We start from the raw sequence: 227,866 nt of genomic DNA, 5'->3' as shown, positions 1-227,866 counted from the left end.
ACTGGTAGCGCAGTCCGGCAACGGCGATCCATTTATCGGTCAGGTACAGCGCGTCCTGCGCGTAGGCGGAGTAGCTCTCCTGCTTGATGGTTTGATCGCTGTCGGCTGCCGAGACGGTGGTGCACTTGCCGAGGCTGCCGTAGCTCGGGTTGTAAATATTGAAATCCTTAACGTTCTTACAACGGATCATGTCCGTGCGCAGCAGATCGTAATTTTCATACGACACGCCGGTCAGTATCTCATTGTAAAAGCCCGCGATGTCCACGTTCCCCTGCAAATCTGCCCGCGTTGTGTGCATACGTTGGGTCGAACCCTGGGTCGCATCCACGCGGCGGGTCAGGTTGCCGGTTTTTGAATCGTAGGCCATCACGCGAGCCTGGTTATCGCTGTACTTATCCTGGCTGTAGCTGTAGTCGAACTTCGCGGTCCACTGGCTGTTGAGCCGATACTCCGCGTTAAGCTGAGCGAGGTCGGACTGACCGTCGGTCACGTTAAATGGCTCATCAAAGCGGGTTTTGCGATCGACGTCGACGGCCTTTTTGGTGTTGAGATCGAAGATCGTTCCGCGATCGAACGGCGTTTTATAGTCGCGATGCGAATAGAGCACGGTCACGGTGGCATCATCGCCGAACCAGGTCAAAGACGGGGCGATAAAGGTGCTGCGTTCGGTGCCGAAATTACGCCAGTAATCCTCGTCCTGATACTCCCCCGTCAGGCGATAGGCCAGACGCGTACCTTCAATTGGACCGGTGACGTCAAACTGTCCGCTACCGCCGCCAAAGCTGGTTGATGTGGCAGAAATCGAGCCGCCGAAGGTTTTCTCCGGGCGTTTGGTCACCACGTTAATCAGGCCGCCGGGGTCGAGAATACCGTAAAGGGTCGAGGCCGGGCCTTTTAGCACCTCCACGCGCTCGGTTGCGGCATTGAAGCTGCGCGGCAGCACGGTGCGCAGGCCGTTGGTCATGATCGAGCCATCGCGGTTTGCGCCGAAGCCACGGCGCACGAAGGCATCCTGCGTGCCGCCCAGGGTGTTGGTCTGCACCACGTTGCTGACGTTATACAGCGCCTCGTCTAGCGTGGTCGCGTTTTGGTCTTCCAGCACTTTATCGCTGACGGTATTGACCACCTGCGGGATGTCCAGCATCGGCATGTTGGTCAGCGTGGCGGTGGAGGTGTTCAGGGGCTGATAGCCGCTGGTGGCGTCGGTGGAAGCGTAAGGATCGGCAGTGACGGTAAGCGTCTCACCGTCTTTTGCTGCTGCGTGCACCAGAGGCGCCATGAACAGGAGTGAAAAGAGCGCGCGCCCTTTTACCCCGGCGAATGAAGGTGTGAACTTAGCCATTACATCTGTTTTCCCAAAATATCCTGCGATGAAATGCTCGCGGAAGAATGTGTGAGTCATTGCCCTTACGCTCTGTCCGTTAGCCTCTACGGCATCGGACTTGTAATTGAGAATCATTCAAGCATGAGGGCATGTAGTAGTAAATGGAATAAATAAAAATTTCGCTACAGAGGTTTCTCTCTGGCTAAAACGCTTCGGTTTCTTGTTTAAGGTATTGAAAATAATTAATAAAAAAGAATTTTAATTTGTGCGGTGACGCTCAATTATCCCTGGGATTTACAGGATGTATCTTCGCTTGACTACTACATGGAGCGGCGGCAAACTCACAAAAGAGAATGAGTTTTATTTTTATTTGTTGGTTTTTTTTCTTACGTTGGCGTTCACGTGGCTCACTACATCAAAAAGCCGGGACTGGTTCTTGAGAACCTCTCCGCGGGTTACCAGAAAAAAATCATCGTTGATGATATCTCCCTTGCGATCCCCCAGCAGAAAATGACTGTTCTGGTGGGCGCAAACGGCTGCGGAAAATCGACGCTGTTAAGTACCCTCGCACGGCTGCTTCAGCCGCTCGGCGGCAGCGCGGTGCTGGACGGCAAAGCCATCCACTCGCAACCAACCAAAGCGGTCGCCCGCCAGCTCGGGATCCTGCCGCAGTCTCCGCTGCTTCCAGAAGGGTTAACCGTATTTGAGCTGGTCTCGCGCGGACGTTTCCCCTGGCAGAACGTGATGCGCCAGTGGAGCGAGGAAGACGAGCGGGCCGTGGAAGAGGCGTTACGCCTGACCGGAACGGCAGAGTTTGCCCATCATCTGGTTGAAAGCCTGTCCGGCGGCCAGCGCCAGCGCTGCTGGATCGCTATGGTGCTGGCGCAGCAAACGCCCTATATCCTGCTGGATGAACCCACGACGTACCTCGATCTTCGCTACCAGGTGGAGATCCTCGAACTGCTGCACACGCTGACGCGCCGGCACGGGCGCACCGTGGTGGTGGTTCTGCACGATCTCAACTTCGCCGTGAATTACGGTGATTCGCTGGTCTTTTTACGTCAGGGAAAGGTTGAGGGGGTACTGCATGAGGGTGACGCCTGCACGCCGGAGCTGATCAAAGCGGTGTTTGACGTCGACGTGCATATGTCGGTTAACCCGCTGACCGGCAAGCCGTTCTTTATGCCGTTCCGTCAGGCTGACGACAAACCATGATGCGCACATCTGTGGCCTTTATTCTCTTTACGCTGCTGCTTCTGGCAGGCGCGATTGCGCATCTGAGCATCGGGGCGCGCGTTATCGCCCCCCGGACGGTAGTAGACGCATTTTTCCACTTCGACCCGCGCAATTTTGAGCATAGCGTGATCGTCAGGCTGCGCTTGATGCGGCTGTGCGCCGCCCTGGTGGCGGGCGCGGCGCTCGGCGTCGCGGGCGTGCTGCTGCAATCAGTGATCCGCAACCCGCTCGGCGAGCCGCATATCCTGGGGCTGAATGCAGGGGCGGCGCTGGCGGTGGTGCTGACGAGTGCCCTCGGGCTGTCGCTGCCGTTTGGCCGCCCTCTGATAGCCGCAGCTGGCGCCGCCGCGCTCTTTTTGCTGGTGCTAACGTTCTCCTCATCCGGGCGTACCGGTCTCACGCCGATGAAGGTCACGCTGTGCGGCGTGGCGATGTCGGCATTTGCCTCATCGATAACCGCCACGGTGTTGATTCTGGATGAACAGACGCTGCTGGCCATGCGGACCTGGCTTGCGGGGGATGTGGCGGGAGTCATCGGCGAGACGATCGCTAGCGCCGCGGGGGCCGCTGCCGTGGGTTTTGCGCTGGCGCTCTGGCTGTCGCCGTCGCTGAACATGCTGGCGCTGGGCGAGAGAATGGCGCAGGGGCTTGGCGTGTCGCTGCTGAAAACGCGCCTGCTCGCGCTGCTGGCCATCGCCCTGCTGTGCGGCGCGGCGGTTTCAGTTGCCGGACCGATCGGGTTTATCGGACTCGTGGTGCCGCAGCTGATTCGCCGTCTGGTATCGGTGGACCTGCGCGTGATGGTGCCGCTTTCAGCCCTCTGCGGGGCGCTGGTTCTGCTGATGGCGGATATCGCCGCCCGTACGCTGTTTACGCCGTATGAGCTGGCAACCGGCGTGATGACTGCGCTGGTCGGCGCGCCGGTCTTTATCCTTATGGCGTCAAGGATGTTCAAATGAACCGGGCTGGATTGAGGGCAGTACGATTTTTCTCCTTCTCGGCGCTGGTTCGCCTGAGAGCGCTGCTGTATCTGGCCGTATTATCGCTTGCCGCTCTCCTGCTGCTAAGTTTTGGCCTGACGCACGGTTCGCTGCCCATTCCTGCTTCCGCCATCGGACGTGCGCTGTTTTATCCTGAACGTCTGACGGCGGATGCGCATTACATTGTGATGGATATCCGCCTGCCGCGCCTGCTGATGGCGGTGCTGTGCGGCGCGATGCTCGGCATGGCGGGGGCGGCCATGCAGTCCATTACCCGCAACGGCCTTGCTGACCCCGGTCTTATCGGCGTGAAAGAGGGCTGTAGCGCGGCGATGCTGCTGCTGATTTTTCAGTTTCCGGGATTGGGGCCGTACTGGCGTCCACTTATCGGCATGGCCGGTGGGCTGCTGACCGCGCTGCTGGTAGTGGCGCTGGCGCGTGATATCTCGCGCCCGCGATTCATCCTGATCGGCATCGGCGTGTCATGGGCGTTTGCCGCCGCGATGGGGGTCTTTATGACGACCGCCGACGTGCGCGACGTCCAGACGGCGATGCTGTGGCTGGCGGGGAGCCTGCATGCAGCAAGCTGGACGCTGGTCAGCATCGCTGCTGCCTGGACAGTGCCAGCGTTTGCGCTGCTGCTCTTTACCGCACGCGCCGCAGACGTAGCCTTGCTCGGCAACCACACTGCGACGGGGCTGGGCGTGCGGACTTCACGCCTCGCTCTGCTGCGCGTGTTTGCCCCCGTGGTGCTCACCGCGGCCTGCGTCTCCTGCGTGGGGAGTATCGGCTTTGTCGGGCTGATTGCCCCGCACATGGCGCGCCTGCTGCTGCGCGGAGGGCAAACGGCACTGCTGACGGGAAGTGCCGTACTGGGCGCGCTGCTGGTGCTGCTGGCGGATAACGTCGGGCGGCTGGCATTTCTCCCGTTGCAGCTGCCGGCGGGAATTGTCATTTCACTGATTGGCGGACCGTTTTTCCTGCTGCTGCTCTGGCAGCGTCGGGATCGATTTTAGGGGATAAAAATGCGCGTATTTTTTGCAATGCTGGTGCTGGTGGGTTTTGCTGTAGGAGCCGCAGAGCCAACGCAGACGTTTACTGACGACCTGAACCGCAACGTGGTGGTGCCGGTTAACCCGAAGCGGATTGTGTCCCTGCACGACCTGGATATCACCATTCCGCTGATCGAGCTTGGCGTACCGCCGGTTGCCAGCCATGGCCGCACCCGACCGGACGGCAGCCATTTTCTGCGTTCCAGCGGTATGCTGACGGGCATCGATTTTGATAATTCCGACATCACATTCATCGGCACCGCGGATATCGATATTGAAGCCATCGCCGCGGCGAAGCCGGATCTTATCATCACCGAGCCGACCCGCAACACGCCGGTCGAACAGCTGGAAAAAATTGCCCCGACGGTGAGTATCGATCACCTCGACGGCGGTGCGCCGGAGATCTACCGCAAGCTGGCGCAGCTTACCGGGACAGAGGCGCGGCTGAAGATTCTGGAGCGTCGCTATCAGGAGCAGATCGAGGCGCTAAAGGCGACCATCGATACGAGCAAACTGACCGTCTCGGTGATTCAGGCCAATCAGGGCAAAATCAACGCCATGCACAGCTACCACTCGCTTGGGCGCGTGCTGCGCGACGCAGGGTTCAGGTTCCCGCCGCTGATTGAGAGCATCCCGGAGGGCGGGCGCATCGACGTCAGCGCCGAGCGCCTGCCGGAGCTGGATGCTGATTTTGTCTTTGCCACCTGGCGCGGGGACACCGGCGGAAAACCGCAGGACGAGCTGGCGGCGATGGATGCGGTGATGCCGGGCTGGTGTCAGTTTCTCAACGCCTGCCGAACCGGGCATTACGTGCTCATCTCCCGCGAGGAAGCGATCTCAAATTCATTTGCCTCGCTGGGGCTGATGGCCGCGCAGGTGCAGTCGCAGATAGCGGGCCGTCCGCTGCCGGAGGCCGCACGATGATCCGAAAAATTGATGTCTACGGCGACCGCCTCCGCTCGCGGGCGCACCAGCTGACGCCGCGTCTGCTGCAGGTGGCGAGCTATATCAATGAAAACCGTGAAGCGGTTATGGAGCAGACGGCAATGGAGATTGCCGCTGTGCTACACACCTCGGACGCCACCGTGGTGCGTGCCATTCAGGCGCTTGGGTTTGGCGGGCTGCGGGATCTCAAGCAGACCCTGGAGCAGTGGTTTGGCCCGGTGGTCACCTCCAGCGAGAAGATGTCCACCACGGTAAACACGCTTACCAGCGACGTCGACGCGAGCATCGATTTTGTGCTGGAAGGCCATCAGCACACCTGCGCGGTGTTGTCCGAACCGGGCAACCGCTACGCGATGGCGCAGGCCGTGTCGCTGCTGGCGCAGGCGAGACAGGTCGCTATTTTTGGCATTGGCGCATCCGGCATTCTGGCCGAGTACACCTCGCGACTGTTTAGCCGTATAGGCCTGCCTGCGATCCCGCTCAACCGCACCGGTATTGGCCTCGCCGAACAGCTGATTGCCCTACAGCGCGGTGACGTGCTGGTAATGATGGCGCAAAAATCCGCGCACCGGGAGGGGCAGACCACGCTGCGCGAAGCGAAGCGCCTGGGTATTCCCACCATTTTGCTGACCAACGCCACGGACTCGCGCTTTAGCAAAGAGGCAAGCGTAGTGATCCACGTCCCGCGCGGCGGCGAGAAGGGCAAAATCCCGCTGCACGGCACGGTGCTGCTGTGCCTGGAGATGATTATTCTGTCCGTCGCCTCCACCGAGCCGCAGCGCACCATCAAGTCGATGAAGCGCATCAACGAGTTACACCGCGGATTAAAGCCGGGGAAGAAGAGCGGATGATCTTCCCCCTCTCTCCGTGGGAGAGGGTTGGGGTGAGGGCGTCAAACCGCACGATGGTTCTTCCTGTACTGCAACGGCGTCTCGCCAATCCCCTTTTTAAACGCGCTGATAAACCACGTCACGTCGGAAAATCCCGCCTGTGCGGCAATGTCACGCACGCTCGAATCCGTGTTGAGTAAACACTCGCACGCCTTACGCAACCTTAGCGTGTTCAGGTAGTCGTGAATTTTTTCGCCCGTTTCCGCATGGAATCTTCGCGATACGTAACTGCGTGATTTACCCAGCTCTTCGGCCAGCGCATCCAGACGAAATTTCTCCTGATAATGCTCGTCGAGCCAGAACATTACCTGGCTGGCGATCCCCTGGCTGTTGCCCGGCTCACCGTCGCGATCGTCGGGGAGCATCGCGAACAGACCGATCAGCAGGCTGGCGATGCTCTCGCCGTTCATCGGCGGTTTATAGCAGCTAAACAGATGGTGGATATGGTGGTGACAGTGGGCTAAATCGGCGACCCACGCTTCGCCGCCACGGCGTGACAGCCGCTCCAGGCGCTGCCGGGTCTGGGGAAAATCCCGCAGGATCTTCAGCACCGCGTGCTGGTCGAGATGAATAATGGTGCGGCGGTAAATTGCCTCCGCCTGTTCGTCCACCATGACCTTGTGCAGCGTAAAAGGCGGGAAGAAAAACAGTCGTCCGGGGCGCATGGTGTAGTGACGATTATCGACAATCGCCACGCCAAAGCCCTCTTCCACATAGAGGATCTCCAGACACTGATGCCAGTGATGGTAGCGCACCGTATTGGCAAACAGGCGGCTGAACGAGGCCACGGTATCGTTCAGGGCGATCAGTTCCAGAAGGTCGGATGTCGGCGTGTCGCGCATAGTGCAATAAAACTCAACTTTTTCCCGTCTGATCGTCTTTATAAACCACCTTTTTAAATTTTCTCAACTGGAGGTTTATTCATCGTTCATGCCTGTGACATGGCTAACATTTCTGCCCCTTGCGGATTCACTATGCTTTGCCGCAGTTGATTACGAGGGCGAACCGATGTGGGCGGCAAACAAAGAAAAATCAAATCCGTTGTCTTCACGCCAGGAGGTAGTGGCGTCGTTGAATGCACTTTTACAGGCGCTGGACACGCAATTTCCGGCGAACCGTTCACGATTCCCGCTGGGCGACACCTGCGCCCATTACACAGCGGATATTGCGCAGATGGAGGGACTTTCTCGCGCGCTCTGGGGGCTGTTTCCGCTGATGGCATCTGGCGAAAGCACGCCGTTCAGCGAGAAGTACCTTACTGCCATTAAGCTTGGTACCGACCCGCAAAGCAGCGGCTACTGGGGTGAAACCGGCCCGTACGATCAACGTCTGGTGGAGATGGCGGCCTACGGTCTGGGGCTCGCTCTGCTGGGGGATAAACTCACCGCGCACTTTACCGGGCGCGAGGTGATGAACCTGCACGCGTGGCTCAACCAAATCACCGACGCGCAGATGCCGGACAGCAACTGGAACTATTTTGCCATTATGGTCCAGCTCGGCTTTAAGCGCGCCGGCCTGCCGTACGATCGGGCCGCCATTGACCACCGCTTTGCGCTGATGGACGCCTACTACCTCGGCGACGGCTGGTATTCCGACGGTCCCGGCCGCCCGAAAGATTACTACATCTCCATGACTTTCCATTTCTACGGCCTGATTTACGCCACCCTGAGTGACGACGAGGCGAGGGCGAAGGTGCTGCGCGAGCGCTCGCGTCTGTTCGCGGAAGACTTTATCTACTGGTCCGCCGCCGATGGCGCCTCGGTGCCGTTTGGCCGCAGCCTGACCTACCGCTTTGCCATGGTTGCCTTCTGGAGCGCGGTGGCCTTTTCTCAACTGGACGTCTTCACCCCGGGGATCGTGAAGGGCATTGTGCTGCGGCATCTGCGCTGGTGGCAGCAGCAGTCGATTGTCGATCGCGACGGTATTCTTACCCTGGGGTTTGCGTATCCGAACCTGGCGATGTGCGAGGATTACAACTCCCCCGGTTCACCGTACTGGGCGCTGAAAACCTATCTGATCCTGGCGTTGCCGGAAGCACACCCGTTCTGGCAGGCGGAAGAACAACCGCTGCCCGCGCTTGCTGAAAAACATGTGATTCCGCATGCGCAGCAGATCCTGATGCATTCGAAAGATTCGCAGCACGTCGTCATGCTCACCGCCGGTCAGCTGGAGCTGAACAACTACGTCAACACCGAAGCGAAATACACCAAATTTGCCTACTCCAGCCGCTTCGGATTCACCCTTGAGCGCGGGCGTTTTGGCCTGAAGCATGCCGCCTGCGATTCCATGCTGCTGCTGGCGGACGGAGATGACTATTTCCGCGGTCGTCGCGAGTGCGACGAGGTTCGGGTGGATGAAAATTACATTTTCTCGCGCTGGTCGCCGTGGCGCGACGTGCAGATTGCGACTTGGCAGATCCCGTTCGGGGAGTGGCACCTGCGCCTGCACCGTATCAACAGCGCGCGCACTCTGCAAACCGTCGAGGGCGGCTTTGCGGTGATGAAAACCGCCCACCAGGTGCGCGAACGCGGTTGTTATCTGTTGGCTGAAAACGGCAGCAGCGTCATTGTCGATCTTTCGCCGATCATTCAGCGCCAGCCAGACAGCATCGTCACGCCGCCGAACAGCAGCATTATGTTTGCGGAGTGCGCCTCCATTCCGCTGTTGAAAGCTGACCTCCCGCAAGGGGAAAGCTGGCTCTGTTGCGCCGTTCTGGCTGGCGGAAAACAGCCCGCTGCGGCGACGCCGCAGCTGAATATAACCCATAACCAGGTCGTGATTAGCGAACCCGGAAGCGAACGTAAGCTGTCGTTCACATTATAAAAATCTGGCCCTACACCCCGGCGAGGATGATATGAAAAGCACATCGACAACCAACAGAACTGAATATTACAAAATCAGCAGCTTTATCTTTCTCTATTTCTTTACCTGGTCTGCCAGTATTGGTCTGCTGGCAATCTGGCTCGGTCAGAAAGCCAACCTGAGCGGATCGGTGATTGGAACCGTCTTTGCGGTGAACGGGATATTCTCCGTTATTCTCAAGCCGATCTACGGCTATATTCTCGATAAGATCGGCATGAGCAAATATCTGCTCTATTTTGTGGTGATCATGTCGGCCCTGATGGCGCCATTCTTTATTTATGTTTACCAGCCGCTGTTAATGTCTAATACCCTGCTGGGGATTATTATCGGCGCGCTCTATTTAAGCTTTGCCTGGTACGCGGGCGTGGCGGCGTGTGAATCTTATTCCGACCGCTTTAGCCGTTTGAATGGCATGGAGTTCGGGCAGATCCGTATGTGGGGATCGCTCGGCTGGGCGGTGGCGTCATCTTTCTCCGGCCTGCTGTTCAACCTCTCACCGGCGTATAACTTTATTCTCGGCAGCGTGGCGTCGGTGGTGATGCTGATTGTCCTTCTGAGCCTGAAAGTGAACACTAACTCCGCTCACGCAGGCGAGGTGCTGACGAAAGAGAAAATTGCCCCGTCCGACGTTTACGCCCTGCTGCGTAACCGCAAATTCTGGGCCTTCTGCCTGTACGTGGCGGGCGTGGCATGGATGATGTTTATCGCCGAGCAGCAATTCTCGCGCTATTTCGTCACCTTCTTCGATGATATTCATGAGGGCAACGCCGTATTCGGCTATCTCGGGACCGTACAGTCGGGCATGGAATTTGTCATGTATATGGTGGTCCCGTTGTTGGTGAACTTTATTGGCGCCAAACGCGGGCTGTTAATTGTCGGGCTGGTGGTTGGGGCGCGTCTGATTATTTCCGGCATGTGTGATTCACACCTGTTAATTTCAGTGCTTAAGCCGCTGTACGGTCTGGAAATTTGTCTCCTGCTGGTGTCGGTATTTAAATATATCGCCGAGCATTTCGACAAGCGCGTCAATGCCACCATGTATTTACTCGGCTATCAGGCGATGCTCTACGTTGGCAACGTGGTGGTCTCTTCCCCTGCCGGCTATATGTATGACCGTATTGGCTTTGAGCACACCTATATCATCATGGGCGCAACGGCGCTGACCTTTACCCTTATTTCTGCTTTTACGTTATCCGCCTGTCAGAGCAAATGGCGCGGGGCTCGTGCGCTGAACGTAGTAGAAACGTCAACTCGATAAATTACGCCGTCAAAGAAGGAACCGAAATATGTTAAGTCGTATCAAAGAAGAACGTCTGCCTGTTATCGCTGCGCCCGTTGACTCCCGCGCATTCAGCGATGAACTGAATTCGGCGCGCAGCCACGTTCTCGACCTGATTAGCCGTCATTTAACGGAGTTCGGCGACAAATTCCCGGCGGAAACCTGCCAGAACGGTTTTTATCCGCTGACTGACAACGTGGAGTGGACCACCAGCTTCTGGACCGGGCAGCTGTGGCTGGCATGGGAGATGAGCGGCGAGGAAAAATTCCGCGCGATGGCGGAAAAACACGTGCGCTCGTTTGGCCTGCGCATCGCCGGGCGCAACGACACCAACACCCACGATTTAGGCTTCCTCTACACGCTCTCCTGCGTAGCCGCGTGGCGGCTGACCGGAAACCGCGAGGCGCGCGGCTTCTCGCTACTGGCGGCGGAAGCCCTGCTGGAACGCTTCCACGAGAAGGCGAAAATCATCCAGGCGTGGGGCGATCTCTCCGATCCGGAGCAGGCCGGGCGGATGATCATCGACTGCAACATGAACCTGCCGCTGCTCTACTGGGCAACGGAGCAGACGGGCGATCCGCGCTTTGCCGACGCCGCAAAAGCGCACGTCATGCAGGCCGCGACGTACCTCATTCGTGACGATGCCTCCACCTTCCACACCTACTATATGGATGTGGCAACCGGCGCACCGCGCTACGGCAACACCCAGCAGGGCTACGCCGACGACTCCTGCTGGTCGCGCGGGCAGGCTTGGGGCATTTACGGTTTCCTGCTGAGCTATATCTATACCGGCGACGAAACGATGATCGCCCTGTCAAAGCGGCTGGCGAACTACTTCCTCAATCGCCTGCCGGAAGACTACGTCTGCCACTGGGATCTGGCGCTGGTGGGCACCGACGCACTGCGTGACTCTTCCTCGGCGGCAATTGCGGTGTGTGGACTGCTGGAGCTGGTGAAACATCTGCCGGTCACAGATCCGGATCGCGAACGTTACCTCGAATGGGCGAAAGGGATTATGTCTTCGCTGACAAAGCACTATCTGATGGGCAAAGAAGAGAAGGGCAACGGGCTGCTTAAGCACTCGGTGTATCACCTGGCGAGCAATAAAGGCGTGGATGAGTGCGCGAGCTGGGGCGATTACTTCTACGTGGAGGCACTGGTGCGTTTTACGCAGAGCTGGAAACTGTACTGGTAAAAACAGTCGGGGGGTAACCCCCGACTTATCGATCACGCTTTCGGAATACGCAGCGTCTGGCCGGGATAGATTTTATCCGGGCTGGAGAGCATTGGGCGGTTAGCCTCAAAAATCTTGTTGTACTGGTTGGCGTCGCCGTACACGGTTTTAGAGATTGCGCTCAGGGTATCGCCGGATTTCACCGTATAGTAGGTGGCTTCATCTTTGGCATCTGTCGCGGTGATATTGTTCTCCACTTCGCTGACGCCCGCGATGTTGCCGACGGCGACCTGGATTTTTTCTTTCTGCTCCTGCGTCAGCCCGTCGCCCGTCACGCTGGCCTTGCCGTCAGTGACGTTAACCTGAACCTTATCTGAACCGGGAATGTTGAGTTTCTTGAGGTGCTCGGTGATTTTGTCGCTCTGGCCTTTATGATCGGTCAGGTTATCCCACAGCTTTTCGCCTGCTTCTTTTACGAAGTTAAAAAGTCCCATTCCATCCTCCTGTTAAACATGAAGTCAGAATAAGCATAGCAGTTGAGTGTTAAGGTGATAAAAAAAGCCCGGTGGCGTTAACGCTTACCGGGCCCGGGAGGGAAGTTGTAGGCCGGGTAAACGCAGTGCCACCCGGCAAATTTCACAGAACTTAAACCCCTTGCTCCAGAATACGGATGTGGGTTTCCAGAACGTCCCCTTTCACCGCGTCGCTCCACGCTTTCATATGCGCGGTCTGCAAATGGGCTTCAAGGTGCGCGACGGTTTCCCACTGCTCAACCATGATGATGGAGTCTGGCGCGGTCGCCTGGAAGCTTGCGCTGGTGGCGGCGTCCACCATCGGCGCGTAGCCGTGGCAGCCTTCTTCTTTCAGTACGGTCGGGATAATCTTCGCGAACTCATCCAGTACCGCCTGGCGGTGATGTTGGCCAGGACGCGTACGGATTTCAGCAATAACGGTAAGCATAATTAACTCCTTCTAATTCCAGGCTACCAGTTAAGCAAAAATTTCCGCGAGATGCTTGCGATATTCTGCGATATAGCGCGGGACGTCCGGCATTTTAATCACGTCGTTGACGATAAAGGTCGGCAGCGGCTCCATACCCAGGAACTGATTCGCCTTGTGGAACGGCAGATACGCGCCGTCTACGCCCACGCCTTCGAAGAACTGATCTTGCTCAGTGAACGCTTCTAGCGGGGCATTCCAGGTCAGGGAGAGCATGTATTTCTTGCCCTGAATCAGGCCGCCGGAACCGTATTTTTTAGACGCGTCTGAGCGGGTGCGGCCGTCGCTGGCATACAGCGAACCGTGACCTTCAGTAAACACATCGTCCATGTATTTTTTCACGGTCCACGGTGCGCCCATCCACCAGCCCGGCATCTGCCAGATAACCACGTTGGCCCACAGGAAGTTCTGCACTTCGGCCTTCACGTCGTAATCGCTGTCCGCGCGCACGACCTTAACATCATGTCCGGCGTCGCGCAGGAAACCATCCGCGACCTCGGTCAGGGTGTCATTGAGCTGGCCTTTAGAGTGCGCAAATTCTTTCGCGCCGTTGATAATCAGAATGTTGCTCATTATTTGTCCTCGATGCTGAGAGTATGCCGGGTATTCTACGCGCGAGGACGGAGCGGAAAAATAAGCAGAATGTGCAAAGTCTTTTGCGCTCAGCGCAATAATGGCTACCAGCTGACGGTCACCTCAAAGCCCCCTTCCGGCGCATTGCCCAGCGAGACGCTCATCCCATGTAACGTCGCGATACGCTTGACGATAGACAACCCCAGACCGCTGCCGGTGGCGTCCTGGCCCGGTGGACGATAAAAGCGCTCGCCGAGACGCGCCAGCGCATCGGATGAAATGCCCGGGCCGTTGTCGCGCACGGTAAAGCTTTGGGTATTCAGCGTCACGTCCACCACGCTGCCGCGCGGGCTGTAACGAACGGCGTTGTCCAGCAGGTTACGCGCCAGAAGGCTCAGCAGTAGCGGCTGTCCGTGACGCATCACCTCGGGCGCGTTGACGTTGAGCCGAATATCAATGCCCGCCTGCTGCGCCGGATGCCAGATATCCAGCACCGCGGATTGCAGCAAATCGGCCATCATCACGGGTTCGACGTCATCAAGATTATCCAGTGAATCCAGGCGCGACAGGGTGAGAAGCTGGTCCACCAGCCGGGAGGCGCGGTCGATACCCGCATGCAGCTGCCCCAGCGCTTTAGACTGCGCCCCGGGATCGTCAAGGGAAAGCCGCGCCACGTCGGTTTGCACCTTCAGCGCGGCCAGCGGACTGCGCAACTCATGGGCGGCATCCGAGGTGAAGCGGCGCTCGCGGGCCATCATCTCCTGCGTACGGGCGAAAAGATGGTTAAGCGCATCAAGCAGCGGGCGAACCTCCGTCGGCACGCCGTGGGTGGGCAGCGTATCGGTCGCATCCGGCGAGCGCGAGCGCAGGGTCCGCGCCAGATTTTTCAGCGGTTTCAGTTCCCGGCTCAGCAGAACAATCAGCAACAAAAGCATGACGGGCAGCGCCACCAGCCACGGCGTCAGCTGCGAGCTGACCACGTCCAGCGCCATATCCTGTCGGTACTCCCACTCCTGGCCAACCACCACGCGGTATTTCCCGTCCGGAGAAGTCAGCCACAGGAAACGCCATTCGTCGTTGTCATCCTGCAACCGACCGTCATCAAACCCGTCCCGGCGGTAGTGGTACGGAATATCGCGCCCGTTTTCACCGTCGTTGAGGATCATGCTGCCGTCGGCGCTGAAGATGGCGAAGGCCAGCGCGTCATCGTCCAGATGCCCGTGTTTGGCTTTTTTGGGCACCTCGCGCATGCGTTCCGGGGCGCGAAGTTCGTCCACGTCCATCGTCAGCAGCCGTTTGGCAAACAGCATCTGCTGGGTATCGAACAGCTTATCGAGCTTGTCGGTCGTCTGGTGCCAGGCCACCACGCTTGCGGCAAACCAGGCTGCCAGGGACAGCAGCAAAAAGAGGAGCGTCAGGCGCAGTTTCAGGCTCAGGCGTTGGGTCAGTTTCATGCGTCACCCAGGGTATAACCGATGCCGTGCACGGTGCGGATAAATTCGCTGCCGAGCTTGCGGCGTAAATGATGAACGTGGACTTCGACGGCGTTGCTGGAGACGTCATCATCCCAGTTGTAGAGCTTCTCTTCGATGGCCTTGCGCGGCAGCACGCGGCCCGCGTTGCGCATCAGCAGCTCCAGCAGGGCGAACTCTTTGGGTTTGAGCACCAGCGTTTCGCCCTCCAGCGTGGCGACAAGGCTTGCCGGATCGAGCGTGACCTTGCCGTGACGCAGCTCGCTGCGCGCCTGACCGTGGCTGCGGCGCACCAGCGCTTCAAGGCGGGCCACCACTTCAATCAGCGCGAACGGCTTACACAGGTAATCATCCGCCCCCAGGCGTAACCCTTCGACGCGCTGATTCAGCGCATCCCGCGCGGTCAGGATCAGCACCGGTTCGCTCTTACCGCTTTCGCGCCAGGCGCGCAGGATCTCAAGCCCGTCGATTTCTGGCAGCGTCAGGTCCAGCACCACGGCATCATACGGCGCGGTGTACAGGGCCGCCTGCCCGGTTTTACCGTCGGTAAACCAGTCCACGTTAAAGCCCATTTTGCTTAAGCCCGCTTTGATGCCGTCGCCGATGAGCTTGTCGTCTTCTACCAGTAAAATGCGCATATTTCCTCCTTGATGCCGTCAGTAAACCTTCTGCAAGCGCCTGCTGTACAGTAAAAATAAATAAATTTTCCCCTTAAGAAGTTGTTAAGGTTTACCCTGTTTAATGGATTGTGAAACGAGATTAAAGGGAGAGATAAAGATGAAAAAATTCGCTGCAATTGCTGCCATCATGATGATGACCACGGCCCCTGTCTTTGCTGCACAGGGTGGCTTCTCTGGCCCATCTGCGACACAGAACCAGACGCAAACCCAGCAGGGTGGCTTTGTCGATAACAACGCCAACCTCACCACCGCGGCTAAAGTGAAAGACCTGAAGGACGATGCCTGGGTGAAGCTGCGCGGGAACATTACCGAGCGCCTGTCCGATGACCGCTACACCTTCCGCGATGAAACCGGCACGGTGGTGGTGGAGATCGACCACAAGCGCTGGAACGGCGTGACCGTCAGCCCGCAGGATAAAGTCGAAGTCCAGGGTAAAATCGATAAAGACTGGAACGAGTTTGAAATCGACGTGAAGCAGGTTATCAAGCTGAACAAATAACCCGGAAAGGGCCGCTTATGCGGCCCTTTTTCTTTGTGACTCAACTCGCCAGATGAGGTAGTATCTGCGGCAATATTGCCTGAAACCCATCGGTTTCTGAGTTGAGGAATCACACGTAATGAGCGATATGGCAGAGCGCCTCGCGCTACATGAATTCACGGAAAACGCCTACCTGAACTACTCCATGTACGTCATCATGGACAGGGCGTTGCCGTTTATCGGGGATGGCCTGAAGCCCGTTCAGCGCCGCATCGTCTATGCGATGTCCGAACTGGGGCTGAATGCTACCGCCAAGTTTAAGAAATCCGCCCGTACCGTCGGCGACGTGCTGGGTAAATACCATCCGCACGGCGACAGCGCCTGCTATGAAGCGATGGTGCTGATGGCCCAGCCGTTCTCTTATCGCTATCCGCTGGTGGATGGCCAGGGGAACTGGGGGGCACCGGACGATCCGAAATCCTTCGCGGCAATGCGTTATACCGAATCCCGCCTGTCTAAATATGCCGAAGTGCTGTTGGGCGAGCTGGGGCAGGGGACGGTCGACTGGGTGCCAAACTTCGACGGTACGATGCAGGAGCCGAAGATGCTGCCTGCGCGTCTGCCGAACATCCTGCTGAACGGCACGACCGGTATCGCCGTGGGCATGGCGACGGACATTCCGCCGCACAACCTGCGTGAAGTGGCAAAAGCCGCCATCACCCTGATTGAGCAGCCGAAAACCTCGCTGGACGATCTGCTGGATATTGTGCAGGGGCCGGACTATCCGACCGAAGCCGAGATCATCACCTCGCGCGCGGAAATCCGCAAAATCTACCAGAACGGCCGTGGCTCCGTGCGCATGCGCGCGGTGTGGACCAAAGAAGACGGGGCCGTGGTGATCACCGCGCTGCCGCACCAGGTGTCCGGTGCGAAGGTGCTGGAGCAGATCGCCTCCCAGATGCGCAATAAAAAGCTGCCGATGGTGGACGACCTGCGCGACGAATCGGACCACGAAAACCCGACCCGTCTGGTGATCGTGCCGCGCTCTAACCGCGTGGACATGGAGCAGGTGATGAACCACCTGTTCGCCACTACCGATCTGGAAAAAAGCTACCGCATCAACCTGAACATGATTGGTCTGGACGGTCGTCCGGCGGTGAAAAACCTGCTGGAGATCCTCACCGAATGGCTGGCCTTCCGCCGCGATACGGTGCGCCGTCGTCTGAACCATCGTCTGGAAAAAGTGCTTAAGCGCCTGCATATCCTCGAAGGTTTGCTGGTGGCGTTCCTCAACATTGACGAAGTGATCGAGATCATTCGTACCGAGGACGAACCTAAGCCTGCCCTGATGTCGCGCTTTGGCATCAGCGAAACCCAGGCCGAAGCGATCCTCGAACTGAAATTGCGCCATCTCGCCAGACTGGAAGAGATGAAGATCCGCGGCGAGCAGAACGAGCTGGAAAAAGAGCGCGATCAGCTTCAGGCGATTCTGGCGTCCGAGCGCAAGATGAACACCCTGCTGAAGAAAGAGTTGCAGGCCGATGCCGACGCCTTTGGCGACGACCGTCGTTCTCCGCTGCACGAGCGCGAAGAGGCGAAGGCGATGAACGAGCACGACATGCTGCCGTCCGAGCCGGTGACCATCGTGCTTTCCCAGAGTGGCTGGGTACGTAGCGCCAAAGGCCACGATATCGACGCGCCGGGTCTGAGCTACAAATCCGGTGACAGCTTCAAGGCGGCGGTGAAGGGCAAGAGTAACCAGCCGGTGGCGTTCATCGACTCCACGGGCCGCAGCTACGCCATCGACCCGATCACGCTGCCGTCTGCGCGCGGCCAGGGCGAACCGCTAACCGGCAAGCTGACGCTGCCGCCGGGCGCCACGGTGGACCATATGCTGATGGAGGCCGACGATCAAAAACTGCTGATGGCGTCTGATGCGGGCTACGGCTTTATCTGTACCTTCAACGATCTGGTGTCGCGTAACCGTGCTGGTAAGGCGCTGATTAGCCTGCCGGATAACGCACACGTCATGCCGCCGCTGATCATCGAGAACGAAAGCGACATGCTGCTGGCGATCACCGCTGCCGGACGCATGCTGATGTTCCCGGTCAGCGATCTGCCGGAGCTGTCGAAAGGGAAGGGCAACAAGATCATCAGTATCCCGTCAGCGGAAGCGGCAAAAGGCGTCGATGGCCTCGCGCATCTCTTCCTGCTGCCGCCGCAGAGCACCCTGACCATTCATGTCGGCAAGCGTAAAATCAAACTGCGTCCGGAAGAGTTGCAGAAGGTGGTGGGTGAGCGTGGACGTCGCGGCTCACTGATGCGCGGCCTCCAGCGAATTGACCGCGTGGAGATCGACTCGCCGGCGCGCAGCAAAGCGGACGACAGCGAAGAGTAACCTGTTTCATCCCCCCTCTTTCCGGAGGGGGAATTACCATAAAATTTCCCGTAAAAACGTTGTTAATTCGTGCGTTGCGATTAACAATACGCGCTCGTAATAAAGTCCTTACCTGGCCACAGGTGAAGTATAATTGTCAGCTGTCAGGGCTTCAGAGGTCGCTATGCTATACATTGTTCGTCTCATTCTTACCGTTATTTATTGCATTCTGGTCTGTATTTTCGGATCGATTTATTGCCTGTTCAGCCCGCGTAACCCAAAGCATGTCGCGACGTTTGGCCACATGTTTGGTCGTCTTGCGCCGCTATTTGGCCTGAAGGTTGAAAAGCGTCTGCCTGAAGGGGCGGAGAATTTCGGTAACGCCATCTATATCGCTAACCATCAGAACAACTACGATATGGTGACGGCCTCAAATATTGTTCTTCCGCCGACCGTAACCGTGGGTAAAAAAAGCCTGCTGTGGATCCCGTTTTTCGGTCAGCTGTACTGGCTCACCGGTAACTTACTGATTGACCGTAACAACCGCGCCAAAGCGCATGGTACCATTGCGGAAGTGGTGGATCAGTTTAAAAAGCGCCGGATTTCCATCTGGATGTTCCCGGAAGGGACGCGCAGCCGTGGTCGCGGCCTGCTGCCGTTTAAGACCGGCGCGTTTCATGCTGCAATTGCGGCAGGCGTTCCAATTATTCCCGTGTGTGTTTCCAATACATCGAATAAGATTAATCTTAACCGTCTGAATAACGGACTGGTCATTGTCGAAATGCTGCCGCCGGTAGATACCTCAAAATACGGTAAAGACCAGGTGCGCGAGCTGGCCACGCACTGCCGCGAGCTGATGGCTCAGCATATTGCGCAGCTCGATAAAGAAGTTGCAGAGCGAGAAGCCGCCGGTAAGATTTGACCCGGTGTCGTGTAAGGGAAAACGAATTCCCGCGTTGTTAGTCGTTTCAGATGGAGCTTATATGTCACTCAGTCGGCGTCAGTTTATTCAGGCTTCGGGTATCGCCCTTTGTGCGGGTGCGATGCCGCGGACAGCCAGCGCCGCCGGGCAGCAACAGCCGCTGCCTATTCCGCCGTTGATTGAATCCCGTCGCGGGCAGCCGCTATTCCTCACGCTTCAGCGTAGCCACTGGTCCTTTACCCAGGGAACGCGCGCGCAGGTATGGGGCATTAACGGACGCTACCTCGGGCCGACCATTCGCGTGTGGAATGGCGATGACGTTAAGCTCATCTACAGTAACCGTACGACGGAAAATGTCGCGATGACCGTCAGTGGTTTGCAGGTGCCGGGGCCGCTGATTGGCGGCGCGGCACGCATGATGTCGCCGAATGCCGACTGGGCGCCCGTCCTCCCGATTCGTCAGAGCGCGGCGACATTGTGGTATCACGCCAACACCCCGAACCGCACCGCCCAGCAGGTCTACAACGGCCTGGCCGGAATGTGGCTGATTGAAGATGAGGTCAGCAAAACGCTGCCGATCCCGAATCACTACGGCGTTGATGATTTCCCGATCATTATTCAGGACAAGCGGCTGGATAACTTCGGCACGCCGGAGTACAGCGAGCCGGGCAGCGGTGGTTTTGTGGGCGATACGCTGCTGGTTAACGGCGCGCAAAGCCCGTATGTCGAAGTGTCTCGTGGCTGGGTGCGCCTGCGTCTGCTGAATGCCTCTAACTCGCGCCGCTACCAGTTGCAGATGAGCGACGGCCGCGCGCTGCATGTGATTTCAGGCGATCAGGGGTTATTACCTGCGCCGGTATCGGTAAAACAGCTGGCGCTGGCACCGGGCGAACGTCGTGAGATCCTCGTGGATATGACCAACGGGGATGAAGTGTCCGTGACCTGCGGCGAAGCGGCAAGCATTGTTGACCGTATTCGTGGCTTCTTTGAACCATCGAGCGTGCTGGTCTCCACGCTGGTGCTGACGCTGCGCCCGACCGGCCTGTTGCCGCTGGTGACCGACAGTCTGCCGATGCGCCTGCTGCCGCAGGAGATTGTGACCGGCCCGGCAGTACGCAGTCGCGATATCAGCCTTGGCGACGATCCGGGCATCAACGGCGCGCTGTGGGACGTAAACCGCATTGATATCACCGCCCAGCAGGGAACCTGGGAGCGCTGGACCGTCCGCTCGGAGATGCCGCAGTCGTTCCATATTGAAGGGGTGTCATTCCTGATCCGCAACGTCAACGGGGCGATGCCGTTCCCGGAAGACAGGGGCTGGAAAGATACCGTCTGGGTGGATGGCCAGGTCGAACTGCTCGTCTACTACGGCCAGCCTTCCTGGCCGCACTTCCCGTTCCTGTTCCACAGCCAGACGCTGGAGATGATGGACAGGGGATCGGTAGGGCAGATGCTGGTGAATCCGGCACCGTAAAACGAGTCGGGTGGCGGCTTCGCCTTACCCGACCTACAGGCCCGTAGGCCCGGTAAGCGTAGCGTCACCGGGCAATAAATACCCCTTCATTTCCCCCGGTAAACCAGCGTATAATCCCGCTCCTTTTGTCTATTTTTTCTTCGGAAGCATTATGAGCGCTATTTCCCTGATCCAGCCGGATCGCGACCTCTTCTCCTGGCCCCAGTACTGGGCAGCCTGCTTTGGACCGGCGCCGTTCCTGCCGATGTCCCGGGAAGAGATGGATCAACTGGGCTGGGACAGCTGCGATATCATTCTGGTGACGGGCGATGCGTATGTCGATCACCCGAGCTTTGGCATGGCGATCTGTGGCCGTATGCTTGAAGCTCAGGGCTTCCGCGTGGGGATCATCTCCCAGCCTGACTGGAACAGCAAAGACGACTTTATGCGTCTGGGCAAGCCTAACCTGTTCTTCGGCGTGACCGCGGGCAACATGGACTCGATGATCAACCGCTACACCGCCGACCGTAAGCTGCGCCATGACGACGCTTATACGGCTGACAACGTGGCGGGTAAACGTCCCGATCGCGCGACCCTCGTCTACACCCAGCGATGCAAAGAAGCATGGAAAGACGTGCCGGTGATCCTGGGCGGCATCGAGGCGAGCCTGCGCCGCACCGCGCACTACGACTACTGGTCTGACACCGTGCGCCGTTCGGTGCTGGTGGATTCAAAAGCCGACATGCTGATCTTCGGCAACGGCGAGCGTCCGCTGGTGGAAGTGGCGCATCGCCTGGCGCAGGGTGAAGCGGTCAGCGAGATCCGCGACGTGCGCAACACCGCGATCATGGTGAAAGAGGCGCTGCCGGGCTGGAGTGGGGTGGATTCCCGCATTATCGATATGCCGGGCAAAATCGACCCTATCCCGCATCCGTACGGTGACGATTTGCCGTGCGCGGATAATAAACCGGTTGAGCCGAAGAGAGCGGAAGCAAAGGCCGTGGTGGTGCAGCCGCCGCGTCCGAAGCCGTGGGAAAAAACCTATGTGCTGCTGCCGTCCTACGAAAAAGTAAAAAGCGATAAAGTACTCTACGCCCACGCGTCGCGCATCTTACACCATGAAACCAACCCCGGCTGCGCGCGAGCGCTGATGCAAAAGCACGGCGAGCGCTATATCTGGGTTAACCCGCCGGCGATCCCGCTCTCTACCGAAGAGATGGACAGCGTGTTTGCCCTGCCGTACAAGCGTGTGCCGCATCCGTCATATGGCAACAGCCGCATTCCGGCGTACGAGATGATTCGTTTCTCAATCAACATCATGCGCGGCTGCTTCGGCGGGTGCTCCTTCTGTTCGATCACCGAACACGAAGGCCGTATTATTCAGAGCCGTTCCGAAGAGTCGATTGTTAACGAGATCGAAGCGATTCGCGACACGGTGCCGGGCTTTACCGGCGTGATCTCCGATCTGGGTGGTCCAACGGCCAACATGTATATGCTGCGCTGTAAATCGCCGCGCGCCGAGCAGACCTGCCGTCGTCTCTCCTGCGTCTATCCGAGCATTTGCGAGCATATGGACACCAACCACGAGCCGACGATCAATCTTTACCGTCGCGCCCGCGATCTGAAAGGCATCAAGAAGATCCTGATCGCCTCCGGCGTGCGTTACGACATTGCGGTGGAAGATCCGCGCTACATCAAAGAGCTGGCGACGCACCACGTTGGCGGTTATCTGAAGATCGCCCCGGAGCACACCGAAGAAGGCCCGCTGTCCAAAATGATGAAGCCGGGCATGGGCAGCTATGACCGCTTTAAACAGCTGTTTGATACTTATTCAAAACAGGCGGGGAAAGAGCAGTATCTGATCCCATACTTCATCTCCGCACACCCCGGCACCCGGGATGAAGACATGGTGAACCTGGCGCTGTGGCTGAAGCAGCGTCGATTCCGTCTGGATCAGGTGCAGAACTTCTACCCGTCGCCGCTCGCCAACTCGACGACCATGTATTACACCGGCAAAAACCCGCTGAGTAAGATTGGTTATAAGAGCGAAGACGTGGTGGTGCCGAAAGGGGATAAACAGCGCCGTCTGCATAAAGCGCTGCTGCGTTATCACGATCCGAAAAACTGGCCGCTGATCCGTCAGGCGCTGGAAGAGATGGGGAAAAAGCACCTGATCGGCTCGCGTCGTGATTGCCTGGTGCCAGCGCCAACGCTGGAAGAGATGCGCGAAGCGCGCCGCCAGAACCGCAACACGCGCCCGGCGCTGACCAAGCACACGCCGATTGTGCATCAGCGTTCGAACGGTGTTGCGGGAACGAAGAAGAACGTAAAACGTAAGACCGGTTAAACCTGTAACAATGCCCGGTGGCGCTGCGCTTACCGGGCCTACAGGTCTAACCCTCTCCCCTCCGGGGAGAGGGCAGGGTGAGGGGATCACCCGCCAAACTGATCCGGGTCCGGCCCAAGCCGTTTGCCCTGATCCAGCTTCGCAATTTCACCCAGCTCGTCTTTATCCAGGCGGAAATCCCAGACGTCGAAGTTCTCGGCGATACGCGATGGCGTGACCGATTTCGGGATCACCACCAGACCGCTATCCAGATGCCAGCGAATGACGATCTGCGCCGGGGTTTTACCGTACTTATCCGCCAGTTCACGGATGATTTTCTGGTCAAACACCCCTTCGCCGCCCTGGGCCAACGGGCTCCAGGATTCGGTCTGGATCTTGTGCGTGGCGTTCCATGAATGAAGCTGGCGCTGCTGCATCAGCGGGTGCAGCTCAATCTGGTTAATCACCGGCGCGACGCCCGTTTCATCAATCAGGCGTTGCAGATGATGAACCTGGAAATTACAGACGCCGATGCTTTTTATCAGCCCCTCTTTTTGCAGTTCAATCATCCCTTTCCAGGCATCAACGTAATGGTCGATAGCCGGTACCGGCCAGTGCATGAGATAAAGATCGACGAAATCGAGCTGGAGTTTCTCCAGACTCTCCTGCAACGCTTCGCGGGGACGCTTTTGATCGTCGTTCCACAGCTTGGTGGTGATGAAAAGCTCATCCCGGGGAACGCCGGCGCTGGCAAGCGCTTTTCCCACGCCGTCCTCGTTTTTATAGGCGGCGGCGGTATCGATGGACCGATAGCCGACTTCCAGGGCTTTATGAATGGCGGAGACGACCTCGTCGTTACCGGCTTTCCATACACCTAGCCCCAGCTGGGGCATCACGTTGCCGTCCTGTAGCTTGATTACGGTTTGGTTTGCCATTTTTCCTCCTTCAGGTGCTCATCGCCGGAGGGAACCTCCGACGATGTGATGTGCATTAAGTCTGGACGAAATGTCAAAAAACGAAAGTCAGGATCCTAAAAACGCTTAGCGTGCCGCTTCGTAAATACGACGGCTGACGTCCAGGGTGATGTCGCCATGCTCGCCGATCTGCGTCATACCGTGTGCTTCCAGTTTCGCCAGCAGGGCAGGGATGGAACTGCCGTCCAGGCCGTAGCCAGAGAGACGCGTTGGCACGCCCAGGCTTTCAAAGAAGTGACGGGTGGCTTCAATCGCGGCATCGATACGCGCATCGTCGGAACCGTCGGTGATGTTCCACACGCGTTCGGCGTACTGGAGCAGTTTGGCGCGTTTAGCGTCACGTTTTTCGTTCCACAGCGCAGGCAGAACCACCGCCAGCGTCTGGGCGTGATCCAGGCCGTGCATCGCCGTTAGCTCGTGACCGAGCATATGAGTAGCCCAGTCCTGCGGCACGCCTGCGCCGATCAGGCCGTTCAGCGCCTGGGTGGCAGCCCACATCACGTTGGCACGCACGTCGTAATTTTCAGGCTCTTTCAGCGCTTTTGGACCTTCTTCAATCAGCGTCAGCAGAATGCCTTCCGCGAAACGATCCTGAATTTTGGCGTTTACCGGGTAAGTAACGTACTGCTCAACGGTGTGAACAAAGGCGTCGACCACGCCGTTCGCCACCTGACGCGCAGGCAGGGTATAGGTGTAAACCGGATCGAGGATCGCGAACACGGGCTGAACGTGTTCGTTCATAAAGGCCTGCTTGTCACCGGTGGTTTTACGGGAGATGACCGCGCCTTTGTTGGACTCAGAACCGGTGGCCGGCAGCGTCAGCACGGAGCCCATCGGGATCGCACTGCTGATGTCGCTGCCGCCCGTTTCCAGAATATGCCACGGGTCGATGCCGTCAGCGTAATGCGCCGCCGCCGCGATGAATTTGGTGCCGTCCAGCACGGAACCGCCGCCCACCGCCAGCAGGAAGGTGATCTGCTCCTCGCGGGCGATTTTTACCGCGTTCATCAGCGTTTCATAAGACGGGTTAGGCTCGATACCGCCGAACTCGCGCACGTCCAGGCCTTCCAGAGCGCTGTACACCTGATCCAGTACGCCGGTTTTTTTCACGCTGCCGCCGCCGTAGGTAATCAGGACGCGGGCGTCCGTCGGGATTTGCGCGCGCAGGTCAGCGATAGCGTTTTTACCAAACAGAATGCGGGTTGGGGTGTGAAGATTAAAGTTGTTCATGGCTTGTTCCCTGTAGTGGGTAAAAAATCGTGGTGGCGCAGAAGGCAACCTGATGCTGCTCATTGTGGCGGGCAGGCGCTATCCTCTCAATGCACATTCCTGCCGATGTCTTGCCCATTTCTACAGCGCGCTGGAGAAACGGTAAGAAAATGCGCACACTGTCAGCGTCGGAAACCGTACCCGGAGTAACTGAAAATGAACCGTGATGCCATCTGCCGCCAGCTAACGTCGCAGATTAAAAGACTGATAGATAACGGAAATGATTCGGCTGAGCTGCTGCCGGATATCCGATTGCTGTACGGTACCCAGCCCGGGACGCGCACCCCGGTGATGTATCAGCCCGGCATCGTGTTTCTCTTTTCTGGCCATAAGATTGGCTATATCAATGAGCGCGTGTTCCGTTACGACACCAATGAATATCTGCTTCTGACAGTACCTTTACCCTTCGAATGTGAAACTTTCGCGACAGAGGAGGTACCGCTGGCCGGGATCCGCGTCAACGTCGACATCCTCCAGTTGCAGGAGCTGCTGATGGAGATTGGGGAGGACGAACTTTTCCGGCCGTCAATGGCGGCAAGCGGTATCAACTCCGCGACCCTGTCGGAGGAAATTCTCTGCGCGATTGAACGCCTGTTAGACGTGATGGAAAGGCCGCTGGATGCGCGTATTCTCGGAAAGCAGATTATCCGCGAAATTCTTTACCATGTGCTGCTGGGACCGGGCGGCGGGGCGCTGCTGGCGCTGGTAAGCCGGCAAACGCACTTCAGCCTGATTAGCCGCGTGCTGAAGCGCATCGAGAGCCAGTACACGGAAAACCTCAGCGTTGACCAGCTGGCGGCGGAAGCCAATATGAGCGTCTCGGCGTTTCACCATAACTTTAAATCCGTCACCAGCACGTCGCCGTTGCAGTACCTCAAAACCTACCGTCTGCATAAGGCGCGGATGCTGATGATCCACGATGGCATGAAGGCCAGCGCCGCGGCGATGCGGGTCGGGTATGAAAGCGCGTCGCAGTTTAGTCGGGAGTTTAAGCGCTACTTCGGCGTCACGCCGGGGGAAGATGCGTCACGTATAAGAACCATGCAGGGAGCCTGAGGGGAAACGGAGGCCGGGTAAGCGGTAGCGCCACCCGGCTTTTATTTATGCGCTGCAATACTTTTTCTTAATCACTACCGCAATGGTACCCACCAGCCCTGCAACCAGCAGGAAAATCGGCAGGATCATCAGGAAGGTCATCACCTGGTCTTCATGGCGCTTAACAAAGGGGATCATATTCAGCGCGTAGCCGAGCGTGGTGACCACGCCTACCCAGAGCAGGGCGCTCAGCCAGTTGAAGAACTGGAAGCGGCGGTTAGAGAGGCCTGAAATACCCGCCATGGTAGGCAACAGGGTACGAACAAACGCCAGAAAACGCCCGGCAAGTAACGCCAGCAGGCCGTGACGGTCAAACATGCAGGTCGCGCGCTGGTGATATTTATGCGGCAGCTGCGCCAGCCAGCCTTTCACCACGCGAGTGTTTCCAAGCCAGCGCCCTTGCAGGTAGCTCAGCCAACAGCCGAGACTGGCCGCAGAGGTGAGGATCACCATTGTCGGTGCGAAGTCCATCACGCCCTTGCCGATTAACGCCCCTGCGAGCAAGAGCAGGCTGTCACCGGGTAAAAATGAGGCTGGCAGTAATCCATTTTCCAGAAACAGCGTCGCGAACATCACGAAATAGACAATCCCGACGACATGCGGGTCCGCCAGCGCGGCAAAATCGTGTTGCCAGAGCGCCGTGATGATATTTTGAATAACAGCCATGGACTTTCCTGTGGAACAGCAGATATAACGCTATTGTACTCCCAATTTTGCCTGTCGGGGTTGATCGCAGGCGCATCTCATACAGACTTTTCTGCTTGCGGTGTTCAGAATAGCGTCCGGGGAGTACATTTCAGCCAGCACTTTACACGATGCGCTCAAATCCTGCCGATAAATCCGCAATTAAATCGTCCACATTTTCCAGCCCGATATGCAGGCGGATTAAGGTCCCCTCGAAGTCCACCTCGCCGCCCGGGCGCAGGGCCGCAATCTGCTCCGGCTGGTTGGGCAGGAGCAGCGATTCAAACCCACCCCATGAATAGGCCATGCTGAAGAGGGTAAAGTTATCCAGATAGCTTGCCAGTTCGGCGTCATTCAGGCGCTTTTTAAGAACAAATGAGAACAACCCGCTGCTGCCCGTAAAGTCACGTTGCCAGTATTCGTGGCCCTTGCTACCCGGCAGCGCCGGATGGTTAACGCGCTCCACCTGCGGATGCAGCGCCAGCCACTGTGCAATTTGCAGGCTGCTTTCGTGATGCTGACGCAAACGCACGCCGAGCGTACGGATGCCCCGGCTGGTCATGTAGGCGGTATCGGCATCCACCATCTGGCCCATCAGGTAGGCGTTTTCACGCAATTGATCCCAGCAGCGGGCGTTAGACACCGCCGTACCGATCATGCCGTCGGAATGGCCAATCAGGTATTTGGTCGCCGCCTGAATGGAGATATCGATGTCAAATTCCAGGGCTTTAAACAGCACACCTGCCGCCCAGGTGTTGTCGATCATGATGATCGCTTCCGGCGCTATGCTGCGCACCGCCTTCACGATAGCCGGAACATCATGCACTTCCATGGTGATGGAGCCGGGAGATTCCAGGAACACAACGCGCGTGTTGGGCTGAATAAGCCCGGCAATACCGGCCCCAATCAGCGGATCGAACCAGCTGGTGGTGACGCCGAGCTTGCTGAGTATTTTGGTGCAGAAGTCCTGGCTTGGCTCGTAGGCGGTATTGGTCATCAGGACGTGGTCACCCTGTTCCACAAACGCCAGAATGGTATTGGCGACCGCCGCCGCGCCGCACGGGAAAAGCGCGCAGCCCGCGCCGCCCTCCAGTTCGCACATGGCTTCCTGCAACGAGAAATGGGTTAACGTGCCACGACGACCGTAAAACAGCCCGCCCTTCGCGCGATTACGCGTAGCGATTTTTTTATCTTCAACGGTATCAAACACCAGCGAGGAGGCGCGCTGGATCACGCTGTTGACCGAGCCCTGAGTGTATTTTTTACTGCGTCCTGCCTGCACCAGCGTGGTCTCAAGCTGCTTTTTAGTCATGTTCGCTAACCCTATTTTTATACGTCTGGACGTCCAGACTACCACGATTGTCAGAATGTGCATCCGGATGCTTATCGAATAAGCAGAAAATATTATCAAAAATTCGCATAAGAAATTTTTACTGCGTAAGCGCAAGGAAAGTGAGCGAAAATTACGGCACTATGTAAATACTAATGAGAACTACTATCAATTCGACGACGTTTTGATATTATTACGTTCAGATTTTGTGATTTGCGTCCTGGAGATACAGAGTGGGTAATAATTTGATGCAGACGGATCTCTCCGTTTGGGGCATGTATCAACATGCTGACATCGTAGTTAAGATTGTGATGATCGGCCTGATTCTGGCGTCCGTGATCACCTGGGCTATCTTCTTCAGCAAGAGCGCCGAACTTCTTTCACAAAAACGCCGCCTCAAGCGTGAGCAGAAGCAGCTGGCGGAAGCCCGCTCTCTGGATCAGGCTTCTGATATCACCTCATCCTTCCATGCGAAAAGCCTGACTACCCTGTTAGTGAACGAAGCGCAGAACGAGCTGGAACTCTCCGCAGGCAGTGAAGATAATGAAGGCATTAAAGAGCGTACCGGCTTCCGTCTGGAGCGTCGCGTTGCGGCCGTGGGTCGTCATATGGGCCGCGGTAACGGCTACCTGGCGACTATCGGCGCCATCTCCCCGTTCGTCGGCCTGTTCGGTACCGTCTGGGGCATCATGAACAGCTTTATCGGTATCGCCCAGACGCAGACCACTAACCTTGCGGTCGTCGCGCCGGGTATCGCAGAAGCGCTGCTGGCCACGGCTATCGGTCTGGTTGCCGCTATCCCGGCGGTTGTTATCTATAACATCTTCGCGCGCATGATTGGCAGTTACAAAGCCACATTGGGTGACGTTGCCGCGCAGGTTCTGCTGCTGCAAAGCCGCGATCTGGACCTGAACGCCAGCGCCGTTAAACCGGTACATGCGGCGTCCAAACTGCGCGTAGGTTGATTGTATGGCAATGCGTCTTAATGAAAATCTGGACGATAACGGTGAAATGCATGAGATCAACGTGACGCCGTTTATCGACGTCATGCTGGTTCTGCTGATTATCTTTATGGTTGCCGCACCGCTGGCGACGGTGGACGTGAAGGTGAATCTGCCTGCGTCCTCCAGCCAGCCGCAGCCGCGTCCGGAAAAGCCTATTTACCTGTCCGTGAAGGCCGATAAGTCCATGTTCCTGGGCAACGATCCGGTAACGGATGCCTCGGTTATTCCGGCGCTGGACCAGCTGACCGGCGGCAAGAAAGACACCACCGTCTTCTTCCGCGCGGATAAAACCGTCGATTATGAAACCATGATGAAGGTAATGGACACGCTGCATCAGGCGGGATACCTGAAGATTGGTCTGGTCGGCGAAGAGAAAGCGGCCGCGAAGTAAAACGAAGGCTTTTGCAGCCTTCCCTTCCGGGTGGCGGCGCCGCCTTACCCGGCCTGCATTCCGCAACAATCATTGTTGACTCACACTGAAGGCGCCGTCGGCGCCTCTTCATCAAGCGCTACACAGGTCACGTTTGAAGTTCGGTAATGACCTTCCGAGAGTTTTCGGGTCAGGCGCAGGGTGGCTGTCTCGCGTGCCAGCAGGTACTGATAGTTCGCCTCCAGTCGCCCGAGGATCTTCTCCTTAAGCTCAGGGCGCTGTTCAATAATGGCGTTCATCACCGCGCCGTAAATCTCCTCCTTGGCCTGCAAGGCGTAAATCTCCCGACGATTCTGCCATTTCAGGCGCACCAGCGTGGCCGGAATCGAAACCAAATCCTGCGTAATTCGCGTCATCTCGTCATTTTTTATCTTTTTCAGGGCGTCGAGATTCTGCTTTAAGATAAATTCATCGCTTTTCTTATCATCTAAAGTCAAATAAACGTTATTACCGCTGTCATCATTCACGTTAATCTTCCCCCAGGTTATAAAAAATGGGATTGTTTTTTTCACGCGTAATTAAATTAAGCCAAATTTCATTGCCGGCCTCATTTATTTGCTGCGTTTTCTCGGTCATTATTTGACTGAGCCTCTGGGCGTCTATTTCCCCTTCGGCCTGTAAATCATTCAGCAGATGAACTAAGGCTTCAATCTTGATGGCGCGAAATAAACGCTCTTTTAAATGGCGATCGTGCTCTTCCAGCACCATATTACGGGATTTGCCGGTGCGTGAAACACCAATTAATATGTCGGCTTCATAGTCGGAGAGTTTTCTTTTTCCTTGAGTGAAATTCGCCTCTTTATCTGCTTCCGTCGAAGGCTGTTCCACAGGCGTAATGTGGTACTTTGCCGGGACAAGATTGTCGGGCAGCATTTTAATTTCCTTTAATTTCAAAAAAGGTGGGGGTGGAAAAAGGGTGAGATTCGTTGACAATAACATGAGGCAATTTTAAAATCAAAAAAAATGGAGCCTACCCATGAACAGCATTTTCTTTACGGTCATAACGTTACTATTACTGACCGCTGGCGTGCTTTTATTGATGCAAGAGTTAAATAAAACGAAAGCGTCAAAAGACGTCAGTGAACCGCCGCAGCCTGAATTGATGTCGAAAGAGGAGGGGGAAGATCATTTCTCCGTATTGATGAACACCGTGACGCCGGTCTGGTACTGGCGGGTAAATCACGAATATATCGATTTTCTCCATGCGACAATTAAGCGAATGAAAATGGCTGAAATTAATGATACGCCCGGCCTGTTCGACGCGCAACGCCGTTGTAGCGACCTTAATTCGGCGGTTTATAAATATTACGACAATATCAAAAAGCGCTGTCTGAATGGCGAGAAGGTGTCGTACTCCGATTTAGACGTATTAAATCTGCGCCAGTGTTTTCGCGAGTTTAGCCTGGAAGCCTACCCGGAACTGGTCGCGCTGGTCTGGCCGGAGTATGCGCGTCCGGATGTGGATCCCAACGAGGTATAGTTGAGATATACTGAGCGCTGGTTTCGTTTGCAGACAGGATTTTATGGAACGCTTCTTTGAAAACGCAATGTATGCCTCTCGCTGGCTGCTCGCACCCGTCTATTTTGGTCTCTCCCTGGCGTTGGTCGCCCTGACGATCAAGTTCTTCCAGGAGATATTTCACGTCCTGCCAAACATTTTCTCCGTGGCAGAAGCCGATTTGATTCTGGTTCTGCTGTCGCTGGTGGATATGACGCTGGTGGGGGGGTTACTGGTGATGGTGATGTTCTCCGGTTATGAGAATTTCGTCTCTCAGCTTGATATCGCCGAGCACAAAGAAAAGCTCAACTGGCTGGGGAAAATGGATGCCTCATCGCTGAAGAATAAAGTCGCGGCGTCGATTGTGGCGATTTCGTCTATACACCTGTTACGCGTCTTTATGGACGCGAAAAACGTCCCGGATAATAAGCTGATGTGGTATGTGATTATCCACCTGACGTTTGTGCTGTCGGCGTTTGTGATGGGGTATCTGGATAAGATCAGTAAGAAATAAATCCACCATGCCCCTCACCCTGCCCTCTCCCCAGAGGGGAGAGGGTGTTCATGTTCCCTCTCCCCTCTGGGGAGAGGGTTAGGGTGAGGGGCGAAAGCATCGGACTGCACTATTTATCCGACGACGCCTGCCACAAATTCAGCTCACCATCCGCAACGTGCTGGTCAATCCGCGTCAGTTCATCTTCGCTAAAGCGCAGGTTATTCAGCGCCTGAACGTTCTCTTCCAGCTGCTCCGGGCGGCTCGCGCCAATCAGCACCGACGTTACACGCTCATCTTTCAACAGCCAGCTTAGCGCCATCTGCGCCATCGTCTGCCCGCGCGCGTGCGCCATCTCGTTCAGCAAACGAAGGCTGCTCAGGTTGGCTTCCGTCAGCATTTTCTCCGTCAGGCCGCGCACTTTTTTCCCTTCGCGTTGCATACGTGAACCGTCCGGAATACCGTTCAGGTATTTTCCGGTGAGCAGGCCCTGTGCCAGCGGGGTAAAGGCGATACAGCCCGTTCCGTTTTTCTCCAGCGCGTCCAGCAGGCCGGTCTTGTCGACCCAGCGGTTAAGCAGGTTGTAAGACGGCTGGTGGATCAAAAGCGGGATCTTCCACTCGCGCAGCAATTCGGCCATTACCGCCGTGCGTTCCGTGGAGTAGGACGAAATGCCGACGTACAGCGCTTTTCCGCTCTGCACCGCGTGTGCCAGCGCGGCGGCGGTCTCTTCCATTGGCGTGTTTTCGTCTACGCGGTGAGAATAGAAAATATCCACATACTCCACACCCATGCGTTTCAGGCTCTGGTCGAGGCTGGCGAGCAGGTATTTACGTGAACCGCCCGAACCATACGGCCCTGGCCACATGTCGTAGCCCGCTTTGGTGGAGATGATCAGCTCGTCGCGATACCCGGCAAAATCCTCCCGCAGCAGACGGCCAAAATTCTCTTCAGCGCTGCCTGGTGGGGGGCCGTAGTTGTTGGCAAGGTCAAAGTGGGTAATACCGAGATCGAAGGCCTTACGCAGCAGCGCGCGCTGGGAATCGAGCGGCTGAACGTGACCGAAGCTGTGCCACAGGCCCAGCGACAGTGCCGGTAAGCGCAGGCCGCTTTTGCCGCAGTATCGGTACTGCATGTTTTCGTATCGGCCGGTGTAAGGGTGCCAGGACATGATGTCTCCTTTCTTGTCGGTGAATTTTCGAAACAACGTTTTCATTCTATGCCGACTCGATAACAAAAAAGTATATTTTCTGCGGTATCTGCCGATAAAGAGGGTAGTACTCGCCTCTGGGCGAATTCACCCTCACGGCAAGGAATACTCAATGAAGATGCTTCGTAATTTCACCATCCGTTTCGTCATGCTGACGATACTGGGGATCTTTTGTGTCATGTGGGCAGGCGTGGGGCTTTACAGCACCTGGTCTCTGTCTCGTGTTTCTGATGGTAATGATGTTGACCGCCAGCTGGTCCGGCAAATGACGGTGCTGAGCCAGGGCAACGATCAGTATTTCCGTTTCGTCACCCGCCTGAGCCGGGCGATGGAAGTTAAAGCGGCGGGCGGCACGCCGGACCTGGCTTCTGCTCAGCAGGCGCTGGATAACATGAGTAAAAAGCTGGCAGAGATGAAAGCTATCTCTCCGGGCCCGATGGATGAAAAGGTGTCTGCGCAGGTGATTTCCACCTGGCAGGCGCTGCTCGATCGTGGCGTGACGCCGCAGATGGCGCAGGCGAAGCAGGCGACGCTCGAAGGCTATCGTCAGCATGCCAACAACGTCACGCCGCCGCTAAGCCGTGCATTCGGGTCAGCGGCTGAGAACTTTAACAACACCGCGGCGAAGGCGCTCGACAGCACGCGCGTGGTGGTCGACGGCCTCACCAGCATGACCCGGACGGTGATTATCACCGCCACGATCGTGGGTCTGTTGATCCTGCTGTTCACCGACCGCTACCTGGTGGCGATACTGGTAAAACCGCTGGATCGTATCCGTCAGCAGTTCCGCCAGATTGCGCAGGGCGATCTCAGCCAGCCGATTGAATCCTTTGGCCGCAACTGCGTGGGGCAACTGGTGCCGCTGCTGAGCGCCATGCAGGACAGCCTGCGGGAAGCGGTCAGCACGATTCGTTCCGGCAGCGAGAATATCTGGCGCGGGGCAACGGAGATCTCCAGCGGGAATAACGATCTCTCTTCGCGTACCGAAGAGCAGGCCGCCGCGCTGGAATAGACCGCGGCCAGCATGGAGCAGCTAACCGCAACGGTGAAGCTGAACGCCGAAAGCGCGCGGCAGGCCAGCCAGCTTGCGGATGTCGCCTCCAGTACGGCCAGCCGCGGCGGCTCGCTGGTGGAAGATGTGGTCACAACCATGAGCGGCATTTCGGACAGCTCGAAAAAAATCGCTGAAATCACTACCGTCATCAACAGCATCGCCTTCCAGACCAATATTCTGGCGCTGAACGCCGCGGTGGAAGCGGCCCGGGCCGGGGAGCAGGGGCGGGGCTTTGCGGTCGTGGCGGGTGAGGTGCGTAATCTGGCCAGCCGCAGCGCGAATGCGGCAAAAGAGATCGAAGGGCTGATTGCAGATTCCGTTGCCCGCGTGGAGCAGGGGGCGCAGCTGGTGAACGATACCGGCACCACGATGGAAGCGATCCTGCGCGACGTGACGGAAGTGACCGTCATTATGAAGCAGATCGCCACCGCGTCAGAGGAGCAGAGCAAAGGTATTTCTCAGGTCGGCGTTGCCATCACGCAGATGGACGGCGTGACCCAGCAGAACGCCTCGCTGGTGGAGCAGGTTTCCGCCGCCGCCGCCGCACTTGAACGGCAGACCGAAGAACTCCAGCGCTCAGTGCAGAAATTCCGTCTCACCGCGTAACCTCTCGTGTCAGGCCGTCTCTGGCGGCCTGACGTTTATCGCTCTGAATAATCTGTGTCACCTGTGACAGCTGACCAATTTTCACTTCACTTGCCCGCATAAATTTACTTTTGTCGATCAGCAGCAGCGACTGGCTGGCGCGGTTTAACAGCAGCGCCTTAAAGCCCGCGTTGTGCTCGGACGGATCCCAAAGGATGCCATGCTCATCGACCCCTTCACACGAGAAGATGAACAGATCGATCTCCAGCCCTTTTAGCTGCGTCACCAGCGCCGGGTTAACATAGCAGCGATACTTACGCTCAAGCGTTCCGCCGGAGCAGATAAGCGTGATCCGCTCGCGCTTTGCCATCTCGTGGCAGATAGGCAGACTGTTGGTAAATACGGTGAGGTCGATGTCCGGCAACTGGCGCGCCAGATGAAAGCAGGTTGAGCTGGCGTCGAGGGCGATGGTCATCCCTTCGCTGATCCAGCCCAGCGCGTGGCGGGCAATATCGGCTTTGTCGGCATAATGGCTTTTCAGGCGTGCGCCAAAGGGTTCACCGCTGTCGCGGCTGTCCGGATGAATCAGACGCGCGCGCCCGTGCTGGCGCAGAAGCTTCCCCTGCTGCTGCAACGACTTCAGATCCCGGCGGATGGTCTCTTTGCTGACGGAGAGCTTTTCAGCCAGCACATCGGTAGTCAGCCAGTCGCTTTTACTCAGCAAGGTGATAAGACTCTGCTGTCGGGTCGCTTTTAGCGTCTGGTCTGACATACGAGGCTCCTTGCGCACGCGTGCTGACGCATTTTTCTCATCGCGGAAGAAGGGCGGCGAACCGCCCGGTCATGGATCAACCCTGACGTTTATCTTCCGTCTGGGTATCGAAGTCGCTTGCTGAATGACGCTCATGCAACTGCTCGTTCAGCTCGCCGTTGGTACGGTTAACAATGCGCCCGCGTTTAACAGCCGGACGATTCGCCACATCTTTTGCCCAGCGCTGCACGTTGGTGTACTTCCCGGCATCCAGGAACTCGGCGGCGTTATACACGCTGCCCAGCGCCACGCAGCCAAACCATGGCCAGACTGCCATATCCGCAATGGTATATTCCTCACCCGCTACGTAACGACCGCGCGCCAGCTGTTTGTCCAGCACGTCGAACAGGCGTTTAGCTTCCATGGTGAAGCGATCGATAGCGTACTCAATCTTCACTGGTGCGTAGTTATAGAAGTGGCCAAAACCGCCGCCGAGGAACGGGGCCGCGCCCTGTAACCAGAACAGCCAGTTCAGGGTTTCCGTTCGTCCTGCCGGATCTTTTGGCAGGAAGTGACCAAATTTCTCGGCCAGGTAGAGCAGGATATTGCCGGATTCAAAGACGCGCGTCGGCGGGGTGGTGGAGTGGTCACGCAGGGCCGGGATCTTCGAGTTCGGGTTCACGTCGACAAAACCGCTGGAGAACTGATCGCCCTCACCAATGCGGATCAACCATGCGTCGTATTCCGCGCCCGTCACGCCCAGCGCCAGCAGCTCTTCCAGCATGATGGTAACTTTCTGTCCATTCGGCGTACCGAGAGAGTACAGCTGGAGCGGGTGCGCGCCCACAGGTAGCTCTTTCTCGTGCGTCGCGCCCGAGACGGGACGGTTGATATTGGCGAACGCGCCGCCATTATTCTGTTTCCATTCCCACACTTTCGGTGGCTGATAGGTGTTATCTGACATGTTGGCCTGCCTTTTTGGTGTTGTGTTGAGGCAGTGTAGCAGGAGATGCAGGAACCGTTTAACGATGCGAGCGTAATGGGCAGGGCGGGTGTATGATAACGCCACCTCTGTCAGTTAATTACAACGTGCAGACGACGACAACCCCACAAAAAAATTGCCGCCTGCCTGTTTTAGGTTGGACACATGCGTAAAGGAACGTTAAGCAGTGACGCACCCTTCGGGACGTTATTAGGTTATGCGCCGGGTGGCGTGGCGATTTACTCTTCAAACTACGGCAGTCTCGATCCGCGTCACTACCCGGAAGACGCGGAATTCCGCAGCTATATCGGCAACGAATACATGGGTCATAAATGGCAGTGCGTTGAATTTGCGCGCCGTTTCCTGTTTCTCAATCACGGGTTTGTCTTTACCGACGTCGGGATGGCGTGGGAGATCTTCTCCCTGCGTTTTTTGCGCCAGGTGGTAAACGACAATATTCTGCCGCTACAGGCCTTTGCCAATGGCTCAAAACGCGCGCCGCAGGCCGGTGCGCTGCTCATCTGGCAAAAGGGCGGTGAGTTTCATGAGACCGGCCACGTCGCCGTTATTACCCAGCTGCTGGATGACAGAGTGCGCATTGCCGAGCAGAACGTTATTCACTCCCCGCTGCCGATGGGGCAGCAGTGGACGCGCGAGCTGCGTCTGAGCGTGGAGGACGGTTGCTATACGCTTCATGACACGTTCAACGATACCGAGATCCTCGGCTGGATGATCCAGACGGAGGAGACGGAACACAGTATTCCTCAGCCGGAGATCGACGGTGAACTGCTGAAAATCAGCGGCGCGCGATTGAAGAACAACCGTCAGTTCGACGGAAAATGGCTCAATGAAAACGACGCCCTGCAACAGGCGTACGTTCGCGCCAACGGCCACGTTATCAACAACGATCCCTGCCAGTACTTCACCATTACCGAAAGCGCCGAGCAGGAGCTGATCAAAGCCACCAACGAACTGCACCTGATGTACCTTCATGCCACCGACAAGGTGCTGAAAGACGACAGCTTACTCGCGCTTTTCGACATCCCGAAAATTCTCTGGCCGCGTCTGCGCCTCTCCTGGCAGTGGCGTCGTCACCATATGATCACCGGTCGTATGGATTTCTGCATGGATGAACGCGGCATCAAGGTTTACGAGTACAACGCGGATTCCGCCTCCTGCCATACCGAGGGCGGGCTCATTCTTGAAGAGTGGGTGAAAAACGGCTATCGCGGCACCGGCCACAATCCGGCGGAAGGCTTGCTGGAGGAGCTGACCGGCGCATGGAAGCACAGCCACGCTCGGCCGTTCGTCCATATCATGCAGGACAACGATATCGAAGAGGATTACCACGCGCTCTTTATTCAGCGCTCGCTGATCCAGGCCGGGTTTGAAACCAAAATCCTGCACGGACTGGGGGCGCTGAGCTGGGATGCCGCCGGGCAACTGATTGATGATGAAGGCCGTCACGTCAACTGCGTATGGAAAACCTGGGCGTGGGAAACGGCGATTGAGCAGATCCGCGAGGTGAGCGAAACCGAGTACGCCGCCGTGCCTATCCGCACCGGTCACCCGCAAGGTGAAGTGCGCCTGATTGACGTCCTGCTGCGCCCGGAAGTGCTGGTCTTTGAACCGCTGTGGACGGTGATCCCAGGTAACAAGGCGATCCTGCCGGTGCTGTGGCAGCTGTTCCCGAACCACCGTTACCTGCTGGATACCGATTTTGAGGTCAACGATCTGCTCAAACGGACCGGTTATGCCGTTAAACCGATCGCCGGACGCTGCGGGAGCAATATCGATCTGATCGGCGCCCAGGACGAACTGCTGGACCAGTCCAGCGGCAAGTTTGTCGACCGTAAAAACATCTACCAGCAGCTATGGTGCCTGCCGAAAGTTGACGGCAGATACATTCAGGTCTGCACTTTTACCGTGGGCGGGAACTATGGCGGAACCTGTCTGCGCGGGGATGACTCGCTGGTGGTGAAGAAAGAGAGCGATATTGAACCGCTGATTGTGGTGAAAGATAAATAGCGTCTCCCTGTTATAAAAACGCCCCCGCAGGGCATGTTGCGGGGGCGTTTCATTACTGCTCTTCCTCTTCCTGCTGCTCGCTGATCTTCAAATCAATGATCCGGCCAATCTGGTCATGGTAAACCGTCAGCAGGTTGTACTGGCTCATCTCGGACATAATTTGCGGCGTGACGTTAAAACTTTGGGCAAGCTCGTCATGGCGCAACATTTCCGGATGACGCCGCCTCACATGCGCGCGGCGGCGATTGTACTGATACCACAGGATCAGCAGCCAGCCGTTGAACGCGGCAATCAGCAGATAGACCAGCACCGTATTAAAGGAGGCGATAATCACGCTCCAGCGGTGATCGCCCTCCTCGGTTAACTGCATCCACAGCCTGGCGTACAGAAAAAACAGGAATCCTCCCCAGGCTATCAGCGTTAATGCGGCATCGAAAAGACGCGGCGCCAGCCGATGTTCAGTCAAAATTAACGTATTCTCGTTCATTGGATGCTCCCTTTACCCCGGTCCGGACTGATCCAGCGCGCGCGGGCGCGTTTACGTTTAAGCATGACTTTCGGAAATGCCACGAGGGTGGTAAACAGGCCAATCATCCAGTACACCATCGGGAACCAGATTACCCAGAACAGCGAGCCTGCCACTTTCCGCTCGTAGCGCCGCTCGATATACAAACTGACGAGGAATTGCAGCAGGCACATCACGCCCAGCAGCAGCCCGGTAAACGCCGGGGGAAACAGGCTCGCAACGGCCAGGTTCGCGGGAAGAGGGATAATATGGCTGAGAATGAACAACACCACGGTCGCCCCATAGGCAAACGCCCACAGCGTTGATAGCGCGTACTCAAGAAACAGGGGCCACATGCGATGATGCTCCCAGCGGGCCATCTTGCGCAGGTTAACCAGAAACACCTCTGCACCCCCCTGCGCCCAGCGCAGACGCTGTTTCCACAGCCCCTTTAGCGTCTCCGGCATCAGGATCCAGCACAGCGCCCGCGGCTCGAAAAAGATATCCCAGTGGCGAAGCTGAAGCTTCCAGCTTATGTCGATATCCTCTGTGATCATGTCCGGGCTCCAGTACCCGACATCCGCCAGCGCCTGTCGGCGAAAGGCGGCGATGACGCCGGAGACGGTAAAGACCCGGCCATAGATCCGCTGCGTTCGCTTGATAAGGCCAATAATGGAAGAAAACTCGCCCACCTGAATGCGGCCAATCAGCGTTGAGCGCGTGCGAATACGCGGATTCCCGGTGACGGCCCCAACGTGGGGATACTGAATCAGCGGTGCCACCAGATACGCCGCGGTGTCGCGGTCGAGCAGGGCGTCGCCGTCAATGCAGACCAGCAAATCGCCCCGGGCCGCCGCAGCGCCGGCCTTGAGCGCCACGGCTTTCCCCTGGTTCTCCGCGAGATTAATCACCCGCAGGCGCGGTTGCTCTCGCGCCAGCTGTTGCAGTACCTCCGCCGTGTTATCAGAAGAACCGTCGTTGATGGCGATAACTTCCACATTCCAGTACCGCTGATCCAGCGCGGCGCTAATGGTCTCCCGTGCGTTGCGTTCCTCATTGAAGCAGGGAATAAGAATCGAGATTAACGGCTCACCGGCTAAGGCGGGGGCGGGTGTTGCGTTATCCCACGACCAGTGCCGTTCAAGCTGAAACCAGAAATAGAGGCCGCCGGTTACCCAGAGCACGGACATAAACAGCGGCCAGAAAAAGACAAAGTCCAGAATCAGTTCGCCGGTAAACAGCGCGGCTACGCCTAACGGCAACCCGAATACCAGACACAAAATAGAGAAGGCGATAATGCGATCAGTCATTGTCAGGATACCAGTACGAAGAAAATTCAGGCCTGATACGCGAAATATCAGGTTGGTTGTTGAGGAAGTCGTCGGGGTAATAACCGTAATTTTTGATGCCGTTCAGTTGGAGCACCCGCATCCACTCCACCAGACGTTCATCGGCTACGGCACGCTGCGGTTTCTGCGCCCAGTCCCTGGCCTGTAGCTCAAAAATCGTTTTATTCAGCGCGCCGGGGCGTGCGGCGACGGCTTTGACTAAACGCGTCAGCCAGGCATTGCTCTCTTCTGCCGGGACGGACTCCATCAGCGGCATTGCCATCGGCACCGTCCAGTCGTAGGCCGCCAGAAAATCATCGAGATTTTGCGCAAACCATGCCTCGCTTTCCGGCTCGAGAATGGGTAACACGAACATGTTCCGCGCGGTTTTGATCTGCGGGCCACGGATTTTTTTCACCGCCTGGCTCAGGGTGCGGGTAAAGCCGATAAGCCGCTGACTCTTCTGCCGGGTCGTGTCCTGTCCGGCATCGTCAACGTCCGTCAGCACCGCGTCGTCATGAAATAAGATCCCATTGAAGCTGGCATAGCGGGCCAGATCTTCATAGATCTCCGTTACCTGCTGGCGAACCTGCGGACTCCAGGGGGAGAGCCTGATATAGGGCTCGGCGGCCACGGTCAACGCTCCCGTTTGACGATCCCGGCGCTGCACGCGCGGCAAGGCTGGACTGAGATCGAAAGAGAGAACCGGCATCCACGCGAAGACTTTCACTCCCGCGCGGGTTTGTAGCTGCCAGGCGACAAAATTAAAGAGATCGGCCCGGACCGGGAGCCGACGGTTGGGGAAATAGAGCGCATCGATCCTGCCGTCGCCCCGCGGATCCGAAAACGCCTGGAGAAACACATGGCTGATTTTCATGTCGTAGACCCGCTGGACGAGTTTGTTGATGTTTTTCGTCTGCTGGGCCGGATCGGGATCGTAGACGTAATCGAGATCGACATGCATGACGCGCACCGGGTCAAACTCCTGAACGCGGCTAACCGTGTTGGCAAAGGTTTTTATCGACGGATTTCCGGCGATCAGCAGGCGCGGGATGTTGCCGAGGTCGCGCACGTTTCCCAGCCCGTCCTCCAGGGTAAAGGCCAACTGATAGCCCTGTTTTTGGGCGATAGCGAGCGACGTACCGTTGGCAGCCCCATAGGGCCACACCCAGGCACGCGGCGCTTTTCCCGTCACCTGGGTGATTTTATCGGTGACTTTGCGTACGTCTGCGGCGATCCGCTGGTTGAAGTGTTCATCGGTTTCGTAATGCCCCGTCGCGTTATCATAAAAACGGCTGGCGATGGCGGGTTCACGGCTTCCCTGCGGGTTGGCCGGAATGCCGTAATGCGAGGCCCAGGTATGCGAGCCAATCTCAACCAGCGGGGACTGGCTGAGCTCGCGTACCATATCCCAGGTGGCAAAGCGATCGCGGGGCGTCATCAGACCGCCGAAGTTAACTTTTTGATTTTCCGGCGTATCCACCCAGCTGCCCACCGGCGCCCACAGCGCAGGAACGTTCCAGGCCTGAAGCAGGGGCCAGACCCGGGTGTAAAAGCTGCTGTAGCCGTCGTCAAAGCTGAGCAAAACGGCTTTCGGCGGCAGCGCTTTTTTCCCTTCATGCGCATCCAGAATGTCCTGCACGCTGATGGCGTGATAGCCGTTGTGCAAAAGCCAGCTTATCTGCTCGTTTAACGCGCTGGTGCGAACGGAGAGGTAGCGCTGATCGGCGGCATCATCTTCAACGTCGTGGTAGGCCAGGACCAGAAACTGATTCTCCGGCCAGGGTTTGCTGGCCTCCAGCTGCGGCCTCTCTTCAGGGGCCATAAAGGAGAGCGGCTGCGCGCAGAGGCTCGCGCTGAGGCAGAGCCAGCCGATGACGATCAGGCTTACAGAAAAACGTGTGTTCAGCATATTCATCCTTAAAAGCGTAAAGTCGCATCTAACGTGACGGAGAGATTGCTCTCGCGTTTGCCGTCGTAAGGGCGCTTATCCCAGTTCAGCATCACGCCAGTATCGACAACGTTGTTCCACTGGATGCGTTGCCCGTAACCCAGCAGGGTAACGGCACCCGCGGACTGATTTTTCTGCCAGTAGCTGCCCCCTCCTGCCACGAACTGCTGGCTCCAGAGGGTGTCGTAGTGGCGGTACATCTCATGGTCAACGGACAGGGCAGCCGTCACGGACAGATCCCGTGCCGGGTTGTAATAGAGCGTATTCCGCAGGCTGTTTTTACTGGCGGCGATCCCCGGTTCGAGATCCAGCGTCAGGGTCGGGGTCTGCCAGAGACGCTCTTTCCCGGAGAGGGTGTATTCCTGACGGCGATTGTGGTCTGAGAAGCGGCTGACGGCGGCGTTGAACTGGTATTCACGTCGCTCGTTTTGATACCAGCGCACCCCACCTTCACCCCGGTTGGCGCTGATCCCATTGCGTAATGCCCGTAAGGGTGTGGCGCGTGACAAGCGTTCGAGGTTACCGCTGACCTGCCAGTTATCACTCAGGCTGTAGGTTGTTGAGAGCCGTGCGCCCGGCCTGTTTGTACCGTGATAGCGGTTGCTGGAGAGCTCGGCTTCGAGCGTGAGGTCACGGGGGCGCCACTCAACGCCGCCCAGCAGGTGGCGGCTGATGCCTTTACCTTCGTCGAAATTCCCCTGGGCATAGCGGGCGCCAGCAAACAGCCGCCAGTTATCCGCCACGGGCGGGCCATAGAGCGTGGCGTCCCAGCTCATGTCGTGGCTACCGCTGACGGGGTTATCTGAGTGCAATCCTTTACCCGCGTTCAGACGCAGCTCAGACATATGGTGGACCGCACTGAGTCTGTCCAGGCGACGGGCGCTGCGATCGGCGGGGGCGCGAGCAATTACGTCAGCAGCCAGTAAATCCATCTGGCGCCACTCCTGAAGGTCCATTGCGACGTAAGCCTGCTGTTTTTCAAGCTCCAGATTCGCGGGTTCAAGCGCCTCTGCTCGTTTAAGCTTTTGCTCGGCCGCGCGCGGCAGGCCTCTGGCCTGAAGCAGGGCGGCATAATCAATCTGTAACCCCTGATTTCCCGGCGCCGTTGATGCCAGACGATACGACAGCTTTTCGGCCTCCGGCAGGGCGTTGGTCGCCAGCAAATAGTTAAGTTTGAGAGACTGTCCGGTGAGCCACCGATCGTTCGGCTGAGCGGTCGGGGATCCGAAATCGTAGCGGGTCCAGGGAACGCTGCGGGTCTCGCGCTCAACGTAGTGGCGGGCGGTCTGATACTGCCCCGTATCCAGCCAGGCGTAGAAAAGCGCATGCTCCTCATCCTGCGGATCGGAGGCGTAGTGTGGATAGCGTTGCACAAGCGAGAAGGCGGCGACGGTGTTTTTCTCCTGCAAATATGCCGAGATCACCCAGCCGATGGCCCAGTCCGGTACCGGATGCTGTGCGGCCGTCAGCGCCTCATATTCGCTAATGACCTGCCGGTAATTACCCTGCGCATACAGGGCGCCAAGCCGATCGATACGTGCAAGGACGACGTCTTCAGCCGCCTGCGGTTCGTTTTGCCAGCGGGAAAGCAGGGCGTGATAGCGATCTAACGCGTTTTGTGCCAGCCGCAGGCGCTCTTTCTCCGTTCTGCCAGGCACATCCGCCAGGCGTACCCTTTCAGCCGCGGCGTTACGCTCAAGGCGGCGGCGCTCCGCGGGAGACATCGCCGCGCTTTGCGACAGCCAGAGTGCAGGCGTGCTTACCCGATTTTCCGTTAACGCATCGATCGTCTCGCGAAGAAGGGCATTATTCCCGGGAGCGGCGTTCAGTGCACGCATGTCCGCCAGCAGCCGGTCCCCGTTTTTTCCCTGGCGCATCCAGACATAGGAGAGCGTCTCAAGGTGCGCGGGAGAAGGATTGTCCTTAACCAGCCGCCGGGCTTCCGAAAGCGCGAGGCGATCTCTGCGGGCATCGGCCAGGGTCTTAACATAGCCGATGCGGTAATCGTCGTTATCTGGCGCAAGGCTGAGCGCCTCTTTCCACAGCGATAAGGCGGATGGCCAGGCTTTTTGGTTTCTTCTGGACTGGGCGACAGCAGCGATGGCGCGAGCGGGCAGCGGCATATAAATACCATAACGCTGCCAGACCCGGATAACCTCATCATCGCGTCCTGCCCAAGAGGCTACCTGTAACCAGTCCGCAACCTGTCCGGGTGTTAAAGCATGCTGTTGCTCATAGCGCTGTAGGTAATCAAGAAACAGAGCGTAATTACCGTTACGTGCCTGTTGTATCTGATGCTCATAAACGGATTCATCAGCCTGAACCAGAACAGGAAAGAGTAAAAGCAGGAGCAATAATATTGTGGTGCGATAAAAGAATAACGTAGTGAAGCTAAGCGATCTTTCCATATCTATTTGCCATTTGTTTATCGTGAATCCATTGCATAACACGGCCGCCTTTTAACTCTGTGTTAAAGGGCATAAAGGAGAACATTAAATCTGAATGATGCTACGTTATGGGGTACTTACTTAAAGGTAATTGTGAGCCCTCATCTCAGTGGTCTGATTGGGCTTAATGTACACCCGATATGTTGGGGGATAAATAAGTTGAAAAGCGGCTGGGAGGTTTTGAGATAATTCTGGAAGAAGTAAGTTTTTTAGATAATTCAGTGCAGGATTGTTCTTTTTAACTGATTGATGTTAAATGTTTTTTCTTTTGCTGCTTCCTGTTTTTTTATATTAGAAATGAAGTTCTGCTGAGTTAATTAAAGTACTTTCTGGTGCATGTTTGGGAAGTTTCATGACAAAAATTCTTAATGTTCAGAGAAGTGACTTTTCTGAAATTCTTTTTTATTTATAATTAACGCCAGGCATTGAGTGATAGTCTGCAAAAAGTCTAGCTCACCAATGTCATATTGAGGGATGATCAAAGCCAGAAAACATTTGCCGTTAATGTAAAACGCTATAAACGAAAGCGTTCTTGTTTCTTAAGAGGCGGGCTTGCTTTAATCTAAAAGGGATGGTTAGTGGCGACTTCAATAGTGTTAGTGACTCAGGATTGTTTCCTTGTCAGGGGGATGCGGCTATTTTTCCCGGATATAATTTGCCTCAGTTCGATAGACAGAAACATATTTGATACCGACGCAAATGAATATACTGTACTGATTGATAGCCGTACGCCGCTCCGTTTATATGATTACCTGATACGCCATCCGGCCAGAACGAGAAAAACGATCTGCTGCGTTATGCTGGATATGCGTCCTCGAGAGGAGGATCTTCTCAGTATGAAGCTGTTTATGAACACGTCGCTTACGGCTCCGGATATGGCGTCGTTATTCAATCTGGTGCTTGATATGAAAGGCAGGCGTCTGACAACCAAATGGCTGCTTAACTTACGGCTGAGTCGACACGAAGCGATAATGATCCGGTTGCTGAAGGCAGGGAGGTCAATGGAAGAGATTGCAGATAAGCTGAATATGTCGGTTAAAAGCATCTATCGCAAGCGAACGGTGCTGTCGGAGCGGTTAGGGGCAGGGAACTTCAACGAGGCGTGTTTGTTTATCTTTAAAAACAAACTGCTGGACGTGGTTGGGAACGATCCCTAGCTTTGTCAGAAGCCAAAAGCAGAAACCCGCCACGAGGGCGGGTTCTTTTAATGGAAATAATTCAGAACGACCAGCGCAGATTGGCGTTAACAGAGTTGACGCGGGTATCCGCACCATATTGTCCCTGGTAACCCACATCCAGCGTCGCAGCACGCGACAGCTGTACGCTCACGCCGATATCACCGACCATCACATCCTCATCCACGGCCTGTCCCTGAGTAATGAACGCGTCGCTGCCCGCAAACGCCATGCGCGAAGAGGTATTCTTATCGCCATAGGCGTGCTGCCAGCCCAACGAACCGTAGAGGTTAACGTGCTTCGGCAACTCGGTCACACCGCGCAACCCGAGTGTCGTATAGAAGGTGTTCATCGTTTCGTTACGGACGCTCAGCGCAGCGGCACCGCCGTCTTCCCTGAAGCTGTCGGTATGCAGCCGGATGTACGATAAATTGACGAACGGCTCAATATTCCTGTCTGGCTGGCCGAAACGGTAGCCCGCTTCGGTGAACGCCAGCAGGGAGTTCGCGTCGTAATCTGACTTCAGCCGATCCGAGAAGCCGCTGAAATCAACATTGCGCTCGCCTTCGATCTTGTGCCAGGTGTAACCCAGCGCGCCGCGAAGGGAGAACGCATCCTGTTGACCCGCCGCATACAGACCAAGGTGATAGTTGTCGGTATCCGTTGAAGAGCGACGGCTGTCGACGTCATAATCACCCCGGCTGTAGCCGAAGTAGCCGCCGACACGCACGTTATGGTCCGCCAGTTTGCGATCTGCCCCCAGCAGGAAGCCGGTGGTGTTGCCGTCCAGCTTGCCCACGTTACCGTCGCCGCTGTTTCGGCTCCAGGAGCTGAAGGTCTGGCCCCAGACGCCATTGTTTTGCGGCTCCGGCTGCTGCACCAGCGACATGGCTAACGGTGGTATCGGCAGGCTGTCGTTATCAAACGCGCGCTGCATCCGCTGGTTTAACACGTTAAACACCTGCGTGCTGCCAGCGATCAGGTTGGACTGCATTGACGGATAAACTTCACCAGAAAGCTGGTTGAACGCCTCGCGCGCTTCCGGTGCGCTTAGCAGAAGCAGCGAGTTATACAGCGCCAGCGACGGGCCGCTTTGCGTCAGCGTGGAGAGCGCGCCAGCGGTATTCCACTGGTTGCTGCTTTGGGCCACGGTCTGGAAAATGCCCGGCTTGCCGCTGCCCGGGTTTTCACCGCCAGGATTCTCACCGCCCGGGTTTTCACCACCAGGATTCTCACCGCCAGGATTTTCGCCTCCGGGGTTTTCACCGCCAGGATTCTCACCGCCAGGGTTTTCGCCTCCGGGGTTTTCTCCTCCAGGATTCTCGCCACCGGTCTCTTTCTGCGCGATGGTCAGATCGACGGCGTTGGTGCTTTGCTTAAGCGCCACGTCGAGGAAGGCGGATTTGGAGATCGCTCCGGCGAACTCACCGTCGATTCCCCCGTCGGAGGTCAAAATGCGGTAGCTTTGGCCCGTTTTATAGCTGGTTTGCGGATCCAGCGCGGTGACCTGTACCTTAGCCTGATTGCTGATGGTAGTTTTGCCCGATACCAGTAGCTGGTCGCTACGGCCATCTCCTGCGATATCCACGTCATAGAAGGATTCGCCGATAAAGTTCAGATAGCGTTTCAGCGTCAACGTACCGATATTGCCGTCGCCGGGCGAGATATGTCCGCCGGACAGGATCTCGGTCTGGCCCAGCGTCCCGTTGCCGCCCAGCGTGCCGCCGGACTTGATTGACGCGGCGCTGCTGTAACCCACCCCGTTGCTGACGTCTGAACCCGCCGTCGCGTTGAGGATCAGCGTACCGCCGTTCTCCGCGCTAAGGGTCTGGACGTCAAAGATATCGTCTTCTGGCTGGGTATTAATATTGCTGGCAATAATGACTTTACCGCCCCGCGCGGTTACGTTCGCCTTGAGTGCGGAAAGATCGCCGTTCAGCGTCGTCTGCCCGGAGGTGTTGATCACATCACCTTCACCGCTCATCGTGTTGCTGAAGAGGTAATTTCCTTCGGTATGGTTGAAGTAGACATAGCTGCCGAACAGTCCGCCACGCAGGCTGATTGCCGTCTTCGCATCGAGGGTACCTGCGCCGCCCGCCGTGCCAAGCGTTGGCTCAGTTAAACCCGTGCCGGTGTCCATATTGCCGCGGCTGCCGATGATGAGCGCACCCCGGTTCGAGCCGGAACCCGATGTCCCCACGATCAGCGCATTGCTGCCAGCGGAAAATGAACCGCCGTCAATCACAGACAGCACGCCATTGCCGTAATCGCCCACGCTCACGCTGCTGCCGCTGGTAAAGCGCGAGTCCTTGCCCGCAATAACCAGTTCGGCAGTTTTCCCTGCGCCGGAGACGCCCGCCACCTGCACGCCGCCAACGTTAACCACCCCGCCGTTCAGCACGTCCAGGTCGCCATAAAGCGTCAACGTACGGCCAACGTTCCACTGTGACCCGCTCCCCGTGACGATGGCTTTTGGGCTCAGCGTGTCGGTTTCACCCGGCCCGGTACCGTTGCCGATGCGCGCATCGTAAGCGGTGCTGAGCGACGCGCCGTCTTCAATCGCAAGCGTGGAGCGTGCGCCCAGATCGGTGCCTACACTGAGAAAATTACTGGTCACACGAGAGCCGGCACCCGTGGCGATTAGGTGGCTGTCGTAGCCGCGGGTGGTGCCGACAACGATCTCCTTTGCGCTCGCCAGCGCGCCCTCTTCGACTCGCAGGGTGCCGAGGCCAAGATTCAGGTCGCCGCGCAGGACGTACCGATCGTTCACCGCGTTAAGCTCAGCGTCTGGCCCACGGACCGTGACCACGCTTTCATAAATTTTGCCGTCGAACAGCCGACCGATATTGATGTTATAGGCGGTGATTTTGCCATTATCGATCAGCAGGTTTCCGCGTTGGTTACGTCCAACATAAACATCTCCGGTGTAACCCAGCGTTTCGGTAATACGCGACTCGCCATCAAAAAAGGCATCGGCTGCACGCGCGACATCGGCAGGTAAAAAAAGTAACAGCGGCGCGGAAAATAGAGCGAGGTAAAGTCTGGAAAGCGGTGTCTTAACCGCTAAAGAATGTGATGTAGAGTTATTCACGGGCTATCTCCGTACTCATTAGCATGATGTCAGGAACATCGTTTTTATATGAAAACTCAGATACGTCAGATAACGTAAAAGGCGTTATTTCAGTACGCCTTTTAATGCGGTGCTAATTATTTATGTGTGACAACTGGTGTACAGGTTGGCGCGCTCAGCGTCGGTGCAGATCCTAAAATTCCCGGCATCATCATCGATGAACAATCGAAAATACGCCCTTTTTCTGTCGTGGCGCGATAAGAGAGTTTTTGTCCTCCCAGTGCGTCCGGTTGGGCGCCATTAACGTTGGATACGGTTATTTCATCCGATGAGCCCAGTCCCAGCATTTTAGCGGTCTCCGCCTGTAGGAGTGGAATAGCCTGATCGGTTTTCAACGTGGAACAACCGGCTAGCATCAACGTAACGGTTAAAACGATTAGTGGTTTTTTCATAAATTATCCTTGATATCCAACCAGTTAATTTCACTGATTGTATTTATGTTTTCTTTTACCCAAATCAGCGAATAATATATTTCTCTTTCCTAATCGAAAAAACCCTCCTAAAGTAGGGTGGGTAGATAATAATTCATCTGTACTCTAAGATATGCGAAGGTAAAAGGAGGCTCCTTTGGGACAGAATTATGCGTTAGTCGTTGATGACCATCCATTGGTAGCAAGCGGCATCGCCAATTTTCTGATTACACATTGCCAGTTTAAGCAGGCGTGTGTGGTGACGAATGAGGATGATTGCTACCGCCAAATTAGGGATCATGGCCCGCCACGTTTGCTCGTAATCGATTTTTGGCTCTCTTCCGGAACGGCCCTGAAATTACTCAAAGAAGTAAAGCAACTTTACCCACAGGTACGACTCCTGGTGGTCAGCGGGGATGACAATAATGATATCTGGCGCAAAGTTAATGCCGCCGGGGGACACGGTTTTGTATTGAAAAGCGAGCCACCTGAGATGTTCTCGCGGGCCGTTTTCGCACTCACTGATAATCAGACATGGTTTCCTGAGGGAAACGAAATTTCCGTTAAGACGAATAATGAGAAGTTAAGTAAATTTAACTTAACGCCGCGACAAATAGACGTGTTAAATATGATTATGCGCGGCCTGCCAAATAAACGCATCGCCGCCCAGCTTTCAATTTCTGAGCCCACGGTCAAAGAACACATCAGCAATATATTGAAAAAGATAGGCGTTAACAGCCGGGTCGAAGCCATCACGCTTCTGCATGGCAAGCAGGAACCGTCGGAATGAGGTTTTTTCAGAGCTTACAAAATGATGGTATCTCTGCTCCGGCGCAGATCCGTTTGCTAAACAACACCTTTCTGCGGCTGGTATTTAGCTTTAGCGCGGTGCCCTTTGTTGGTATTCCTTTCGCCATCTGGATTTATATGCTTGGGGACGAACTCGGCCCAACGATTATCTGGATAATTATTTATCTGCTATGTGCCGTGGCGATACGACTATTGCACCGACGCTATCAGCGTGAAACGAAAGAAAACGGTGAAAGGGACGTTCTGCGACGCTGGCTTCCGCGTATTAATAATATCGCCTTTATTCACGGGCTGGGAATTTCATCACTCTATTTAATTACGCCACAGACGCAGAATTTTGACTTTTTCCTGTTACTTAATATCAGCATCGCCGCCATCGTCGCCGCCAATGCGACGCATCTGACGCCTGTCATCAGTACCTTTACGCGTTTTTTCTTCGCCTCCTGGGGGGTGCTGAACCTCGGTATTATCTGGCGGCTGGATGAGTTGATGTTCATCGTGCTCATGCTGAATCTGCTTTACGGCTTCGCGATTTACCGCCATGCGTTAACTTCCCATGCGTTCTTTATTCAGCAAGCGCTGCTTGAGGAAAAAAGCTCACGCCTTGCGGAACAGTTTCGTCAGGCCAAAGAGGACGCGGAGCAGGCACTGCTGGATAAAAATCAGTTTCTGACCACCGCCAGCCACGATCTGCGCCAGCCCGTACACGCAATGGGCTTTCTGATCGAAGCCATCCTCCACCGAAACCGGGACGACAGCCTGACGCCGCAACTCCTTGACCTTCAGCAGAGCGTTCGCTCGGTGCATTTAATGCTCAATTCTCTGCTCGATCTGAGCAAAATAGAATCCGGGAATGTCCTCTCTGCCCCGACCAAAGTGGATATCGGTGCTCTGCTCGACTCGGTCATCACGCTGTTTCGTGAAGAGGCCAACAGCCGCGCGCTTAGGCTGTGCATCCGGCGGCCTAAACGCCGTATCGACGTGATGGGCGATCCGCTGCTGGTGCGACAGTCCCTGATTAACCTGATTCAAAACGCCCTTCGCTACACGCTCCAGGGCGGGGTGCTGGTCGCCATCCGGCCGCGCGGTGACGAGTGTATGGTGGAGGTGTGGGACACGGGAGTCGGTATCGCCGATGAAGAGAAGGGCAAAATCTTCTCACCTTACTACCGCCCCGAGCTGGCATGGAAGATCGACAGCGCCGGGCACGGGCTGGGACTGGCCGTCGTTGCCCGTTGTGCCAAGCTGATGAAGGTGAAATACGGAATGCAATCCATTGAAGGTAAAGGCTCACGCTTCTGGATGCGCTTTATCCAATATGCTGGCGAAGATAGCGTGCTGGACACCCCGCCCGCCGCTGACAACAACGCCACGCCGGTACGCTATGCGCCGCTGCACGGTTCCTGCCTGGTCGTTGATGACGACCCGCTGGTGACGTCTGCCTGGGAGAGCCTGATGAGCGTCTGGGGAATCGATGTACGCTGTGCGGCCTCGGCTGAAGAAGCGTTTGCCATAATCGACGACGGCTTTACGCCGTTCGCCGTGCTGTGCGACCAGCGCCTGCGATCGGGCGAAAGCGGCTTCGACATCCTGAAAGCGCTTTTTGACCGTCTGCCGGATATGAGCGGCGCGATAGTCAGCGGCGAATTTAATTCTCCGGTTCTGCTGGAGGCGGAGCAGGAGGGGTACCTGGTGCTGCGCAAGCCTCTGGAGCCGGCTAAACTGCATGCGCTGCTGACGCAGTGGTCAGGGTGTCGTTAAGGGAATGCAGAAGTGTCGATTCTGGCGGGTTCAGAATGCAAAAACGGACCTCCGTGGAGGTCCGTTAATATAAATTTGGTGCCCGGACTCGGAATCGAACCAAGGACACGGGGATTTTCAATCCCCTGCTCTACCGACTGAGCTATCCGGGCAACGGGGCGCATTAAACCCGATCCTCCCTCCTGCGTCAACGAAATTTGTTGCTTTCGGTGCAGACTGCACACTCTCTCACCATTTCGTCGCAAACTTAAGCGAAAAAGTGCGTCCAGAGCGCGGAAAGCGGCATCGCGAGCAGCAGGGCAGGGAGCATGTTCACCACTGCAAACATCTTAATGCCACAGATGCGCAGCCCTGTCGCCAGCAGCAACAGGCCGCCGACGGCGGTAAAGTCTGCCATCATCGCTGGCGTTGTCAGCGGCAGGATCAGCGTGGCGCAGGTGGCCAGCGCCAGCTGAATAAGCAACATCGGCACACAAATCGCGGCGACGGCGATGCCGAGGGTGGTGGCAAAAATGGTGGCAGTAAAGAAATCCAGAAACGCTTTCGCAATCAATATGCTGGGATCGCCGGTCATCCCTTCCTGCATCGAACCGAATATCCCCGTGCCGCTGGCGCAGAACAGAATAATGATCGCAACGTAGTTCTGAATAAACGACTCGTGTGTGCCGTGCTTTGCCTTGCCTGGTCGGGCAATCAGATTTTTGGCTTTGCCTACTGCGTGATTAATACCTTTTTCCAGATAGCAAAACTCGCCGATGAGCGCGCCGAGCAGCGTCGCCAGTACCATCACCGGCAGGTTGGCGCATTTCACCACTAAAAGGATACCAATCCCTAACGACGCCAGGCCAAAAATAGAAGGCATGGAGACGCGAATACGCTCCGGCAGGCGCTGACTTAATACTGCCCCAAGTACACCGCCCAGCAATACGGCTCCCGCATTGATAAAGGGTCCAATTACCACGTTTAACTCCTGTTATTTAAGCACTGGCATTGCATGATTATGACACGACCGTCCCTGATTACGCTTAGCTTTGGGGGGCGTAACGCATACTGATTCCTTCTTGCACCTGAAAATAAAAGGTGACATGATTGCGCGAATTTTCTCCTTCCTGTCTCGCCGTTCGGTGAGGGTATTTGCGCCTATGAAAACCATGAAAATTGCCGTCAGCCGTGAGCTGGTATCCAAAGTTTCTACGCATCGCGAAAAAGTTATGCTGGATAACACCGATTTCACCGATGTGGCGGCAGTCGTCATTACGGTTGTTGAAAGCTACAGCGGCATTCTCGCATTGCTGAAGCGTACGGGCTTTCAGCTACCGGTATTTATGTTCTCAACAGAGCCAGGAGAGGTGCCAGAGGGTGTCACGGCGATCATCTCAGGTAAAGCACAGGAATTGCTGGAACTGGAATCTGCCGCCTGCCGGTATGAAGAGAACCTGCTGCCACCCTTTTTTGACACCCTGAGCCAGTATGTGGCGATGGGAAACAGCACCTTTGCCTGTCCGGGTCACCAGCACGGTGCCTTTTTCAAAAAACACCCGGCGGGGCGGCAGTTCTATGATTTCTTCGGTGAGAACGTTTTTCGCGCCGACATGTGCAACGCCGACGTTAAGCTGGGCGATCTGCTGATCCACGAAGGCTCCGCCAAGCACGCGCAAAAGTTCGCGGCGAAAGTGTTCAACGCGGATAAAACCTACTTCGTGCTGAACGGCACGTCGGCGGCCAACAAGGTGGTGACCAACGCGCTGCTGACCCGCGGCGACCTGGTACTGTTCGACCGCAACAACCACAAGTCCAACCATCATGGGGCGCTGATCCAGGCCGGGGCAACGCCTGTCTATCTTGAGGCAGCCCGTAATCCGTTTGGTTTTATCGGCGGGATTGATGAGCACTGCTTTGATGAGGCCTGGCTGCGGGAACTGATCCGTGACGTCGCGCCGCAGAAAGCCGCCGAGCCGCGCCCGTTCCGTCTGGCGATCATTCAGCTCGGCACCTACGATGGCACGATCTACAACGCCCGTCAGGTGATCGACAAGATCGGTCACCTTTGCGACTACATCCTCTTTGACTCCGCCTGGGTCGGGTACGAGCAATTTATCCCGATGATGGCGGAAACGTCTCCGCTTCTGCTGGAACTGAACGAGAACGATCCGGGAATTTTCGTGACCCAGTCGGTCCACAAGCAGCAGGCCGGGTTCTCGCAAACGTCGCAGATCCATAAAAAGGATAACCATATTCGCGGTCAGTCGCGCTTCTGCCCGCACAAGCGGTTGAACAATGCGTTCATGCTGCATGCCTCCACCAGCCCGTTTTATCCGCTGTTTGCTGCGCTGGACGTGAACGCCAAGATCCACGAGGGCGAGAGCGGACGCAGGCTGTGGGCGGAGTGCGTCGAGCTGGGCATTGAAGCACGCAAGGCCATCATCGCCAACTGCAATATGATCAAACCGTTTATCCCGCCGGTGGTGGCGGGGCGGCCATGGCAGGATCACCCCACGCTGGCTATCGCCAGCGAGCGTCGCTTCTTTAGTTTTGAACCGGGTGCAAAATGGCACGGTTTTGAAGGCTATGCCCGCGAGCAGTATTCCGTCGATCCGTGCAAGCTGCTGCTGACCACGCCGGGCATTGATGCTGAAACAGGGCACTATACCGATTTCGGCATTCCTGCGACCATTCTCGCCCACTACCTGCGCGAGAACGGCATTGTGCCGGAGAAATGCGATCTCAACTCCATCCTGTTCCTGCTGACGCCAGCCGAGAGCGCGGAGAAGCTAATGCAGCTCGTGGCAATGCTGGGGCAGTTTGAACAGCATATTGAAGACGACACACCGCTCGCGGATGTGCTTCCGACTATCTATCAGAAATACCCGGTGCGTTACCGCGACTACACGATCCGTCAGCTGTGCCAGGAGATGCACGATCTCTACGTCAGCTTTAACGTGAAGGATTTACAGAAGGCGATGTTCCGTCAGGAGAGCCTGCCTGCCGTGGTGATGAACCCGCAGGATGCCAACCAGGAGTACATTCGCGGGAACGTCGAACTGGTGCGTATTCGTGACGCCGAAGGACGCATTGCCGCCGAAGGTGCGCTGCCATACCCGCCGGGCGTGCTGTGTGTGGTGCCCGGGGAAGTCTGGGGTGGAGCAGTACAGCGCTATTTCCTGGCGCTGGAAGAGGGCATTAATATGCTGCCGGGCTTCTCGCCGGAGTTGCAGGGCGTTTACAGCGAGAAAGATGCGGACGGGATTAAGCGGCTGTATGGATACGTATTGAATGTCTGAACGTAGGCCGGGTAAGCGTTAGCGCCACCCGGCGAGTTGCCCGGTGGCGCAAGCTTACCGGACCTACAATACTGCGTCAGGCTTCTGCGCGGCGGTACATCCTTCTCGGATGCCCGATCTTTCCGTACAGCATCTCCACCGTCAGAAAACCCACCTCCACGCAGTGTTCCAGATAGCGCCGGGTGGTGGTTTTACTCAGGCCCGTCTCGCTCACCACCTCATCCACCGTAAAACAGTGCGCCGCCTTGTTGTTAAACAGCATTTGCACCCGCGCCAGCGTGTTCTCCTCTATCCCTTTGCTGCCGTTGTCCAGGCGATAGTTTTTCGCCTGCAATTGATAGAGTGAATCTACGTTCTGCTGGTCGACAATCTTCCAGACGCGCTGCTGTTCGGCAAACTGCACAAAACGTTCCAGCGACTGGCTCAGGCGCTTCCAGGAAACCGGCTTGAGGATGTAGTCGAACGCGCCGTTACGAATTGCCTGGCTACAGGTGTCCATATCGCTGGCGGCGGTGATGAAAATCACCGAGCAGTTGGCGCGGGTGAGCATCGGGTTGCTGATAAGGGTGATGCCTTTGCCGTCCGGCAGGTAGTTATCCAGCAGCATCAGCTTCGGCTGTTTGCTCTCCAGTTGTACCTGCGCGTCGGCCAGCGACGCGGCAATCCCCACCAGCCTCAGGCGCGGATGTTTACCGATAAGCTCCGCGTGCAGTTGCGCCAGTTCGTTCTCGTCTTCAACAATCAGTACGTCGATAAGTTCATGTTGCATAGTCGGTATCTTCCAGTTCCTGTACGGGGTGCCGGGCCGTTCCCGTGGCGGGAATAAACAGTGAGAAAATGGCACCGCGTGGGGTGTTATCGGCAACTTCAATTGCACCGCCAGCCTGTGTGACATAGCTTTCAATCAGATACAGGCCAATACCATGATCGCCGCGCGTTTTGGTGGTGATGCCGCGCTCAAAGATCCGGTCGCGGATCTCCGGTGTGATGCCGACGCCCTGGTCGGCGACTTCAATAATCAGTTCCTGCTCGTTCAGCTTTATCAGCACGTCCACCGGGGCATGCGGGAGCGGTGCACGCTGGGTCGCTTCAATGGCGTTATCCAGCAAGTTCCCGATGATCGAGATAAGTTCCGATTCGAGCAGCGGCAGGAACGGTTTATCCACCCGGCAGGCCGGGTCGAAACTCAGCTCAACGCCTTTTTCACGCGCGCGGGCGGCCTTTCCAAGCAGCAAACCACACAGCGTCGGAGAGCTAAAGCGGGACGAGATAAAGTCCAGCAGCTCCTGAGCGTGTTCCGACTGCGCCTGTATGTAGCGAATCGCTTCGTCATAACGGCCCATATGCAGCAGGCCGGACAGCGTAGTCATGCGGTTCAGCTGTTCATGGCGCATGATGCGCAGGTTATCAACGTAGCGCTTCACCTGGCTGAGCTGGGCGCTGAGCGAGTCGATCTCGTTGCGATCGCGAAAGGTGATCACCCAGCCCTGCAACGCATCTTCCAGCATGATCCGCACCCGGCTGGCAATGACCGTGAGATCGTTAAAGCGACAGATCTCATCGTGGGTGTCTTTCGCAAGCATGGTTTGCGCGTTGAAGAACGGGACGGGCGCGATCACCTGGCTGATGAGTTGACCTCGCAGTTCGCGGGCGGGCTGGCGTAAGTCTAATAATTTACGCGCCGCCTGGTTGATCACCTCAATGCGGAGATCGTCGTCGATGGCAATCACCCCTTCATAAATGGATTCCATCATCGCCTTTTGCTGGCGCACCAGCAGGCCGATTTCGCGCGGCTCCAGAGAGAATATCTGCTTCTTGATGCTGCGGGTGAAGAACCAGGAGAAAATAAACAGGGCGATAAGCAGCAGCACGGCGGCAATCAGGATATTAACCACCTTGTTGACGGTGATGGTGTCCAGATAGCTCGTGAGATAGCCTACCGAAACAATCCCCACCACCTGCCCGGCATCATTAAAAATGGGCGCTTTGCTGCGCAGCGAAATGCCTAACCCGCCCTTGCGGATGGTGATGGTGCTTTTGCCGTGTAATACCTCGTCGTTATCTCCGCCAACCAGCGTTTTGCCTACCCGGTCGGCAAACACGGAGTGGAAAAGATGCAGCCCTTTATTGTCACCAATCACAATAAAACTGGCGTCGCTGCGGGCGGCTATTTTCTGCATAAAGTCATGGATACCCAGGATATCCTTTTGTTCGACTTCTTTTCGCAGGGTAGGAATAAGCGCAATTTCTTCGGCCTGTATTTTTGCGCGCGCGCTCATTTCCTGATAAAGCTGCCTGCCGACATCGACATAATAATATCCGCCCAGTAATGCGAACAGCACTGAGAAAAAGGCGACCAGCGAAATAAACAGCTTGATCTGAAACGATACTTTCATAACTATCACGCGAGATATCAACAGGTCGGCTGAATATATCATCTTTTAAGGCCAGGATGCCCGCTTTGCCGAAAACTTGTGATCCCTTGCACAGCGCAGCCTGTAAAAGATTTTTCCGAAAGTCTCATCCTCTTAAGGTTAAATGAATAAATGTTATTTCTTTGTTCAGTTAAGAAAAGAAACCATAAAAACCACGGCAATAAATAAGGCGTAAATCACATTAAATAAAAGAAACCATTAAAACCATAGCGTCCATTAAAACTTCGCTTTTAATATGCCATCCCTCACATAAAGTAAGCCTTTGTGACTCTAAGCTGAACGCACAAAATAACTAAGGGGCTTATTATGAGCACAACTGACGATTCATTCTCTGTTACCCACGACCCGATTGATATTCAGCGGCCATCGCTCAAAGAGCGCTGGTGGCATATTATGGATACCTGGAAAATCGGCATTATTCCTCTGCCGCTGTTCGTTCTGGCGGGCGCGCTGATTGCGATTGATTGCCTGGGCGGAAAACTGCCGAGCGACATTGTGGTCATGGTGGCCACGCTGGCCTTCTTCGGCTTTGCCTGCGGTGAATTCGGCAAACGCCTGCCGATTGTCGGCAAGCTCGGTGCGGCGGCAATTTGCGCCACCTTTATCCCTTCCGCGCTGGTCTATTACGGCCTGCTGCCGGACGTGGTGGTTGAGTCCACGACCAAATTCTATAAATCCACCAATATTCTCTACCTCTATATCTGCTGCATTATCGTCGGCAGCATCATGAGTATGAACCGCACCGTGCTGATCCAGGGCTTCCTGCGCATCTTCTTCCCGATGCTGTGCGGTGAAATCGTCGGCATGATTGTCGGCATGGGTGTTGGGCTGGCGCTGGGCCTCGAGCCGTTCCAGATCTTCTTCTTTATCATTCTGCCGATCATGGCGGGCGGCGTCGGGGAAGGGGCGATCCCGCTCTCTATCGGCTATGCCACCCTGCTGCATATGGATCAGGGCGTGGCGCTCGGCCGCGTGCTGCCGATGGTGATGCTCGGCGGCCTGACGGCGATCATTATCTCCGGTTGCCTCAACCAGCTCGGTAAACGCTACCCGCACCTGACCGGTGAAGGCCAGCTGATGCCGAATCGCGCCAACGCTGATGCCACTGTTTCCCAACCTGCGTTCTCCGGCAAAGCGGACGTGACGACCATCGCCTCGGGCGCGCTGCTGGCGGTGCTGCTGTACATGCTGGGCATGCTCGGTCACAAGCTGATTGGTCTGCCAGCGCCGGTGGGCATGTTGTTTATGGCGGTGCTGGTGAAGCTCTGCAACGGCGCCTCTCCGCGTCTGCTGGAGGGTTCCCAGGTGGTGTACAAATTCTTCCAGACCTCCGTGACCTACCCAATCCTCTTCGCTGTCGGCGTGGCGATTACCCCATGGCATGAACTGGTGGCGGCGTTCACCGTCAGCAACCTGCTGGTGATTGTCAGCACCGTTTCCGCGCTGGTGGCGACCGGATTCTTCGTTGGCAAAAAGATTGGTATGCACCCGATTGATGTCGCCATCGTCTCCTGCTGTCAGAGCGGGCAGGGTGGCACCGGTGACGTGGCGATCCTGACCGCAGGCAACCGCATGAGCCTGATGCCATTCGCCCAGATTGCTACCCGTATCGGCGGCGCGATTAACGTCTCTGTCTCACTGCTGATTCTGGGCAACTTCCTCGTTTAAGTTTTCAGGAAAGAACAATGAAACTCGCAAGCTTTTTATACCAGGGAAAACGCAGCTACGGCATCGTACAGGCCGAAGGCGTGATTGATTTGGGCCGCCGCCTGGGCGACCGCTATGGCGACCTTAAAGCGCTGTTGCAGGGGAACGGGCTGGCGCAGGCCACCCGTTTTCTGAACGACGCGGTGGATGTACCGCTGAACGCCATCACCTTCTTACCGGTGATTGTCCAGCCGGAAAAAATCCTCTGCGTGGGCATGAACTATGCCGACAAGCGCAAGGAGTTTGACCAGCACAACCCGGCCCCGACGCTGTTTGTCCGCTTCCCGGATTCACAGACCGGCCACAACGAGCCGGTGCTGAAGCCGCGCCACTCCAGCGAGTTCGACTACGAAGGCGAGCTGGCGGTGATCATCGGCAAAGGCGGGGAGAACATCAGCCGCGACGACGCCCTGCGCCACGTGGCGGGCTACAGCTGTTACATGGACGGCTCCGCCCGCGACTGGCAGCACACCTGGTTCACCGCCGGGAAAAACTGGCGCCAGACCGGGGCGTTCGGCCCGTGGATGGCGACGGCGGATGAGATCCCGGACCCGCACAGCCTGGCGATCCGCACCTGGCTGAACGGCCGCATGGTGCAGGAAGACAACACCAGCAGCATGATCCACAAGGTGGCGGAGCTGATCGAGTACATCAGCACCTTCACCCGTCTCAGCCCGGGCGACGTGATCATCACCGGCTCGCCTGGTGGCGTGGGTAAAAAGCGCAACCCGCCGCTGTTTATGAAGGAGGGGGATCGCATTGAGGTGGAGATCGAGCATATCGGTCATCTGAGCAACGTGATCGTGGAAGCGCCAGCCGTCGGGCTCGCGGCAGCGCACTGAGTAAGGCGGCAGCATGCAATCGCAACCCATTGATTTTCGGCACACCGTTGTGGCGAAACACCCAGAACGCTTAAGCCAGATCCGCTACCTGCTGGCAGACAGCGGCCTTGGCCTGGACAACGACATCACGCTGTTTGTCGAAGCCTGGTCCGGCGCGCAGCTGGTGGGTTGCGCCGGGCTGGCTGCCAACGTCATCAAATGCGTGGCGGTCAACGAGCAGCTTCGTGGGGAAAACCTCAGCGCGCGTCTGCTTGCAGAGGTGGAAAACGCGGCGCTGGAGCGCGGCCATTTTCACCTCTTCCTCTGCACCCGTCCGTGCAATAAGGAGCGCTTTGGCCGCAGCGGTTTCTGGCCGATTGCCCAGAGCGGGAACAACGCGGTGCTAATGGAGAACACTCCGCAGGGGATCGCGCGCTACTGCCGATCCCTGCGCGCGAAGCGCCGGTGTGGGGAAAAAACGGGCGCGATCGTGATGAACGCCAATCCCTTCACCCTCGGCCATCGTCATCTGGTGGAGCAGGCGGCGACGCAGTGCGATGCCCTGCATCTGTTTGTGGTGCGTGAAGACGCCTCGTTCTTCCCGTTCAGCGCGCGCCTTGAGATGGTGCGTGCGGGCGTGGCGCATCTGCCGAACGTGGTGGTGCATGAAGGCTCGCAGTACATCATCTCCCGCGCCACCTTCCCGGCCTACTTCCTGAAGGAGACCGGCAAAGTGCAGCAGGCGTGGAGCGAGATCGACGTGCTGATCTTCCGGGACTATATCGCCCCGGCGCTGGGCATCACGCACCGCTTCATCGGCTCGGAGCCGTTCTGCGACATCACCCGCCAGTACAACCAGACGCTGCACGACCTTCTGGCCTCGCATATTGAGGTGGTGGAGATGCCGCGCATCAAGGCCACCGGCAACGCCATTTCGGCCTCGGAAGTGCGCCGTTTACTCAAGACACAGCAGTTTTCCCGGATCCGGGAGATTGTCCCGGACTCCACCTTCGCGCACCTCGAAGCACATTATCGTGCGAGTGCGGAAGTCGCATAACTATCAGGAATTTATCATGAATATTGTAAGGGAGGCGCTGGCCGGAACGCAGGAGTCCAGCGACCTGATGGTGAAAATCGCCCCCGCTCACGGTGAGCTGGAGATTGTCATCCGCAGTGAAGTGATTAAGCAGTTTGGCGAGCAAATACGCCAGGTGGTCAACGACACATTGCGCGCCATGAACGTGCACCAGGGATTAATCATTATTGAAGACAAAGGGGCGCTGGACTGTGTAATCCGCGCTCGCCTGCAAAGCGCGCTTCTGCGTGCCGCCGATGAACAGGCCATCAACTGGGGGGCGCTGAAATGAGCAAACTCCGCCGCAGTATGCTGTTCCTGCCAGGCGCCAATGCCGCCATGCTCTCTACCGCCTTTATCTACCGCCCCGACTCCATCATGTTTGACCTTGAGGACGCCGTGGCCCTGCGCGAGAAAGACACCGCACGCATGCTGGTGTTCCACGCGTTGCAGCACCCAATGTATCAGGATATCGAAACCGTGGTGCGCATTAACCCGCTGAGCACGCCGTTTGGCCTGCTGGATCTGGAGGCCGCCGTGCGCGCGGGCGTGGACGTGATTCGCCTGCCGAAAACCGACACCCCGGACGATATTTACGAGCTGGAAGGCCACCTCGAGCGCATTGAGCAGGAGTGCGGGCGCGAAGTGGGTTCCACCCGCGTGATGGCGGCGATTGAATCGGCCATTGGCGTTATCAACGCCGTGGCGATTGCCCGCAGCTCCCCGCGCCTGATCGGCATCGCGCTGGCCGCCTTTGACTACGTGATGGACATGCAGACCGAGCGCGGCGACGGCACCGAGCTGTTCTATGCCCGCTGCGCCGTGCTGCACGCCGCACGCGCCGCCGGTATCGACGCCTTCGACGTGGTGTGGTCCGACGTTAACGACGAAGCCGGGTTCCTGCGCGAGGTCGACCTGATCCGCAAGATGGGCTTCAACGGCAAATCGCTGATTAACCCGCGCCAGATAGACCTGCTGCACAACGCCTACGCCCCGACGCAGGAAGAGGTGGATCACGCCAAAAGGGTGATTGAGGCGGCAGAAGAGGGCGAGCGTAACGGCCTGGGCGTGGTCTCGCTCAACGGCAAAATGGTGGATGCACCGATTATTAACCACGCGCAGGTGGTGCTGGAGCGCGCGGCGGCTTCCGGCGTGCGTCGGTAAGGATGACATAATGAATCAGACAGAACTTCTGCATGTAAATTTCCCCCATCTGCGGGCTCTGAAACCCTTTGATACCGCCCACAGCACCACGCCGTGGCTGGCGGACAGCGAGGCGAAGCACAGCCGCAAGCTCTGCGCCTCTGTTGAAGAGGCGGTTAAGCGCTGCGGCCTGCAGGACGGGATGACCATCTCCTTCCACCATGCGTTTCGCGAAGGCGACCGGGTGATCAACACCGTCGTGGCGCTGCTGGCGCGGATGGGCTTCAAAAATCTGACGCTGGCTTCCAGCTCGCTGATGACCTGCAATGACGCGCTGATCGAGCATATCGAGAGTGGCGTCATCACCCGGATTTACACCTCCGGCATGCGCGGCAGGCTGGCGGATGCCATCTCCCACGGGCTAATGGACGAGCCGGTACAAATTCACTCCCACGGCGGGCGCGTGAAGCTGCTCCAGGACGGCGAGCTGAATATCGACGTGGCGTTTCTCGGCGTGCCGTGCAGCGATGAGTTTGGCAACGCCAACGGGACGCACGGCAAATCGTGCTGCGGTTCGCTGGGCTACGCCATGGTGGACGCGCACTTTGCCCGTAAGGTGGTGCTGCTGACGGAAGAACTGGTGCCATTCCCCAATATGCCCGCCAGCCTGGTGCAGGACCAGGTGGACTACATCGTGCAGGTGGAGAGCGTGGGCGACCCGGCGAAAATCAGCGTCGGCGCGGCGCGCGTCACCAGCAACCCGCGCGAGCTGATGATCGCCCGCTATGCGGCGGACGTGATTGAACACTCTGGCTATTTCAAACCAGGCTTCTCGATGCAGACCGGTTCCGGCGCAGCGGCCACCGCCTGCACCCGTTTTATGGAAGAGAAGATGGAGCGCAGCGGCGTGAAGGCGCGCTTCGCCCTTGGCGGCATCACCGGCAGCCTGGTGGATCTGCACGAGAAGGGACTCATCGAAACGCTGCTCGACACCCAGTGCTTTGACGGCCAGGCAGCGGCCTCGCTGGCGCGCAACCCGAACCACGTGGAGATCTCCACCAACGTCTACGCCAACCCCGGCAGCAAGGCGGCAAGCTGCGACCAGCTCGACGTGGTGATCCTCAGCGCCCTGGAAATCGACGTCGACTTTAACGTCAATGTCATCACCGGCTCCGATGGCGTGATGCGCGGCGCATCCGGCGGACACTGCGACGTGGCGGCGGCAGCCAACCTGACCATTGTGGTCGCGCCGCTGCTGCGAAGCCGCATCTCGACCGTCGTGAAGCGCGTTACCACCCGCCTCACGCCGGGGGAGAGCATTGACGTGCTGGTCACCGACCACGGTATTGCGGTCAACCCGGCGCGCCCGGAGATCCGCGAACGACTCATGGAAGCAGGGCTGAAGGTTGTAGATATCAACGCGCTGTATGAACGAGCGATTTCGTTGACAGGCGTACCGAAACCGATTGAGTTCACCGACAAAATCGTCGGGGTGATCCGCTACCGCGACGGCAGCGTGATCGACACCGTGCGACAGGTAAAGGAGGAAGTGTGACGATTGCGACACCCGTGCGGACGGGTGTCAGCCTGGACGAACTGCTGGCGGCGAAAGAGCGCCGCGCAGCGCGCCAGGCTGACATGCTTGCGCACTATCAACAACCGGTGATCTCCCTCACGCTGGTTACGCCCGGGGAGATCAAAGACAGCCTGCGCTATCGCAACACCATGGGTGTGGCGTTACAGATGTGCGACCAGCTGCTGTGGGAAAACCGCTGGCAGGTGCTGGACCGCCGGGTGCTGTGGCTACCCACCGGACCTGAAGCCTTGTGGTGCGTAGCCCATCCGGCGGCGGAAATTAAAGCGCACTGTGCAGAACTGGAGCAGACGCACCCGCTCGGCAGGCTGTGGGATCTGGATGTGATCTGCCCTCAGCACGGCCACGTCGGGCGTCAGTCGCTGGGGGCGAATCTCAGACGCTGCCTGATCTGTGACGAGCCCGCTCATGCCTGTTCCCGTTCGCGCAATCACCCCGCTGAGCAGGTTGTTTCCCGCGTGGAGAAGATGATCGATGACTGGTTTGCTCGCGACTGAACCGCGCCCGGTTGACGTGCCTGCGCTTGCCGCAGAGGCGCTGTGGCAGGAGCTGGAGCTGACGCCAAAACCGGGTCTGGTGGACAGGCTCAATAACGGCTCCCATTGCGATATGGACCATGCCTTGTTTGTCCGCAGCATTATGGCGATTACGCCGTGGTTTGCCCGGTTTGCGGAACTGGGTGAAGCACATGCGGCCAAACCTGCCGATCGGCAGTTGCGGATTCTCCGCCCGATGGGAATGGCCTGCGAGCAGGCAATGTACGCCGCCACGGGCGGGGTAAATACCCACAAGGGCGGTATTTTTGCCCTCGGTTTGCTCTGCTTCGCCGCCGGGCGTGTGAAAAATATCTCTGCGGATAGCCTCTGTTGTGAGGTAAGTAACATCTGTCGTGGGCTGGTGGCGCGGGAGCTGGTCGGGCGCAGCGGGCAGGCAACGGCGGGGGAGCGGCAGTTTCAGCTGTACGGTTTAACCGGCGCGCGCGGCGAGGCGGAAAGCGGCTTTGCGACGGTGCGTAAGGCTTTGGATGCGTGGAACGGTCAGTCGCTTCACGGCCTGCTGCTGCGCCTGATGGCGGTCAATCAGGACAGTAATCTCGTGTCGCGCGGCGGCATTGAAGGGCTGCGCTACGTTCAGGGCTATGCGCGGGAACTGCTGGCTAACGGCTGGGACTGCGAGGCGTTGCTGAAGATGGATAAGGCATTGATTGAACGCAACCTGAGCCCGGGCGGCAGCGCGGATTTGCTGTCGGTGGGGTGGGTGCTTTCTGGAATAAAATAGCCGGGTGGCGGCTACGCCTTACCCGGCCTACGGTCTGGTTTTCCAGGCCCGGTAAGCGCAGCGCCACCGGGCACAACAATCAATGCGCGATCGGCTGTGCACCGTGCGGCTCGCGCACGTGCTTGTACTTGAACAGCGCGATGAACGCGAAGAACAGCACCAGCGAGTACCCGGCGAAGATCAGCCACACTGGTTGCCAGTTGGTGATGCCGTTAGTGGTATACATCTCAACCACTTTGCCGCTCACCACGCCGCCCAGAATACAGCCGAAGCCGTTGGTCATCATCAGGAACATGCCCTGCGCACTGGCGCGGATTTCAGGTTTCACCTCTTTTTCCACAAACACCGAGCCGGAGATGTTGAAGAAGTCGAAGGCACAGCCGTAAACAATCATCGACAGAACCAGCAGCACGGTGCCGAACGCGCTTGGGTCGCCATAGGCGAACAGACCGAAGCGCAACATCCAGGCGGCGATACTGATCAGCATGACGTTCTTGATACCGTAGCGGCTCAGGAAGAACGGGATAGTCAGGATGAACAGCGTCTCGGAGATCTGCGAGATGGACATCATCACCGACGCGTGTTCGACGATAAAGCTCCCGGCAAACAGCGGATCGTTATCGAAGCTGTGCAGGAAGGTATTACCGAACATGTTGGTGATTTGCAGTTCCGCGCCCAGCAGCATGGAGAAGATAAAGAAGATCGCCATGCGCTTGTTTTTGAACAGTGCGAAGGCGTCCAGGCCAAGCATGGTGCTCCAGCTCTGGTTTTTCTGCTGATTAGATACCGGAATGGTGGGCAGTGTCAGGGTGAACAGCGCCAGCAGTACGGAGAGTGCCGCGCCGATGTAGAGCTGCATATGGCTCAGCTCGAAGCCCGCGAAGCTCACGCCCCACATCGCCATGATAAAGCCGATGGTGCCCCAGATACGGATTGGCGGGAAGTCGGTGACGATATCCAGACCGGCAGATTTCAGGCGATAGTAGGAGATGGTGTTGATCAGGCCAAGCGTTGGCATATAGGCCAGCGAGTTAAGCAGGATCACCATGAACATCGCCCCCGGCGTGGTCACTTCGGCCGCCATAAACAGCGTCCCCGCACCCACCAGGTGGCAAAGCATATACAGCCATTTCGCGCTTAGCCATTTATCCGCCACGATACCGAGCAGCGTTGGCATGAAGACAGCCGCAATACCCAGCGAGCTGTAAACGGCACCGATCGACGCACCATCGAACTTGAGCGTCACAAACATATAGGAGCCGAGTGTAGTCAGCCAGCTACCCCACAGGCAGAACTGCAGAAACGACAAGATTTTAAGCTGCAGCTTAAGGTTCATGTTACTTTCCTCACAAGTGAGCGGGAGATATGTTGTTTTGGGAACATTCAGGGTTGTTATTTGATGCAATTCTATCAGTTGGCAACGATATGTTTTGTTACCTCCCGCAAAAAAATGCAATCCACATTAATTTGCAGTCTGGATTGTGATGCAAATAGCATTTTCGTATGGGGGGGATGAGATGGGTGCGGTCTGATGCCCTTACCCTGGCCCTCTCCCACAGGGAGAGGGGAAGCAGAACACCTTCTCATTGCAGGAGAAGGTGTGTTGATTAGCGGCGACGGTAGTTCTTCTGCGCCGTATTCACCTTATACAGATAGCGGCGTGATTCCGCAGACGGGTGGCGGGTGGTGAGGGTTGAGTAGACATCCCCCGGCGCCATGCTGTTGATGATGTTCGCGGCCTGCACTTTGTCATTTGAGAAGACGCGCAGCACGCTGCCCGCGCCACCGTTATAGGCGGTGATCACCGCATAGCGGCGTGAGGTTGGGTTATCAATCCCGCCCAGGTAGACATTGTTCAGCATCGCCAGGTAGGCCGTACCGGTATCAATGTTGCTTTGCGGATCGAACAGGTAGCTGCGGCTCGGCGTGCCGGATTTCCCCTGTGCGCGGAACACGTCTTTACCGGCGCTGTGCTGTACAACCTGCATCAGCCCCAGCGCGTCGGAACGGCTTACCGCGTAGGGGTTGAACGAGGACTCGGTCTGCATAATCGCCAGGATCAGCGACTCATCCACGCCATACTTACGCGACGCCTGACGCACCATGCCCAGATACTTATGCGCACGCTTGTCGAGGTGGTTCGGCACCAGGTTGATCGTGACGCTGTAGATCACTTTCAGGCCGTTGGTGCGGCTTTTCAGGCGCGTTTGCAGCAGGTAGTCGGCAAATTTCGTGGCGCGGCCTTCCCAGCGGATCGGCTGACCGGTCTGGTCAACGACCTGGCCATACAGAAACGGCTCTTTGGAGATGGTGATGTCATCGGCATCAGAGTAGAGGTCGATAGACCCCGGATCGTCGCCCATCAGCAGGGTTTTGATGATGGCCTGACGTAAATGCGCCGCAGGTTCAGTCCCTGCGATGGTTTCAACCGTAATCGTACCGTCATCGAAGTTGATGTGGCTACGGGTCTGATAGGCGTCGGTGTACTTAACGTAGTCCTTCGGTCCGGCAATAAGAACTTCGTTAAATCCCCATATGTTCTCGATGTTGTGGGCAAACTGCCCCATCAAAATGTCAAAACCGTTGGTGTCCTTGACCCAGGCTTCGTTGTATTCATCGCCTTTTTTGGAAGAACAAGACACAAGCAACGGCGCAACAAGGGCTAGCGCTAAAAGTTTTTTCATCATTCCGGGAGTGCGTGTTGTGTTTGCTTTGGGGTTGCTGTTGCCGGGTGGCGCTGCGCTTACCCGGCCTACAAAACCGTAGGCCCGTGCAAGCGCAGCGCCGCCGGGCAGCAGCCGCAGAGTATTATTTTTCCGGTGGCGTATAGCCTTCGATATGGACGTCTTTACCCTCGAACAGGAAGTTCACCATCTCCTGCTCCAGCAGTTTGCGGTGTTCCGGGTTCATCATGCTGAGCTTTTTCTCGTTGATCAGCATGGTCTGCTTCTTCTGCCACTGTCCCCAGGCTTCTTTGGAGATCTCGTTGTAAATGCGCTTACCCAGGTCGCCCGGGTAGAGCTGGAAATCCTGGCCTTCAGCGTCGCGCTGTAGGAAAGTACAAAAAATGGTTCTGGCCATACTCATTCCTCTTTGTCTTGCCGATGCTAAACCATTGCACCGACACGTAATTGCTGTAACAGGCGCTCCACGGGAGCCGCCAGCCCGACTGATGGCGGTTGCGCTAAGTTATACCAGAGAGCGGTGCCTTCATCCATGCACGACGTGAATGAGGACACGGGAAGCCACATCGGCACAATATCCAGATGGAAATGGCTGAAGGTATGACGGAACGCGTTGAGTTGCGTCAGGGTATCGGCCGCAATGCCGCGCTGTTCAAGCCATGCCCGAAGCGAGGCTTCATCCTCAAACTGTGGGAAGCAGTATAGACCACCCCACAGGCCACTCGGCGGGCGCTGAGCGAGAAACACCTCGTCGCCATACTGCATCAGCAGCATGTACCCGGTGCGTTCAGGCAGCGTCTGCTTCGGTTTTTTCCCCGGATACTGCGCCCAGGTGTGGTTCGCATACGCCACGCAGAGGTTGTTTACCGGGCAAAGTTCGCACTTCGGTTTTGAACGGGTGCAGACCATCGCGCCCAGATCCATCATCGCCTGGTTAAAACGCTCCACTCCTTTCGCCGGAGTGACCGCTTCACTGATCTCCCACAGGCGTTTCTCAACCTCTTTCTTGCCCGGCCAGCCATCTACGGCGTAGCAGCGTGCGAGCACGCGCTTGACGTTGCCGTCGAGAATAGGGAAATGTTTGCCTAAAGAGAGGGAGAGGATTGCGCCTGCGGTTGAACGCCCGACGCCGGGCAAATCCGCCACCTCGTCAAAGGTCTCCGGGAATTTACCGTTGTGGCGGGTGGCGACCTGCTGTGCGGCTTTGTGCAGGTTGCGCGCGCGGGCGTAATAGCCGAGGCCTGTCCACAGGTGCAGTACCTCGTCCAGCGGCGCGTTGGCCAGATCGGTGATTGTCGGGAAGCGCGCCATAAAACGCTCGAAGTAAGGAATGACCGTCGCGACCTGCGTTTGTTGCAACATCACCTCGGAGAGCCATACTTTGTAAGGCGTTTTTTCAATTTGCCAGGGCAGGGTTTTACGCCCGTATTTGTCGTACCAGTCCAGCACCTGGGCTGAAAATTGAGAGGCTTGCATGGTCATCGATTCGCTTAATCAGGGACGCAGATTGCAGCACAGCGTCAATCTGCTGTAAACCGGATCTTTCCCATGCTTGCATAGAAGCCTTAACTTTGGATAATGCCCGTTTCCCGAACATTCTCACAAGCAGACAACTCTTTTATGAAAAACGACGTCATTTCACCGGAATTTGATGAAAACGGTCGCCCGCTGCGCCGTATTCGCAGCTTTGTCCGCCGTCAGGGGCGCCTGACAAAAGGGCAGCAACACGCGCTGGACAACTACTGGCCGGTGATGGGCGTTGAGTTCAGCGAGCAACCGCTCGACTTCGCCGACCTGTTTGGCCGAGAGGCGCCTGTGACCCTGGAGATCGGTTTTGGTATGGGCACCTCGCTGGTGACCATGGCGAAAGCGCGACCGGAGCAGAACTTCCTCGGTATCGAGGTGCACTCGCCGGGCGTCGGTGCATGCCTGGCAACGGCCCACGAAGAGGGCGTTGAGAACCTGCGCGTCATGTGTCACGACGCGGTGGAAGTGCTGCACAAAATGATTCCTGACAATTCTTTGAACATGGTTCAGCTCTTTTTCCCTGACCCATGGCACAAAGCGCGTCATAATAAACGCCGTATCGTTCAGGCGCCGTTTGCCGAGCTGGTGAAAAGTAAGCTCAAGCTGGGCGGCGTTTTCCACATGGCAACCGACTGGGAACCTTATGCGGAACATATGCTGGAAGTGATGTCGTCCCTGGACGGGTATAAAAATCAGTCTGAAAGCAACGACTACGTACCGCGTCCGGATTCACGTCCGGTGACAAAATTTGAACAGCGTGGCCATCGTCTTGGTCACGGCGTATGGGACTTAATGTTCGAGAGGGTGAAATAATGGCAAAGAATCGTAGCCGTCGTCTGCGTAAAAAGATGCACATCGAAGAATTCCAGGAAGTGGGCTTCTCCGTTGCCTGGCGCTTCCCGGAAGGCACCAGCGTTGAGCAGATCGATCAGGACGTTGATGCGTTCATCAACGAGGTGATCGAGCCAAACAAGCTGGCCTTCGACGGTAGCGGCTATCTGGCGTGGGAAGGTCTGATTTGCACCCAGGAAGTGGGGAAATGCACCGAAGAGCATCAGGCGCTGGTACGCAAATGGCTTGAAGACCACAAACTGGAAGATGTCCGCGTTAGCGAACTTTTCGACGTTTGGTGGGACTAATAAAGCAAGAACGGGCCAGCCTTAGCTGGCCCATTTTGTCTGAGGGAGTGTTAAAGATGCGCAAAACGTTGCTGGCTGTTGCTTTACTGGCAATCGGAACCACCGCCCATGCGGAGTATAAATGTAGCGTCACCCCGCGTGATGACGTGGTGCTGAGTCCGCAAACCGTGCAGGTTAAGGGCGAGAATGGCAATCTGGTGATTACGCCGGATGGCAACGTGACCTTTAACGGCAAACCGCAAAACCTGACGGCCGCCCAGCGCGAGCAGGCGATGGACTACCAGGCCGAGTTGCGTACCGCGCTGCCCTGGATCAACGATGGCGCGCTGACCCGCGTTGAAAAGAGCCGCGTGGCGCTGGATAAAATCATCACCAAAGAGGTGGGGGAGAGCAGCAATATGCGCACCCGCCTGACGAAGCTGGATAAACAGCTGAAAGAGCAGATGAACCGTATTATCGAGACGCGCTCTGATGGCCTGACGTTCCACTATAAGGCGATCGATCAGGTGCGTGCCGACGGTCAGCAGCTGGTGAACCAGGCGATGGGCGGCATTCTCCAAGACAGCATCAACGAGATGGGCGCCAAAGCGGTGCTGAAGGGTGGCGGTAATCCGTTGCAGGGTGTACTGGGTAGCCTGGGCGGACTGCAAACCTCGATTCAGAACGAGTGGAAGAATCAGGAAGCCGATTTCCAGCAGTTCGGCAAAGACGTGTGTAAACGCGTGGTGTCGCTGGAAGACAGCCGGAAGGCGCTGGTGGGGACGCTGAAGTAATTCACTTAGCCCCTCACCCTAACCCTCTCCCCAAAGGGGCGAGGGAATAGTTTGCTCCCTCACTTTAACCCTTTCCCTAAAGGGGCGAGGGAATAGTTTGCGCCCTCACATTAACCCTTTTCCTAAAGGGGCGAGGGGATGGTTTGCCCCCTCTCCCTTTCAGGGAGAGGGCCGGGGTGAGGGTTGCAGCGCTTGCAGCGTTTCAAGGATCCTTTCTAACACCGCCTCTTCGTTATTCCAGAGTTCGTTGTTCCAGAATCGAATAACGTGCCAGCCCTTATGGTTTAACCACAATGTCCTTTGTCGATCGTATTCCAGCTTTTCATCATGTTGTCCGCCATCTAGCTCAACGGCCAGCCGAGCCGCGCAACAGGCGAAATCCAGAATGTAGTGACCTACCGGGTGCTGTCGGCGAAATTTATAATTTTCGAAACGGCGGCTGCGCAGTAAATACCAAAGCCGCCTTTCTTCCTGTGTCAGCTCGCGTCTGAGCTGTTTTGCATAAGAACGAGTAATTTCCATCCCCACACTCTGCCAGCCTTTCCCTCAGCCAGCAGAACGGGATGTAAAATTCTGAATCAGCCTTCAGGATTTTCAGCGAGGAACAGCTCAAGAAGGGAGTTTAAGAACAGCTTGCCGTGCTCGGTGATCTGCCAGGACTCATCACACTCGGTCAGATACCCCTGCGCCAGCGCCTCGTCGATCTGCGGGCGAATCACCGATTCCGGCAGCCCGGTGTACAGCGCAAACTCCGCGCGCGGTGCGGCTTCCAGCAGACGGAAGCGGTTCATAAAGAACTCAAACGGCTTATCCGCCGCCTCGACGTCGTGCTGACGCTCCAGGTAGCGGCCTTCCATATACCCGCGCGGATGACGCGTTTTAGCGGTACGCAGAATGCGTCCGTCCGGGAAGGTCACTTTGCCATGTGCGCCGCAGCCAATTCCCAGATAATCACCAAAACGCCAGTAGTTCAGATTGTGCTGACACTGATAGCCCGGCTTCGCATACGCCGACGTTTCGTATTGCTGATACCCCGCCGCGGTCAAAAGCTGGTGGCCCTGCTCGAAGATATCCCACAGCGCGTCATCGTCCGGCAGCACCGGAGGACGGGAACCAAACAGGGTGTTCGGCTCAATGGTCAGCTGATACCACGACAGATGCGGCGGATTCAGTTCAATCGCCTGACGCAAATCGTCCAGCGCTTCTTCGAGCGACTGATCCGGCAGGCCATGCATCAGGTCGAGGTTAAAGCTGCGCAGCCCAAGCCCCGTTGCCAGGTTTGCCGCGCGTTTTGCCTCTTCCGGGCCGTGGATACGCCCCAGACGCTTCAGCTTTGGCTCGCTAAAGCTCTGCACGCCGATAGAGATACGGTTCACGCCCGCACGCTGATACTCGACAAAACGGTCGGCCTCAACGGTACCGGGGTTGGCTTCCATCGTAATTTCAGCATCCACTGCCAGGTTCAGGCGTGCGCGCACGCCATCCAGCAGCGTCTGCATCGCCGGGCCTGAAAGCAGGCTCGGTGTACCGCCACCAATAAAAATGGTCTTCACTTCACGTCCCTGTGCGTACGATACATCAGCATCCAGATCGGCCAGCAGATGCGCGACGTAATCATCGTGCGGCACTTCGCCCTTCAGCGCGTGCGAGTTGAAATCGCAGTACGGGCATTTCTGCACGCACCATGGGATGTGAATATAAAGACTCAGAGGCGGCAAATTAGCCATTACGCAGTGCTTCCAGTAACAGTTTCAGGGCGCGTCCACGGTGGGAGATCGCGCTTTTCTCTTCGCGGGTGAGTTCCGCAGCGGTTTTTCCCTCGGTCGGGACAAAGAAAATCGGGTCGTAACCAAAGCCGCCGTTGCCCGCCGCTTCACGGGTGATCACGCCCGGCCAGCTGCCGTGACAGACAATCGGCGTGGGATCTTCCGCGTGACGCATGTAGACCAGCACGCAGTGGAACTGCGCGGTACGCTGTTCGTCAGGGACGTCTTTCAGGGCCACAAGCAGCTTTTCCAGATTCTGCTGGTCGGTGGCGTCCACCCCGGAATAGCGGGCGGAGTAAATCCCCGGCGCACCGCCCAGAAAATCCACGGCCAGACCGGAGTCATCGGCTATCGCGGGCAGTCCGGTGATCTGCGCCGCATGGCGCGCTTTCAGAATGGCGTTTTCGATAAACGTCAGGCCGGTCTCTTCGGCGGAGTCCACGCCCAGCCCGGTCTGGGCCACCACGTCCAGCCCAAAATCATTTAATAGCGAGGCCAGCTCGCGCACTTTACCGGCGTTACCGGTGGCGAGAACAACTTTCTGCATGGTTTAGTCCTGTTCTTTCAGAGCCGCGACTTCCGTCGGGATAGATTGCGGGTTAAGGATTTTTACCTGTTTATGCCGGCCAAGTTCACCTTTCTCAATGATGACCTGGCTTTTAGCGACGCGAAACTGTTTAGCCAGATATTTGGTCAGATGCGCATTCGCCTGGCCGTCAACCGGCGGGGCAGTGATGGCGACTTTTAGCTCGTCGCCATGCAGCCCAACAATACTGTCGCGGCTGGCTTTCGGCTGAATGTACAGCCGCAAAACCAGCCCGTCGGCGCAGGGGCTAACTGCACTCATAACGCCATCCACAGCCCCGGCAGCAGCATATTACCCGTCGCCTGTAACAGTTCCGCGATACCCATATTCAGCACGTACAGCAGCAGAACGAGAAGCATCGGGGAGAAGTCGATTCCGCCCATTGCAGGCAGCAGGCTACGAATCGGGCGCAGCAACGGTTCAGTCAGCTGAATCAACGCGTACTCCACCGGGCTACGGCCCCGGCTTACCCAGCTCATGATCGCCATCACCAGCAGGACCCAGAAGATCAGCGAGCCGACGGTTTTAACCAGGATCAGAACGGCTGAAATCCAGATAATCGGCTGGAAAGTGATGACCATAAACAGCACGATCGCTTTGATAACGCTCAGAATAAACGCCATCAGCAGAGATGAACTGTCAATTGGCCCCATTGCCGGAATGACGCGGCGAAGCGGCCCCACAACGGGCTGCGTGATTTTCACGATAAATTGTGAGAATGGATTGTAAAAATCACAACGGGCCCACTGCATCCAGACGCGCAACAGCAGCGCCATCGTATACAGTTCAATGACCGTTGAAAGCAGGAAAGTCAACGTCTTCATGGCGTTCCTCAGGTTTCCTTATTATTGGGTGTAATCGCGCGCACCGAAAATTGCCGTGCCGATGCGCACCATGGTGCTGCCTGCCGCGATGGCGGCTTCCATATCGTCCGACATGCCCAGAGAAAGCGTGTCTACCGTGTCATAGCGCGCTTTAAGCGCCTCAAATGCTACAGCCATTTGCTGTGCCACGGCAAACTGCCTTTCATAACTTGACTCTGGCGCCGGGATAGCCATCAGCCCGCGCAGGGTTAAACGCGGCAGCGCCGCCACGTCCGCCGCCAGCGCATCCAGTTCGCCCAGCGTAATGCCGGACTTGCTGTTTTCATCACTGATGTTGATTTGAATCAGCACGTTAAGCGCTGGCATCTCCATAGGGCGCTGGTCGCTCAGACGGGTAGCGATGCGCAGACGATCGATGGTGTGGCACCAGTCAAAGTGCTCTGCTACCAGACGGCTTTTGTTCGACTGTAGCGGACCGATAAAGTGCCATTGCAGGTCTGTATTTCCCCGTTCCCGGAAAGCACGAATTTTATCCACGCCTTCCTGCACATAGTTTTCACCAAAGGCACGATGACCGGCGGCTATCGCTTCTGCGATGGCGCTCGCAGGCTTAGTTTTGCTGACTGCAAGCAACGTAATTTCTTCTGGAGCACGGCCGCAACGCGTTGCCGCGGCTGAGATTTTGTCCCGGACCTGTGCCAGGTTATGCGCAATGTCGTTCATTTTCCGAGGAGTAGTCTATGGATGTGGAAGAAATTGTGGCCCTTAGTGTAAAGCATAACGTCTCCGATCTACACCTGTGCAGTGATTCGCCACCGCGCTGGCGCAGGTCAGGCCGTCTTGAACCTGCGCCGTTTCCGCCCCCGGATGTGGAGGCGTTATTAAAAGCGTGGCTCAACGACGAACAGCAGGGCGCATGGTGGGCAAACGGGCAGGTGGATTTTGCCGTTACCCTCGCAGGCCGTCAGCGGCTGCGCGGCAGTGCGTTTAAGCATATGCTCGGCGTTTCGATTGCGCTGCGGCTGTTGCCGCTGACGTGCCCGCAGCTCTCTGCGCTAGGTGTGCCGCGAGCGATCCCGGAACTACTGTCCAATGACAATGGCCTGATTCTGGTCACCGGCGCCACCGGCAGTGGGAAATCGACCACCCTGGCCGCTATGGTCGATTTCCTCAATCACCAGACGGACGGGCATATTCTGACCCTGGAAGATCCGGTGGAGTTTATGTACCAGAGCGAACGTTGCCTGATCCAGCAGCGGGAGATAGGCCAGCACAGCCCGTCCTTTGCCGAGGCGCTGCGCAGCGCGCTGCGTGAAGATCCGGATGTGATTCTGCTTGGTGAGCTGCGCGACAGCGAGACGATACGCCTGGCGCTGACGGCGGCGGAAACCGGCCATCTGGTGTTAGCCACGCTGCACACGCGCGGCGCGGCGCAGGCGATCGAGCGCCTGGTCGACACCTTTCCGGCGCAGGAGAAAGATCCGGTGCGTAATCAGCTGGCGGGAAGCCTGCGTGCGGTCCTGGCGCAGAAGCTACGTCAGGATGTCCAGGGCGGGCGCGTGGCGCTGTATGAGCTACTGGTGAATACCTCGGCGGCGGCAAACCTGATCCGCGAAGGCAAAACCTGGCAACTGCCGGGCATTATTCAAACGGGGCAGCAGGCGGGAATGCAGAACTTTGAGCAGAGTCTGGCGGAGCGACGGGCGCAGGGGCGGCTGTAGCCCCGGCGCTCAGTAACCCTGTTCGAAATAGCTTTCGAGGATAATGACGGCTGAAGCTGAATCCACGCTGCCTTTGTTCAGCGCCCGGAAGCCACCGTGCTCGAACAGGCCAGCGCGTGCCTCGACGGTGCTCAAACGTTCATCGTGCAGCTTAACGGAGACGCCAAAGCGGCCATGGATTTTGTTCGCGAATTTGCGCGCGCGGGCGGTAAGCGGTTGCTCGGTGCCGTCCATGTTTAGCGGCAGGCCGACAATCACGTCGTCCGGCTGCCACTCTTTGAGCAAGCGCTCAATAAGGTTCCAGTCCGGCGTGCCGTCGTTAGCTTTCAGCGCCGTGAGCGGGCGAGCGGTGCCGGTGATCCGTTGACCCACAGCGACGCCGATGCTTTTGGTGCCGAAGTCGAAGGCGAGAAGGGTGCCGCTCATTACGCGTGCCCCGCAACGCCAGGCATGGTCAGAATATCAATGCCAATCAGTTTTGCCGCGTCACGCCAGCGATCGGCGATAGGGGTTTTAAACAGGATATTCATATCCGCAGGGGCTGTCAGCCAGGCGTTGTCCAGAATTTCTTGTTCCAGCTGCCCTTTTTCCCAGGAGGCGTAGCCGAGCGCAACCAGCACCTCAGAAGGCTGACTGGCAGTGCCTAGCGTTTCAAGCACATCGCGAGAGGTGGTGACGACGGTGTTATCGGAGATACGAATGCTGGACGAGAAAACCGGCGGGGTATGCAGGATAAAGCCACGATCTTCTGCAAGCGGGCCGCCGAGCATCACCGGTTTATCGAGACGGATTTCCGGCAGCCGCGCTTCAGCAGGGATTTTCAGCTTGTCCAGAATGCCTTCCACCTGGAGGTTTTCCAGCGGCTTATTGATGATAATCCCCATCGCGCCGTCTTCGTTGTATTCGCAAATATAGACCACGGAGCGGCGGAAAATCGGATCCTGGAGAGCAGGCATGGCAATAAGAAAGTGATGCTGTAAATTCATTGTCAGAGGTACTGTTTCCTGGTTTAAAAAGCGACAGCGCCCAGTATGGGGATAAACACAGGCGCTGTCACAGGTTATTTCTGTAAACGTTTTTCGATAGCGTCCATCAGCATTCCGGTGATCGAGATCGGGAATTCCGCTTCGATTTCACGAATGCAGGTCGGGCTGGTGACGTTCACTTCGGTCAGGCGATCGCCGATGATATCGAGGCCGACGAAGATCAGGCCTTTGGCTTTCAGCGTAGGGCCGACGCGGCGGGCAATTTCCCAGTCGCTTTCGCTTAACAGACGCGGTTCGCCACGGCCGCCAGCCGCCAGGTTGCCACGGGTTTCCCCTCCCTGCGGGATACGCGCCAGGCAGTAAGGCACCGGCTCGCCGTCTACGACCAGCACACGCTTGTCGCCGTCTTTAATGGCCGGCAGATAGTTCTGCGCCATGCAGTAGCGGGTTCCCAGCTCGGTCAGCGTTTCGGCAATCACGCCAATGTTCGGATCGCCCTCTTTCACGCGGAAGATCGACGCGCCACCCATGCCGTCCAGCGGCTTCATGATGATGTCGCCGTGCTTCTGCCAGAATTCTTTCAGCTGCGTTTTGCTGCGGGTGACGAGCGTTTCCGGCGTCAGGTCAGAGAACCATGCGGTATAGAGCTTCTCGTTGCAGTCGCGCAGGCTCTGCGGCTTGTTGACGATCAGCGTTCCTTTCTCTTCGGCACGCTCAAGGATATAGGTGGCGTAAATGTATTCGGTGTCGAACGGCGGATCTTTACGCATCAGGATCACGTTAAGGTCGGCCAGGGCAATATCCTGCTCGGTACCGAATTCGTACCATTTTTCGTAGTTCTGCTCGACGTTAACGATGCGGGTGCGTGCGCGGGCTTCACCGTTGATCAGGTAAAGATCGTTCATCTCCATATAGTGGAGTTCATAGCCGCGACGCTGCGCTTCCAGCAGCATAGCGAAGCTGGAGTCTTTCTTGATGTTAATGTTTGCGATGGGGTCCATCACGATGCCGAGCTTAATCATCTTCTTCTCCGGTTATGGGTCAGGCTTTGCTTCAACCCAGATCGCCAAATCGCACCTGTAGCGCGGTAATGGCGGTGAGTGCCGTTGTCTCAGTGCGCAGAACGCGAGGTCCCAACAGAATATCAGTAAACTGGTAACGCGCCGTCATGGCAATTTCGTCAGCCGACAGGCCGCCTTCCGGGCCAATCAGCAGGCGTACACGCTCAACGGGCAGCGGCAGCGTATTGATGCTGGCGCTGGCGCGCGGATGAAGATTGAGCTTAAGCCCGCTTTCCTCTTCTGCACACCAGTCCTCCAGATCCATCGCCGGGCGGATCTCCGGGATACGGTTGCGGCCGCTCTGTTCGCAGGCCGCAATGGCAATTTTTTGCCACTGCTGGATCTTTTTGTTCAGACGTTCCGCATCCAGTTTAACGCCGCAGCGCTCAGAAAAAAGTGGCGTAATGAGGCTTACACCCAGTTCAATGGATTTCTGAATGGTGAACTCCATCTTTTCCCCACGCGACATCACCTGGCCCAGGTGAATGTGCAGCGGGGATTCCCGGTCGTCCACGTCGCCACGCAGCACCTTCACGTGCACGCTTTTTTTATCGGCGCGCGTAATTTCAGCGTCGAAAACCTGATTAGAGCCGTCAAAGAGCTGAATCGCCTGGCCTGCCCCCATGCGCAGCACGCGACCTACATGGTTTGCGGCATCATCAGACAGGGCGATTTCGCCGCCTGGGGTAATCAGTTCAGGGTGATAGATGCGAGGGATGCGCATAGTCAGAAATTCCATGTGTCATGCGATATAAGCGAATTGCCGTAGTGTAGGTTAGCTCTTTTGCGCCTGGCAAGCCCGCTGGACGTAAGGGTTGTGATTCCCCTGGACTTTGGCGATACGTTCATCGCGCTGGCATTCCCAGTCCGTCACCGGGTAGAGCTTGTCCCAGGCATTGAAGAGCTGCGTCTGCTGGCGGGAAAGATTGAGATCGTAGCGGTCGCGCATATAAAAATAAGTGCGGGCGATGCTGCCGCGCGCGCGGGCAGGTGGTTCGGCGACTTTCTCTTTGAAATCGACCTTCATGGCGCACTGACCGTACTGGCCTTCGCCACCGTTCCACTGGCTGTACATGAAGTTTCCGCGGTCGCCATTGACCTCACCCACGGCGGGTTGCAGGTTGTGCATATCGCTTTCCATCTGGCGGTAGACCGGATCTTTTGCGCAATTTTTACGTCCACCGTCCTGCCAGCACTGGCGCTGGTGGCCAAACTGCCAGGCCGGAACAACGTGTTCCCATTCGATTCGGCTGGCGCGATTCTCGTTCTTGCGCACCTTATAGCCGCAGGATCCAAGATCCACGACCCCTTTCTTACCCTGCCAGTTAATTTTACAGCCGCAGTAGAAATCACCCGGTACGTCGGCGTTAATCTTTACGCCCGCGGTTTTTGCCTGAGAGAAACTGTGAATACCGTCGGCCAGAGCATGGCCGGAGAGCGCTGTCGCCAGAAAAGCGACCGCGAGAGAAACATTACGGGACATCTTACACTCCGTGTCAAAACGAGCCCGCAACGTAACGAATGTTGTTCCCGTATGCAATCAGTCAGATCAGGAAAGTTCCTGAAAGTTCGAGTGATTATTCCGCAACCAGCGGTTCGCCGCATTTAACGCAGCGATAGGTCGCCTCGCCGCGCACCACGCGGTTATGGCGGCGGACGGTAAGCTGGTGCTGCTGACACTGGCAGCGGTAAGGGAAGGTATTGCGGCGTACCGATTCCAGCTCGAACTGATGGGTGCGGCGAGCCGGAACCCCGAGCACCGCCTCCATCATCCATTTCCACTCTTTGCCGTGCGGCGCGACGCGGCCAAAGTGTTTCCACACCAGCAGGTGCGCCAGTTCGTGCGGGACGACTTCGTCGATAAACGCCTGCTGGTTTTCCATCATCAGCACCGGATTCAGGCGGATCTCATACGATTCCAGCCAGGCGGTGCCTGCCGCGGTGCCACGCTGCTGATAGACCAGCTTCGGTTCAGGATAATTGCGGCCGAGCTTCAGGTTGGCCTGGGCGAGTTTTTCCCGCAGGCTGCGCATGACGGCTTGCTGAATGGCGATGGGGAGACGGGGAGCTTTCATAGGGGCAGAGCATAAAGCGGGAAGCGGGGAGGCGCAAGAGGCGCCTCCCGCAGGAGGATCAGTCGTGTGCGCCGATTTCGCGCAGAGGACGACCTTTCATCAGGTTACGTTCAATGTGTTCCAGTGAAACATGTTTGGTTTCAGGAACCAGCCAGATAGTGAGAACGATAAAGAACAGGTTCAGACCGGCGTAGACCCAGAAGGTATTGGCGTTACCCAGGGTATTGAGCATGGTCAGGAACGTTGCGCCGACGATCATGTTGGCAATCCAGTTGGTCGCGGTAGAACAGGTGATACCAAAATCACGCCCTTTCAGCGGCTGGATCTCAGAGCACAGCACCCAAATCAGCGGACCGGCGCTCATCGCAAACCCAATGATAAACATCAGCAGCATCGCCACGGCGAAGTACTGTGCCGTTGGGGAATGAATGCCCATGTGCATCATGGTACCCAGCACGCCCATCCCGACGGCCATCACCAGGAAGCCCAGCGTCAGGGTTGGCTTACGTCCCCAGCGGTCCACCAGACCGATAGCGATAAAGGTCGCCAGCACGTTGGTCAGGCCGACGATCACGGTGCCCCACATCTGCTCGGTGGTGTTGGTGTAGCCCGCCAGTTCGAAGATTTTCGGCGCGTAATACATGATGACGTTCATCCCGGTGAACTGTTGCATGATCTGTAACAGCACACCGAGGAACACCGCGCGGCGGAAGTTGCTGTTCTCTTTGAACAGCGCCCAGCCGGACTGTTTGACCTTCAGGCTTTCGCGGATCTCTTCCAGCTCGTTTTTGGCTTCGGCGCTGGTATCACGCAGGCGTAAGAGCACGCGTTCGGCATCATGGAAGCGGCGTTTGGCGGCGAACCAGCGCGGACTGTCCGGCAGGAAGAAGACGCCAATCAGCAGCAGGATGGCTGGAATGATGATTACGCCCAGCATCCAGCGCCATGCGCCGCTGTAGCTGAATGCGGTATCCGAGAGATAAGCCCCCAGAATACCGATGGTGATCATCAGCTGATACATGGAAATCATGCTGCCGCGGATTTTTTCCGGAGCGATTTCAGACAGGTACAGCGGGGCAGTATAAGACGCCACGCCCACTGCCAGACCGAGCAGCACGCGGGAGATGATCAGCACTTCAACGTTAGGTGCAGCGGCAGAGAACAGTGAGCCGGCAACGAACAGGATCGCGCCGATCATCAGGCTCTTTTTACGCCCGAGCTTAAAGGAGAGCCAGCCGCTGCCGACCGCGCCGACGGCGGCACCGAACATCATGGAGCTAACCACCCATTCCTGAGTGTGCGCGCTAATCTGGAACTCATCGGTGATGAAAGGTAATGCACCGGCAATTACGCCAATATCCAGGCCAAAGAGTAATCCTGCCAGAGCGGCGAGGAAGCAGACGAAGAACGTCATTGCCTTATTGGACGTACGCCCCTGTTTATTATTGTCAGGCATTATGCCCTCCAGTTGGGTTATCAGTTTTTACGATATTAAGAGTAGGTGAGCGGCTCATAAAAATATGTGAGTCAAATCACAACGGTGTAATCGGTTACACTGGCTTGTAACCGTAAAAATAATTAAATCTTTGAAAATATAGAGGTAAATTAATTGATGTGCATCGCGTTTGCACAAATTTCAGACTTAACTGAAAGGGAATGTAACAGCAGAAGAAATGCGATCATGCAAAGAGAATATTCTGAAAGCGGGGTATAGAGAGTGAGGTGTAAACGGTTCCAAACATTGCCGGGTGGCGGCTGCGCCTTACCCGGCCTACAAAAACTCACTACCCGTAGGTCGGGTAAGGCATAGCCGCCACCCGACATAAAAAAGGCCAGCACAAAGGCTGGCCTGTTTAAGCTACTGGCAGTCGATTATTTCAGACCGGCAGCATCACGCAGCAGGGCGGCTTTGTCGGTTTTTTCCCATGGGAAATGTTCGCGGCCAAAGTGACCGTACGCTGCGGTTTCCTGGTAGATTGGGTGCAGCAGATCCAGCATCTGAATCAGACCGTATGGACGCAGGTCGAAGAACTCACGCACCAGCAGGGTCAGCTGTTCAGAAGGCACTTTTTCAGTACCGAAGGTTTCCACCATGATGGAGGTTGGCTCAGCCACGCCGATAGCGTAGGAAACCTGGATCTCACAGCGGTCAGCCAGACCGGCAGCAACGATGTTTTTCGCCACATAACGTGCAGCGTACGCCGCAGAACGGTCAACTTTAGACGGATCTTTACCGGAGAATGCGCCGCCGCCGTGACGTGCCATGCCGCCGTAGGTATCTACGATGATTTTACGACCGGTCAGACCGCAGTCACCCATTGGGCCGCCGATAACAAAGCGTCCGGTTGGGTTGATGAAGAATTTGGTCGCAGAGCTCAGCCATTCAGTTGGCAGAACCGGCTTGATGATCTCTTCCATCACCGCTTCTTGCAGGGATTTCTGGTCAATCTCTTCCGCATGCTGCGTGGAAAGAACCACTGCATCGATACCGACGATTTTCCCGTCGTCATACTGGAAGGTCACCTGGCTTTTCGCATCCGGACGCAGCCACGGCAGGGTGCCGTTTTTACGCACTTCAGCCTGACGCTGCACCAGACGATGGGCGTAGGTTACCGGCGCTGGCATCAGCACGTCGGTTTCGTTGGTTGCGTAGCCGAACATCAGGCCCTGGTCACCCGCGCCCTGTTCCAGCGGATCGGCACGGTCAACGCCCTGGTTGATATCCGGAGACTGTTTGCCAATCGCGCTCAGTACGGCGCAGGAGTTGGCATCAAAGCCCATATCAGAATGTACATAGCCAATCTCACGCACCGTGTTACGGGTGATCTCTTCGATATCAACCCATGCGCTGGTGGTGATCTCACCGCCAACCAGAACCATGCCGGTTTTGACATAGGTTTCACACGCTACGCGCGCCTTTGGATCCTGCGCGAGGATCGCATCCAGCACCGCATCGGAGATTTGGTCAGCAATTTTATCAGGATGTCCTTCTGATACGGACTCGGACGTAAACAGGTGTTTTGCCATGTTTTATTTCACCTAAGAGGAATTTGGTTAGCTCAAGCTGCTGTGTGGAATAGCCATAGGAGATAATTCTACCAAGGCCTACAGGATTTTGACACTGGCAGTCTGAGTGTTAATCGGTATGGATGGATTAACATCTGGACGTCTATTTTAGGTCACTTCTTCACCTGATTTCCAGTTTTTTTTGACTCACCTCTCACTGTGTTGAAAACGCTGCTGGAAATTTTTCCTGACGACGCTGGCAACATGCGCATTTTTGTTTTGCTTTTTAGCGACCTTCTCGGTATAAAACGCGGCGCGCGGCTCATATAAAATAAGCGCTCGATGAACACATCGTGTCGCCACTTCCAGCCGGGTTAAGCAGTGAACTTTTAGCTTTGGCTTGTGGTCCGTTTCAGCAGAGGCGGCCGTGGAGGTGATACCAGATAATGAACCATCGTTTTCCGCTCATTCAGCGCAGCCGTTCTGGCGCGCATTTGATTCCCACCCGCACTTCTGGTCTAAACACCTGCCGATGTTATACCCATCTCGGTGCTTCTCAGGATTCCAGAGCCGGTCACGCTTTGTGAAAACTGAACAAGGGCGCTCTTGTTAATACAGGAGTTTTCTCGTGGTTTCGCCGAACCTTGTCATACAGAGTTCGGATACGTGTTTTACAATGATATGAATAAGAAACCGGTCGCACGGTCTGGATTTCAGCATACTCTGCTGGGAAATGGAGCCGTTAATGGGTTGTTATCGCCGTATAACGCTGCGATAGTAGTCAACTGTTTTACACTTAATACAAAGAGTTGAGGTTCGCTATGTCTGACGACATGTCTTCGCTTTCGCCTTCGTCAGCAGGCGAACAGGGTGTACTACGTTCTATGCAGGAGGTTGCGATGAGCTCCCAGGAAGCCAGCAAGATGCTGCGCACTTACAATATTGCCTGGTGGGGCAATAACTACTACGACGTTAACGAGCTGGGCCACATCAGTGTCTGCCCGGATCCGGACGTCCCGGAAGCGCGCGTGGATCTCGCTAAACTGGTGAAAACCCGTGAAGCGCAGGGTCAGCGCTTGCCTGCACTGTTCTGCTTCCCGCAGATCCTGCAACATCGCCTGCGTTCTATTAATGCCGCGTTCAAACGCGCGCGGGAATCGTATGGTTATAACGGCGACTATTTCCTCGTTTACCCGATCAAGGTCAATCAGCACCGTCGCGTGATTGAGTCCCTGATCCACTCCGGCGAGCCGCTGGGCCTGGAAGCAGGCTCTAAAGCGGAGCTGATGGCGGTTCTGGCGCACGCGGGCATGACCCGGTCGGTGATCGTCTGTAACGGCTATAAAGACCGCGAATACATTCGTCTGGCGCTGATTGGCGAGAAGATGGGCCACAAGGTCTATCTGGTGATCGAGAAGATGACCGAAATCGCGATCGTGCTGGAAGAGGCCGAGCGTCTGAACGTGATCCCACGCCTTGGCGTGCGTGCGCGACTGGCGTCGCAGGGTTCCGGTAAATGGCAGTCTTCCGGCGGTGAAAAATCCAAGTTTGGCCTCGCGGCGAACCAGGTGCTTCAGCTGGTGGAAATTCTGCGCGAGCGCGGTCGTCTGGACAGCATTCAGTTGCTGCACTTCCACCTCGGCTCGCAGATGGCCAATATTCGCGACATCGCCACTGGTGTGCGTGAATCCGCGCGTTTCTACGTTGAGCTGCATAAGCTCGGCGTGAATATTCAGTGCTTTGACGTGGGCGGCGGCCTGGGCGTGGACTACGAAGGGACCCGCTCGCAGTCTGACTGCTCGGTAAACTATGGCCTGAACGAATATGCCAACAACATCATCTGGGCGATTGGCGATGCCTGCGAAGAGCACGGCCTGCCGCACCCGACGGTAATCACCGAATCCGGCCGCGCGGTCACTGCACACCATACGGTGCTGGTCTCTAACATCATCGGCGTTGAGCGTAGCGAAATCACCGAAGCCACGCCTCCGGCAGACGATGCTCCACGTTCCCTGCAAAGCATGTGGGAAACCTGGCAGGAGATGCACGAGCCGGGCACGCGTCGTTCCCTGCGCGAATGGCTGCACGACAGCCAGATGGACCTGCACGATATTCACGTCGGCTACTCGTCAGGCACCTTCAGCCTGCAAGAGCGCGCGTGGGCGGAGCAGCTCTATCTGAATATGTGCCACGAAGTGCAGAAACAGCTCGATCCGAGCAACCGCGCGCACCGTCCAATTATCGACGAGTTGCAGGAGCGTATGGCGGACAAAATGTACGTCAACTTCTCCCTGTTCCAGTCGATGCCGGATGCCTGGGGTATCGACCAGCTGTTCCCGGTTCTGCCGCTGGAAGGGCTGAACCACGCCCCGGAACGCCGCGCCGTGCTGCTGGACATCACCTGTGACTCCGACGGCGCAATCGACCACTACGTCGACGGCGACGGTATCGCAACGACGATGCCAATGCCGGAGTACGATCCGGAGAACCCGCCAATGCTGGGCTTCTTTATGGTGGGGGCGTATCAGGAGATCCTCGGTAACATGCACAACCTGTTCGGTGATACCGAAGCGGTTGACGTGTTTGTCTTCCCTGACGGCAGCGTGGAGGTTGAGCTGTCCGACGAAGGGGACACCGTGGCGGACATGCTCGAATACGTTCAGCTGGATCCGAAAAAACTGCTCACCCAGTTCCGCGATCAGGTGAAAAACACCGGTCTGGACGATGCCTTGCAGCAGCAGTTCCTGGAAGAGTTTGAAGCGGGTCTGTACGGGTATACGTATCTGGAAGACGAGTAAGAAAACCTCCCTCTCCCTGTGGGAGAGGGGCGGGGTGAGGGCATCAGGCCGCTGTGCCGCCGATGCCCGGTGGCGCTGCGCTTACCGGGCCTACGAATGTAGGCCGGAGAAGGCGAAGCCGCCATCCGGCAGAATGCTATACTCACTTGAACCCATATGGATTAACGGCGATAATTCGCCCCAATATGCGATTTACGAATCAATCCCTTCCTCGTCGGGTTTAACGACGCGGAGGGGATTTTTTTTCATCTGTTTTTAATGTATCGACTTTATAAGAGGTCAGGACATGAGCACTTTAGGTCATCAGTACGATAACTCTCTGGTATCTAACGCGTTTGGTTTTTTACGCCTTCCGATGAACTTCCAGCCGTACGACAGCGATGCGGACTGGGTGATCACCGGCGTACCGTTCGACATGGCAACGTCCGGTCGCGCGGGTGGACGTCATGGCCCGGCGGCGATCCGTCAGGTTTCCACCAACCTGGCCTGGGAGCACAACCGCTTCCCGTGGAACTTCGACATGCGCGAGCGCCTGAACGTGGTGGACTGCGGCGATCTGGTGTACGCCTTCGGTGACGCGCGTGAAATGAGCGAAAAATTGCAGGCGCACGCCGAGAAGCTGCTGGCGGCCGGTAAACGCATGCTCTCCTTCGGCGGTGACCACTTCGTGACCCTGCCGCTGCTGCGCGCCCACGCGAAGCACTTCGGCAAAATGGCGCTGGTGCACTTCGATGCGCACACCGACACCTACGCGAACGGCTGTGAATTCGACCACGGCACCATGTTCTATACCGCGCCGAAAGAAGGCCTGATCGATCCAAACCACTCCGTGCAGATCGGCATCCGCACCGAGTTCGACAAAGACAACGGCTTCACCGTACTCGACGCGGGCCAGGTGAACGATCGCGGCGTGGACGATATTCTGTCTCAGGTTAAGCAGATCGTCGGCGATATGCCTGTCTACCTGACCTTCGACATCGACTGCCTTGATCCGGCATTCGCACCGGGTACCGGTACGCCGGTGATCGGCGGCCTGACATCAGACCGCGCCATCAAGCTGGTGCGCGGCCTGAAGGATCTGAACATCGTCGGGATGGACGTGGTGGAAGTAGCTCCGGCCTATGACCAGTCCGAGATCACCGCGCTGGCCGCGGCGACCCTGGCGCTGGAAATGCTCTACATCCAGGCGGCGAAAAAAGGCGAATAAGCCTTACGCGCTGATTGCTGCTGCGCGCCGCATGCGCAGCAGCAACATTCCCCCGGCAAGCAGGGTGACAACCTGCGAGACGACCAGCACCGAAAAGCCTGAACTGACCGACCCCACCGATCTCATCACCATCCCCATCAGCAGCGGAATAAACGCCGCGCAGATATTGCCGATCCCATTGATTATGCCGTAAGCGCTGCCCACCGCTTCCCGCGCGGCGTGATGCTGGATCACCGCCGGAATAGCCGCTCCCTGTAGCCCCCAGAAGACGTTAGCCGAAAGCATAAAGAGCGCCAGCCATGCGGGTTGATGGCTGAGCATCAGTGCGATCACGGAGAGTGCCGTCAACGTACCGCCCACCACAAACAGTACCGGCGCCTGTTCCGGCCGCATTTTGTCGAGCAGCACGCCGCCCAGAAACTTTGACCCCAGGCTCAGCAGGAAGGGGACCGCCGCAAGCATGCCCGTCGCGTGCAGCGAGAAGTGGTGCTCGTCACGCAGCCATGCGGGCAGCCACGCGCTGCTGCCCCACAGATAGCTCAGCGTGGCGATTTCAACCAGCAGGATCCAGCCCAGCAGCGGCGTCTGCCAGGCCAGCGTGAAGGTGTGAACAAACCCCGGTTTTTTCATCTTCACCGGGCTGTGTGGCGCGGGCAGAAAACGCCAGATGAGCCCGCCGCCCAACACCAGATTCATCACCGCCAGGGCGTAAAACGACCCGGCCCAGCCCAGATGCGACATCAGCCAGGTCACCAGCGGAAAGCCCACGGCCAGCCCGAGCGAGACGCCCAGCGCGGTCACGGCGTTGGGTTTGCCGATCTCTTGCGCGCTAAAGTTATCGCTGATAAAGCGCGTTTTCAGTGAAAAAAGCGGTCCCTCCGCGATCCCCAGAATCACGCGGGCGATGAGCATTCCCGTCAGCGAGCCGAGCAAAGGTGAAGCCGCGCAGACCGCGGCCCAAATCGCAATGCTGCTTAATAATCCTTGCCGATAATGAAGTTTGCTTTCAATAACTGGCGTTAATAATAAAGCGGAAAACCCATAACCCAGAAGAAAGCAGGTCATGAGCAGGCCCTGTAACATTCTGTTTTCATTTAACTGAAAATGTTCGGCAAATTCCGGGTTTAAAATCATTACCGAGATATTTACCCGATCGACGTAGGAAATAATAATGAGTAATAAAAGCGCAATCGTGCCTTGCCATCTTGCCGTCATCATGTCCGCCTTACGTTTTTTGTAACTTATATTTTTCATCAATGTGATTGTCACGGAGCTAAAATGATTCACCTGTGAAACTCTTTGTTTATTAAAGATAAATTAAAAATTCGTTTCACAGGTGAAACGCGAAAGAGGTGACGTTCATTTATTTTTAGAGAGTAAAAAGAAAAGAAGTCAATATCTTTTATTGAAAATAAGAGACCATTAAAAAAACCTATTTCTCACGCTGCAATAATGAAAATTTCATATCGCTGCATTTTTTCGTGATCCCTTGCACACTTAGTTAATTAATTGCCGATCGATTAACAAATTCGTCACATTGTCGCTTGACGAAACATTCATCGCTTTTATATTGACCGTATTAAATAAGAAACAGAGTTTCATATATGAAACAAAAGCCTGGAGGATCGTGATGAGCTGGATAGGCGTATGTGACGCAGAACAAGTACAGGAAGATTTCCCTTTTAGCGGCAACGTCGACGGTAAAGAGATCGGCGTTTACCTGATCGACGGTGAATATTACGCGCTGGAGGACGTATGCCCGCACGCCTATGCCCTGCTGAGTCAGGGCTTCGTGGAAGACGGCAAGGTGGAATGCCCGCTGCACGAGGCGGTGTTCGACGTCAAAACCGGCCAGTGTCTGCACGGCCCCGGAGGACGCAACCTCAATCGTTACCCGGTTCGGGTTTTTGAAAACCAGATTCAGATTACCTTCGTTGAGGAGACCGTGGCATGAGCGACACGCTGAACTACAACCCGGCGCTGCCGGAAAGCCGCCAGTTTACCCCGCCGGCAGAGGGCGGTAATGGCGCCATTCATAAGCCGGGTGATTACACCAACCTGATCTGGCAGACCCGCAGCCGCGAGCCGGAAAGCTGGGAAGTGAAGCTGATTGCGACGCTGGAAGATCTCTTCGAGCAGGGCGTTGAAACCTTGCCGGAGCTGGTAAGCGGGCTGAACGCGGTGCGTATGCACGACCAGCAGGGCGAGCCGTGGAGCGACGCCAGCTTCCAGGCATTCTTACAGGTTAACGGCTACTGAGGGCAACGCGATGACGACGACCGTACAAAACTATCTTGATAAAGGCCTGCGCGGCCTCTGGTATCCGGTGCTGGCGAGCTGGGAAGTGCAGTCTGCGCCGGTGGGCATCACCCGCCTGGGCGAGCAGATTGTGGTCTGGCGCAATAAAGATGGACAGGTTCAGGCGCTGGAGGACCGCTGTCCGCATCGCGGTGCGCGCCTGTCGATGGGCTGGAACCTCGGGGACCGCATTGCCTGCTGGTATCACGGCGTAGAGGTGGCGGGCAACGGCGAGGTGAAAGACGTGCCCGCCGTGGATAAATGTCCGCTGGTCGGCCAGCAGTGCGTGCGCAGCTATAACGTGCAGGAGGCGCACGGCGCCATCTTCCTGTGGTTTGGCGTCACCGCGGACCAGCAGCCGGACGAACTGACCTTCCCGGATGAACTCGCCGACACGGAAAACTTCAGCAACTTCCTCTGCACCGCCGCGTGGAAATGCAATTACCAGTACGCGCTGGAAAACGTGATGGACCCGATGCACGGCACCTATCTGCACTCCTCGTCGCACTCGATGGCGGAAGGGGACCGCAAGGCCGACATGGTGCTCCAGCCGACCAAAACCGGTTTTATTTTCGAGAAGAAAGGGCAGAGCGGCGTCAATTTCGACTGGGTTGAGCTCGGCAACAGCGGCACCTGCTGGATGCGCCTCTCCATTCCGTACAAGAAGCGCTTCGGACCGGGCGGCCACTTCTTTATCGTCGGCATGGTGGTGCCGGAAGATAACGACAACTGCCGCGTCTTCTTCTGGCGCATCCGCCGCGTACAGGGCTGGCAGCGCGATATGTGGCGCTTCATGTACCGCAACCGGCTGGAAAAACTGCACTGGGAAGTGCTGGAGCAGGACCGCGTGGTGCTGGAGAGCCTGGCGCCAAACGCGCGCGATCATGAGTACCTGTATCAGCACGACGTCGGCCTTTCCCGCCTGCGTCGCATGATGCAAAAGGCCGCCAAAGAGCAGCTGGCGATGCGTGAAGCACAGCAGGGAGCCGCCTGATGAATGGGCTGCTGAGCGGCAAGCGCATCGTGGTGACCGGCGCCGCGCGCGGGCTGGGCTACCACTTTGCCCAGGCCTGCGCGGAGCAGGGCGCGGCGGTGGTGATGTGCGACATACTCAAAGGCGAGCTGGCCGAGAGCGTCCACCGGCTGCGCGAGCAGGGCTATGCGATCGAATCGCACGTTATCGATCTGGCCGATCAGCACTCTATCGACCAGGTGTTCAGCGCCATTGGCGAGCAGGGGCAGATTGACGGCCTGGTGAACAACGCGGCGATGGCGACGGGCGTGGGCGGCAAAAACATGCTCGATTACGATCCTGACCTGTGGGACCGCGTGATGAGCGTGAACGTCAAAGGCACCTGGCTGGTGACGCGCGTCGCCGTGCCGCTGCTGCGCGAAGGGGCAGGCATTGTGAACGTGGCGTCCGACACCGCGCTGTGGGGCGCGCCGCGCCTGATAGCCTACGTCGCCAGCAAGGGCGCGGTGATTGCCATGACCCGCTCAATGGCGCGCGAGCTTGGCGAAAAGCGCATTCGAATCAACGCCATCGCCCCGGGATTAACCCGCGTCGAGGCAACCGAATATGTGCCGGCCGAGCGGCATCAGCTTTACGAAAACGGTCGCGCATTAACGGGGGCGCAGCAGCCGGAGGATGTCACCGGCAGCGTGGTCTGGCTGCTTAGCGATCTGTCGCGATTCATCACCGGACAGCTGATCCCGGTCAACGGCGGTTTTGTCTTTAATTGAGGTAGGGCGATGATGGCAAACGATCGGGAAGTGAAGTATCTGGTGCCGGGGCTGGAGCGCGGTTTACAGCTGCTGTTGGCCTTTGGCGAACAGCATCGCGATCTGACCTTTGCCGAACTGCACCGGCTGGTGGATATGCCGAAGGCTACCGCCTATCGCGTGGTCCAGACGCTGGAGTACATGGGATTTCTGGAGCGCAACACGCGCACCAATACCTTTTCGCTGGGCATGAACGTGCTGCGTCTTGGCTTTGAGTACATCGCCTCGCTGGACGTGGCGCAGGTCGGCCAGCCGGTGATCGAGCAATTGCGCGACGTGAGCCAGTGCAGCAGCCATCTGGCGATCCGCGACGGGCGCGACATTATCTACATCGCCCGCGTCAGCGCCGCCGGGTCGCGCATCAACCAGGTCAGCATTGGTACCCGCCTGCCGGTGCACTGCACCTCGCTCGGCCGCATGCTGTTGACCGATATTTCCCGCGCTGATTTCGAACAGCTGTTCCCGCATGAGCGTCTGCCGGGCAACACGCCGGGGCAGCTTCACGACCGTGAAGCCCTGTGGCAGATGGTGCAGCAGGACAAAGCCCGCGGGTATGTCATCGGCGAATCCTTCTTCCGCCACGGCATCTCCTCCATCGTCTACCCGGTGTATGACCGAAGCGGCCGCGTGGCGGCGGTGGTCAGCATTCTGGTGCCGTCGGAGGAGATCCCGCAGAGCGACCGCGAGCGCCTGCAAAACGAGGTTCGCCTCGCGGCGGATAAAATTTCTGGCTTCTTAGGGTATTTATCACAGGCCAGTTAAATCAGTGAGTTAACGTCAGGCGCTTGACTGCGTCGGGCATGTTTTACGCCCAATCTGGGCCAGATGAGGCAACGAACGATGAGTGTAACCGGAATTGAAAAGCTGGAATTTGGTGTGGAAGACCTGACGCACTGCGCCAAATTTATGCGTGATTTTGGCCTGACGGGCGATGCCAGCGGCCAGCGTTTCACCACCCTGAGCGGCGCGCGCGTGGAGCTTAACCCGATCGACAGCCCCGACCTGCCGCCCGCGTTTGAAGCGGGCAACACCCTGCGCCGCATGACCTGGGCGGTTGCCAGCCAGTCTGATCTGGACGCGCTGCGCCCGAAGCTGGCGCAACAGCCAGGTTTTCGTGAAGTGGGCGACGCGCTGGAGTGCCTGGACCCGAACGGCATGACGCTGCGCGTGCAGGTGACCCAGCAAACTGACGTGGAGCTGAACGTCGAGCCGATTAACCAGTGGGGCGATGCCCGCCGTATCGACACCCCCAGCCCGGTTTACGATCGCGCCCAGCCGATCAACGTGGGGCATGTGGTGTTCTTCGTGGAAGAGCTGGCGGCAGTGGAGAAATTCTACCGCGAGGTGCTCGGCTTCCAGGTCTCGGACCGCTATATCAACCGCGCCGTGTTCCTGCGCTGCGGCGTGCGCGGCGGCCATCACAACCTGTTCCTGCTGCAACTGCCGAACCGCAAGCGCGGCCTCAACCACGTGGCCTTCACCGTGCGCGACATCCACGAGGTGATCGGCGGCGGTATCGCGATGAATAAACATGACTGGAGCACCTTTATCGGGCCGGGCCGTCATCCGGTGTCGTCGGCGTACTTCTGGTACGTCAACAGCCCGACCGGCGGGGCGTTTGAGTATTACACCAACGATGATTATCTGACGGAAAACTGGCAGCCGCGTGAGCTGGAGCATTCGCTGGTCTCCTTTACCGAGTGGGCGGTGGAAGGCGGGATTGACCACGACACGCGCCGTCAGCAGAAAAAGCCGGAGGCGGTATGACATCGCGCATTGTCATTATCGGCGGCGGTCAGGCGGGCGGCTGGGCGGCGAAAACCCTGCGCGATGAGGGTTTCGACGGCGAGATTTGCGTGGTAGCGGAAGAAGAGTGGGATTTCTACGAGCGCCCGCCGCTGTCGAAAGCGTCTTTGCTGGAGCCGGACGCGGCGCTCCCAAGGCTGTTTACCGACGAGGTGCAGCAGGCGCTGAACCTGGCTTGGTACCGGCCGCTGCGCGCTGAATCTGTCGATCGCGATGAGAAAAAAGTCGTTCTTAGCAACGGCGAGCGGCTTAGTTACAACATCCTTTTAATCGCTACCGGCGGTCGGGCGCGCCTGCCTTCGCAGGCGTGGGCCAGCCATCCGCAGGTCTATACCCTGCGCCACTGGCAGGACGCGCAGCGCCTGAAAAGTCGTCTGGCGGAAAGTAAAAAACTGGCGATCGTCGGCGGCGGCTGGATCGGACTGGAGATTGCTGCCTCGGCGCGGAAAAGCGGCGTGGCGGTCACCCTGTTCGAGCAGCAGCCCGCGCTCTGCATGCGCTCGGTGAGCGGCGAGGTGTCGCAGCGCCTGGAGGCCATCCACCGCGAGCAGGGGGTGGAGATCCGTACCGGCTGCGGTGCGCTGGAGCTGGAGGACGACGGCGGCCTGCCGGTCATACACTGCGACGGCCAGCGTGAAACCTTTGATGCGGTCGTGGTTGGGATCGGCGTCGATCTCAATCTGGAGCTGGCGCGCGATGCGGGGCTGAAAACCGGGCGCGGGATCGTGGTGGATGCCCAGGGACGCACGTCGGATCCGTTCATCTTTGCCGCAGGAGATGTCGCCCAGCACCATCACTACGGGCTGTGCATCCAGTCCTGGGCCTTCGCCCAGAATCAGGCTGCGGCGACGGCGAAAGCGATGCTCAACCCCGATGCGCCGGGCTATGACGACGCGCCGTGGCTATGGTCGGATCAATACCAGCACAACATCCAGATCCTCGGCATTCCGCAGCCGGGCAGCAGAACGGTCGTGCGTGAAGAGACGCTGTACTTCTCGCTGGACGACAACGGGAGGCTGACGCAGCTGGTGGCGTTCGACGATGCGCGTACCGTCAAGCTGGCGAAGCGCTGGATGGCGGCGGGGCGGGATCTGTCCGACGTGCCGCTCGCCGACCCGACCTTTTCACTGATGTCACTGCGATAGCTAACCCGCACCCGTAGGGGGAGAGATGACCACACTAGAGACTAACACCGCACCGGTTGAGGCGAGCGGTGAGGGGACCCGCACGCCCGAAAAAGCGGTGCGCTGGGCCATCCCGCTGTCGCTGCTGGCCTGCGTGCTGCTGGCGTTTTTCGACAAAATCAGCATCGCGGCGCTCTTTTCGGATACCCATTTCCAGCAGGCGATGGGCATTGATTTCGACACCACGCGTCTCGGCATTTTGATGAGCGCTTTCCTGCTGAGCTATGGCTTCTCATCGGTGTTTTTAAGCGGTTTAGGCGACAAAATCGCGCCGCTGCGCCTGCTCACCGGGATGATGGCGGTGTGGTGCGTGCTGATGGTGGCGATGGGCTTTACCCATAACTACACGCTGATGATCGTCCTGCGTATTCTGCTGGGCGTGGCGGAAGGACCGCTGTTCCCGCTGGCCTTCGCCATCGTACGTCACAACTTCCCCCAGCATTTGCAGGCGCGCGCCACCATGCTGTGGCTGCTGGGGACCCCGGTGGGCGCGGCGATTGGTTTCCCGCTTTCCCTCTGGCTGCTGAACACCTTTGGCTGGCAGAGCACTTTCTTTGTGATGGCCATGCTTACCGTGCCGGTGCTTATCTTTGTGCGCATTGGTCTGCGCGGGATCCGCCTGGAGGCAAAACCCGGCACCTCGCAGGCGTCCCGGGACGAGCGGCGCGCGGCGCGGCGTGAGCTGTTCGTCAGCCCGCACTTCTGGATCATCTGCATCTTTAACATCGCTTTCCTGACCTATCTGTGGGGCATCAACGGCTGGCTGCCGGGCTACCTGATCAAAGGCAAAGGCATTCATCTGGAGCACGCGGGCTGGCTGTCGTCGATGCCGTTCATCGCCATGCTGGCAGGGGAAGTGATTGGCGCGTGGCTCTCGGACAGGGTCGATAAGCGCGCGGCGGCATGCTTTATCTCCATGGCGGGGGCGGCCGTCGGGCTGGCGGCGGTGATGCACCTTGATACCCCGCTGGCCGTCATCGCGGCGATGAGCTTCAGCACCTTTATGTGGGGCACCGGCGCGCCCAACATTTTCGCCCTGCTGGCGAAGGCCACCCATCCCCGGGTGAGCGCCACGGCGGGCGGTATCTTCAACGGGCTGGGAAACTTTGCGGGCGCGCTGTCGCCGGCGGTGATGGGCGCGCTTATCGCCTTCACCCACAGCATGGATTCCGGGCTGATTTTTCTGGCGGTGATGGCGGCGGTGGGCTGCGTCCTGTTACTGCCGCTGCTGAGACGTTACTGAGGAGAGTGTCATGACTGATTCAACCGTAACCAACACAACAAGCATCAAACCTGACCATCTGACGATGGAAGAGTGGGTCGAGTCGCGCATCGCGCGCTTCGAAGGGCGCAAATACGACTGGAACGCGCTGAAGTTCCAGGCCGATTTTGACCCGAAATACCGCCGGGCGCAGATGCGCTATATCGGCACCGGCGCAACGGGCGTCGCGAACGACACCAACACCGTGCAGGCGGACCATTTTACCTTCTCCACCATGGTGCTGCCGTCGAAGTGCGAAGGGCCGCTGCACCTGCACGACGACGTGGAAGAGGTGTTCTTCATGCTTAAAGGGCAAATCACGCTGATGATCCAGGACGGCGACAACTACACCGAAACCGTGCTGCGTGAGCGTGACCTGATCTCCGTTCCGCCGGGCATCTATCGCGGCCTGTTTAACCACGGCGAAGAAGAAGCGCTGATGTGCGTCATGCTGGGGACCAACAAGCCGGAAATCCCAACCTATCCGTCCGACCATCCGCTTTCCAAAGTGAAGCGGAACTAAGGGGGGCATGATGACGGGTTTTCGTGAACAGGGAAGCGGCATTCCGCTGATGCTGCTGCACGGGATCAGCTCCGGCGCCGCTTCCTGGCACAAGCAGATGGCGCTGAACGGTTTTCGCGTGCTGGCGTGGGACATGCCCGGTTACGGCGAAAGCCCGATGCTGGCCGTAGCGCGGGCAAACGCGGGGGATTACGCCGACGCGCTGGCGGCCATGCTGGATCGCGCCGGTGTCTGGCAGGCAGTGCTGGTCGGCCATTCCCTGGGGGCGCTGGTGGCCAGCGCCTTTGCGGCAAAGTTCCCGGATCGCGTCATTCATCTGGTGCTGGCCGACGCCGCGCAGGGGTACGGCAATGCCGCGCCGGAGCAGCGGGAGCAGGTCTGGCGCAACCGCGAGCAGCAGATGGCGCTGGGGGGCGACATCCTCGCCCAGACCCGCGCCGCGAAGCTGCTGCGCCCCGGCGCGCGCGCGGAAGATATCGCCACCGTCGCGTCGGGCATGCGGGCGCTGCGCCCGGAAGGCTATCTCGCTGCCGCGTGGATGCTGGCACATGACGACATTCACGGCTGGCTTAAACGCTACTCCGGCACGTTTGAAGTCTGGTGCGGCGAGCAGGATGCCATCACCCAGCCGGAACTGGTTCAGGGTCTGGCGCTGCGCTACGGCATGCCGTTTATCGCCATTCCGCAGGCCGGGCACGCCAGCTATCTCGATAACGACGCGTTTTTCAACCAACAGCTTTTACGCATTAACGAAGAGGTGCGCGATGAATGCACACATTGACGGGCGCGTAGCGGTCGTTACCGGCGGTTCTTCCGGCATTGGCTTTGAAACGCTGCGCCTGCTGCTGGGTGAAGGGGCGAAAGTCGCCTTCTGCGGCCGTGACCCGGACCGGCTCGCCAGCGCCCATGCGACGCTGCAAAACGAATTTCCCCACGGGGAGATTTTCGCTTACCGCTGCGACGTGCTGAACGCCGACGAAGTTCAGGCCTTTGCGGATGCGGTGCAGGCGCGTTTTGGCGCGGCGGATATGCTGATCAACAACGCCGGGCAGGGCTACGTGGCGCACTTCCATGACACCCCGCGCGAGGCGTGGCTGCACGAAGCCGAACTCAAACTGTTCGGGGTGATTAACCCGGTGCAGGCGTTTCAGCCTCTGCTGGAGCAGTCCGACATTGCCTCTGTTACCTGCGTGAACTCCCTGCTGGCGCTACAGCCGGAGGAGCACATGATCGCCACCTCTGCCGCTCGTGCCGCGCTGCTGAACATGACGCTGACGCTGTCGAAAGAGCTGGTGGGCAAAGGTATTCGCGTCAATTCCATTCTGCTCGGCATGGTGGAATCCGGCCAGTGGCAGCGCCGCTTTGAAAACCGGGCGGACAAAAGCCAGAGCTGGCCGGAGTGGACGGCGGATATCGCGCGCAAGCGCGGCATTCCGATGGCGCGCCTCGGCAAGCCGCAGGAGCCCGCGCAGGCGCTGCTGTTCCTCGCTTCGCCGCTGGCCTCGTTTACCACCGGCGCGGCGCTGGACGTTTCCGGCGGCTTCTGCCGCCATTTGTAAGGACACATCATGAAAAAGGTAATGTTGATTGGTTTTGGCGCCATGGCACAGGCGGTGATTGAGCGCCTGCCCGCCGGCGTGGCTATCGGCTGGATCGTGGCGCGCGCGTCTCACCATGCCGCCATTCACGACCAGTTTGGCGATGCGGTTGAGGCGCTGACGTCGCCGATGGCGTGCGCACAAACGCCGGATCTGGTGCTGGAATGCGCCAGCCAGCAGGCGGTGGCCCAGTACGGGGAAGAGATCCTGCGTCGCGGCTGGCATCTGGCCGTCATTTCCACCGGCGCGCTGGCGGACAGCGCGCTGGAGCAGCGTCTGCTCGCTGCGGGCGGAAAACTCACCCTGCTTTCCGGTGCGGTGGCCGGTATCGACGGGCTGGCGGCGGCGAAAGAGGGCGGCCTTGAGCGCGTTACCTATCAGTCGCGCAAAAGCCCGGCCAGCTGGCGCGGCAGCTATGCCGAGCAGCTTATCGATCTGAATGCGGTGTCAGAGGCAAAGGTCTTTTTTGAAGGCAGCGCCCGCGAGGCGGCGCGGCTGTTCCCGGCGAACGCCAACGTGGCGGCGACCGTGGCGCTCGGCGGCGTCGGGATGGACGACACCCGCGTGCAGCTGATGGTTGACCCGGCAACGAAACGTAACACCCACACGCTCCATGTGGAAGGATTGTTCGGCGAGTTTCATCTGGAGCTGAGCGGACTGCCGCTGGCTTCTAATCCTAAAACCTCCACCCTGGCGGCACTGAGCGCGGTGCGCGCCTGCCGCGAGCTGGCCCTGAGCTGAGGAGAGACGATGGACGATCTGAAGATTTTTATCGGCGGCCAGTGGCGACACGGCGGCGGCAACCCGATGCAGAGCCACTTCCCGGCAGACGGGTCGATCAACGCGACGCTGAATGCCGCCAGTCTGTATGACCTGGAGGAGGCGGTAGACGCCGGAGAGCGCGCCTGGCGCGATCCCGCATGGCGTAACAGCCTGCCGCATATGCGCGCGAAGATCCTGCATAAGGTTGCCGATCTCATTGAATCCCGCGTCGACGCGCTGGCGCAGATGCAGAGCCGTGATAACGGCAAGCCGCTGGCGGAAGCGCGCGGGCTGGTGATGAGCGCGGCGGGAACGGCGCGCTACTTTGCCGCCGCCTGCGAGCTGCTGGAAGGGGAACTGCCCACGCCGCGCCAGCCGGATCTGCTGACGCTGAGCCGCTATGAGCCGCTCGGCGTGGTGGCGGCCATCACGCCGTGGAACTCGCCGATTGCCAGCGAAATGCAGAAGGTCGCACCGGCGATTGCCGCCGGGAACGCGATGATCCTCAAGCCCGCCGAAGCCACGCCGCTGATGGCGCTGGAGCTGGCGCGGATTTTTGAACAGGCCGGGCTGCCCGCCGGGCTGCTGAGCGTGCTGCCGGGCAAAGGGGCGGTGATTGGCGATGCGCTGGCGCGCCATCCTCGCGTGCGCAAAATTTCCTTTACCGGCGGTACCACCACGGGCCGTCATCTGGCGCACGTGGCGGCGGAAAAACTGATCCCGGCCTCGCTGGAGCTGGGCGGCAAATCGCCGACCATTGTGCTGGAGGATGCTGATATCGAACAGGCCGCGCGCGGGATCTGCTATGGCATTTTCAGCTCGGCGGGGCAGGCGTGTATCGCCGGGTCGCGGCTGTTTATCCACGAGAGCATTTACGCCCTGCTGATGGCGAGGCTGCTGGAATTAACTCGCGGGCTGCGCGTCGGACACCCGTTTACCGACGGCGTGCATGTCGGACCGCTGATCGGCGAAAAACATCGCCAGAGCGTGATCGAGTACGTCGAACTGGCGAAGCGTGAAGGGGGCCGCGTGCTGTGCGGCGGCGAGATCCCCGCCGATCCCGCTCTGGCAAACGGCAGCTTTTTCCAGCCCACGATTATCGAAGGGCTGAGCAACAGCGCCCGCGCCTGTCAGGAGGAGATCTTCGGCCCGGTGCTGGTGGCGATGTCGTTTGCCGATGAAGCCACGCTTATCCGCGAGGCGAACGACTCGGTTTACGGCCTGGCGGCGGGGATCTGGACGCGCGATACCGGGCGCGCCCTGCGTCTCAGCGAGCAGCTGGAGGCAGGCACGGTGTGGATCAACACCTACAAAGTCTTTGCGATTTCGACCCCGTTCGGGGGCTTTAAAGAGAGCGGTCTGGGCCGCGAGAAGGGTATTCAGGGGCTGAAAGCCTGGATGCAACAAAAGAGCATTTATCTGGCGACGGGTAACAGCGTCAACCACTGGTGCGACTGAGAAAGGGTGAGCAATGAGCGAAATGATAACCGTCGGCGACGCCATCGCCAGAACGCTGGAGCAGTATCAGGTTGAGGCCATCTACGGCGTCATCTCTATTCACAACCTGCCGATCGCGGATGCGGTTGGGCAGCGGGGCAATATCCGCTTTGTGCCCGCCCGCGGTGAAGCCGGTTCCGTCACCATGGCCGATGCCCACGGGCGCTTTTCCGGCCTCGGCGTGGCGCTGACCAGCACCGGCGCGGGGGCGGGTAATGCGGTAGGCGCGCTGGTGGAAGCCATGAATGCCTGCACGCCGCTGCTGCATTTAACCGGGCAGGTTGAGAAAGCCTGGCTGGACGCCGACACCGGGTTTATCCATGAAACCCGTGACCAGCTGACCTTCCTGAAGGCCAGCTCAAAACGGGCGTACCGCATCAGCAATGCGAATCAGGCGATAGCGATTCTGCATAAAGCTATCCAGGACGCGCAGACCCCGCCGTGCGGACCGGTCTCGGTGGAAATCCCGATTGATATTCAGGGCGCCAAGATTCCGCTATCGCTGGTGACTAAACCGGTTAAACCGGCATCGGTTCCAGCCGTGGATACCGGAATGGTTGACGCGCTGTGGGCGCAGCTAAAACAGGCGAAACAGCCGCTGCTGTGGCTGGGGGGCGGGGCGCTGGGCAGCGCAGACGCGGTTAAAACGCTGGCGGATGCGGGCATCACCGTGATTTCCAGCACCCATGCGCGCGGCGTGCTGCCGGACAGCCACCGCGCCAGCCTGCGGGCGTTTCACAACTCGCCGTCGGTGGAGGCGCTGATCGCGCAGTGCGATTTTACGCTGGTGGCCGGTTCTCGCCTGCGCAGCAACGAAACCCGTTCCTGGACGCTTGAGCTGCCTTCCCCGCGGGTGCAGATCGATATCGACCCGGCGGCAGCAAGCCGTAACTATCTGATGGATAGCACGTTGATAGCCGATTGTTCAGCGGTGCTTGGCGCGCTTGCAGACAAAATTCAGGGCCGCGAGTGGGGCAACGCACAGTGGGATATGCAGGTGCAGCAGGCGGTCGGGCAAGCCGAACAGGGGCTGCGCGAGCAGTGCGGCGCCTATGCGAAGCTTAACGACGCCATAGCAAAAGCCCTGCCGACAGACGGCCTGCTGGTGCGCGATATCACCGTGTCCGGCAGCCTGTGGGGTAGCCGCCTGTTCAGGGCTAACGGTCCGATGATGAACATTCACTCCCTCGCCGGGGCGATTGGTATGGGGCTGCCGATGGCCATCGGCACCGCGATTGCCAACCCGCAGCGCAAGGTGGTGGGGCTGGTGGGCGACGGCGGCCTGAGCCTCAATTTAGGCGAGCTGGCGACGCTGGCGCAGGAGAAAGCCAACGTGACGCTGCTGGTCATGAACGACGGCGGCTACGGGGTGATGCGCGGTATTCAGGATAAGTATTTCGGCGGGCGTCAGTATTATAACGCGCTGCATACGCCGGACTTTACCCTGCTGGCGCAGGCGATTGGCCTACAGGCGTGGAGCGTTGAGCGGGCAGAGGATTTTGATGCGGTGATGACGGAGGCGCTGGCGATGCCGGGGCCGTCGGTTGTGGAAGTGCGGATGGGGCAGATTGGCGCCCTTAAGTTTGCGGGGCCGCCGCAGAAGACGCTTTACTAGCAGTGCAGTGCGGTCTGAAGCCCTCACCCCAGCCCTCTCCCAAAGGGAGAGGGTGACAGCGTTCCCTCTCCCTTTGGGAGAGGGTTAGGGTGAGGGGGTAAATCAGAACACGTTAAACGGGTATTCCACGTAAGCGCGGATCTCGTCCCCGCCCACGTTGTACTCGCTGGCGTTGCTGGAGACGCGCAGTACGGAGTAGCGCAGCTTCAGCTTCAGATCTTTCGCCGGGCCATCCTGCACCTGGTACTGGATCTGGTTAAACCACTCGTGCTCTTTGCCATTGCTGGTTTCAGAGGTTTTGATGTTATCGCCGCGCACGTAGGCGGTGGTCCAGCTCAGGCCCGGTAAACCAAGGCCGCCAAAGTCCAGACCGTAGGATGCCTGCCAGGAACGTTCATCTTCGCCGTTGAAATCAGACCAGTAGGAGTTCGCCAGCCAGATGGTGTTACCGCCGTCACCCACGCCGCCTTTGTCGCGATAGCCGCCGTAGTTGTAGCCGGTACTGCCGCTGCTCTGCTGGTACGCCACTTTGAACGTGTGAATGTCCCAGATATAGCTCGCTGCCAGGCTCCAGATGGTGTTGCTGCGGCCCGTGTTGAGGCTGTCCGCGTAATGCTGGTCGAGACGGGAGTTATAGCCGTTGAAGTCGAGCACCAGCTGCTGCCCGGTACTGAACGGCTGTTTGAAGTTCATGCCCAGGTACTGCTTGTTCATCACCTCTTCGTTATGAGAGGCGTACAGCGCGCCGCTGAACTGGTCGTTAAACTGATAGCTCGCACCGCCGAAGGAGAGGCTCTTCAGTCCGCTGTCGTGGCGGTCATCGCTTTTACGCTGCTCGTCGGTGAAGTAACCGGCGTTGACTTCCAGACCGTCGATCTCTTTCGAGGTCAGCATGGTGCCGGTGTAGCTTTCAAACAGCAGGCGGGAGCTGTCGGCATTCACGATGGGCAGCTCAGGGCGCTGATTCCCGTAGCTCAGTACGGTATTGGAGATGCGCATTTTGGCGGTTGCGCCAAACTTTGCCAGATCGGATTTTGCCCGGCCGTCGTCTTCCTGCTTAAAGAAGTCGATGCCGCCCGCGCCGCTCTTGCCGCGGCCACCGTCCAGACGCACGCCATACTGCGCAATACCGTCCACGCCGAAGCCCACCAGCCCTTCGGTATAGCCGGATGCAAACGTGGCGATGATCCCCTGACCCCATTCGGCTTTGTCCTGCTGGCCCTGATGGTAGTCGCGGCTGATATACGCATTGCGTAAAAACAGATCCAGATGGCTGTCGTCAATAAAACCCTTGCTGTCGGATTGCTGGCTTGCGGCGGCAGGTAATGCGGCAAATAAACTTAAAGCAATTAATGATAATTCTTTTTTCACGGAGGGAACGTCTCTGTCTGGATATATTAATTTGAATAACTGCGGAAGAGATAATTACCGGAAAAAGTAACCTTTGCAATAATTATGTGACCAGACATTTCAGAGTGGCAGGGTAGATTTGGCGGGGCTTTCAGGGGGGTTATCGATACGTGCTTTTAAGTTAACAATTCATGCGAAATAAAAAGGAGGCAAAACTGCCTCCTTCTGAAATTATTTAATTCCGTCTGCCGCCATACGGTCGCGAATATGCTGTGCACGCTCTTCCGAAGCCGGGTGATCGTCAAACATGGAGCTTTGACGGCCCTCCTCCAGTTTCGCCAGTTTTTCGAAGCTGGTAGCTAAACCCGATGGATTGATGCCGCGTTTGCGCAACAGATCGTAAGAGTAGTCATCCGCTTCCGACTCCTGACGCTGGGAGAACTGCGAGTTCACCAGTTTTTCGCCCACGTCGCCCAGCTGCGACTGGGACAGGCTGCCGACGATGCCGCCCGCAGAGGCCGCCGCTGCGCGCACGGCATTGGTGCCCAGCGCAACCTGCATCCCTTTCTTCACGTGACCCAGTGCAACGTGACCCATTTCATGGCCGATCACCGCTTCCACTTCGTTGTCGGTCATCATGTCCATCAGGCCGCTGTAAACGCGGATACAGCCGTTCGCCATCGCAAAGGCGTTGACGTCTTTCGCCATATACACCTTATAGTTCACCGGCTGACCGTTAATGTTGTCGCCCAGCGCGGAAGCAATCTTGTTCAGACGCTGCGTGTAGGTGCTGTTTGCCGGGGCAAGCGTAGCTTTTCCATCCATATCCTTACAGGCCTCGTCGCTCAACGCTTTCACCTGCGCATCGCTCAATGAGTAGGCCTGAAAAGCTTCTGCGCCTGAGGTCATCAGGCCGTTAGAATCCATATTCTGACAGCCGCTTAGCAGGAGCGTTGTTCCCACAGCCAGCCCGATTGCACGCATTTTCATGATGTTGCTTCCGTACTCGTTAATCTGAATTAATTCCGAAAAATGCACCGTCAACGAAGCCGGTGTCGGGCTAAGTATAAGGAATATCGACAGAGGCGGGCGAGCAGATTGCGCAACATGCGAGCATGATCCAGAGATTTCTTAAGCTGCAAAAGAATGGTCCATGTACATGCCCTGCGGCTTGGGTTACATTGTTGGCACTTTTTTCCGGCGTAGCCCAAAACGCGCTGTCGTCAAGGGCATGGCCTTTAACAGTCCGATCTGGAGTTAAAATGTCCTCACGTAAAGAGCTTGCTAATGCTATTCGTGCGCTGAGCATGGACGCAGTACAGAAAGCCAAATCCGGCCACCCGGGCGCCCCTATGGGCATGGCTGACATCGCCGAAGTCCTGTGGCGTGATTTCCTTAACCACAACCCGCAGAACCCGGCATGGGCAGACCGCGACCGTTTCGTGCTGTCTAACGGCCACGGCTCTATGCTGATCTACAGCCTGCTGCACCTCACTGGCTACGATCTGCCAATCGAAGAGCTGAAAAACTTCCGTCAGCTGCACTCCAAAACTCCAGGTCACCCGGAAGTGGGCTACACCGCTGGCGTTGAAACCACTACCGGTCCGCTGGGTCAGGGCATCGCTAACGCCGTAGGGATGGCGATTGCAGAGAAGACCCTGGCGGCGCAGTTCAACCGTCCTGGTCACGACATTGTTGACCACTTCACCTACGCGTTCATGGGCGACGGCTGCATGATGGAAGGCATTTCTCACGAAGTGTGCTCCCTGGCAGGTACCCTGAAGCTGGGCAAACTGGTTGCGTTCTACGACGACAACGGCATCTCCATCGACGGTCACGTTGAAGGCTGGTTCACTGACGACACCGCAGCACGTTTCGAAGCCTACGGCTGGCACGTTGTGCGCGGCGTTGATGGTCACGATGCTGACTCGATTAAACGTGCCGTAGAAGAAGCGCGCGCCGTGACCGACAAACCGTCCCTGCTGATGTGCAAAACCATCATCGGCTTCGGTTCGCCGAACAAAGCGGGCACTCACGATTCCCACGGCGCACCGCTGGGCGACGCGGAAATCGCGCTGACCCGTGAGCAGCTTGGCTGGAAACACCCTGCCTTCGAAATCCCGTCTGAAATCTACGCTCAGTGGGATGCGAAAGAAGTGGGCCAGGCGAAAGAAGCGGCCTGGAACGAGAAGTTCGCGGCATACGCGAAAGCCTTCCCTCAGGAAGCGGCTGAATTCACCCGTCGTATGAAAGGTGACATGCCGTCTGACTTCGACGCGAAAGCGAACGAGTTCATCGCGAAGTTGCAGGCGAACCCATCTAAGATCGCCAGCCGTAAAGCATCTCAGAATGCGATCGAAGCGTTTGGCCCTCTGCTTCCAGAATTCCTCGGCGGCTCCGCTGACCTGGCGCCATCAAACCTGACCCTGTGGTCCGGATCTAAGCCAATCAACGAAGATACTGCCGGTAACTACATCCATTACGGTGTACGTGAATTCGGTATGACCGCGATTGCCAACGGTATCGCTCTGCACGGTGGCTTCCTGCCGTACACCTCTACCTTCCTGATGTTTGTGGAATATGCACGTAACGCCGTACGTATGGCTGCGCTGATGAAACAGCGTCAGGTGATGGTCTACACCCACGACTCCATCGGTCTGGGCGAAGATGGTCCAACCCACCAGCCGGTAGAGCAGGTGGCTTCCCTGCGCGTGACCCCGAACATGAGCACATGGCGTCCATGTGACCAGGTTGAATCTGCGGTGGCGTGGAAATACGGCGTTGAGCGTCATGATGGCCCGACCGCACTGATCCTCTCCCGTCAGAACCTGGCGCAGCAGGAGCGTACCCCAGAGCAGCTGGCAAACATCGCGCGCGGTGGTTACGTGCTGAAAGATTGCGCAGGCCAGCCTGAGCTGATCTTCATCGCGACCGGTTCTGAAGTTGAACTGGCCGTTGCCGCATGGGAAAAACTGACTGCTGAAGGCGTGAAAGCGCGTGTGGTTTCTATGCCATCTACCGATGCGTTCGACAAGCAGGATGCCGCGTACCGCGAATCCGTACTGCCTAAAGCGGTCTCCGCTCGCGTGGCAGTGGAAGCGGGTATCGCTGACTACTGGTTCAAATACGTTGGCCTGAACGGCGCTATCGTCGGTATGACCACGTTCGGTGAGTCTGCGCCAGCTGAACAGCTGTTTGAAGAGTTCGGCTTCACCGTTGAGAACGTTGTCGCTAAGGCGAAAGAACTGCTGTAATTGCCGTTTTGCCCGGTGGCGCTAACGCTTACCGGGCCTACAAATGGCATAAAATGTAGGCCGGGTAAGCGTTAGCGCCACCCGGCTTTTTTGTATGCACGATTCCTCAGACATGTAACTGCTCTGTAAATTATTCCACCGAAAATGTGATGCAAGTCATATAGCTCGCTTATTCATCTGGACAGAGATTCCTTTTATTCCCCGATTCGCTTATTCTTGCTGAAGCGTTTCAGTCGATTAAATGTTCGACAATTGACCAATCAATCGCAGTTTGTGACAGCAAGGATTCCCCTTCGGGCGTCGCTGGATTACTCTTTCAGCCACCTCAAACTCAGGGATAGCTTTGCAGGAGATCTATGACCGTACGCGTAGCGATTAATGGCTTCGGTCGCATCGGGCGCAACGTGGTTCGTGCTTTATATGAATCCGGGCGTCGTGCGGAAATCACCGTGGTGGCAATCAATGAACTGGCGGATGCTGCGGGCATGGCGCATTTGTTGAAATATGACACCAGCCACGGTCGCTTTGCCTGGGACGTTCGCCAGGAAAGGGAACAGCTGTTCGTCGGTGACGATGCCATCCGCGTGCTGCATGAGAACAGTATTGAAGGGCTGCCCTGGCGCGAACTGGGTGTGGATGTGGTGCTGGACTGTACCGGCGTGTACGGTAACCGTGAACATGGCGAAGCGCATCTGAATGCTGGCGCGAAAAAAGTGCTGTTCTCCCATCCCGGCAGTAACGACCTCGACGCCACCGTCGTGTTTGGCGTCAACCAGCACGAGCTGCAAGCTGAACACCGCATTGTCTCCAACGCCTCCTGCACCACCAACTGCATTATTCCGGTCATTAAACTGTTAGACGATGCGTATGGCATTGAATCCGGTACCGTGACCACGATTCACTCCGCCATGCACGATCAGCAGGTCATCGACGCCTACCATCCGGATTTACGGCGCACTCGCGCGGCGAGCCAGTCCATCATTCCGGTGGATACGAAACTGGCTGCCGGGATCACCCGTATTTTCCCGCAGTTTAACGACCGTTTCGAAGCGATTGCCGTGCGCGTGCCGACGATAAACGTCACCGCAATCGATCTTAGCGTGACGGTGAAAAAACCGGTAAAAGCCTGTGAAGTCAACCTGTTGCTGCAAAAAGCGGCACAGGGAGCATTTCATGGTATAGTTGACTATACGGAATTACCGTTGGTCTCAGTAGATTTTAACCACGACCCGCACAGCGCCATCGTGGATGGCACGCAGACGCGAGTCAGTGGTGCGCACCTTATCAAGACGCTGGTCTGGTGTGATAACGAATGGGGCTTTGCTAACCGAATGCTCGACACCACGTTAGCCATGGCCGCAAAAGGTTTCAGGTAGAGCGCACCTTGCGCTTGCAAAACTTTAAGAATCAACGAGAGGATTCACCATGTCTGTAATTAAGATGACCGATCTGGATCTGGCAGGTAAACGCGTTTTCATCCGTGCCGATCTGAACGTACCGGTTAAAGATGGCAAAGTGACCAGCGACGCGCGTATCCGTGCATCTCTGCCAACCATTGAACTGGCTCTGAAGCAGGGCGCTAAAGTGATGGTCACCTCCCACCTGGGCCGTCCAACTGAAGGCGAGTACAACGAAGAGTTCTCTCTGCTGCCGGTTGTTAATTACCTGAAAGACAAACTGTCCAGCCCGGTTCGCCTGGTGAAAGATTACCTGGACGGCGTGGAAGTTGCCGAAGGTGAGCTGGTTGTTCTGGAAAACGTTCGCTTCAACAAAGGCGAAAAGAAAGACGACGAAACCCTGTCCAAAAAATACGCTGCGCTGTGCGACGTATTCGTGATGGATGCATTCGGTACGGCTCACCGTGCGCAGGCATCTACCCACGGTATCGGTAAATTCGCAGATGTCGCCTGTGCAGGTCCGCTGCTGGCTGACGAACTGGAAGCGCTGGGTAAAGCACTGAAAGAACCTGCTCGTCCAATGGTCGCTATCGTTGGTGGTTCTAAAGTGTCTACCAAACTGACCGTACTGGATTCCCTGTCCAAAATCGCTGACCAGCTGATCGTTGGCGGTGGTATCGCGAACACCTTCGTTGCTGCGCAAGGCCACAACGTAGGTAAATCCCTGTACGAAGCGGATCTGGTTGACGAAGCCAAACGTCTGCTGGGCACCTGTGATATCCCGGTTCCAACTGATGTTCGCGTGGCAACTGAGTTCTCCGAAACCGCTACCGCAACCCTGAAATCTGTTAACGACATCAAAGATGAAGAGCAGATTCTGGATCTGGGCGACGTTTCTGCACAGAAACTGGCTGAAATCCTGAAAAACGCAAAAACTATCCTGTGGAACGGTCCTGTCGGCGTGTTCGAATTCCCGAACTTCCGCAAAGGGACTGAGATCGTGGCTAACGCTATCGCAGACAGCGAAGCGTTCTCTATCGCAGGCGGTGGTGACACCCTGGCAGCTATCGATCTGTTCGGTATCGCTGACAAGATCTCCTACATCTCCACTGGTGGCGGCGCATTCCTCGAATTCGTGGAAGGTAAAGTCCTGCCAGCAGTAGCAATGCTCGAAGAGCGCGCTAAGAAGTAAGCCATTCAGGGGCAGGGAAACCTGCCCAATTTTCAGCGCGCTTATCAGAGCTCGCACCTTTTCTAACGGCCGAAGATACAGGACTAAGCAACATGTCTAAAATTTTTGATTTCGTAAAACCTGGCGTTATCACTGGTGATGACGTACAGAAAGTGTTCCAGGTAGCTAAAGAAAACAACTTCGCTCTGCCAGCAGTTAACTGCGTAGGTACCGACTCCATCAACGCCGTACTGGAAACTGCTGCTAAAGTTAAAGCACCGGTTATCGTTCAGTTCTCTAACGGCGGCGCTGCGTTCATCGCAGGTAAAGGCGTGAAAACTGACATCCCTCAGGGCGCTGCTATCCTGGGTGCTATCTCTGGCGCACATCACGTTCACCAGATGGCTGAGCACTACGGTGTTCCGGTTATCCTGCACACTGACCACTGCGCGAAGAAACTGCTGCCATGGATCGACGGTCTGCTGGACGCAGGTGAAAAACACTTCGCAGCAACCGGTAAGCCACTGTTCTCTTCTCACATGATCGACCTGTCCGAAGAGTCTCTGGAAGAAAACATCGAGATCTGCTCTAAGTACCTGGCGCGTATGTCCAAAATGGGCATGACCCTGGAAATCGAACTGGGTTGCACCGGCGGTGAAGAAGACGGTGTGGACAACAGCCACATGGACGCTTCTGCTCTGTACACTCAGCCAGAAGACGTTGATTACGCTTACACCGAGCTGAGCAAAATCAGCCCACGCTTCACCATCGCAGCGTCCTTCGGTAACGTACACGGCGTATACAAACCAGGTAACGTGGTTCTGACCCCGACCATCCTGCGTGATTCTCAGGAATACGTGTCTAAGAAACACAACCTGCCGCACAACAGCCTGAACTTCGTCTTCCACGGCGGTTCCGGTTCTTCTGCTCAGGAAATCAAAGACTCCGTAAGCTACGGCGTAGTGAAAATGAACATCGATACCGACACCCAGTGGGCAACCTGGGACGGTATCCTGCAATACTACAAAACCAACGAAGCTTACCTGCAAGGTCAGCTGGGCAACCCGAAAGGCGAAGACCAGCCGAACAAGAAATACTACGATCCACGCGTATGGCTGCGCGCTGCCCAGACTTCTATGATTACTCGTCTGGAGCAGGCATTCAAAGAACTGAACGCGGTTGACGTTCTGTAATTTGAGCTGTTCATAGCGTCAAGAAGGTCCGCATATGCGGGCCTTTTTTTATGCCTTTTCAATAGCCTGATGCCTCTGTTTTTGTGATCTGTTTGGCAATATCATGGCTTTTTGTTTACCCTTTACTGACCTGCCTGTCTCCGTGTGGGATAGATTTTGTGGTTTTTATGAGCATAAGGAAAGATAAATGGAAGATCTCGGTGTTGTAGATAGCATCAATAACGCTGGCTCCTGGCTGGTGCGCAACCAGGCGCTCCTGATTAGTTACGCTGTGAATATTGCGGCGGCAATTGCCATCATTGTCGTGGGGATGATTATTGCCCGCACGGTTTCCCGGGGCGTTAATCGCGTAATGCTATCCCGTCATATCGATGCAACCGTTGCTGATTTCCTTTCTGCGCTGGTGCGTTACGGGATTATTGCGTTTACCCTCATTGCGGCAATGGGGCGGGTCGGTGTACAGACCGCTTCGGTCATTGCCGTACTTGGTGCCGCTGGTCTGGCCGTAGGTCTCGCTCTTCAGGGCTCGCTGGCTAACCTTGCAGCTGGCGTACTGTTAGTGACGTTCCGTCCTTTCCGTGCCGGAGAGTATGTTGATCTCGGTGGCACTGCGGGCACCGTGCTGAACGTGCAGATTTTTTCTACCACGCTGCGTTCGGCAGACGGCAAAATCGTCATTGTGCCAAACAAGAAAGTGATTGATGGCAACATTACTAACTTCTCTCGTGAGCCGGTTCGCCGTAATGAACTCATTATCGGGGTTGGCTATGATTCAGATACTGAGTTGGTGAAAAAGCTGATTACCGATATCATCGAATCAGATGACCGCATTCTTAAAGATCGCGAAATGACCGTTCGCCTGAACGAGTTGGGCGCGTCATCCATTAATTTTGTGGTGCGCATCTGGAGTAAAAGCGGCGATCTGCAAAACGTTTACTGGGACGTGCTGGAGCGCATTAAGCGTGATTTCGATGCCAACGGCATCAGCTTCCCGTACCCGCAGATGGACGTAAACGTCAAAAAAATCAAAGAAGCAGAGTAACGTCTCTCGTAGGCCCGGTAAGCGTCAGCGACACCGGGCTTTTCTTTTATTAGCCCGGCTAATCCCCAATTAATATTATCAATTTCCTCTAATGCCGTTCCCGCAGTATAGTCTGCCTCCAGGACAACTCTGCGAGAATTACGTCATGTTATCTTATTATTTTCAAGGGCTTGCATTAGGTGCGGCCATGATCCTTCCCCTTGGTCCACAAAATGCGTTTGTGATGAACCAGGGCATTCGCCGTCAGTATCATCTGATGATTGCCCTGCTGTGCGCGGTGAGCGATTTGCTACTGATTTGCGCCGGGATTTTTGGCGGCAGCGCCTTGCTGATGCAGTCGCCGTGGCTGCTGGCGCTGGTTACCTGGGGCGGCGTAGCGTTTCTGCTGTGGTACGGGTTTGGCGCCCTGAAAACGGCCATGAGCAGCAATCTTGAGCTGGCGAGCGCCGAAGTGATGAAGCAGGGGCGCTGGAAGATTATCGTCACCATGCTCGCCGTGACGTGGCTTAACCCGCACGTTTATCTTGATACGTTCGTGGTGCTCGGCAGCCTGGGTGGACAGCTGGACGTTGAGCCCAAGCGCTGGTTTGCGCTCGGTACGGTCAGCGCCTCCTTCCTCTGGTTCTTTGGTCTTGCGATCCTGGCGGCATGGCTGGCGCCACGTCTGCGCACCGCTAAAGCGCAGCGCATTATCAATACCCTGGTTGGGCTGGTGATGTGGTTTATTGCCTTCCAGCTGGCGAAAGAGGGGATTCATCACGTACAGGGACTGTTCAACTAAGCGTTGTCTTATGGACATCTGAACAAGACCCGCTAAGCTTGCTGGCATGAGCCCTGTTAACAGGGCACTCTTCGCAACATGGAGGAATGACAGTGAAGTTTAAGGTGATGGCCCTGGCGGCATTAGTAAGTTTAGGTACGGTGTCGGTGCAGGCGAATGAACTGCCAAACGGCCCGCACATTGTCACTTCAGGCACGGCAAGCGTGGATGCGGTACCGGATGTTGCAACCCTGGCAATTGAAGTGAACGTGGCGGCGAAAGATGCTGCTTCCGCCAAGAAACAGGCAGACGATCGTGTTGCGCAATACCTCTCTTTCCTGGAACAGAACGGTGTCGCGAAAAAAGACATCAGCTCTGCGAACCTGCGTACCCAACCGGATTACGACTACCAGAACGGCAAAAGCATCCTGAAAGGCTATCGCGCCGTGCGTACTGTGGAAGTGACTGTACGCCAGCTTGATAAGCTCAACGGATTGCTGGATGGTGCGCTGAAGGCTGGGCTGAACGAAATTCGTTCCGTCTCGCTGGGCGTTGCGCAACCGGAGAAATATAAAGACGAAGCGCGTAAAGCGGCGATTGATGATGCCATTCATCAGGCGCAGCAGCTGGCATCCGGATTCAAGACCAAGCTCGGTCCGGTTTACAGCGTGCGCTACCACGTTTCAAACTACCAGCCAAGCCCGATGGTGCGGATGATGAAGGCGGACGCCGCGCCGGTTTCTGCTCAGGAAACCTATGAGCAGCCAACCATTCAGTTCGACGATCAGGTTGATGTGGTGTTCCAGCTGGAGCCGACTGAAAAGCCCGCTCAGTAACCCGTAGGCCGGGTAAGGCGAAGCCGCCACCCGGCTAGTTTTTCAATCCTGTCTTAACACCTTATGCCCAAACGCCAGCAGCGCGTCGGTGACGTTGCGCATCATGCGGCTTTCCGGGGCAAAACGGTGCCAGTACAGCATCCGGCGCTGATACAGCCCCGGGGTTAAATCAATCAGCTCACCGCTTTTCAACTCTTTCTCAATCTGCAAATGCGGGATCATGCAGCAGGTGGTTCCCTGACGCGCGAGCTGTACGAAGGCTTCGGACGAGTTAACGATATGACACGGTACGCTGCCCGGCGGCAGATCGAAGTTTTGTTGCAGGAAGGCCTGATGCATATCGTCCAGATGGTCGAAAGCGACGGCAGGCGCTTTCAGCAGCGCGGCGCGGGTCACACCGTTCGGGAAGTAACGCTCGGCAAAGGCTTTTGAACCGACAAACAGGTAATCCAGCGCGCCCAGCTGATCCACCAGACAGCTTGGCAGCGCCTGAGGCTGAATACTGACCGCCCCAACCACTTCGCCACGGCGCAGGCGCTCCTGGGTGCGGGTCTCGTCTTCAACCTGGAGATTCAGGCGGATAGGGGAGTCGGCCAGCACCGGCGCAAGGGCCGGCAGCAGCCACGTTGCCAGACTGTCGGCGTTCACCGCCAGCGACAGCAGCAGCGGCGTGGAGCCGGTCTGTTCATCGCCCAGCCACTCATCTTCCAGCAGTTCAACCTGCCGCAGCAGGGCGAGGAGCTTTTGTCCTTGCTCCGTCGGACGCGGCGGTACGGTACGCACCAGCAGCGGCTGCCCGAACATGTTTTCAAGCTGTTTGATACGCTGTGATACGGCGGACTGGGTGATGCACAGCTTTTGCGCCGCGCGCTCAAAACCGCGTTCACGAATAACTGCATCAAGTGCCTGTAGTGTTCTGTAGTCCGGACGTTTCATTGCTCTGGCTGACTCCTTAATTTTGCTTAATCTGCACTATGACACAATTTTCCCTTCGTGGCAGACGAAATCCATTCGACGTGTTCTATAATGCGCCCTGAGTTTTCACACCACAGGCAAAACGATCATGACGCAGGATGAACTGAAAAAAGCAGTAGGATGGGCCGCTCTCCAGTACGTACAGCCGGGTACCATTGTCGGTGTTGGTACGGGGTCGACGGCGGCGCACTTTATCGATGCGCTGGGCACGATGAAGGGGCAGATCGAGGGCGCGGTTTCCAGCTCCGATGCTTCCACGGAAAAGCTGAAAAGTCTCGGCATCACCGTTTTCGACCTTAACGAAGTGGACCGTCTGGGCATTTACGTTGATGGCGCGGATGAAATCAACGGCCATATGCAGATGATCAAAGGCGGCGGCGCGGCGCTGACGCGCGAGAAGATCATCGCTTCCGTGGCGGATAAGTTCATCTGCATCGCGGACGCCTCCAAGCAGGTCGACATTCTGGGGAATTTCCCGCTGCCGGTCGAAGTGATCCCGATGGCGCGCAGCGCCGTGGCACGTCAACTGGTGAAGCTGGGTGGTCGTCCGGAATACCGTCAGGGTGTGGTGACCGACAACGGCAACGTGATCCTCGATGTTCACGGCCTTGAGATCCTCGATGCCATTGCGCTGGAAAATGCGATCAACGGCATTCCAGGCGTCGTTACCGTAGGGTTATTTGCCAACCGTGGCGCGGATGTGGCGCTGATCGGCACGGCTGACGGTGTAAAAACCATCGTAAAATGATCTGACGGGGGGAACGCTCCCCCCGCTAAAAAATTTTTGAAAAGCTAAATTCGGTGACTTGTGTCACGTTTTTCCGCCTCTTTTGCCGATCCTGCCGCGTTCGTAATTTTCCGCAGCATTTTCCTCTGCCATTTTGCTCTGTATGACTTTTCTTCAGAGTGCCGACGCAAACGTTCATATTGCTGCAATAGTTTTTTTTGATATGTTGGCTGCACGGGATTTATATCCAGCACAACATCAGTTCAGATAAAAACAGGGTCGGGTAAATGGCAAAGGTATCACTGGAGAAAGACAAGATTAAATTCCTGCTGGTTGAAGGCGTGCACCAGAAAGCGCTCGATAGCCTTCGCGCAGCAGGCTACACCAACATCGAATTTCACAAAGGCGCGCTGGACACTGAAGAGCTGAAAGCGTCCATCCGTGATGCCCATTTCATTGGCCTGCGATCCCGTACCCAACTGACTGAAGACGTTATTGCTGCGGCGGAAAAGCTGGTGGCGATTGGCTGTTTCTGCATCGGCACCAATCAGGTTGATCTGAATGCCGCCGCAAAACGTGGTATCCCGGTCTTTAACGCGCCGTTCTCTAACACCCGTTCCGTGGCGGAGCTGGTGATTGGCGAGCTGCTGCTGCTCCTTCGCGGCATTCCGGAAGCTAACGCCAAAGCGCACCGCGGCGTGTGGAATAAGCTGGCTGCGGGCTCCTACGAAGCGCGTGGTAAAAAGCTCGGGATTATCGGTTACGGCCACATCGGTACGCAGCTCGGTATTCTGGCGGAATCCCTCGGCATGCACGTGTTTTTCTACGATATCGAAAGCAAGCTGCCGCTGGGTAACGCGACGCAGGTGCAGCATCTTTCAGACCTGCTGAACATGAGCGACGTGGTCAGCCTGCACGTGCCGGAAAATGCGTCCACCAAAAACATGATGGGGGCGGAAGAGCTGGCGCTGATGAAGCCGGGCGCTCTGCTGATCAACGCCGCGCGCGGCACTGTGGTTGACATTCCTGCGCTGTGCGATGCGCTGAAGCGTAAGCATCTGGCGGGTGCGGCGATTGACGTATTCCCGACGGAACCGGCCACCAACAGCGATCCGTTCACTTCTCCGTTGTGCGAGTTCGACAACGTGATCCTGACGCCGCACATCGGCGGTTCTACTCAGGAAGCGCAGGAAAATATCGGCCTGGAAGTGGCGGGTAAACTGAGCAAATATTCCGACAACGGTTCAACGCTCTCTGCGGTGAACTTCCCGGAGGTGTCTCTGCCGCTGCACGGTGGGCGTCGTCTGCTGCACATCCACGAAAACCGTCCTGGCGTGCTGACCGCCATCAACCAGATTTTTGCTGAGCAGGGTGTTAACATTGCCGCGCAGTATCTGCAAACTAACTCGCAGATGGGTTATGTGGTGATTGATATCGAAGCGGATGAAGACATCGCCGAGAAAGCATTGCAGAGCATGAAGGCCATTCCGGGGACGATTCGCGCGCGCCTGTTGTACTGATGGTGCGAGGTAAATGCAAAACGGTAACGATAGTTACCGTTTTTTATGTTTTCACCCTCTCCCTGTGGGAGAGGGCTGGGGTGAGGGCATCTGGCCGCACGCTTGGTTCACCACTCCCACAACTTCGATGGCGTCACCACCGCCGGCAACGGCACATCCCATTTCTCTACGGGTAATGCCTCCACGCCCTGGCAATCATGCGCATACCCCACCGGCTGCAACCCGTACTGCTGCCAGTTTTGCAGCGTCCTGTCGTAGAACCCCCCGCCCATGCCTAACCGCTGGCCCTGCTCGTCAAACGCCACCAGCGGCGTAATCAGCACATCCAGCCCGGAAAGCGGGAGCACGTCGCGCACGTCGAGTTTGGGTTCGGTGATTTTCAGACGATTCACCACCAGCTCGCTGTGCGGATGGTAGTGCAGAAACAGCAGATTGCCCGGGCTAAAAGGATGCAGAACCGGCAGATAAACTTTTTTCCCGGCGCGCCAGAGCTGGTCGATAAGCGGTTGGGTATCCAGCTCACCATCAAACGAGAGAAACAGGGCGACGGTGTTTGCCATCACCACAGGCGGATAGGCCATCATGCGGGCGGCGGCCTGCTGAGCAAACTGTGCCTGTTGCTCGGCGCTTAGGGCGCGACGACGCTGGCGAATAAGCTGACGGATGTCCTGGCGTGAAGCAGAAACTTCAGGGAGTTGAGTCATGGTAGTCGGTAGAAGAAAAGAGAGGGAATCTCCGAGATGCCGCCGCAGGCTGTAACCCTTGAACCCTTGGTTCAAGGTGAATGTGTCGTCATAGTTTTAAGGCTTCTCGGACGAACCGAGCATGCTCACCAACCATGGAGCGCCACATTCTTGTGGTATGAAATATCGGCTCAGGGGACTGGCCCGCTTGCGAACATCTCAGAGAAATTTTGTCTTCACAGTTACTCTACCATAGTCAACTGAGAAGTGTTATTCAAACTTTGGTCCCGGTCTTTCGGGACTGCGACCTTGATCAAGCAATGCCTGTTCTATGGTCTGCTGGAGCATTTTAATGCGCTGCTCCATGCTTGCCGCGTAATCGCGGGTCTTCGCTTTTTCCTGAGTCAGTTCATAGCTGATGTTCAACGCGGCGATGAAAACCAGCTGCTCAGTATTTGTGACTCTAGTGCGTTCTTTTAGATCTTGCAACCGCTGATTCAAATCGTCCGCAGCCTGATTCAAGGCATCCCTTTGTTCAGGCGGACAATTCACTCGCAGTGAACGGCCAAAAATCTGGAGATCGACGGGTTGTGCAGACATGCCACCTTCCTGCTGATTGACTGCGCTGCCTTCGCATACTGCCCCGGGGGCTGCGAAGGGGCGACACTATAGCTACCCTGATGTGAAGATACAAGCCCTTTTCTGGTATCACCAGGGTCCAAAGTGGTAGCATATCATGAATATCCTCCCTTTGATGACGAATGCGTATGTCTATACAGAACGAAATGCCTGGTTACAAGGATTTAAACCAGTTACTGAACCAGCAGGGAGTCGGTCTGACCCCTGCCGAAATGCACGGTCTGATCAGCGGCATACTGTGCGGCGGAAACAGCGACAGCTCATGGCAGCCGCTGATCCACGACCTCACCAACGAAGGGCTGGCGTTTGGCCACGAACTGGCGGAAGCGCTGCGTAAAATGCACGCCGCAACCAGCGATTCCCTGGAAGACGATGGCTTTCTTTTTCAGCTTTATCTGCCTGAAGGCGACGATGTCAGCGTCTTCGATCGCGCTGATGCGCTCGCGGGTTGGGTAAACCACTATCTTCTTGGCCTGGGCGTAACCCAGCCTAAACTGGATAAAGTGACCGGCGAAGCGGGTGAAGCGATCGACGATCTGCGCAACATCGCCCAGCTCGGCTACGATGAAGACGAAGACCAGGAAGAGCTGGAGATGTCTCTCGAAGAGATTATCGAGTACGTACGCGTGGCGTCTCTGCTGTGCCACGACAACTTTACGCGCTCGCAGCCGACCGCGCCGGAAGTTCGCAAGCCAACATTACACTAAGAAAAATAACGCACAGGAGGGTGTCATGGTTATCTCCAGTCAAGAGTATTCTCGCCGTCGTCAGGCGCTGCTGGCAAAAATGCAGCCGGGAAGCGCTGCCCTGATTTTCGCCGCGCCGGAAGTGACGCGCAGCGCCGACAGCGAATACCCCTATCGCCAGAGCAGTGATTTCTGGTACTTCACCGGGTTTAACGAGCCGGAAGCGGTACTGGTGCTGATTAAAAGCAATGACACCCACAACCACAGCGTGATTTTTAACCGCGTGCGCGATCTGACCGCGGAAATCTGGTTTGGTCGCCGCTTAGGGCAGGAGGCGGCGCCAGAAAAACTGGGTGTGGACCGCGCGCTGGCCTACAGCGAAATCAACCAGCAGCTCTACCAACTGCTGAACGGTCTGGACGTGCTCTATCACGCGCAGGGCGAATACGCGTATGCGGATGACATTGTTTTCACCGCGCTGGATAAGCTGCGTAAAGGCTCACGTCAGAATTTGTCTGCACCCGCCACCCTGACGGACTGGCGACCGATGGTGCATGAGATGCGCCTGTTCAAGTCTGAAGAAGAGCTGAACGTGATGCGCCGCGCGGGCGAAATCAGCGCCCTGGCGCATACCCGCGCCATGGAAAAGTGCCGTCCCGGTATGTTCGAGTACCAGCTTGAAGGCGAAATTCACCATGAATTTAACCGTCACGGCGCGCGCTTCCCGTCCTATAACACCATCGTAGGCGGCGGTGAAAACGGCTGCATTCTGCACTACACCGAAAACGAAAGTGAACTGCGCGACGGCGATCTGGTGCTGATTGACGCCGGCTGTGAATATCAGGGTTACGCGGGCGACATCACCCGTACCTTCCCGGTGAACGGTAAATTCACCACCGCGCAGCGTGAAATCTATGACATCGTGCTTGAGTCTCTGGAGACCGCGCTGACGCTGTTCCGCCCTGGCACCTCCATTCAGGAGGTTACGGGCGAGGTGGTACGCATCATGATTACCGGGCTGGTGAAGCTCGGCATTCTGAAAGGCGATGTGGACACCCTTATAACCGAAAACGCCCATCGTCCGTACTTTATGCACGGCCTGAGCCACTGGCTGGGGCTGGATGTGCATGACGTCGGGGCATACGGTCCGGAACGTTCGCGCGTGCTGGAGCCTGGCATGGTGCTGACCGTTGAGCCGGGGCTGTACATCGCGCCGGATGCCGACGTGCCGGAACAGTACCGCGGGATCGGCATTCGTATTGAAGATGATATCGTCATCACCGAAACCGGTAACGAAAACCTGACCGCGACCGTGGTTAAAAAAGCCGACGACATCGAGGCGCTGATGGCGGCGGCACGCGGATGAGCGTAATCATCGTTGGCGGAGGCATGACCGGCGCTACTCTGGCGCTGGCTATTTCGCAGTTAACCCAGGGCCAGCTTCCGGTGCATCTCGTCGAGGCGGTCGCGCCGCAGGCGGCCGATCATCCCGGTTTCGACGCCCGCGCTATCGCGCTGGCGCAGGGAACCTGTCAGCAGCTTGCGCGTATTGGGATCTGGCAGGCGATAGCGGATTGCGCGACGGCGATCGGCACCGTTCACGTCAGCGATCGCGGGCATGCCGGGTTTGTGACGCTGGATGCCCACGATTACCGGATCGAGGCGCTGGGGCAGGTTGTCGAGCTACATGACGTAGGGCTGCGGCTGTTCCGTCTGTTACAGGACGCGCCTGGCGTCACGCTGCACTGTCCGGCGCGCGTCGCCAGCTTCAGCCGCTGTGACGAGGCCGTCAGCGTGACGCTGGACAACGGCACCACGCTGGAGGGGCAACTGCTGGTGGCGGCAGATGGTTCACGCTCCGCGATCGCCACGCAGTGCGGCGTCGAATGGCGCTCTGAACCCTATGGGCAGGCGGCGGTCATCGCTAACGTCTCCACGGCTGGCGCGCATAACGGCAGGGCATTTGAGCGCTTCACGGAGCACGGCCCGCTGGCCATGCTGCCGATGTCGAACGGGCGCTGCTCGCTGGTATGGTGCCATGCGCAGGGTCGGGCCGATGAGGTTCTCTCCTGGTCCGACGAACGTTTTTGTTCCGAGCTGCAAAAGGCCTTCGGCTGGCGGCTTGGGCGCATCACCCACGCCGGAAAACGCGTGGCCTATCCGCTCGCGCTGACGACCGCATCGCAGACTGTCTCCCATCGCGTCGCCCTGGTCGGCAACGCCGCGCAGACGCTGCACCCCATCGCCGGGCAAGGCTTCAACCTTGGCCTCCGTGACGTAATGAGTCTGGCAGAGCTCCTGGCCCGGACGTGGAGCGAACAACAGGATTGTGGCGCATACTCAGTGCTGAGCCATTACCAGAAACGACGCCAGGCGGACAAAGCGGCGACCATTGGCGTCACCGACGGTTTAGTCCACCTGTTTGCCAATCGCTGGGCACCGCTGGTTGCGGGTCGCAACCTTGGGCTGATGGCGATGGAACTGTTCATTCCGGCACGTGACGTGCTGGCGCAGCGGACCCTGGGTTGGGTCGCGCGTTAAGGAGTATTGACCGTGCAAAATGTTGATGTCGCCATTGTGGGCGGCGGAATGGTAGGACTGGCGCTGGCCTGTGGTTTACAGGGCAGCGGCCTGCGCGTGGCCGTGCTTGAGCAAAAAGCGCCGCAGCCTGTGGCGCAGGATGCACCGCCGGAGCTGCGCGTCTCGGCGATCAATGCCGCCAGCGAAAAGCTACTGACGCACCTTGGCGTCTGGTCTGAAATCGTGGCGCTGCGTGCCAGCTGTTACCATGGCATGGAAGTGTGGGATAAAGACAGCTTCGGCCATATCGCGTTTGACGATGAAAGCATGGGTTACAGCCACCTTGGACACATCGTTGAAAACGCGGTGATCCACCACGCGCTGTGGCAGAAAGCACAGCAGTGCAGCGACGTCACGCTGATCGCACCGGCGAAACTCCAGCAGGTGGCGTGGGGCGAAAACGACGCGTTTATCACTCTTGAAAGTGGCGACATGCTGACCGCGCGTCTGGTGGTGGGTGCCGACGGCGCCAATTCCTGGCTGCGTAACAAAGCGGATATTCCGCTGACCTTCTGGGATTACCGCCATCACGCGTTAGTGGCCACAATCCGCACCGAAGAGCCGCACGGCGGCGTGGCGCGCCAGATTTTCCATAATGACGGCATTCTGGCCTTCCTGCCGCTTGCCGATCCGCATCTCTGCTCCATCGTCTGGTCCTTAGAGCCGGAGAAAGCGCAGCAGATGCAGGAGGCGACGCCGGATGCCTTCAGCCAGGCGCTATGCGTGGCGTTTGATAACCGTCTGGGTCTGTGCACGCTTGAAAGCGAACGCCAGACGTTTCCGTTAACCGGTCGCTACGCGCGTCAGTTTGCCGCGCACCGTCTGGCGCTGGTGGGGGATGCGGCGCATACCATTCATCCGCTGGCCGGGCAGGGGGTGAACCTCGGCTTTATGGACGCGGCTGAGCTGGTTGAAGAGCTGCGTCGCCTGCATCGGGAAGGCAAAGATATTGGTCAGCATCTGTATCTGCGTCGCTACGAGCGCAGCCGCAAACACAGTGCGGCGATGATGCTGGCGGGTATGCAGGGCTTCCGCGAGCTGTTTGCCGGAGCGAATCCGGCGAAAAAACTGCTGCGCGATATTGGCCTCAAGCTGGCCGACACCCTTCCCGGCGTAAAACCGCAGCTTCTTCGTCAGGCAATGGGCCTCAACGATCTTCCCGACTGGTTACGTTAATCTCGATCCCCGTCACACTTTATTTTCCCGGCCTCCGCGCCGGGGAAATTTCCTCGTTTGAAATAATCTAATTTCACGTCATTTTTCGCATTAGAAAATCTAATCTTACTATTTTTATGTTACGGAAATTCGGCCCGTTTTTCCGCACGAAATATCACCATCTGCTAAATTCTGTTAGATCATTGTTAATTTTATGCGGGTTTAATCGCATTTTCCCAGTGAATAACTCTGTAGGCTTTTCAGCGATTTTTGGTCATAAGCTAATGTGATGACCCGTTTTACCTTATGGTTAACCGCCGGTTTCGGTGGTAAGTTCAGGTAAAAGAGAACGTTTGCGTCGGCCCCCGATCGCGAGGCCGACACCGGGTTTCACGGTGAATTTTTCAACGAGGAAAAGATGGCTCAACAGACTCCTTTGTACGAACAGCACGTGTTGTGCGGCGCCCGCATGGTGGACTTCCACGGCTGGATGATGCCGCTGCACTACGGCTCGCAGATTGATGAGCACCACGCGGTGCGCACCGATGCCGGTATGTTCGACGTGTCTCATATGACGATTGTCGACCTGCGCGGTAGCCGCACCCGGGAGTTTTTGCGTTATCTGCTGGCAAATGACGTCGCCAAACTGAAGACGCCGGGCAAAGCGCTCTATACCGGCATGCTGAATGCCTCGGGCGGCGTGATTGATGACCTTATCGTCTATTACTTCACTGAAGATTTCTTCCGCCTCGTTGTAAACTCCGCCACCCGCGAAAAAGACCTCTCCTGGATCACCCAACACGCCGAACCTTATGCCATCGACATCACCGTCCGTGACGATCTGTCACTGATCGCCGTGCAGGGGCCGAACGCGCAGGCGAAAGCCGCGTCTCTGTTCAGCGACGAGCAGCGCAAAGCCACCGAAGGCATGAAGCCGTTCTTCGGCGTGCAGGCGGGCGATCTGTTTATCGCCACCACCGGCTACACCGGTGAAGCGGGCTACGAAATTGCCATGCCAAACGATAAGGCCGCTGATTTCTGGCGTGCGCTGGTGGAGGCGGGCGTGAAGCCTGCGGGCCTGGGCGCGCGCGATACGCTGCGTCTGGAAGCGGGGATGAACCTCTACGGTCAGGAGATGGACGAAGGCGTCTCTCCGCTGGCGGCCAACATGGGCTGGACCATCGCGTGGGAACCGGCTGACCGTGATTTTATTGGTCGTGAAGCGCTGGAGATGCAGCGCGAGAAGGGCACTGAACAGCTGGTTGGCCTGGTGATGAAAGAAAAAGGCGTGCTGCGCGGCGAGCTGCCGGTGCGCTTCACCGATGCCGATGGCAATCATCGCGAAGGCGTGATCACCAGCGGAACGTTCTCCCCGACGCTCGGCTACAGTATTGCCCTGGCACGCGTGCCGGCGGGGATTGGCGAAACGGCGGTGGTGCAGATCCGCAACCGCGAAATGCCGGTCAACGTGACCAAACCGATTTTTGTTCGCGCCGGTAAGCCGGTCGCCTAACTATTTTTATCAGGAGAACTTCAATGAGCAATGTGCCAGCAGAACTGAAATACAGCAAAGAACACGAGTGGCTGCGCAAAGAGGCGGACGGCACTTACACCGTTGGGATCACCGAGCACGCGCAGGAGCTGCTGGGCGACATGGTGTTTGTTGACCTGCCGGAAGTGGGCGCAACCGTGAGCGCAGGCGACGACTGTGCGGTGGCGGAATCCGTTAAAGCGGCCTCTGACATCTACGCCCCGGTGAGCGGTGAAATTGTTGCCGTGAACGACGCGCTGAGCGACTCCCCGGAGCTGGTCAACAGCGAACCGTATGAAGGCGGCTGGATCTTCAAGATCAAAGCCAGCGACGAAGCGCAGGTTGCCGCGCTGCTGGATGCGACCGCGTACGAAGCACTACTGGAAGACGAATAACGTTGTGCCGGATGGCGCTGCGCTTATCCGGCCTACAGGTCAACGTAGGCCCGGTAAGCGTTAGCGCCACCGGGCAACAGCGTTACAGATAACTACGATTCACTGCACGTTTCAGGAACCATCGCTCATGACACAGACTTTAAGCCAGCTTGAAAACCGTGGCGCCTTCATTGAACGTCACATTGGGCCGGATGCTCAGCAACAGCAGGAGATGCTGAAGACAGTTGGCGCGGATTCATTAAACGCACTGATCGGCCAGATCGTGCCAAAAGACATCCAGCTTGCCACGCCGCCGCAGGTAGGCGAGTCCACGACGGAGTTCGCCGCGCTGGCGGAGCTGAAGGCCATCGCCGGCCTTAACAAGCGCTATAAGTCTTACATTGGCATGGGCTACACCAACGTGCAGTTACCGCCCGTGATCCTGCGTAACATGCTGGAAAACCCGGGCTGGTATACCGCTTATACCCCGTATCAGCCAGAAGTCTCCCAGGGCCGTCTGGAAGCGCTGCTGAACTTCCAGCAGGTGACGCTGGATCTGACCGGTATGGATATCGCCTCTGCCTCGCTGCTGGATGAAGCGACCGCCGCCGCCGAAGCGATGGCGATGGCGAAGCGCGTGAGCAAGCTGAAAAACGCCAACCGCTTCTTCGTGGCGGCGGACGTGCATCCCCAGACGCTGGACGTGGTGCGCACCCGTGCGGAAACCTTCGGCTTTGAGGTGATTGTCGACGACGCTGAAAAAGTGCTGGATCACCAGGACGTCTTCGGCGTGCTGTTGCAGCAGGTGGGCACCACCGGGGAAGTGCACGACTACGGCGCACTGATCGCCGAGCTGAAATCCCGTAAGGTTATTGTTAGCGTCGCCGCTGATATTATGGCGCTGGTGCTGCTGACGGCGCCAGGCAAACAGGGCGCGGATATTGTCTTCGGCTCAGCCCAGCGTTTCGGCGTGCCGATGGGCTACGGCGGCCCGCACGCGGCGTTCTTTGGCGCGAAAGATGAATTTAAACGTTCCATGCCAGGCCGTATTATCGGCGTATCGAAAGATGCCGCCGGTAACACCGCGCTGCGCATGGCGATGCAGACCCGCGAGCAGCATATCCGCCGCGAGAAAGCGAACTCCAACATCTGTACCTCGCAGGTGCTGCTGGCTAACATTGCCAGCCTGTACGCGGTGTTCCACGGTCCGGCTGGCCTGAAACGTATTGCCAGCCGCATCCACCGTCTGGCCGATATCCTGGCCTGCGGTCTGCAACAGAAAGGTCTCAGACTGCGTCATGAACACTATTTCGATACCCTGTGCGTCGAGGTGGCAGACAAAGCGGCCGTGCTGGCGCGCGCCGAGGCAGCGCAAATCAACCTGCGCAGCGACATTCACAATGCGGTCGGCATTACGCTGGACGAAAGCACCACCCGTGACGATATCCTGACCCTGTTCAACGTATTGCTGGGTGAAGCACACGGTCTGGACGTTGATACGCTCGACAAAGAGGTTGCGCTCGACAGCCGCTCCATTCAGGAAAGCATGCTGCGCGACGACGCGATCCTGACTCACCCGGTGTTCAACCGCTATCACAGCGAAACCGAGATGATGCGTTACATGCACTCTCTGGAACGTAAAGATCTGGCGCTGAACCAGGCGATGATCCCGCTGGGCTCCTGCACCATGAAGCTGAACGCCGCGGCTGAGATGATCCCAATTACCTGGCCTGAATTCTCTGAGCTGCACCCGTTCTGCCCGGCTGAGCAGGCGGAAGGTTATCACATGATGATCAACCAGCTCTCCGACTGGCTGGTGAAGCTGACCGGGTACGACGCGCTCTGCATGCAGCCGAACTCCGGTGCGCAGGGTGAATACGCTGGTCTGCTGGCGATCCGTCACTATCACGAAAGCCGCAATGAAGGCCACCGTGATATCTGCCTGATCCCAAGCTCTGCCCACGGTACCAACCCGGCTTCTGCCCAGATGGCAGGAATGGAAGTGGTGGTTGTGGCGTGCGACAAAAACGGCAACATCGATCTGGCCGACCTGCGTGCCAAAGCCGAGCAGGCGGGCGACAAACTCTCCTGCATCATGGTGACCTACCCATCCACCCACGGCGTGTACGAAGAAACTATCCGTGAAGTGTGTGATGTGGTGCATCAGTTCGGTGGCCAGGTTTACCTCGACGGCGCAAACATGAACGCCCAGGTGGGCATCACCTCTCCGGGCTTTATTGGCGCGGATGTGTCGCACCTGAACCTGCATAAAACGTTCTGCATTCCGCACGGCGGTGGCGGCCCGGGCATGGGTCCTATCGGCGTGAAGGCGCACCTGGCGCCGTTTGTCCCAGGCCACAGCGTGGTGCAGATCGAAGGCATGCTGACCCGTCAGGGCGCGGTCTCCGCGGCACCGTTCGGCAGCGCCTCTATCCTGCCAATCAGCTGGATGTACATCCGCATGATGGGCGCGGAAGGGCTGAAGCAGGCCAGCCAGGTGGCGATCCTCAACGCCAACTACATCGCAACGCGTCTGAAGGACGCCTATCCGGTGCTCTATACCGGTCGCGACGGTCGCGTGGCGCACGAATGCATCCTCGATATTCGTCCTCTGAAAGAAGAGACGGGCATCAGCGAGCTGGATATCGCCAAGCGTCTGATCGACTACGGCTTCCACGCGCCAACCATGTCGTTCCCGGTAGCGGGTACGCTGATGGTTGAGCCGACCGAATCTGAAAGCAAGGTGGAGCTGGATCGCTTTATCGACGCCATGCTGGCGATCCGCAGCGAAATCGACCGCGTGAAAGGCGCGGAGTGGACGCTGGAAGATAACCCGCTGGTGAACGCGCCGCATACACAGAACGAACTGGTGGCAGAGTGGAACCACGGTTATACCCGCGAGCTGGCTGTCTTCCCGGCAGGTGTGGCAAACAAATACTGGCCAACCGTGAAACGTCTTGATGATGTTTACGGCGACCGTAACCTGTTCTGCTCCTGCGTACCGATGAGCGAATATCAGTAACGTTGTTCCTGTAGTAACGTAGGCCGGGTAAGGCGAAGCCGCTACCCGGCTTTTTTATTGGGAGAAAAGAATGGCAATTGCACTGGTCACCGGCGCCAGCCGGGGTATTGGTAAAGCCACCGCGCTACAGCTGGCAAGCGAAGGCTACACCGTTGTGGTGAATTTTCATCACAACATCAAAGCCGCGACGGACGTCATTAATCAGATCGTGGACGCGGGCGGTAAAGCCTTTGCCGTACGCGCGGACATCAGCGATGAAGCGCAGGTGATGGCGATGTTCGACAGCATCGATCGCGAAGGTGAGCCGCTCGCCGCGCTGGTGAACAACGCCGGAATTTTGTTTGAACAATCCACCATCGAAAACCTCTCCGCTGAACGTATTAACCGCGTGCTGGCTACCAACGTCACCGGCTATTTTCTCTGCTGCCGTGAAGCGGTTAAGCGCATGTCGCATAAACACGGCGGCAAGGGCGGCGCGATTGTCAATGTCTCCTCGGCGGCCTCCCGGCTGGGCGCGCCGGGGGAATATGTGGATTATGCCGCCTCAAAAGGGGCGGTGGATTCCCTGACTACCGGCCTCGCGCTGGAGGTGGCGGCGCAGGGCATTCGCGTTAACGGCGTGCGGCCAGGCCTGATTTATACCGATATTCACGCCTCCGGCGGCGAGCCGGGGCGTGTGGATCGGGTGAAGTCGATGTTACCGATGCAGCGTGGCGGTCAGCCGGAGGAGGTCGCCCAGGCCATTGTCTGGCTGCTGAGCGACAAAGCCTCCTATGTCACCGGTAGCTTCCTGGAGCTGGCTGGCGGGAAGTAACGCTACGACGCCAGCCACAGCCGCAGGCGCATTCCCCAGCCGCTGGTCCAGCCGGTGGTGATCGACTTCACTTCACCGTGAGAGATCACCACCAGCGTTGGCGTAACCTTAACGTCCCACTCACGCGCCAGTTCTCCGCTGGCGTCGTTGACCGTGGGCATCGTCGCCTTCTTCTTCCTCATCCAGGTTTCGAGCGTCGCGTTATCGCCCGAGCGCAGCGCAACCGATATCACGTTACCCCCGTCCGCGGCAAGCGCCGCCACCGACGGCGTGGTGTAGCGGCAGACGCCGCACCATGTCGCCCAGACGTAGACCAGCAGCGGTCGCTCCTTACTCATGGCGATAAGATCGACGGGCTGACCGTCGAGGGTGTGCAGTGCCGTCGCGGAGAAATTCTGCGGCAGCGCGGGCTGGCGGAAATAGTCCACCGCCAGGCTCACGGCAACGCCAATCAGCAGCCACACGCCCAGCTCGCGCAGCAGGCGCGGAAGCTTACTTGCCACGGGCGTTTGCCAGCTGTTCTTTGACCAGCCCCTCCAGGTCGTCATACGGAATTGCGCCCGCCACCATCTGGTCGCCGATAATGGTCGCCGGGGTACCCTGAATATTCAGCACCTGCGCCAGGATGAGGTTCATCTTTAGGCTGTCCATGGTTTTATCATCCGTTTTAATGCTGTCCGTTCCGGTCTTTACCTTCGCGGCGGCGATGCTGGCGTCATCGTGATAGCCCTTTTTCATCATCAGCCGCTGGTGCAGCGCCCAGAATTTATCCGGCGCCTGCTGCCACGTTGAGAGTGCCGCTTTCGCGGCATTTACCGAGCTTTGTCCCTTGAACGGCAGCAGTTTGACGATGAGCTGCACGTCGGGATTTTCCTGCACGATTTTCTCAAGCATTGGGTCGAACTGCTTGCAATACGGGCAGTTGTAGTCAGTGAAGGAGACGATGGTCAGCTTCGGCGATGTCGCGCCGGTTCGCGGGCTGTTGGGGTCGTTAAACAGCAGTTTTGCCAGCTGGTCGCTGGAAGCGTCATCAGAAGGTGCGGCGAAACCGAACGTTGATAACGACAGCAGAAGTAAGGCAACGAAGGCTCTCATGTTATTTTCCTTTTGCATCGGACAGGGTGCTCAGCACCGCTTCGCGGCTTAACAACGCAGGCAGCACGTGGCCCTGCGGTAATCCCGGTCCGTAGATCTGGTTAAACGGCACGGCGGCGCTGCCGCGCGTGGTTAAGAACTGGCTGATGGTATCTGAGGGGCGGCTCCAGTCGCCGCGCAGGGCGACAACGTCCGGGGCGGAGAGCGCATCCTGCACGTCGTCGCGTAGCAGCACGTTGTATTTATTGGCTTTACAGGTCACGCACCAGTCGGCGGTCACGTCGACGAACACCCGTTTGTTCTCCGCCAGCGCGCGGGCAATGGCCTGCTCGCTGAGCGGCTGCCAGTGAATACGATCGCGGCGGGAACCCTCGCCGCCGGAACCGGATACAAACGCGACCGCCCCGGCCACCACTACAGCTAATACCCCGGCGCGCAGTGCCGTTTGCCAGCGGTAGCGCCAGGCGGTGACCAGCAGCAGCGTAAGGATCAGGAACACGCCCAGCGTGATGACGGGCAGGCTGCCAATGTGCACCGTCAACAGGCTCAGCAGCCACAGCGATGAGCCGAGCATCATCATTCCCAGCACTACGCGTACGACGTTCATCCAGCGTCCCGGACGCGGCAACCGCTGGGCCAGCCCCGGCCAGGCCGCCACCAGCAGCCACGGCAGGCTCATGCCGATACCCATCGCCAGGAAGATCCCCCACAGCAGGGGAAGCGGTGCCGCCAGCGCGACCGAGACCGCCGTACCCAGGAACGGCGCGGTGCAGGGTGTCGCCAGCAGCGTGGCAAACGCGCCTTGCCAGAAATGACCCGCAAGCCCGTTGCCGCCGCGCGTGGCGAGGAAGGTGCTGGCGCCGGAAGGGAGACGGATTTCAAACAACCCCAGCAGGCTGGCGCTGAAAAGCACCATCACCAGCGCCATCGCGCCAATAAACCACGGATTCTGGAACTGGATCCCCCAGCCGAGCGCCTGATTGCCTAAGCGTAAAACCGTCATCATCAGCGCCAGCGCGAGGAACGAGATCACGATCCCGGCTACCGACGCAAGAAACTGTCGGCGTACCTGACTCCGCGCCTGCCGTTCGGTTTGCATCAGCGTGCCCAGCTTCATGGCCAGCACGGGCAGTACGCAGGGCATGACGTTAAGGATCAGACCGCCCGCCAGCGCCATCAGCAGCACCCAGCCTAACGAGAGCGTCGGCGCGGCGTTCCCCGGCTGAATGCTCAGGCTGGACTCCTGCGCCTGCCCGCTATCGGCCAGAACCAGCGACAGGGTTTTGCCGCTGAGGTTGGGCGCGGCCTCGCCCCAGCTGTCCGTCACGGGCACGGTGGCGACCAGCGAGTCACCGCGCACGGTGAGGGCCGGTTTGCCGAAATCAACATCATCCATACCGTCGATAAACAGGGACGGCGCCTGCCAGCCTGCGTCACGCTGCGCCGTTACGGTCAGCTTGCCGGGGGCATAGGTGGCGTTAAGCGTTGAGGTCAACCCGCCGCTGAGCGGAAGGGTGCCCATGGCCCGACTGAAATCGTAATCAAAACCGGCGCCTGCGGATGCGGTCATGTTCAGCGAAAACGGGTAGTCGGTAAGAATACAGACGTTGCTACAGGTGGAGAGCGTCAGTACGCCGCTCAGGATCTTCGGGACGTCGCCCCGCAGAGTGATGGGAAAGCTGACATCGCCGTGGTAGCCCTGCGTGGTGATGCCCGCGACGTCGAAACGCTGCGGCACAGGCCAGCGCCAGATCGCCTCGACGGGCTGATGCCATTTAATCGCGGGTGCGACGCCGCCTTCGCCCGGCGAGCGCCAGTAGGTTTTCCAGCCTTTTTGCAGGGCGACGTCCAGCAGCAGGCGGGTTTCGCCAGTGCTTTCGGGTTGCGCACGCAGCCTGACGCTGGCGTGCTGATTATCGGCGGCGCGCAGCCAGCCGCTGTCGGCAGCCTGGCTGAGGGGCAGCCATAGCCAAAGCAGGCAGACCAGCAGTCGCCTGAATACAGTAAACATAAATTTTCTCCGTAAATAATGAATTAACCTGAAGTAACAGGCGAAGGCTCATTCACGGAAGACGCATAATCGCAGATGCACCCTTAACCGGGGCGGGGAGATAACGCGGGGAGGCCACTGCCGTTCGCGGCGCGGTGGACTGGCTGCCAGCAACGCCAGCAGCAGGGTGACGGCAATCAGGGCGCCTTCAAACAAAACAGGCGGGACCGACATCAGCGACTTGGCGCTAAGCTCACACGGGGTTACCGGTGCGTCGGTACTCTCCTGCCCCTGCTGGACAGACTGGCTCGTGGCGGTGACGTTCATGACAAGCGCGTGCATCCCGGCCATCCGCTGGGCGGTGCATATCAGCACCACCAGGCAGGCCAGGGCTACAAGCAGGATAGCGTTGCGTTGTCGCTTGATCATGTTCGCCTCAAATATTCAGGACGCCTATATTATCGGGCGAACATATTTTGGCAACGCAAAAGCTGTAAAGAAGTGTCTGGAAGATAAGCGGTTTGCCCTCTCCGCTTGCAGAGAGGGCGAGCCATTACAGCGTTTCGCCGTTGCTGGCAATGACGGTTTTATACCACTCAAAGCTCTTCTTACGGGAGCGGGACATGTCACCGGTACCGTCGTCGTGCTTGTTGACGTAGATAAAGCCGTAGCGCTTACTGTACTGGCCGGTGGTGAAGGAGACGCAGTCGATGCAGCCCCACGGCGTGTAGCCCATCAGATCCACGCCATCCCAGGTCACCGCCTTCATCATCTCTTCCACGTGGGCGCGCAGGTAGTCGATGCGATAGTCATCGTTGATACTGCCGTCCTCTTCCACGGTGTCGTAGGCCCCGAAACCATTTTCCACGATAAACAGCGGCTTCTGATAACGTTCGTACAGTTCACACAGCGAATAGCGCAGGCCTACCGGATCAATCTGCCAGCCCCAGTCGGACGCCTTGACGTGTGGGTTCGGCACGCTGCCCTCGAAGCCGGAAATGGCGTCACCGGTACCGCCTTCCGCTTTGACCGCGTTGGTCATGTAGTAGCTGAAACCTAAGTAATCGCAGGTGCCTTCACGCAGGATCTGCTCGTCGCCCGCTTCCATTTTGATGGAGAAGCCACGGCGCTCCCACTCGTTCAGCACGTAAGACGGGTAGTAGCCGCGCAGCTGTACGTCGGTAAAGACGTAGCGCTCGCGCATGGATTCCTGAGCGAACATGACATCTTCTGGCTTGCAGGAGTATGGATAGAGCGCCACCATCGCCAGCATGCAGCCGACTTTCATTTCCGGGTTAATGCGGCGTGCGGCTTTCACCGCCAGCGCGCTGGCCACGAACTGGTGGTGCAGCACCTGGTACATGGTCTCTTCCGGGTTGTCGTGCTCGGTATAGACCACGCCAGAGCAGCAGTAGCCGAACAGCGGCGCACGCCAGTTGCGCTGGTTGTTGATTTCGTTGAAGGTCATCCAGTATTTGACCTTATTTTTGTAGCGCTCAAATACCACTTCCGAGAAGCGCACAAAGAAATCGACCACTTTACGGTTGGTCCATCCGCCATATTCCTGAACGAGGTGCAGCGGCATTTCAAAGTGGGAGAGGGTGATAACCGGCTCGATGTTGTACTTCAGCAGTTCATCGAACATGTCGTCGTAAAACTTCAGCCCCTCTTCGTTTGGCTGAGTTTCGTCGCCTTTCGGGAAGATGCGCGTCCAGGCGATGGAGGTACGGAAACATTTGAAGCCCATCTCGGCAAACAGCCTGATGTCTTCTTTGTAATGGCCGTAGAAGTCGACGGCTTCGTGGTTCGGGTAATATTTGCCTTCAATCACTTCCTGCGTGATTTCTCGCGGAACGCCGTGTGCGCCGCCGGTGAGCACGTCGCAGATGCTTGGCCCTTTGCCGCCTTTGTTCCAGCCGCCTTCAACCTGGTGCGCCGCTACCGCGCCGCCCCATAAAAAATCTTTCGGTAAGGTGAGTTTTTTCATCTTTGCTATTCTCAATTCAGGACTTATTGATTTCGAGTCTAGCAAAGCGGAATTAAATGTCACGATATAACATTTTGCGGAAATTGTAATTTGTCACATCAAAAAAACAGGATGTTTTATTCTGTTAATTTCTTCGCCAGTTTCCGGCCTAATGATTCCAGAATATAGATGACGGGAATTTGCGTGGTGATATCGTAAACGCCGCCAATGCGCGTTTGCGGGACATGCCAGGAGAGGTTAAAGTCCGCCAGCTTTGCGAGACGTGAATGTTCGTGGCTGGTGACTGAGAGCACCTTGCAGTGGTGCAGGCTGAACTGGCTGGCGAAGCGCAGGATCTCCTCGGTTTCGCCGGAGACGGAGAGTACAATAGCCAGCGCATTTTTAGCCATATCGTTAGTGACCGGGAAATAAGGATCGTCGATATGGTTGCTGAATTTCCCGATATTTGAAAAGAAACGTGCGCCATATTTTGCCAGCGATCCGGAGGTGCCCGCACCGACAAAAATAATTCGTTCAGATGATAAAATAATATCGACGGCGTTATCTAATAGCGCATCAAACTCTTCGTTATTTACGCTTTTAAAGAAGCTGATGATTTCACTGGCACCAAAATTCGCCTGCTGCGGCTCGTTCTGCTCCAGATAGAGTTTAAAGCGCACCCGAAATTCCGAGTAGCCATCGCAGTTAAGCTTGCGGCAGAAGCGCAGGATGGTAGTAGTGGAAACGCCCGCCGCATCCGCCAGCTCGCGGATGGTCATGTACATCACTTTATCGCGGTTCTTAATGACATAGTTGTAGACCATCATTTCCAGATTGTTGAGGCTGGCAATGGCGGAATGGCTGAACATACTCACAATGGCTAAACTCGCTGTCGGACACTATTCCTGAAGCATACCATGATGACGAAGGGCGGGAGACGGATTTATCTCCTTGATTACTTAGATGTTAATGAAATCATTTACACCTGTGCGGTGGATTGTTTTTACATTTTGCTGATTTATAAGAATAAATCTTGAGTGTGGATTTATTTTAGCTAACAGGTGTTCACTGGAATCATTCTCAGTTAGCATAGACTGGCGATGAATAATCATCTTTTGTTTTCCCGGAGTTAAGTATGGTGAGCAGACCATTAATCGCACAGGGATATTCGCTGGCTGAGGAAGTAGCCAACAGTATAAGCCACGGCATTGGCCTGGTTTTTGGGATTGTCGGCTTAGTGTTATTGCTGGTACAGGCAGTGGATACCAACGCCAGCGCGATGGCCATTACCAGCTACAGTCTGTATGGCGGGAGTATGATCCTGCTTTTCCTGGCCTCAACGCTGTATCACGCTATTCCGCATCAACGGGCGAAGATATGGCTCAAGAAATTTGACCACTGCGCTATCTATCTTCTTATTGCGGGTACCTATACGCCGTTTTTGCTGGTGGGGCTCAACTCACCGCTGTCGCGTGGCCTGATGATTGTGATCTGGAGCCTGGCGCTGCTGGGGATCCTGTTTAAGCTGACTATTGCGCACCGGTTTAAAGTGTTGTCGCTGGTTACCTATCTGACAATGGGCTGGCTGTCGCTGATTGTGGTGTATCAGTTAGCTATTAAGCTGGCGGTGGGGGGCGTGACGCTTCTGGCGGTGGGCGGGGTGGTCTACTCGCTGGGCGTGATTTTCTACGTCTGCAAGCGTATTCCGTACAACCATGCCATCTGGCACGGCTTTGTGCTGGGCGGCAGCGTGTGCCACTTCCTGGCAATTTATCTGTATGTTGGGCAGGTGTAGTTTTTTTGTAAGGTGCGGTCTGATGCCCTCACCCCGACCCTCTCCCACAGGGAGAGGGAGAATATCAACACCGTAGGCCCGGTAAGCGCAGCGCCACCGGGCGATACAGCATCAATCTTCCAGAGAATACGGTAGCGGCTCAATGCTGAGCGTGTTTGCATCATCCCGCACGCGGAATACGCTGTCGGGCTCCATATCATTATTCATGACAACCTGCACCAGCAGGCGGCCATCATCGAGCTGGACGGCGGCTAACACGGTGCCGGTACGGCGCCAGTTTTCGCCCATCTTCATCTCAAGATCTTCACCCGCTTCCGGCACACGGCTGGCGTGACCAGCCAGCGTCCACAGGGCGCGTTTGTTCGCGCCGCGGAATTTCGCACGCGCCACCATTTCCTGACCGGTGTAGCAGCCCTTCTTAAAGCTGATACCGCCCAGCGCCTGGATGTTTGTCGCCTGCGGGATAAACTGCGCGCTGTTTGCCGCGTCAATGACCGGCAGACCCGCTTCGATATTCAGCGCCAGCCACTGCTGGCTGTTGTTGAGCTGTGCTTCACCGCGCAGGGCGTCAGTGACGCGTTCCGCCGTTGCTTCGTCGGTTACCAGCAGGAAGCGCTCCGCCGGGTGTTCGAACCACAGAATGGAGGTCGCTCCCTCGCTGACCAGCTGTTTTTCAGCATCCGGCAGCTGGGCAAACAGGTTTTTCAGCGCTGCACGCGCCTGGAAACCCGCGACCCCCAGCAGAACGTGTTCATCGTCCGGGGCGATGGTGACTTTAGAAAAGACCGCGTATTTTTTCAGCTCTTTAAGCTGGGCGTCACGCAGGCTGCGGCGCTCAATAAAGGCGAATCCGTCCTGACGGCGGAACAGACGCAGGTTGCTCCACATTTTGCCTTTTGGATCGCAATGCGCGGCCAGCAGATGCTGGTGCTCAGTCAACTGCGCCACGTCCGCCGTGACCTGGCCTTGCAGGTATTTTTCACTGTCCGCACCAGTCAGTGTCGCCAGTGCCCAGTCATCAAGAGTAATCAGCGTCAGCGGCAGACGCGCAGAGGCGGCGGGCTGGCGAGGAGAAAATGGTGTAAATGCCATAGTGATGTCCTGAATTGCTTAACGCTTTGATAATACCTAATGGTAAAAGAGACTGTATTCAATGCAAGCGCTTTCAGCAGGCCATTCGTGCCATTACGCGGTTATGCGTGGCGCTACGCAAAATAGTGTAATCCGCTGTCTTTATAAGGATTATTCAGGGAGCCTGCTCGAGGTTCGCAATATTCCAGTAAAGAAACGGTCAAAAACACGTTACACTAGCAGGTGTTCCCGGAGAGCAATAATGAATACCAAACGGGATACCGACTGTGCCAAACGTAATGCAGGAAACAGAACATGGATATTAACAACAAGGCCCGTATTCACTGGGCGTGCCGTCGCGGCATGCGTGAACTTGATATCTCCATCATGCCTTTCTTCGAGTATGAGTACGACAGCTTAAGCGATGACGATAAGCGCCTGTTTGTCCGTCTGCTTGAGTCTGACGATCCGGATTTATTCAACTGGCTGATGAATCACGGCAAGCCCGCCGACACCGAGTTGCAACGGATGGTGCAATTAATTCAAACACGGAATCAGGAACGTGGTCCTGTGGCAATCTGATCTTCGCGTCTCGTGGCGCTCACAGTGGATGTCCTTACTGCTCCACGGGCTGGTGGCGGCACTGGTGTTATTGGTGCCGTGGCCGCTTAGCTATACCCCTCTGTGGTTGCTATTGCTGTCGTTTGTGGTGTTTGACAGCGTGCGCAGCCAGCGTCGAATCAACGCCCGTCAGGGTGAAATTAAGCTGCTGATGGATTCTCGCCTGCGCTGGCAGGGAAAAGAGTGGGAGATGATGGGGACGCCGTGGATGCTTAATACCGGGATGATGCTACGGCTGCGTCGGGTCGAGGATAACCGTCGCCAGCACCTGTGGCTGGCCGCAGACAGTATGGATCCTGCGGAGTGGCGAGATCTGCGCCGGTTGATCGTGCAACAGCCGACGCAGGAGTAAATCAGCTGAACTGCTCGGCCATCTCACCCAGAATCTGCTCGCACCAGCTCTGGAGGCGCTCGTCGCTAAGATCGTACTGGTTGGTTTCATCCAGCGCGAGCCCGACAAACAGCTGACCGTCGGCAATAATCGGTTTTTGACTGGTGAACTCATAGCCTTCCGTAGGCCAGTAGCCGATAAAGGTCGCGCCCTTTGGCGCCAGTTTGTCGTGCAGCATGCCGAGTGCGTCAAGGAACCACTCCCCGTAGCCCAGCTGGTCGCCCATGCCGTACATCGCAATGATTTTGCCTTCAAAATTGACTGAATCGAGCTGATCCCAGATGGCTTCCCAGTCTTCCTGAATCTCACCAAAGTCCCAGGTAGGGATACCCAGAATGAGCACATCGTACTGCTCCATCAAGGCGACCGCGTCATCTTTCAGGTTATGCAACGTCACCAGTTCCGGGCCAATGATGTCACGAATTTTCTCCGCCGCCATTTCGGTGTAGCAGGTGCTGGAACCATAGAACAGACCAATATTCATCGCGTAACTATCTCAATTCTTGCTATGACTTTGCGCGTAGTGTACCAGAAACCGATGGCAATCAGGCATAATGGCCAGATTGCAGAACCAAAGGGGCTGATGTGGAAAAGGATCTCGCACTCATCGAACAGTTTCTCGACGCGCTGTGGCTGGAGAAAAACCTCGCTGAAAATACGCTCAGCGCCTATCGTCGGGATCTCACGCTGCTGGTCGAGTGGCTGGCACATCGTGGGCTGACGCTTGAAAGCGCGCAAAGCGATGACCTGCAAGGGTTACTGGCTGAGCGGATGGAAGGGGGGTACAAAGCCACCAGCTCTGCACGTCTGCTGAGCGCCATGCGCCGCCTGTTCCAGCACCTGTACCGCGAGAAGATCCGCGCGGATGACCCCAGCGCACTGCTGGCATCGCCTAAACTGCCTCAGCGGCTGCCAAAAGATCTCAGCGAAGCACAAGTTGAGAGATTATTACAGTCGCCCGCAGTTGACCTTCCGCTGGAGTTACGCGATAAAGCCATGCTTGAACTATTGTATGCCACGGGCTTGCGCGTTTCCGAGCTGGTGGGCCTGACGATGAGCGATATCAGCCTGCGTCAGGGCGTGGTGCGCGTTATCGGTAAAGGGAACAAAGAACGGCTGGTGCCGCTGGGTGAAGAGGCGGTCTACTGGCTGGAGACGTATCTGGAACACGGGCGTCCGTGGCTGCTGAACGGCGTCTCCATAGATGTATTGTTCCCGAGCCAGCGCGCGCAGCAGATGACGCGACAAACGTTCTGGCATCGCATTAAACATTACGCCACACTGGCGGGTATTGACAGTGAGAAGCTGTCGCCGCACGTTTTGCGTCACGCCTTCGCGACGCATCTGTTAAACCACGGCGCTGATTTACGCGTGGTGCAGATGTTGCTTGGACACAGCGATCTTTCAACGACGCAAATATACACCCATGTCGCGACGGAACGCCTGCGGCAGCTACACCAACAGCACCACCCTCGCGCGTGAGTGCCGACGAATTGTTACAGGAACAAATATGAAAAAGTCTTTAGCGCTGTTCACCCTGCTGGCAGCTTCGGTTTCCGGTTTTGCCCATGCGGATGATGCCGCCATTAAACAGTCTCTGACGAAACTCGGCGTCGCCAGCAGCGAGATCCAGCCAGCGCCGGTGGCTGGCATGAAAACGGTGCTGACCAACAGCGGCGTGCTGTACGTGACCGAAGACGGCAAGCACATCATTCAGGGGCCTATGTACGACGTGAGCGGCGCGCAGCCGGTGAACGTCACCAACCAGCTGCTGATGAAAAACCTGAACGCGCTCGAAAAAGAGATGATTGTCTACAAGGCGGCGCAGGAAAAGCACGTTATTACCGTCTTCACCGACATCACCTGCGGCTATTGCCACAAGCTGCATGAAGAGATGAAAGACTACAACGCACTGGGCATTACCGTGCGTTACCTGGCTTTCCCACGCGCTGGCGTGCAGAGCCAGCCTGAGCAGGATATGAAAGCGATCTGGTGTGCGAAAGACCGCAACAAGGCCTTTGATGACGCGATGAACGGCAAAGGCGTGAAGCCCGCGTCCTGCGATATCGACATCGCTAACCACTACGCGCTGGGCGTGCAGTTTGGCGTGAGCGGTACGCCAGCCATTGTGCTGAGTAACGGCTACGTGGTGCCGGGCTACCAGGGTCCAAAAGAGATGAAAGCGTTCCTCGACGAGCACCAGAAACAGATGGGTGGTAAATAATTCGCGTGAAAGCCCCGATAAAACTGCGCCGCCGCGATGCGGGTGAAACCGCGGATTTACCAGACACGCTTCCGCTGCTGCTAAAGCGGCTGTATGCCAGCCGTGGCGTGCGTACGGCAAGCGATCTTGAGCGCAGCGTCAAAGGCATGCTGCCCTGGCAAGCGCTGAGTGGCATCGAAAAAGCGACTGAAATGCTCTACGACGCGTTCCGGGAAGGCACGCGGATTGTCGTGGTGGGCGATTTCGATGCAGACGGCGCAACCAGTACCGCGTTGAGCGTGCTCAGCCTGCGTGCGCTGGGCTGCGATAACGTGACTTACCTGGTGCCGAACCGGTTTGAAGACGGCTACGGCCTCAGCCCGGAAGTGGTCGATCAGGCCCACGCCCGTGGCGCACAGATGATCATGACCGTGGATAACGGGATCTCTTCTCATGCGGGGGTTGATCATGCCCATGCGCTGGGGATCCCGGTACTGGTCACCGATCACCACCTGCCAGGCGAAACCCTGCCTGCCGCCGAAGCCATCATTAACCCGAACCTGCGCGACTGCGATTTCCCGTCGAAATCGCTGGCCGGAGTAGGGGTGGCGTTTTATCTGATGCTGGCGTTACGCACGTTGCTGCGAGATAAGGGCTGGTTCGAATCGCGTGGGATTGCCGTGCCGAACCTCGCGGAGTATCTCGATCTGGTGGCGCTGGGAACCGTGGCGGACGTGGTGCCGCTCGATACCAATAACCGTATTCTCACCTGGCAGGGCTTAAGCCGCATTCGGGCAGGTAAATGCCGTCCGGGGATTAAGGCGCTGCTGGAAATTGCCAACCGCGATCCGCTGAAGCTTGCGGCAAGCGATTTAGGCTTTGCCCTCGGCCCGCGCCTGAACGCGGCGGGGCGGCTGGATGATATGTCGGTTGGCGTCGCGCTGCTGCTGTGCGACAACATCGGCGAAGCGCGTGTGCTGGCCAGTGAGCTGGACGCACTCAACCAGACCCGTAAAGAGATTGAGCAGGGGATGCAGGCTGAAGCGCTGACCCTGTGCGAAAAGCTGGAGCGCAGCGGCGATACCCTGCCGGGCGGGCTGGCGATGTATCACCCCGAATGGCACCAGGGCGTGGTGGGCATTCTGGCGTCGCGTATTAAAGAGCGTTTCCACCGCCCGGTGATTGCGTTCGCCCCCGCCGGGGACGGCACGCTGAAAGGCTCCGGTCGTTCCATTCAGGGACTGCATATGCGCGACGCGCTGGAGCGTCTGGATACGCTGCATCCGGGGTTGATGATCAAGTTCGGCGGTCACGCGATGGCGGCAGGCCTGTCGCTGGAAGAGGCGAAGTTCGACGAATTCCAGCGTCTGTTTGGCGAACTGGTCACCGAGTGGATCGATCCGGCTCTGTTGCAGGGTGAAGTGGTTTCTGACGGTGAGCTTTCACCGGCTGAAATGACCATGGAGGTGGCGCAGATGCTGCGCGATGCCGGCCCGTGGGGGCAGATGTGCCCGGAGCCGCTTTTCGACGGACGTTTTCGTTTGCTGCAACAGCGCATCGTGGGCGAACGCCATCTCAAAGTGATGGTGGAACCGGTCGGCGGCGGACCGCTGCTCGACGGCATCGCCTTTAACGTTGATACCTCCATCTGGCCGGACAACGGCGTGCGCGAGGTTGAGCTGGCCTATAAGCTGGATATTAACGAGTTCCGCGGTAACCGCTCCCTTCAGATCATCATCGACAATATCTGGCCAATTTAGCGTCAGTAATCTCTATAAAAAAGGGCGTGGATTCGGTACAATCCCGCTCTTATCACCGCATTTTGACAAGCTCATAAAAGAAAACAGACCATGTTTGAAATTAATCCGGTAAAAAACCGCATTCAGGACCTCACGGAGCGCTCTGACGTTCTTAGGGGGTATCTTTGACTACGATGCCAAGAAAGAGCGTCTCGAAGAAGTAAACGCCGAGCTGGAACAGCCGGACGTCTGGAACGAACCTGAGCGCGCTCAGGCGCTGGGTAAAGAGCGTTCCTCCCTCGAAGCCATCGTAGATACGCTGGATCAAATGGCGCAGGGTCTGGAAGATGTTTCTGGGCTGCTGGAGCTGGCTGTCGAAGCCGACGACGAAGAAACCTTTAACGAAGCCGTGGCAGAGCTCGACGTGCTGGAAGAGAAGCTGGCGCAGCTGGAATTCCGTCGCATGTTCTCCGGCGAATACGATAGCGCTGACTGCTATCTCGATATTCAGGCAGGTTCTGGCGGTACCGAAGCGCAGGACTGGGCGAGCATGCTGATGCGCATGTACCTGCGCTGGGCGGAAGCGCGCGGTTTCAAAACCGAGATTATCGAAGAGTCCGAAGGTGAAGTGGCGGGTATCAAATCCGTCACCATCAAGATTATTGGCGATTACGCTTACGGCTGGCTGCGTACCGAGACCGGCGTTCACCGCCTGGTGCGTAAGAGCCCGTTCGATTCCGGCGGCCGTCGTCACACCTCCTTCAGCTCCGCGTTTGTCTACCCGGAAGTCGATGAAGATATCGATATCGACATCAACCCGGCGGATCTGCGTATCGACGTTTACCGCGCATCCGGCGCGGGTGGTCAGCACGTTAACCGTACGGAATCTGCGGTGCGTATTACCCACATTCCAACCGGGCTGGTAACACAGTGCCAGAACGACCGTTCCCAGCATAAGAACAAAGACCAGGCCATGAAGCAGATGAAAGCGAAGCTTTATGAGCTGGAGATGCAGAAGAAAAATGCTGAGAAGCAGGCGATGGAAGACAACAAGTCCGATATCGGCTGGGGCAGCCAGATCCGTTCTTACGTCCTTGATGACTCCCGCATCAAAGACCTGCGTACCGGGGTTGAAACCCGCAACACGCAGGCGGTGCTGGACGGCAGCCTGGACCAATTTATCGAAGCAAGTTTGAAAGCAGGGTTATGAGGAACCAACATGTCTGAACAACAAGCACAGGGCGCTGACGCGGTAGTCGATCTTAACAACGAACTGAAAACCCGCCGCGAGAAGCTGGCAGCGCTGCGCGAGCAGGGCGTGCCGTTCCCGAACGATTTTCGTCGTGACCACACCTCAGACCAACTGCACGCAGACTTCGACGGTAAAGAGAACGAAGAGCTGGAAGCGCTGAACGTTGAAGTGTCCGTGGCGGGCCGCATGATGACCCGTCGTATCATGGGTAAAGCGTCCTTCGTGACCTTACAGGACGTTGGCGGCCGCATTCAGCTGTACGTCTCTCGTGACGACCTGCCGGAAGGCATCTACAACGAGCAGTTCAAAAAGTGGGACCTCGGCGATATCCTGGGCGCTAAAGGTAAACTGTTCAAAACCAAGACCGGTGAACTGTCTATCCACTGCACCGAACTGCGTCTGCTGACCAAAGCCCTGCGCCCGCTGCCGGACAAGTTCCACGGTTTGCAGGATCAGGAAGCGCGCTATCGTCAGCGTTACCTGGATCTCATCTCTAACGATGAATCCCGTAAGACCTTCAAAATTCGCTCCCAGATCATGGCCGGTATTCGCCAGTTCATGGTTAACCGCGACTTTATGGAAGTAGAAACCCCGATGATGCAGGTGATCCCAGGCGGTGCCTCTGCCCGTCCGTTCATCACCCATCACAACGCCCTGGACCTGGACATGTACCTGCGTATCGCGCCGGAACTGTATCTGAAGCGTCTGGTGGTCGGCGGTTTCGACCGTGTGTTTGAGATCAACCGTAACTTCCGTAACGAAGGTATCTCCGTACGTCATAACCCAGAGTTCACCATGATGGAACTCTATATGGCGTATGCGGATTACAAAGATCTGATCGAGCTGACTGAATCCTTGTTCCGCACCCTGGCGCAGGACATTCTGGGCACCACCCAGGTGCCTTACGGTGAAGAGGTGTTCGACTTCGGCAAGCCGTTCGAAAAACTGACCATGCGCGAAGCGATCAAGAAATACCGTCCGGAAACCAACATGGCGGATCTGGATAACTTCGACTCTGCGAAAGCGATCGCTGAAAGCATCGGTATCAAGGTTGAGAAGAGCTGGGGCCTGGGTCGTATCGTGACCGAGATCTTCGAAGAAGTGGCCGAAGCGCACCTGATTCAGCCGACCTTCATCACCGAATACCCGGCGGAGGTGTCTCCCCTGGCGCGTCGTAATGACGAGAACCCGGAAATCACTGACCGCTTCGAATTCTTCATCGGTGGCCGCGAAATCGGTAACGGCTTTAGCGAGCTGAACGATGCAGAAGATCAGGCGCAGCGCTTCCAGGATCAGGTTAACGCGAAAGCGGCAGGCGACGACGAAGCGATGTTCTTCGACGAAGACTACGTGACCGCGCTGGAGCACGGCCTGCCGCCGACGGCTGGCCTGGGTATTGGTATCGACCGTATGGTGATGCTGTTCACCAACAGCCACACCATCCGCGACGTGATCCTGTTCCCGGCGATGCGTCCGGTGAAATAAGCCGTTAAGACGTAAAAAAAGCCCCGTGCGTTTATCGCCGGGGCTTTTTTATTGCGCCGCGAAGGCGCTGAGTTTTTCACGCGCGGTGTTCGCTTCCTGCACCATCCACGGGCTAAATGCCCACGGTGTGGCGTCCAGCGCGCGGAATAGCGCGTCCAGCTCCACCCACTGATACTCCATCACTTCATCGTCATTGATTGCGAGGGTATTCGTTACGCGGGCGGCATAGACCGGGCAGATTTCGTTTTCAACGATCCCTGACGGGTCGGCTTCACGGTAGCGGAACTCCGGGGCAATGGGGGTGATGTCTGTGATTTCGGCGCCGACTTCAAAGCGGCAGCGGCGGATAATCGCCTGCTCTGTCGCTTCGTCGGCCTGTGGATGACCGCAAACGGAGTTGGTCCATACGCCGGGCCAGGCTTTTTTACTTAAGGCGCGACGGGTGATCAGACATTCTCCGTTAGCGTTAAACAGCCATGAAGAGAAGGCCAGGTGTAGCGGGGTGTGTGACGTGTGAGCGGCGTACTTCTCCTGAGTGCCAATCACTTTTCCCTGGTCATTTACCAAAATAACGTGTTCTTGAATACTCATTGATGCTCCAGTGCCAAAATGCTTAATGGTTCAGCACCATCAGCGGAATTATTATACTGCATTCTTATGCGAACGGTTTGGCCCACAGAGCGGAAAAGGGCATGACCCGCATCAGTTTGGGCTGCTATCATAGTGCGCCATTCACGCTGACCGAGGAGCTGTTTTGTTTGCAGGAAGCCTGACGAGAAACCCGATCATTGCCGTTTTCTGCCTGACGCTGACGCTACTTGTAGCAGGATGCTCGGGGAGTAAATCTTCGGATATGGGCAGTTATTCCGGTGCAGTCTATACCGTTAAGCGCGGGGACACGCTCTACCGCATCTCACGCGCCACGGGAACCAGCGTGAAGGAGCTGGCGCGCCTGAATAATATTTCTCCACCGTATACTATTGAGGTAGGGCAGAAGCTCAAGGTTAACGGCGGTTCCTCCTCAGGGAAAAAGTCCTCAACGCGTAAAACAGCCAAAGTCACGCCATCCTATCAGGTGCCTAAATCATCCTGGCCGCCGGTCGGTCAGCGCTGCTGGATCTGGCCTGCAAGCGGAAAAGTGGTTGCGCCGTACTCGCTCTCGGAAGGTGGCAATAAAGGTATTGATATCGCTGCCGCACGCGGCACACCGGTTTACGCTTCAGGGGCCGGGAAGGTGGTCTATGTCGGTAACCAGCTTCGTGGATACGGTAACCTGATCATGATTAAGCATGGTGAGGACTACATTACGGCGTATGCGCATAACGACACGATGTTGGTCAATAACGGGCAGAACGTGAAGGCGGGGCAGAAGATTGCGACCATGGGCAGTACCGGGACGGATACGGTCAAGCTGCACTTCCAGATCCGCTATAAGGCCACGGCCATCGATCCGCAGCGTTATCTTCCGGCGCAGGGCAGTAAGCCGAAGTGCTAAGTGATTATTTAATCGCCACTTAGTGGAGTAAAGGCTTGTATGAAGAGGCGTAAGGTCTATAATGCCTTACGCACCTCAAAGCGGGCGTAGTTCAATGGTAGAACGAGAGCTTCCCAAGCTCTATACGAGGGTTCGATTCCCTTCGCCCGCTCCAGAATTTCCCCAGGTGGAACCGTTCGAAAATCTCCGGTTCTTTCAGCATGTTACGCAGTAGTGCTTACTAACATGCTTAGGCGTTCTACCATAGTTCACTACTTTGACACTTGTCACGAATGGTTACTCGGTGAAATGAGAGTGTAGCCAATCGTCGGCGGTGGTTTCAAGTTCTTACCGCGATAGCCCAACAATGAACGCAAAGCCTACACCAGGCAGCGACGGATCGCACTTCTCATAACCTTTCAGTGAAGCGCATTTTTGCCGATGCTCCCACATGCCACACGTCGTGATGACGTTGCAGGGAATAAACAGGTTTTATGGTGGTAACGCTCCTTGCGAAGTGCAGCGGAGCAAGGTACTTGCAGACCATATGCAAGCTCTGCCAGCGGTTCGGCCTCGCTCCCTTTGGGTACATGGTCATCCTGATAAACTTCACTGTCTGACACACCCTGATGTTCTCGCCTAACGGCTCAGCGCGTTGTCTTACCACCAACGGGCATTAGGCTTTTATTGTCCAAATTCTGTTAGTTGCGCATTTTCTGCACCCTGGTTAACCTGAGATTAATCCTAATCTCCCAAGGGTGAACATGGCTATCGGGAACAGACAGATTCAAGAGGAATCACTCAAAGAAGAGTTAGATCGCTTGCTGGAAGAACTTGAAATCACACAGGAGCAACGGGAGTTTATCGAGTCCATGCGACAAGAGGACGGGGAAAATAACAACGGGAAATAAGGCTTGTATTGTCCAAAATCTGCGCTACGCTACCTTTGATTACCCACAGCAAAGGATAACCAAGATGGAAAAAGAAAACTTTTGCGTGGGACGTATAGCTGTAAAGGGGGCGTTGCGCCCTTGGAGTGTTAAAGACTATCCTCTCATCATTTGTACGTGTTAGAACTTCCTGTTCCGAAAGCTGGAATACATCATCAGATAGCGTTTCAGATTGCGTAGTGTCATCAGCTTTATTAGCGTTTGTGGACGCATCCTTTTATTTCGAATGTAGTATAGGGTGAAAAGCTGATATTTTTTACTCGATACGTCTAATTTGGCTTTGTGCTTCCGGTAAAAATCCAGATAACCTGAAAACTTACGTCCTGAGCAGGTGATGCGGACCTCACCGTGATTGACATATAGCACCTGAGTTATCACGTCCAGTTTGAAAGGATCGCCATAGGTTTCAGCCAACCGGTAGAATGCATCATAATCCTGAGCGGCGGTCAGGTGTTCATCAAACAGAACCTGCTGCATCCGGCTGGTTAAAGTAAGCATCTGGTTGCCAATAATATTCCGCTTATCAAACAGGTTCTTTTTATAGGGAGGTTTAGGGTAAACCTGTAATTCATTAAGGTGCTTGTATCCGGTGCTGTCGCAAAGGTAATCATCAGCGTATAAGAAGCTGTGCTGTTGAAGTTTATGTTGGCAGGCAAGAAAGGAGGACAGGCGTGTCGGCAGCCATTCATCATCATCATCCAGACCCGTTATCAGATATCCCTTGGCCATTCGTATCGCCTGATTCCGGACGGCACAGGCTCCGGAATTAAATTCATTGCGGATGTAGGTAATGCGCGGGTCATTCAGATCGGCGATATAAGTCTGAAGCTTATCAAATGACGATGAGAAATCATCGATAATAATGAGTTCCCAGTGTGTATAATCCTGTTTCAATACTGATTGTATAGCCCTGATCGTCAGTGTTTCACGGTTCCAAGTAGGCATATAGACGGAGATGAGCGGTCGGGATGACAGCGTGTCGCTGCTAATATCCACACGCTCTGTCAGTGTCCCAGTAAAAGTAGCTTTTTGTATGTCACTTCCTGAAAAGTCCACTCCGGTACAGTTCGCGTGACTGAAAATCGCCCCTTCCGTTTTACAGTGGCTGAGATTTGCCCCTTTCAGAGAGGCATATGAGAAATCGGCTCCCCGAAGATCGCTGAACGAAAGATCGCAACCCGATAAATTAATATTACGCAAGTTAAACCTCCTAAGATCCATAAACCGCAGGTCCGAACCTGCCAGATCCGACTGGTGACGAGGGTTCTTAAGGTCAATGTGATGATATTTCAGCAGTTTTTTTTGAATTCTATTTTTGCTGTTCATGTTCAGCTTACTGTGAGTATCGATAATAAATTAGGCTTGCAGTTAATCACTCCCCTTATCATTCTGCAATTGTACCCATTCATTTTCAGAAATATTCCCAAAGACAAACTGACGTTATGTAACATTTGTTTATAGTCGTCTGACATTCGCCAAGGATGGCAAGACTGCCAATGTCAGCACATTCAAACTTTTCATGGTGATCACCATTCTAAAGAAAACTCCTCTGTTAAATCGTCCTGCACGTCCTGACCGTACCCGATGTAATACATGGTTGAGCGCGGATCTGTCTGCCCCAGGAAATGGGCGATTGTCTCTATAGCCACCCCATTTTCGAATAAAATTCGGCCACGGCTTTTACGTGGTGTATGGCATCCCACGTTAGAGAATCCTGCTCTACGTCCCATCTTCCCAAATTCAGTGAATACCGTGTTACGGGTTACGGCGTTGCCTTTGCTACGGAGATCGCCCTTGCTAAAGATGAAATCTGTCTTCACTGGCATATCGGCTTGCTCTGCCTTGCGTTGCGCCACCACTGACAGCATCGCGGCTGTCACCTTTGGCCTCACCACGTTTCCGGTTTTCTCCTGCTTCACCTTGAGGTGAGATTGCCCTTCTACATCTTCGTACCGGAGTTTGAGCACGTCAGAGATACGTAGACCGCTTTCATACATAAACACCCACAGGCAATAAAACAGGTTGGTGGTGGTGTTGCGCTGTAGCGATGCCGCCAATGCCTTAACTTCATCTGCACTCTTTAGGGCCTGGCTAATTCCTTTCATCGTTATTTTTCCTCTTGTTCGTTTCGTTGAAAACATAATTGATCAGAAATTGATCATTTTCAATATGTTGCACGATACGTTTGTTTATGAATAGCACGAAATGATCAAAAGGTATGCGCGGTTGCCTGAGTTGCTTAACGGCGTGATCAAGGCCACCCCAATTTTGCCGCCTGTCAGTACCGAATATCTGTAACTAATTGAAAAATAAAAATAAATTAAATTTCATCAATGATTCATGAAACTGTGGTTATGTCAAGAAATTTATTTTCTATGGTGGGGTGTTACCCCTGTTCGCACGGTGAAGTGATGTAAAAGTGTATTGAATAAGTTAAATCAACAAGTTACAGAATACACTTTACTAATGTGTATCGAAGCGGGGCGATATCGCACGATAGATGATAATAATTCTCACCTGAGTTGATTGCATCAAGAAATGATTAGAATGCTAATTAATTGGCGGGTTTCGGCATGAAAAAAGAAACATCGTTTCAATTTAGAAAGCTCGTTCAGCACATTGCACCTACCATGAAAGTGTACATTGTGGACAATGATCGCTGTGAGCCTCACGGCGCAAGGCTTTCGTATAAGTGAGTGATAGTTTCAATTGTTACTATCTTAATTGCTATGGTAACTTGATCCCTGTAACAACGGCAATCTTTACCTGACATTTAAGATAGGTTTTGACGTTAATAATGTATGGATTTGATAGGGATAATCTAATATTTTCCTCTGGCTGTTCTTAGGATTGTTGCATGTGCGATTCGTAGTGAGCAGGGCGACGATCTACCGTTGGGTGAAATGGCGTTTTTTGCTATCTTGGCGGTAGGTTAGTCCACTGTGACATACGGGGTAGGTCAGGCTGACCTGGGGGGTAGGTCACGGTGACACATAATAAGATTAACTATAATACTAATAATAAGATCAGTTATTAGATCAGTGCCTTTTGCGCTTGTCGCAAAGATCATTTGCTGGCGGCTCTTCGCCGTCACTCCTGGCAAGCAGCCTTACTTCGCTTCCTTTCGGGCTACGTTGGCTGGCCTCGTTCCGCTCACGACGCAGCAAAGCGTTATCTATACATTCTGTATGGTGCAATGGCGTTGCCACCGTGAAAACGGCTGCACACGATGATTTCGCCGTGGGCGAATACCATTGCGCTGTGCGCGGAATTACCATCTGACCAACCAACTACCGTTGATTTTCCATCTGATAAGCTGACTAACTTCAACCATACATTCATGAACTAACGTTCACCCATGCAAGGTTTCAGTAAGTCAGTGGCTAAGGCTTCACTGGTCGCTGATAGCTCCAGTTCATCCAGCCTCAATCCAATACCAACACCTACTATCCTGATAACTACCGTTATCCCTCTGTAGTTGTGCTATTGGTTTCGGTAAGTGCCACAGGGCGCACAGGAAGCCCGTAGAGCGATTTAAACAGGGTAGGGAATGCAATGGTAGCCTGAAAGCGTCAGAACGCCGCAGAGAGCGTTACAGGCTGTTTTTCGTTGTTCTTGTGGCTGTCTTCTCTGGTGGCACGTTCTACCACAAAAACAGATTGACATCCACTGTTTATTTTGTGTATAAAGAGCACAAATCGCAAAGCAGAAATACAACGCATTGAAAATGATCAAAAAATTTTCGAATAATCACCGTTGAGAGGTTGACAAAAGTTTAGAAATAGGTTAGAATACCCATATACCATAAAACTTTATCCACATAATCTCTTAATGCACTTTGAGCCGTCAGGCTGCAAGGTGTCTTTTTATTTACGCCAACCATAGGAGGCCACACTGAGATACTTTGACGTTGAAGACACACTTCAACAATTGAAAGACGGAACCACCAACCGTTACCGCATCCGAGCACTACGCAACGCTTGCCGCGCTCGTGGATACCACGAGAGGGAAGCCTTTCTCACAGAAGTATTGAAGCGCTGGGATGAAATCCGCACTTCGACCACCAACGAATAAACCAGAAGGAGGAAACCAGAATGATCGAGAAGAAAACCAAACTACCGCCGTCCACATCGTTAATGATCCCTGATGCGACATTTCAGATTCTATTCAAAGAAGCAAAGCGCCGAAAAATGAGCGTAAGCGCACTACTTCTTGAAGAGTGTCAAAACCTGGCGGTTAAATATTCGAAAGCTGGCGCGTAACAACTACGAAACAGCATTTACATCCCCCCACGAATGAGAAGCGGAGAAAACCCAAATGAAGAGCATTCGTAATTTACTGAGCATACATAGGAGCATAGAACAATGGCAAAAACCCTCGCCCAGATTCAGGCAAAACATAAACAAGACTATCAAGATGAAGATGATAAAACTGTAACATCGCATACCTTTATTAAAGAATTTACCTTCTTCGAAGACATTGAACGCCTTTATTCGAACGATTTTCCCGATGGTAAAGTGATCGACAGTTTTCACGTCGCTTTGTATTGCCGCTTTTTGAGTTATCAAGCGAACGATAGTAATTGCTACGAGAGCCACGCTACGTTGGCGAGAAAACATAAAACATCATCTTCAACGGTAAAAAGACGTATTGAAGACCTAAGGAAGTTAGGTCTGGTGATAACAGACGAACACCCAGATCCCAATATTTCATCGCTGCTTTATACTGCATTACCACTTACTGATGCTCATGTTATCCCACCAGATCAATTACCAGCAGCACCCATTATCGTTTCTAACTTAGTGCCTGAACCAGCTACGGCAGAGGAAACGCAGGATGATGCGACAGAAAAGTCTGAGCCTTTAGGACTGCCTGAAACGATTACCGATGAAATGAAAATAGACGCAATGTGCGATCTATTGTCCAAACCGGAAAGTTTACGGCAGCAAAACAGGGGGGACACATTTATTAACTACGCTCGCCGCGTATTGCACCGCAAGAGTATGAAACTACCTTCCAGATTCGAAGAGGAATTAGAAATGCGATTTGAACATCGTTATCCACACTTCTATGGACGATTCGGAACACCATTTTAACGGAGACCTAATTGATACAATATATAAAACTAAACAACACAAACCAGATACAGATCAACGATAGCGGGAAGGGCGTTTACTATGCCTTGGTTTGGTTCTGGAGAGGACGTAGGACACGCATTTCCTACGGCGAGCTATCTGATAAATCCGGTGTAAGTGATAACGGGATCAGGTTCTGGCTTCGTGCGCTGCGAAACATTGGTGTGATTGATATCGACGATGAAAGCCATTATCTATCATTCACGCTGAAACACATCGAACGAGACAATGTAGAATTTATCTACTCTAATTTCTAAAACACACAATAGGGAAACTTTTATGATAACTGCTTTATGGTGGTTCACCATATTCTATGGCGTATACGTTATGACAAGACAAGGAGTTTCCCCCTCTACGAGGAATGAATGGGAAAAAGAAAACGTAACGTAGTTACAAAATTTGAACGAAACGCACAATCATTATTACGAACATCTGATTTTCAAAATCTATCTCGCCTTTCGAAGGAATACAATTCTGTTCCTGGTGAATGGCAAACAACAATAATTGAAGAGAATAGCCCTGCAATGTCTCCTGACGAGATGGGCGCATTACAGGATATTCTCAATAGCTGCCCTGGTGCATTCTGGAAACCCAGGAAGATGAAAATCTTCAATGTGGATTCTTCAAACCTCCACAAATGGCAAATTCTTAATTTCTCCTCATACGAACATTATTGCGGCTGGCTTTCGGTTAATCACCTTAACAATTTAACCCGCGACTTTGACACCCTATTTGATACCAAGGAACATTATGACTCTTAACACTATGGACACCGTGAACATCGTGAACACCCTTATTAACTCTTTCCACGATATCTGGCATTTACCAGCCCTGCGGCTTGTTAATAAGGCGTGGTGTGAGAGAACGCCCTCCGCGCTCCTGGAAGCGATACAATACACAGAACAGGCAATCACCGCCCTTGAACACTGGAGCGCTGCTGTAGAGCACCTGGTGCAGATGAACGGGGATACCGTCACCGTGGATCAGGCGTGGCGCATTGCCAATGACCTTGAAGAGCTTGCTTGCTCCCTGCAATACATCACCGCCGAACTTGCGGAACTGGCAGGAGCCATTGCCGAGAAATACGCAGTAAGCGAATTTGAATAAAAATGCAAGAAAAGTGAATAAAATGTTGGTTTGGGTATTGACAAATTAACAGAAATGTTATAGAATAAGAAGTAGGGATAGTATTCGAATCACTTCACCCTCCTGAATGCCGTTTCCCATAGCGGCACTCTTTCCATCTGAATTTTCTCTCTGAAAGCTGGTTGTTTTCCTTTGTTGTGTTTAGTTCCAAAGGGTGGCGCGGGCGTTCCCACTTGTGTCGGGTGATAACGAACAATCACCGCGCACATTCTCTTTCAGAGAGCATATTCCGTGCTCTAAGCCTTATAACCTCCGTTAGGGATTATAAGCGGTCATACTGAATAAACGCCGTCAGCGGTAGTTACGTTCAGGCTGGCAAATCTTCTATTAATACACTCCCGAAAGTGTCTGGTAGTAGATAGATAAAGAAAGCCTCATTTTATTCCTGGGCGCTGCTACACGCTTTTAAAAATGAGGAGCAATGACGGGCGAAACCTTCTTCTGTTATTCGTAACAGTTGCGCCCTTCATTTTATTCAAGAAACCATTCTTTAACATCATAATCCTCCGAAACGATGACGTTAAAAAATGCTTTCTAACAAGGGCATACTCTCCAGGGCTACTTCGGTAGCCCTTCTCTTTACCCTGCGCACAACATAAATGCTGCACGCAGACACAACGCGAAGGAACAACACAATGTTCTTATTAAACAATCGCGACCGAATCCTAAAATACAAATCCGAAGTGATTCAAGTTAATCCTGAGTTAATAGCTAAAGTGGCTGAAATGGCAGGATGTACCGTTGAAGAAATAGAAAAAGCTGTAGAACAGTATTTCCCTTCTGAGGACACACCTCAACTTAGTATGCAGGAACGGATCGCAATCAAATCCAAGGAAATCAAACAACAATGATTGTAGACCTAACCGAACTTTTCCCAATTCGTAAGAGTTTCACTGACGTAGTGAGCTACGCCACTGATTCTTTTGCAGCCGTAGAAGGCCGTGTTTTCGACCTGCCAGCAGATATTGATTGCGGCGATGTTATCGGCGCTGATGGCGCTCTATACACCTCCGGCGATGATGCCTTTGTGGTGGTGTCCGATGCCGTCAGTGCTGGCGACGGTAAAACGGTAAATGTCCTACGTGCGCCTAATGTTGGCAGCTTCGTAGCATTGAAAGCCGACAACCTGAACGCAGCGAATCACGCCGCAGCTATCACCACGCTCGAATCCAAAGGGTTCGTATGCCGTCCATTCTTCACCTCTTAATCAAGGATGATCATTAATGACTAAAATCGCAATCGGGCGCGATCTGGTGGACTTAGCGCCAATCTTCCAGGCCCTGCCGGAACGTAACTACCTTATGAATGCCCTCGATCTATTCGACGGGGTAGGCGTCCAGAATCCGAAAGTGGTGGTAACACAGCTTCTGGATGATAACTACAGCCTGTTTAACACTCCGCAGAGCCGTTATTCATCAAACCACGACACTACCGCGCGTCAGAATGGTAAAGAATATTTGGTGGAGATTCCTTGGTTTGCAAGGGAAGACACCTTCAAACCAGTAGACGTACAAGGGAAAAGGGTACAAGGCACTGATTACGAACAAACCGTTACCGACCTGTACACCGAGTACACTGGGAAACATAAAATTGCTTACCTTCGTACCCGTGAATCTTACCTTGCACGAGCACTGTTCAAAGGTGAAGTGTACACCCCTGCAACTGATGACCTGCTGATCTCTTATGCTGAATTGTTTGGCGTTGTGCCAATGACAGCCAGCGTGAGTGCAGCGACAGCGGCACAGGATTTTGATGCCATCTTAGACAAAGTTCAGGCTGCCGCAGGTGGATTGGCTGGTCAGATTGAACGAGTGATCGTATTCGCTAAACCTGCTGCATTTAGCCAGATTCGCTTCTCTGACAGTATGTCTAAGGTGTTCCAGTATGTAGCGCCATACGATGAACGTAACCTGTTCTATCAGCGTCACGAGCTTCTACCTGGTGTTTCAACCTTTAGTTTGCCTGGTGCGCCTATCGACATTGTTAAAGTGACAGATCCGCTGATCCTGGCACAGATGCCGGACGATGCCGACATGGTGGCGGTGCCTGTGTTTAGCAAAGGCACAAATGCTTATCAGAACATCTACGGCGCTGCCAGCGGCAACTTCGCGCTGATCGATGCTGCACCTGCTGAATACTACTCCTGGGGCTACCTGAGTGAACGAGGAGATGCTTACCACGTTATGCACGAGAATTCGGCGTTATGTGTGAACCATGCGTTAGGTATGCAGGTGAAAATCACCATCACTGCTTAATGAGCAAGCGGCAGCCTGCCGCTGGAAATAATCAGGCGTTTTAATGAGGGATGCTCACTAATCCACAGCGCAATTGTGGCTCTGGTTGCATCCCTTTTTTTATTTCCCCCATAACAAGAGGAAAAATAGAGGTGGAACTCATACTTAAATCAAATCGTGGCCTACACGTCCGACTGAGTGCAGACGATGCAGAAGGGCTGCTCAAGGTGAGCCAGCTTTGCGAGCTATTAGAAATTTCGTATACGGGCGTTAGAGCGCGTATTTTCCGTGGTGATACCGTCGAAGCGGCAATTCATCACTTCCTTGATCAGAAAGGCGGTGAATAATGTCAGGTGGACTAATCGTTAATACGAGTACGATCCGTAATACCGTCGAATTCGTGGTGGATCGTAATTCAATGAAGGAAGCTATGGACGCTTTCGATCAAATTCAGAAGAAAGCCAAAGGCATTAAAGACCCTACGTTGAACATGAAAAGATTCAGCCAGGGGCTAAAATCTGCTGAAAGGGAACTCAATAAGCTGAATAAGAAAGCGTCAAAGCCTCGTAATAGCGATGAACGAGAAAAGGCAAGGGCAGCTAAGGCGCAAGCCCGTGTAGAGGCTCAGGCAGCGAAAGAGGCCGCAAGAAACGCACAGCGCCGTGAACGGGCTGAATTGAAGCTATTGGACACTGCCAGCAGCTTTAGAAGTATGCAACACCTTACCAACGTCGAATTGACCCAGGCGGCACTGGCAGCGTCACGCATAACTAAGGCGTACTCTCAGGGAACGATCAGCCTCGCCAGGCAAAACAGCGAGATCAAAAGACTCCAGCAGAGCTACAGACGCATTAACGCAGAGCGTAGGGCAGCAGCAAAGGCGGGAGGGGCTAACGCTCTTGGTGGCGGTGGTAAGGCTACAGGGGCTATCTCTGGCTCTCTGATGGGCTTAGGCACTGGTGCGCTTGCTGGCGCTGGTATCGGGGCGGCGGCTTATGGCGCTTATTCATGGGGGAAAGAGGCTGTTACAGCACAGGAAGAGCGTAGCGAAATCGTCGCAAGGGCGCGCTTGGGCGGTGTAGATTATAACGTCCTCCAGGCACTTTCCCAGTATGCCACGGCTAACGGGATTGATTCCGGTATGGGGCTGCAAGGACAACGTAAGCTACTGGACTCGGGAAAAGATATCTCAGAAAAGCTGGCAGACAGCTACACCAACAGCACCTTTGATAAGAAGTCTGGACAATGGAAAGGCGGGAACGCTGCTGTAGATACAGCCCTGAACATGGGATTCACTAAAGACGATCTGAAATCCTACCAATCCAATCCGTTTGGCTTCGTCTCTGCTTACACCAACACCATGCAGGGGAAAGGCTATTCACAAGAGCAAATCCTTCATAACCTGGAAGACCTTGCAGACGATTTAGGCTTGTATCACAAGGCATTTTCTAATCAAGGAAAAGCGATCACTGATCAAGTGGACGTGCTCAAGCGTAACGGTCAGTGGTTGAATCAGGAGCAGCAAGATCAGCTTGTGGCCTACCGTAAGTTTAACCAGGAACTTAGCATTCTCTCCGATAGCCAAAAGCTGGCATTCTTCGAAGGTTTTATGTCAGAGATTGACCCTGAAACCATGCGAGAGTTTAAAGAAGCGATGCAAGACGCTTTACCCTTTTTCAAGGGGATCGGGCGGGCGGCGGGGGATGCTGCCGTAGGATTGCTGAAACTCACTAACTGGATCACAGGCAAGCTAAACCTTCTGAACGGTGACAACACCTCTAAAGAAGCGGTGAGCCAGCATTACGGCACTACGTCAGCACCTGCACAGCCAGGAAGTAACCCTGTGGCTAACACTTACGGAGCCAGCCAGCCTAAAGCAGACGGTCATGAGCCTAATGTATTCGACACAATGCGTGAATGGTGGAACGGGACAAGCGACGCTAAGGACGTGAGCAGCTACGCGCAGAGCACCAACGGAGATTACTCTCCTGTTTCAATGTTGAAACAGAGTGCAGCAGCGCCAGCTAAGCCAGCCAATGCACCGATCATGCAGCCTGTAGTGTTGCAGAATCAGCTACCGGAAGGGCTTATCCATCTAACTATTTCTCCTGATCCGACATTCGGAAACATGCTGAATGCTACCGTTGATCAGCGTATCAATGATAACAATCAGCGTATGGTGCTTGCTGTTTCATCTGGACAAGGGACGGGAGGCTAAATGGCAACACCTGGAAGTCTAACAATCGGGGGCAGCGATGCCTCCCGTATCAATTCAACCTCGAATAGTAATAATAGCAGTGCTACCCGCACCAAAGGTGAAAACGGATTCACCATCCTTGCATCTGTATATAATTCGTCCTCAGATAGCTATATTCAGAACTATCAGGCGATAGTGTTTGATGCCGTGACGGATACGGGAATACGCAGACAGGCTGATATTACCAGCTATCCCGTTGAGAGCGGGGCAGAGGTGAGCGATCACGTTCAGATTAAGAATAATACATTCAAGCTATCGGGGATTATTTCCGAAACTCCGGTGAGGCTGGAAAAGGATTTGTTATACAGCGCTGGTGTGAATGGCACTCGTATCAGTCAAGCTATCGAATACCTCGATAAGATGTTTGAAAGTCGCCAGCCCATCACATTAGTGACAGAGCACAAAGTGTACGATAATGTTATTCTCTACGGTATTTCCTACGATTATAAATCTGAATACGCGATGCAATTCGATCTTGAATTTGAACAGATCAGGCTTGTCAGTAAAGCTACAGTTAATGTGATTGCAACTAAAACGCAGGGAAATAAATCTGTAGGCGGTACGGTGAAACAGAAGGTGGTGAACAATGCACCTAAGAAAACTGAATCTGACACTGTTACGACGGAGTTTAAAAAATGAGGGGCTTATGCCCCTTTTTTGATGGTTTCAACACTAAAGCAATGAATCCACATTTTTAAAAGGGACAGATTTAAAAAGATAGCCCTGTAATCCCCAAATTCCCACCTCACGCAGTAACCCCATATGATCTCTATTCTCAATCCCTTCAATAATAATTTTGTCGCAGTGTTTTTTGATTGATGCAATCAACGGGTTGAAGGTTGGTTTCTGCACCTGTTCATTAAAGAAGCAGCGATCTACCTTTACAACCTCAAAGTATCCTTCGATCAAACTAACTACATTCGCGTTTCCTGCGCCAAGGTCATCGAGCCATAGCCCATTTACACCCTGGCTCAGCGATTTTAATAAGGGACTTTTCAATCCCTTATCCAAACCAGGGAAATGCTCAGAAAGTTCAAGTTTGACGAATGGCATAGATTCAAATGCTTTTATCAATGTTTGATCGTGCCGAACGAGAAAAGCCATTTGTTGATCAATGTTTAGTGTGCAAAAAAGTTTATTTAGTTCGAACCACTTTTGTTTGCTGGAAATGATACCGCATTGTTCGTATAGAAAGAGCCGCTTCCTATCTAAATCCCAAGATGAAATAACAAAGTCAGGATGACAAGGACGGCCATCATTGGAAATGAAACGAGTTAAAAGTTCAACGCCCATTAATCTCTCGTCAACATTCATTATTGGGTCTGCAATATAAATGTGTTCCATACTAATTGCCCATTTTAGTTATGTACTGATTATCATCTAAAAAATACCATTTATCAATAAAAGCGATCAATAATTTGTTTTTGATCGTTGTAATCTATTAATTTTTGGTGATTGATTTTTTTAAAAGTTGTTTGAGTAAATAAATTCTGTCATCCTTTTTTATCTTTTATTTATTATTTATCAATTGGTTGGTTGTTTTTTTTTGTGAGAGCTAAGCTCGCAGGTATGAGCAAGGTGAATAGCAGCGCATCAAAAAAATAATTTGACATTAGTTATAAATTTATGCGTGGGGAGCTTGCTCCTCTTTGTTTAATTCTGGGAAAGTGATCTCTGGATAGGCCACCATTTCCACATAGTCGGATAGCTCTTTCATGGAACACCCCGCGCTGTAGGTTTTGAATGCTTCTGTGGCAGCGGCTTGGGAAGAGTGTCCCGTGATGTAGCCGATCCGTTGTTCGGGTACTCCGGCACGGTCGAGACACGTGATAAAATGCCCCCTCAAACTGTGAAAGCATTGACGGTCTGTAGCCATAGGCACTACGCGACGCCGTAAGCGGGTGAATGCTTGGGAATAGAATGGTCCTTTCTTACCGTCTTTGCGTTCAATCTTGTTAGCCTGTGGTAACAGGTAATCTCCAGTGTTCAAACTCAGATAATAATCCACCATGCCGATCAGAAAAGCATGGATAGGAATGTGTCTAATCCCTGCCTTCGTCTTGGATTTGCTAATGTAGAATGTCCGTATCCCTTCCACCATAACGATCTCTTCTTTCTTCAAGCTGGCTATTTCGTCCAGCCTTGCACCAGAGAACAAACCGATCAGAATAACTGCTCGTAGCTCTTCGTCTGCTTCGTTGAGTAGTGTAGATAGCTGATGCCATTCAAACGGCTGATAGCTTTCAATTGTGCGCCGCGCTTCAAGGTTGTGACCATGAAACGGATTTAGGGGGGCTATAGCGTCATAGCGGCGTTTGGCGAACTCGTAGAGGCTACCTAACGATGTAAGCCAGTTTTGCACGGTCTGGGGCGCTACATCGCGTTTCTGCTGCTCTTCTATGAAGTCTGTAACTAATCGGCGTCCAATCTGATCCAGGCTGATATCAACTTTCCCAATACTCTGGAGAAACACCTCAACGGCTCGCGCCGATTTGCTCAGTGTGGAGAATGATCTCCGATCCTGGTAGGCAGTAGCGTATTCATCTCGTAAGAAGCACAGGTGAGGAATCGAACTGGCTCGCTCTTCAATCAATGGTTTATTCTTGTTCTTCCTGATTTGAGAGTGCAGGGAAGTGATCGCAAGCTGAATACGCTTATCCTCAGTATCAGGCTTGAACTGTTCTTTAAGGTTGTTCCACTCTACCAGCATGTGGTTACGGAAGTGACGCGCCTTGTAGATATCTCTTGTCCCTGTACTTTTCCGATACAGGCGCTTCCCGCCGAACATGTGACGCATATAAGACGGGATGTAGATTTGAAACTGCCATACACCGTCCGGTGAAAGATAAAGATACTCCTGGCCCTTGATTGTCATGAGACTGATCCTCTAAAATCTCGCAATCAAGTATCAATAATAGTTACTATGTTGATTCGATGATCGTCGCGTTGCGGAAATTATGAAACAGAGTTTCGATTCCCTTCGCCCGCTCCAGAATTTCCCCAAGTAGAACCGTTCAAAAACTTTCTTTATTTCAGTAGGTTGCTCAGTAGCGCTGACTAACTTGTTTAGGCGTTATGTCCTGTAGAGCATTGACGTCCTCCCTGCACACGAAATGCAGGTAACCCTCTGACAGTCTTATGAAATCGCTGTGCTTCGCTTGTCTTCTAACCTCTAAGGGGCTTAATGGTTTCTGTTGTCTAAAACCAGAAGAGAAAGAGCCAGCGTGGCAGCTGGCTATGTTTTTAGTATGGTGATGCGGTTAAATAGACAGGGACGGAGTAGATCGAGCCACCTGCCAGATAATCCGCAGGGCTGTGAAAGGTGTAAATGGTTCCCTTCACGGAAAGGTAGATCGCGTTATTCTCGACCTTCTTCAATGCATCTTTGTCCGTGGTGATCATGAAAGGCTGGTGATCGTTCTCCAGACTCGCCATAAACGCTTTATCATCTTTGGTTACATCATAGAGATAGAAACGGTAGGAAAAGCCTGTGGTGGCTCCTGCACTCGCTTCTGTGATGTAAAGATTAGCCAGATTGTTAACTTTCACCTTCTTAATAATCACTTGCTCAAGTGGTGAGAAGTGCAGCAAGTTGTATATCCCATAGGCGACAACAGCCAACAGGATCAGAAGTAGATACCGCTTCTTAAAAACCTGTGCGTTTTGCATAGTCGATACCCGCTCTTATCCAGTACTGGTCGTTAGGATCATCACCGTAAGGCGTTGAGCCAAACCAATCACCAAAAGCCGGATCCGTTGTTCCTGCGCGGCTTTGCGCCCATCCTGCGCCTCTAAGTAATACTTCGCCGGAAATCCCCGCAGCGTGGCCAACAGCACCATAATGGAAGTTTCCGAAGCTCTCGAACTGTCTCCCGTGCTGTTTGTAATCCCACGGACCATGGCCTCTTACCTGCTGATAAAACCATGCATAGGTAAGGGCTGACGGGCCGCGGTGAAAGCGAGCCATCATCATATTATTGACGATATTCACACCTGGCGGGGCGAAAGATGACACATCAAAAGGCGGATGAGGTGATGCTGCTAATGTTGGGTATCTCACGCTTGCGCTCTCTCATTCCATGCATCGGTAAACTGAACGTTGCCATCGCAGTATTTCCACGTGATTTTTTCATAGCGAAGTTCTACACACTCGAGGTGGTTGTGCTTCTCTTTGGTCGGATCTTTGGTGTCGTGCATCACTGGAGAAACGCCGACAACTCTCACACTTTCAAGCAGGATGTTGAAGTATTCCGCTTCCTGTCCTGCGTCGTTGATCTTATACCATTTGAACTCAGCAGATTTAAGCGTCTGACCAGTAGCAACAGCTTTATAAAGATAAGGGGAGGAGCTATCAAACTCTTTTTGAATTAGCACGGCAGAGTGCTTGCGGGTTCCTGTGATCTTTCCAGTCATTAAGTCCGTTGGAATGCTGAGATTATGGGAAAATCCAGTGATCTCAATGCTGCCCTCACGATCCTGAACATCTACAGACCCTTTAATATCTGCGCCACCGTCATCTTTAAGCCATAGGTAAGCTGGAATAGCCATTTTCACTTTTTCCTCATGCTGTTATAAAAAAAACCATAGAGAAAGTGTACCTATATGTGAGAGGGCAATAAACGATTAAATCTAACAAAATCATTAATTTAAATGTAATTAAATTTTAGTTAAGTTAAACTAAAGGGAAGGTAGGCATTGCACCCTCTCGATTATTGCAAAGCCCGTATGTAATCTGGCAAGGCTTTCAATTGGCTATCTTTCATCGCCGGAACAGGAATACCCCTATCAGTCTTTCCTGTACTGGCGTACCTGCTTCCCCTTTCGTTCATTGTTATGATCGGTTGTCGGCATAACACGCTAAGTTGCACATTTCCTGTACCCTGGATACCCTGAGATTAATCCTAATAACTCAAGGGTGAGTATGGCTACCGGGAAGAGAAAGAACCAAAAGGAATCACCTGAAGAAGAGTTAGATCGCTTGCTGGATGAGCTTGAACTCACAGAGGAGCAACGGGAGTTTATCGAATCCATGCGGGAGGATAAGGGCGATCCCAGTAGTGAGTAACGCTTGCCTTCAGCCGAACGAATACGAATGGCCGCATAACGGCATTGTAAAGATCTCTTCTCCTCACGAGGGCTTTCCGTCAGCGTCGATGGCTCAGCGTACCGTGCCAGAAATTGTCCTGAAATGATGCGGTATTCAGACCGGATCGAACTACTATTCATTATGATTTATCAATGCATTATACCCTAACCATGTGCATGTAAAATCGCGGAGCCGGAAAGTTGACGGCAATGTAAAAGAAATCATGAGGAAAGAAATATGGCTGCTACAAACGGTATGATTGATACTGATGACGCTGTAATTTTACTCATCGACCATCAGAGTGGCTTATTCAACACGGTACGTGATGTGCCTGTACCAGACCTTCGTAATTATGTGACAGCGATAGCCAAAGTTGCCACGCTTTTAAATATCCCGGTGATCACCACGGCCTCTGTTCCTGACGGTCCCAATGGCCCGCTCATCCCGGAAATTCACAAATATGCACCCCATGCCGTGTATGTTCCACGCACCGGGCAGATTAATACCTGGGATAATCCGGCGTTTGTGAAGGAAGTGGAAAAGACGGGCAGAAAGACCCTGATTATTGCCGGCACGCTTACCAGCGTCTGCATGGCGTTCCCTGCGGTTAGCGCTGTCCAGGAGGGGTATAAGGTTTACTGTGTTGTGGATGCCTCGGGGAACTGGTCCAAAATCGCGACCGATACCACCATCGCGCGCGTGACTCAGGCGGGGGCGATCCCTACCGATACGTTTGCCATTGTCGCTGAATTAATGAGAACCTGGAACCGCGAGGAAGGTTCTCGCTTTGCTGAGATCCTGGCAGAGCATGTCTGTCCGGAATATAAGTGCCTGATTGAAAGTTTCGGCAAAGCTCAGGAAATTGCCAGAACGGGCCCGGAAACCAATCTGGAGCATTATAAGTAAGGCCGGATAAACCTGAACAAAATTCCTGGATTTTATCGTCCTGTACCTGAACGTATTACAGGTGCAGGACGTAGCGGCGCCTTATTCCGGACGTCGCTGAATTGTCAGAGATATTAAGAGGGGCTGAACCGCGCATAATTTAAAATTAAACCCTCTTCCTTTTTACGTCATCAGGCGCCCCTGTTATATCTGTCGGCAAATTTTTTATTTCCCGGATCGCAGATGAAAACACGACTCCTCCTGTGCGCGGGCTTATTTGCCGCCTCCAGTGCCCATGCCAGCGCCCTCTATTTTTATGAAGCCGGCACCGAAGATACCGCGCTTGCCGGAGCAGGGCAGGCGGCTCGTGCGCAGGATGCCTCGACAATCATGACCAACCCTGCTGGCATGACGCGCCTGCCGGATCATATGGTCACTGGCGGGTTACAGGTTATGGATGGCTCCATCGACAACCAGCTGGATAACCATGCCCATCAAAGCCCCGGCGACGTGATGAAAACCATCCCGAATGCCAGCGCCTTTTATAGCCAGAAGATAAACGATGATCTTTATGCCGGGATCGGGCTTTACGGTAATTACGGTCTGGGGATCGATTACGGTAGCTGGGCGGGCGACAGGCTGATTAAAAAGAGTACCCTGGTTGCAATGACGCTCAGTCCGTCACTGGCATACAAGCTCAACGACCGACTCTCAATAGGGGCGTCCGCCAACGTTAATTACGGTTATTTCTCGCTGACCCGCAACGTTAATGATAATGACTATCGGCAGCATGATGAGGACTGGGCCATGAGCTATCGGCTTGGGCTACTCATGCAACTGACCGACCAGACGCGAGCCGGTATTACATGGAACAGCGAGACGAACTATCGCTACTCTGTTAACGGCAAAGCTCGAGTACAGAATGGTGCCTACGACCTCCCGGTGTCGGCACAAATCAGCGCGCCGCAGCAAATCATGCTCAGTCTTGTGCATGATATTAACCCTCGGTGGTCGGTTATGGGCGATCTCGGCTGGCAGGACTGGAGCCAGTTCGGTGCCCCGCAAATCGTCGTTGGGGATCGGCAACTGAACAACGTCAGCCGCATGAAGGATACGTGGCACGGCGCGGTGGGCGTGCAGTATCGTCCAACACCTCAGTGGCGACTGAATACCGGTGTGGCGTTCGACAGCTCTCCGTATGAGAGTCAGAGTGATGTGGCCTTAACTTTACCCACCGGGGATGAGTGGCGATTTGGCACGGGAGCCCAGTATCAGATCACCCCGGCCAGCAATATTGGTATTGCCGTGTCGTATCTTCATATTCAGTCGTCGCATGTGAAATCCCCGACGGCGTTTGCCGGAAGTTACGATCATCCTTATCTTTGGTTTGCCAGCGTCAACTACAGCTATCAGTTTTGATCGGCTAACCGCTTAAAATATATGGTCTATAATGGCAGATATTGAATGTCAGAAGGTTGTACCATGCATATTTTACCGCCTGTTCGACCCGAAAAATCCATCGAAAGACTGACCGCCATCCTTGAGCCGATAGCGGAGAAAGTGCACGTTGTTCCGCGTAAGCGACTCACCTGGTTACGGAAGGGGAAACAGCAGATGTACCTCTTTCTGGAAGGAGAGCTGTCCCTGCTGCGGGCTTCGGATGGACTGGTGGTAGTGACCGTTTACGAGCCGCATTTGTTTGGTATTGCAGAGATGATCCAGCCTACGCAGGGGCACCTTCTCCGTGCTGAAAGAGAGTCGACTATTTTACGTCTCGATGCGGACAAGGCGGCTGAGTTGTTTCGTGCCGAGGGCGTCTGGGAGGATGTCGCCGCGCTACTCTCATACCATACGGCCTATTTAATATTCCGTGATGCCCAGGTACTCCAGCAGCGTACCTATTCCGTTATTCGTAACCACCTTCAGGAAATGATTTTGCTCCCGGAAGAGACGCGTTTGCGTACCACGATTCTGGAATATATCCAGGATCGTACGCTGCTCTCTCGCAGCAGTATACTCAATGTATTATCTGCCCTTAAGCAGGGGGAATATATCGCCTTTAAGCGCGGTGGATATCTGCTTGAGGTCAGACATTTACCCGAGTCATTCTAGCGGAAGTTTAAAATTAAACAGAAATGCAATTAACGCTACCGTTAATTTTCTATATCGTTTGCTTTCTCAGATTTAACATTATCAAGTAAACGGTATATTTATGAAAAAGACAGTTATCGCATTGATTATGGCTAATGCATTTACCGCCACTTCCGCGTTCGCCGCCGCTGATGCGGGCACCTGGTATAGCGGGGCTAAATTCGGCTGGTCTCACTATTTTGATACCAATATGGGTTCAAAAGCGTTTGAGAACACGTATTCCGATCACTTCGATTTTAACCATGATAATGTCGGCGGGGGTGTTTATACGGGTTATCAGATTACCCCATGGCTTGCGGTAGAAGGTGGTTATGATTATTTAGGTAACATGCAGATTAAAGGTCAGCATGGCGCCGGGGCGCAAATGAAGACGCAGGGCCTGCAAATGTCTCTGAAGGCCAGTTATGCCCTGACCAGTGACTGGGATATTTACGGCCGTGCCGGCGCAATGGGCTATCGCGCTGAATCCGATGTAAGTGGTCACAATCGTTTTGAAACCGGTGTGCGCCCGCTTGCAGCCGTGGGTACTGAATACGCTTTCAATAAAAACTGGGCGGGCCGCCTGGAATATCAGTGGGTAAGCAACGTGGGCAATGTTAACCAGATCGGCGTGAGCAGCGACCTGAGTTCCGTCACCGCAGGGCTTAGCTATCGCTTTGGTCAGTACGACTGATGCCCGTGATATGCCCATTAATAAAAACCCGGCTGCTTATGTTGCCGGGTTTTTTATTTTCAGCTGGTGAATAACGGTTCAAGAATGATATGAATATTTTGCAGGCCCGTGACATTATTATCTTTCAGGTATTGCTGATTAACCATATCTAACTGTTCCAGTTTGGTCAGCGAGGCATAGACGCATTGAACGTCACTGTCCGCAACAAAAATTTCTTTTGCGGTGGTGTCCTGTAGATACTGTGATTTTACGCTGCGCGTTAAGGTCTCGATCTGCTGTTTATTTTCCTGATAAAGAGACGCGATATGCGATATCTGTGCCTGCGGCGGTTTTTCCCCCGGCAACACCAGTGGAATTTGCAGATGATTAATTTTTTCAACATTGTCTGGTTGGGGAGAACTACAGGCTGTTAATGTGCTGAGGGTTAATACAGCGAAAAAGAACGGCAGGCTCTTCATCGAATCACTCCGGGGAAATAACTGGACTCAGCATTATCCCTTAAGGACGCAGTGACGAAAGAATAAACTAATTTATTTATAAACGTTATTTCCATAGGTTAAAGATAAGCCTGGTGATAGCCTCCTTTCCCCCCATGTACCGCCAGCGTGAATATAACTCCTCGAGGAAGTATGAAATTTAAAACTCTCGTTAGTGCGATAGCCGTTGCTGGTCTGCTATTAGTGTCGTTGACCTCATTGCCTGTCCTGGCACAAAAGGAAGGGAAGGGAGCCACTGTCCATACGAAAGAGATGAATGATGCACTTTATGGTCAACTGCCCTTCTTCGATAAGACGGATTTCCGAAATGCGCACAAAGGCTTTATTGCCCCGCTGCCACCCGCGGTGATTAAAGGCGAAAAAGGCGCCGTTATCTGGAACCCCCAGAAATACGCTTTTATCAAAGAAGGGCAAAAAGCGCCGGATACCGTCAACCCGAGCCTGTGGCGTCAGGCGCAGCTGAATACTATTGGCGGTCTGTTTGAGGTCACGGAAGGCGTCTACCAGATCCGTAACCTCGATCTGTCGAATATGACGATTATAGAGGGCAAAGAGGGGATCACGGTTATCGATCCGCTGGTGTCTGCGGAAACGGCCAAAGCGGGCATGGATCTTTACGTTCAACATCGTGGCAAACGCCCGGTTGTTGCCGTTATTTATACCCATAGTCATGTCGATCATTATGGCGGCGTGCGTGGCGTAGTCGATGAAGCGGGAGTGATAACCGGCAAAGTGAAAGTCTATGCTCCAGCAGGTTTTATGGAAGAGGCGGTATCGGAAAATATCATGGCCGGAAATGCCATGAGCCGCCGTGCCAGTTATATCTACGGAAACCTGTTAAAGGCCAATGTAAAAGGTCAGGTAGGGGCGGGTCTGGGGACGACCACCTCAGCCGGGACGGTCACGCTTATCGCGCCCACTCACGCCATTACCGAAGACGGGCAGAAAGAGATCATCGACGGTCTCACCTATGATTTTATGCTGGCGCCGGGGTCGGAAGCGCCGTCTGAAATGCTCTGGTATGTGGAAGAGAAAAAGCTGATTGAAGCAGCAGAGAACGTCACTCACACCCTGCACAATACTTACTCGCTGCGCGGGGCGAAGATACACGATCCGCTGGCATGGTCAAAATACATCAATAACGCCCTCGATCGTTGGGGGGATAAAGCGGAAATTATTATCGCGCAGCACCACTGGCCCACATGGGGTAATAAGAAAGTGGTGAAGCTGATGAAAAGCCAGCGTGATATCTACCGCTATATCAACGACCAGACGCTGAGGCTGGCGAATAAAGGGCTGACGAGGGATGAGATAGCCGCTAATTTCGCCCTGCCTTACGGGCTGGCAAAATCCTGGGCAGGCCGTGGCTATTACGGCTCGGTAAGTAACAATGTCAAAGCCACCTATGCCTACTATCTTGGCTGGTTCGACGGAAATCCGGCGACGCTCAATGAACTGCCTCCGGTCGAGGCAGCGAAAAAATATGTCGATTACATGGGCGGAGCCCGCGCGATCCTTGAAAAAGCCCGGGTTGATTATGCCCGGGGAAATTACCGCTGGGTGGCGCAGGTAGTGAGTAAAGTCGTTTTTGCCGATCCAAATAATAAGGCGGCGCGCGAACTGGAAGCGGACGCGGTTGAACAGCTGGGATACCAGGCCGAGTCAGGACCCTGGCGTAACGCCTACCTCACCGGTGCGCAGGCGTTGCGTAACGGCGTGAAGAGGATGCCGACGCCCAACACCGCCAGCCCGGATGCGGTCCGCGCCATGTCGACTGAGATGATTTTTGACTACTTCGGCGTTCACCTTAACGGCGTCAGAGCTGCGAATGCCAGAGGGATTTTTAACGTTGATCTGGGTCGCGAGGGCGGCAGGTACAAGCTGGAGCTGGAGAATGGCGTGCTGAACCATAGCGCCAACGCTCAGGCAGAAGATCCGGATGCAACCATCACGCTCAGCCGCGAAACGCTGAATAAAATCATCCTCAAAGAGACCACGTTGAAAAAGGCGCAACAGGCAGGAGAGGTGACGATCGTCGGCAATGCCGCGAAGCTAAACGAAATGCTGCGCTGCATGGAGAGCTTCAGCTTCTGGTTTCCTGTCGTCACCCCTTAAACGTAAAAAAGGCTGCTTTCGCAGCCCTTTAGCATTCGCCTGCAACAATTTGCCGGGTGGCGGCTTCGCCTTACCCGGCCTACACTCTGCGCGCCTTGAGCGCTAGATGACGCCATCCCCGCCGTCTGAACACCACACCTGCCCGGAGGTGTATGAACACTCATCCGAGGCCAGGGTGACATACAGCGGTGCGATCTCCACGGGCTGTCCCGGGCGTCCCAGAGGGGTACTCTCGCCAAAATGTTTCACTTTTTCCTGTGGTTGCCCACCGCTGGGCTGAAGTACGGTCCAGTAAGGTCCCGGCGCTACCGCGTTCACGCGGATCCCCTTCGGTCCCAGCTGTTTCGCCAGCGCTTTGGTAAACACCGCGAGACAGGCTTTGGTCTGCGCATAGTCAAGCAGTACGGCGCTCGGTTTCACCGCCTGTACAGATGAGGTGTTAATGATGGAGGCGGGGGCTTTCATGTGGCGCAACGCCGCCTTTGTGATCCAGAAAGGCGCATAGACGTTGGTCTTAAAGGTCGCGTCAAAATCTTCCGTGGTCAGTTCTTCCAGCGACTCACGGTACTGCTGGCGGCCTGCGTTATTCACCAGGATATCCAGCCCGCCCAGTTTTGAGACGGCCTGCTCCACAAGGCTCTGACAAAAAGTTTCGTCCCGCACATCGCCCGGAAGCGCGACGGCATTCCGTCCTTCCGCTTTAATCAGGGCGATGACTTCCGCTGCGTCTTCTTCCTCTTCCGGCAAATAGTTAATCGCGACATCTGCCCCTTCGCGGGCATAGGCAATGGCTACCGCGCGTCCTATGCCGGAATCGCCCCCGGTAATTAGCGCCTTCTTACCGGCAAGACGACCATGCCCTTTGTAGCTCTTCTCGCCGTGGTCGGGTACGGGTTCCATCTCAGAGGCCAGGCCCGGTGGCGTCTGGGGCTGCTCCGGGAAAGGTGGCGTTGGGTGAGCGTTCGTACGTTGTTCATTATCACTCATAGCTAACTCCTTGTTAGGGGTGAGATTTGATGGATAGTTACAGCGTTAACGCTTCGCTGAATTATTTTTGCAAGTGGCTGACCCGCACTACGGGTGGGGATGATTTTTTATCGAGCGAGCCGCTAATACTGATCATGTTGTCAGGTTCCACGGTTCTGTCGTCAAATACGGCTTTCGGGATAATAACGTCGATTTTCCCGGTTTTATCCTGGAAAACGTATTTATCGCCATTGCCATCAATAAGATTGCCGCGCAATGAAATAGAGGCACCATCATGCATCTCTTTCGCCTGAGTAATGGTCATAATGCGCGCATCATCGGTACCACGATAACCGCTGTCCAGCGCATGCGGCGGTGGCGGCGCGTCACCCTTTTGTAACCCGCCGTTATTATCTGCCCATGCAGTAGGGATAATTAATATTAACAAGGCTGAAATCACTGATAATTTCATCTGATATCCTTCATTTTGGATGTCTTGACTTATTAAGTATTGTTGCTATTCCTTTATGTGGCAAATGTGATAAGTCTTAAAAGCATTTGCACAGGAAAATCATAAATTTCGGCAATTAAGCGAAACGGTGACCACAGCCATGGAACCAAAAAATGAAAAAGTGCCTGGGATAAAAGAGAGTAGCCGTTTACTGACGTTTGAGTATGCATTTCGCCAGGTGGGTTTTATTGTGCTGTTAGCTATTATCGTGGCCGCGATAGCCGGCCTGTTTTCCAGCGGCGCGGTCAGCGACGTGGAGAAAACAAACGAAGCAAAATCCCTGACCCTGAGCTATGAGCGCTTCGGTCGCCGCCAGACCGAATCGCGGATGGCACTGACGTTTCCGGTGACGTCTGAGGGGAAATATACCCTCAGCATGACCAGCGAAAGCAGCGACGCATATGAGCCCGGCAGCGTCTGGCCACAGCCGGACAGCATGTACAGCCGGGGGAATACCCTGTTTCTCGTCTACGATCGTTTACAACAGACCGATAAATTTACCGTTTTGTTATTCATCACGCCGTCAAAAGCAGGGAAGTGGACAAACAGCATCCGCGTAAACAACGAGCCAGATATCCGTTTCTGGCAGTTTATTTACCCCTAGGAGTCAAATATGGACATGGTTTTTCGTGCCCTGGCAATTTACCTGTTTCTGGTCATTGTGTTTAAAGTTGCCGGGCGACGCGCTCTGCTACAAATGACCAGTTTTGACCTTATTTTGCTCTTAATTATCAGTGAGGCGACACAACAGGCGCTGCTTGGCGAAGATTTCTCCGTCACCGGCGCGATGATTACAATAACGACGCTGGTGGTTGTGGATATTATTTTTGGCCTGCTGAAAAAATATTTTTCCACTGTTGAGAATATTCTTGATGGCACGCCGGTGATATTGGTGGAGAACGGTGTTCCCCTTGCCGATAAACTGAAAAAGGTCGATGTGTCCTGTGATGATATATTGGTATCAGCCCGCCAGAATCACGGTATTACAGAATTGAAGGAGATTAAATACGCTATTCTTGAGCGTAATGGTCATATTTCTATTATTCCGGACGAAAATTAAGGGGCAACGCGATGAGCAACCTTATTCACGACAGCAACAGCACCATCAGCGAGCTGACGAAAAAGCTCGCCACTCAGCTTACGGACAGAGGTTTGCGGTTAACCACCGCAGAGTCCTGTACCGGCGGCAATCTCGCTGTTGCGCTTTGTGCCGAAGAGAACACGGCGGAATTTTATGACGTTGGCATGGTGGTGTTCAGCGATGCGGCGAAGGAGAGGATCCTCGGCGTGCGGCACGAAACCATTGAGCGCTTCACCGCCGTCAGTGAACAAACGGTGACCGAGATGGCCGCTAAAATTCGCGAAATTGCCGAGGCGGATATTGGCCTTGCCATCAGCGGCTATGCGGGACCGGAAGGCGGAGACGATGGCACCGCAGCCGGTACGGTCTGCTTCGGCTGGAATATTTGCGGACAGACCGAAACCCGCACCGTGCTGTTTTCCGGTGAATGTCAGGATGTGGTGGATAAAGCGGTGCGTTATTCCCTTTCTGAACTGATCGAAATACTCTCCGGCTGGGATAACGTCTGAAACAAGGGGAAAGGCTATGGCTGTGATCGTTATTACCGGCGGTACGGCGGGCGTGGGGAAAGCCACGGCGCTGCACTTTGCCAAAGCGGGCTACGATGTGGGCATCATTGCCCGCGACGAGCAGAGCCTGCGCTCCACAGAAGAGGAGTTGCGCCGTTTTGGGATCAACGCCCGTGCCGTTCAGGCCGACGTGGCCGACAGCAAGGCGGTGACCGATGCTGCTAACGAGATTGAATACCGGCTTGGGGCCATCGATGTGTGGGTGAATAACGCCATGGGCGGGATGCTGGCGCCGTTTCGCACCATGTCGCCTGAGGAGTTTCGCCGCGTCACCGAGGTGACCTATCTGGGCTATGTTAACGGCACCCGCGCCGCGCTGGAGTTAATGACCCCACGCGATCGTGGAACGATTATTCAGGTTGGCTCCGCGCTGGCCTACCGTTCCATTCCCTTGCAGTCAGCCTACTGCGGGGCGAAAGCCGCGATCCGCGGATTTACCGATGCCGTGCGCACCGAACTGATGCATGAAAACAGCCGGGTGCAGATCGCAATGGTACAGATGCCGGGCCTCAATACGCCGCAGTTCGAGTGGGCGAGGAATAAATTTGCCTGGGCGATGCGCCCGGTTCCTCCCGTTTTTCAGCCGGAAGTAGCTGCCAGCGCTATTTTTAAGGTGGCGCAGAAACCGGTGCGGGAACTGTGGGTGGGCAGCAGCACCGTCCAGTCGATTGTCGGGCAATTTCTTTTCCCCGGCTTTCTGGAGCGGCTGATGGTTAAAAAGGCCTGGGAAGGGCAGATGACCGATACGTTAAATGCGGATGACCGTCAGGACTATCTGGATCAGCCGGTTAACGACCTGCATAAAATCCACGGGCACTTCACCGACGAAGCAAAAGAGCGCGCTATCAGCGTCACCTCCGGCATGCCGGGGAAAGTGCTGCTCGGCTCCCTTGCCGTCACGGGCGCGATCGTGGCCCGTCTGCTGCTCTCGCGGAGACGATAATCAGCGCAGTGCGGTACGATCGGTCCAGAACCAGCGGTAGCCATAGCCGCTGAGGTTAAGCGCGACGGTTTTGCCGCACACCAGCGCGTCGTTGTAGCGTTTGTCCGCCAGGCAGGCGGTCCAGGTCGCATGCCGGATCCCTCTGGCGGTAAAATTAACGGGCTTATCGCTGAAGTTAACGAAGGTCAGAATGCTGCGCGTGTCGGTTTCGTAATAGATCCCCAGTACCGCATCGCTGTCGATATTAATAAGACGAAACGGCGCGACGCCGATCTCAGGGAACTCCGAGCGCGTATTGGCGATATCGATAATGCAGTGCAGGAGTGAGTTGCGGTGCAACAGCGAATCCGCCACGTTGATTTTTTGATAGCGGTACGGGCCGTGGTCAATCATCGGGGCGACAAAAGTTTCCGGGTCGGCATCTGAGAAACCGCCGCCTTGCGATCCGGCCCACTGCATCGGGGTGCGTACGGCGTAACGCTCCTCCAGATCCAAATCATCCCCCATGCCAATCTCATCCCCGTAGCGCATGACCGGTACGCCCGGCAGCGAAAACAAGACCGCATGGCAAAAGGCCAGCCGCTTTCGATCGCCATTAAGCATCGGCGCCAGACGGCGGCGGATACCTCGCTGATACACACTCATCTCTTCGTCAGGGGCAAAGGTATCGATGACGGTCTGCTTCGCTTTTTTTCCTATCCCTTCCAGATCCAGCTCATCATGATTGCGCAGCCAGTTGGCGAAGCAGCAGGAGTCCGGCGGCACAATCATCTTCTTCACCGCGTTGCGCAGCGGTCGTGCGCTCTTCTCTGCCAGGCTGACGTAAAAGTACTTATTGAGCCAGAAATTCAGCACCAGGTTGAGCCGGTCGTTCTGACCAAAATAATCTTTGTAGGCCTCGACCTCCACGTCGACTTCGCCGAGCAGGATCGCGTCCGGGTTACGCTGCCCGATAAGACGGCGCAGATGCTCCAGGATCCACAGGCCGCGTTTTTCATCCCCATGTCCGGCCTGTTTTGTCAGGTGCGATGCCGCATCCAGGCGAAAGCCCGACACCCCGAGCTTTAGCCAGAAGATGATGATGTTCTCAATCTCCTTTAGCACCGCAGGGGAGGCCAGATTGAGATCCGGCTCGTGGTGATAAAACATATGCCGGTAGTATTGCCCCGCCTCGTCGTCCCATGTCCAGATGCTCTTCTCCACGCCGGGGAACATCGGTGGCGTATCGTCGTCGTCCGTGTCGGACCAGAGATAATAGTCCCGGTAGGGTGACTGAGGGTTGCGGCGGGCCTGCTGAAACCAGGGATGCGCATCCGAGGTATGCTGGATCAGCAGCTCAATAATGACCTGCATCCCCAGCTCCCGCGCCTGTTCAATAAAGGCGATGATATCGTTGAGCTTGCCGAAGCGGGGATCGACCTGCAAATGGTCGCTCACGTCATAGCCTTCATCGAGAAAAGGCGTGAGGTAAAACGGGGTGATCCAGATGACCGTCGCGCCCATCCGGCGGATGTAGCGCAGCTTCGCGGTGATTCCGGCGATGTCGCCACAGCCATCGCCGTTAAGATCGTAAAACAGGGCGGTATCAATCTGGTAAATAATGGCGCGTGTATGCCAGCCTGCCATAGCAATCCTTAATGATAACCTTCGGTATCAGACACTTTGCCCCGGAAGACGTAGTAGCTCCAGGCGGTATAAACCAGGATCACCGGGATGATTAACAGCGTACCGATCAGCATAAACAGCTGGCTGGCAGGTGGCGCGGCGGCTTCCCACAGGGTGATGTGCGGCGGAATAATGTGTGGCCACAGGCTGATGCCCAGGCCGCTAAAGCCGAGGAAGATCAGGCCCAGCGTTAACAGGAACGGACGGGCATGGCTGTCGGGATTGCGCGTCAGCCGCCAGATCCACAGGCTGAATACCGCGACCAGAACCGGAACCGGCAGGAACCAGAAGAAGTTAGGCAGAGTAAACCAGCGCTCGGCGACAAACTGCCAGCCGAGCGGGGTCCAGATACTTACCACCGCAATAACGGCGATCAGCGCCAGCAGCACATGGCGGGTCAGCTCGCGCATCCGGTTTTGCAGCGCGCCTTCGCTTTTCATGATCAGCCACGTGGTAGCCAGCAGGGTATAGGCGACAATTAAGCCCAGCCCGCAGAACAGATTAAACGGGGTGAACCAGTCCAGCGAGGAGCCCACAAAGCGACGCCCTTCCACGTCAAAGCCGTTAATCATCGCGCCAACCACGATCCCCTGGCTGAAGGTTGCCAGCAGGGAACCGCCGGCAAATGAGTAGTCCCAGAATTTGCGGTGGGAAGGGGTCGCCTTAAAGCGAAACTCAAACGCCACGCCGCGGAAAATAAGCCCGATCAGCATGGCCGTCAGCGGGATGGTCAGGGCATCGATTATTACCGCGTAGGCCAGCGGAAACGCGCCGAACAACCCTGCGCCGCCGAGAACCAGCCAGGTTTCATTTCCGTCCCAGACCGGGGCGACGCTGTTCACCATCACGTCGCGCTCTTTGGCATCGCCCACAAAGCTGAACAGCATGCCGATACCGAGATCGAAACCGTCCATGATGATGTACATCAGCGTGGCGAAGACAATAATGGCAAACCATATGACCGGGATATCGACGCCCATCAGATCTTCTCCTCTTCCGGAACAGACTCGGCGGCGGACAGCGGACGGGCAGGGGTGCCCGACGTATTAGACGTTAGCGTGCCCACAGGCTGCGGACCTTTCTTAATCAACCGGGCGAGATACACATAACCCACGCCAAATACCGAACAGTAGACCACGATAAAGGCCAGCAGGCTGATGCTCATCTGCAACGTGCTGTGCAGAGACACCGCATCTATCGTGCGCAGATAGCCGTAAACGACCCACGGCTGGCGGCCCACTTCGGTGGTGACCCACCCGGCGAGCAGCGCGAGCAGTCCGGCAGGCCCCATACAGAGGGCAAACCAGTGGAATGGCCGCGAGTGATAGAGTCGACGGCGATAGCGCAGCCAGACACTCAGCACGCCAAGGGTAATCATCAGCAGCCCCATGCCGACCATAATGCGGAAGGACCAGAAGACGATGAGCGAGTTAGGGCGGTCCTCTTTCGGGAAATCCTTCAGCGCAGGGACCTGTTTATCCAGGCTGTGCGTCAGGATCAGGCTGCCGAGCGCGGGAATTTCAAGCCCGTATTTGGTGCGCTCCTCTTCCATATCCGGTACGCCAAACAGCAGCAGCGGGGTGGCCTCGCCGGGCGGGTTTTCCCAGTGGCCTTCAATCGCGGCGATTTTGGCAGGCTGGTGCTCAAGCGTATTCAGGCCGTGCATATCCCCAACCACGGCCTGAATGGGCGCGACCAGCAGCGCCATCCACATGGCCATGGAGAACATTGTGCGAATAGCGGGCGTATCGTTACCTCGCAGCAGATGCCATGCCCCGGACGCGCCCACAAACAAGGCGCTGCACAGGAAGGCGGCGATGGACATATGGATCAGGCGGTAAGGGAATGAGGGGTTAAAGATAATGGCCAGCCAGTCTTCGGGAATGACCTGACCGTTCTGAATACTGAAGCCCTGCGGGGTGTGCATCCAGCTGTTGGAGGCGAGGATCCAGAAAGTGGACATCAGCGTGCCCAGCGCCACCATGCAGGTGGCAAAGAAGTGCAGGCCGGGGCCGACCTTGTTCCAGCCGAACAGCATCACGCCTAAGAAACCAGCTTCCAGGAAGAAGGCGGTTAGTACTTCATAGGTGAGCAGAGGGCCGGTTATGCTGCCTGCGAACTGGGAAAAGCCGCTCCAGTTAGTCCCAAACTGGTAAGCCATGACCAGCCCGGAAACCACGCCCATACCAAAGTTGACGGCGAAAATTTTCAGCCAGAAATGGTATAGCGAGCGCCAGACATCATTTTTGGTGCGAAGCCACATGCCTTCGAGAACCACCAGATAGCTCGCAAGCCCGATGGTGATCGCCGGGAAGAGAATATGAAAAGAGACGGTAAAGGCGAACTGTATCCTGGCCAGATGAAACGCATCAAGCTCGAACATGCTCCGTACCTCTGGAACTGATAGCGCACAAGGCATTGCCAGACAGCCTCAGGCTGCCTGGCAAAACCGGTTACGGTTTTTTCTTACCTGCACCAAGCTCGGCACCGGTAAGCGGATCGGCATTAGGGTCGGATTTCGTGCGTGCGCACATCGCTTTGACCAGCGTTTCCTGCTCTGTAGTGAGCGTTACGCTTGCGCCGCCGTCACCGCCATCGACCGCTGGCTGAGGAGATTCCACGTAGTCGAAGTGCTTATCGCTGTTCCAGCTGCCGCGAACTTCTCCCCCCTCAGACATATTGTAGTACTTGTTGGTGTACTCTTCGATTGGCGGCAATTTACCCGGTGGGAAATTGTTACGGATCGACTGGAGCGCCTTCTCAAACGAGAGCTGGTGTGCTGCCTCACGCGTCATTAAAAACGCCAGCGCATCTTTAACACCCGGATCGTCCGTTACGTTAATAAGCCGTTCGTAGATAATTTTGGCGCGCGCCTCGGCCGCTATGTTAGAGCGCAGATCCGCGGTCGGTTCGCCAATGGTATCCACGTACGCCGCCGTCCACGGTACGCCTGCGGAGTTAGTAAGCGGAGTACCGCCGCCGTAGAGCAGCGAGGTGATATGACTGTCGTTGCCGTTCTCGGTCATGGAGCGGTACAGTTCCGCTTCATTTTCAACGCCTTCCGCCAGTTCGCCTTTCGCACCCTTATTCAGCATACCCACCAGGGTGCCGATAATTTCCAGGTGACTTAACTCCTCGGTCGCGATATCCATCAGCATATCTTTACGACCGGGATCGTCGTCGCTCAATCCTTGCGTAAAGTAACGACATGCCGCGGCAAGTTCGCCCTGTGGCCCGCCAAACTGCTCAAGCAGAAGATTGGCCAGGCCCGGATTCGGTTCGGCTACGCGTACCGTGTATTGCAGCTGTTTTACGTGTCGAAACATACATTCTCCCTCTTTTGTTATTTTTTCGCTTCAACGCCATCCGCGTCGGAGCGCAGCAGGAACTGTTCCGTCGTCTGTGGAATATGCTGGAGCAGCCAGTCTGCCATCTGGCGCTCTTCTTCCAGAATGGATTCAAGGGCTGGAATGGAGGCGGTATCGCCCGCTTGTTTGGCCGCAGCCAGCAGAGAGGTGTAGCAGGCAATTTCAAACTGCTCAAAAACGTAGCCGCTGATAGAGCCTTTAACAATTTCGTCGGAAGGGAACATGCCGCCAATGGACTGGCCGAGCGCCGCCATTTTACTCATGGAATCTTTTATGACCGAACGGGAAATATCATTGCGGTCGAGAATTTCTTCCAGCACGGTAATTTGGTGTTTAGTCTCATTAACGTGTTGTTCAATTCGTGCACGTAAGTCGGGATAATTATCAATACGGCTGGCCATTGATTCCAGCATGGATTCGGCTTGCTTTTCCATCGCATGGGCATCGCGTAGCCAATCATGGTAGTGTTCTACATGATTCATAATTAACTCCTGTGATTTATTTTCTGGTTAATTTTTGGTGCTGATGCTCATCAAATTATTATTTATCCTTTCTGGGCTTTTTGATTAATATTACCGACAGCCAGATCGGTTAATTTGAGATCGGTTTCTTTTTCTTCTTCCAGCGTTTCGGCAAGAAGTTTAACGGCTTTTTTATAGCCTAATTGTTCAGCCAGGGTGGCCAGGGTGCCGTAGCTGGCAATTTCGTAATGTTCAACTTTCTGAGCTGCGGCAATTAATGCAGCGTCACGCACTTCATTTTTCTCAGTGCTCTCAATAACTTCGTTGGCTTCTTCAATTAAGCCTTCCATCGCAACGCATTTCATGCGCTTCAGTTTGAGACCGGATTCCTGCTCAATAATCTGATCGATACGTTCGATCTGTCCCTGCGTCTCTTCGAGGTGAGCCGTGAACGCGGCACTTAGCTTCTCGCTGGATGCGGCGCGAGCTAATTTGCCTAGCGCGCGGGTCAGCTGCTTCTCAGCGCTGTAGGTGTCGGATAACAGGTGAATAAATACATCTTCAACAGTTTTCATATTCATATTTTCGCTCCAGTAAAATAAAGGGAAGGTACTGCGAGCCGACGGGCCCGCAGCATGCTCTCGGTATATTTATAAGAGCTTTAAATAAGATCAGGAGTTATCAGATTTACGGCCTCCGCCATGACTACTCTGACCCCCTTTCTTACCCGCTTCAGATGCGCGTTGCGGATCGTTTTTGAAATTACCGCCGCTGTGCTGGCCGCCTTTACGTCCAGCTTCTGATGCCTTTTCACGGTCTTCAGCGAAATTACCGGAACCACCACGATGTTGCTCTGCCATATATCAACCCTCATGTTGCGTTTATGTCAGGAGATACGATAAGTAATTCGTATCAGTTGTCGTTCAGAAATTAACATTAGTCGTTATGTGAGAAGAGTCAAATTTCTTGTCTGGGTTGTTTTGCGGTAATTTTGCAGGGAGTGAAGAAATACCGCTTCGTTACGAGTTTTAAAAACGGATGGGAAATCCATCAGTTAGATGAAAATAAATCCGGAGGTTAAGATTGCGCTTAGCTAATAATCCTAATGTGAACGTGGCGTGAATTATTACAAGAATTGACACAGCGCAAAAATATATCTTCGCAACGGGTGTTCTTGTATTCGGAATAATCCTATGAACGTGAAGAAGTCATGCGCTGAAAAGAGTGTGGCTAAACCTCGTTTTTGACGTGGTCAGGCGGATCGGGTGAGGGTATGCTTCTTTTGTCACCACAATAATTACAGAGGCAATGTCATGGATCAGGAGCTACTGGATGCGGGGTACCGGGCCTATACCAGTGAGAAAATCGATGTCTACTTCAACACCGGGATCTGCAAACACTCGGGCAACTGCGTGCGCGGCAGCGCGAAGCTGTTCGATCTGAAGCGTAAACCATGGATCGCGCCGGATGAAGTAGATGCAGAAACGGTTATGCGCGTAATTGATACCTGCCCGAGCGGTGCGCTGAAGTACCGCCAAAAATAAGCGAGGAACCATGGAAATTCTTGAAGGCCATAACAAGTTTTACGTCAACGACGCCGAAGGCAATCAGGTAGCGGAGATCGTCTTTGTCCCGACCGGCGAGCATCTGAGCATCATTGAGCACACCGATGTGGATCCGAGCCTGAAAGGGCAGGGTGTGGGTAAACAGCTGGTGGCGAAGGTGGTAGAGAAGATGCGCGGTGAGAATCGTAAAATTATCCCGCTGTGTCCATTTGCGAAGCATGAGTTTGATAATACGCGGGAGTATGACGATATTCGGGCGTAAAACAGATGCCCGGCATTGCGCCGGGCAGCATACTCAACCCACAAACATCACCGACACACACAGCACACCCAAAATCAGCGTCAGCAGGTTACCGATGGAGCGGTACGGTTTTAATGACGGGATCAGGTACGTCGACAGCGTCGGCATGATGAACAGGATCATGGCGATAAGCGGACCGCTGATGGCATAAATCATTGAGATCGCATTCGGGTTGATGCAGCAGACCGCAAAGGTAATCAGCGACACGCCGAGAATCGAAATCGCGCGGTTAAAGGCGCGGCTTTTCTTCACACCCACCTGATTCAGCGACGATTTCACAATTTCCGTTGCCCCTTCAATCACGCCAAAATAGGTGCCGAGGAACGATTTCGACATCGCAATAATCGCCACGATAATGCCGGAAATGCCCAGCCATGCCGGGGACGATGGCATCATCGACAGCGCGGACAGGATCGTCACCCCTTCCTCTTTTGCCGCCACGATATACGACGGTGGAATCGAAAGCAGGCAGCTGAACACAAAGAACAGCACGCTGAGGCAGATGATCAGGTACGCCACTTTCATGATTTTTTTGCATTTACCCATCGCCTCTTCACCGTATTTCTCGCGACGGTCTACGGCGAAGGTCGAGATGATCGGAGTATGGCTAAAAGCGAAAACCATCACCGGGATCGAAATCCACACCTGGTGCAGCGTATGCTGGTCGAAGGCCATCTGGCTGGTCAGCAGCGACGGCTGCCAGCTGCCCGTCAGATACAGCGAGACAAACAGGAAATAGGCGATCAGCGGAAAGACAAGGAAACCCATCACCTTAATGGTGATGTGCCGCCCCATCAGGAAGATCAGATTCAAAATCAGCACTACGCCAAAGCTCACCAGCATCCGCATGCCGGTATCCACCGTCATCCGTTTCGCCAGCTGTTCAGTGAGTGAGTTGGTTATCGCCACCGCGTAAATCAGAACTACCACAAAGAAGGCCACAAAATAGAGTGTGGTGATCAGGTTGCCGATCTTTTTGCCGTAGTAATGCGAAACGGCACCGGTGATCCCTTCGTTGCCTTTCGTCTTCGACGACAGAATAAATTGCGCCAGCGCTTTATGCGGCCAGTAGGTTAAGGGATACGCCACAAGGGCGGTGATCAGCAGGACAATCGCGCCAGCAGAGCCGAGCTGAATGGGCAAGAACAGGGTTCCTGCGCCCACGGCAGTGCCGTAGAGGGCGAAACTCCAGAGAGTCTCTTCTTTTGACCAAATTTTCGACATTAGAGCAACGTATCAACTATAAAACGAACAAAAAGGAGTGCAATTTACCATAATTATGCGTTGAGGTCGCCGTTGCTTCGCAGGGGGTGGGCCGGAGCAGGTCTCCGGCCGGAAGGTTATTCGCTTGCCAGGGCGCGTCGTTGCTGGCGGCGCTTGATGATTTTCTCCCGCAGGGTGTCGTACGCCCAGTTGTAGAGCATGGTGTACGGCAGGAAGAACAGAAAGAAACCAATTTCCAGGGTAAAAGCCTGGAGCAGCGTCACGCCCAGCACGGCGGCAACGATGGTTACGCCAATCACAATAAAGCCGCATTCAAAACCCAGGGCATGCAGGGCGCGCACTTTCGCCGTGCGCTTCACCCGCTGGACGGGCCAGAAACGGTCGAAGCCAAAGTTATAGATAATGTTCCAGAGCATTGCCGTGGTCGCCAGAATAATGGTGAGCCCCCCCATTTCAACCACCGAGCGCTGCATTAGCCACGCGGCCGTCGGGGCGAGGATCGCCGTAGCAATGCCTTCAAAACAGACGGCATGGAAGATCCGCTCCGGCAATTTACGTTGGAGTGCATCCTGATATTGCATATTTACCTCATATAGACGCCAGTATGGGCGTTGATGCCGCCTATTCTTATCGTTTAAGGTGATATATAAAAGATGGTATCCATCGATAAAGTAGATACATCATGCGTTACTCTCCCGAAGCACTGACCGCGTTTGTTGAAACTGTCGCCGCAGGTTCGTTTTCTGCTGCGGCACGGCGGCTGCGTAAAAGCCAGTCCACCATCAGCACCTCCATCGCCAACCTTGAAGCTGACCTTGGCTTTGAGCTGTTCGATCGCTCGGCGCGTCACCCGGTATTAACCGCCCAGGGTGAACAGGTGCTGGGCTATGTCCAGTCGATACTCGCCGCCAGCGCGCGCCTGGATGAGCTGGCCGTATCGTTAACCGCGCAAACGGAGGCGCGTTTTACCTTTGTTCTCTCCGATACGCTTAACCCGGCCGTGCTGGAAGAGATGATGAGCCAGTTCGACCAGCGTTTTCCGCACACGGAATTTGAGTGCCTGATTGGAGAAGAGGAGGACGTGATCGATCTGCTGCAAAAGGAGCGGGCGCAAATTGGCCTGACGGAAGCGCGCGACAGCTACCCGACCGATATTGGCGCGACCCGTCTGCCTATGCAGACGCGGATGGCCATCTACGTTTCTGCCGGACATCCTCTGGCAGGGCAACATGAGACGCAGGCGGACGAGCTGCATGGCTGGCGCGAGCTGCGGTTGAGCACCTATCTTGAACGGGAAGCGCCCCTTTCGCGCGGGCCGGTCTGGTCTGCGCCGAATTATCTGTTACTGCTGAGCATGGCGGTACAGGGCTTTGGCTGGTGCGCGTTACCCTGCGCGCTGGTCGACGAATTTGCCGCGTCGAAATCGCTGGTTCAGCTGAACGTGCCGGGCTGGCCGAGGTCGATTGCCATCGATCTGGTATGGAACAAACGAACCCCGCCCGGCGTCGCCGGAAGCTGGCTGCGCCAGTACTTACAGGACGCACGATAATCCTGTGACTAAACTCACTATTTTTAAACATTTGGGTCAATTGTTGATAACAATCCTCTACTATCGTCATGTCATTTTGCACAGAGGTCGTGATGAAAGATGTCGTTATAGTGGGTGCGTTACGTACGGCTATCGGCTGTTTTCAGGGAGCGCTTGCGCGTCACTCTGCGGTTGATCTTGGCAGCGTGGTGGTAAGAGCGCTGGTGGAACGCAGCGGGATTGCCGCACATGAAATTGATGAGGTGATCCTGGGCCAGGTGCTGACCGCTGGCGCGGGACAAAACCCTGCGCGCCAGGCGGCGCTGAAGGGCGGCCTGCCTAATACCGTTTCGGCAATTACCATCAACGACGTCTGTGGTTCAGGTTTGAAAGCGCTCCATCTTGCGACGCAGGCCATCCAGTGCGGTGAAGCGGACGTGGTCATTGCTGGCGGGCAGGAGAATATGAGCCGCGCCCCGCATGTCCTGACCGACAGCCGGACCGGCGCGCAGCTCGGGAATAGTCAGCTGCTTGACAGCCTGGTTCACGACGGGCTGTGGGACGCCTTCAACGACTACCATATGGGCGTAACGGCGGAAAACCTGGCGCGGGAATACGGTATCAGCCGCGAGCTTCAGGATGCATATGCCCTCAGCTCACAGCAAAAAGCGCGTGCAGCGATCGACTCCGGGCGTTTTCGCGATGAAATTGTCCCGGTCAGTACCCAGCGCCAGAACGGTGAAGCGCTCATCGTCGATACCGACGAGCAGCCGCGCACCGATGCCAGCGCAGAAGGGCTGGCAAAACTCGATCCGGCCTTTGAAACGCTCGGTTCCGTAACGGCAGGCAACGCCTCATCCATTAACGACGGTGCGGCGGCGGTGATGATGATGAGTGAAAGCAAAGCCCAGGAGCTGGCGCTGCCGGTGCTGGCGCGGATCAAAGCGTTTGCCAGCGTGGGCGTTGATCCCGCGTTAATGGGGATCGCCCCGGTCTATGCCACGCGCCGCTGCCTGGAGCGGGCGGGCTGGGAGTTGAACGATGTGGATCTGATTGAGGTCAACGAAGCTTTTGCTGCACAGGCGATCTCGGTCGGGAAAATGCTGGAATGGGATCCGCTGCGGGTCAACGTCAACGGCGGAGCCATCGCGCTGGGCCATCCCATTGGCGCCTCCGGCTGCCGCATTCTGGTGTCGCTGGTCCACGAAATGAAAAAGCGTAACGCCCGAAAAGGGATCGCAACGCTCTGTATTGGCGGGGGGCAGGGGGTGGCCCTGGCTATCGAACGGTAATTTCTCCCTCTGCGCACAGAAAACCTCCCACGGGAGGTTTTTTTGTGTCCGCAGAATCCTTTTTTAACACTTATGCGTTCTTTCTGAAGCCCGCAATAATTATTGCGCGGTTAATTATTTGCTTTGTGAAGTGCTTAATGTGATCTCACGCCTGAAATTTACGGTTAATACCCTTTTTTTGTTGATGGGGTTCACGTCAATCTTTGCCAAAAAAAATGAAACAAATAATTTCGATCCTTGTCACTAAAATAAAGGTGCATAAAAAATAAACTCAAGTTTCATAAAAAAGAAACGTTATTTTAATTGAGGATTTTTTCATGTTTAAGAAATCTCTGCTCCTTGCTTCCCTTATTAGTGCCTCTTTTGCGGCTAGCGCCGTTACCATCGATCTGCGTCACGAATATATTGACAGCGGCTCGAATGCCGACCGTGTTGCCGTCTCGCACCGCTTTGATAATGGCTTCGGTTTTTCAGTCGAGGCGAAGTGGAAATCAGGCGGGGACAAGGCAGATCAGCCATTCGCGGATGTAGTGGGGAACGGTCACGAAGATCAGATTAGCTGGCGCTGGAAAGCGACAGACAATATTGCCCTGACCCCTGCGTTTACGATTGAAAGCACAGACAGTCGCACCATTTATAAACCGAATCTGCATGTGCAATATAGCTTCGATAATGGCTTCTACGTGGCTGCGCGTTACCGTTACGAATATACCCGCTACCCGTCAAGCTCAAATAAGGACGATGATAAAGTTAACCGTGGCGATGCGTGGGTCGGTTGGGTATTAGGTGACTGGCGTACCGAGCTGAACTATGTTTACGCGAAAAGTTCTGAAGGCGTGGCCCGAAATAACAATAAAGATTATTCCAACGAATATAACGCCAAGCTGGCCTACAAATGGGATAAAAACTGGGCGCCGTATGTGGAGGTGGGCAACGTGGGGGTTAAAGACACGGACGAACGCCAGACCCGTTTCCGTTTAGGCGTGGCGTACTCCTTCTGATAATTTATCTTCTTCGCTAAAACCGCCGGGTGGCGCTTCGCTTACCCGGCCTACACCTTCTTATCCGACCTACACCTTCCTTCCAATCCGTCGTTTCGTAGGCCGGGTAAGCGAAGCGCCACCCGGCAAAAAGCGCCGCGCAATCACCCAAAAAAAAGCCCTCCGAATCGGAGGGCAAGGCCAGTTACAGAAACACTAACTCAAGTCAGGCATGCAACATTTCAGGTTGCTCAGGGAGTTTCGCGATATAGAGGGCCGGTTTGCCGTCTTTATCGGAACTGTACAGCACCGCTTTTTCGTCCGGCGTGAAGGACGGATGCGGGTGGGTTACCTGGCGGCTGTTCGCCACCGTAGCCCATGAGGTGTCATGACGGGCGATGCGGTAACAGGCTTTCTTTGCCACGTCAAAGGCATACAGATAAGGATCGTTATCAATGGTGTAGCCGCCGGTGTCTTTCACATCGACAGGCGTACCGGAGCCGTCGCCAACCAGCAGGGTGCCGTCGACGTTGCTCATCAGGTGCGAACAGGCGGGCATATTCATTACCGCTTCATTCACGCCGGTGTCCGGGTTGAAGCGGGAGATTGTGCGCCCTTGCTGACCTTTCAGGTAAGAAACGTAGATCAGCGCGGACCCGTCCGGCACCCAAAATTCATGTGTACAGCTTTCACCTTCCGCGTGCGTTTTCACTTTCCGCACGTTGCTGCCATCTTCGTTGACCAGCCACATGCGGGCGTCGACCAGGTCGTGCGGCCCTTCATGACAGAAGGCCACGGTATTGTCATCGAACGGGCGATATATCGGATGTCCCAGCCAGATCTTCTCGTCATGAATGGTGGTGCTTTCACCCGTTTTCAGATCAACGCGCAGCAGGCGGCAGTGCGGCCCTTTGTGGAAGAAGTCGTGGAAAATTTTCCAGTCGTTGAGTGGCGTCCAGTCACGTCTGGCAATCTCAATACCCACCAGTTTGGTGCAGTCGCTGTTCGCGACCCAGGTGCCGTAGCCGACCCACTCTTCCGGGACGCGGTACACTTCGCGCTCTGCCAGCGTCTGTAAATTCACCTCCAGCAGGGTGCGATCGTTCTTCACATAGTAGAGGGATTTATCATCCGGAGAGAGGAAACCGCCAAAGGTGTTATCGCCCGCGCCTTCGGTCAACTGTACCGCTTCGGCTTTTTTCAGATCCAACAGGTAATAGTTCCAGTGACCGTCGAACTCCCCGGCGAACAGCAGGTGGCTGCCATCGTTAAAGAAGCACTTCTGGTAAAAGTAGTTGCGATGACAGGTTACTTCCGGTGGGGTCAGGCGGGTGACTTCCACGCCTGTATCCGGATCGCGGCTGACCTCATAGTTCAGCTTGACCCGCATACCTTTAGCCATAATGCACTCCTTTGAACGCGTAATGTAGGTTGAAAACTAGGTGATAAATTATCAAAACGTTGTTTCATTATGTGTGACTGACAGCGCACTTTCTCAGTTTCATTAACCAGATTGAGGGTCTTAAAGATTTATCGTGATCGAAACACCATTTCTGGCATAAACAAGCAGAAAAAATGAAACGTTGTTTTAAATGCAATTGAAAACCCCGTGATCAGGGGATAATATGTGTTCATCACGAAAACGGAACGTTGTTTCGTTAATTATCTTTGCCTTCGGGCACGATCAATTCTGGAGGTTTACGTGGACGTCAGACAAAGCATCCACAGTGCGCACGCTAAAACGCTGGATACTCAGGGGCTGCGCAGTGAGTTTTTAGTTGAGCAAGTGTTCGAAGCCGACAAGTACACCATGGTCTACAGCCATATTGACCGCATTATTGTGGGCGGGATTATGCCGGTGGCGAAAACCGTCTCCGTGGGCGGTGAAGTGGGCAAACAGCTGGGCGTGAGCTACTTCCTCGAACGCCGTGAACTGGGCGTGATTAACATCGGCGGGCCGGGCACCATTACCGTTGATGGCCAGTGCTACGAAATTGGTCACCGCGACGCGCTGTACGTCGGCAAAGGGGCGAAAGAAGTGGTGTTCGCCAGCATTGATGGCAGCAAACCGGCGAAGTTTTACTACAACTGCGCCCCGGCTCATACGACTTACCCCACCAAAAAAGTCACGCCAGCGGATGTTGCCCCGGTGACCCTTGGCGATAACCTCACCAGCAACCGTCGCACCATCAACAAATACTTTGTTCCGGATGTGCTGGAAACCTGTCAGCTCAGCATGGGGCTGACCGAACTTGCGCCGGGCAACCTGTGGAACACCATGCCGTGCCATACCCACGAGCGCCGCATGGAGGTCTACTTCTATTTCAACATGGATGAAGACGCCTGCGTGTTCCACATGATGGGACAGCCGCAGGAGACGCGCCATATCGTTATGCACAACGAGCAGGCGGTCATTTCGCCGAGCTGGTCCATCCACTCTGGCGTGGGAACGAAAGCCTATACCTTTATCTGGGGTATGGTCGGTGAAAACCAGGTCTTCGATGACATGGACCACGTCGCTGTTAAGGATCTGCGCTAGTCGCAGGCAGTTAAGTATATATCTGCCTGTTGCTGACAGGCGCTGAACGATTAAGGAATAAACATGATTCTGGATGCATTTTCTCTGCAAGGTAAAGTGGCTGTGGTTTCCGGTTGTGACACCGGGCTGGGGCAGGGTATGGCGTTAGGTCTGGCTGAAGCGGGCTGCGATATCGTCGGGATTAACATCGTTGAGCCAACGGAAACCATCGAGCGCGTTACCGCACTGGGCCGCCGTTTCCTGAGCCTGACCGCGGACCTGCGCAAAATCGATGCGATCCCTGAGCTGCTGGATCGCGCGGTGGCGGAGTTTGGGCATATCGATATTCTGGTCAACAACGCCGGCCTGATCCGTCGTGAAGACGCGATTAACTTCAGCGAAACGGACTGGGACGACGTGATGAATCTTAACATCAAGAGCGTGTTCTTTATGTCCCAGGCGGCTGCGAAGCACTTCATCGCCCAGGGGAAAGGGGGCAAGATCATCAATATTGCCTCCATGCTCTCTTTCCAGGGCGGCATCCGCGTGCCGTCTTACACCGCATCGAAGAGTGCCGTGATGGGCGTGACCCGTCTGCTGGCGAACGAGTGGGCGCAGCACAACATCAACGTCAACGCGATTGCGCCGGGCTACATGGCCACCAACAATACCCAGCAGCTGCGTGCGGATGAAGAGCGCAGCGCGGCAATCCTGGAGCGTATTCCAGCGGGTCGCTGGGGTCTGCCGAGCGATCTGATGGGCCCGGTTGTGTTCCTGGCGTCCCCGGCTTCGGATTATATTAACGGCTACACCGTTGCCGTTGACGGCGGCTGGCTGGCACGATAATTCACCCCGAATAAAGAACCTCTGCCCTCGGGTGGAGGTTTTTTTTGCGCCAAAATTGGCTTTATCCATATCCTTAAAGATGAAAAATCCATACTGAAAAGGAATGAATGACAGGTATCACACATTTATTGCCTTAAATATTAACTAATTAATAAAAAATAAGGTTAAACCACCCTGATTTGAAATTGTAATGTCCATCACAGATCGGTATGTCGTAGCGAAATAATCCATATCTTCACCAGTTCCGGCCTGACACTTTCTTCCGGTATCTCGTAATTTCACTTAACGAATTTCGCTGTTGAGGCAGGAAACTATGACATCTGTAAATGACTCTACCCTTATGCCCGCTGCGCTGCGCGATACCCGACGCATGAACCAGTTTGTTTCTGTTGCGGCCGCCGTAGCCGGTTTACTGTTTGGTCTGGATATCGGCGTTATCGCTGGCGCACTGCCCTTTATTACCGACCACTTTACGTTAAGCAACCGCCTGCAAGAGTGGGTGGTGAGCAGCATGATGCTGGGTGCGGCCATCGGCGCACTGTTTAATGGCTGGCTGTCGTTCCGTCTCGGGCGCAAATACAGCCTGATGGTTGGGGCGATCCTGTTTGTTGCCGGTTCCATTGGCTCGGCGTTTGCCATCAACGTTGAGGTGCTGCTGCTCTCCCGCGTGCTGCTGGGCGTGGCGGTGGGTATCGCGTCCTACACCGCGCCGCTTTACCTCTCCGAAATGGCGAGCGAAAACGTGCGCGGGAAGATGATCAGCATGTACCAGCTGATGGTGACGCTCGGTATCGTGCTGGCGTTCCTGTCGGATACATACTTCAGCTACAGCGGCAACTGGCGGGCAATGCTTGGCGTGTTGGCGCTGCCTGCGGTGCTGCTGATTGTGTTAGTCATTTTCCTGCCGAACAGCCCGCGCTGGCTGGCGCAAAAAGGGCGTCACGTGGAGGCGGAAGAGGTGCTGCGAATGCTGCGCGACACGTCTGAAAAAGCGCGTGAAGAGCTGAACGAAATCCGCGAGAGCCTGAAGCTGAAGCAGGGCGGCTGGTCGCTGTTTAAGGCAAACCGCAACGTGCGCCGCGCGGTGTTCCTCGGCATGCTGTTACAGGCGATGCAGCAGTTCACGGGGATGAACATCATCATGTATTACGCCCCACGCATCTTTAAAATGGCCGGTTTTACCACCACCGAACAGCAGATGATCGCCACGCTGGTGGTAGGGCTGACCTTTATGTTCGCCACCTTTATCGCGGTGTTCACCGTTGATAAGGCCGGACGTAAACCGGCCCTGAAAATTGGCTTTAGCGTGATGGCGCTCGGCACCTTAATACTCGGCTACTGCCTGATGCAGTTCGATAACGGCACGGCGTCAAGCGGCCTCTCCTGGCTCTCCGTCGGCATGACCATGATGTGCATCGCCGGTTACGCGATGAGCGCCGCGCCGGTGGTGTGGATCCTGTGCTCTGAAATTCAGCCGCTGAAATGCCGTGACTTTGGTATCACCTGTTCCACCACCACCAACTGGGTGTCGAACATGATCATTGGCGCGACCTTCCTGACGCTGCTGGATGCGATTGGCGCGGCAGGCACCTTCTGGCTCTATACAGTGCTGAACGTGGCATTTATCGGCGTGACCTTCTGGCTGATTCCGGAAACCAAAGGCGTGACCCTGGAGCATATTGAACGCAAGCTGATGAGAGGGGAGAAACTACGTAATATCGGCGTGTAATGTCATTGCCCGGTGGCGCTTCGCTTACCGGGCCTACGATAGCCTGTAGGCCGGGTAAGGCGTAGCCGCCACCCGGCTTTGTGTTTACCGCATCGCACGTCTCAAAATACGCTCCGCCTGACGCTGGAAGTCAGCGGCCGTCTCTTCCACGGTTTTCTGCCCGTAGTCGATATACTGCAAAGAAGTACCGAACTGCGCCACAATCTGTGGGTCGTCAAAGTATGGCGAGACGGTGAGTTTCGCCGGCAGCGACTGCGCCAGGCGCAGGCCCGCCACGGATGGATCGTCCTCTTTAATGGTGCCGTCTTCGGTCAGATACTGCACCGCCACTTTGCTCAACGGCACGCCGCGCTCAAGACCCAGCGTATCGACCCCTTCTTTGCTGTTGAGCAGGAAGTTAATCAGCTTCGCTGCCGCTTCCGGGTTTTTGGTCGTCTTACCAATCGACAGCATCTGCGCCGGTTTGAAGAACAGACCCGCGTCGGTGGCGCCCGGCAGCATTGGGTAGCTGCCCAGCTCCAGTTTCGCCGGTGGCTTCAGGTTGTCGGAATATTTGTTGATGGTGGAGTTCCACATGTAGGTGCCGCCCCATTCACCCTGGATCCACGGCTTCATCTCATACATGTTGCTCTTACCGAACGAGGCATAGTATTTGGTGTCCGGCATGACGTGGCTGTCGATCAGCTTTTTGTAGGTCTGGAAAAACTCCACCCACTGTTCCTTTGTGTAGCTGAACTTTTTGGTTTTCTCATCCACCGCAGGAATGTTGTACTTCTGGATCATGTACGAATTCAGCAGCGCCAGCGTATCCTGGTGCTCCAGGATCACCGGATAGTATTGCTTGCCGAGCTTGCTCTCGAAGGTTTTACCGGCCGCCATCAGCTCGTCCCAGGTTTTCGGGTACGCAATACCCGCTTTTTTCCAGGTTTCGTCATTGAAGTAGAACACGCGCGCCGTCACCGAGATCGGAATGCCGTTCAGCTTGCCGTCCACGGTGGTGGTTTGCAGCTCTTTGGGATCGAACTGCGACAGGTCGATCACGTCCTTCATCTTGTTCAGATCGTAGAAGCCATCACCGGTTTTGGAGAAGATCGGCAGCCAGTTCCAGTTGGTCTGCATCACGTCCGGCTCGGTGCCGCCCGCAATCTGGGTGGTCAGACGGGAGAGGTGACCGTCCCAGCCGGTGTATTCCGCTTTTACGTTGATGTCCGGGTTCTGCTTATGGAACTCTTCCAGCGCTTTCAGAGTGACCTGGTGACGGCCATTGCCGCCCCACCAGGACATCCGTAAATCCACATTCTGCGCCATCGATGGCAAAGCGGTAAGGCCCAGGGTCGCGGAGATTGCTGCGCTTAAAAGCACTTTTTTCATTTTTATCACTCCATCAGAGAGAGAGGTTCTGTTCAGTTTTTGCGTCAAAAATATGACACTTGTTCATCTCAAACGTGAAATACACCTTACGATGAAGCCCCTTATCAATCATTGGCTTAGCCTCATCGGACGGGATTCGGGCGGTCAGTTCGTAGTCCGCGACCTTCAGGTACACAAAGAATTCGTGGCCCATGTTCTCCACGCGCACCATCTCCCCGCTACAGCCGCCGTCCGGGAAGGGCTCATCAGAGAGCGATACAAATTCCGGGCGCACGCCGTAGAAGATCTCCTGACCCGCGTAAGCCGCGACTTTCTCCTGCTTCTCCGCGTTCAGCGGCATGGTTTCATCGCCAATGGCGATGTGCAGTTGGCCCGCTTTTTCGACCAGCACGCTTTTGCGTATATTCATCTCCGGCGCGCCGATAAAGCCCGCCACGAACATGTTCTTCGGCTTGTGGTAGAGGTTGTCCGGCGTGTCCACCTGCATGATATGGCCGAGCTTCATCACGCAGATGCGGTCGCCCATGGTCATCGCTTCGGTCTGGTCGTGGGTCACGTAAACGGTGGTCGCCGGTTTTCCTGACTTCTTCAACTGCTTGTGCAGGTCAGAAATACGGATACGCATCGAAGCGCGCAGTTTGGCGTCGAGGTTTGAAAGCGGCTCATCGAACAGGAACACATCCGGTTTTTTCACAATCGCACGGCCTACCGCCACGCGCTGCGCCTGGCCGCCGGAAAGCTGGCGCGGCAGGCGGTCGAGCAGCTCTTCCAGCTCAAGAATTTTGGCGGCTTCATTCACCTGAGACTCAATCTGATCTTTCGGCAGTTTGCTCAGCTTGAGACCAAAGGCCAGATTCTCGCGCACCGTCATGTGCGGATAGAGGGCGTAGTTCTGGAACACCATTGCAATACCGCGCTCCTTCGGCGCGAGGTTGTTCACGATCTTGTCGCCGATGCGCACCTCGCCGCCGCTGATGGTTTCCAGCCCCGCCAGCATGCGCAGGGTCGTGGATTTGGCGCAGCCGGATGGGCCGACGATCACCATGAATTCCCCTTCAGCAATTTTAAGATCGATAGCGTGTACCGCTTTAAAGCCGTTGGAGTAGACCTTTTCCAGCTTGTTGAAAATAACTTCAGCCATGGTATTTCCCTCTTAACCTTTAATTCCGCTGCTGGTGACGCCCTGTACGAAGTAGCGCTGTGCCAGGAAGAAGACAATGATGGATGGCAGAATGGAGATGCTCGCCATTGCCAGAATTTCGTTCCACGGCGCGCCTTCGGTGACGTCGATGGACATTTTCAGCGCCAGTGCGATGGGGTATTTATCCACGCTGTAGACGTAAATCAGCGGCCCGATAAAGTCGTTCATGGACCACATGAACTGGAACAGGGCGACGGAGATAATGGCCGGTTTCAGGATCGGTACCACCACGTACCACAGCACCTGGAAGGAGTTACAGCCGTCAATCTGCGCCGCCTCTTCCATGTCACGCGGGACGCCGCGCAGGAACTGGATCAGCATGAAGACGAAGAACCCCTGAGTGGCGAAGGCCAGCGGCAGGTACAGCGGCATATAGCTGTTGAGCATGCCCATTTCACGGAACATGAGGTACTGCGGGATCAGCAGCACGGTGCTGGGCAGCAGCATGGTGGTGATGAGCGTGGCGAACCAGAACTTCTTCCACGGGATCTCGAAGCGGGCAAAGCCGTACGCCACGATGGTGGAGGAGATAATGGTCAGGATCACTTTCGGGATCACATACTTAAAGGTATTCAGCATGTAATGGCCGAAGTTGTACTCGGTCCCGGTTTTCCAGCCGTTCACGAAACCATCCCAGGTGGCGTGGGCTGGCCACAGGCTCAGTGTGGTGAAGATCTCGTGGTTCGGTTTGAACGACGCGGAGAACATCCACACCAGCGGGTAAAGCATCAGCAGGCCGACAACCAGCAGGATCACATAGCGAACGGAGGCGTTGATTTTCTCTCTGCGCAGCGTGCGGGCCACTTCGCGTTCGGCGACGCTTCTTGCCGTGGAGAGTTGTTGAATATCAGCCATTTTTGCCTCCTTTATCGGCGGAGTAGAACACCCAGTATTTCGACGACTTAAAGGCGATACCGGCGAAGACGGCCACCACCAGGAACAGGATCCACGCCAGCGCCGCGCCATAGCCCATATCGAAATACTTGAACGCGGTGTCGTAGATGTAGAGCGAGAACAGATAGGTCGAATAGGTTGGCCCGCCGCCGGTAATGACGTACGGCCCGGTAAATTCCTGGAACGCCTGCGTGGTCTGCATGATGAAGTTGAAGAAGATCACCGGCGTAATCAGCGGCACGGTCACCTTCATGAACATCTGCCATTTCGATGCGCCATCGATCATTGCCGCTTCATACTGGGACTGCGGTACGTTTTGCAGCGCGGCCAGGAAGATGACCATCGCGGAACCGAACTGCCAGACGCGCAGCAGGGTAACGGACATCAGCGCCAGCGACGGCTCGCCCAGCCAGTTCACCGGATCAAAGCCAAATACACCGATAAAGCTGTTCAGCAGACCATCAATGGCAAATAAGGCGCGCCACAGTACGGCAATGGCGACGGAGCTGCCGAGGATCGACGGAATATAGTAGGCCGTTCGGAAAAAGCCGATGCCGCGTAATTTAAAGTTCAGGACAAAGGCAATTCCTAATGCAAAGGCGAGCTTTAACGGGATGGTTAAAAATACATAGGCAAAGGTCACGCCCATGGATTTCCAGAAGAGCGTGTCTTCGGTAAACATGTAGCGATAGTTTTCAATGCCGTTAAACACCGGCGGACTCATCAAATCGTAATCCGTAAAGCTGAGGAAAAACGATGAGACGAAGGGGAATGCCGTAAAGAGTATCAGCCCGATGATGTAGGGTGATATCCATGCGAGCCCCAGCAGCTTGTTTTCATTCATACATACCTACCTGGCAATCAATGGTTTAATACGAAATCTGCTTTGTTACATTTTCCCAGGCCTGCGATGCGCGGCATGAGAGCTGAAATTCAGGGTGCAACGTCTGGCAACGGCGAAATCTACGTTTGTTTTTTAACGCTTTTTTGTCTTTCTTTGTGCTGTAAGCGCTTCTGGTTTCAAAAGAGCTGAACCGGCGTTCTTGGGTACTAAAACATCGTTTTATTTTATATTATTGCGATTTATTTCTGCGTCATTCGCTTAATGGTGGAAATGTGATCGGCGTCGAAACGCTGTTTCAATATAGTGAGGGAGGTGGCATTTTTGACTTTTCACGAAGCTTTGCCGCCGGCCATGAGGAAGAGATAACGAAGCAAAAAGGGAGCGGGAATAAGAATAGTCACGCAGCGTGGCTAACTACCAGATCTGATAGCAGGTCTACAGATGTACCAATTCGTCATTCAGATAATTCTTACATTCTTGTATGATTTGTTACACCGGAACCAGTCAGGCAGAATTTCACTGCATCCTTAAAAGAAGAACAGTTATGTCAGCGATGGATTTCAAAAAACATACGGATCTCAACTTTCCTCACTATGCTCCCCCGGCGGTCAGCGCTAAAGAAATAGATCTTCTGGGTCTGCTGGACGTCCTGCTGGCAGCAAAAAAACGCATCATCACCATTGTCTTTGCATTTGCACTGGTCGGCCTGGCAATCGCCTTTCTGATACCGCAAAAATGGACCAGTAAAGCGGTCATTACGCCCGCGGAACAGACGCAGTGGAGTTCGCTACGCCAGATGATGGTGGCGCTCCAGGTGCTTGATGTCGACGTGAAAATTACCCGTGCGGATGTGTTTAATCTGTTTGTTAAAAAGTTTCAGTCCCAGTCTCTGCTTGAAGAGTACATGAAGAGCTCACCTTACGTGATGGCTCAGCTCGATGGCGCTCAGGTTGACCCGCTGGAGCTGCACCGCGCGGTGGTCAATATTGCCGAAAAGATGAAAGCCGTTGATAACACGCAGGAAAAAAATGCCGATAAAGCACCGTACCTCTCCTGGACGTTAAGCTTCACTGCCCCAACGGCAGAGGACGCGCAGAAAGTGTTGAATGGTTACATTCAGTACATCTCCCGCATCGTCGAGCAGGAGACCATGCAAAACATTCGCGATCAGCTGATCCTGAGAACCAAAACGGTTCAGCAGCAGCTGGAGCTGGATCGGGTCCGTCTGACAAATATCCATAATACCAACCTGCAACGCCTGAACTACTCGCTGGAAGTGGCGAACGCGGCGGGGATCAAAAAGCCGGTCTACAGCAATGGACAGGCGGTGAAAGACGATCCGGATTATTCCGTCGCCCTCGGTGCGGACGGGATTGCGCAGAAATTGCAGATTGAAAAAAATCTGAAGGACGTTTCTGAGCTGAACGCCGATTTCCAGAACCGCGAATACTATCTGGCACAGCTGCAAAAACTTTCCTTCGAAGATGTGAGCCTGGAGCCGTTCAAATACCAGCTTTCACCTTCTATGCCGGTGAAAAAAGATGGCCCGGGCAAAGCCCTGATCGTGCTGCTGGCGTGTATTGTGGGTGGTCTGTTCGCCTGTGGCAGCGTGCTGCTGCGCGAGGCAATGAGCACTCGCAACCCGCTGCCGGAACAACTTCCTGAGCCGGTTACGGAATAACTTCAAAAAAGGCGCTCAACTGAGCGCCTTTTTTTATTGCAGGAAATCTTCGCGAACCGGCGTAAAGGTATCCAGCAGGGTGCCGGGTTTCAGGCAAACGCAGCCGTGCATCACGTGCGGCGCTTTATAAAGGGTGTCGCCCGCCATCACCACATGCTTCTCCTCGCCAATGGTGAACTCAAATTCCCCCGAGAGAACGTAGGTGAGCTGCTCATGCGGGTGGTTATGCATCGGGCCAATCGCGCCTTGCTCGAAATTCACTTCCACCGCCATCATCCTGCCGTCGTGCGCCAGAATACGACGCGTCACGCCGTTGCCCAGATCCTCAAGCGTGGTCTCTTTATGGAAAATAAACATATTTTCGCCCTGTTATGTAATGAAACATTGTTTCAATTAATTTATCTCACCCGCGGCGAAAAGGAAACGTTTAGCCAAATAACTGGAAAGGCGATCACAAGTTTGCTTCACTGGGTGAAACGCACAGGAGGAAAGATGAAAACGATCGGTCTGTTAGGGGGCATGAGCTGGGAATCAACGATCCCGTACTACCGCCTGATTAATGAAGGTGTCAAACAGCGTCTGGGCGGTCTGCATTCGGCTAGCCTGCTGCTGCACAGCGTGGATTTCCATGAAATAGAAGCCTGCCAGTCGAGCGGGGAGTGGGACAAAGCCGGGCAGATGCTGGCGGACGCCGCGCTCGGGCTGGAGCGTGCGGGCGCGCAGGGTATTCTGCTGTGTACCAACACCATGCATAAGGTGGCGTCGCACATTGAAGACCGCTGTTCGCTGCCATTCTTACATATCGCGGATGCCACCGGGCGTGCCATACGTGCCGCCGGCATGACGCGCGTGGCGCTGCTGGGGACGCGCTACACCATGGAGCAGGATTTTTACCGCGGGCGGCTGAACAGCCAGTTCGGGATTGAAAGCCTGATCCCTGAAGAGGCTGACCGGGCGCGCATTAACAAGATTATTTTTGATGAGCTGTGTCTGGGCACCTTCAGCGAAACGTCGCGCGCATGGTACGTCAGCGTGATTGAGAAACTGGCGCAGCAGGGGGCGGAAGGGGTTATCTTCGGCTGTACCGAAATTGGCCTGCTGGTGCCGGCAGACCAAAGCCCGATAACGGTCTTCGATACCGCCGCCATCCATGCCGCGGATGCGGTGGAGTTCATGCTGTCATAGTGGTTTTTGCAGGTCAGGTAAGCGAAGCGCCACCTGACGCGCGTGCGCAATCAGGTGTTCACTAAAGGCATCAACCAGCGCTGAGGCGGGCCGGTGCAGCGGGCGGATCAGGCTCACGGTAAAGGGAACGGAAACGCTAAAACGGCGCAGAACCACGCCGCTGCTGGCGTAGTCCATGGCCGTGAGCGGGTTCACCACCGAAATACCCACGCCCGCGCGCACCATCGCGCAAATTGACGCCGCACTGTGCGTTTCCATTACCATCCGCCGCTTCACCTGATGTTCGGCAAACAGGCCATCCAGAAGCTGCCGGTAGCTGTCGGTCTGCGACAGGCTGATATAGTTCTCACCGTGAAAATCCGCCGGCGTCAGCTCCGCTTTGTGGGCAAGCGTGTGGCTGGCAGGCAGCACGCAGACCTCATCCAGCGACAGCAGCTCCGTGCGTTCCGTTCCCGCTGGCGTGACGAGGGTTTCGGTCAGACCCAGATCGTGGCGCTGGGCCGAAAGCCACTCCTCCAGCAGCGGCGACTCCTGCGGCACGATGGTCAGACTGACCTCCGGATAGCGGGCCAGAAACGGCTGTAACAGTACCGGCAGGAATGACTGGGAAAAGACCGGCAGGCAGACGATGGACAGCTCGCCCTGGCGGAACTCCCTCAGGCTCTCTGCCGCGCTCACGATCCTGTCCAGCCCGTACCAGGAGCGCTGAACCTCCTCAAACAGGCGTAAACCCTGCACCGTTGGATGCAGCCTGCCGCGGGCGCGTTCAAACAGCTTCAGCCCCAGCACTTTCTCAAAACGCGCCAGCTCGCGGCTGACCGTCGGCTGCGAGGTGTGCAGCATGTGCGCGGCTTCAGTGAGATTGCCGGTGGTCATTACCGCATGAAAAATCTCGATATGGCGTAGGTTAACGGCGGGCATAGGGCACCTGATGGCTGAGCGTAGTCCATATCATTTTTGCATAGACTCAAGATAAAACGATATTTTTTATTCTCTTCAGGCTATGGCGTAATGATAAAAAACAGATTTCCGGAGACGACCATGCCACGCCCACTCAACCAGACTGAGACCGATTTAAACGCCGATAACCTGCTGCGCCTGCCTGCTGAATTCGGCTGCCCGGTGTGGGTCTACGATGCGCAGATTGTCCGCGAGAAGATCGCCGCGCTGCATCAGTTTGATGTGGTGCGTTTTGCGCAGAAGGCCTGCTCCAATATTCATATTCTGCGCCTGATGCGCGAGCAGGGCGTGAAGGTTGACTCCGTATCGCTGGGTGAGATCGAACGTGCGCTGGCGGCCGGGTTTGATCCGAAAGCCGACAGCGACGCGATCGTCTTCACCGCTGACCTGATTGACGACGCCACGCTGGCGCGCGTGCACGAGCTGCAAATCCCGGTCAATGCCGGTTCGGTGGATATGCTGGAACAGCTTGGGCAGGTCTCTCCTGGCCATCGCGTCTGGCTGCGCATCAACCCGGGCTTTGGTCACGGTCACAGTCAGAAAACCAACACCGGGGGCGAAAACAGCAAGCACGGGATCTGGTATGCCGATATGCCTGCGGCGCTGGAGGTTTTACAACGCTACAACCTCAAGCTGGTGGGCATTCACATGCATATCGGGTCCGGCGTGGATTATGGCCATCTTGAACAGGTCTGTGGCGCCATGGTGCGTCAGGTTATCGATTTTGGTCAGGATCTGGAGGCGATCTCCGCCGGGGGAGGGCTTTCGATTCCTTACCGCGAAGGGGAAGAGGCGATCGACACGGATCACTATTACGGCCTGTGGAGCGCCGCGCGTGACAGCATCGCCGCCCATCTGGGTCATGCGGTGAAGCTGGAGATTGAGCCGGGTCGTTTCCTGGTCGCCGAAGCTGGCGTGCTGGTGGCGCAGGTGCGGAGCGTGAAGGAGATGGGAAGCCGTCACTTTGTGCTGATTGATGCTGGCTTCAACGATCTGATGCGCCCGTCCATGTACGGCAGCTATCATCACATCACCGCGCTTGCCGCCGATGGCCGCGATCTGGTCAACGCCCCGCGCATCGAGACCGTTGTTGCTGGCCCGCTGTGTGAATCCGGTGACGTCTTTACTCAGCAGGAAGGCGGGAAAGTCGAAACCCGTTCGCTGCCAGAGGTAAAACCGGGAGATTATCTGGTGCTGCATGATACTGGCGCGTACGGGGCGTCTATGTCTTCCAACTACAATAGCCGCCCGCTGCTGCCGGAAGTATTGTTTGATAACGGCGTGGCGCGGCTGATTCGCCGTCGCCAGACCATTCAGGAGCTGCTGGCGTTAGAGCTGGTCTGATTAAACCAGGGCCCTGTTGTCACCGAATCGCGTAACACCAGGGTGCCGGTGAACGGCGGGATCGCTTCAACCGGCTGGTTTTTTGCCAGCCGGATCGCCTGGTCGATCGCCGTGACGATCATGTTGTCGATCGGCAGATACACCGACGACAGGGCAGGCTCCAGCCACTTTGCGCTGGGGGCATCGTCAAAACCAAACAGCGAAATATCCTGCGGGATCTTCAGCCCGGCCTGGTGTAATGCTTTGGAGGCGCCCAGGGCCATATCATCGTTACAGGCAAACAGGGCGCTGAACGATGTCTTTTCCGCAATCAGCTCCTTGCACAGCTCGTAACCCCGCGTCATGCCTGCATCGCCGTATTTAATCCGCCGCTCGTCGAGACGAATACCGTGCTTCTCCAGCGCCTTACGGTAGCCCATCAGTCGCGCTTTACCCGTTGGCGTGTGGATCGGGACGGTGATACAGGCGATCTCCCGGTGGCCCTGGCTTATCAGGTAATCCACCGCTTTGAAGGCCGCGTCCTGCTGTTCAAAGAACACGCAGCGATCCGCCGCCTGGCTCACTTCACGGTTAATGATCACCAGCGGCGTCTGCACGCTGTTGATCAGCTTCAGGATCGTCTTTTCGCTCATGTAACGCGTATACAGCACGATGGCGTCGCACTTGCGATCGGCGAGCATCTGCACCGCCTGTTCTTCCTGTTCAGGGGCGTCGTGACCGTCGGTAACAATCAGCTGTTTTCCGTGCTTTTCGGTCTGCCGTGACGCCTGCTGTAGCAAACGACCAAAGTAAAAACCGTCGAACGTCGAGACGACCAGACCAATGCTGTTGCTGGTCTGGTTAGCCAGCGAACGCGCGAGAAAGTTCGGACGATAGCCCAGCTCCTCCATCGCGCGAAATACCTGCTGACGCGTGCTCTCTTTAACCTGACCTGTGCCGTTCAGCACGCGCGAAACGGTGGCCTTCGACACGCCCGCACGCAGTGAGACATCCAGCATTGTTGCCATTCGAAATTCCTGTTTCCACGTAATGGTTTGCAGTTTAACACAGACCATCCGGCGCATAAGCGACGTGGGAAGGGCAAAACCCCATAACGATCACGCTTTTCGGTAACGATCCTCGCCCGCGGGATAAATGCCTGTCATTGGCATGCCAAAATGGTGATAAATCGCAATCTGGAATACCTCTTACCTCATTGAGAGCTTAATCACAGAATAAAGCGCCTGTGGACGCTATTTTTGGCATACCAATAGTATCCGGCTGTCCATCTTATTCAATAAAAGCCCTTTTACTGAGGTATTACCCTATGGCATTTCAGGAAAAACTGATCGACGCTCTGGGCAGTTTTGCCACCACCTTCAACAGCTATCGCTATATCCAGGCGATCAAGTCTGCGTTTATTACCTTAATGCCGGTCATCATTGTGGGGGCGTTCTCGGTACTGATCTCCAATATGGTGCTGGATCCGAAAAACGGCCTGGCGAGCTTTCAGTCGCTGTCGTTTCTGGCGGCGTTAAAGCCGATCACCAGCGCGCTGAACTATGCCACGCTCAACTTTCTTAACATCGGCGCGGTGTTTTTAATCGGCATTGAACTGGGGCGTATTAACGGCATTAAGTCTCTGTTCCCCGGCCTGCTGGCGGTGATCTGCTTTATCTGCGTGACGCCGACCACGGTGGAAATGCTGGTGGACGGCGAGATGCACGTGGTGAAAGACGTGCTGCTGCGCCAGTTCTCGGATACCCGCAGCCTGTTCCTCGGCATGTTTATCGCCATCCTGTCTGTGGAGATTTACTGCTGGCTGGAAAACCGCAAGGGGCTGAAAATCAGGATGCCGGACACGGTGCCGCCGAACGTCGCCGCGTCGTTCTCTGCGTTGCTCCCGGCCATTATCACCACCACCGCCATCGCCACCTTTGGCTTCGTGTTTCATCAGATTACCGGTATGTATCTCTACGACGCGGTTTATCAGGTGGTGCAACAGCCGCTGGAGCGCGTGGTGCAAAGCCTGCCGGGGATCCTGCTGCTGATGTTTGTCGCCCAGCTGTTCTGGGTGATTGGTATTCACGGCAACCAGATGATCAAGCCGATCCGCGAGCCGCTGCTGCTGGGGGCAATCACCGTTAACATGAGCGCGTTCGAGCAGGGCAAAGAGGTGCCAAACATCATCACCATGCCGTTCTGGGACGTCTATATGAGCATCGGCGGCTCAGGTCTGACCATCGGCCTGCTGATAGCCGTCATGATTGCCACCAAACGTAAAGAGATGAAGGAGATCGCTAAGCTCTCCATCGGCCCGGGTATTTTTAACATCAACGAGCCGGTGATCTTCGGGATGCCAGTCATGCTCAACCCGATCCTGGCTATCCCGTTCATCATCACGCCGCTGGTGACGGGCTCGATTGGCTACTTTGCCACCGTGACCGGATTTGCCGGGAAAGCCGTGGTGATGGTGCCCTGGACCACGCCGCCGCTGATCAACGCCTGGCTGTCAACCGCGGGCTCCATGGGGGCGGTGATCACCCAGTTTATCTGCATCGTGACCGCGGTGATTATCTATCTGCCGTTTGTGAAAATCGCCTCACGCCGCGCAGAGCAGGCCGCACTGCAACAAGCCACCGATAACGCATGAGGACAGGATGAGCATAAAACAGATAACCATACCGCCAGATTTTATGCTGGGCGCGGCGGCATCGGCCTGGCAGACCGAGGGCTGGAGCGGCAAAAAGCCGGGGCAGGATTCGTGGATCGATCTCTGGTACAAGAACGATCGTCACGTCTGGCACAACGGCTACGGCCCGGCGGTGGCAACCGACTTTATCAATCGCTTTCGCGAAGACGTGGCGCTGATGAAGCAGGCGGGACTGACGCACTATCGCACCTCGATCAACTGGTCGCGCTTTTTGACCGACTATGAAAACGCCACCGTAGATGAAGAGTACGCCGCCTATTACGACGCGCTGTTCGATGAAATGCACCGTCAGGGCATTGAGCCGATGATCTGCCTGGAACACTACGAATTGCCGGGCGTGCTGCTGGAGACCTACGGCGGCTGGGCGTCGAAGCACGTCGTTGAGCTGTTCGTTCGCTATGCGGAAAAGGTGTTTGAGCGCTTTCACGGCAAAGTCACCCGCTGGTTTACCTTCAACGAGCCGATTGTGGTCCAGACGCGCGTCTACCTTGACGCACTGCGCTGGCCCTATGAGCAGAACACCAGCGCCTGGATGCAGTGGAACCACCATAAGGTGCTGGCGACGGCGAAAGTGGTGAAGCTGTTTCGCGAGAAAGGGTATGACGGCACGGTGGGTTGTATTCTCAACCCGGAGGTGACCTACCCGCGCTCGCGCGCGCCGCATGACGTGCGGGCGGCAGAGATGTACGATCTGTTCTATAACCGCGTCTTTCTTGACCCGCTGGTGCACGGGCGCTATCCGCAGGCGCTTTTTACCCTGCTGGCGCAGCATCAGGTGCAGTGGGATTACACGGCTGACGAGCTGGCGCTGATTGCCGACAACACCGTCGACGAGCTGGGCATTAACCTCTATTACCCGCATCGCGTCAAAGCCCCGTCCCGCGCCTGGCACCCGGAGACGCCGTTCCACCCGGCGTACTACTACGAGCCGTTCGAACTGCCGGGGCGGAGGATGAACACCTCCCGCGGCTGGGAGATCTTCCCGCGCATTATTTACGACATGGCGATGCGGATTAAAAATGACTATCGCAACATTGACTGGTTTGTAGCGGAAAGCGGGATGGGCGTGGAGAACGAAGCGCAATTTCGCAATCGCGACGGCATTATCGATGACGCGTACCGCATTGCGTTTCTCAGCGAACATCTTTATTACACGCTGCTGGCGCGGGAGGCGGGGGCTAACTGCCACGGCTATATGCTGTGGGCCTTCACCGACAACGTCTCCCCGATGAACGCGTTTAAAAACCGCTACGGGCTTATTGAGATCGACCTTGAAAACCATCGCGCACGGCGGGCAAAGAAATCGGCATCCTGGTTTCGCCAGCTGCGCGATGAGCGTGTGCTGACGCTCAGGGTTGACGATGAATGGAAGTAAGCCTTCTGGTAAAATAGCGCACAAACTGGCCGGGAGGACGTCCGGCCCGCGCATTAACTGAAAAACACAGGTGAAAACGTGGATAAGGCTGTCATCCTGCCGGAAAAAAAACAGTACCAGGAGATTGGCGAGGATTTACGGGCGCAGATTATCCAGGGGCATTATCCCGTGGGATCGCGTCTGCCGCCGGAGCGCAACATCGCCGAGACGTATGGCGTGAGCCGCACTATCGTGCGCGAGGCGCTGCTGATGCTTGAGCTACAGGGGACGGTGGATATTCGCCAGGGGTCTGGCGTGTACGTGATGCGCATTCCGGAGGAGCATGAAAACGAGGAAGAACGTTTTCTGAACAGTGACGTGGGTCCGTTTGAAATTCTTCAGGCGCGCCAGCTGCTTGAAAGCAACATTGCCGCCTTTGCCGCAAAAATGGCGACGCGGGCGGATATCGACAACCTGCGCCGCATCATCGAGCAGGAGCAACGGGCGATTGCCGCCGACGATCGCAGCCAGGACAACAACAAAATGTTCCACCTGGTGCTGGCGGGAGCCACACAAAACCAGATGCTGCTGGCGACCGTTGAAAGCGTCTGGCATCACATGGACAGCAGCCCGCTGTGGCAGCAGTTTAATGGCCACATCGCCAGCCGCGCATGGCGGCTGAAATGGCTCGGCGACAGGCAAACCATTCTCGCTGCGCTCCGCCGCCGCGACGTGATGGGGGCGTGGCAGGCGATGTTCCAGCATCTTGAAAACGTCAAAAAGAGCCTGCTTGAGCTGTCAGACGAAGACGCGCCCGATTTTGACGGCTATCTCTTTGAATCGGTCCCCCTTTTCCAGGGGAAACTGGTGTGAATATACTGCCGCTTCACGCTGCGCCGCAGTTTACACAGCGGGTGATCGACTGGATCTGGAACGCGTTTGGTGAAGGTATGCCGCGTGCCTTTTTCCAGAGCATTGTCGAGCACAGCCTCATGCCGGGCGAGTTACCGCTCACCTTTATTGCCGTTGAGGATGACCAGCTGCTGGGCACCGTTGGGTTATGGCGTTGCGATTTAATTTCCCGGCAGGATCTCCACCCCTGGCTGGCTGCGCTGTATGTCGATGAAGCCGCCCGGGGAAACGGGCTGGCGGGAAAACTTCAGCAGCATGTTATCGGCTACGCGCGACGCGCCGGGTATCACGAGCTGCATCTCTGGTCTGCCTGCCGCGACTTCTACGAACGTTACGGCTGGCACTACATCGGCGATGCGCTGGAATACCCGGATAAAACCGTCCATCTCTATCGCTGTTCGCTCACGGCTTCCGCGGGCGATACCACCGAGTGACGGCGCACTAAGGTTGGGCTGAACAGGTGGGTAATTTCTGGTGGCGGGCGATGCTCGGCCAGCGCTAACGCCAGTTCTGCCGCCTGCGTTGCCATGGTCACAATCGGGTAGCGCACGGTGGTCAGGCGAGGGCGCACGTAGCGCGACACCAGCACATCATCAAAGCCAATCAGCGAAATTTCTGCCGGGACGTCAATCCCGTTATCATTCAGCACGCCCATTGCGCCGGCGGCCATGGAGTCGTTATAGCTGGCCACGGCGGTGAAATTCCGCCCGCGGCCCAGCAGCTCCGTCATCGCCTGCTCGCCGCCACTCTCATCCGGTTCTCCGTACGCCACAAGACGATCGTTGCACGGCAGACCGGCTTCGCGCAGCGCGTCGTAATAGCCCTGAAGGCGATCTTCCGCATCGGAAATTGGGTGGTTGGAGCACAGATAACCAATTCGGGTATGGCCCTGCTGGATCAGATGACGGGTTGCGAGCCATGCGCCGTAACGGTCGTCGAGCGCCACGCAGCGGGTTTCAAAACCGGGAATAATACGGTTGATAATCACCATCCCCGGCATCTGTTTCATCAGATGGATCAGCTCGGCGTCGGGGATCATTTTTGCATGGACCACCAGCGCCGCACAGCGATGACGGATCAGCTGCTCAATGGCCTGGCGCTCTTTCTGTTCATTGTGGTAGCCATTACCAATCAGCAGGAAATTTCCGGTGTGATAAGAGACTTGTTCTACGGCTTTGACCATCGCACCGAAAAACGGATCGGATACATCTCCGACCACCAGCCCGATGGTTTCTGTCGACTGCTGGGCAAGGGCGCGCGCGTTGGCGTTAGGGTGATAATTCAGGTTTTCCATGGCGTCCTGCACGGCCTGGCGCGATGCATCACTCGCTTTAGGGGAGTTGTTGATCACGCGGGAGACGGTCGCGACGGAAACACCGGCCAGACGAGCCACATCCTTAATTGTCGCCATTCAATACCTTCTTATTGGGGTAAGCGTTTACACACTAACTAGTGTTGCGGAAAAGCGGCGCGCATTCAAGGGGAGCGGGTGAGCGTCCTCTGCAAACGTGAAGCAGAACATCCCTCGCGGTGTAATCGTTACACGGCCAGTCATGTCTGAATAATGTCAATCTGAACCTTTAGTTACACTTTGCCTCAGGCTGTTGCGATTGTCCGTTAGCAACGATGCGTTGTGAATTGCTAGAGTCGAGATCCCAGAGGTATTGATAGGTGGAATCAACTTCGGTTGATTAACACGATTTACACCAACCTGCGTTTTACGCAGGTTTTTTTTGCCTGTAAGTTCAACCTGTAACAGCAAAAGAGAATATTCACACCTGGTTGCACTTCGGCTCATTCCCTTGCGTTTTCCCGCTGGCGAAGCCTGTCGCCGGAGGCCACAATCAAGATCCCAGAGGTATTGATTGGTGAGAATTCCTGGTACGTTTTCGTACTCTTCTCTTGCACCAACCTGCGCGGATGCGCAGGTTTTTTTTCGCCTCTGTTTTTGCTATCGCTCCCTCACTACTTCTCGTGTAATCTGCCACCATTTATACCTTTCACACTGGCTGGCAAAGGGAGTTGAAATGCTTTTTGGGTTCTTCCGCACACTGTTTCGTGTCCTGTTTCGCATCCGCGTGACTGGCGATACGCAGGCACTCTATGGCGAGCGTGTGCTTATCACACCGAATCACGTCTCTTTTCTTGATGGCGTATTGCTGGCGCTGTTTTTGCCCGTGCGCCCCGTCTTCGCGGTGTACAGCTCCATCAGTGAAAAATGGTACATGCGCTGGCTCAAACCGCTGATTGATTTTGTCCCGCTCGACCCAACCAAACCGATGATGATTAAGCATCTGGTGCGTCTGATTGGGCAGGGGCGCCCGGTGGTTATCTTCCCGGAAGGGCGTATTTCAGTGACGGGCTCCCTGATGAAAATTTACGACGGGGCCGGTTTTGTCGCGGCGAAGTCTCAGGCCACCGTCGTGCCGCTACGCATCGACGGGGCTGAGCTGACCTTTTTCAGCCGTCTGAAAGGGCTGGTGAAGCAGCGTCTGTTCCCGAAAATTACCCTGCATATATTACCGCCGACGTCACTGCCGATGCCCGAGGCGCCGCGTGCGCGCGACCGCCGTAAAATCGCCGGGGAAATGCTGCACCAGATTATGATGGAAGCGCGCATGGCCGTTCGCCCGCGCGAAACGCTGTATGAATCGTTGCTGTCGGCGCAGTATCGCTACGGTGCGAAGAAAAACTGCATCGAAGACATCAATTTTACGCCGGATACCTACCGTAAGCTGTTGACCAAAACGCTGTTTGTCGGGCGTATTCTGGAAAAGTACAGTAAACAGGGCGAAAAGATCGGCCTGATGCTGCCAAACGCGGGTATCAGCGCGGCGGTAATCTTTGGTGCCGTGTCCCGGGGCCGCATTCCGGCGATGATGAACTACACGGCGGGCGTGAAAGGGCTCTCCAGCGCGATTACCGCGGCACAAATCAACACCGTCTTTACCTCCCGCCAGTTCCTGGATAAAGGCAAGCTGTGGCACCTGCCGGAACAGCTGACGCAGGTGCGCTGGGTGTTCCTGGAAGATCTGAAAGCAGACGTCACGACCGCCGACAAGCTGTGGATTTTCGCGCACCTGCTGATGCCGCGTCTGGCGCAGGTTAAGCAGCAGCCGGAAGATGATGCCATTATCCTCTTTACCTCTGGCTCTGAAGGTAACCCGAAAGGTGTGGTTCACAGCCACAAAAGCATTCTGGCGAACGTCGAACAGATTAAAACTATTGCTGACTTTACCGCCAACGATCGCTTTATGTCAGCGCTGCCGCTGTTCCACTCATTTGGTCTGACCGTGGGTCTCTTTACGCCGCTGCTGACCGGTGCCGAGGTGTTCCTCTACCCAAGCCCGCTGCACTACCGCATTGTGCCGGAACTGGTTTATGACCGTAACTGCACGGTGCTGTTCGGGACGTCCACCTTCCTCGGTAACTACGCGCGCTTCGCCAACCCGTATGATTTCTTCCGCGTACGCTACGTGGTGGCGGGCGCGGAAAAACTCCAGGACAGCACGCGCCAGATCTGGCAGGACAAGTTTGGCCTGCGCATTCTGGAAGGCTATGGCGTGACGGAGTGCGCGCCGGTGGTCTCCATCAACGTTCCGATGGCGGCTAAACCGGGAACGGTTGGCCGCATTCTGCCGGGGCTGGACGCACGTCTGCTGGCGGTGCCGGGTATTGAAGACGGCGGACGTCTTCAGCTGAAAGGGCCGAACGTCATGAACGGCTATCTGCGTGTGGAAAACCCGGGCGTGCTTGAGGCGCCGACGGCCGAGAACGTCAATGGCGAGGTTGAAACGGGCTGGTACGACACGGGCGATATCGTGCGCTTCGACGATCAGGGCTTCGTGCAGATCCAGGGACGTGCAAAACGCTTCGCCAAAATCGCCGGGGAGATGGTCTCTCTTGAAATGGTCGAAACGCTGGCGACCGCCGTCTCGGCGGAGAAAATGCATGCGACCGTGGTGAAAAGTGATGCCAGTAAAGGCGAGGCGCTGGTGCTCTTCACGACAGACGGTGAACTGAAGCGTGACGCGCTGCTCAGGTATGCACGCGAACACGGTATCCCCGAGCTGGCGGTCCCCCGCGATATTCGTTACCTCAAACAGTTACCGGTGCTGGGCAGCGGTAAACCCGATTTCGTGACCCTGAAGGGCATGGTTGAAGAGGCAGAACAGCAAAATGCGTGAGTCAGTGCACACTAACACTTCAATCTGGTCGAAAGGCATGATGGCGGTTATCGCCGCCCAGTTTCTTTCCGCGTTCGGCGATAACGCGTTGCTGTTTGCCACGCTGGCATTGCTGAAAGCTGAGTTTTATCCCGACTGGAGCCAGCCGATCCTACAGATGGTGTTTGTGGGTGCTTACATCGTATTTGCGCCGTTTGTCGGCCAGGTGGCGGACAGCTTCCCGAAAGGTCGGGTCATGATGTTTGCCAACAGCCTTAAGCTTCTGGGCGCGGCAAGTATCTGCTTTGGTATCAACCCGTTCGTCGGCTACACGCTGGTGGGCATTGGTGCGGCAGCCTACTCCCCGGCGAAGTACGGTATTCTGGGTGAGCTCACCACCGGTGATAAGCTGGTGAAGGCCAACGGCCTGATGGAGTCCTCCACCATTGCGGCTATTCTGCTGGGTTCGGTGGCGGGTGGCGTACTGGCAGACTGGCATGTGCTCGCCGCGCTTGGCATCTGCGCCCTGATGTACGGTGGCGCGGTGATCGCCAACCTGTTTATCCCCAAACTGGCCGTGGCGCGTCCGGGGCAATCCTGGCGCTTCGGGCCCATGACCGGCAGCTTCTTCAACGCCTGCCGCGTACTGTGGCGTAACGGTGAAACACGCTTCTCGCTGATGGGCACCAGCATGTTCTGGGGGGCCGGCGTTACGCTGCGTTTCCTGCTGGTGCTGTGGGTGCCGGTGGCGCTGGGCATTACTGACAACGCCACGCCGACTTACCTGAATGCCATGGTCGCCGTCGGGATTGTTGTCGGGGCCGGGGCTGCGGCAAAACTGGTGACGCTGGAAACCGTCGCGCGCTGCATGCCTGCGGGGATCCTGATCGGCGTCGGCGTTCTGTTCTTCTCCCTGCAACATGCCCTATTGCCGGCCTATGCCCTGCTGTTGCTGATCGGCATGTTAGGCGGTTTCTTTGTGGTGCCGCTAAACGCGCTGTTGCAGGAGCGCGGCAAGCAGACCGTTGGAGCGGGTAACGCCATTGCGGTGCAAAACCTTGGTGAAAACATGGCGATGTTACTGATGCTGGGGATTTACTCGCTGGCGGTAAAAGCAGGTGCGCCGGTCGTGGCAATCGGGGTAGGATTCGGCGCGCTGTTCGCGCTGGCGATTAGCGGTCTGTGGGTCTGGCAGCGTCGTCGTTGAATTGTGCGGCCTGATGCCCTCACCCCGGCCTTCTCCCACGGGGAGAGGGTGAAAACCCTAAAAACGGCAACGCACGTTGCCGTTTTGCTTTTATTACGGTGCCGGGTAGGTATAAACCTGATGCACCGCTTCAATCTCCGCTAATACCTCTTCACTCAGGTTCAGATGGAAACTCTCAATATTGGTTTTCAACTGATCCATCGTCGTTGCGCCGAGCAGGGTACTCGCCACAAACGGCTGACGACGCACGAAGGCCAGCGCCATCTGCGCCGGATCCAGTCCGTGGCGTTTCGCGATATCCACGTAGGCCGCAACGGCTTTTTGCGTCTGCTCGCCGCTATAGCGGGTGAAGCGGCTGAAAAGGGTGTTACGCGCGCCAGCCGGTTTCGCGCCGTTCAGGTATTTGCCCGTCAGGGTACCGAAGCCCAGACAGGAGTAGGCGAGCAGCTCCACCTCTTCGTACTGCGTCACCTCCGCCAGACCCACTTCATAACTGCGGTTCAGCAGGCTGTACGGGTTCTGAATGGTCACGATGCGCGGCAGATCGTGTTTATCGGCCAGATGCAGATAGCGCATCACGCCAAACGCCGTCTCGTTGGAAACGCCGATGTAGCGGATCTTACCCGCCCGCTGGCACTCCGTGAGCGCTTCCAGCGTTTCCAGCAGGGTAACGGCCGGAGCACTTTCGTTCCAGGTGTAGCCAAGCTTACCGAAGCAGTTCGTCGGACGCTGCGGCCAGTGCACCTGATAAAGATCGAGATAGTCGGTTTGCAGGCGCTTGAGGCTGGCATCCAGCGCGGCACGGATATTCTTGCGATCGAGGATCTGGTTAGGGCGGATCCCGGCATCGTTATTACGGGAAGGGCCGCTGACTTTGGAGGCGATGACCAGCTTTTCGCGATTGCCGCGTTTCGCCAGCCAGTTGCCGACATACGTTTCAGTAAGACCTTGTGTTTCCGGGCGGGGAGGAACGGGGTACATCTCCGCAACGTCAATCAGGTTAATGCCCTGGCTGACGGCGTAATCGAGTTGTGCATGGGCATCGGCTTCGCTGTTTTGTTCACCAAATGTCATGGTGCCCAACCCCAGTTGGCTGATCTCCAGAGCGCTGTGGGGGATACGATGATAATGCATAGCCGGTTTCCTTTTTTAGACATACAGACTGCGTCAGGAACCTCCCGACAAAGGAATATAAACATGGCAGAGGGAAGGCAAAAGGGGAAGGAAAAAATCAAAAAGGCCAGCAAGCTACTGACCTTTATCTGTTTAACGCTCGATGATCTGGGAGACTTCGTCGCGATTAATCTGCATTTGATTGCCTTCGCGATCGCGGTAACTCACCAGACCGGTATCGTCGTCGACTTCGGGTTTGCCATCGGTCAGGATCATACGACCATCTTTCGTTGACATGACATAGTCGCTGCTGCAACCCGATACCGCAAACGCTAAACCGACTGCTGAGATAATTACTGCCCATTTTTTCATCGTTCTCATCCTCACCTGGCTCGTATCAAATCATAGTGTAGTAATAACCTGATATTACGACAGGTGAAAGGGGGGAAATCTTAAAAAGGAGGAGATTATGTTAGCCGGAGCGCAAAATTAGTAAAAAACTATGTTTTCAACAGGAAGTGGCGTGCCAGCAGCGCCCCGGTGAAATTCTTTTTAAGATAGAAACCGCGCGGCAGCGTCAGGATCGGTTCGCCCTGTGCGCCTACCGCTTCAGTGAGCGCTTTGCTGTTGGCGGCTTTGGGACGAAGTTGTAGCACTTCGCCATGCCGGGCGGTGATACGCTCAACCTGTCCCAGCACAATCATGTCCATCAGCTCTTCCCAGTCCTGGGAAAGCTGTCTCTCCTCTTCTTCATTCGGGCTCCAGAGCAGCGGGGCGCCAACGCGACGCTCAGCCAGCGGGATCTGCCTGTCGCCCTCAACGGGTACCCACAACACCCGCTTCAGCTTATGCCTGACGTGGCTGGTTTCCCATGTCACTCCGCTGTTACCCGTGAGCGGCGCAACGCAGACAAAGGTGGTTTCCAGCGGCCGCCCCTGGCTATCGATGGGGATCGTCTTCAGTTCCACCCCCAGCGCCGCAAAATCTTGCTCGGGTTTACTGCCCGCGCTTGCGCCCAGCCAGCGTTCCAGCAACACGCCGATCCAGCCCTTATCACGCTTTAGATCGTTGGGTATCGTCAACCCCGCCATCACGGCCAGCTCGCCCAGTGAATAGCCTGCCAGACGTTGCGCCTGCTGGAGCAACTGGGCTTCACTGACGGGAGGAGAGAGCAGTGGGGCGAGAGAATGCATGCTAACGACCTTTTGATTAAAAAATGAGCTGATATTTTATCCCTTGTGGACAGAGTTTACCTTTTTCTGTGCACCTATTCCATGTGGATGATTTATATCATCTTTTTTAGAATACAATCCGTCCCGCGGCGGCTAAAAAACAGGTTGTGCAATTCTGGTCACTGACAATAAACAGGATCTTACACCATGTTATCCACAGAAAAATGGGATAACTGGGAATAACTGCCACTACTGTTTCAATTTACAGCCTTGACGTGCGATGAAAATCGAATTTTCACACAAATTGTGCCTAACTTATTGGCACAAACTGTGGATAAAACCGACGCTGTTCGATCTTTCATCAGCAGGAGGATCTTTGATGTGATGATCGTCACGTTTATCGTCCTGGATACCCTTAATTTCAATATAATCATATGAATTTAAATGATTTGTTATAAGCGGGGTAAATTGGCGGCTCGTCGGGCTACAAGGTTGTTCATCGGTAATTCCGCACTTCTTCACAACTATATCCACAGAAAAGGTGAATAAAAATGGTCTCTGTCGCCCGAATCTGTTTATAAATCCGCACTAAATTGTGAGTTATTCAAATGTTATTAGGTTGCAGGCCTGTAAGAGAGTGGTTTACCGCCTCCCTGTAGTGTGAAACAATCATTCATATATCAGATTTAGTTTGGGGTAGTCCGGTGATTGATGACGATGGCTACCGCCCAAACGTAGGAATAGTAATTTGTAATCGTCAGGGCCAGGTGATGTGGGCCCGGCGATATGGTCAGCACTCCTGGCAATTCCCGCAAGGCGGGATCAATCCCGGAGAGTCCCCAGAACAAGCGATGTACCGGGAGCTGTTTGAAGAGGTTGGTTTAAGCCGAAAAGATGTTCGCATCCTGGCTTCGACCCGCAACTGGTTGCGTTACAAGTTACCGAAACGTTTGGTGCGTTGGGACACAAAGCCGGTTTGTATCGGCCAGAAACAGAAGTGGTTTCTTTTGCAGTTGGTGGGCAACGATTCAGATATCAATATGCAAACCAGCAGCACGCCAGAGTTTGATGGCTGGCGCTGGGTAAGCTACTGGTATCCGGTTCGTCAGGTCGTGTCATTTAAGCGCGATGTATATCGTAGGGTGATGAAAGAGTTCGCAAGTGTCGTGATGCAGCTTCAGGAGACGCCTCCGAAGCCACAGAGCGCACCTGCCTGGCGACGTAAAAGAGGTTAAGCTACGCAAATCATGCTCACCCGCTTGCGAGAAATAGTTGAAAAGGTTGCCAGTGCGCCTCGCCTCAACGAGGCGCTGAATATTCTGGTGACGGACATCTGTCTTGCGATGGAAACCGAGGTCTGTTCGGTCTACCTGGCCGACCATGACCGACGTTGCTACTACCTGATGGCAACCCGCGGTTTAAAAAAACCACGGGGACGCACCGTCACGCTCGCGTTTGATGAAGGTATTGTTGGCCTGGTCGGGCGACTGGCGGAGCCAATCAACCTTGCCGATGCGCAAAAACACCCCAGCTTCAAATATATCCCTTCCGTCAAAGAGGAGCGGTTCCGCGCTTTCCTTGGCGTGCCGATTATTCAGCGCCGTCAACTGCTTGGCGTGCTTGTTGTCCAGCAACGAGAGTTGCGGCAGTACGACGAAAGCGAGGAGTCTTTCCTCGTCACGCTGGCAACGCAGATGGCTGCGATCCTCTCCCAGTCTCAGCTGGCAGCCCTTTTTGGGCAGTATCGTCATACCCGCATCCGCGCGCTTCCGGCCTCGCCGGGCGTCGCGATTGCCGAAGGCTGGATGGATGCCACGCTCCCCCTGATGGAGCAGGTCTATGAAGCCTCGACGCTGGATGAAGCGCTTGAGCGCGAACGGCTTACCGCTGCGCTGGAAGAGGCGGCGAATGAGTTTCGTCGCTACAGCAAACGCTTTGCCGCTGGCGCTCAAAAAGAGACGGCGGCCATTTTCGACCTCTACTCACACCTGCTTTCCGATGCGCGTTTGCGTCGTGAGTTATTTGCCGAGGTCGATAAAGGTTCGGTGGCAGAGTGGGCGGTTAAAAAGGTCATTGAAAAATTTGCCGAGCAGTTTGCGGTGCTGACTGACGGTTATCTGAAAGAGCGCGCCGGCGATTTACGCGCGCTTGGGCAACGTCTGCTGTTCCACCTTGATGATACTATTCAGGGGGCGAATGCCTGGCCGAGCCGGTTTGTACTGGTGGCCGATGAACTCTCGGCGACGACGCTGGCGGAATTACCGCAGGACAGGCTGGCGGGCGTAGTGGTGCGCGATGGCGCAGCTAACTCCCATGCCGCCATTATGGTGCGCGCGCTCGGTATTCCGACCGTGATGGGGGCGGATATTCAGCCCTCCGTACTGCACCGCCGTACGCTGGTGGTGGACGGATACCGCGGTGAGTTGCTGGTGGATCCTGAGCCGGTTCTCCTTCAGGAGTACCAGCGTCTTATCAGCGAAGAGAATGAATTAAGCAAGCTGGCGGAAGATGACGTCAACCTGCCCGCGCAGCTCAAGAGCGGTGAGCGTGTGAAGGTGATGCTCAATGCTGGCTTAAGCCCTGAGCATGAAGAGAAGCTCGGCAGCCGCATCGATGGCATCGGCCTCTACCGCACCGAAATACCGTTTATGCTGCAAAGCGGCTTCCCGTCAGAAGAGGAGCAGGTGGCGCAGTATCAGGGCATGTTGCAGATGTTTAACGATAAACCCGTCACGTTGCGCACCCTGGACGTCGGCGCGGATAAGCAACTGCCCTATATGCCCATCAGTGAAGAGAATCCCTGCCTCGGCTGGCGTGGGATCCGCATAACCCTCGATCAGCCGGAAATCTTCCTTATCCAGGTTCGTGCGATGCTGCGTGCCAACGCGGCCACGGGGAATCTCAGCATTTTGCTGCCGATGGTCACCAGTATTGACGAGATCGACGAAGCGCGGCGGTTGATAGAACGTGCAGGGCGCGAAGTGGAAGAGATGATCGGCTATGCGATCCCTAAACCCCGTATTGGCGTGATGCTTGAAGTGCCTTCGATGGTCTTTATGTTGCCGCAGCTGGCGACCCGCGTTGATTTTATCTCCGTTGGCACCAACGACTTAACGCAATACATTCTGGCGGTCGATCGCAACAATACGCGCGTTGCCAGCATCTACGACAGCCTGCATCCGGCGATGCTTCGTGCCCTGGCGATGATCGCCCGCGAAGCCGAGCAGCATAATATCGACCTGCGCCTGTGCGGTGAAATGGCCGGCGATCCGATGTGCGTGGCGATCCTGATTGGTCTCGGTTTCCGTCACCTGTCAATGAACGGACGTTCCGTTGCGCGTGTGAAATACCTGTTACGTCACATCGAACAAGATGAGGCGCGCGAACTGGCCGCGCGTAGCCTGGAAGCACAGCTGGCAGCCGAAGTGCGCCATCAGGTGGCTGCGTTTATGGAGCGACGCGGCATGGGCGGTTTGATCCGGGGCGGCCGCTGATCCCCACAAAATAATGACGGCTCCGACGACCCCCTCTCCCTTGAGGGAGAGGGATGGGGTGAGGGGGAACAGCGCGCATGAAACCCTATACACATCTTTTACATCTCAGGCGCATCCTCCACGCCTGCCTTATGCTATGATTCGCAACTTTGGAGCACCTGCCAACGGCGGGAATGCAATTCACCCGCTGTCCACTTTCAGCGGAATAACAACATCTTGTGGTGACAGATGAACAGTGGTTATCTGCATTTTCCGGAATTCGATCCGGTTATTTTCTCAATAGGACCTGTAGCGCTGCACTGGTACGGTCTGATGTACCTGGTGGGCTTCGTCTTTGCCATGTGGCTTGCTGGCCGTCGCGCCAGTCGTCCAGGCAGCGGCTGGACGAAGAACGAAGTGGAAAACCTGCTTTATGCCGGCTTCCTCGGCGTGTTCCTGGGCGGTCGCATCGGTTATGTCCTGTTCTATAATTTCCCGGTATTCCTGAACGACCCGCTCTATCTGTTCCGCGTCTGGGACGGTGGCATGTCTTTCCACGGCGGGCTGATTGGTGTGATCCTGGTCATGGTGATCTTCGCCAGACGCACCAAACGCAACTTCTTCCAGGTGGCTGATTTTATTGCGCCGTTAATCCCGTTTGGGCTGGGCGCAGGGCGTTTGGGCAACTTCATCAACGGTGAACTGTGGGGGCGTGTCGATCCGAGCGTGCCGTTTACCATGCTGTTCCCGGGCTCCCGCGCGGAGGATATCGCGCTGCTGCCTTCGCATCCTGAGTGGCAGTCCATTTTCGATACCTACGGCGTTCTGCCGCGCCATATGTCACAGCTCTATGAGCTGGCGCTGGAAGGCGTGGTGCTGTTCATCATCCTGAATCTGTATATCCGCAAACCGCGTCCAATGGGGGCTGTCTCTGGTCTGTTCCTGATTGGCTACGGCGCGTTTCGTATCATCGTCGAGTTCTTCCGCCAGCCGGATGCGCAGTTTACCGGTGAATGGGTACAGTACATCAGCATGGGGCAGATCCTCTCCATCCCGATGATTGTCGCGGGTGCCATTATGATGATTTGGGCGTATCGTCGTCGTCCACAGCAACAACTTTCCTGAGGAATCATGAAACAGTATCTTGAATTGATGAAAAAAGTGCTCGACGAGGGCACGCCGAAAAACGACCGTACCGGCACCGGTACGCTCTCCATTTTTGGCCACCAGATGCGCTTCAATCTGCAAGAAGGCTTTCCTCTGGTGACAACGAAGCGCTGCCATCTGCGCTCGATCATTCATGAACTGCTCTGGTTCCTGCAAGGCGATACCAACGTTGCTTATCTACATGAAAACAATGTCTCCATCTGGGACGAATGGGCAGATGAGAACGGCGACCTGGGGCCGGTCTACGGCAAGCAATGGCGTGCGTGGCCTACCCCGGACGGCCGCCATATTGACCAGATCACGACCGTCATGAACCAGCTGAAAAATGATCCGGACTCGCGCCGTATCATTGTTTCTGCCTGGAACGTGGGTGAACTGGATAAAATGGCGCTGGCGCCTTGCCACGCGTTTTTCCAGTTCTACGTGGCGGACGGCAAGCTCTCCTGCCAGCTCTATCAACGCTCATGCGACGTGTTCCTCGGCCTGCCGTTTAACATCGCCAGCTACGCGCTATTGGTGCACATGATGGCGCAGCAGTGCGATCTTGAAGTGGGCGATTTTGTCTGGACGGGCGGTGATACCCACCTCTACAGCAATCATATGGAACAGACGCACCTCCAACTGACCCGCGAACCGCGTGCATTGCCGAAGCTGGTGATCAAACGTAAACCGGAGTCGATCTTCGATTACCGTTTTGATGATTTCGAGATTGAGGGTTACGACCCGCATCCCGGCATTAAAGCTCCTGTCGCCATCTGATACGGCAAATCCTGACACAACCGGTGCTCTTTAGCGCCGGTTTTTTTTCACGCCCGTTTTGTTTTTCGAGCCTGTTTCCAGAGATGATGCAACGCGTTGCAACGGGTGAAAATCTCCGGAAAGCGGCTCGTAAAGTTCTGGTTTGACGCTCGTACCGTTTCTGCTATTCCGCCACACTCCCGCCATGAAAAACGAACAAGGCTTTACGCTTATCGAAACCCTTATCGCCGTTTCGCTGGCAGTGATCCTCAGCGCCACAGGGCTCTATGGCTGGGACAGTTGGCGGCAGCGGCAGCGGCTTTGGCAAACTGCCTGCCAGGTGCGGGATTACCTGGTGTTTTTGCGCAATGACGCCAACCGTCACAACAGCGAGCACAGGATCGCGCTGTATAACGACGGTGAAAAGAACTGTCTGGCCAGTTCAGCGGTGACCGGTTGTGACAGCGGCGGACCGTTCGTGATGAAGCCGATGTGGCCCGAGGTCACGATAAGCGACATAACCCCTGCGCTGGGATTTTACGGTTTAAGGGATACCGCATGGGCCGGACATATCCGCGTGCAGAGCCGCGCTGGTGGGTGGTGGATTATTGTCTCAAATGGCGGACGTATCAGGCTGTGTAATGCCGCAGGAGAAGGTGCATGCCAGTAAATCGAAAAGGGTTTTCCCTGCTGGAAGTGCTTATTGCGATGACGATAAGCAGCATTCTGTTACTCAGCACGTCACGTTTTTTACCGGGGCTACAGCGGGGTGTTTTAGTGCAATCCGGACAGCAGGAGCTGGAGGATGAGGTCTGGCAACGTCTGTTCGCGATCGGTAAACAGTTTCAGAGGGCAGGATACTGTGCAGGGCATTGCCAGGGGCAGGGAATGATCATCGGCAGGCAAGGACGATGTGCGATTGTGCAATGGGATGCGAACAGCAACGGCCAGTGGGATAGCACCGCGTCAGAAAACGACAGTACGGGATTCCGGCTTGAGTCCGGATCGCTTGAAACGCTGCGGGGCGCCACATCCTGTGACGGTAAGGGATGGGATAAGCTCACCGACCCGGATCGGGTCCTGATAGAGCAATTTATGGTCACTAAAACCGATCGACCTGGCTTTGCGCCGGTCATCAGTATCGAGCTGCGTGCCCGCCGTAAAGGTGAACTGACCGCACCCTTTTCGGCTCGCCATACCGTAACAGGGTTTAATCTGTGAATCGTCAGCGGGGCATGTCATCGCTGGCGCTGGTCCTGCTGTTGCTGGTGCTCGGCACGCTGATCCTCACCGGATTAAATCAGCAGCTGCAAACCTTTAGCACGCTGGTAAGTGGCGAGAGTTTGTCTGTTCGCCAGCAGGCTGCCGTGCAATCTGCACTGGAGTGGGGGCGCGTTCAGAAATGGGCTTTACAGCCAGAGGTTCAGTGCAAACAGACACAACGTTTGCGGGTCTGTGTAAGGCTGTTTGGGGCGCGTGTGTTGCTTATTGCCGGCAATGACGATCTGTTGCTATGGCGAGGCGGGGACATCGCGGAAGGGCAGATACGCTTTTCCGCCCACGGCTGGAGTGATTTCTGCCCCCTTAAGGAAAGTACGCTATGTCAGTTACCCTGAGCAGACAAAAAGGATTTAGCATGGTTGAGGTTTTGCTGGCAATGATGTTGCTGGTTGTGGTTGTGACGGCGTTATCCGGCTATCATCGCGCGCTGGCAGCCCGGTATGCGGCGCTTAGCCAGTATCGTCAGCTATGGCATCATGCGTGGAATCAGTCGCAGATCTCAACATTAACGCTCCCGCCGGGCTGGCAGGTCAGTCGGGGGCAGACAACACAGTCCGGATGTGTCAGCATCACGGTCACACTTATTTCTCCTATGGGGCGGCAGGGCGCGTTGACGCGTCTGCATTGCCCGGTTAGCCGCTAGTCGGGAGCGTTTATGCTAAGGGTTTACCACTCAAATCGTCTGGATGTGCTGGAAGCACTGATGGAGTATATCGTTGAGCAAGAGCGTCTTGACGATCCGTTTGAGCCAGAAATGGTGCTGGTGCAGAGCACCGGTATGGCGCAGTGGCTGCAAATGTCCCTTTCACAGAAATTTGGCATTGCGGCGAACATCGATTTTCCGCTGCCCGCGAGCTTTATCTGGGAGATGTTTGTTCGCGTCCTGCCGGATATCCCTGAGCAGAGCGCCTTCAACAAACAAAGCATGGCCTGGAAACTGATGACGCTGCTGCCGGACATGCTGGCGCATGATGAGTTTGCCATGCTGCGGCACTATCTGAATGACGACACCGACAAGCGTAAACTTTTCCAGCTGGCCTCACGTACTGCCGACCTTTATGACCAGTATCTGGTTTACCGTGCAGACTGGCTGATTCGCTGGGAAGCGGGAGAATTAGTCGATGGGTTACCGGAAGCGCAAATCTGGCAGGCGCCGCTCTGGAAAGCGCTGGTCGAGCATACCGGGAAACTCGGTCAGCCTAAGTGGCACCGTGCTAACCTGTACGATCGCTTTATCTCAATACTTGAGAACAGCGCAGAACGGCCAGCCCGTTTGCCGTCACGCGTGTTCATTTGCGGTATCTCCGCGCTGCCGCCTGTCTACCTGAACGCGCTAAAAGCGCTCGGTAAGCACACTGATATCCATATCCTCTTTACCAACCCGTGTCGACACTATTGGGGGGATATTCAGGATCCGCGCTGGCTTTCACGGCTGGTCACCCGCCAGAGAAAGCGCCTCTTTGAAGAGCGCGCCGTGCCGCTGTTTAAAGACAGTGAAAACGCGGCGCAGCTTTTTGATGAAGAAGGGATTCAGAACCTGCCGAACCCGCTGCTTGCCTCGTGGGGCAAGCTCGGACGCGACTATATTTATCTGCTTTCAGATATCACCTCTTCGGGAGAAGGGGATGTGGATGCGTTTGCGGATATTACGCCGGACAGCCTGCTGCACAATATTCAGCTTGATATTCTGGATTTAGAAAACCGTGCCGTTGCCGGGATCACTGCCGAAGAGTTTGCGCGAAGCGATAAGAAGCGAAAACTGGATCCTGACGATCGCAGTATCGCGATCCACGTTTGCCACAGCCCACAGCGTGAAGTTGAAATTCTTCATGACCGCCTGCTGGCCATGTTGCAGGACGACCCAACCCTGACGCCGCGCGATATCGTGGTGATGGTGGCGGATATCGACAGCTACAGCCCGTTTATTCAGGCGGTATTTGGCAGCGCAACGGGCGACCGCTATCTGCCCTACGCCATCTCTGACCGTCGCGCTCGTCAGTCACACCCGGCGCTACAGGCCTTTATCAGCCTGCTTTCGCTGCCTGATAGCCGGTTTATCTCTGAGGATGTGCTGGCACTGCTGGATGTGCCAGTTCTGGCCGCACGTTTCAACATTAACGAAGAGGGGTTGCGCTATCTGCGCCAGTGGGTCAACGAATCCGGTGTCCGCTGGGGTATCGACGATGATAACGTCCAGGAGTTCGAACTGCCTGCGACCGGCCAGCATACCTGGCAGTTTGGCCTGACGCGCATGCTGCTGGGGTATGCGATGGAGAGCATCCACGGCGAATGGAATGACGTGCTGCCGTACGATGAGTCCAGTGGGTTAATCGCGGAACTGGTTGGTCACTTAGCCTCGCTGCTTATGCAGCTCAACCGCTGGCGCCGTGCGTTGATGCAGCCCCGCCCGCTCGAAGAGTGGCTGCCGATTTGCCGCGAAATGCTGAATGATTTCTTCCTGCCGGACAGCGAAACTGAAGCGGCCATGGCGCTTATCGAGAAGCAGTGGCAGGCCATCGTTGATGAGGGGGTTAATTCGCACTATCACGAGGCGGTTCCTCTTTCGCTTCTGCGTGATGAGCTGACGCAACGTCTCGATCAGGAGCGCATCAGCCAGCGCTTCCTTGCGGGGCCGGTGAATATTTGTACCCTGATGCCAATGCGTTCAATCCCGTTCAAAGTAGTCTGTCTGCTTGGCATGAACGACGGTATTTATCCGCGTGCGCTTCCACCTCTGGGTTTTGATCTCATGAGCGCACAACCGAAGCGGGGCGACCGCAGCCGCCGCGATGATGACCGTTATCTCTTTCTTGAGGCGCTGATGTCTGCGCAAAGCAGGCTGTATATCAGCTATATCGGTCGTTCAATTCAGGACAACAGCGAGCGTTTCCCGTCTGTGCTGGTGCAGGAGCTGGTGGATTACATCGGACAGAGCCACTATCTGCCGGGGGATGAAGCCTGCAACTGCGACGAAAGCGAACGTCGGGTGATAGCGCATATCACCTGTCACCATAGCCGTATGCCGTTTGATCCTGTCAATTACGTTCCTGATGAACTGCAAAGCTACGCCCGCGAGTGGCTTCCCGCCGCGAAGAAAGCGGGGACGCCGCAAACCGATTTTATTCAGACGCTCGAACCGCGCGTCATAGATACCCTCTCGTTTGAGCAGCTACAGCGTTTTTGGGCGCACCCGGTCCGGGCTTTTTTCCAGCAACGCTTGCAGGTGAATTTCCGCTCTGAAGAGAGCGAAATCCCCGATGCGGAACCGTTTATTCTTGATGGGCTGGAGCGTTTTAAACTTAATTCCCAGCTTCTGAATGCGCTGGTTGACGAAGAAGACGCCAGTAAACTGTTCCGACGTTACAGGGCGTCGGGATTACTTCCGTATGGTGCATTCGGCGAAATCGTCTGGGATGCCCAGTGCAAGGAGATGCGAGCGCTTGCTGACCGCGTTATCGCGTGTCGGCAGCCGGCGAGCAGCATTGAAATCGATCTCGATTGTAACGGTATGCACCTCAGCGGCTGGCTCACGCACGTGCAGTCTGACGGGCTGCTGCGCTGGCGGCCATCCATGCTCAGCGTTTCACATGGCCTGCAACTCTGGCTCGAACATCTTGTCTACAGTGCGAGTGGTCACGAAGGTGAAAGCCGGTTGTTTGTACGTAAGGACGGCGAATGGCGTTTCCCGCCGATGGAGCCTGAGCAGGCGTTGACGTATCTGTCGCTTTATATTGAAGGTTACCGTCAGGGCATGAACAAACCTCTGCTTTTGCTGCCTGAAAGTGGGGGGGCGTGGATAAAAGCCTGTTACGACGCGCAGAATGATGCCATGTTAACGGATGAGGCTTCGCTCCAGAAAGCGCGCAGCAAGTTTTTGCAGGCCTACGAAGGGAACATGATGGTACGTGGCGAAGGTGACGATGTCTGGTATCAACGTTTATGGCGAACGCTGGAGCCAGAATATTTCGACATTATCACCCAGGAGGCGCAACGCTACCTGTTACCGTTGTTCAAATTTAATCAGTCCTGAGTGCTGTATAAAAATTGCGCAGTATGAGGTGTTCATTTATGATGCACCTCTTATCACGGACTGATGTACCCAAAGAAAGAGATGCTGGCGTGTCCAGCACGCACGTTGTTAATGATGTAGCCGTGATAAAGAGGTCGTAATGCCAGGCAGCACCTTGTTCAAAGCGTTTGTTTTGTTTGTCGCCCTTTGGGCTCCCGTCACTCAGGCCGATTCCGGTTGGCAACCAGTCAAGGAAACAATCCGTAAGAGCGATAAGGACACCCGTGAGTATCAGGCGATTCGTCTTGATAACGGGATGACCGTGCTGCTGGTTTCCGATCCTCAGGCGGTGAAATCGCTCTCCGCGCTGGTAGTGCCGGTGGGTTCGCTGGAAGATCCTGACGCCCATCCTGGACTGGCGCACTACCTTGAGCACATGACGCTGATGGGCTCTAAAAAATACCCACAGCCTGACAGCCTGTCCGAATTTCTGAAAATGCATGGCGGCAGCCACAACGCCAGTACCGCGCCGTATCGCACCGCGTTTTACCTGGAAGTGGAAAATGATGCGCTTGATGGGGCGGTGGACCGTCTGGCGGATGCCATCGCCGCACCGCTGCTGGATAAAAAATACGCTGACCGTGAACGTAATGCCGTGAACGCCGAACTGACGATGGCGCGCACGCGAGACGGTATGCGCATGGCGCAGGTTAGCGCTGAAACCATCAATCCGGCGCACCCGGGTTCGCGCTTCTCAGGCGGCAACCTTGAAACACTGAGCGACAAGCCCGGTAGCCCGGTGCTCGATGCGCTGCATGCGTTTCGTGAAAAATACTATTCCGCCAATCTGATGAAAGCGGTTATCTACAGCAATAAACCGTTGCCGACGCTGGCAAACATGGCCGCGCAGACCTACGGCAGGGTGCCAAATAAAAATATCGATCTGCCGCAGATTAACGTGCCGGTTGTCACGGACGCGCAAAAAGGCATTGTTATTCACTATGTGCCGGCCTTGCCGCGCAAGGTGTTACGCGTTGAATTCCGTATTGATAACAACACGGCGCAGTTCCGCAGCAAAACCGACGAGCTGGTGACGTATCTTATCGGCAACCGCAGCCCGGGTACGCTCTCCGACTGGCTGCAAAAGCAGGGGCTGGTGGAAGGTATTCGCGCTGACTCCGATCCCGTTGTAAATGGGAATAGCGGCGTGCTGGCCATCTCCGCGACGCTGACCGATAAAGGGCTGGCTCACCGGGACGACGTCGTTGCGGCCATTTTCAGTTACCTCTCTCTGCTGCGCGATAAAGGCGTCGATAAACGCTACTTTGACGAGCTGGCGCACGTGCTGGATCTCGATTTCCGCTATCCCTCTATCACGCGTGATATGGACTACGTTGAGTGGCTGGCAGATACCATGATCCGCGTGCCGGTGGAACATACGCTGGATGCGGTAAATATTGCCGACCAGTATGACGCCGGAGCGCTCAAAGCGCGTCTGGCGATGATGACTCCGCAGAATGCCCGCGTCTGGTATATCAGCCCGAACGAACCGCATAACAAAATGGCCTACTTCGTTGATGCCCCGTATCAGGTTGAAAAAATCAGCGAACAGACCTTCGCGGGCTGGCAGAAAAAGGCGGGGGAAATTGCGCTGACGTTACCGGAACTTAACCCCTACATCCCGGACGATTTCTCGCTGATCAAACCCGCAAAGGCGTATCCGCACCCGGAGCTGATTGTTGATGAGCCGACGCTGCGCGTGGTCTACACCCCAAGCCGCTATTTCGCCGACGAGCCAAAAGCGGATGTTAGCGTGGTGCTGCGTAACCCCAAAGCAATGGACAGCGCCAGAAACCAGGTGCTGTTTGCGCTTAACGATTATCTGGCCGGTATTGCTCTCGATCAGCTCAGCAACCAGGCTGCCGTTGGTGGTATCAGTTTCTCCACCAATGCCAATAACGGCCTGATGGTGAATGCCAACGGCTATACCCAGCGTTTGCCGCAGCTGTTCCAGGCGCTGCTGGACGGTTATTTCAGCTATACGCCTACGGAAGAACAGCTCGAGCAGGCTAAGTCCTGGTATGCCCAGATGATGGATTCTGCCGAGAAGGGTAAAGCCTACGATCAGGCGATTATGCCAGCACAGATGCTGTCGCAAATTCCGTACTTCCAGCGCGAAGATCGCCGCGCTTTATTGCCCTCAGTCACCTTAAAAGAGGTGCTGGCTTACCGTGATGCGCTGAAAACCAATACCCGTCCGGAGTTCCTGGTTGTAGGGAATATGAGCGAAGATCAGGCTAAAACGCTGGCGCAAAACGTCCGTGCGCAACTGGGTTCAAAAGGCGATGAGTGGTGCCGTAATCAGGATGTGCTGGTAGAGAAAAAGCAGAACGTGATCTTCGAAAAAGCGGGAAGCAGCACGGATTCCGCGCTGGCCGCGGTGTTTGTCCCTGTCGGTTATGACGAATTTACCAGCTCTGCCCAGAGTGCGGTTCTCGGTCAAATTATTCAGCCGTGGTTTTACAACCAGCTGCGCACCGAAGAGCAACTGGGCTATGCGGTATTCGCTTTCTCTATGAATGTGGGCCGTCAGTGGGGGCTGGGCTTCCTTCTGCAAAGCAGCGACAAGCAACCCGCTTACCTGTGGCAGCGTTATCAGGCGTTCTTCCCGCAGGCGGAAGCAAAACTGCGCGCCATGAAGCCGGAAGAGTTTGCCCAGATCCAGCAGGCGGTTATCGCCCAGGTGATGCAGCCGCCGCAGACGCTGGGTGAAGAGGCCTCGCAGCTGAGCAAAGATTTTGATCGCGGTAATATGAAATTTGATTCGCGTGATAAAATAGTGGCCGAAATAAAACAGCTGACGCCACAAAAGGTTGCCGATTTCTTCCATCAGGCGGTAGTAAAACCGCAGGGTATGGCCATCCTGTCTCAGGTTTCTGGCAGCCAGAACGGGAAAACGGACTACGTAAAATCAAAAGAGTGGACCGTCTGGAAGAGCGTCAGCGCGCTGCAACAAACTATGCCCTGGAGTAAGAAAGAATGACCCATACCGCTGAGCCGCTTGATCCCCTAAGTTTACCTCTACAGGGTGAGCGACTGATTGAAGCCTCAGCGGGAACGGGAAAAACCTATACCATCGCCGCGCTCTATCTGCGTCTGCTGTTGGGGCTCGGCGGCAACGCCGCTTTTTCGCGCCCGTTAAGCGTGGAAGAGCTGCTGGTGGTAACCTTCACCGAAGCGGCCACTGCCGAGCTGCGTGGCCGTATTCGCAGCAACATTCATGAGCTGCGCATCGCCTGTTTGCGTCAGACAACGGATAACCCCCTCTACGCGAGCCTGCTGGACGAGATTGCGGATAAGCAACAGGCTGCGCACTGGCTGCTGCTGGCCGAGCGGCAAATGGATGAAGCGTCCGTCTTCACCATTCACGGTTTTTGTCAGCGCATGTTAAGCCTGAATGCGTTTGAATCCGGCATGCTCTTTGAGCAGCAGCTTATTGAAGATGAATCCGAGCTTCGCTATCAGGCCTGTGCGGATTTCTGGCGTCGTCACTGTTATCCATTGCAGCGCGACATTGCCGAAGCGGTTCACGCCCTGTGGAAAGGTCCGGAAGAGCTTCTTCGCGCCATCGACCGTTACCTGCAAGGCGAAGCGCCGGTCATTAAATCTCCGCCGCCTGCCGATGAAACGCTGGCCTCGCGCCATGAAAAGATCGTCGCCAAAATTGCGGCGCTTAAGCAGAAGTGGAATGAGTCGGTTGGTGAAATTGATGCAATCATCGAAAACTCAGGCATCGACAGACGCAAGTTCAACCGTGGGAACCAGGGGAAGTGGATCGAAAAGATCAGCGCCTGGGCCCAGGAGGAGACGCGGGGCTACCAGCTTCCGGACGCACTGGAAAAATTTTCGCAGCGCTTTTTGACTGAGCGAACCAAAGCCGACGGCATTGTGCCTGAGCATCCCCTGTTTGTGGCGATTGATGCGCTGCTTGCGGAGCCATTAACGCTCAATGACCTGATGATCACCCGCGCCATGACGGAGATCCGCCAGGCCGTCGCGCGCGAAAAACGTCGCCGGGGAGAGCTGGGGTTTGATGACATGCTGAGCCGCCTGGACGAGGCGCTATCCAGCGAGAATGGGGAAGCGCTCGCCAGCGCGATCCGTACCCGTTTTCCGGTGGCGATGATTGACGAATTTCAGGACACTGACCCTCAGCAGTACCGCATTTTTCGCCGCATCTGGCGACAGCAGCCCGACACTGCTCTGTTGTTGATTGGCGACCCTAAACAGGCGATTTACGCCTTCCGTGGGGCAGATATCTTCACCTATATGAAAGCCCGTAGTGAGGTTGTCGCGCATTACACGTTAGACACTAACTGGCGTTCCGCGCCGGGGATGGTTGAGAGCGTCAATGCGCTGTTCAGCCGTATGGAGACGGCGTTCATGTTCAATGAAATCCCTTTCCTGCCGGTGAAATCCGCCCCAAAAAACGCATCCCTGCGCTTCGAAGTCAGTAGCGCGGTGCAACCCGCCATGACCTTCTGGCTGCTGGAAGGGGAAGGCTATGGGGTTGCCGACTATCAGGCGGCGATGGCCCAGCACTGCGCCGCGCAAATCCGTGACTGGCTGAGCGCAGGCGCGCGCGGCGAGGCGCTGCTTTGGCAGGGGGAACAGGCAAATCCTGTTAAAGCCTCTGATATTACCGTGCTGGTGCGCAGTCGTCAGGAAGCGGCGCTAATCCGCGATGCGCTAACGCTGCTGGATATTCCGTCAGTGTATCTCTCTAACCGCGACAGCGTGTTCGACACGCTGGAAGCCCAGGAAATGCTCTGGCTGCTTCAGGCGGTGCTGGCCCCGGAGCGCGAAAATACGCTTCGAAGCGCGCTGGCCAGCTCTATGCTGGGGTTGAACGCGCGCGATATAGATGAGCTCAACCATGACGAAAACGCATGGGATGCGGTGGTGGAAGAGTTTGTCCATTACCGTGAACGCTGGCAAAAACGCGGCGTCATGGCGATGCTGCGCGAATTGATGACGCGGCGCCAGATTGCCGAAAATATGCTGGCGTCATCGGGCGGTGAAAGGCGTCTTACCGATATTTTACACATCAGCGAACTGTTGCAGGAAGCCGGCACCCAGCTTGAAAGTGAACATGCCCTCGTGCGCTGGCTGGCGCAGCAAATCGCGGATCCAAACAGTAACGCCGCAAGCCAGCAGATGCGTCTTGAGAGCGATAAGCATCTGGTGCAAATCGTCACCATTCACAAATCGAAAGGTCTCGAGTATCCGCTGGTCTGGCTGCCCTTTATCGCCAACTACCGCGTTCAGGATCAGGCCTATTATCATGACCGCGAGACTTTCGATGCGGTGCTCGATCTCAGCAAGGCGGAAACCAGCGTTGAGCTGGCGGAAGCGGAGCGTCTGGCGGAGGATTTGCGCCTGCTTTACGTGGCGCTGACCCGTTCTGTCTGGCATTGCAGCCTGGGCGTCGCGCCGGTTTTCCGCCGTCGCGGGGAGAAAACAGGGGAGAGCGATTTCCATTTAAGCGCCTTAGGGCGGCTTGTTCAGCGTGGTGAGCCGAAAGATGCGGCGGGGTTGCGCCTCTGTATTGAGTCGCTTTGCGGAGACGATATCGCCCTGCATATCCCCTCTCTGCCAGACAACAGCCGCTGGGAAATGGCGCAAGAGCCCGCGACCGATCTTAACGCGCGCCAGATCACACGGGTGCTTGCCGACGACTGGCGCGTCACCAGCTATTCTGGCCTGCAACAGCACGGGCAAAGTATTGCGCAGGATCTCATGCCGAAGCTGGACGTGGATGCCGCAGGGGTGGGCGATGTTCCGGTTGAACCGACGTTAACTCCACATCAGTTCCCACGCGGCGCGTCGCCGGGCA

The 227,866-nt window shown here is 55.7% G+C and carries 217 protein-coding genes, 2 tRNA genes, 1 other RNA gene and 2 pseudogenes (2 of these 222 cut by a window edge); 130 read left to right on the top strand and 92 right to left on the bottom strand.

Going from position 1 to position 227,866, the window contains the following annotated elements:
• Positions 1-1,342 carry the 5' portion of a TonB-dependent siderophore receptor gene (locus ACOTY5_RS11985; RefSeq protein ID WP_421631923.1) on the bottom strand. It extends 788 nt beyond the left edge of the window, so 1,342 of the gene's 2,130 nt are visible here — the first part of the coding sequence; it begins with the start codon at positions 1,340-1,342; its stop codon lies off the left edge, out of view.
• A gap of 384 nt (positions 1,343-1,726) precedes the next feature.
• On the opposite strand from ACOTY5_RS11985, the gene ACOTY5_RS11980 reads away from it, so the two are divergent.
• Genes ACOTY5_RS11980 through ACOTY5_RS11960 form a run of 5 tightly spaced genes read left to right on the top strand, consistent with a single transcriptional unit; the run spans position 1,727 to position 6,388 of the window.
• Entirely contained in the window at positions 1,727-2,539 is an 813-nt protein-coding gene (locus ACOTY5_RS11980; protein ID WP_017384046.1) for an ABC transporter ATP-binding protein, read from the top strand.
• The gene (locus ACOTY5_RS11975) at positions 2,536-3,519 is read left to right on the top strand and encodes a FecCD family ABC transporter permease (protein WP_023295453.1); all 984 of its coding nucleotides are present in this window, start codon (positions 2,536-2,538) and stop codon (positions 3,517-3,519) included. The genes ACOTY5_RS11980 and ACOTY5_RS11975 overlap by 4 nt, the downstream gene beginning before the upstream one ends.
• The gene (locus ACOTY5_RS11970) at positions 3,516-4,556 is read left to right on the top strand and encodes a FecCD family ABC transporter permease (RefSeq protein ID WP_045141814.1); all 1,041 of its coding nucleotides are present in this window, start codon (positions 3,516-3,518) and stop codon (positions 4,554-4,556) included. Before ACOTY5_RS11975 ends, ACOTY5_RS11970 begins: the two co-directional genes overlap by 4 nt.
• Before the next feature lie 9 nt (positions 4,557-4,565).
• Positions 4,566-5,516: an iron-siderophore ABC transporter substrate-binding protein gene (locus ACOTY5_RS11965; RefSeq protein ID WP_015571884.1), complete on the top strand. Its 951-nt coding sequence runs from the start codon at positions 4,566-4,568 to the stop codon at positions 5,514-5,516.
• A complete protein-coding gene (locus ACOTY5_RS11960; protein WP_015571883.1) occupies positions 5,513-6,388 on the top strand; it encodes a MurR/RpiR family transcriptional regulator in 876 nt (291 codons plus the stop codon). Before ACOTY5_RS11965 ends, ACOTY5_RS11960 begins: the two co-directional genes overlap by 4 nt.
• Before the next feature lie 41 nt (positions 6,389-6,429).
• On the opposite strand, the gene ACOTY5_RS11955 is transcribed toward ACOTY5_RS11960, so the two are convergent.
• Complete coding sequence (locus tag ACOTY5_RS11955) at positions 6,430-7,269, bottom strand: AraC family transcriptional regulator (protein WP_045141815.1); 840 nt, start codon at positions 7,267-7,269, stop codon at positions 6,430-6,432.
• A gap of 166 nt (positions 7,270-7,435) precedes the next feature.
• Between ACOTY5_RS11955 and ACOTY5_RS11950 the strand changes: the two genes are divergently transcribed.
• The 3 genes from ACOTY5_RS11950 to ACOTY5_RS11940 are packed head-to-tail and all read left to right on the top strand — an operon-like array spanning position 7,436 to position 11,763.
• Entirely contained in the window at positions 7,436-9,250 is a 1,815-nt protein-coding gene (locus ACOTY5_RS11950; protein ID WP_421631922.1) for a DUF2264 domain-containing protein, read from the top strand.
• 31 nt (positions 9,251-9,281) lie between these two features.
• The gene (locus tag ACOTY5_RS11945) at positions 9,282-10,547 is read left to right on the top strand and encodes an oligosaccharide MFS transporter (protein ID WP_045141817.1); all 1,266 of its coding nucleotides are present in this window, start codon (positions 9,282-9,284) and stop codon (positions 10,545-10,547) included.
• Between the two features lie 28 nt (positions 10,548-10,575).
• Positions 10,576-11,763: a glycoside hydrolase family 88 protein gene (locus ACOTY5_RS11940; RefSeq protein WP_032103344.1), complete on the top strand. Its 1,188-nt coding sequence runs from the start codon at positions 10,576-10,578 to the stop codon at positions 11,761-11,763.
• Positions 11,764-11,795: 32 nt separating this feature from the next.
• Here ACOTY5_RS11940 and lysM read toward each other — a convergent pair whose 3' ends face one another.
• The 5 genes from lysM to qseB form a co-directional block, all read right to left on the bottom strand.
• On the bottom strand, positions 11,796-12,236 hold the full coding sequence (gene lysM / locus ACOTY5_RS11935) for a peptidoglycan-binding protein LysM (RefSeq protein WP_003862507.1): 441 nt from the start codon (positions 12,234-12,236) through the stop codon (positions 11,796-11,798).
• A gap of 151 nt (positions 12,237-12,387) precedes the next feature.
• Positions 12,388-12,702: a putative quinol monooxygenase gene (locus ACOTY5_RS11930; RefSeq protein WP_003862506.1), complete on the bottom strand. Its 315-nt coding sequence runs from the start codon at positions 12,700-12,702 to the stop codon at positions 12,388-12,390.
• Between the two features lie 30 nt (positions 12,703-12,732).
• Complete coding sequence (locus tag ACOTY5_RS11925; protein ID WP_045141818.1) at positions 12,733-13,314, bottom strand: NAD(P)H-dependent oxidoreductase; 582 nt, start codon at positions 13,312-13,314, stop codon at positions 12,733-12,735.
• A gap of 104 nt (positions 13,315-13,418) precedes the next feature.
• Complete coding sequence (gene qseC, locus ACOTY5_RS11920; RefSeq protein ID WP_045141819.1) at positions 13,419-14,768, bottom strand: quorum sensing histidine kinase QseC; 1,350 nt, start codon at positions 14,766-14,768, stop codon at positions 13,419-13,421.
• Positions 14,765-15,424, bottom strand: coding sequence for a quorum sensing response regulator transcription factor QseB (qseB, locus tag ACOTY5_RS11915; protein WP_045141820.1), 660 nt, complete (start codon positions 15,422-15,424; stop codon positions 14,765-14,767). Before qseB ends, qseC begins: the two co-directional genes overlap by 4 nt.
• Positions 15,425-15,563: 139 nt before the next feature.
• Between qseB and ACOTY5_RS11910 the strand changes: the two genes are divergently transcribed.
• The 5 genes from ACOTY5_RS11910 (at position 15,564) to ACOTY5_RS11890 (ending at position 23,043) form a co-directional block, all read left to right on the top strand.
• Positions 15,564-15,965, top strand: coding sequence for a YgiW/YdeI family stress tolerance OB fold protein (locus ACOTY5_RS11910; RefSeq protein ID WP_045141821.1), 402 nt, complete (start codon positions 15,564-15,566; stop codon positions 15,963-15,965).
• Positions 15,966-16,083: 118 nt separating this feature from the next.
• On the top strand, positions 16,084-18,342 hold the full coding sequence (parC, locus tag ACOTY5_RS11905) for a DNA topoisomerase IV subunit A (RefSeq protein ID WP_015571873.1): 2,259 nt from the start codon (positions 16,084-16,086) through the stop codon (positions 18,340-18,342).
• Between the two features lie 163 nt (positions 18,343-18,505).
• The gene (plsC, locus tag ACOTY5_RS11900) at positions 18,506-19,243 is read left to right on the top strand and encodes a 1-acylglycerol-3-phosphate O-acyltransferase (RefSeq protein WP_003862497.1); all 738 of its coding nucleotides are present in this window, start codon (positions 18,506-18,508) and stop codon (positions 19,241-19,243) included.
• 61 nt (positions 19,244-19,304) lie between these two features.
• Positions 19,305-20,717 (top strand): cell division protein FtsP, encoded by a 1,413-nt coding sequence (gene ftsP, locus ACOTY5_RS11895; protein ID WP_017384056.1) that lies wholly within the window; start codon positions 19,305-19,307, stop codon positions 20,715-20,717.
• Between the two features lie 151 nt (positions 20,718-20,868).
• On the top strand, positions 20,869-23,043 hold the full coding sequence (locus ACOTY5_RS11890; protein WP_126497268.1) for a YgiQ family radical SAM protein: 2,175 nt from the start codon (positions 20,869-20,871) through the stop codon (positions 23,041-23,043).
• An 86-nt stretch (positions 23,044-23,129) separates the two neighbouring features.
• Here the strand turns inward: ACOTY5_RS11890 and dkgA are convergent, their stop codons facing one another.
• Together dkgA and yqhD are read right to left on the bottom strand one after the other, a co-directional pair.
• On the bottom strand, positions 23,130-23,957 hold the full coding sequence (gene dkgA / locus ACOTY5_RS11885) for a 2,5-didehydrogluconate reductase DkgA (protein WP_003862493.1): 828 nt from the start codon (positions 23,955-23,957) through the stop codon (positions 23,130-23,132).
• A gap of 105 nt (positions 23,958-24,062) precedes the next feature.
• The gene (yqhD, locus tag ACOTY5_RS11880) at positions 24,063-25,226 is read right to left on the bottom strand and encodes an alcohol dehydrogenase (protein WP_003862492.1); all 1,164 of its coding nucleotides are present in this window, start codon (positions 25,224-25,226) and stop codon (positions 24,063-24,065) included.
• A gap of 195 nt (positions 25,227-25,421) precedes the next feature.
• On the opposite strand from yqhD, the gene ACOTY5_RS11875 reads away from it, so the two are divergent.
• Positions 25,422-26,321 (top strand): AraC family transcriptional regulator, encoded by a 900-nt coding sequence (locus ACOTY5_RS11875; protein WP_017382749.1) that lies wholly within the window; start codon positions 25,422-25,424, stop codon positions 26,319-26,321.
• Between the two features lie 45 nt (positions 26,322-26,366).
• Here the strand turns inward: ACOTY5_RS11875 and yghB are convergent, their stop codons facing one another.
• Together yghB and metC are read right to left on the bottom strand one after the other, a co-directional pair.
• The gene (gene yghB, locus ACOTY5_RS11870) at positions 26,367-27,026 is read right to left on the bottom strand and encodes a DedA family general envelope maintenance protein YghB (protein ID WP_015571869.1); all 660 of its coding nucleotides are present in this window, start codon (positions 27,024-27,026) and stop codon (positions 26,367-26,369) included.
• A 142-nt stretch (positions 27,027-27,168) separates the two neighbouring features.
• The gene (gene metC, locus ACOTY5_RS11865) at positions 27,169-28,356 is read right to left on the bottom strand and encodes a cystathionine beta-lyase (protein ID WP_045141915.1); all 1,188 of its coding nucleotides are present in this window, start codon (positions 28,354-28,356) and stop codon (positions 27,169-27,171) included.
• Positions 28,357-28,607: 251 nt separating this feature from the next.
• Between metC and exbB the strand changes: the two genes are divergently transcribed.
• The gene (gene exbB / locus ACOTY5_RS11860; protein ID WP_003862482.1) at positions 28,608-29,339 is read left to right on the top strand and encodes a tol-pal system-associated acyl-CoA thioesterase; all 732 of its coding nucleotides are present in this window, start codon (positions 28,608-28,610) and stop codon (positions 29,337-29,339) included.
• Between the two features lie 4 nt (positions 29,340-29,343).
• Positions 29,344-29,769 (top strand): TonB system transport protein ExbD, encoded by a 426-nt coding sequence (gene exbD, locus ACOTY5_RS11855; protein ID WP_001251472.1) that lies wholly within the window; start codon positions 29,344-29,346, stop codon positions 29,767-29,769.
• Positions 29,770-29,849: 80 nt separating this feature from the next.
• Here exbD and ACOTY5_RS11850 read toward each other — a convergent pair whose 3' ends face one another.
• Together ACOTY5_RS11850 and ACOTY5_RS11845 are read right to left on the bottom strand one after the other, a co-directional pair.
• Entirely contained in the window at positions 29,850-30,275 is a 426-nt protein-coding gene (locus tag ACOTY5_RS11850) for a hypothetical protein (protein WP_017382748.1), read from the bottom strand.
• A 1-nt stretch (position 30,276) separates the two neighbouring features.
• On the bottom strand, positions 30,277-30,681 hold the full coding sequence (locus ACOTY5_RS11845) for a hypothetical protein (protein WP_032655029.1): 405 nt from the start codon (positions 30,679-30,681) through the stop codon (positions 30,277-30,279).
• Positions 30,682-30,784: 103 nt separating this feature from the next.
• On the opposite strand from ACOTY5_RS11845, the gene ACOTY5_RS11840 reads away from it, so the two are divergent.
• Both ACOTY5_RS11840 and ACOTY5_RS11835 read left to right on the top strand, forming a co-directional pair.
• Positions 30,785-31,288 (top strand): ESA_00282 family adhesion-associated protein, encoded by a 504-nt coding sequence (locus ACOTY5_RS11840; protein WP_045141916.1) that lies wholly within the window; start codon positions 30,785-30,787, stop codon positions 31,286-31,288.
• A 43-nt stretch (positions 31,289-31,331) separates the two neighbouring features.
• The gene (locus tag ACOTY5_RS11835) at positions 31,332-31,820 is read left to right on the top strand and encodes a TIGR00645 family protein (RefSeq protein WP_006811956.1); all 489 of its coding nucleotides are present in this window, start codon (positions 31,332-31,334) and stop codon (positions 31,818-31,820) included.
• A gap of 109 nt (positions 31,821-31,929) precedes the next feature.
• Here the strand turns inward: ACOTY5_RS11835 and ACOTY5_RS11830 are convergent, their stop codons facing one another.
• Entirely contained in the window at positions 31,930-32,970 is a 1,041-nt protein-coding gene (locus ACOTY5_RS11830; protein WP_017382745.1) for an aldo/keto reductase, read from the bottom strand.
• Positions 32,971-33,121: 151 nt separating this feature from the next.
• On the opposite strand from ACOTY5_RS11830, the pseudogene ACOTY5_RS11825 reads away from it, so the two are divergent.
• Positions 33,122-34,669 (top strand): annotated as a pseudogene (locus tag ACOTY5_RS11825) (methyl-accepting chemotaxis protein).
• Here the strand turns inward: ACOTY5_RS11825 and fucR are convergent.
• Both fucR and yghU read right to left on the bottom strand, forming a co-directional pair.
• Positions 34,659-35,420 carry an L-fucose operon activator gene (fucR, locus tag ACOTY5_RS11820; protein WP_045141917.1) on the bottom strand — a complete coding sequence of 254 codons (762 nt, stop codon included), beginning with the start codon at positions 35,418-35,420 and terminating at the stop codon, positions 34,659-34,661. The pseudogene ACOTY5_RS11825 and the gene fucR overlap by 11 nt on opposite strands.
• 76 nt (positions 35,421-35,496) lie before the next feature.
• On the bottom strand, positions 35,497-36,363 hold the full coding sequence (yghU, locus tag ACOTY5_RS11815) for a glutathione-dependent disulfide-bond oxidoreductase (protein WP_003862465.1): 867 nt from the start codon (positions 36,361-36,363) through the stop codon (positions 35,497-35,499).
• Between the two features lie 183 nt (positions 36,364-36,546).
• Between yghU and gss the strand changes: the two genes are divergently transcribed.
• Complete coding sequence (gene gss, locus ACOTY5_RS11810) at positions 36,547-38,409, top strand: bifunctional glutathionylspermidine amidase/synthase (protein WP_015571862.1); 1,863 nt, start codon at positions 36,547-36,549, stop codon at positions 38,407-38,409.
• Positions 38,410-38,461: 52 nt separating this feature from the next.
• Here the strand turns inward: gss and pgaD are convergent, their stop codons facing one another.
• Genes pgaD through pgaA form a run of 4 tightly spaced genes read right to left on the bottom strand, consistent with a single transcriptional unit; the run spans position 38,462 to position 44,601 of the window.
• The gene (gene pgaD / locus ACOTY5_RS11805; RefSeq protein WP_015571861.1) at positions 38,462-38,896 is read right to left on the bottom strand and encodes a poly-beta-1,6-N-acetyl-D-glucosamine biosynthesis protein PgaD; all 435 of its coding nucleotides are present in this window, start codon (positions 38,894-38,896) and stop codon (positions 38,462-38,464) included.
• Positions 38,893-40,224, bottom strand: coding sequence for a poly-beta-1,6-N-acetyl-D-glucosamine synthase (gene pgaC, locus ACOTY5_RS11800; RefSeq protein WP_023314840.1), 1,332 nt, complete (start codon positions 40,222-40,224; stop codon positions 38,893-38,895). Before pgaC ends, pgaD begins: the two co-directional genes overlap by 4 nt.
• Positions 40,217-42,154: a poly-beta-1,6-N-acetyl-D-glucosamine N-deacetylase PgaB gene (gene pgaB, locus ACOTY5_RS11795; RefSeq protein WP_045141918.1), complete on the bottom strand. Its 1,938-nt coding sequence runs from the start codon at positions 42,152-42,154 to the stop codon at positions 40,217-40,219. Before pgaB ends, pgaC begins: the two co-directional genes overlap by 8 nt.
• An 8-nt stretch (positions 42,155-42,162) precedes the next feature.
• The gene (gene pgaA, locus ACOTY5_RS11790; protein ID WP_045141919.1) at positions 42,163-44,601 is read right to left on the bottom strand and encodes a poly-beta-1,6 N-acetyl-D-glucosamine export porin PgaA; all 2,439 of its coding nucleotides are present in this window, start codon (positions 44,599-44,601) and stop codon (positions 42,163-42,165) included.
• A 668-nt stretch (positions 44,602-45,269) separates the two neighbouring features.
• Between pgaA and ACOTY5_RS11785 the strand changes: the two genes are divergently transcribed.
• Positions 45,270-45,797: a helix-turn-helix transcriptional regulator gene (locus ACOTY5_RS11785; RefSeq protein WP_045141997.1), complete on the top strand. Its 528-nt coding sequence runs from the start codon at positions 45,270-45,272 to the stop codon at positions 45,795-45,797.
• A 61-nt stretch (positions 45,798-45,858) separates the two neighbouring features.
• Here the strand turns inward: ACOTY5_RS11785 and ACOTY5_RS11780 are convergent, their stop codons facing one another.
• A complete protein-coding gene (locus ACOTY5_RS11780) occupies positions 45,859-48,906 on the bottom strand; it encodes an autotransporter outer membrane beta-barrel domain-containing protein (protein ID WP_045141920.1) in 3,048 nt (1,015 codons plus the stop codon).
• Positions 48,907-49,022: 116 nt separating this feature from the next.
• Positions 49,023-49,337, bottom strand: coding sequence for a lipoprotein (locus ACOTY5_RS11775; protein WP_017382737.1), 315 nt, complete (start codon positions 49,335-49,337; stop codon positions 49,023-49,025).
• 175 nt (positions 49,338-49,512) lie between these two features.
• Between ACOTY5_RS11775 and ACOTY5_RS11770 the strand changes: the two genes are divergently transcribed.
• Positions 49,513-50,145, top strand: a complete 633-nt coding sequence (locus ACOTY5_RS11770) for a response regulator transcription factor (RefSeq protein WP_017692678.1) — start codon at positions 49,513-49,515, stop codon at positions 50,143-50,145.
• On the top strand, positions 50,142-51,926 hold the full coding sequence (locus ACOTY5_RS11765; RefSeq protein WP_421631920.1) for an ATP-binding protein: 1,785 nt from the start codon (positions 50,142-50,144) through the stop codon (positions 51,924-51,926). The genes ACOTY5_RS11770 and ACOTY5_RS11765 overlap by 4 nt, the downstream gene beginning before the upstream one ends.
• A 76-nt stretch (positions 51,927-52,002) precedes the next feature.
• Here the strand turns inward: ACOTY5_RS11765 and ACOTY5_RS11760 are convergent.
• Both ACOTY5_RS11760 and ACOTY5_RS11755 read right to left on the bottom strand, forming a co-directional pair.
• Positions 52,003-52,078 (bottom strand) — tRNA-Phe (locus ACOTY5_RS11760).
• 95 nt (positions 52,079-52,173) lie between these two features.
• Positions 52,174-52,887, bottom strand: coding sequence for a DUF554 domain-containing protein (locus tag ACOTY5_RS11755; protein ID WP_003862452.1), 714 nt, complete (start codon positions 52,885-52,887; stop codon positions 52,174-52,176).
• A gap of 181 nt (positions 52,888-53,068) precedes the next feature.
• Here ACOTY5_RS11755 and ACOTY5_RS11750 point away from each other — a divergent pair, with 181 nt between their 5' ends.
• Positions 53,069-55,207 (top strand): ornithine decarboxylase, encoded by a 2,139-nt coding sequence (locus ACOTY5_RS11750; RefSeq protein ID WP_045141998.1) that lies wholly within the window; start codon positions 53,069-53,071, stop codon positions 55,205-55,207.
• A 76-nt stretch (positions 55,208-55,283) separates the two neighbouring features.
• Here ACOTY5_RS11750 and ACOTY5_RS11745 read toward each other — a convergent pair whose 3' ends face one another.
• Together ACOTY5_RS11745 and ACOTY5_RS11740 are read right to left on the bottom strand one after the other, a co-directional pair.
• Positions 55,284-55,976 carry a response regulator gene (locus ACOTY5_RS11745; protein WP_015571854.1) on the bottom strand — a complete coding sequence of 231 codons (693 nt, stop codon included), beginning with the start codon at positions 55,974-55,976 and terminating at the stop codon, positions 55,284-55,286.
• Positions 55,966-57,603: an ATP-binding protein gene (locus ACOTY5_RS11740; RefSeq protein WP_017692682.1), complete on the bottom strand. Its 1,638-nt coding sequence runs from the start codon at positions 57,601-57,603 to the stop codon at positions 55,966-55,968. The genes ACOTY5_RS11745 and ACOTY5_RS11740 overlap by 11 nt, the downstream gene beginning before the upstream one ends.
• Positions 57,604-57,948: 345 nt before the next feature.
• On the opposite strand from ACOTY5_RS11740, the gene ACOTY5_RS11735 reads away from it, so the two are divergent.
• Genes ACOTY5_RS11735 through citG form a run of 8 tightly spaced genes read left to right on the top strand, consistent with a single transcriptional unit; the run spans position 57,949 to position 65,260 of the window.
• On the top strand, positions 57,949-59,310 hold the full coding sequence (locus ACOTY5_RS11735; protein WP_015571852.1) for a 2-hydroxycarboxylate transporter family protein: 1,362 nt from the start codon (positions 57,949-57,951) through the stop codon (positions 59,308-59,310).
• A gap of 17 nt (positions 59,311-59,327) precedes the next feature.
• Positions 59,328-60,191 (top strand): fumarylacetoacetate hydrolase family protein, encoded by an 864-nt coding sequence (locus ACOTY5_RS11730; protein WP_015571851.1) that lies wholly within the window; start codon positions 59,328-59,330, stop codon positions 60,189-60,191.
• Positions 60,192-60,204: 13 nt separating this feature from the next.
• On the top strand, positions 60,205-61,227 hold the full coding sequence (gene citC / locus ACOTY5_RS11725) for a [citrate (pro-3S)-lyase] ligase (protein ID WP_032671991.1): 1,023 nt from the start codon (positions 60,205-60,207) through the stop codon (positions 61,225-61,227).
• A gap of 16 nt (positions 61,228-61,243) precedes the next feature.
• The gene (gene citD, locus ACOTY5_RS11720) at positions 61,244-61,537 is read left to right on the top strand and encodes a citrate lyase acyl carrier protein (RefSeq protein ID WP_062934075.1); all 294 of its coding nucleotides are present in this window, start codon (positions 61,244-61,246) and stop codon (positions 61,535-61,537) included.
• A complete protein-coding gene (gene citE, locus ACOTY5_RS11715; protein ID WP_023306921.1) occupies positions 61,534-62,409 on the top strand; it encodes a citrate (pro-3S)-lyase subunit beta in 876 nt (291 codons plus the stop codon). The genes citD and citE overlap by 4 nt, the downstream gene beginning before the upstream one ends.
• A 10-nt stretch (positions 62,410-62,419) precedes the next feature.
• Positions 62,420-63,943, top strand: a complete 1,524-nt coding sequence (citF, locus tag ACOTY5_RS11710; RefSeq protein WP_421631919.1) for a citrate lyase subunit alpha — start codon at positions 62,420-62,422, stop codon at positions 63,941-63,943.
• Positions 63,940-64,479: a citrate lyase holo-[acyl-carrier protein] synthase gene (gene citX / locus ACOTY5_RS11705; protein WP_032649492.1), complete on the top strand. Its 540-nt coding sequence runs from the start codon at positions 63,940-63,942 to the stop codon at positions 64,477-64,479. Before citF ends, citX begins: the two co-directional genes overlap by 4 nt.
• Positions 64,457-65,260 carry a triphosphoribosyl-dephospho-CoA synthase CitG gene (gene citG, locus ACOTY5_RS11700; RefSeq protein ID WP_032649490.1) on the top strand — a complete coding sequence of 268 codons (804 nt, stop codon included), beginning with the start codon at positions 64,457-64,459 and terminating at the stop codon, positions 65,258-65,260. Before citX ends, citG begins: the two co-directional genes overlap by 23 nt.
• 79 nt (positions 65,261-65,339) lie before the next feature.
• Here the strand turns inward: citG and ACOTY5_RS11695 are convergent, their stop codons facing one another.
• From ACOTY5_RS11695 to mutY, 4 genes are all read right to left on the bottom strand, one after another.
• On the bottom strand, positions 65,340-66,596 hold the full coding sequence (locus tag ACOTY5_RS11695) for a nucleoside permease (protein WP_015571846.1): 1,257 nt from the start codon (positions 66,594-66,596) through the stop codon (positions 65,340-65,342).
• A 271-nt stretch (positions 66,597-66,867) separates the two neighbouring features.
• Positions 66,868-67,944: a membrane-bound lytic murein transglycosylase MltC gene (gene mltC, locus ACOTY5_RS11690; protein ID WP_017382930.1), complete on the bottom strand. Its 1,077-nt coding sequence runs from the start codon at positions 67,942-67,944 to the stop codon at positions 66,868-66,870.
• Positions 67,945-68,068: 124 nt separating this feature from the next.
• A complete protein-coding gene (locus ACOTY5_RS11685; protein ID WP_003862425.1) occupies positions 68,069-68,341 on the bottom strand; it encodes an oxidative damage protection protein in 273 nt (90 codons plus the stop codon).
• A 26-nt stretch (positions 68,342-68,367) separates the two neighbouring features.
• A complete protein-coding gene (gene mutY / locus ACOTY5_RS11680) occupies positions 68,368-69,420 on the bottom strand; it encodes an A/G-specific adenine glycosylase (protein WP_169802401.1) in 1,053 nt (350 codons plus the stop codon).
• A 144-nt stretch (positions 69,421-69,564) separates the two neighbouring features.
• Between mutY and trmB the strand changes: the two genes are divergently transcribed.
• The 3 genes from trmB to ACOTY5_RS11665 are packed head-to-tail and all read left to right on the top strand — an operon-like array spanning position 69,565 to position 71,383.
• A complete protein-coding gene (gene trmB, locus ACOTY5_RS11675; RefSeq protein WP_045141925.1) occupies positions 69,565-70,284 on the top strand; it encodes a tRNA (guanosine(46)-N7)-methyltransferase TrmB in 720 nt (239 codons plus the stop codon).
• Positions 70,284-70,610, top strand: coding sequence for a YggL family protein (locus tag ACOTY5_RS11670; protein WP_003862421.1), 327 nt, complete (start codon positions 70,284-70,286; stop codon positions 70,608-70,610). The genes trmB and ACOTY5_RS11670 overlap by 1 nt, the downstream gene beginning before the upstream one ends.
• A gap of 56 nt (positions 70,611-70,666) precedes the next feature.
• Positions 70,667-71,383 carry a DUF2884 domain-containing protein gene (locus tag ACOTY5_RS11665; protein ID WP_015571842.1) on the top strand — a complete coding sequence of 239 codons (717 nt, stop codon included), beginning with the start codon at positions 70,667-70,669 and terminating at the stop codon, positions 71,381-71,383.
• Between the two features lie 159 nt (positions 71,384-71,542).
• Here the strand turns inward: ACOTY5_RS11665 and ACOTY5_RS11660 are convergent, their stop codons facing one another.
• The 6 genes from ACOTY5_RS11660 to ACOTY5_RS11635 are packed head-to-tail and all read right to left on the bottom strand — an operon-like array spanning position 71,543 to position 75,282.
• Complete coding sequence (locus ACOTY5_RS11660) at positions 71,543-71,905, bottom strand: endonuclease domain-containing protein (RefSeq protein WP_023295414.1); 363 nt, start codon at positions 71,903-71,905, stop codon at positions 71,543-71,545.
• A 56-nt stretch (positions 71,906-71,961) separates the two neighbouring features.
• A complete protein-coding gene (hemW, locus tag ACOTY5_RS11655; protein WP_045141926.1) occupies positions 71,962-73,110 on the bottom strand; it encodes a radical SAM family heme chaperone HemW in 1,149 nt (382 codons plus the stop codon).
• On the bottom strand, positions 73,103-73,696 hold the full coding sequence (locus ACOTY5_RS11650; RefSeq protein ID WP_045141927.1) for an XTP/dITP diphosphatase: 594 nt from the start codon (positions 73,694-73,696) through the stop codon (positions 73,103-73,105). Before ACOTY5_RS11650 ends, hemW begins: the two co-directional genes overlap by 8 nt.
• 3 nt (positions 73,697-73,699) lie before the next feature.
• Entirely contained in the window at positions 73,700-73,996 is a 297-nt protein-coding gene (yggU, locus tag ACOTY5_RS11645; protein WP_023304404.1) for a DUF167 family protein YggU, read from the bottom strand.
• Positions 73,993-74,559, bottom strand: a complete 567-nt coding sequence (locus ACOTY5_RS11640) for a YggT family protein (protein WP_015571838.1) — start codon at positions 74,557-74,559, stop codon at positions 73,993-73,995. The genes yggU and ACOTY5_RS11640 overlap by 4 nt, the downstream gene beginning before the upstream one ends.
• Before the next feature lie 21 nt (positions 74,560-74,580).
• Complete coding sequence (locus ACOTY5_RS11635; RefSeq protein WP_045141928.1) at positions 74,581-75,282, bottom strand: YggS family pyridoxal phosphate-dependent enzyme; 702 nt, start codon at positions 75,280-75,282, stop codon at positions 74,581-74,583.
• 17 nt (positions 75,283-75,299) lie between these two features.
• Between ACOTY5_RS11635 and ACOTY5_RS11630 the strand changes: the two genes are divergently transcribed.
• Complete coding sequence (locus tag ACOTY5_RS11630; RefSeq protein ID WP_017692691.1) at positions 75,300-76,280, top strand: type IV pilus twitching motility protein PilT; 981 nt, start codon at positions 75,300-75,302, stop codon at positions 76,278-76,280.
• A gap of 9 nt (positions 76,281-76,289) precedes the next feature.
• On the opposite strand, the gene ruvX is transcribed toward ACOTY5_RS11630, so the two are convergent.
• From ruvX to metK, 8 genes are all read right to left on the bottom strand, one after another.
• Positions 76,290-76,706, bottom strand: a complete 417-nt coding sequence (ruvX, locus tag ACOTY5_RS11625; protein WP_006811925.1) for a Holliday junction resolvase RuvX — start codon at positions 76,704-76,706, stop codon at positions 76,290-76,292.
• Entirely contained in the window at positions 76,706-77,266 is a 561-nt protein-coding gene (locus ACOTY5_RS11620; RefSeq protein WP_006811924.1) for a YqgE/AlgH family protein, read from the bottom strand. Before ACOTY5_RS11620 ends, ruvX begins: the two co-directional genes overlap by 1 nt.
• A 74-nt stretch (positions 77,267-77,340) precedes the next feature.
• A complete protein-coding gene (gshB, locus tag ACOTY5_RS11615) occupies positions 77,341-78,288 on the bottom strand; it encodes a glutathione synthase (RefSeq protein ID WP_045141929.1) in 948 nt (315 codons plus the stop codon).
• Positions 78,289-78,319: 31 nt separating this feature from the next.
• The gene (gene rsmE / locus ACOTY5_RS11610; protein WP_017382923.1) at positions 78,320-79,051 is read right to left on the bottom strand and encodes a 16S rRNA (uracil(1498)-N(3))-methyltransferase; all 732 of its coding nucleotides are present in this window, start codon (positions 79,049-79,051) and stop codon (positions 78,320-78,322) included.
• A 51-nt stretch (positions 79,052-79,102) separates the two neighbouring features.
• On the bottom strand, positions 79,103-79,810 hold the full coding sequence (gene endA, locus ACOTY5_RS11605) for a deoxyribonuclease I (RefSeq protein ID WP_003860034.1): 708 nt from the start codon (positions 79,808-79,810) through the stop codon (positions 79,103-79,105).
• Positions 79,811-79,904: 94 nt separating this feature from the next.
• Positions 79,905-80,402: a SprT family zinc-dependent metalloprotease gene (locus ACOTY5_RS11600; protein WP_015571833.1), complete on the bottom strand. Its 498-nt coding sequence runs from the start codon at positions 80,400-80,402 to the stop codon at positions 79,905-79,907.
• Positions 80,403-80,460: 58 nt separating this feature from the next.
• The gene (galP, locus tag ACOTY5_RS11595) at positions 80,461-81,858 is read right to left on the bottom strand and encodes a galactose/proton symporter (protein ID WP_015571832.1); all 1,398 of its coding nucleotides are present in this window, start codon (positions 81,856-81,858) and stop codon (positions 80,461-80,463) included.
• A gap of 416 nt (positions 81,859-82,274) precedes the next feature.
• Positions 82,275-83,429: a methionine adenosyltransferase gene (gene metK / locus ACOTY5_RS11590; RefSeq protein WP_003860037.1), complete on the bottom strand. Its 1,155-nt coding sequence runs from the start codon at positions 83,427-83,429 to the stop codon at positions 82,275-82,277.
• Between the two features lie 425 nt (positions 83,430-83,854).
• Between metK and ACOTY5_RS11585 the strand changes: the two genes are divergently transcribed.
• From ACOTY5_RS11585 to speB, 4 genes are all read left to right on the top strand, one after another.
• Positions 83,855-83,995, top strand: a complete 141-nt coding sequence (locus tag ACOTY5_RS11585) for a hypothetical protein (protein WP_418235904.1) — start codon at positions 83,855-83,857, stop codon at positions 83,993-83,995.
• Positions 83,996-84,089: 94 nt separating this feature from the next.
• On the top strand, positions 84,090-84,221 hold the full coding sequence (gene yqgB / locus ACOTY5_RS11580) for an acid stress response protein YqgB (RefSeq protein WP_057979949.1): 132 nt from the start codon (positions 84,090-84,092) through the stop codon (positions 84,219-84,221).
• 8 nt (positions 84,222-84,229) lie between these two features.
• Positions 84,230-86,206: a biosynthetic arginine decarboxylase gene (gene speA, locus ACOTY5_RS11575; RefSeq protein ID WP_017382922.1), complete on the top strand. Its 1,977-nt coding sequence runs from the start codon at positions 84,230-84,232 to the stop codon at positions 86,204-86,206.
• 286 nt (positions 86,207-86,492) lie between these two features.
• On the top strand, positions 86,493-87,413 hold the full coding sequence (speB, locus tag ACOTY5_RS11570) for an agmatinase (protein ID WP_003860040.1): 921 nt from the start codon (positions 86,493-86,495) through the stop codon (positions 87,411-87,413).
• A 3-nt stretch (positions 87,414-87,416) separates the two neighbouring features.
• Here speB and ACOTY5_RS11565 read toward each other — a convergent pair whose 3' ends face one another.
• Complete coding sequence (locus ACOTY5_RS11565; RefSeq protein WP_026094259.1) at positions 87,417-88,628, bottom strand: MFS transporter; 1,212 nt, start codon at positions 88,626-88,628, stop codon at positions 87,417-87,419.
• Positions 88,629-89,043: 415 nt separating this feature from the next.
• Here ACOTY5_RS11565 and ACOTY5_RS11560 point away from each other — a divergent pair, with 415 nt between their 5' ends.
• The 14 genes from ACOTY5_RS11560 to ACOTY5_RS11495 all read left to right on the top strand — a co-directional run bounded on the left by ACOTY5_RS11560 (position 89,044) and on the right by ACOTY5_RS11495 (position 101,739).
• Entirely contained in the window at positions 89,044-89,367 is a 324-nt protein-coding gene (locus tag ACOTY5_RS11560) for a Rieske (2Fe-2S) protein (protein ID WP_003860044.1), read from the top strand.
• Positions 89,364-89,672, top strand: coding sequence for a recombinase-like helix-turn-helix domain-containing protein (locus tag ACOTY5_RS11555; protein WP_017382919.1), 309 nt, complete (start codon positions 89,364-89,366; stop codon positions 89,670-89,672). Before ACOTY5_RS11560 ends, ACOTY5_RS11555 begins: the two co-directional genes overlap by 4 nt.
• Before the next feature lie 10 nt (positions 89,673-89,682).
• Entirely contained in the window at positions 89,683-90,705 is a 1,023-nt protein-coding gene (locus tag ACOTY5_RS11550; RefSeq protein WP_006811913.1) for an aromatic ring-hydroxylating oxygenase subunit alpha, read from the top strand.
• Positions 90,705-91,454 (top strand): SDR family oxidoreductase, encoded by a 750-nt coding sequence (locus ACOTY5_RS11545; protein ID WP_045141930.1) that lies wholly within the window; start codon positions 90,705-90,707, stop codon positions 91,452-91,454. The genes ACOTY5_RS11550 and ACOTY5_RS11545 overlap by 1 nt, the downstream gene beginning before the upstream one ends.
• Before the next feature lie 12 nt (positions 91,455-91,466).
• Entirely contained in the window at positions 91,467-92,255 is a 789-nt protein-coding gene (locus tag ACOTY5_RS11540; RefSeq protein ID WP_045141999.1) for an IclR family transcriptional regulator, read from the top strand.
• A gap of 78 nt (positions 92,256-92,333) precedes the next feature.
• Complete coding sequence (locus ACOTY5_RS11535; protein ID WP_015571827.1) at positions 92,334-93,260, top strand: VOC family protein; 927 nt, start codon at positions 92,334-92,336, stop codon at positions 93,258-93,260.
• Entirely contained in the window at positions 93,257-94,444 is a 1,188-nt protein-coding gene (locus tag ACOTY5_RS11530; protein WP_045141931.1) for an NAD(P)/FAD-dependent oxidoreductase, read from the top strand. The genes ACOTY5_RS11535 and ACOTY5_RS11530 overlap by 4 nt, the downstream gene beginning before the upstream one ends.
• A gap of 25 nt (positions 94,445-94,469) precedes the next feature.
• Positions 94,470-95,726, top strand: a complete 1,257-nt coding sequence (locus ACOTY5_RS11525) for an MFS transporter (RefSeq protein WP_015571825.1) — start codon at positions 94,470-94,472, stop codon at positions 95,724-95,726.
• 10 nt (positions 95,727-95,736) lie between these two features.
• A complete protein-coding gene (locus ACOTY5_RS11520; protein ID WP_045141932.1) occupies positions 95,737-96,267 on the top strand; it encodes a cupin domain-containing protein in 531 nt (176 codons plus the stop codon).
• A gap of 10 nt (positions 96,268-96,277) precedes the next feature.
• Positions 96,278-97,048: an alpha/beta fold hydrolase gene (locus tag ACOTY5_RS11515; RefSeq protein ID WP_045141933.1), complete on the top strand. Its 771-nt coding sequence runs from the start codon at positions 96,278-96,280 to the stop codon at positions 97,046-97,048.
• Positions 97,032-97,826: an SDR family oxidoreductase gene (locus tag ACOTY5_RS11510; protein WP_045141934.1), complete on the top strand. Its 795-nt coding sequence runs from the start codon at positions 97,032-97,034 to the stop codon at positions 97,824-97,826. The genes ACOTY5_RS11515 and ACOTY5_RS11510 overlap by 17 nt, the downstream gene beginning before the upstream one ends.
• A gap of 9 nt (positions 97,827-97,835) precedes the next feature.
• Positions 97,836-98,606, top strand: a complete 771-nt coding sequence (locus ACOTY5_RS11505) for an aspartate dehydrogenase (RefSeq protein ID WP_023295404.1) — start codon at positions 97,836-97,838, stop codon at positions 98,604-98,606.
• 9 nt (positions 98,607-98,615) lie between these two features.
• Complete coding sequence (locus ACOTY5_RS11500; protein WP_023304397.1) at positions 98,616-100,085, top strand: aldehyde dehydrogenase; 1,470 nt, start codon at positions 98,616-98,618, stop codon at positions 100,083-100,085.
• A gap of 13 nt (positions 100,086-100,098) precedes the next feature.
• A complete protein-coding gene (locus ACOTY5_RS11495) occupies positions 100,099-101,739 on the top strand; it encodes a thiamine pyrophosphate-binding protein (RefSeq protein ID WP_045141935.1) in 1,641 nt (546 codons plus the stop codon).
• 102 nt (positions 101,740-101,841) lie between these two features.
• Here ACOTY5_RS11495 and ACOTY5_RS11490 read toward each other — a convergent pair whose 3' ends face one another.
• Complete coding sequence (locus ACOTY5_RS11490) at positions 101,842-103,110, bottom strand: OprD family outer membrane porin (RefSeq protein ID WP_045141936.1); 1,269 nt, start codon at positions 103,108-103,110, stop codon at positions 101,842-101,844.
• A gap of 210 nt (positions 103,111-103,320) precedes the next feature.
• Positions 103,321-104,079: a M48 family metallopeptidase gene (locus ACOTY5_RS11485; RefSeq protein WP_017382909.1), complete on the bottom strand. Its 759-nt coding sequence runs from the start codon at positions 104,077-104,079 to the stop codon at positions 103,321-103,323.
• A gap of 272 nt (positions 104,080-104,351) precedes the next feature.
• On the opposite strand from ACOTY5_RS11485, the gene tkt reads away from it, so the two are divergent.
• From tkt to ACOTY5_RS11450, 7 genes are all read left to right on the top strand, one after another.
• Positions 104,352-106,343 (top strand): transketolase, encoded by a 1,992-nt coding sequence (gene tkt / locus ACOTY5_RS11480; protein ID WP_045141937.1) that lies wholly within the window; start codon positions 104,352-104,354, stop codon positions 106,341-106,343.
• Positions 106,344-106,699: 356 nt separating this feature from the next.
• Positions 106,700-107,719, top strand: a complete 1,020-nt coding sequence (gene epd, locus ACOTY5_RS11475; protein ID WP_015571810.1) for an erythrose-4-phosphate dehydrogenase — start codon at positions 106,700-106,702, stop codon at positions 107,717-107,719.
• A 49-nt stretch (positions 107,720-107,768) separates the two neighbouring features.
• Positions 107,769-108,932 carry a phosphoglycerate kinase gene (pgk, locus tag ACOTY5_RS11470; RefSeq protein WP_003860077.1) on the top strand — a complete coding sequence of 388 codons (1,164 nt, stop codon included), beginning with the start codon at positions 107,769-107,771 and terminating at the stop codon, positions 108,930-108,932.
• Positions 108,933-109,024: 92 nt separating this feature from the next.
• Positions 109,025-110,104 (top strand): class II fructose-bisphosphate aldolase, encoded by a 1,080-nt coding sequence (fbaA, locus tag ACOTY5_RS11465; RefSeq protein ID WP_003860079.1) that lies wholly within the window; start codon positions 109,025-109,027, stop codon positions 110,102-110,104.
• Between the two features lie 187 nt (positions 110,105-110,291).
• On the top strand, positions 110,292-111,146 hold the full coding sequence (gene mscS / locus ACOTY5_RS11460) for a small-conductance mechanosensitive channel MscS (RefSeq protein WP_045141938.1): 855 nt from the start codon (positions 110,292-110,294) through the stop codon (positions 111,144-111,146).
• Positions 111,147-111,291: 145 nt separating this feature from the next.
• The gene (argO, locus tag ACOTY5_RS11455; RefSeq protein WP_003860085.1) at positions 111,292-111,927 is read left to right on the top strand and encodes an arginine exporter ArgO; all 636 of its coding nucleotides are present in this window, start codon (positions 111,292-111,294) and stop codon (positions 111,925-111,927) included.
• 92 nt (positions 111,928-112,019) lie between these two features.
• The gene (locus ACOTY5_RS11450; RefSeq protein ID WP_032654935.1) at positions 112,020-112,742 is read left to right on the top strand and encodes an oxidative stress defense protein; all 723 of its coding nucleotides are present in this window, start codon (positions 112,020-112,022) and stop codon (positions 112,740-112,742) included.
• Positions 112,743-112,784: 42 nt separating this feature from the next.
• Here the strand turns inward: ACOTY5_RS11450 and argP are convergent, their stop codons facing one another.
• Complete coding sequence (argP, locus tag ACOTY5_RS11445; protein WP_003860089.1) at positions 112,785-113,678, bottom strand: DNA-binding transcriptional regulator ArgP; 894 nt, start codon at positions 113,676-113,678, stop codon at positions 112,785-112,787.
• Positions 113,679-113,805: 127 nt separating this feature from the next.
• Between argP and rpiA the strand changes: the two genes are divergently transcribed.
• On the top strand, positions 113,806-114,465 hold the full coding sequence (gene rpiA / locus ACOTY5_RS11440; protein WP_003860091.1) for a ribose-5-phosphate isomerase RpiA: 660 nt from the start codon (positions 113,806-113,808) through the stop codon (positions 114,463-114,465).
• 266 nt (positions 114,466-114,731) lie between these two features.
• The gene (serA, locus tag ACOTY5_RS11435; RefSeq protein WP_015571805.1) at positions 114,732-115,964 is read left to right on the top strand and encodes a phosphoglycerate dehydrogenase; all 1,233 of its coding nucleotides are present in this window, start codon (positions 114,732-114,734) and stop codon (positions 115,962-115,964) included.
• Positions 115,965-116,071: 107 nt separating this feature from the next.
• On the opposite strand, the gene ACOTY5_RS11430 is transcribed toward serA, so the two are convergent.
• From ACOTY5_RS11430 to zapA, 3 genes are all read right to left on the bottom strand, one after another.
• The gene (locus ACOTY5_RS11430) at positions 116,072-116,668 is read right to left on the bottom strand and encodes a 5-formyltetrahydrofolate cyclo-ligase (protein WP_032102944.1); all 597 of its coding nucleotides are present in this window, start codon (positions 116,666-116,668) and stop codon (positions 116,072-116,074) included.
• 24 nt (positions 116,669-116,692) lie between these two features.
• A non-coding RNA gene (gene ssrS, locus ACOTY5_RS11425) (6S RNA) lies at positions 116,693-116,876 on the bottom strand.
• Between the two features lie 41 nt (positions 116,877-116,917).
• Positions 116,918-117,247, bottom strand: coding sequence for a cell division protein ZapA (zapA, locus tag ACOTY5_RS11420; protein ID WP_003860096.1), 330 nt, complete (start codon positions 117,245-117,247; stop codon positions 116,918-116,920).
• Positions 117,248-117,414: 167 nt separating this feature from the next.
• Between zapA and ACOTY5_RS11415 the strand changes: the two genes are divergently transcribed.
• The 8 genes from ACOTY5_RS11415 (at position 117,415) to ACOTY5_RS11380 (ending at position 127,448) form a co-directional block, all read left to right on the top strand.
• Complete coding sequence (locus ACOTY5_RS11415; protein WP_003860099.1) at positions 117,415-117,993, top strand: YecA family protein; 579 nt, start codon at positions 117,415-117,417, stop codon at positions 117,991-117,993.
• 31 nt (positions 117,994-118,024) lie between these two features.
• The gene (gene pepP, locus ACOTY5_RS11410; protein WP_086626100.1) at positions 118,025-119,338 is read left to right on the top strand and encodes a Xaa-Pro aminopeptidase; all 1,314 of its coding nucleotides are present in this window, start codon (positions 118,025-118,027) and stop codon (positions 119,336-119,338) included.
• Positions 119,335-120,513 carry a 2-octaprenyl-6-methoxyphenyl hydroxylase gene (gene ubiH, locus ACOTY5_RS11405; RefSeq protein ID WP_045141939.1) on the top strand — a complete coding sequence of 393 codons (1,179 nt, stop codon included), beginning with the start codon at positions 119,335-119,337 and terminating at the stop codon, positions 120,511-120,513. The genes pepP and ubiH overlap by 4 nt, the downstream gene beginning before the upstream one ends.
• 12 nt (positions 120,514-120,525) lie before the next feature.
• Positions 120,526-121,728 carry an FAD-dependent 2-octaprenylphenol hydroxylase gene (ubiI, locus tag ACOTY5_RS11400; protein ID WP_017382899.1) on the top strand — a complete coding sequence of 401 codons (1,203 nt, stop codon included), beginning with the start codon at positions 120,526-120,528 and terminating at the stop codon, positions 121,726-121,728.
• A 397-nt stretch (positions 121,729-122,125) separates the two neighbouring features.
• Positions 122,126-123,220, top strand: coding sequence for a glycine cleavage system aminomethyltransferase GcvT (gene gcvT, locus ACOTY5_RS11395; RefSeq protein ID WP_023304391.1), 1,095 nt, complete (start codon positions 122,126-122,128; stop codon positions 123,218-123,220).
• 23 nt (positions 123,221-123,243) lie between these two features.
• Positions 123,244-123,633: a glycine cleavage system protein GcvH gene (gene gcvH / locus ACOTY5_RS11390; protein WP_006811885.1), complete on the top strand. Its 390-nt coding sequence runs from the start codon at positions 123,244-123,246 to the stop codon at positions 123,631-123,633.
• Positions 123,634-123,760: 127 nt separating this feature from the next.
• Positions 123,761-126,634, top strand: coding sequence for an aminomethyl-transferring glycine dehydrogenase (gene gcvP, locus ACOTY5_RS11385; protein WP_045141940.1), 2,874 nt, complete (start codon positions 123,761-123,763; stop codon positions 126,632-126,634).
• A gap of 70 nt (positions 126,635-126,704) precedes the next feature.
• Positions 126,705-127,448: an SDR family oxidoreductase gene (locus tag ACOTY5_RS11380; protein WP_045141941.1), complete on the top strand. Its 744-nt coding sequence runs from the start codon at positions 126,705-126,707 to the stop codon at positions 127,446-127,448.
• Positions 127,449-127,450: 2 nt separating this feature from the next.
• Here ACOTY5_RS11380 and ACOTY5_RS11375 read toward each other — a convergent pair whose 3' ends face one another.
• From ACOTY5_RS11375 to ACOTY5_RS11350, 6 genes are all read right to left on the bottom strand, one after another.
• Entirely contained in the window at positions 127,451-127,951 is a 501-nt protein-coding gene (locus ACOTY5_RS11375) for a protein disulfide oxidoreductase (protein ID WP_045141942.1), read from the bottom strand.
• Positions 127,941-128,543 (bottom strand): DsbA family protein, encoded by a 603-nt coding sequence (locus ACOTY5_RS11370; RefSeq protein WP_045141943.1) that lies wholly within the window; start codon positions 128,541-128,543, stop codon positions 127,941-127,943. The genes ACOTY5_RS11375 and ACOTY5_RS11370 overlap by 11 nt, the downstream gene beginning before the upstream one ends.
• Position 128,544: 1 nt before the next feature.
• Entirely contained in the window at positions 128,545-130,554 is a 2,010-nt protein-coding gene (locus ACOTY5_RS11365) for a protein-disulfide reductase DsbD family protein (RefSeq protein WP_045141944.1), read from the bottom strand.
• A 48-nt stretch (positions 130,555-130,602) separates the two neighbouring features.
• A complete protein-coding gene (locus tag ACOTY5_RS11360; protein ID WP_003863427.1) occupies positions 130,603-130,962 on the bottom strand; it encodes a hypothetical protein in 360 nt (119 codons plus the stop codon).
• Between the two features lie 124 nt (positions 130,963-131,086).
• Positions 131,087-132,520, bottom strand: coding sequence for a 6-phospho-beta-glucosidase BglA (bglA, locus tag ACOTY5_RS11355; RefSeq protein WP_017382891.1), 1,434 nt, complete (start codon positions 132,518-132,520; stop codon positions 131,087-131,089).
• A gap of 116 nt (positions 132,521-132,636) precedes the next feature.
• Positions 132,637-133,368 carry a MurR/RpiR family transcriptional regulator gene (locus ACOTY5_RS11350; RefSeq protein ID WP_015571796.1) on the bottom strand — a complete coding sequence of 244 codons (732 nt, stop codon included), beginning with the start codon at positions 133,366-133,368 and terminating at the stop codon, positions 132,637-132,639.
• 266 nt (positions 133,369-133,634) lie between these two features.
• Here ACOTY5_RS11350 and trhA point away from each other — a divergent pair, with 266 nt between their 5' ends.
• A complete protein-coding gene (trhA, locus tag ACOTY5_RS11345; protein ID WP_003863433.1) occupies positions 133,635-134,294 on the top strand; it encodes a PAQR family membrane homeostasis protein TrhA in 660 nt (219 codons plus the stop codon).
• A 111-nt stretch (positions 134,295-134,405) separates the two neighbouring features.
• Here the strand turns inward: trhA and ygfZ are convergent, their stop codons facing one another.
• On the bottom strand, positions 134,406-135,386 hold the full coding sequence (gene ygfZ / locus ACOTY5_RS11340) for a tRNA-modifying protein YgfZ (RefSeq protein ID WP_017382888.1): 981 nt from the start codon (positions 135,384-135,386) through the stop codon (positions 134,406-134,408).
• A gap of 294 nt (positions 135,387-135,680) precedes the next feature.
• Here ygfZ and sdhE point away from each other — a divergent pair, with 294 nt between their 5' ends.
• Both sdhE and ACOTY5_RS11330 read left to right on the top strand, forming a co-directional pair.
• The gene (sdhE, locus tag ACOTY5_RS11335; RefSeq protein ID WP_003863437.1) at positions 135,681-135,947 is read left to right on the top strand and encodes an FAD assembly factor SdhE; all 267 of its coding nucleotides are present in this window, start codon (positions 135,681-135,683) and stop codon (positions 135,945-135,947) included.
• Positions 135,928-136,338 (top strand): protein YgfX, encoded by a 411-nt coding sequence (locus ACOTY5_RS11330; protein WP_017382887.1) that lies wholly within the window; start codon positions 135,928-135,930, stop codon positions 136,336-136,338. Before sdhE ends, ACOTY5_RS11330 begins: the two co-directional genes overlap by 20 nt.
• Position 136,339: 1 nt before the next feature.
• Here ACOTY5_RS11330 and fldB read toward each other — a convergent pair whose 3' ends face one another.
• Complete coding sequence (fldB, locus tag ACOTY5_RS11325; RefSeq protein WP_015571793.1) at positions 136,340-136,861, bottom strand: flavodoxin FldB; 522 nt, start codon at positions 136,859-136,861, stop codon at positions 136,340-136,342.
• Between the two features lie 101 nt (positions 136,862-136,962).
• On the opposite strand from fldB, the gene xerD reads away from it, so the two are divergent.
• From xerD to lysS, 5 genes are all read left to right on the top strand, one after another.
• Complete coding sequence (gene xerD, locus ACOTY5_RS11320) at positions 136,963-137,859, top strand: site-specific tyrosine recombinase XerD (RefSeq protein ID WP_003863442.1); 897 nt, start codon at positions 136,963-136,965, stop codon at positions 137,857-137,859.
• Positions 137,860-137,887: 28 nt separating this feature from the next.
• Complete coding sequence (dsbC, locus tag ACOTY5_RS11315) at positions 137,888-138,601, top strand: bifunctional protein-disulfide isomerase/oxidoreductase DsbC (RefSeq protein ID WP_003863443.1); 714 nt, start codon at positions 137,888-137,890, stop codon at positions 138,599-138,601.
• A gap of 5 nt (positions 138,602-138,606) precedes the next feature.
• The gene (gene recJ, locus ACOTY5_RS11310) at positions 138,607-140,340 is read left to right on the top strand and encodes a single-stranded-DNA-specific exonuclease RecJ (RefSeq protein ID WP_421631918.1); all 1,734 of its coding nucleotides are present in this window, start codon (positions 138,607-138,609) and stop codon (positions 140,338-140,340) included.
• 90 nt (positions 140,341-140,430) lie between these two features.
• A protein-coding gene (prfB, locus tag ACOTY5_RS11305; protein ID WP_096147815.1) for a peptide chain release factor 2 occupies positions 140,431-141,529 on the top strand; the annotation gives its coding sequence in 2 pieces (ribosomal slippage) (positions 140,431-140,505 and positions 140,507-141,529; 1,098 coding nt in all).
• Positions 141,530-141,538: 9 nt separating this feature from the next.
• The gene (gene lysS, locus ACOTY5_RS11300; RefSeq protein WP_003863452.1) at positions 141,539-143,056 is read left to right on the top strand and encodes a lysine--tRNA ligase; all 1,518 of its coding nucleotides are present in this window, start codon (positions 141,539-141,541) and stop codon (positions 143,054-143,056) included.
• A gap of 48 nt (positions 143,057-143,104) precedes the next feature.
• Here lysS and idi read toward each other — a convergent pair whose 3' ends face one another.
• A complete protein-coding gene (gene idi / locus ACOTY5_RS11295; protein WP_003863454.1) occupies positions 143,105-143,647 on the bottom strand; it encodes an isopentenyl-diphosphate Delta-isomerase in 543 nt (180 codons plus the stop codon).
• Between the two features lie 163 nt (positions 143,648-143,810).
• Between idi and actS the strand changes: the two genes are divergently transcribed.
• From actS to ACOTY5_RS11280, 3 genes are all read left to right on the top strand, one after another.
• A complete protein-coding gene (gene actS / locus ACOTY5_RS11290) occupies positions 143,811-144,551 on the top strand; it encodes an amidase activator ActS (protein ID WP_022651807.1) in 741 nt (246 codons plus the stop codon).
• 80 nt (positions 144,552-144,631) lie between these two features.
• Positions 144,632-144,705 (top strand) — tRNA-Gly (locus tag ACOTY5_RS11285).
• A 589-nt stretch (positions 144,706-145,294) separates the two neighbouring features.
• Positions 145,295-145,441 carry a hypothetical protein gene (locus ACOTY5_RS11280; RefSeq protein WP_003863460.1) on the top strand — a complete coding sequence of 49 codons (147 nt, stop codon included), beginning with the start codon at positions 145,295-145,297 and terminating at the stop codon, positions 145,439-145,441.
• A 159-nt stretch (positions 145,442-145,600) separates the two neighbouring features.
• Here ACOTY5_RS11280 and wcaA read toward each other — a convergent pair whose 3' ends face one another.
• From wcaA to ACOTY5_RS11265, 3 genes and pseudogenes are all read right to left on the bottom strand, one after another.
• Complete coding sequence (gene wcaA / locus ACOTY5_RS11275; protein ID WP_072202517.1) at positions 145,601-146,455, bottom strand: colanic acid biosynthesis glycosyltransferase WcaA; 855 nt, start codon at positions 146,453-146,455, stop codon at positions 145,601-145,603.
• A 48-nt stretch (positions 146,456-146,503) separates the two neighbouring features.
• Positions 146,504-146,806: pseudogene (locus ACOTY5_RS11270) on the bottom strand (pentapeptide repeat-containing protein); the annotation flags it as partial.
• A 200-nt stretch (positions 146,807-147,006) separates the two neighbouring features.
• Positions 147,007-147,585 carry a tyrosine-type recombinase/integrase gene (locus ACOTY5_RS11265; RefSeq protein WP_023306882.1) on the bottom strand — a complete coding sequence of 193 codons (579 nt, stop codon included), beginning with the start codon at positions 147,583-147,585 and terminating at the stop codon, positions 147,007-147,009.
• A 1,989-nt stretch (positions 147,586-149,574) separates the two neighbouring features.
• On the opposite strand from ACOTY5_RS11265, the gene ACOTY5_RS11260 reads away from it, so the two are divergent.
• The 10 genes from ACOTY5_RS11260 (at position 149,575) to ACOTY5_RS11215 (ending at position 156,891) form a co-directional block, all read left to right on the top strand.
• Entirely contained in the window at positions 149,575-149,742 is a 168-nt protein-coding gene (locus ACOTY5_RS11260; RefSeq protein WP_022649293.1) for a hypothetical protein, read from the top strand.
• A 102-nt stretch (positions 149,743-149,844) separates the two neighbouring features.
• The gene (locus tag ACOTY5_RS11255) at positions 149,845-150,576 is read left to right on the top strand and encodes a hypothetical protein (RefSeq protein ID WP_074161221.1); all 732 of its coding nucleotides are present in this window, start codon (positions 149,845-149,847) and stop codon (positions 150,574-150,576) included.
• A 404-nt stretch (positions 150,577-150,980) separates the two neighbouring features.
• A complete protein-coding gene (locus ACOTY5_RS11250; RefSeq protein ID WP_032623407.1) occupies positions 150,981-151,376 on the top strand; it encodes a hypothetical protein in 396 nt (131 codons plus the stop codon).
• Positions 151,366-151,722 carry a hypothetical protein gene (locus ACOTY5_RS11245; RefSeq protein WP_003862900.1) on the top strand — a complete coding sequence of 119 codons (357 nt, stop codon included), beginning with the start codon at positions 151,366-151,368 and terminating at the stop codon, positions 151,720-151,722. The genes ACOTY5_RS11250 and ACOTY5_RS11245 overlap by 11 nt, the downstream gene beginning before the upstream one ends.
• 674 nt (positions 151,723-152,396) lie before the next feature.
• Positions 152,397-152,612 (top strand): hypothetical protein, encoded by a 216-nt coding sequence (locus tag ACOTY5_RS11240; RefSeq protein ID WP_003862898.1) that lies wholly within the window; start codon positions 152,397-152,399, stop codon positions 152,610-152,612.
• Positions 152,609-152,968, top strand: a complete 360-nt coding sequence (locus ACOTY5_RS11235; protein WP_023306878.1) for a hypothetical protein — start codon at positions 152,609-152,611, stop codon at positions 152,966-152,968. The genes ACOTY5_RS11240 and ACOTY5_RS11235 overlap by 4 nt, the downstream gene beginning before the upstream one ends.
• 16 nt (positions 152,969-152,984) lie before the next feature.
• Positions 152,985-154,016, top strand: coding sequence for a major capsid protein (locus ACOTY5_RS11230; RefSeq protein WP_003862895.1), 1,032 nt, complete (start codon positions 152,985-152,987; stop codon positions 154,014-154,016).
• A gap of 131 nt (positions 154,017-154,147) precedes the next feature.
• Positions 154,148-154,342 carry a hypothetical protein gene (locus tag ACOTY5_RS11225; protein ID WP_003862893.1) on the top strand — a complete coding sequence of 65 codons (195 nt, stop codon included), beginning with the start codon at positions 154,148-154,150 and terminating at the stop codon, positions 154,340-154,342.
• Positions 154,342-156,213, top strand: coding sequence for a hypothetical protein (locus tag ACOTY5_RS11220; RefSeq protein WP_003862890.1), 1,872 nt, complete (start codon positions 154,342-154,344; stop codon positions 156,211-156,213). Before ACOTY5_RS11225 ends, ACOTY5_RS11220 begins: the two co-directional genes overlap by 1 nt.
• Positions 156,214-156,891, top strand: a complete 678-nt coding sequence (locus ACOTY5_RS11215) for a phage baseplate protein (RefSeq protein ID WP_003862888.1) — start codon at positions 156,214-156,216, stop codon at positions 156,889-156,891.
• Between the two features lie 33 nt (positions 156,892-156,924).
• Here ACOTY5_RS11215 and ACOTY5_RS11210 read toward each other — a convergent pair whose 3' ends face one another.
• The 5 genes from ACOTY5_RS11210 to ACOTY5_RS11190 all read right to left on the bottom strand — a co-directional run bounded on the left by ACOTY5_RS11210 (position 156,925) and on the right by ACOTY5_RS11190 (position 160,800).
• Positions 156,925-157,596, bottom strand: coding sequence for an EAL domain-containing protein (locus tag ACOTY5_RS11210; protein WP_003862887.1), 672 nt, complete (start codon positions 157,594-157,596; stop codon positions 156,925-156,927).
• A gap of 280 nt (positions 157,597-157,876) precedes the next feature.
• The gene (locus ACOTY5_RS11205) at positions 157,877-159,127 is read right to left on the bottom strand and encodes a tyrosine-type recombinase/integrase (RefSeq protein ID WP_003862885.1); all 1,251 of its coding nucleotides are present in this window, start codon (positions 159,125-159,127) and stop codon (positions 157,877-157,879) included.
• A gap of 368 nt (positions 159,128-159,495) precedes the next feature.
• A complete protein-coding gene (locus ACOTY5_RS11200; RefSeq protein ID WP_023295378.1) occupies positions 159,496-159,921 on the bottom strand; it encodes a hypothetical protein in 426 nt (141 codons plus the stop codon).
• Positions 159,899-160,312 (bottom strand): polymorphic toxin type 44 domain-containing protein, encoded by a 414-nt coding sequence (locus ACOTY5_RS11195; protein WP_223825176.1) that lies wholly within the window; start codon positions 160,310-160,312, stop codon positions 159,899-159,901. The genes ACOTY5_RS11200 and ACOTY5_RS11195 overlap by 23 nt, the downstream gene beginning before the upstream one ends.
• Positions 160,309-160,800, bottom strand: coding sequence for an Hcp family type VI secretion system effector (locus ACOTY5_RS11190; RefSeq protein ID WP_015571789.1), 492 nt, complete (start codon positions 160,798-160,800; stop codon positions 160,309-160,311). Before ACOTY5_RS11190 ends, ACOTY5_RS11195 begins: the two co-directional genes overlap by 4 nt.
• A gap of 373 nt (positions 160,801-161,173) precedes the next feature.
• Between ACOTY5_RS11190 and ACOTY5_RS11185 the strand changes: the two genes are divergently transcribed.
• From ACOTY5_RS11185 to ACOTY5_RS11165, 5 genes are all read left to right on the top strand, one after another.
• Positions 161,174-161,317, top strand: a complete 144-nt coding sequence (locus ACOTY5_RS11185; protein WP_015571788.1) for a hypothetical protein — start codon at positions 161,174-161,176, stop codon at positions 161,315-161,317.
• A gap of 258 nt (positions 161,318-161,575) precedes the next feature.
• Complete coding sequence (locus ACOTY5_RS11180) at positions 161,576-162,244, top strand: isochorismatase family protein (RefSeq protein WP_045141947.1); 669 nt, start codon at positions 161,576-161,578, stop codon at positions 162,242-162,244.
• Positions 162,245-162,466: 222 nt separating this feature from the next.
• Complete coding sequence (locus ACOTY5_RS11175) at positions 162,467-163,642, top strand: OmpP1/FadL family transporter (RefSeq protein ID WP_045141948.1); 1,176 nt, start codon at positions 162,467-162,469, stop codon at positions 163,640-163,642.
• Positions 163,643-163,705: 63 nt separating this feature from the next.
• Positions 163,706-164,335, top strand: coding sequence for a winged helix-turn-helix transcriptional regulator (locus ACOTY5_RS11170; protein WP_015571785.1), 630 nt, complete (start codon positions 163,706-163,708; stop codon positions 164,333-164,335).
• 100 nt (positions 164,336-164,435) lie between these two features.
• A complete protein-coding gene (locus tag ACOTY5_RS11165) occupies positions 164,436-165,047 on the top strand; it encodes an outer membrane beta-barrel protein (RefSeq protein WP_032619086.1) in 612 nt (203 codons plus the stop codon).
• A gap of 59 nt (positions 165,048-165,106) precedes the next feature.
• Here ACOTY5_RS11165 and ACOTY5_RS11160 read toward each other — a convergent pair whose 3' ends face one another.
• A complete protein-coding gene (locus ACOTY5_RS11160; protein WP_045141949.1) occupies positions 165,107-165,505 on the bottom strand; it encodes a hypothetical protein in 399 nt (132 codons plus the stop codon).
• Positions 165,506-165,676: 171 nt separating this feature from the next.
• On the opposite strand from ACOTY5_RS11160, the gene ACOTY5_RS11155 reads away from it, so the two are divergent.
• Positions 165,677-167,659 (top strand): alkyl/aryl-sulfatase, encoded by a 1,983-nt coding sequence (locus tag ACOTY5_RS11155; RefSeq protein ID WP_062934070.1) that lies wholly within the window; start codon positions 165,677-165,679, stop codon positions 167,657-167,659.
• A gap of 102 nt (positions 167,660-167,761) precedes the next feature.
• On the opposite strand, the gene ACOTY5_RS11150 is transcribed toward ACOTY5_RS11155, so the two are convergent.
• Both ACOTY5_RS11150 and ACOTY5_RS11145 read right to left on the bottom strand, forming a co-directional pair.
• Positions 167,762-168,646, bottom strand: coding sequence for an SDR family oxidoreductase (locus ACOTY5_RS11150; protein WP_045141951.1), 885 nt, complete (start codon positions 168,644-168,646; stop codon positions 167,762-167,764).
• Positions 168,647-168,707: 61 nt separating this feature from the next.
• Entirely contained in the window at positions 168,708-169,097 is a 390-nt protein-coding gene (locus ACOTY5_RS11145) for a YdeI family stress tolerance OB fold protein (RefSeq protein ID WP_003862868.1), read from the bottom strand.
• A 139-nt stretch (positions 169,098-169,236) separates the two neighbouring features.
• Here ACOTY5_RS11145 and ACOTY5_RS11140 point away from each other — a divergent pair, with 139 nt between their 5' ends.
• Genes ACOTY5_RS11140 through ACOTY5_RS11125 form a run of 4 tightly spaced genes read left to right on the top strand, consistent with a single transcriptional unit; the run spans position 169,237 to position 171,729 of the window.
• Complete coding sequence (locus ACOTY5_RS11140; protein ID WP_045141952.1) at positions 169,237-169,740, top strand: hypothetical protein; 504 nt, start codon at positions 169,237-169,239, stop codon at positions 169,738-169,740.
• A gap of 9 nt (positions 169,741-169,749) precedes the next feature.
• Positions 169,750-170,196, top strand: coding sequence for a DUF421 domain-containing protein (locus tag ACOTY5_RS11135; protein ID WP_006811854.1), 447 nt, complete (start codon positions 169,750-169,752; stop codon positions 170,194-170,196).
• Between the two features lie 11 nt (positions 170,197-170,207).
• Positions 170,208-170,726, top strand: coding sequence for a 2-oxo-tetronate isomerase (locus ACOTY5_RS11130; protein ID WP_039269856.1), 519 nt, complete (start codon positions 170,208-170,210; stop codon positions 170,724-170,726).
• 16 nt (positions 170,727-170,742) lie between these two features.
• A complete protein-coding gene (locus tag ACOTY5_RS11125) occupies positions 170,743-171,729 on the top strand; it encodes an SDR family oxidoreductase (RefSeq protein ID WP_045141953.1) in 987 nt (328 codons plus the stop codon).
• On the opposite strand, the gene ACOTY5_RS11120 is transcribed toward ACOTY5_RS11125, so the two are convergent.
• The 7 genes from ACOTY5_RS11120 to ACOTY5_RS11090 form a co-directional block, all read right to left on the bottom strand.
• On the bottom strand, positions 171,730-173,355 hold the full coding sequence (locus tag ACOTY5_RS11120; RefSeq protein WP_045141954.1) for an alpha-amylase family protein: 1,626 nt from the start codon (positions 173,353-173,355) through the stop codon (positions 171,730-171,732). It abuts the gene before it with no gap.
• 8 nt (positions 173,356-173,363) lie between these two features.
• Positions 173,364-174,374: a cytochrome d ubiquinol oxidase subunit II gene (gene cydB, locus ACOTY5_RS11115; RefSeq protein ID WP_015571779.1), complete on the bottom strand. Its 1,011-nt coding sequence runs from the start codon at positions 174,372-174,374 to the stop codon at positions 173,364-173,366.
• Entirely contained in the window at positions 174,374-175,777 is a 1,404-nt protein-coding gene (locus ACOTY5_RS11110; protein ID WP_017382872.1) for a cytochrome ubiquinol oxidase subunit I, read from the bottom strand. Before ACOTY5_RS11110 ends, cydB begins: the two co-directional genes overlap by 1 nt.
• Before the next feature lie 70 nt (positions 175,778-175,847).
• Positions 175,848-176,720: a manganese catalase family protein gene (locus tag ACOTY5_RS11105; RefSeq protein ID WP_015571777.1), complete on the bottom strand. Its 873-nt coding sequence runs from the start codon at positions 176,718-176,720 to the stop codon at positions 175,848-175,850.
• 17 nt (positions 176,721-176,737) lie between these two features.
• On the bottom strand, positions 176,738-177,244 hold the full coding sequence (locus ACOTY5_RS11100; RefSeq protein ID WP_017382870.1) for a ferritin-like domain-containing protein: 507 nt from the start codon (positions 177,242-177,244) through the stop codon (positions 176,738-176,740).
• A gap of 62 nt (positions 177,245-177,306) precedes the next feature.
• Positions 177,307-177,804: a ferritin-like domain-containing protein gene (locus ACOTY5_RS11095; RefSeq protein WP_045141955.1), complete on the bottom strand. Its 498-nt coding sequence runs from the start codon at positions 177,802-177,804 to the stop codon at positions 177,307-177,309.
• 90 nt (positions 177,805-177,894) lie between these two features.
• Positions 177,895-178,083 carry a general stress protein gene (locus ACOTY5_RS11090; RefSeq protein WP_015571775.1) on the bottom strand — a complete coding sequence of 63 codons (189 nt, stop codon included), beginning with the start codon at positions 178,081-178,083 and terminating at the stop codon, positions 177,895-177,897.
• Positions 178,084-178,536: 453 nt separating this feature from the next.
• Here ACOTY5_RS11090 and yjdI point away from each other — a divergent pair, with 453 nt between their 5' ends.
• Together yjdI and ACOTY5_RS11080 are read left to right on the top strand one after the other, a co-directional pair.
• On the top strand, positions 178,537-178,767 hold the full coding sequence (gene yjdI / locus ACOTY5_RS11085; RefSeq protein WP_045141956.1) for a 4Fe-4S mono-cluster protein YjdI: 231 nt from the start codon (positions 178,537-178,539) through the stop codon (positions 178,765-178,767).
• A 10-nt stretch (positions 178,768-178,777) separates the two neighbouring features.
• Complete coding sequence (locus tag ACOTY5_RS11080) at positions 178,778-179,050, top strand: GNAT family N-acetyltransferase (protein ID WP_003862848.1); 273 nt, start codon at positions 178,778-178,780, stop codon at positions 179,048-179,050.
• Between the two features lie 33 nt (positions 179,051-179,083).
• Here ACOTY5_RS11080 and ACOTY5_RS11075 read toward each other — a convergent pair whose 3' ends face one another.
• Together ACOTY5_RS11075 and ACOTY5_RS11070 are read right to left on the bottom strand one after the other, a co-directional pair.
• Entirely contained in the window at positions 179,084-180,313 is a 1,230-nt protein-coding gene (locus tag ACOTY5_RS11075; RefSeq protein ID WP_045141957.1) for an amino acid permease, read from the bottom strand.
• A 116-nt stretch (positions 180,314-180,429) separates the two neighbouring features.
• Entirely contained in the window at positions 180,430-180,894 is a 465-nt protein-coding gene (locus tag ACOTY5_RS11070) for a multidrug/biocide efflux PACE transporter (RefSeq protein WP_017382868.1), read from the bottom strand.
• Positions 180,895-180,995: 101 nt separating this feature from the next.
• Here ACOTY5_RS11070 and ACOTY5_RS11065 point away from each other — a divergent pair, with 101 nt between their 5' ends.
• The 3 genes from ACOTY5_RS11065 (at position 180,996) to ACOTY5_RS11055 (ending at position 184,134) form a co-directional block, all read left to right on the top strand.
• A complete protein-coding gene (locus ACOTY5_RS11065) occupies positions 180,996-181,862 on the top strand; it encodes a LysR family transcriptional regulator (protein WP_015571771.1) in 867 nt (288 codons plus the stop codon).
• Positions 181,863-181,954: 92 nt separating this feature from the next.
• Entirely contained in the window at positions 181,955-183,133 is a 1,179-nt protein-coding gene (locus tag ACOTY5_RS11060) for an acetyl-CoA C-acetyltransferase (protein WP_015571770.1), read from the top strand.
• A gap of 317 nt (positions 183,134-183,450) precedes the next feature.
• Positions 183,451-184,134, top strand: a complete 684-nt coding sequence (locus ACOTY5_RS11055; protein ID WP_023304360.1) for an oligogalacturonate-specific porin KdgM family protein — start codon at positions 183,451-183,453, stop codon at positions 184,132-184,134.
• 205 nt (positions 184,135-184,339) lie between these two features.
• On the opposite strand, the gene ACOTY5_RS11050 is transcribed toward ACOTY5_RS11055, so the two are convergent.
• On the bottom strand, positions 184,340-185,515 hold the full coding sequence (locus ACOTY5_RS11050) for an oligogalacturonate lyase family protein (protein ID WP_045141959.1): 1,176 nt from the start codon (positions 185,513-185,515) through the stop codon (positions 184,340-184,342).
• Positions 185,516-185,815: 300 nt separating this feature from the next.
• Here ACOTY5_RS11050 and kduI point away from each other — a divergent pair, with 300 nt between their 5' ends.
• The 3 genes from kduI (at position 185,816) to ACOTY5_RS11035 (ending at position 189,206) form a co-directional block, all read left to right on the top strand.
• Positions 185,816-186,652: a 5-dehydro-4-deoxy-D-glucuronate isomerase gene (kduI, locus tag ACOTY5_RS11045; RefSeq protein ID WP_017382863.1), complete on the top strand. Its 837-nt coding sequence runs from the start codon at positions 185,816-185,818 to the stop codon at positions 186,650-186,652.
• A 63-nt stretch (positions 186,653-186,715) separates the two neighbouring features.
• The gene (gene kduD, locus ACOTY5_RS11040; RefSeq protein ID WP_003862835.1) at positions 186,716-187,477 is read left to right on the top strand and encodes a 2-dehydro-3-deoxy-D-gluconate 5-dehydrogenase KduD; all 762 of its coding nucleotides are present in this window, start codon (positions 186,716-186,718) and stop codon (positions 187,475-187,477) included.
• 313 nt (positions 187,478-187,790) lie between these two features.
• Positions 187,791-189,206: a sugar porter family MFS transporter gene (locus ACOTY5_RS11035; protein ID WP_023295370.1), complete on the top strand. Its 1,416-nt coding sequence runs from the start codon at positions 187,791-187,793 to the stop codon at positions 189,204-189,206.
• An 84-nt stretch (positions 189,207-189,290) separates the two neighbouring features.
• Here the strand turns inward: ACOTY5_RS11035 and ACOTY5_RS11030 are convergent, their stop codons facing one another.
• Genes ACOTY5_RS11030 through ACOTY5_RS11015 form a run of 4 tightly spaced genes read right to left on the bottom strand, consistent with a single transcriptional unit; the run spans position 189,291 to position 193,516 of the window.
• Positions 189,291-190,577 carry an ABC transporter substrate-binding protein gene (locus ACOTY5_RS11030; protein ID WP_017382862.1) on the bottom strand — a complete coding sequence of 429 codons (1,287 nt, stop codon included), beginning with the start codon at positions 190,575-190,577 and terminating at the stop codon, positions 189,291-189,293.
• Positions 190,578-190,590: 13 nt separating this feature from the next.
• Complete coding sequence (locus ACOTY5_RS11025; protein ID WP_017382861.1) at positions 190,591-191,718, bottom strand: ABC transporter ATP-binding protein; 1,128 nt, start codon at positions 191,716-191,718, stop codon at positions 190,591-190,593.
• Positions 191,719-191,730: 12 nt separating this feature from the next.
• On the bottom strand, positions 191,731-192,633 hold the full coding sequence (locus ACOTY5_RS11020) for a carbohydrate ABC transporter permease (protein ID WP_017692724.1): 903 nt from the start codon (positions 192,631-192,633) through the stop codon (positions 191,731-191,733).
• Entirely contained in the window at positions 192,626-193,516 is an 891-nt protein-coding gene (locus ACOTY5_RS11015) for a carbohydrate ABC transporter permease (RefSeq protein WP_003862825.1), read from the bottom strand. The genes ACOTY5_RS11020 and ACOTY5_RS11015 overlap by 8 nt, the downstream gene beginning before the upstream one ends.
• A 544-nt stretch (positions 193,517-194,060) precedes the next feature.
• On the opposite strand from ACOTY5_RS11015, the gene wzz(fepE) reads away from it, so the two are divergent.
• Positions 194,061-195,197 (top strand): LPS O-antigen length regulator Wzz(fepE), encoded by a 1,137-nt coding sequence (wzz(fepE), locus tag ACOTY5_RS11010; RefSeq protein WP_045141962.1) that lies wholly within the window; start codon positions 194,061-194,063, stop codon positions 195,195-195,197.
• A 33-nt stretch (positions 195,198-195,230) separates the two neighbouring features.
• Here the strand turns inward: wzz(fepE) and ACOTY5_RS11005 are convergent, their stop codons facing one another.
• A complete protein-coding gene (locus ACOTY5_RS11005; RefSeq protein ID WP_045141963.1) occupies positions 195,231-195,554 on the bottom strand; it encodes a cupin domain-containing protein in 324 nt (107 codons plus the stop codon).
• Between the two features lie 135 nt (positions 195,555-195,689).
• Between ACOTY5_RS11005 and ACOTY5_RS11000 the strand changes: the two genes are divergently transcribed.
• A complete protein-coding gene (locus ACOTY5_RS11000) occupies positions 195,690-196,382 on the top strand; it encodes an aspartate/glutamate racemase (protein WP_045141964.1) in 693 nt (230 codons plus the stop codon).
• Here ACOTY5_RS11000 and ACOTY5_RS10995 read toward each other — a convergent pair.
• On the bottom strand, positions 196,377-197,303 hold the full coding sequence (locus ACOTY5_RS10995) for a LysR family transcriptional regulator (RefSeq protein WP_045141965.1): 927 nt from the start codon (positions 197,301-197,303) through the stop codon (positions 196,377-196,379). The two genes, ACOTY5_RS11000 and ACOTY5_RS10995, sit on opposite strands and share 6 nt — an antisense overlap.
• A gap of 120 nt (positions 197,304-197,423) precedes the next feature.
• Between ACOTY5_RS10995 and lysA the strand changes: the two genes are divergently transcribed.
• Positions 197,424-198,686 carry a diaminopimelate decarboxylase gene (gene lysA / locus ACOTY5_RS10990; RefSeq protein ID WP_017692727.1) on the top strand — a complete coding sequence of 421 codons (1,263 nt, stop codon included), beginning with the start codon at positions 197,424-197,426 and terminating at the stop codon, positions 198,684-198,686.
• Here the strand turns inward: lysA and ACOTY5_RS10985 are convergent.
• Positions 198,656-199,693, bottom strand: a complete 1,038-nt coding sequence (locus tag ACOTY5_RS10985) for a LacI family DNA-binding transcriptional regulator (protein ID WP_003862814.1) — start codon at positions 199,691-199,693, stop codon at positions 198,656-198,658. The genes lysA and ACOTY5_RS10985 overlap by 31 nt on opposite strands.
• Before the next feature lie 299 nt (positions 199,694-199,992).
• Here ACOTY5_RS10985 and ACOTY5_RS10980 point away from each other — a divergent pair, with 299 nt between their 5' ends.
• The 4 genes from ACOTY5_RS10980 to ACOTY5_RS10965 all read left to right on the top strand — a co-directional run bounded on the left by ACOTY5_RS10980 (position 199,993) and on the right by ACOTY5_RS10965 (position 204,078).
• Positions 199,993-201,318, top strand: a complete 1,326-nt coding sequence (locus ACOTY5_RS10980; protein ID WP_045141966.1) for a PTS sugar transporter subunit IIC — start codon at positions 199,993-199,995, stop codon at positions 201,316-201,318.
• Positions 201,319-201,325: 7 nt separating this feature from the next.
• A complete protein-coding gene (locus tag ACOTY5_RS10975; RefSeq protein ID WP_045141967.1) occupies positions 201,326-202,753 on the top strand; it encodes a glycoside hydrolase family 1 protein in 1,428 nt (475 codons plus the stop codon).
• A gap of 78 nt (positions 202,754-202,831) precedes the next feature.
• Positions 202,832-203,605, top strand: a complete 774-nt coding sequence (locus tag ACOTY5_RS10970) for a GntR family transcriptional regulator (RefSeq protein ID WP_003862809.1) — start codon at positions 202,832-202,834, stop codon at positions 203,603-203,605.
• A complete protein-coding gene (locus ACOTY5_RS10965; RefSeq protein ID WP_045141968.1) occupies positions 203,602-204,078 on the top strand; it encodes a GNAT family N-acetyltransferase in 477 nt (158 codons plus the stop codon). The genes ACOTY5_RS10970 and ACOTY5_RS10965 overlap by 4 nt, the downstream gene beginning before the upstream one ends.
• Here ACOTY5_RS10965 and galR read toward each other — a convergent pair.
• Positions 204,033-205,055, bottom strand: a complete 1,023-nt coding sequence (galR, locus tag ACOTY5_RS10960; RefSeq protein WP_003862806.1) for an HTH-type transcriptional regulator GalR — start codon at positions 205,053-205,055, stop codon at positions 204,033-204,035. The two genes, ACOTY5_RS10965 and galR, sit on opposite strands and share 46 nt — an antisense overlap.
• Positions 205,056-205,671: 616 nt before the next feature.
• Between galR and aas the strand changes: the two genes are divergently transcribed.
• Together aas and lplT are read left to right on the top strand one after the other, a co-directional pair.
• A complete protein-coding gene (aas, locus tag ACOTY5_RS10955; RefSeq protein ID WP_023314771.1) occupies positions 205,672-207,831 on the top strand; it encodes a bifunctional acyl-ACP--phospholipid O-acyltransferase/long-chain-fatty-acid--ACP ligase in 2,160 nt (719 codons plus the stop codon).
• The gene (gene lplT / locus ACOTY5_RS10950) at positions 207,824-209,017 is read left to right on the top strand and encodes a lysophospholipid transporter LplT (RefSeq protein WP_003862801.1); all 1,194 of its coding nucleotides are present in this window, start codon (positions 207,824-207,826) and stop codon (positions 209,015-209,017) included. The genes aas and lplT overlap by 8 nt, the downstream gene beginning before the upstream one ends.
• 93 nt (positions 209,018-209,110) lie before the next feature.
• Here lplT and ACOTY5_RS10945 read toward each other — a convergent pair whose 3' ends face one another.
• From ACOTY5_RS10945 to mutH, 3 genes are all read right to left on the bottom strand, one after another.
• Complete coding sequence (locus ACOTY5_RS10945; RefSeq protein ID WP_015571754.1) at positions 209,111-210,151, bottom strand: NADP(H)-dependent aldo-keto reductase; 1,041 nt, start codon at positions 210,149-210,151, stop codon at positions 209,111-209,113.
• 132 nt (positions 210,152-210,283) lie between these two features.
• On the bottom strand, positions 210,284-210,502 hold the full coding sequence (locus ACOTY5_RS10940; protein ID WP_003862794.1) for a YgdI/YgdR family lipoprotein: 219 nt from the start codon (positions 210,500-210,502) through the stop codon (positions 210,284-210,286).
• Positions 210,503-210,630: 128 nt separating this feature from the next.
• The gene (mutH, locus tag ACOTY5_RS10935) at positions 210,631-211,323 is read right to left on the bottom strand and encodes a DNA mismatch repair endonuclease MutH (protein WP_017692735.1); all 693 of its coding nucleotides are present in this window, start codon (positions 211,321-211,323) and stop codon (positions 210,631-210,633) included.
• 683 nt (positions 211,324-212,006) lie between these two features.
• Between mutH and rppH the strand changes: the two genes are divergently transcribed.
• The 11 genes from rppH to recB all read left to right on the top strand — a co-directional run.
• Complete coding sequence (rppH, locus tag ACOTY5_RS10930; protein WP_003862791.1) at positions 212,007-212,537, top strand: RNA pyrophosphohydrolase; 531 nt, start codon at positions 212,007-212,009, stop codon at positions 212,535-212,537.
• A 12-nt stretch (positions 212,538-212,549) separates the two neighbouring features.
• A complete protein-coding gene (gene ptsP / locus ACOTY5_RS10925; RefSeq protein WP_015571752.1) occupies positions 212,550-214,796 on the top strand; it encodes a phosphoenolpyruvate--protein phosphotransferase in 2,247 nt (748 codons plus the stop codon).
• Positions 214,797-215,024: 228 nt separating this feature from the next.
• Positions 215,025-215,900: a prolipoprotein diacylglyceryl transferase gene (gene lgt / locus ACOTY5_RS10920; protein WP_003862787.1), complete on the top strand. Its 876-nt coding sequence runs from the start codon at positions 215,025-215,027 to the stop codon at positions 215,898-215,900.
• A gap of 6 nt (positions 215,901-215,906) precedes the next feature.
• The gene (thyA, locus tag ACOTY5_RS10915) at positions 215,907-216,701 is read left to right on the top strand and encodes a thymidylate synthase (RefSeq protein WP_015571751.1); all 795 of its coding nucleotides are present in this window, start codon (positions 215,907-215,909) and stop codon (positions 216,699-216,701) included.
• Between the two features lie 184 nt (positions 216,702-216,885).
• Positions 216,886-217,350, top strand: coding sequence for a prepilin peptidase-dependent protein (locus tag ACOTY5_RS10910; protein ID WP_045141969.1), 465 nt, complete (start codon positions 216,886-216,888; stop codon positions 217,348-217,350).
• Positions 217,341-217,901, top strand: coding sequence for a prepilin peptidase-dependent protein (locus tag ACOTY5_RS10905; protein ID WP_047636573.1), 561 nt, complete (start codon positions 217,341-217,343; stop codon positions 217,899-217,901). Before ACOTY5_RS10910 ends, ACOTY5_RS10905 begins: the two co-directional genes overlap by 10 nt.
• Positions 217,898-218,296 carry a DUF2509 family protein gene (locus ACOTY5_RS10900; RefSeq protein ID WP_045141971.1) on the top strand — a complete coding sequence of 133 codons (399 nt, stop codon included), beginning with the start codon at positions 217,898-217,900 and terminating at the stop codon, positions 218,294-218,296. The genes ACOTY5_RS10905 and ACOTY5_RS10900 overlap by 4 nt, the downstream gene beginning before the upstream one ends.
• A complete protein-coding gene (locus ACOTY5_RS10895) occupies positions 218,281-218,604 on the top strand; it encodes a prepilin-type N-terminal cleavage/methylation domain-containing protein (protein WP_003862776.1) in 324 nt (107 codons plus the stop codon). Before ACOTY5_RS10900 ends, ACOTY5_RS10895 begins: the two co-directional genes overlap by 16 nt.
• A 12-nt stretch (positions 218,605-218,616) precedes the next feature.
• Entirely contained in the window at positions 218,617-221,991 is a 3,375-nt protein-coding gene (gene recC, locus ACOTY5_RS10890; RefSeq protein WP_421631917.1) for an exodeoxyribonuclease V subunit gamma, read from the top strand.
• A 139-nt stretch (positions 221,992-222,130) separates the two neighbouring features.
• Positions 222,131-225,013 carry a pitrilysin gene (gene ptrA / locus ACOTY5_RS10885; RefSeq protein WP_045141972.1) on the top strand — a complete coding sequence of 961 codons (2,883 nt, stop codon included), beginning with the start codon at positions 222,131-222,133 and terminating at the stop codon, positions 225,011-225,013.
• Positions 225,010-227,866: the 5' portion of an exodeoxyribonuclease V subunit beta gene (gene recB, locus ACOTY5_RS10880; RefSeq protein WP_045141973.1), read on the top strand. The gene runs 686 nt beyond the window's last position; only the first 2,857 of its 3,543 coding nucleotides appear in the window; its start codon is at positions 225,010-225,012; the stop codon falls past the right edge of the window. The genes ptrA and recB overlap by 4 nt, the downstream gene beginning before the upstream one ends.

The organism is Enterobacter cloacae complex sp. SHL018 (genome assembly GCF_049237905.1).
In the GTDB taxonomy this organism is placed as follows: Bacteria; Pseudomonadota; Gammaproteobacteria; order Enterobacterales; family Enterobacteriaceae; genus Enterobacter; species Enterobacter hormaechei_C.
Note: the sequence above shows the minus strand (reverse complement) of the source record. Positions and strands in the feature narration are given on the sequence as shown.

Excerpts from the sequence above, each read along its gene's own strand:
- ACOTY5_RS11975 (WP_023295453.1), top strand. The coding sequence starts at position 2,536 with ATGATGCGCACATCTGTGGCCTTTATTCTCTTTACGCTGCTGCTTCTG.
- ACOTY5_RS11970 (WP_045141814.1), top strand. The coding sequence starts at position 3,516 with ATGAACCGGGCTGGATTGAGGGCAGTACGATTTTTCTCCTTCTCGGCG.
- ACOTY5_RS11965 (WP_015571884.1), top strand. The coding sequence starts at position 4,566 with ATGCGCGTATTTTTTGCAATGCTGGTGCTGGTGGGTTTTGCTGTAGGA.
- ACOTY5_RS11960 (WP_015571883.1), top strand. The coding sequence starts at position 5,513 with ATGATCCGAAAAATTGATGTCTACGGCGACCGCCTCCGCTCGCGGGCG.
- ACOTY5_RS11955 (WP_045141815.1), bottom strand. The coding sequence starts at position 7,269 with ATGCGCGACACGCCGACATCCGACCTTCTGGAACTGATCGCCCTGAAC.
- ACOTY5_RS11950 (WP_421631922.1), top strand. The coding sequence starts at position 7,436 with ATGTGGGCGGCAAACAAAGAAAAATCAAATCCGTTGTCTTCACGCCAG.
- ACOTY5_RS11945 (WP_045141817.1), top strand. The coding sequence starts at position 9,282 with ATGAAAAGCACATCGACAACCAACAGAACTGAATATTACAAAATCAGC.
- ACOTY5_RS11940 (WP_032103344.1), top strand. The coding sequence starts at position 10,576 with ATGTTAAGTCGTATCAAAGAAGAACGTCTGCCTGTTATCGCTGCGCCC.
- lysM (WP_003862507.1), bottom strand. The coding sequence starts at position 12,236 with ATGGGACTTTTTAACTTCGTAAAAGAAGCAGGCGAAAAGCTGTGGGAT.
- ACOTY5_RS11930 (WP_003862506.1), bottom strand. The coding sequence starts at position 12,702 with ATGCTTACCGTTATTGCTGAAATCCGTACGCGTCCTGGCCAACATCAC.
- ACOTY5_RS11925 (WP_045141818.1), bottom strand. The coding sequence starts at position 13,314 with ATGAGCAACATTCTGATTATCAACGGCGCGAAAGAATTTGCGCACTCT.
- qseC (WP_045141819.1), bottom strand. The coding sequence starts at position 14,768 with ATGAAACTGACCCAACGCCTGAGCCTGAAACTGCGCCTGACGCTCCTC.
- qseB (WP_045141820.1), bottom strand. The coding sequence starts at position 15,424 with ATGCGCATTTTACTGGTAGAAGACGACAAGCTCATCGGCGACGGCATC.
- ACOTY5_RS11910 (WP_045141821.1), top strand. The coding sequence starts at position 15,564 with ATGAAAAAATTCGCTGCAATTGCTGCCATCATGATGATGACCACGGCC.
- parC (WP_015571873.1), top strand. The coding sequence starts at position 16,084 with ATGAGCGATATGGCAGAGCGCCTCGCGCTACATGAATTCACGGAAAAC.
- plsC (WP_003862497.1), top strand. The coding sequence starts at position 18,506 with ATGCTATACATTGTTCGTCTCATTCTTACCGTTATTTATTGCATTCTG.
- ftsP (WP_017384056.1), top strand. The coding sequence starts at position 19,305 with ATGTCACTCAGTCGGCGTCAGTTTATTCAGGCTTCGGGTATCGCCCTT.
- ACOTY5_RS11890 (WP_126497268.1), top strand. The coding sequence starts at position 20,869 with ATGAGCGCTATTTCCCTGATCCAGCCGGATCGCGACCTCTTCTCCTGG.
- dkgA (WP_003862493.1), bottom strand. The coding sequence starts at position 23,957 with ATGGCAAACCAAACCGTAATCAAGCTACAGGACGGCAACGTGATGCCC.
- yqhD (WP_003862492.1), bottom strand. The coding sequence starts at position 25,226 with ATGAACAACTTTAATCTTCACACCCCAACCCGCATTCTGTTTGGTAAA.
- ACOTY5_RS11875 (WP_017382749.1), top strand. The coding sequence starts at position 25,422 with ATGAACCGTGATGCCATCTGCCGCCAGCTAACGTCGCAGATTAAAAGA.
- yghB (WP_015571869.1), bottom strand. The coding sequence starts at position 27,026 with ATGGCTGTTATTCAAAATATCATCACGGCGCTCTGGCAACACGATTTT.
- metC (WP_045141915.1), bottom strand. The coding sequence starts at position 28,356 with ATGACTAAAAAGCAGCTTGAGACCACGCTGGTGCAGGCAGGACGCAGT.
- exbD (WP_001251472.1), top strand. The coding sequence starts at position 29,344 with ATGGCAATGCGTCTTAATGAAAATCTGGACGATAACGGTGAAATGCAT.
- ACOTY5_RS11845 (WP_032655029.1), bottom strand. The coding sequence starts at position 30,681 with ATGCTGCCCGACAATCTTGTCCCGGCAAAGTACCACATTACGCCTGTG.
- ACOTY5_RS11840 (WP_045141916.1), top strand. The coding sequence starts at position 30,785 with ATGAACAGCATTTTCTTTACGGTCATAACGTTACTATTACTGACCGCT.
- ACOTY5_RS11835 (WP_006811956.1), top strand. The coding sequence starts at position 31,332 with ATGGAACGCTTCTTTGAAAACGCAATGTATGCCTCTCGCTGGCTGCTC.
- ACOTY5_RS11830 (WP_017382745.1), bottom strand. The coding sequence starts at position 32,970 with ATGTCCTGGCACCCTTACACCGGCCGATACGAAAACATGCAGTACCGA.
- fucR (WP_045141917.1), bottom strand. The coding sequence starts at position 35,420 with ATGTCAGACCAGACGCTAAAAGCGACCCGACAGCAGAGTCTTATCACC.
- yghU (WP_003862465.1), bottom strand. The coding sequence starts at position 36,363 with ATGTCAGATAACACCTATCAGCCACCGAAAGTGTGGGAATGGAAACAG.
- gss (WP_015571862.1), top strand. The coding sequence starts at position 36,547 with ATGCGTAAAGGAACGTTAAGCAGTGACGCACCCTTCGGGACGTTATTA.
- pgaD (WP_015571861.1), bottom strand. The coding sequence starts at position 38,896 with ATGAACGAGAATACGTTAATTTTGACTGAACATCGGCTGGCGCCGCGT.
- pgaC (WP_023314840.1), bottom strand. The coding sequence starts at position 40,224 with ATGACTGATCGCATTATCGCCTTCTCTATTTTGTGTCTGGTATTCGGG.
- pgaB (WP_045141918.1), bottom strand. The coding sequence starts at position 42,154 with ATGCTGAACACACGTTTTTCTGTAAGCCTGATCGTCATCGGCTGGCTC.
- pgaA (WP_045141919.1), bottom strand. The coding sequence starts at position 44,601 with ATGGAAAGATCGCTTAGCTTCACTACGTTATTCTTTTATCGCACCACA.
- ACOTY5_RS11785 (WP_045141997.1), top strand. The coding sequence starts at position 45,270 with ATGCGGCTATTTTTCCCGGATATAATTTGCCTCAGTTCGATAGACAGA.
- ACOTY5_RS11775 (WP_017382737.1), bottom strand. The coding sequence starts at position 49,337 with ATGAAAAAACCACTAATCGTTTTAACCGTTACGTTGATGCTAGCCGGT.
- ACOTY5_RS11765 (WP_421631920.1), top strand. The coding sequence starts at position 50,142 with ATGAGGTTTTTTCAGAGCTTACAAAATGATGGTATCTCTGCTCCGGCG.
- ACOTY5_RS11750 (WP_045141998.1), top strand. The coding sequence starts at position 53,069 with ATGAAAACCATGAAAATTGCCGTCAGCCGTGAGCTGGTATCCAAAGTT.
- ACOTY5_RS11745 (WP_015571854.1), bottom strand. The coding sequence starts at position 55,976 with ATGCAACATGAACTTATCGACGTACTGATTGTTGAAGACGAGAACGAA.
- ACOTY5_RS11740 (WP_017692682.1), bottom strand. The coding sequence starts at position 57,603 with ATGAAAGTATCGTTTCAGATCAAGCTGTTTATTTCGCTGGTCGCCTTT.
- ACOTY5_RS11735 (WP_015571852.1), top strand. The coding sequence starts at position 57,949 with ATGAGCACAACTGACGATTCATTCTCTGTTACCCACGACCCGATTGAT.
- ACOTY5_RS11730 (WP_015571851.1), top strand. The coding sequence starts at position 59,328 with ATGAAACTCGCAAGCTTTTTATACCAGGGAAAACGCAGCTACGGCATC.
- citC (WP_032671991.1), top strand. The coding sequence starts at position 60,205 with ATGCAATCGCAACCCATTGATTTTCGGCACACCGTTGTGGCGAAACAC.
- citD (WP_062934075.1), top strand. The coding sequence starts at position 61,244 with ATGAATATTGTAAGGGAGGCGCTGGCCGGAACGCAGGAGTCCAGCGAC.
- citE (WP_023306921.1), top strand. The coding sequence starts at position 61,534 with ATGAGCAAACTCCGCCGCAGTATGCTGTTCCTGCCAGGCGCCAATGCC.
- citF (WP_421631919.1), top strand. The coding sequence starts at position 62,420 with ATGAATCAGACAGAACTTCTGCATGTAAATTTCCCCCATCTGCGGGCT.
- citG (WP_032649490.1), top strand. The coding sequence starts at position 64,457 with ATGACTGGTTTGCTCGCGACTGAACCGCGCCCGGTTGACGTGCCTGCG.
- ACOTY5_RS11695 (WP_015571846.1), bottom strand. The coding sequence starts at position 66,596 with ATGAACCTTAAGCTGCAGCTTAAAATCTTGTCGTTTCTGCAGTTCTGC.
- mltC (WP_017382930.1), bottom strand. The coding sequence starts at position 67,944 with ATGAAAAAACTTTTAGCGCTAGCCCTTGTTGCGCCGTTGCTTGTGTCT.
- ACOTY5_RS11685 (WP_003862425.1), bottom strand. The coding sequence starts at position 68,341 with ATGGCCAGAACCATTTTTTGTACTTTCCTACAGCGCGACGCTGAAGGC.
- mutY (WP_169802401.1), bottom strand. The coding sequence starts at position 69,420 with ATGCAAGCCTCTCAATTTTCAGCCCAGGTGCTGGACTGGTACGACAAA.
- trmB (WP_045141925.1), top strand. The coding sequence starts at position 69,565 with ATGAAAAACGACGTCATTTCACCGGAATTTGATGAAAACGGTCGCCCG.
- ACOTY5_RS11670 (WP_003862421.1), top strand. The coding sequence starts at position 70,284 with ATGGCAAAGAATCGTAGCCGTCGTCTGCGTAAAAAGATGCACATCGAA.
- ACOTY5_RS11665 (WP_015571842.1), top strand. The coding sequence starts at position 70,667 with ATGCGCAAAACGTTGCTGGCTGTTGCTTTACTGGCAATCGGAACCACC.
- ACOTY5_RS11660 (WP_023295414.1), bottom strand. The coding sequence starts at position 71,905 with ATGGAAATTACTCGTTCTTATGCAAAACAGCTCAGACGCGAGCTGACA.
- hemW (WP_045141926.1), bottom strand. The coding sequence starts at position 73,110 with ATGGCTAATTTGCCGCCTCTGAGTCTTTATATTCACATCCCATGGTGC.
- ACOTY5_RS11650 (WP_045141927.1), bottom strand. The coding sequence starts at position 73,696 with ATGCAGAAAGTTGTTCTCGCCACCGGTAACGCCGGTAAAGTGCGCGAG.
- yggU (WP_023304404.1), bottom strand. The coding sequence starts at position 73,996 with ATGAGTGCAGTTAGCCCCTGCGCCGACGGGCTGGTTTTGCGGCTGTAC.
- ACOTY5_RS11640 (WP_015571838.1), bottom strand. The coding sequence starts at position 74,559 with ATGAAGACGTTGACTTTCCTGCTTTCAACGGTCATTGAACTGTATACG.
- ACOTY5_RS11635 (WP_045141928.1), bottom strand. The coding sequence starts at position 75,282 with ATGAACGACATTGCGCATAACCTGGCACAGGTCCGGGACAAAATCTCA.
- ACOTY5_RS11630 (WP_017692691.1), top strand. The coding sequence starts at position 75,300 with ATGGATGTGGAAGAAATTGTGGCCCTTAGTGTAAAGCATAACGTCTCC.
- ruvX (WP_006811925.1), bottom strand. The coding sequence starts at position 76,706 with ATGAGCGGCACCCTTCTCGCCTTCGACTTCGGCACCAAAAGCATCGGC.
- ACOTY5_RS11620 (WP_006811924.1), bottom strand. The coding sequence starts at position 77,266 with ATGAATTTACAGCATCACTTTCTTATTGCCATGCCTGCTCTCCAGGAT.
- gshB (WP_045141929.1), bottom strand. The coding sequence starts at position 78,288 with ATGATTAAGCTCGGCATCGTGATGGACCCCATCGCAAACATTAACATC.
- rsmE (WP_017382923.1), bottom strand. The coding sequence starts at position 79,051 with ATGCGCATCCCTCGCATCTATCACCCTGAACTGATTACCCCAGGCGGC.
- endA (WP_003860034.1), bottom strand. The coding sequence starts at position 79,810 with ATGTCCCGTAATGTTTCTCTCGCGGTCGCTTTTCTGGCGACAGCGCTC.
- ACOTY5_RS11600 (WP_015571833.1), bottom strand. The coding sequence starts at position 80,402 with ATGAAAGCTCCCCGTCTCCCCATCGCCATTCAGCAAGCCGTCATGCGC.
- galP (WP_015571832.1), bottom strand. The coding sequence starts at position 81,858 with ATGCCTGACAATAATAAACAGGGGCGTACGTCCAATAAGGCAATGACG.
- metK (WP_003860037.1), bottom strand. The coding sequence starts at position 83,429 with ATGGCAAAACACCTGTTTACGTCCGAGTCCGTATCAGAAGGACATCCT.
- ACOTY5_RS11585 (WP_418235904.1), top strand. The coding sequence starts at position 83,855 with ATGAACCATCGTTTTCCGCTCATTCAGCGCAGCCGTTCTGGCGCGCAT.
- yqgB (WP_057979949.1), top strand. The coding sequence starts at position 84,090 with ATGAATAAGAAACCGGTCGCACGGTCTGGATTTCAGCATACTCTGCTG.
- speA (WP_017382922.1), top strand. The coding sequence starts at position 84,230 with ATGTCTGACGACATGTCTTCGCTTTCGCCTTCGTCAGCAGGCGAACAG.
- speB (WP_003860040.1), top strand. The coding sequence starts at position 86,493 with ATGAGCACTTTAGGTCATCAGTACGATAACTCTCTGGTATCTAACGCG.
- ACOTY5_RS11565 (WP_026094259.1), bottom strand. The coding sequence starts at position 88,628 with ATGACGGCAAGATGGCAAGGCACGATTGCGCTTTTATTACTCATTATT.
- ACOTY5_RS11560 (WP_003860044.1), top strand. The coding sequence starts at position 89,044 with ATGAGCTGGATAGGCGTATGTGACGCAGAACAAGTACAGGAAGATTTC.
- ACOTY5_RS11555 (WP_017382919.1), top strand. The coding sequence starts at position 89,364 with ATGAGCGACACGCTGAACTACAACCCGGCGCTGCCGGAAAGCCGCCAG.
- ACOTY5_RS11550 (WP_006811913.1), top strand. The coding sequence starts at position 89,683 with ATGACGACGACCGTACAAAACTATCTTGATAAAGGCCTGCGCGGCCTC.
- ACOTY5_RS11545 (WP_045141930.1), top strand. The coding sequence starts at position 90,705 with ATGAATGGGCTGCTGAGCGGCAAGCGCATCGTGGTGACCGGCGCCGCG.
- ACOTY5_RS11540 (WP_045141999.1), top strand. The coding sequence starts at position 91,467 with ATGGCAAACGATCGGGAAGTGAAGTATCTGGTGCCGGGGCTGGAGCGC.
- ACOTY5_RS11535 (WP_015571827.1), top strand. The coding sequence starts at position 92,334 with ATGAGTGTAACCGGAATTGAAAAGCTGGAATTTGGTGTGGAAGACCTG.
- ACOTY5_RS11530 (WP_045141931.1), top strand. The coding sequence starts at position 93,257 with ATGACATCGCGCATTGTCATTATCGGCGGCGGTCAGGCGGGCGGCTGG.
- ACOTY5_RS11525 (WP_015571825.1), top strand. The coding sequence starts at position 94,470 with ATGACCACACTAGAGACTAACACCGCACCGGTTGAGGCGAGCGGTGAG.
- ACOTY5_RS11520 (WP_045141932.1), top strand. The coding sequence starts at position 95,737 with ATGACTGATTCAACCGTAACCAACACAACAAGCATCAAACCTGACCAT.
- ACOTY5_RS11515 (WP_045141933.1), top strand. The coding sequence starts at position 96,278 with ATGACGGGTTTTCGTGAACAGGGAAGCGGCATTCCGCTGATGCTGCTG.
- ACOTY5_RS11510 (WP_045141934.1), top strand. The coding sequence starts at position 97,032 with ATGAATGCACACATTGACGGGCGCGTAGCGGTCGTTACCGGCGGTTCT.
- ACOTY5_RS11505 (WP_023295404.1), top strand. The coding sequence starts at position 97,836 with ATGAAAAAGGTAATGTTGATTGGTTTTGGCGCCATGGCACAGGCGGTG.
- ACOTY5_RS11500 (WP_023304397.1), top strand. The coding sequence starts at position 98,616 with ATGGACGATCTGAAGATTTTTATCGGCGGCCAGTGGCGACACGGCGGC.
- ACOTY5_RS11495 (WP_045141935.1), top strand. The coding sequence starts at position 100,099 with ATGAGCGAAATGATAACCGTCGGCGACGCCATCGCCAGAACGCTGGAG.
- ACOTY5_RS11485 (WP_017382909.1), bottom strand. The coding sequence starts at position 104,079 with ATGAAAATGCGTGCAATCGGGCTGGCTGTGGGAACAACGCTCCTGCTA.
- tkt (WP_045141937.1), top strand. The coding sequence starts at position 104,352 with ATGTCCTCACGTAAAGAGCTTGCTAATGCTATTCGTGCGCTGAGCATG.
- epd (WP_015571810.1), top strand. The coding sequence starts at position 106,700 with ATGACCGTACGCGTAGCGATTAATGGCTTCGGTCGCATCGGGCGCAAC.
- pgk (WP_003860077.1), top strand. The coding sequence starts at position 107,769 with ATGTCTGTAATTAAGATGACCGATCTGGATCTGGCAGGTAAACGCGTT.
- fbaA (WP_003860079.1), top strand. The coding sequence starts at position 109,025 with ATGTCTAAAATTTTTGATTTCGTAAAACCTGGCGTTATCACTGGTGAT.
- mscS (WP_045141938.1), top strand. The coding sequence starts at position 110,292 with ATGGAAGATCTCGGTGTTGTAGATAGCATCAATAACGCTGGCTCCTGG.
- argO (WP_003860085.1), top strand. The coding sequence starts at position 111,292 with ATGTTATCTTATTATTTTCAAGGGCTTGCATTAGGTGCGGCCATGATC.
- argP (WP_003860089.1), bottom strand. The coding sequence starts at position 113,678 with ATGAAACGTCCGGACTACAGAACACTACAGGCACTTGATGCAGTTATT.
- rpiA (WP_003860091.1), top strand. The coding sequence starts at position 113,806 with ATGACGCAGGATGAACTGAAAAAAGCAGTAGGATGGGCCGCTCTCCAG.
- serA (WP_015571805.1), top strand. The coding sequence starts at position 114,732 with ATGGCAAAGGTATCACTGGAGAAAGACAAGATTAAATTCCTGCTGGTT.
- ACOTY5_RS11430 (WP_032102944.1), bottom strand. The coding sequence starts at position 116,668 with ATGACTCAACTCCCTGAAGTTTCTGCTTCACGCCAGGACATCCGTCAG.
- zapA (WP_003860096.1), bottom strand. The coding sequence starts at position 117,247 with ATGTCTGCACAACCCGTCGATCTCCAGATTTTTGGCCGTTCACTGCGA.
- ACOTY5_RS11415 (WP_003860099.1), top strand. The coding sequence starts at position 117,415 with ATGTCTATACAGAACGAAATGCCTGGTTACAAGGATTTAAACCAGTTA.
- ubiH (WP_045141939.1), top strand. The coding sequence starts at position 119,335 with ATGAGCGTAATCATCGTTGGCGGAGGCATGACCGGCGCTACTCTGGCG.
- gcvT (WP_023304391.1), top strand. The coding sequence starts at position 122,126 with ATGGCTCAACAGACTCCTTTGTACGAACAGCACGTGTTGTGCGGCGCC.
- gcvH (WP_006811885.1), top strand. The coding sequence starts at position 123,244 with ATGAGCAATGTGCCAGCAGAACTGAAATACAGCAAAGAACACGAGTGG.
- gcvP (WP_045141940.1), top strand. The coding sequence starts at position 123,761 with ATGACACAGACTTTAAGCCAGCTTGAAAACCGTGGCGCCTTCATTGAA.
- ACOTY5_RS11380 (WP_045141941.1), top strand. The coding sequence starts at position 126,705 with ATGGCAATTGCACTGGTCACCGGCGCCAGCCGGGGTATTGGTAAAGCC.
- ACOTY5_RS11370 (WP_045141943.1), bottom strand. The coding sequence starts at position 128,543 with ATGAGAGCCTTCGTTGCCTTACTTCTGCTGTCGTTATCAACGTTCGGT.
- ACOTY5_RS11365 (WP_045141944.1), bottom strand. The coding sequence starts at position 130,554 with ATGTTTACTGTATTCAGGCGACTGCTGGTCTGCCTGCTTTGGCTATGG.
- ACOTY5_RS11360 (WP_003863427.1), bottom strand. The coding sequence starts at position 130,962 with ATGATCAAGCGACAACGCAACGCTATCCTGCTTGTAGCCCTGGCCTGC.
- bglA (WP_017382891.1), bottom strand. The coding sequence starts at position 132,520 with ATGAAAAAACTCACCTTACCGAAAGATTTTTTATGGGGCGGCGCGGTA.
- ACOTY5_RS11350 (WP_015571796.1), bottom strand. The coding sequence starts at position 133,368 with ATGTTCAGCCATTCCGCCATTGCCAGCCTCAACAATCTGGAAATGATG.
- trhA (WP_003863433.1), top strand. The coding sequence starts at position 133,635 with ATGGTGAGCAGACCATTAATCGCACAGGGATATTCGCTGGCTGAGGAA.
- ygfZ (WP_017382888.1), bottom strand. The coding sequence starts at position 135,386 with ATGGCATTTACACCATTTTCTCCTCGCCAGCCCGCCGCCTCTGCGCGT.
- sdhE (WP_003863437.1), top strand. The coding sequence starts at position 135,681 with ATGGATATTAACAACAAGGCCCGTATTCACTGGGCGTGCCGTCGCGGC.
- fldB (WP_015571793.1), bottom strand. The coding sequence starts at position 136,861 with ATGAATATTGGTCTGTTCTATGGTTCCAGCACCTGCTACACCGAAATG.
- dsbC (WP_003863443.1), top strand. The coding sequence starts at position 137,888 with ATGAAAAAGTCTTTAGCGCTGTTCACCCTGCTGGCAGCTTCGGTTTCC.
- lysS (WP_003863452.1), top strand. The coding sequence starts at position 141,539 with ATGTCTGAACAACAAGCACAGGGCGCTGACGCGGTAGTCGATCTTAAC.
- idi (WP_003863454.1), bottom strand. The coding sequence starts at position 143,647 with ATGAGTATTCAAGAACACGTTATTTTGGTAAATGACCAGGGAAAAGTG.
- ACOTY5_RS11280 (WP_003863460.1), top strand. The coding sequence starts at position 145,295 with ATGGCTATCGGGAACAGACAGATTCAAGAGGAATCACTCAAAGAAGAG.
- ACOTY5_RS11265 (WP_023306882.1), bottom strand. The coding sequence starts at position 147,585 with ATGAAAGGAATTAGCCAGGCCCTAAAGAGTGCAGATGAAGTTAAGGCA.
- ACOTY5_RS11260 (WP_022649293.1), top strand. The coding sequence starts at position 149,575 with ATGATCGAGAAGAAAACCAAACTACCGCCGTCCACATCGTTAATGATC.
- ACOTY5_RS11255 (WP_074161221.1), top strand. The coding sequence starts at position 149,845 with ATGGCAAAAACCCTCGCCCAGATTCAGGCAAAACATAAACAAGACTAT.
- ACOTY5_RS11250 (WP_032623407.1), top strand. The coding sequence starts at position 150,981 with ATGGGAAAAAGAAAACGTAACGTAGTTACAAAATTTGAACGAAACGCA.
- ACOTY5_RS11245 (WP_003862900.1), top strand. The coding sequence starts at position 151,366 with ATGACTCTTAACACTATGGACACCGTGAACATCGTGAACACCCTTATT.
- ACOTY5_RS11240 (WP_003862898.1), top strand. The coding sequence starts at position 152,397 with ATGTTCTTATTAAACAATCGCGACCGAATCCTAAAATACAAATCCGAA.
- ACOTY5_RS11235 (WP_023306878.1), top strand. The coding sequence starts at position 152,609 with ATGATTGTAGACCTAACCGAACTTTTCCCAATTCGTAAGAGTTTCACT.
- ACOTY5_RS11230 (WP_003862895.1), top strand. The coding sequence starts at position 152,985 with ATGACTAAAATCGCAATCGGGCGCGATCTGGTGGACTTAGCGCCAATC.
- ACOTY5_RS11220 (WP_003862890.1), top strand. The coding sequence starts at position 154,342 with ATGTCAGGTGGACTAATCGTTAATACGAGTACGATCCGTAATACCGTC.
- ACOTY5_RS11215 (WP_003862888.1), top strand. The coding sequence starts at position 156,214 with ATGGCAACACCTGGAAGTCTAACAATCGGGGGCAGCGATGCCTCCCGT.
- ACOTY5_RS11210 (WP_003862887.1), bottom strand. The coding sequence starts at position 157,596 with ATGGAACACATTTATATTGCAGACCCAATAATGAATGTTGACGAGAGA.
- ACOTY5_RS11205 (WP_003862885.1), bottom strand. The coding sequence starts at position 159,127 with ATGACAATCAAGGGCCAGGAGTATCTTTATCTTTCACCGGACGGTGTA.
- ACOTY5_RS11200 (WP_023295378.1), bottom strand. The coding sequence starts at position 159,921 with ATGCAAAACGCACAGGTTTTTAAGAAGCGGTATCTACTTCTGATCCTG.
- ACOTY5_RS11190 (WP_015571789.1), bottom strand. The coding sequence starts at position 160,800 with ATGGCTATTCCAGCTTACCTATGGCTTAAAGATGACGGTGGCGCAGAT.
- ACOTY5_RS11185 (WP_015571788.1), top strand. The coding sequence starts at position 161,174 with ATGGCTACCGGGAAGAGAAAGAACCAAAAGGAATCACCTGAAGAAGAG.
- ACOTY5_RS11180 (WP_045141947.1), top strand. The coding sequence starts at position 161,576 with ATGGCTGCTACAAACGGTATGATTGATACTGATGACGCTGTAATTTTA.
- ACOTY5_RS11175 (WP_045141948.1), top strand. The coding sequence starts at position 162,467 with ATGAAAACACGACTCCTCCTGTGCGCGGGCTTATTTGCCGCCTCCAGT.
- ACOTY5_RS11170 (WP_015571785.1), top strand. The coding sequence starts at position 163,706 with ATGCATATTTTACCGCCTGTTCGACCCGAAAAATCCATCGAAAGACTG.
- ACOTY5_RS11165 (WP_032619086.1), top strand. The coding sequence starts at position 164,436 with ATGAAAAAGACAGTTATCGCATTGATTATGGCTAATGCATTTACCGCC.
- ACOTY5_RS11160 (WP_045141949.1), bottom strand. The coding sequence starts at position 165,505 with ATGAAGAGCCTGCCGTTCTTTTTCGCTGTATTAACCCTCAGCACATTA.
- ACOTY5_RS11155 (WP_062934070.1), top strand. The coding sequence starts at position 165,677 with ATGAAATTTAAAACTCTCGTTAGTGCGATAGCCGTTGCTGGTCTGCTA.
- ACOTY5_RS11150 (WP_045141951.1), bottom strand. The coding sequence starts at position 168,646 with ATGAGTGATAATGAACAACGTACGAACGCTCACCCAACGCCACCTTTC.
- ACOTY5_RS11145 (WP_003862868.1), bottom strand. The coding sequence starts at position 169,097 with ATGAAATTATCAGTGATTTCAGCCTTGTTAATATTAATTATCCCTACT.
- ACOTY5_RS11140 (WP_045141952.1), top strand. The coding sequence starts at position 169,237 with ATGGAACCAAAAAATGAAAAAGTGCCTGGGATAAAAGAGAGTAGCCGT.
- ACOTY5_RS11135 (WP_006811854.1), top strand. The coding sequence starts at position 169,750 with ATGGACATGGTTTTTCGTGCCCTGGCAATTTACCTGTTTCTGGTCATT.
- ACOTY5_RS11130 (WP_039269856.1), top strand. The coding sequence starts at position 170,208 with ATGAGCAACCTTATTCACGACAGCAACAGCACCATCAGCGAGCTGACG.
- ACOTY5_RS11125 (WP_045141953.1), top strand. The coding sequence starts at position 170,743 with ATGGCTGTGATCGTTATTACCGGCGGTACGGCGGGCGTGGGGAAAGCC.
- ACOTY5_RS11120 (WP_045141954.1), bottom strand. The coding sequence starts at position 173,355 with ATGGCAGGCTGGCATACACGCGCCATTATTTACCAGATTGATACCGCC.
- cydB (WP_015571779.1), bottom strand. The coding sequence starts at position 174,374 with ATGGGCGTCGATATCCCGGTCATATGGTTTGCCATTATTGTCTTCGCC.
- ACOTY5_RS11110 (WP_017382872.1), bottom strand. The coding sequence starts at position 175,777 with ATGTTCGAGCTTGATGCGTTTCATCTGGCCAGGATACAGTTCGCCTTT.
- ACOTY5_RS11105 (WP_015571777.1), bottom strand. The coding sequence starts at position 176,720 with ATGTTTCGACACGTAAAACAGCTGCAATACACGGTACGCGTAGCCGAA.
- ACOTY5_RS11100 (WP_017382870.1), bottom strand. The coding sequence starts at position 177,244 with ATGAATCATGTAGAACACTACCATGATTGGCTACGCGATGCCCATGCG.
- ACOTY5_RS11095 (WP_045141955.1), bottom strand. The coding sequence starts at position 177,804 with ATGAATATGAAAACTGTTGAAGATGTATTTATTCACCTGTTATCCGAC.
- ACOTY5_RS11090 (WP_015571775.1), bottom strand. The coding sequence starts at position 178,083 with ATGGCAGAGCAACATCGTGGTGGTTCCGGTAATTTCGCTGAAGACCGT.
- yjdI (WP_045141956.1), top strand. The coding sequence starts at position 178,537 with ATGGATCAGGAGCTACTGGATGCGGGGTACCGGGCCTATACCAGTGAG.
- ACOTY5_RS11080 (WP_003862848.1), top strand. The coding sequence starts at position 178,778 with ATGGAAATTCTTGAAGGCCATAACAAGTTTTACGTCAACGACGCCGAA.
- ACOTY5_RS11075 (WP_045141957.1), bottom strand. The coding sequence starts at position 180,313 with ATGTCGAAAATTTGGTCAAAAGAAGAGACTCTCTGGAGTTTCGCCCTC.
- ACOTY5_RS11070 (WP_017382868.1), bottom strand. The coding sequence starts at position 180,894 with ATGCAATATCAGGATGCACTCCAACGTAAATTGCCGGAGCGGATCTTC.
- ACOTY5_RS11065 (WP_015571771.1), top strand. The coding sequence starts at position 180,996 with ATGCGTTACTCTCCCGAAGCACTGACCGCGTTTGTTGAAACTGTCGCC.
- ACOTY5_RS11060 (WP_015571770.1), top strand. The coding sequence starts at position 181,955 with ATGAAAGATGTCGTTATAGTGGGTGCGTTACGTACGGCTATCGGCTGT.
- ACOTY5_RS11055 (WP_023304360.1), top strand. The coding sequence starts at position 183,451 with ATGTTTAAGAAATCTCTGCTCCTTGCTTCCCTTATTAGTGCCTCTTTT.
- ACOTY5_RS11050 (WP_045141959.1), bottom strand. The coding sequence starts at position 185,515 with ATGGCTAAAGGTATGCGGGTCAAGCTGAACTATGAGGTCAGCCGCGAT.
- kduD (WP_003862835.1), top strand. The coding sequence starts at position 186,716 with ATGATTCTGGATGCATTTTCTCTGCAAGGTAAAGTGGCTGTGGTTTCC.
- ACOTY5_RS11035 (WP_023295370.1), top strand. The coding sequence starts at position 187,791 with ATGACATCTGTAAATGACTCTACCCTTATGCCCGCTGCGCTGCGCGAT.
- ACOTY5_RS11030 (WP_017382862.1), bottom strand. The coding sequence starts at position 190,577 with ATGAAAAAAGTGCTTTTAAGCGCAGCAATCTCCGCGACCCTGGGCCTT.
- ACOTY5_RS11025 (WP_017382861.1), bottom strand. The coding sequence starts at position 191,718 with ATGGCTGAAGTTATTTTCAACAAGCTGGAAAAGGTCTACTCCAACGGC.
- ACOTY5_RS11020 (WP_017692724.1), bottom strand. The coding sequence starts at position 192,633 with ATGGCTGATATTCAACAACTCTCCACGGCAAGAAGCGTCGCCGAACGC.
- ACOTY5_RS11015 (WP_003862825.1), bottom strand. The coding sequence starts at position 193,516 with ATGAATGAAAACAAGCTGCTGGGGCTCGCATGGATATCACCCTACATC.
- ACOTY5_RS11005 (WP_045141963.1), bottom strand. The coding sequence starts at position 195,554 with ATGTTTATTTTCCATAAAGAGACCACGCTTGAGGATCTGGGCAACGGC.
- ACOTY5_RS11000 (WP_045141964.1), top strand. The coding sequence starts at position 195,690 with ATGAAAACGATCGGTCTGTTAGGGGGCATGAGCTGGGAATCAACGATC.
- ACOTY5_RS10995 (WP_045141965.1), bottom strand. The coding sequence starts at position 197,303 with ATGCCCGCCGTTAACCTACGCCATATCGAGATTTTTCATGCGGTAATG.
- lysA (WP_017692727.1), top strand. The coding sequence starts at position 197,424 with ATGCCACGCCCACTCAACCAGACTGAGACCGATTTAAACGCCGATAAC.
- ACOTY5_RS10985 (WP_003862814.1), bottom strand. The coding sequence starts at position 199,693 with ATGGCAACAATGCTGGATGTCTCACTGCGTGCGGGCGTGTCGAAGGCC.
- ACOTY5_RS10980 (WP_045141966.1), top strand. The coding sequence starts at position 199,993 with ATGGCATTTCAGGAAAAACTGATCGACGCTCTGGGCAGTTTTGCCACC.
- ACOTY5_RS10975 (WP_045141967.1), top strand. The coding sequence starts at position 201,326 with ATGAGCATAAAACAGATAACCATACCGCCAGATTTTATGCTGGGCGCG.
- galR (WP_003862806.1), bottom strand. The coding sequence starts at position 205,055 with ATGGCGACAATTAAGGATGTGGCTCGTCTGGCCGGTGTTTCCGTCGCG.
- aas (WP_023314771.1), top strand. The coding sequence starts at position 205,672 with ATGCTTTTTGGGTTCTTCCGCACACTGTTTCGTGTCCTGTTTCGCATC.
- lplT (WP_003862801.1), top strand. The coding sequence starts at position 207,824 with ATGCGTGAGTCAGTGCACACTAACACTTCAATCTGGTCGAAAGGCATG.
- ACOTY5_RS10945 (WP_015571754.1), bottom strand. The coding sequence starts at position 210,151 with ATGCATTATCATCGTATCCCCCACAGCGCTCTGGAGATCAGCCAACTG.
- ACOTY5_RS10940 (WP_003862794.1), bottom strand. The coding sequence starts at position 210,502 with ATGAAAAAATGGGCAGTAATTATCTCAGCAGTCGGTTTAGCGTTTGCG.
- mutH (WP_017692735.1), bottom strand. The coding sequence starts at position 211,323 with ATGCATTCTCTCGCCCCACTGCTCTCTCCTCCCGTCAGTGAAGCCCAG.
- ptsP (WP_015571752.1), top strand. The coding sequence starts at position 212,550 with ATGCTCACCCGCTTGCGAGAAATAGTTGAAAAGGTTGCCAGTGCGCCT.
- lgt (WP_003862787.1), top strand. The coding sequence starts at position 215,025 with ATGAACAGTGGTTATCTGCATTTTCCGGAATTCGATCCGGTTATTTTC.
- thyA (WP_015571751.1), top strand. The coding sequence starts at position 215,907 with ATGAAACAGTATCTTGAATTGATGAAAAAAGTGCTCGACGAGGGCACG.
- ACOTY5_RS10910 (WP_045141969.1), top strand. The coding sequence starts at position 216,886 with ATGAAAAACGAACAAGGCTTTACGCTTATCGAAACCCTTATCGCCGTT.
- ACOTY5_RS10905 (WP_047636573.1), top strand. The coding sequence starts at position 217,341 with ATGCCAGTAAATCGAAAAGGGTTTTCCCTGCTGGAAGTGCTTATTGCG.
- ACOTY5_RS10895 (WP_003862776.1), top strand. The coding sequence starts at position 218,281 with ATGTCAGTTACCCTGAGCAGACAAAAAGGATTTAGCATGGTTGAGGTT.
- recC (WP_421631917.1), top strand. The coding sequence starts at position 218,617 with ATGCTAAGGGTTTACCACTCAAATCGTCTGGATGTGCTGGAAGCACTG.
- ptrA (WP_045141972.1), top strand. The coding sequence starts at position 222,131 with ATGCCAGGCAGCACCTTGTTCAAAGCGTTTGTTTTGTTTGTCGCCCTT.